This is a genomic window from Bradyrhizobium sp. MOS001 (genome assembly GCF_004634465.1).
Taxonomy (GTDB): Bacteria; Pseudomonadota; Alphaproteobacteria; order Rhizobiales; family Xanthobacteraceae; genus Bradyrhizobium; species Bradyrhizobium barranii.
Genome location: NZ_SPVJ01000006.1, coordinates 1 through 230686, shown reverse-complemented (window position 1 = coordinate 230686; position 230686 = coordinate 1). Strand labels below are relative to the sequence as shown.

Below are 230686 nucleotides of genomic sequence, written 5' to 3'. Positions count from 1 at the left end.
TGGCCTGCGGCCTGCCCCATATCGGCCGCGGCGACCACGAGGAATTCCGCCGCGAGATGACCGCGATCCAGGACAGGGTCGCAGGCCTCCGCCGTTTCGGCGCCGCCTCCCTCGACCTCGCCTTCGTCGCCGCCGGCCGCCTCGACGGCTACTGGGAGCGCAACCTGCAATCCTGGGACATCGCTGCCGGCATGATCATGGTGCGCGAGGCAGGCGGCACGGTGAGCGACATCGCAACGCCGGGTGATGCGCTGGTGACCGGGCATGTCGTGTGCGGCAATGAGTTCGTGCACGGGGAGCTGGTGAAGATTTTGCGGAAGTAGGCTTAGGGCGAACCCTACGCTTCACACTCCGCCGTCATCACCCGCCTTGTGCGCACTTGCGCACTGGAGCGGGTGATCCAGTATTCCAGAGACGTTTGTTGGATACGGAAGGGCCGCGGCGTACTGGATGCCTCGCCTGCGCGGGCATGACAAGCTCGCCTTATGGCTTGACCGGCGCCGGCGGCCCATACGCCTCGCCATCCTTCGCGGCCTTCGGCTCCCGATCCCCCGCCAGCACGCGCTGCACCGAGACGAAGAACACCGGCACCATCAGCAGCGCCAGGATCACCACCGCGATCATGCCGCCCATCACGATGCTGCCGAGCGCTTGCTGGCTGGCGCCGCCGGCGCCGTGCGCAATCGCCATCGGCAGCACGCCGCAGATGAAGGCAAGGCCGGTCATCAGGATCGGGCGGAAGCGCAGGCGACAGGCCTCGATGGTGGCTTCTACTAGCGGCTTGCCTTCCTTGCGCAGGTCCTTGGCGAACTCGATGATCAGGATCGCGTCCTTTGCCGCGAGGCCGATGATGGTGATCAGGCCGACGGTGAAATAGACGTCGTTGGGCAGGCCGCGCAGCATCGCCGCGGCCACCGCGCCGACGATGCCGAGCGGCACCGTGAGCAGCACCGCGAGCGGAATGGTCCAGCTCTCGTAGAGCGCGGCAAGACACAGGAACACCACGAACACCGACAGCGCCAGCAGGAACGGCGCCTGCGAACCCGACAGTTTTTCCTGGAGCGACTGTCCGGTCCATTCATAGCCGAAGCCGCGCGGCAATTTGCCGGCAAGCCGCTCCATCTCGGCGATCGCATCGCCCGAGGTGAAGCCGGGTTTCGCCTCGCCGGAGATGCGCACAGCGGGATAATAATTGAAGCCCGCGATCTGCGTCGGGCCGCGTGCCCATTCGACCGTGGCGAAAGAGGAGAACGGCACGAGCTGGCCACGGCTGTTCTTGACGTTGTAGTTGAGGATGTCCTCGGTCCGCATGCGGTCGCGCGCATCGGCCTGCACCACGACGCGCTGCATGCGGCCGCGGTTCGGGAAGTCGTTGATGTAGTTCGAGCCGAGATTGGTCGAGATCGTGTTGTTGATGTCCTCGAAGGTGACGCCGAAGGCGCCGGCCTTCTCGCGGTCGATCACGAGATTGACCACGCCGGCCTCGGGAAGGCCCTCGATATAGACCTTCTGAAGCACCGGGCTCGCATTGGCCTCCGCGATCAGCTGGTCGGCGGCGCGCATCAATGCCGGATAGCCTTTCTGGCCGCGGTCCTGGAGGCGGAACGAGAAGCCCGAGGAGTTGCCGAGATTGTCGATCGGCGGCGGCTGGAGCGCAGAGATCTTTGCATCGCGGATCGACGCCCCCAGATCGCGGTTGATGTCGTTGACGATCGCGGCGGCGGAGTCCTTCGGCCCGCGCTCCGACCAGTCCTTCAGCGTGATGAAGGCCTGCGCGGTGTTCATGCCCTGGCCGGAGAAGCTGAAGCCGGTGAGGAAGGTGACATCCTTCACACCCGGCCGCTCGGCGAGATATTTCTCGACCTTCTCGATGACGGCCTCGGTGCGGGGATACGACGAGTCCGACGGTGTCTGCACGTCGGTGGTGACGAAGCCCTGGTCATCGATCGGCAGGAAGCCGCCGGGCAGGCTGACGAAGGCCCAGGAGAGACCAACCAGCAGCGCGACATAGACCAGCATCAGGCGGCCGGTCCGCTTCAGCGAGAAGCCGACGGTGCGGGAATAGCCCTCCTTGCCGCCCTCGAGCACGCGGTTGAACCAGCCGAACACGCCCCGCTTCGCATGGCCGTGGCCGGCCGCGACGGGCTTCAGAATCGTCGCGCACAGCGCCGGCGTCAGCGACAGCGCGAGGAAGGCGGAGAAGCCGATCGCGGCGACCATGGTCACCGAGAACTGGCGGTAGATGATGCCGACCGAGCCGGGGAAGAACGCCATCGGCACGAATACCGCCATCAGCACCAGCGTGATGCCGATGATGGCGCCCGAGATCTGCGCCATCGCCTTCCGCGTCGCTTCCTTCGGCGGCAGACCTTCCTCGGACATGATGCGTTCGACGTTCTCGACAACGACGATGGCGTCGTCGACGAGGATGCCGACCGCGAGCACCATGCCGAACATCGAGAGCATGTTGATGGAATAGCCGGCGAGCAGCAGCGTGGTGCAGGCGCCCAAGAGCGCCACGGGCACCACGATGGTCGGGATGATGGTGTAGCGGATGTTCTGCAGGAACAGGAACATCACCACGAACACCAGCACCACGGCTTCGACCAGCGTCGTCAGCACCTTCTTGATCGAGGCCTCGACCACGGGCGTGATGTTGTAGGGGATCTCGTAGGAGATGTTGGCCGGGAAGAAGCGCGACAGCTCCTTCATCTTCTCCTCGACCGCGCTCGCGGTCGCCAGCGCGTTGCCGGTCGGCGACATCAGCACGGAGAGGCCCGCGGTCGGCTTGCCGTTCAGGCGCGTGTTGAATTGGTAGCTGAGGCCGCCGACCTCGATGCGCGCGACGTCGCGCAACCGCACGGTCGAACCGTCGGCATTGGCGCGCAGGATGATGGAACCGAATTCGTCCGGGGACGAGAGCTGGCCCTTGACCAGCACCAGCGAGGAGGTGCGCTGGCTCGAGGTCGACGGCTCGGCGCCGATGCTGCCCGAAGCGACCTGTGCGTTCTGCGCGGCGATCGCCTTGTTGACGTCGTCGGCGGTCAGCCCGTAGCCGACCAGCTTTGCCGGATCGACCCAGACGCGCAAGCTGCGTTCGGTCGAGTAGAGCGTGGCGCGACCGACGCCGGGGATGCGGCGGATCTCACCGAGCACGTTGCGGATCATGAAGTCGCCGAGGCCAACTTCGTCGAGGCTGCCGTCGGTCGAGTTCAGCGTGATGATCTGGAGCACGGCGCTCGAGGCTTCCTCGATCAGGATGCCCTGCTGGATCACCGCGCGCGGCAGCCGCGCTTCGACGCGCTTGATGCGGTTCTGCACCTCGACGGAGGCGGCGCTGGTATCGGTGCCCGGCTGGAAATTGGCGATGATCTCGACCTGGCCGAGCGAGTCGCTGGTCGATTCGAAATTGAGGATGCCGGAGGCGCCGTTGAGCTCCTCCTCGATCAGCCGGGTGACGCTGTTGTAGAGGTTTTCGGGCGAGGCGCCGGGATAGCTGGTCGAGATCGAGATCGAGGGCGGCGCGATGATCGGATATTGCGCGATCGGCAGCAGCGGGACCGCGATCGCGCCGATCAAGCAGATGAACAGCGCGACCACCCAGGCGAAGATCGGCCTGTCGATGAAGAAACTCGCCATGGCGCGTTACCGCGTCAGCTTCTGGGCGTGCCGATTGTCCGCGGTGGCGTCCGCTTCCGACCAGGATTGCGGCTTCACCTTGTCGCCGGCCGCGAACTTCTGGAAGCCTTCGACCACGACCTTGTCGCCGGCCTTCAGGCCCTCGGTCACGAACCAGAGTCCGTCCTGCACCGACCCCGTGCGGACCGGCTGCACGGCGATGTGGTTGTCGTCCTTGACGACGAACACCTCGCTGCCGCCGCCGCCATTGCGCTGGATCGCCTGCTGCGGCACCGCGATCGCGTCGCTGTCGAGTCCCTGGTCGATGCGGACGCGGACATACATGCCCGGCAGCAGCTCGCGCTTGGGATTACGGAATTCGCCGCGCAAGGTCACCTGGCCGGTATGGGCGTCGACCTTGGCGTCCGAGAACAGCAGCTTGCCGTCGAGCGAATAAAGGGTGTTGTCGTCGAGCACGAGGCGCACCTTGGCGGCATCGGCCGCGATGCGCTCGAGGTCGCCGCTCTCGAAGGCGCGGCGGAGCTGGTTGAGCTCGGTCACCGACTGGGTGAAGTCGGCATAGATCGGATCGAGCTGCTGGATGCTGGCGAGGTTGGTCTCGTTCTGCACCGCGAGCGCACCCTCACTGACCAGCGCCGCACCGACGACGCCGTCGATCGGCGCGCGCACGGTGGCATAGTCGAGATTGAGTTTGGCGCGTGCGAGTTCCGCCTTGCGGCCTTCGACCTCGGCATGGGCCTGACGCTCGGCCGCGATCGCCTTCTCGTTCTCGGCTTCCGGGGCGGCGCGATCCTTGGTGAGGGTGGCGATGCGGTGCGCCTGCTGCCTGGCCTGCATCAACCCGGCCTCGGCCTTGGCGACGGCCGCCTCGGTGGCCATCACCTCGACCTCGAACGGACGCGGATCGATGCGATAGAGCGCATCGCCGGCCTTCACCTCGCTGCCCTGGCGGAACAGGCGCTCGACCACGATGCCGGAGATGCGCGGCCGCACGTCGGAGACGCGCGTCGGCGCGATGCGGCCCGGTAGCTCGCGCACCACGGCGCGCGGCTGCGGCTTGACGATGACGATGCTGACGTCAGGGTCGGCGGGCTGGGCAGCGGACACCGCAGAGACGGATTCGTCGCAGCCCGCGAGCAGCGGCGTAAAGGCCGCGAGCATCATTGCAACGCATGCCGATCGCGCGCGAAGTCCTGACATGAAGTTAAACGCCCCGATGTTGTTGAAACTGAAATCACGCTCCGCGCGAGCCCGTTCTGGGCGATTCCATGCGGCTGATGCCGTCAAAATAGAACGTACTTGCTGCGACGCAACGCATTGCGCGGGCGGCTCAATGCCACATGACCTATCATGCTGAGTTCAGGGCGCTTTTCGGGACTCACCGGATTGTGAGTCGAGTTCCATCACCGCGAGCTGCGACAGAAGATCGCAACGAAACGTTACGAACCTGAAAGACGACCGTCTTTCGGCCCGGCATAGCGCCGGTGCAAAGCGCTGGATTCACCACGTGAGGCGGAAGCCGCCGGTGCCCTTGTAGTTGCGGTTGTCCGAGCTGTTGTTGAGGCTCGCATTGTAGGAGACCTCGCCGAAGACGGCGTACCGGCCGTTGGCCCAGCTGTAGGTGCCACCGCCGCCGATGCTGCCCCACAGCAGATCCTGCGCACTGGCAAAACCGATGCCTGCGACATCGACATTGGTGCCGTTGAGGAACTCGTAACGCAGATTGGCAATGCCGTAGACATCGGATCGCACGATGCCCGTGGCATCGTTCCAGGTCCTCTGGTGGTTGAGGGCAAGGCCGGTGCGGCCGAGCAGGCTGTCACCATCGCGCAACGCTACTTGCGCGCCGAACCGATCGGCAAAGCTGTCGAAGGCGACCTTCGAATAGGAGAGCTGCGCCTGCGGCGTCAGTGACCAACCATTGCCTATGCCGATCCGCTTGCCGGTTTCGGCGCTGAAGGCATAGCCGAACCCTTCATTGCCGTGGGTCAGGCTGTCAGCCAGCACGGACGACAGATCGCTGCGGTAGAACATCGACTGCGCCTGACCGTCGACATAGAAGCCGTTGTCGCCATACCAGGTCAGCGTGCTGCCGACGCCCGTCCCTTCAACACGGATACGGCCATTGCCGAAGAACGACGCGACATTGGCGGTCGTCAGGCCATATTGCGCGGTGAGGCCGACGATCAGCCGGCCCCGATCGTTCTCCAGCACAAGGCCATCGAGTCCTGTCTGCACTTTCAAATGGTCGGCCTTGTAGGTCGAGCCGGTGGTGTTGGAGGGCTGCAAGTCGGAATGGCCACCTTCGATGCGGCCCGGGCGCAGACGCAGCCACGGCGGTCGCCGGCGCGGCACCGACGCGCGCCATGGCGTCGCTGCCGCCCCAATAGCGGTTGCCGACGCGCTGCTGCAGCGTCGGCAGATCGTTCATGCCGAGCAGCAGCTGCGCGTAGTTCTCGTACAGCGGAACGCCCGGCTGATAGAGCGGACCGGGAGGTCCCGAGACCGGCGGATTGATCAGGCTCGAGCGCAGATACCAATCGCCGTCGCCGGGAGTGGCGATGCCGTTCTTCTGCAACGTATAGGCATAGGCGCCACCGACCACCGCCTGCTCGCCGTGAAGGACATAGCTGCCCAGAAGCGAAAAACTGCCGTTGGACGCGCCGGCCACGTCGATCACCTTGATGCCTTCGGTGGTCTGCGCGCCGGCGCCGCCGACATTGGTGATGCGCAGCGACGACGAGCCCGACGTGCTGCCCTGCACCCGCAACAGATCAGTCGGCGAGTTGTCGCCGCCGAGCCGGGAGTTGAGCTGCACCGTGCCGCCATTGCCCACGTAATTGCCGGCCACGGTCAGCGTGGTTCCCGGCGCGCCGCCGAGGGTGACCGTGCCGGCATTGCCGAGCGAGGTGAGCGTTTGATTGAAGCCGGCGAGGTCGAGTGTGCCGCCGGCAGCCACGTTGAAGGCCGACGCTGCGCTGAATGTGTTCGCGGCTCCCGCGCGCAACGTACCGCCGGTCACGTTTGTCGCCCCGTTGTAGGTATTGGCGCCGATCAGCGTCTGCGCACCGCCAGTGATCGTCAGGCCGCCCGTGCCACCGATCACGCCGGCGAACGTGTCGTTCGCGTTGGTGATCGTCAGGTTCTTCGCGCCGAGGCTGACGCCGCCGCTGCCGGCGAGGCTCTGAATGCTGGTGCCGCCGGCGGTGATGCCGGAAATATCGAACGTCCCGTTGGCGACGACGCGGCTCGAATTGCTGATGGCGCCCGCACCGGTGAGCGCGAGGATACCGGTCTGGATCACGGTCTGGCCGGCATAAGGGCTGCTGGCGGCAAGGTTCAGGGTGCCGTTGCCGATCTTGGTCAGTCCGCCGGCACCCGTGAAGGCAGCGGTGGCATCGGTGCCGACCGTGAACGCGCCGGTGTCGATCGTCAGCCCGCCCGCGAGGATGTTGAGCTTGGTGCCCGAAAATCCGTTGATGAAGGTCGCGTTGCTGGCAGTCGCCCGCAGGATGCCATTGTCGAAATTGGCCTGGCTCGCGCCGGGGCCGCCCCGCAACGATTGAGTTTGCAGCATGCCGCCGCCACTGATGTTGAGCGTGCCGGAAGAGGAGGCGTTGCCGCCCAGGATCGTGCCGACTCCTGTGGCGACTGCTCCGCCATTTTGAATGTTGAGCGTGCCGACGCCTAGAAAGCCGACATAAAAGGTTCCGGCGGGTACGTTCCATCGCGATCCCGGTCCGGTGACAGTCACGATTCCGGTGCTTCCGGCCGAAATTCCGATCCGCGATGAGCCGGTACTCGTCAGCGTGCTGCCGTTCTGGATCGTCAGATTGCCGGCCGTTGCACCGCTGTTGCCAATGGACATCGTCCCCACCGAAACGCTGAACGGGCCGCCGACGCCGAGGATCGTCTCCCGTTGCGGCGGCGCGCCCAGGATTCCGATGTTGACGGTTTGACCCGGGATGGGAGGGGCCGCGGTCGTCCAGTTGCCGCCGGCCATCCAATCGTTGCTGGTCAAGCCGGTCCAATTGGCCTGGGCCGAGGCTGATCGTGCGAACAGCGCCGACAGCGCCACAACCAACAGGCTCGCCAGCAGCAAGCGAAGCATGCGAGTCCGGGACGTGCCGGGGGAACAATGCCGAGTCCGGTTCGGACTCCTGCGAAGCAGGTCATCTGATTGTCGTCGGATCGTCGCAGCAGCCCCGATGCATTCGCGCATGCGCTATTCCAATTGCGTCCACACCGTTCGAGGATGCGGATTTTCTTGTCGTGTGGTCCACGAAATACAACCACAACGCTAGGCGAGCAGAAACGATCAGACAACAATCGAAACGTGCTGCTCCGAAGATACACACGGCGTGTGCCGTTTGCGCAACGAAAGACGCTTAACAAGTTCTTTCGGGAATGCGCGCCCTAACCCGCCTTCATCCGGTAGTGGCTGACACCCCATTCGCTGCCATCGGCGTAGCCGAACAGCCCTGATGTCGCGAGGAAGAACCAGCGCCAGCGCCGCATCCACAAAGCGGTCTCCTCGCCATGGACGCTGCGCAGGGACGCTTCGATCGTGTCGCGATGCGCATCGAAATTGGCGAGCCAGTCGTTCGCGGTGCGCTGATAGTGTGTACCGCTCCAGCACCATTCCTTCTCGATCCTGAAGACGTCGCCGAATTGCCTGACGAGGTGATGGCTCGGCATCAATCCATCCATGAAGACATGCTGCGCGATCCAGTCCTCACGATTGGCGCGGTCGAACAGATGAGAGCCGGAGCGATGGGTGACGATGTGCATGAAGAAGCGCCCGTCAGGCGCGAGCCAGGACCGCACGCGCGTCATCAGCTTGCGCCAGTTCATCATCTGCTCGAACATCTCGACCGAGACGATGCGGTCGAACTGCCCATCGGGCGCGAACACGTTCATGTCCGCCGCGACCACGCGCAGGTTCAACAGCCCGCGCAGCCGCGCCTGCTCCTCGACATAGGCGCGCTGGGCCTGCGAGTTCGACACCGCCGTCACCTTCGCATGCGGGAACCGCCGCGCCATCCACAGCGACAGGGAGCCCCAGCCGCAGCCGAGCTCGAGGATGGTCTGGCCGTCGGCGAGACCGGCGTGCTCGACGGTCTGGCGCAGCGCCTCCTCCTCCGCCTCCTGCAGGGTGCTCGCATCGGACTTGTAGAAGCAGGACGAGTAATTGCGGTTGGGGCCGAGCACCTCCGCAAAGAACGCCGCGGGCACCTCGTCGTGCCCGGCGTTGACGGCATCCGCGTCCCCGGCGATCGGCCGCAGGATCATCCGCCCGGCGAAGGCGGCATCGTCGGCCGCGCCCAGCGCGGACATGCGCGTCGCCGTGCGCGAGCACAGGCGCTGGATCGCGGCGCGGATCACGACGTCGGGCAGCGGCACGCGTTCGGCAGTCCCGAAGATCGCGGAAACGACGCTCATGCGATCACTCCGTTGATCAGGTCTCGTTGTGGCGGCGGCGGAAGGAACGGGCAGGTTCGGGCGTTGCCACCCGCCCGGCGGGCTCTGAGGTCCAGACAGGATCGACCGCGCCGCAGATGCTGCCGCGCCACCCAGGCGAGCGCCATCCGGACCGCGAGCAAGAGCGCGATGACGGCCACTCCCCAGGATTCGTCACCATGCAAAAATCCGACCTAAGCCTGCGGAATGCCGAAGTTTTGCAAATTGCGCCTCTATCAAAGCGTGGTTTCGGCTTTGGGTTCCGAGAGCTGTCCACGAAATCGGCGCATCCGGCGCTTTTTTTGGGCTGCCGCTGTGCCATAGTGCGCCCGCAAGCAAGTTCCTAACGGATGATACCGGCCATGCCGCCAGGCGCCTCGCCCCGCTCCCCCATCGATATCGAATATACCAAGCTATCCTCACCCAGCGTTTTCCTGGTGCGGATGCTGGTCTTTCTGGTGCTGTGCACCCTGGTCGGCGTGGTGCTCTACAAGCAGATCATCCTGGCCTTCTTCGCCAATCCCGGCCTCAATGCCCTGATCGGCGGCGTGCTGTTCATCGGCATCATCCTGGCCTTCCGGCAGGTGATCCGGCTCTACCCCGAAGTCTCCTGGGTCAACAATTTCCGCATCGCCGATCCCGGCCTGGCGCCGTCCCGGCACCCGAAACTGCTGGCACCGATGGCCATGATCCTCGGCGGCGAGCGCACCGGGCGGATGACGATCACCCAGACCACCATGCGGCACCTGCTCGATTCGATCGCGACCCGCCTCGACGAGGCCCGGGACATCTCCCGCTACATGACCGGCCTGCTGGTCTTCCTCGGCCTGCTCGGCACCTTCTGGGGCCTGATCGAGACGGTCGGCTCGGTCGGCAAGGTGATCGACGGGCTCAAGGTCGGGGGCGATTCCGGCGCCCTGTTCGACACGCTGAAGGAGGGCCTCGCCGCCCCGCTCGGCGGCATGGGCATCTCGTTCTCGAGCTCGCTGTTCGGCCTCGCCGGCTCGCTGATCCTCGGCTTCCTCGATCTGCAATCGAGCCAGGCCCAGAACCGCTTCTACACCGACCTCGAAGACTGGCTCGCCACCACCGTGCGCGAATATGGCCACGGCGAGGTTGCGGTCGCAGCCGCCGGTGGCGGCGGCGGCGTTGCCAGCGGCGAGCTCCAGGCCGCCGTCGAGCGCTTACGCTCCGTGCTCGAGGAAGGCAGCGCCAGCCGCGGCACCACGGCGGCAATGGCGAGCCTTGCCGAAGCCATCCAGGCGCTGGTCTCGCACATGCGGACCGAGCAGCAGATGATCCGCGAATGGGCCGACGGCCAGGGCGAGCAGAACCGCGAGATCCGCCGCCTGCTGGAGCGCATCGCGCGCCAGCCCGAGAAGGGTTGAGGACACGACGAAGGGTTCGTGCCCCGGACGCGATGCAGCACGAAGTGGTGCATCGCCGAGCTGGGGCCCAGAGCCTTCACCGAGACAAATGGGTCCCGGCTCTGCGCAGCAGCGTTGCACGCTGCAGCGCGTCCGGGACACGAGAGAACGGAGACGACAATGGCTCTAGCCCGCGGCCGCCGCAGCGAAGCCGGCTTCAACTACTGGCCCGGATTCGTCGACGCGCTGTCGACGCTGGTGCTGTCGATCGTGTTCCTGCTGTCGGTGTTCCTGGTCGTGCAGTTCTTCCTGTCGCAGGAGGTCACCGGCAAGGACAAGGCGCTGGAGCAGCTCAACGCCAAGATCGCCCAGCTCAACGAGCTCTTGTCGCTGGAGAAGCTCGGCAAGCTCACGCTGGACGACCAGGTCTCGCAATTGAAAGCGGGCCTCGCCTCGGCCGAGACCGAGCGAGATCGCATCAAGGGCCTCTATGACGGCCTCGCCGCTGCCGGCAACGACGCCCAGGGCAAGTCCACCGAGCTCGGCAAGGCGCTGGACTCGGAGAAGTCAGTCTCGGCGCGAGCGCTGGCGCAGATCGAGGTGCTGAACCAGCAGATCAGCGCGCTGCGACGGCAACTGGCCGCGTTGGAGGAGGCGCTCGACGCCAGCGAGAAGCGCGACAAGGAATCGCAGAACCGCATCGCCGATCTCGGGTCTCGCCTGAATGTTGCCTTGGCGCAGCGCGTGCAGGAATTGTCGCGTTATCGCTCGGAGTTCTTCGGCCGCCTGCGCACCATTCTGGGCAATCGCCCTGACATCCGCATCGTCGGCGACCGCTTCGTGTTCCAGTCCGAAGTGTTCTTCGACACCGGCCAGGCGACACTTCTGCCGGAAGGCCGCGCCGAGCTCGACACATTGGCGACCGCGCTGATCGATCTCGACAAGAAGATCCCGAGCGAAATCCCCTGGGTGCTGCGCGTCGACGGCCACACCGACATACGCCCGGTCAGCGGCGCGAATTTCAAGTCCAACTGGGACCTGTCCGCGGCGCGCTCGATCTCGGTGGTGCAATACCTGATCTCGCTCGGCGTGCCCGCCCAGCGCCTCGTCGCCGCCGGCTTCGGCGAATTCCAGCCGCTCGACACCGCCAACACGGAAGAGGCCTTCAAGCGCAACCGCCGCATCGAGCTGAAGCTGACGGAGCGGTAGTGAGCGCCCTCCACCTCCGCCCCTACCGCCCCGAGGACGAAGCCGCCGCGATCGACCTCTGGCATCGCACCTGGCAGCAGGCCTATCCGCAGATCGATTTCGCCGCGCGGCTGGACTGGTGGCGCGAGCGCTGGCGCAAGGATCTGGTGCCGAAAGCCTCGATCGTGGTCGCGGAAGCGGACGGCGTGCTGACCGGCTTCGTCACCATCGACGGCGAAGGCTATCTCGACCAGCTCGTGGTCGATCCCGCGCACTGGGGCTCGGACGCGGCGAGGCTGCTGGTGGATGAGGCCAAGCGCCTGTCACCGTCAGGCGTCACGCTGCTCGTCAACAAGGACAATGCCCGCGCCATCCGCTTCTACGAGCGCAACGGCTTTGCCCATGCCGGCGACGATTTGAACCCGACCTCGGGACGGCCGGTGCTGAAGATGACATGGCGGGCGTGACGAGGTTTGCTGCCGACCCCACCCTCCGCTGGATGCCCCGGCTTGCCGCCTTCGCTGAAGCTTCGGCGTGCCGAGCGCTCGTGTGGGCCTCGGCGTAGCCTTGGCGGAGCCGGGACCGGGGCATCCAGTACGCCGCGACTTCTCCGAATCCCACTACTGTCTGTGGAATACTGGATCACCCGCTTTCGCGGGTGATGACACCGTCAATGAGGCGACAGTCAGGAGCCCCTCACGCGCCCTCGAACTGCAGCCTCGCCAGCCTCGCATAGAGTCCGTTCTTGGCGACGAGCTCGGCATGCGTGCCCTGCTCGACGATCTTGCCCTGGTCCATCACCAGGATGCGGTCGCAGGACAGCACGGTGGCGAGACGATGTGCGATCACCAGCGTGGTGCGGTGACGCATCAGCTCTTCGAGTGCGGTCTGGACCAGCGTCTCGCTTTCGGCATCGAGCGCGGAGGTCGCTTCATCGAGCAGCAAGAGCGGCGCATCGCGCAGGATGGCGCGGGCGATCGCGATGCGCTGGCGCTGGCCGCCGGAGAGCGTGACGCCGCGCTCGCCGAGCGGGGTCTCGAAACCTTCGGGCAGGCGACGGATGAACTCGGCGGCATGCGCGAGCTCGGCGGCACGCTCGACCTCGGCATCGGTCGCATCGGGCCGGCCGAAGCGGATGTTCTCGCGGGCGCTCGCGGCGAACACGTTGGATTCCTGCGGCACCAGTGCGATGCGCAAGCGAAAATCGCGCGGGTCGGCGGATTTGACCGGCACGCCGTCGAGGGAGATCGCGCCGCCCCGCGGGTCGTAGAAGCGCAGCAGAAGATGAAAGATGGTGCTCTTGCCGGCGCCTGAGGGGCCGACGATCGCGACCTTCTCGCCGGGGCGCACGGTGAACGACACGGCATCGAGCACATTGACGTGAGGCCGCGCCGGATAAGCGAAGCTGACCTGGTCGAAGCCGACCTCGCCGCGCGCCGGCACCGGCAACGCGCGCGGGGACGCCGGCGCGGTGATCTCGGGCTGCACATGCAGGATCTCGAACAGGCGCTCGGCGGCGCCGGAGGCGGCCGAGACCTCGCCCCAGACCTCGCTGAGCTGGCCGAGGCCAGCCGCGGCGAAGGCCGCATAGAGCACGAACTGGCCGAGCCGCCCCGGCGAGATCGTACCGATCAGGACGTCATGCGAGCCGATCCAGAGGATCGCGACCACGCTTGCGAACACGATGAAGATGATGATGGCGGTGAGCACGGCGCGGGCCTGCGTGGAGGTGCGCGCGGCTTCATAGGCCTGCTCGACCTCGCCGCCAAAACGCTTCTCGGCTAGCCCTTCGCTGGTATAGGCCTGCACAGTGCGGATGGCGCCGACCAGCTCGCCCGCATAGGCGGAGGCTTCGGCGAGCGTGTCCTGCGCATTGCGCGACAGACGCCGCACCCAGCGCCCGAACGCGACCAGCGGCAGCACGATCAGGGGAATGGCGAGCAGCACGAAGCCGGAGAGGCGCGGGCTGGTGATCACCATCATCGCCGCCGCGCCGAAGAACATCATGAGATTGCGCAGCGCGATCGAGACGGAGGCACCGACCGCGGACTTGATCTGGGTGGTGTCGGCCGTGAGCCGCGACACCAGCTCACCGCTGCGCGCGGAATCGAAGAAGGCCGGCGAGAGCGAGAGCAGATGGGCAAAGACGTCGCGCCGGAGGTCGGCGACGATGCGCTCGCCGATCGTCATCACGAGGTAGTATCGCGAGGCGCTGGCAAGCGCGAGCACGGCGACCACCGCGATCATCACCGAGAAGTAGCTGTTGATCAGCGCGATGCCTTCCGGCGTCAGGCCGAAATCGATCATCCGCCTCACAGCGATGGGCACCAGCAGCGTGGTCAGCGCCGCGACCGTGAGCGCGACGAAGGCGAGCGCCGCGCGGCCGCGATAGCGGGCCACATAGGGCGCGAGTGCCAACAGCGGCCGCAGCTTGGCGCGGCTCTTCGCCGGCGTCTCGATCAACTCGGCTTCGATCGACGGGGCCTCAGGCGCGGCATGCTTGTCGCGGTACTGGTCGTCAAGCCGTTCCACAGCGCTCATGAGATCGGACACCCAAGGAGACAGATTAGCTCCACATAGGCCGCTGCGGGGGGAGTGGCAAATCCGGGATGTCCCTTAGGGGACGGCCCGGTTCTCCTTTGCCCACAATGGCTTGTTTTAAAGGGGCCTGTGGGGTATAGACCCCGCCAAATCCGTCAGATAGCCACTCAAGACAGGCGCCGGGCGCCGAGGAATTGCCATGAAAGCCGAAATTCATCCGAATTATCATACGATTAAGGTCGTGATGACCGACGGAACCGAGTACCTGACCCGCTCCACCTGGGGCAAGGAAGGCGACACGCTGAACCTCGACATCGACCCGAAGTCGCACCCGGCCTGGACCGGCGGCAACGCCCAGCTGATGGATCGCGGCGGCCGCGTCTCACGCTTCCAGAAGAAGTTTTCGGGCTTTCTCAAAAAGGATTGATCCCGCCCGCAAGGCTGGACACGAAAAACGCCCCCGGTCAGACCGGGGGCGTTTTTGTTTGTGGCGAGACCTGTAGGGTGGGCAAAGCGAAGCGTGCCCACCATTCCTTCTACGATCCGGAAAGCAAAGTGGTGGGCACGGCGCTTTGCGCCTTTGCCCACCCTACGAGACCTGTGACTACGGCACCTGGGTGCTTACCGCTCGAACGCGGCCTTCAGCGCGTTGAGCTGCGGCACCAGCGGGTTGCCGATCGCCACGTATTCGACCGGCGGGGTGTGGATGGTGGTGTCGAGGCGGCGCACGCGGGTCTGAAGGCTCATCGAACGATGGATCAGATCCTGGAGCTGCGAGGGCAGCTTCTCGACGGTATCGGACGGGCCGGGATCGGCGGCGCTGAGCTTGACCTTGGTCTTCTCGCGATTGGCCTGGCTCAGCGTCATCTCGCCTTCCTTCACCGCGCGGTGCAGCAGCAGCCACGAGGCCAGCTGCATCAGGCGGGTGGTCAGACGCATGCTCTCGGTCGCATAGGTGAGGCTGACGGCGCGATCGAGCGCCTTGGCCTCGGTGCGGCCGGCGCCATCGAGATAGGCGGCGGTCTCTTCCACCAGGTCCATGCCCTCACGGAACAGGACGCCGAACGCCGCAGAATTGGTGAACCGCTCACTGAGTTGAACGAGAGCACCTTCGGCTTGCAAACGTTCCATGGTTAACGCCCCTTACGCAACTGTCTGACTGTCCGGCTTTGGCGCCGGCTTATGATGAACAAATCATTGCGCGAGCCGGACGCGGAGTCCAGCGACAAGCGCGGATATGGTTTCCGCGCGTCTTTCCTCGGAATTCAACCGGAACGAGACCCAAAAAAGGCAAAAAAAGAGCCGCCGGAGACCGGCGGCTTTGAAAGTTGATAACAGGGAGGCGTCAAACAGAGTGGACAGGAGCCACTCGGTGTCCAAACGAGGACAGCTCCAGTCATAAACCCGAAAGCTTAATTGGAAGTAAACGAGCTAATTTTTTGAGAGTTCGTTAGCCATGTCGGTCACTGGCCGAGGGGGCGGCGGAACAAACTCGGCACTCGTCATTCCGGGGCGCCACGAAGTCGCGAGCTTTGATGCGCAATTGCGCATCTGAGAATCCATAGCCACAGGCGGATGCGGTGGCCCGGCTCAGCCTGCCCGCTTCAACTGCCCGTGATTAGGGATTCCGGGCTCGGCGCTGCACGCCGCCCCCGATTGACGACACGAGATAGTTTTGCGCGAAGCATGGGTCCCGTCTCTGCGGAGCAGCGCTACGCGCTGCACCGCGTCCGGGACACGAGAGGTGAGCGCTGGGCCCTACTTCTTGAAAAAACTATCCGCCGCATTGCGCGAGGCACGCTTCTTGGTGGCGGCTTCCTCGAGCCTTGCGATCTCGGTGTTGAGCAGCGCCACGCGCTCGGTCAGTTCTTCCACTGACAGGAGTGAGAGATCCTGTCCGATTTCATGGCTGACCTTCTTGCGCGGCTTGTCGTCGTCCTCGATGGCCATGTGTCCTCCCGGGCAGTCCTGTCCTGAACGACGCCGATCTGGCGCTTTCCGAGCCGAAATGGTATCGCTTCTGCACAAGGAGAATTTGCAGTGACTTTCGCGAACGCGCAACACCTGACGCGAATGCCCCAGCCCGACCGCAAGGAGGTTGACCGGACGGGATAAGCGCGCGTCCACGCGCGTGAGGCATGAGCCGACCCCAAGCCCTTCCGATCATGCGGGAGGGCTTTTGATTTTTCGTCGGTCGGCATCACCAAACGCGAAAGACCGCAGTCATGACCAAAATTCTCATCACCAGCGCCCTTCCCTACGTGAACGGCGTCAAGCATCTCGGCAATCTCATAGGCTCGCTCCTCCCTGCCGATGTCCATGCCCGCTTCAGGCGGCAGATCGGCGACGACGTGCTCTTCATCTGCGCCACCGACGAGCACGGCACGCCGGCCGAGCTCGGCGCCGTTCGCGCCGGACAGGATGTCCGCACTTTCTGCGACGCGCAGCACGCAATCCAGGCCGACATCTACCGCCGGTTCGGCCTCTCCTTCGACCATTTCGGGCGAACCAGCTCGCCACAGAACAGCGCTCTGACGCAACACTTCTATCGCAGGCTCGACGATGCCGGATTGATCGAGGAACGCAAGTTGCCGCAGGTCTGGTCACCCACGGACGGCCGCTTCCTGCCGGACCGCTACGTGCTCGGCACCTGCCCGCATTGCGGCGACCCGTCCGCGCGCGGTGATCAATGCGACCAGTGTGGCGCGCTGCTCGATCCGCCCGAACTGATCGACCCGCGATCTGCGCTGTCAGGCGACCGGGCGCTGGAGGTCCGCGAAAGCCGCCATCTGTTCCTGCGCCAGTCGCAGCTCGTGTCCGCGTTGAGTGCCTGGATCGACAGCCGCTCAGGCTGGCCCTCCTTCGTGGTATCGACCGCGAAAGGCTGGCTGACAGCCGATCTGCGCGATCGCTGCATCACGCGCGATCTGGCCTGGGGCATCCCGGTTCCGCGACAGGGATTCGCCGACAAGGTCTTCTATGTCTGGTTCGACGCGCCGATCGGTTACATCGCCGCCACCCAGGAATGGGCCGCCGCCGCGCCGGGCCGCGACTGGCGAAAATGGTGGTGGCAGGCCGATGACGTCCGCTACGTCCAGTTCCTCGGCAAGGACAACATCCCATTCCACACCGTGAGCTTCCCGGCGACGCTGATCGGCTCGAACGAGCCCTGGAAGAGCGTGGACGTGATCAAGGGATTCCACTGGCTCAATTACGAGGGCGGCAAGTTCTCGACCAGCCGCAATCGGGGCATCTTTACCGACCAGGCTCTGGAGGAATTGCCCGCCGATCTCTGGCGCTGGTGGCTGATCGCCAACGCGCCCGAAAGCGCCGACACCGATTTCAACGTTGCCAGGTTCGTCGCCGACGTGAACAAGGATCTCGCCGACATCTTCGGCAACCTCGTCAATCGCATTGTCAGCTTCGCCCATCGGGCCTTCGACGGCCGGATTCCGGAAGGCGGCGCTCCTGACGAGGCCGAGCACCTGCTCGCACGGGAACTGGAGCAGCGTATCGCGACGCTGCGACGCCATCACGAGGCGCTCGAGTTTCGTTCCGCGGCCGCCGCAACGCGTGCGATCTGGGATGTGGCGAACGCTTACCTGCAGCATGCCGCGCCGTGGACGGCCATCAAGTCCGATCGGCTTCGCGCGGCGATCGTGACGCGAACAGCCCTCAATCTGGTCCGCACCTGCGCCGTGCTGGCGTGGAGTATCGTACCCAGCCTGTCGGAAACTGTGCTGCACGCCTTCGCTGGCGAAGATGCCGCGCCACGCTGGCCCCGTGGCCCAATCGCGGACCTCCTCGACGGCGGCGCCGGCACAGCGATCGCGCCGATCGGTCCGCTGGTCGAAAAAATCTCTCCCGAGAGAGCAGGCGATCTGGCGGCGCGGTTCGGGCCTTAATGTCGTTTCACTTCGGCGGAAAAAGGCGATATGCCATCCGCCGAATTCATTCATCCAAGGACACATCATGGACAAGCTGCCCGCGCAAATGACCGTGGTCGCCATCTCCAAGCCCGGTGGACCGGAGGTGCTGGTGCCGGAACAACGTGCCGTTCCGCAGCCCGGTCCCGACGAGATCCTGGTCAAGGTGCAGGCCGCGGGCGTCAACCGGCCCGACGTGGCGCAGCGCTCCGGCGCCTATCCGCCGCCGCCCGGCGCCAGCGACCTGCCGGGGCTCGAGATCGCCGGCGAAGTGGTGGCGGTCGGCAGCAACGCCAAACGGCACAAGATCGGCGACAAGGTGATGTCGCTGGTCGCCGGCGGCGGCTATGCGCAGTACTGCATCGCGCAGGACGCCCAGGCGATGAGCGTGCCGCCGGCACTGTCGATCAAGGAAGCCGGCGCGCTGCCGGAAACCCTGATGACGGTCTGGCACAACGTGTTCGAGCGCGGCGGCCTGAAGGCCGGCGAGACGCTGCTGATCCATGGCGGCTCCTCCGGCATCGGCACCATGGCGATCCAGCTTGCGAAAGCCTTCGGCGCGAAAGTGTTCGTCACCGTGGGATCGCAGGACAAGATCGATGCCTGCCTCAAGCTCGGGGCCGACCGCGCCATCAACTACAAGACCGAGGACTTCGTCGCCGTGGTCAAGGAAGAGACCGACAAGGCCGGCGTCAACCTGATCCTCGACATGGTTGCCGGCGAGTATGTCGACCGCAACTATGATGCCGCCGCGGTCGACGGCCGCATCGTGCAGATCGCAACCCTCAACGGGCCCAAGGTCAGCGTCAACATCGCCAAGGTGATGGTGAAGCGCCTGACGCATACCGGCTCGACCCTGCGCCCCCGTAGTAATGCGGACAAGGCGGCCATGGTGGCCGCAATCGAGGCGAAAGTGATGCCGCTGTTGCGCGAAGGCCGCGTCAAGCCGCTGATGGACAGCAGTTTCCCGCTGGAAAAGGCATCCGACGCGCACCGGCGCATGGAGACCTCGGCACATATTGGCAAAATTGTGTTGGAGGTCTAGGCCTCTGGCCCACAGGGTTAGCGGAAACCCTTTGATTTTCCTCGCTTTCGTGGCATCTATCGCGACGCGCCGAACCATCTTGTTCCGTTCGGAAAACGCCTTGCACTGACCATCTGCACTGAAGAGTTTGCGTCGAACGCGGAGAACCGACCTTGCGTCTGATCAGGTGCCTCGCGCCCATAGCGCTGGGCCTCATGATTCTCGTCGCCGCATCCCCGGCGCGCGCGTTGGATGCCGTCAGCGTCCGCGGCGACGCGCCCGCGATCGACCTCACCGGCGTGCTCGAGCATCAGCGCAGTGACGCCGATCGCATCCAGGTCTCCACTGCGCCCGGCACCGACGGCATCGTCCGCCGCATCGAGGTGCGCGCCCGCGAGGGCGGCCAGAACTGGGTGGTGTTCGCGCTCGCCAACAACACCGACGACCAGCTCGACCGCCTGATCGTCGCCCCGCATTACCGCATCGTCTCGTCGGGCCTGCTGTGGCCCGACCTCGGGCTGTCGCGCATCGCGACCATCACGCCCTCGATCGGCGACCGCCCGGAGCGCCAGGAGAGCGCGACGGCCGACGTGTTCCGCATCACGCTCGATCCCGGCGCCGTCGTCACCTTTGTCGCGGAACTGCGCACCGACAAGCTGCCGCAGCTCTATCTGTGGGAGCCCGAGTCCTACAAGGACAAGGTCAACTCCTTCACGCTCTACCAGGGCATCGTGATCGGCATCTCCGGGCTTTTGGCGCTCGTGCTCACCATTCTGTTCGTGGTGAAGGGCAGCATCATGTTCCCGGCCGCCGCGGCGCTGGCCTGGGCGGTGCTGGTCTATATCGGCGTCGATTTCGGCTTCTGGGGCAAGGTGCTCGACATGTCGAACAACGCCGAGCGCATCTGGCGCGCGGCGGGTGAAGCGATATTGGCGGCGACGCTGCTGGTGTTCCTGTTCGCCTATCTCAACCTCAGTCGATGGCACGTGCGCTATTCGCACATTACGGTGCTCTGGCTTGCCTTCCTGGGTTCGCTGGTGGCGCTCGCCTTGTTCGACCCGGCGGTGGCTTCCGGCATCGCCCGCATGTCGCTGGTGCTGATCGCCTTCGCGGGCTTCGCGCTGATCGTCTACCTCTCCACCCACGGCTTCGACCGCGCGGTGCTGCTGATCCCGACCTGGTTCCTGCTGGTGGTCTGGGTGGTCGCGGCCGGCATGACGGTCGCGGGCTCCGTCACCAACGACATCGTCGGCCCTGCCCTGCTCGGCGGCCTCGTGCTGATCGTGATGCTGATCGGCTTTACGGTGATGCAGCACGCCTTTGCCGGCGGCAGCGCCAGCACCGGCGTCGTCTCCGACATCGAGCGGCGGGCGCTGGCACTGGCCGGTTCCGGCGATCTGATCTGGGACTGGGACGTCTCCGCCGACAAGGTGTTCACCAGCCCCGAGACCGAAGCCCTGCTCGGCCTCAAGCGCGGCACGCTGGAAGGCCCGGCGGCGTCGTGGCTCGAGGTGCTGCATCCGCTCGACCAGGACCGGTTCCGCGCCGCGCTCGACAGCGTGCTCGACCAGCGCCGCGGCCGCCTGGTGCAGGACTTCCGGCTGCGCACGCCGGACGGTCATTTCATGTGGTTCGCGCTGAAGGCGCGCCCGGTGGTCGGCTCGGACGGCGAGGTTTCGCGCGTCGTCGGCACGCTGACCGACGTCACCGAGCTGCGCAACGCCGAGGAGCGCCTGCTGCACGATTCCGTGCATGACAACCTCACCGGCCTGCCCAACCGCAAACTGTTCATGGACCGGCTGGGCGCGGTCGCGCATTTCGCCAAGACCATGCCGACGCTGCGTCCGACGCTGATGGTGATCGACCTCGACCGCTTCAAGCAGGTCAACGATTCCGTCGGAATCGCGGTCGGCGACTCGATCCTGCTGACGCTGGCCCGCCGCCTCACCCGCATCCTGAAGCCGCAGGACACGCTGGCGCGGCTTGCCGGCGACCAGTTCGGCCTGATCCTGCTCTCGGAGCAGGACCCTGCCCGCATCACCGCCTTCGCCGAGACCATCCGCAAGACCATCCGCGCCCCGATCGCCTTCAACGACCGCGAGATTTTTCTCACCGCCTCGATCGGGCTCGCGCTCTCAGATCCGCAGACCCAGTTGACGGACGAGATCATCAAGGACGCCGAGCTTGCGATGTATCATTCCAAGCGGATCGGCGGCGACCGCATCGACGTCTACAAGCCGGCGATGCGCGCGCGAAAGACCGACCGCCTGACGCTGGAGAGCGAGCTGCGCCGCGCCATCGAGCGGCAGGAGCTCACGATCCTGTACCAGCCGATCGTACGGCTGGAGGATCGTTCGATCGCCGGCTTCGAGGCGCTGGTGCGCTGGGATCATCCGAAGCTCGGACGCATGGCGCCGTCGGAATTCATCAGCATCGCGGAAGAGACCGGCCTGATCGTCGACCTCGGCATGTTCGTGCTCGACCAGACCGCAAAGCAGCTTTCGGTGTGGCAGCGCGCGATGCGCTCGCGCGAGCCGATCTTCGCCTCCGTCAACGTCTCCTCGCGGCAATTGCTGCGCCACGATCTGATCCACGACATCCGCACCGTGCTGTCGCGCTCCTCTGTGGCGCGCGGCACGCTGAAGCTGGAACTGACGGAATCGCTGGTGATGGAGAACCCGGAGCACGCAGCCCAGATGCTGACGCGGATCCGCGAGCTCGGCACCGGGCTGTCGCTCGACGATTTCGGCACCGGCCATTCCTCGCTGGCCTATCTCCAGCGCTTCCCGTTCGACACCATCAAGATCGACCAGTCCTTCGTTCGCACCACCAACCGCGGCACCCGTCCGGTGATCCTGAAGTCGATCATCGCGCTCGCGCATGACCTCGGCATGGACGTGGTCGCGGAAGGCGCCGAGACAGACTCCGACGCGGTCGAGCTCTACCAGATGGGCTGCGAGTACGCACAGGGCTTCGCCTTCGGCGAGCCGATGGACGCGGACGCGGCGATGCGTCTGCTCACGGAAGTGCGGCTGGAAGCGGCGAGCTAGCGCTTATCTTCTTCCGCTCTCCTCCCGGAAAGGGTCGCTCGCAAAGCGAGCGGGGTGCCGCACCGGCGCGCTTATGCCGGGCTTGATCCAGATCAATAGGCCCTGCTCGACCACCATGAAAGATGGCACGCAGCATTCGATCCAGAACGGCTTCGTCATCGAGGTCACTGGGCTCGCAGCTGTCGTTCTCAGAATGAGCAGACCACGCGTCTTTCTCAGGAGTCACGGATGACTCGGCACCTTTTCTACGCGATGACCCTCATCGGCACCGGAGTGTTCCTCGCCTCATCGGCCGAAGCAGTGACAGCCGCACGATGCGAGGATCGAGGCGCAAATTGCCTCGGCACATGTGCCGACTACACCGGCGGGGCCGGTGACGTTCGAGGGCGCCAGAACACATGCGTGCGCGTCTGCGACCGGCAGACGACCAGATGCCTGATACGAGCCCATGACGAACGCTGGCCCCATAATCGCCAATGAAGGCCGTGGTTCTACACTTGGGCTAACGCCCCCCGTCTCGCGCTTGCGGCGCACTGCGTCCAGCTGACCTACCCTGGCTTGCGTCGTAGCCCCGCGACCAAACAAAACCCCACCACCAGCGAGATCGCGGCAAGACCGCCCCAGACCATTCCCGCCTGTTCGAGATAAACATCCTGCGTTACAGGGTCGTAGCAGCGGCCGAGCTCGTTGAAGCAGTCGCGCCAGCGCCAGTAGCGGGCCTCGAAGGCGAGCGCGAACAGCACGCCTGTTGCAATCAGGGCTGCGCCAAAAATCCCCCTTAGCCAGCGCAGAATCATGCAGCGTCAGCTCACCTGCGCTGCTTCTTCTTGGTGAAGCGCACGCTCTGGCCGTCCGGCATCCGCGTCGCGACGAACCCCGCGGCGAGGCAGGCTTCGCGCTGGGGCATCTGGATGTCGGGGCTGCGGAGGCTGTCCCACCATGAGGCGCGATTCGCCGCCCGCGGCAGGGCCGAGCCGATGATCTCCTCGATCTGCTCGAAACTCAGCACGAATTCCGTTTGCTTCTGCCGCATCAGGTAATCCCGCAGCGCGTCGTAATCGTTCACAATCGTCCTCTCGTCCCAGCTCCGCTGCCCAAAAGCGATGCCCGCGGAAACCAATTCTTAACTCATTGTGGCAGCGCCGTCCCGGCTTAAACACTACGCAAGATTTCGGGCGCATCCACTAGTGTCGGGAGCAATCGATGCAGTCTGGATGGCGCGACGTCACGACCCGCCGGCCGTGGCGGATTTCGGCGAAGCTGCTGATCATATCGTCCGTCGTGACGGTGATCGGCTTTTCCGCCATTTGCGTCAACGTCATGCTGGACATGCGCCGCGGCGAGGAGGCCCTCGCTCGCCAGACGCTGGACAATCTGGCCACCTCCATCGAAGCAGATATCAGCCGCAACATCGAGATCTACGATCTCTCCCTGAAGGCGGTCGCCAGCAACATGCTGCTGCCGGAGATCAACGCGGTCTCGAAGCCGATCCGTCACCTGATCCTGTTCGATCACGCCACCACGGCGCGGCACTTCGGCGCCATCCAGGTGTTCGATGCCGAGGGCAGGCTGACCATCGACGCCTCCACGCTCGATCCCCTGCCGGAGAACCGGAGCGAGGAGGACTACTTCAGGGTTCATCGCGACGATCCCGACGCCGGCCTCTTCATCAGCCGTCCGATGCTTTTCCGCGGCGCCTATTCCATCGTGCTGAGCCGGCGCATCAGCGATACCGACGGCGGCTTCTTGGGGGTCGTCACCGGCTCGATCCGTTTCAGCTATTTCCACGAATTGTTCGAGCGCCTGAACCTCGATCCCGACGATACCATCACCGTGCTGACGCGCGATCGCACCATCATGATGCGGCGGCCGTTCGATCTCGACGTCATCGGCAAGAATCTGGGGACGCGGCAGAGCTGGAAGGCCGACAATCTCAAGGCCGGCGGGTCCTATGCGGGCCAGGGCCCGGTGGACGCGACGCCGCGCCTCTATGTCCGCAGCACCGGCCCGGGTCCGCTGTTCGTGGTGGCAGGCAAGCCGCTCGCCGCCGTGTTCGAGCTCTGGCAGAAGGAAGCCTACCGCATCGGCGCGGTAGTCCTGGCGCTCATCCTGTTCATGCTGGCCTCGACGCTGGTGCTCGCCCGCGAGATCGGCCGGCGTGCCGAAGCCGAGCGCAAGCTCGAGGAGATGGCGACGACGGATGCGCTCACCGGCCTGAAGAACCGCCGCAAGTTCGATCAGGTCATCAACGTCGAATGGCGCCGCGCGATGCGCCAGAAGACGCCGGTCGCGCTGCTGATGATCGATGCCGATCACTTCAAGGCCTACAACGACACGTTCGGCCATCAGGCCGGCGACCAGGTGCTGGTCGGCATCGCCATCTGCATTTCCGATTCGGTGCGGCGGTCCGGCGACTGCGCCGCGCGCTATGGCGGCGAGGAATTCGCGGTGCTGCTGCCGAACACTTCGGCCGCCGAGGCCTTCAATGTCGCCGAGACGATCCGCGGCAAGGTGCAGGGTTGGTCCGACGACCAGGCGATGTCGACGGTCTCCTGCGGGATTGCGGGCCTGGTCCCTACCACCGGCCTGGACTGGCCGGTCCTGGTCGCCGCCGCCGACAAGGCGCTCTATGCGGCGAAAGCCGGTGGCCGCAACCAGTCCGTGATCGCGAGCCTTCCGAAGCTGTCGCTGGTGGCGTGAGCCCTCAGTGTCGTCCCCGCGAACGCGGGGACCCATACCGCGGAATCTATCAATCGTTGCCGGCAGCAGTACCGAACGGCGAATCTTCGCCAAACAACTCCCTGGGGTTATGGGTCCCTGCGTTCGCAGGGACGACACCGAGAGTGTAGCTACTACTCTCCCAGATACTTCTTCATCTCCGCAATCAGCCCATCGCGCAGTTCCGGCCGCTTCAGGCCGTAGGCGATGTTGGCGCGGAGGAAGCCGGGCTTGGAGCCGCAATCATGGCGCTCGCCCTCGAACTCGACGCCGTAGAATTTCTGCGACTTGGCGAGGCCGATCATGGCGTCGGTGAGCTGGATCTCGCCGCCGGCGCCGCGCTCCTGGGTCTCCAGGATCTTGAAGATCTCCGGCTGGAGGATGTAGCGGCCGGTGATGGAGAGGTTGGAGGGCGCGGTGCCCTTGGCCGGCTTCTCGACCATGCCGTCGACCTCGAACATCTTGCCGGTGCGCTTGCCGACGCCGCAGATGCCGTATTGATGGGTAAGATGGTCGGGCACCGCCTCGACCGCGATGACGTTGGATTTTTCGCCGAGCGTTGAAGCCGTCTCGATCATCTGCTTCAGGCAGCCGGTCGTGTTGAGCACGAGCTCATCGGGCAGCACGACCGCGAACGGCTCGTTGCCGACGATGTCGCGCGCGCACCAGACCGCGTGGCCGAGACCGAGCGGCGCCTGCTGGCGGGTGAAGCTGACGGCGCCGGCCTCCGGCTGGTTCTGCGCCAGGATGTCCTGCTCGGCCTTCTTGCCGCGCGCGGCGAGCGTCGCGTCGAGCTCGAACATCTTGTCGAAATGATCTTCGATGACGTTTTTGTTGCGGCCGGTGACGAAGATGAAGTGCTCGATGCCGGCTTCCCTCGCCTCGTCATAGACGTACTGGATCAGCGGCTTGTCGACGATGGTCAGCATTTCCTTCGGCATCGCCTTGGTGGCGGGCAGGACGCGGGTGCCGAGGCCGGCGACGGGGAATACGGCTTTGCGAATTTTCATGGGACAGATCGAATACCTGAGGACGTGAAGGGAGCAATGGTATCTTGCTAGCTTGTTTGCAGCCGCTAACAAAGGCGGATGTGGGGCCTCGCGCTCACAGAGTTGAGAAAAAGGCCGACACCAAAATTTCACCTTTGTTAAGCTATTGGCAACCGGTACCGGGCCTCCTGAAGGCGGATTTTCGGCCGGACAGGTAGGGTATGATGCAATCAGTGGCAGGGCTGGCAAAACGTGCTGGATTTGTGACCGGCGCAATGATGCTTGCGGCCGCTGTGCTGCTGCCTGTCAGCGCGCGCGCCCAGGCGCAGAACGGCTTGTCGAACCTGTTCGGCGGTATTTTCTCCGGCTCGAATCCAGCGCCCTCTCAGCCGGCGCCCGGCCCCGGCGGCGCCTTGCCATGGACCGGCGAGGACGGCGCCTCCGGCCACCCGTTGATGACGGCCGCCGCGATCCGCGAAGCGGCCTCCAACTTCAACAATTGCGTTGCGGGGATGTGGCCCGATGCCGCACGGCGCAACATCACGCAGGAGAATTTCCAGCGCTTCACGGCCGGGCTGTCGCCCGATCTGCGCATCATGGACCTGATGGATTCGCAGCCGGAGTTCACCAAGTCGATCTGGGACTATCTCGACATCCTCGTGAACGACAACCGCCTCGCCAAGGGCCGCGAGGTCCTCGCCAAATACAAGGCGCAGTTCGACGCCACCGAAAAGGCCACCGGCGTCGACCGCTACATCATCGCCTCGATCTGGGGCATCGAGTCCAATTACTCGACGCAGATGGGCGACCGCAGCGTGCTGCAGTCGACCGCGACGCTCGCCTGCATCGGCCGCCGCCAGGCCTATTTCAAGGACGAGTTTCTCTCCGCGCTGGAGATCCTCAACCGCGGCGATCTCAGGCCTGAACAGATGCGCGGCTCCTGGGCCGGCGCCTTCGGCCCGACCCAGTTCATGCCGACCGCGTTCAAGCGCTTTGCCGTGGATGGCGATGGCGACGGACGGCGCGACGTCGTCGACAATCCAACCGATCTGATCGCCTCGACTGCCAACAATCTGAAGAAGGACGGCTGGCAGGCCGGCCAGACCTGGGGCTACGAAGTCGTGGTGCCCCAGGGCTTCAACTACATGCTGGCCGATCGCGCCAAGGCGATGACGATGGCGCAGTGGGAGAAGCTCGGGCTCAAGCGCCCGGCCAACCAGCCCTTCCCGCATCCGGCCGAGAAAGCCTATCTGCTGGCGCCCGCCGGGGCGCAAGGCCCGGGCTTCCTGATGCTGCAGAATTACCGCGTCATCATGAAGTACAACCCGGCCGAGGCTTATGCGTTGGCGATCGGCCATTTCGCCGACCGGCTGCGCGGCGGCCAGCCCTTCGTGCAGCCCTGGCCGCGGCAGGAGCGCGAGCTGTCCCGCACCGAACGGCTGGAACTTCAGCAGCTGCTGGTCCAGCGCGGCTTCTACAAGGGCACCCCGGATGGCCAGTTCGGCGGCCAGACCCGGGAGGCGCTGCGCAATTTCCAGGCCTCGATCGGGGTCCCCGCCGATGGATTCGCCTCCTCGGACGTGCTGGATCGCCTCCGCGGGCGGTAAAACCGGCCCGAAAGTAACCCTGAACAGCGATTTTGCCCAATCGCCTTGACCGGGACGGCTGCTCCCCGGTGTATGACAGAAGAATCCGCAAAGAGAATCTGCCCGTTTGGCGCCTGATTCCGCTATTATATCGAGCCTGTCCCAATCCCCATTGCGCGTGCCTGAGATCGCATGTCGAAGAAGTCCCTGTTCAAGGCGCTGACCGAGACCGGCCCGCTGATCGCGCTGGGGACGGCGCTTGCGATTCTGGTCTCCGTCGCGGGACCCGCCTCGGCGCAGTTCTTCAACTTCCCCGGCTTCGGCGGCCCGCCGCAGCGGCAGGCCGCGCCACCGCGGAACGGCGGAGGCGGCGGCTGGTTCGGCGGCGACTTCTTCGCGCCATTCCAGCAGCCGCAGCAGCAGCAGGCGCCGCGCCAGGATTTTTCGCGCGCGCCGGCACCAGCCAAGCGCGACACCACGCCCGACAAGAACGTGCTGGTGATCGGCGACGCCATGGCCGACTGGCTCGCCTACGGCCTCGAAGACGCCTACACCGAGCAGCCCGACATGGGCGTAATCCGCAAGCACAAGACCACGTCCGGCCTGATCAAGTACCAGCCGAAGGGTGAGCCCGCGGACTGGGCGGCGGCAGCGAAGGGCATCCTCGAGACCGAGAAGCCTGATGTGATCGTCGTCATGCTCGGCCTCAACGACCGCATCTCGATCCGCGAGGCCGCGCCCGACAAGGCCTCGGACAAGGACAAGAAGAACGACAAGGGCGCGCGCGGCAAACCGCCGGCGAAGCCAGGCGATGCCAAGCCCGACACCGCCGCCAAGCCGGACGACAAGCCCGCCGACACCGACCTGCCGCAGGACGATGCCGACAACGCCGACACGCCGGCGGTCGCAGCGCAGGAGAAGACCGCGCGCAACCCGAACGGCCTCTACGAATTCCGCGACGAGCGCTGGGTCGAACTCTACGGCAAGAAGATCGAGGAGCTGGCCAACGTCCTCAAGTCCAAGGGCGTTCCGGTGCTCTGGGTCGGCCTGCCCGCGATCCGCGGCCCCAAGGGCACCGCGGACATGCTGTTCCTGGATTCGCTCTATCGCGAAGGCGCGGCCAAGGCCGGCATCACCTATGTCGATGTCTGGGACGGCTTTGTCGACGAAGCCGGCCGCTTCCTCCAGAAGGGCCCGGACTTCGAGGGCCAGATCCGCCAGCTCCGCAGCTATGACGGCGTCTATTTCACAAAGCCCGGCGCACGCAAGCTCGCCCACTATGTCGAGCGCGAGATCACGCGCCTGCTCGCCGGACGCTCCGGCCCGATTGCGCTGCCGAGCGAGCCTGCGACCCCCGACACCAGCGCCGAGCCCGGCAAGCCTGCGCCGCGGCCGCTGGCGGGACCGATCGTGCCGCTGGTTGCGGCCTCGATCTCGGCCGATCAATTGCTGGGCGGACCGGGTTCGCGTCCCGCCGCCGTCGATGCGCTCGCCGCGAAGACGATGGTGAAGGGTGAGCCGCTGGCCGCGCCCGCCGGCCGTGCCGATGATTATGCCTGGCCGCGCCGCGAAGTCGGCCGCGAGCAGGCCAAGGGCGATACGCCGATGGCTGCTACGACGCCGGATGGTGCTGCTGCTGCTCCCGGTACGCCAAGCGCTGCCGCCGCGATCGCGCCGCCCAGACTCGCGCCGAAGAAGCCGCCGGTGCAGCAGCCGCAGCAGCCGGCCCAGGCAACGCCGGCATTCCGCGATTTCTTCGGCTTCGGCTCTCCGCAGCCACCGCCGCGTCAATTCGCACCGGCGCCGCGTAATCCCAATCCCGCGATCCCGCGCCCGCCTGGTAACGTCGGGCGATCGGCGGAGATGTTCCGGTAGTTTTTCTGAATTGAGATCTCGTGTCCCGGACGCGCTGCAGCGTGTGACGCTGCTGCGCAGAGCCGGGACCCAGCACTGCGACATTCACCAAAGAATGGGCCCCGGCTCAGCAAAGCGGCGTTACCGGACGATGCTACGCATCGCCTAGGCCGCATTGCGTCCGGGGCACGAAAAATTCGGGCGGTGGCTCAGCCGTAATAGCGCCAGCGCGGCGGCGGGCGACGGGCGGGACGCGACATCAGGAGCGCGAGTGCGAAGCCGATACCGCCGGCGATCAGCAGCGCACCGAGCGGATTGTCCTGCACCTTCTTGGCAATCGCCTGCGAACCGTCGCGCAAGGTCTCGGCCGGCTTGTCGTAGGCGTCCTTGGCGTAGCCGGCCGCAGTCTCGCCGGCGTCGCGCACGGCGTCCTTGGCCTGGCCGTAGAGATTCTGCACGGTGCCGGCGGCTTCCCGCGCCTTGCCTGACGCCTGTGTCTGCGCATCGCCAGCGAGATCGCCGACGGCGCCTTCTGCGCGCCCAGCGAATTCCTTGGCCGATCCGACGATCCGATCCTTGTCCATGTTGCTCCTCCTCGGGGGTCAACCCAAGTAACCGATCAGGAGCAGCGCAGTTCCAAGCTTCCGCGAAAGTGTAGGCCGGACTACGCTTCCGCCTGCGCTCTTCGGGCTGCGGCGGACCAATCGCTCCATCCGGGCTACAGGATGAGCCCGCCATCGACGACCAATGTCTGTCCGATGATGTAGGACGACAGCGGCGAGGCCAGGAACAGCGCCGCGCCCGCCATGTCAGCCGGCGTGCCCAATCGCCGCAGCGGAATGCGTGACAGCGCGCCTTCGAGCCGCTTGGGATTGTCGGTGGTCACCTTCGTCATCTTGGTGTCGACGAGGCCGGGCGCGATACCGTTGACGCGGATGCCATCCTCGGCCCAGGCCTCGCCCAGCGTCCGCGTCAGTCCGACTGCGCCGGTCTTCGAGGCGTTGTAGGCGGGATTGCCCATGGTGGAATGATAGGCTGCGGTCGAGGATACCATGATCAGCGCGCCCTTGCTATCGCGCAGCATGGAGTGAAACCGCGTCGCGCAGGCCATCAGGCTCATCAGATTGACCTCGACGACCTTGCGGAAGCCGGCCATCTCGAACTCGCCGCGGCGATAGAGCACCGCGCCCTGCGCGAGCACGAGCACATCGAGACGGTCGAAGGACGGCGTGAACGCTTCCACCGCGCCGGCGTTGCCGACGTCGAGCTGCGCATAGGAAAGACCCGTGAGATCGGAGCCTTCTTGCGCCGAATATTCCGCAGGATGAGCACGCGTGCCGCAGACTGCAACTTGCGCGCCCTTGGCGCGAAAGGCTTGCGCGATGCCGTTGCCGATACCGCTGGAACCTCCGACCACCAGCACCTGCTTGCCTGAGAAATCGAGCTCGTTCGCCATCGCGGCCTCCCCTTTTGTCTTGCTTGTTTGACCTGTCTGCGGATCGATGCCAGCCTTGTCCATCTCATAACAAGAAACAAGAGACGCGAGGAAACGGCATGTCCGAATTCAAGGAGCTCAGCCGGTCAGTGAAGGGCCTGACCGTTCTCGTCACGGGTGCGGCGAGCGGCATGGGGCGCGCCACAGCGCGCGTGTTCGCCGCTGAAGGCGCGAACGTTGCCGTCACCGACTTTGACGAGCAGGGCGCGCTGTCCGTTGCCAAGGAGATTGCCGCGAACGCCGGATCCGCGAAGGCGTGGAAGCTCGATGTCGCCGATGGCGGCGAGATCAAGCGCGTCGTTGGCGATGTCGCGGCGCATTTCGGCGGGCTCGACATCATCGTCAACAATGCCGGCATCTCCGTGCGCGTCGCGATCGACGACGAGGCTTACGAAGACGCCTGGGCCAAGGGCATCGCCGTGATGCTGACGGCGCATCCGCGCATCATCCGCGCCGCGCTGCCGCACCTGCGCAGGTCGAAGAGCCCGCGCATCGTCAACATCGCCTCGACCGAGGCGCTTGGCGCCACCGCATTGCACAGCCCCTATTCGGCGGCGAAGGGCGGCGTGGCGACCCTCACGCGCTCGCTCGCCGTCGAGCTCGGCCGCGAAGGCATCACCGTCAACTGCATCTGCCCGGGCCCGATCCGCACCGCCATCACCGACCGCATCTCCGAAGAGCACAAGACGATCTACGCCAAGCGCCGCACTGCACTCGGCCGTTACGGCGACCCCGAGGAGGTCGCGCATATGACGCTGAGCCTGTGCCTGCCGGCTGCGTCCTTCCTCACCGGCGCGGTGATCCCTGTCGACGGCGGCCTGATGGCGCGCAACGCGTGAGAGCCATGACGCTTAAGAGATATGCGCGCCGAGCGTTGACAACTCCGGTCGCGGGAGTAGCTTTTTCACCGGCAGAGCGGGACCAACCGCTCGCGGTTCGCGGGAGAAACACCATGACGATCGCCATCCGGCAGCTTCAGAAACATTTTGCCGGCGAGGTTTCCGGCCTCGATCTGCGAAAGCCTCTCACCGAGGCCGAGGCGCGCGAGGTCGAGGCTGCCATGGACAAATATGCGGTGCTGGTCTTCCACGACCAGGACATTACCGACGAGCAGCAGATGGCCTTCGCGCTGAATTTCGGCCAGCGCGAGGACGCGCGCGGTGGCACCGTGACCAAGGAAAAGGACTACCGGCTCCAATCGGGCCTCAACGACGTCTCCAATCTCGGCAAGGATGGCAAGCCGCTGGCGAAGGACAGTCGCGCGCATCTGTTCAACCTCGGCAACTGCCTGTGGCATTCCGACAGCTCGTTTCGCCCGATCCCCGCAAAATTCTCGCTGCTGTCGGCGCGGGTGGTGAACCCGAAGGGCGGCAATACCGAGTTCGCCGACATGCGCGCGGCCTATGACGCGCTCGATGACGACACCAAGGCCGAGATCGAGGATCTCGTCTGCGAGCACTCGCTGATGTATTCGCGCGGATCGCTCGGCTTCACCGAGTACACCGACGACGAAAAGCAGATGTTCAAGCCGGTGCTGCAACGCCTGGTGCGCACCCATCCGGTGCATCGCCGCAAGTCGCTGTACCTCTCATCGCATGCCGGCAAGATCGTCAGCATGAGCGTCCCCGAAGGCCGGCTGCTGCTGCGCGATCTGAACGAGCATGCGACGCAAGGCGAGTTCGTCTACGTCCACAAATGGAAGCTGCATGATCTCGTGATGTGGGACAACCGCCAGACCATGCATCGCGTCCGCCGCTATGACCAGTCCCAGCCCCGCGACATGCGCCGCGCGACGGTGGCGGGGACAGAGCCGACGGTACAGCAGCAGGCGGCGGAGTAGGCGGCACACCCCGCTGGACGTGGTCATCGCCCGGCTTGCCGTCTTCGCTGAAGCTTCGCCGGCCGAGCACCCTCGTGGCCCGGTGTAGCCTTGGCGGAGCCGGGACCGGGCGATCCAGTACTCCGAGACGAGTGATGGAATCGATAGGCCGCGGCGTACTGGATGCCCCGGTCAAGCCGGGGCACGACAGCGGAGGGTGGCGCAGGACACCGCAAACCGTCGCAGCAGCTGCTACACAGCTACGCGTGTCCCGCATCGTTCGAGAGCATGCCGGGATCGATGCCGATCTTGCGCAGCGCGCGTCCGTACTTCTCGTCGACATCGTCGCCGAAGATCAAATCCGAATCCGCATCGCAATGCAGCCAGCCGTTGCTCTGGATTTCGGTCTCGAGTTGGCCCGGCGCCCAGCCGGCATAACCAAGCGCGAGGATGGCGTGCTTCGGGCCGGAGCCGTTGGCGATCGCCCGCAGGATGTCGACGGTCGCGGTGAGGCAGACGCCGTCGTCGATCCGGAGCGTCGCGTTCTCGATGTAGAAATCGCTGGAATGCAGCACGAAGCCGCGGCCGGTATCGACCGGCCCGCCACGCAGCACCTTCATGCTTTCGGCGTTCTCCGGCAGTTTGATGTGCTCGCCCTTCTTGATGATGCCGAGCTGCTGCAACAGCTCGGGGAAGTCGATGCTGCCGGCGGGATGATTGACGATGATGCCCATCGCGCCCTCGGCGGAATGCGCACAGAGATAGATCACCGAGCGCTCGAAGCGCTCATCGCCCATCACGGGCATCGCGATCAGGAGCTGGCCGTCGAGATAGCCGGCCGAGCTGGGAAGCGCGGGGGCCGCGCTGCGGGTGCTTTCGCCCGTCCTTTTGCCTGTGGGAGCCATCGGTGAAGCACTCCGGTTTCGATTCCTATCCTGATGTCGGGCCGGGCTGCTGTCAAATCAAGGCTTGCATAGACTTGATTCAGGTGCATCCATCACAAGCAATTCAATGGTTTGCCCAGGGGCGACCCTGTAAAGACGTGCCATGCTGACAAGAGTTCCCCTGCATGCGGCGTTTGGCGTCGCAACAACCCTGCTTGCGTCGTCGATGACGCTTGCAGCCCGCGCCGACGACGCTTCGCCCTGGCAGCGCGACGGCCATTCTGCAGTGCGATTGCTGGCGGGATCGCGCAGCGGCGCCGTCCTGCTCGGCGGTATCGCCTTCCAGCTCCAGCAGGGATGGAAGACCTACTGGCGCATCCCCGGCGATTCCGGCGTTCCGCCGCGGTTCGATTTCTCCAAATCGGACAATGTCGAAGCGGTGACGGTGATGTGGCCGGCGCCGCTGAAATTCGATGACGGCGCGGGCGGGCATTCGATCGGCTATCACGGCCAGATCGTGCTGCCTCTGCGCATCGTGCCCAAGGCGCCCGACAAGCCGGTGACGCTGCGCGCCGAGATCAACTACGCCGTGTGCGAGAAGCTCTGCGTTCCCGTCGAGGCCAATGTCGAGCTCGGCTTCAACAACGTCGCCTCGACCGAGGACGCCAATCTGCGTGCCGCGCTCGACACCGTGCCGAAGCCTGCCACGATCGGTGATCCCAATCCGCTGACCATCCGCGACGTCAAACGTGACGGTCCCAAGAATGTCGTGGTCGACGTGGTCGTGCCTGATAGCCGCGGCGTCAATTTGTTCGTGGAAGGGCCGACGCTCGATTGGGCGTTGCCGATTCCGGCGCCGGTCGAGCGCAGCCCGCCCGGTGTGCAGCGATTTTCCTTCGAGCTCGATGGACTGCCGCCGGGCGCCAAGCCCGACGGAGCGGCGCTGAAGTTCACGCTCGTCGCGCCCGAGAAATCGTACGAGTTCAATACGAATCTGGAGTGAGCCGGAGCTGAGTTGCGCTGCCAGCGCCACATATTCGGCTGTCGTCCCCGGGCGCGCGCAGCGCGAGCCCGGGACCCATAGCCACAGGGAGCGGTTTGGCGAGGACTCGGAGTTACCAGCCAGCGCAACATTTCTCCCTGGGATTATGGGTCCCCGCCCCCCGAGCGCAATTGCGCACTAGGCGGGGACGACGCCGGTGGCTGGAGCGGCAGCATGCCTCACCCAACCCAATCTTAACGAATGGTTGCTAATCCCCAAGGGCTACCGCATCAGGCCTGCCGCAGCATGCGGGACGCCTGATACGGACGCCCTGGGGATCTCGAATTGGCCGTGATGGATGCAGAACCCGCAACGACCGGACCTGCCGGCCTCATCGCGCGGCTGCGCGCGAAGCTGACGGGCGGATCGAACGAAGCGTCGCTGACGCGGCGGTTGGCCGGCACCATCTTCATCATCCGGGTGATCAGCGCGGGCCTCGCCTATTTCTCGCAAGTTCTGCTCGCGCGCTGGATGGGGACGTCCGACTACGGCATCTATGTCTACGTCTGGACCTGGGTGCTGCTGCTCGGCAGCATGATGGACTTCGGCATCTCGGCCTCCGCGCAAAAGATCATTCCCGAGTATCGCACCAGCGGCGAGCATGCGCTGCTGCGCGGCTTTCTCTCCGGCAGCCGCTGGCTGACCTTTGCCGCGTCCACGCTGGTGTCGCTGGGGCTCGCCGGTATCGTCAAGCTGCTCTCCCCCTGGATCGATCCGGCCGAGGTGCTGCCGCTCTATATCGGCTGCATGACGCTGCCCGCCTTCGTCGTCGCCAACACCCAGGACGGCATCGCGCGCTCGCATGACTGGATGCAGCTTGGCCTGATGCCGCAATTCATCATCCGCCAGGCGCTGATCATCGGCATCACGGCCGCTGCCTTCCTGCTCGGCTATCACCTCGGCGCAGTCGCCGCGATGGTCGCGAGCGCCGGCGCGGTGTGGATCGCGATGACCGGGCAGATGGTGGTGCTGAACCGCAAGCTCGCCGATCACATCGAGCCGGGCCCCAAGACCTACGACATCGGTGGCTGGCTCGCCGTCTCGCTGCCGATCCTGCTGGTCGAGAGCTTTTACCTGCTGCTGTCCTATACCGACGTGCTGGTGCTTCAGCAGTTCCGCCCATCGGACGAGGTCGGTGTCTATTTCGCGGTGGTGAAGACGCTCGCCCTGGTCTCGTTCATCCACTACGCGATGTCGGCGACCACAGCGCATCGCTTCGCCGAGTACAACGCGCTCGGCGACAAGGCGCGCCTGTCGGCCTATGTCGCGCATGCCATCAACTGGACGTTCTGGCCGTCGCTGGCAGCGACCATCGTGCTGCTTGCGCTCGGCAAGCCGCTGCTCTGGCTGTTCGGCCCGCAATTCACGGTCGGCTACGACATCATGTTCGTCGCCGCGATCGGCCTCGTGGTGCGCGCCGCGATCGGACCGGTCGAGCGCCTGCTCAACATGCTCGGCCAGCAGAAGATCTGCGCGCTGGCCTACGCGCTGGCCTTCGTGATGAACCTCGTGCTCTGCATCGCGCTGGTGCCGCGCTTCGGTGGCCACGGCGCCGCGGCCGCGACCTCGATCTCGCTGACATTCGAGACGGTGCTGCTGTTCTGGATCGTGCGCCAGCGGCTCGGCCTGCACGTGCTGGCGTTTGGCAAATAGGCGCTGCCACCCGGTTGCCGGCCTGGAGAATGGCTGTTTCGCGCCTTGCGCGGCGGCGACTGAAACCCCCTACCCGCCAGCCGTCCGTAGCAAGATTTTTCTTATTCAATCGAAGCGATTGCGCTTCAGGGAAATTTTATTCTACGTCATATTGCTCAACCGACGAGATAAACCTAAGATTCCCCAGACATGATTGATCCGCTCTATGTCGCCTCCGGATTTGGCGTCGGCCTGCTTGTCGGGATGACCGGCGTGGGTGGCGGCTCGCTGATGACGCCGCTGCTGATCCTGCTGTTCGGCATCCACCCCTCCACCGCCGTCGGCACTGACCTGCTCTATGCCGCCGCCACCAAGACCGGCGGCAGCGTGGTGCATGGCTGGTCGCGGAGCGTGCACTGGCCCGCCGTGCTGCGGCTCGCCTGCGGCAGCATCCCGGCGAGCGCGCTGACGCTGCTCGTGCTGTGGAAGCTCGACCTCAGGAGCGATTCCGAGCGCAGCCTGGTCAATCTGGTGCTGTGCTTTGCACTGCTGCTGACCGCGACCTCGCTGATCTTCCGCAAGGCCCTCATGGAGCGCTATCGGAAGCGCCTCGAGCAGGTCAATGAGCGCACCACCGCGATCGCGACCGTCGTCACCGGCATCGTGCTCGGCGTGCTGGTGTCGATCTCGTCCGTCGGTGCCGGCGCGGTCGGCGTCACCGTGCTGCTGCTGCTCTATCCGCGCCTGCCGATGGCGACCATCGTCGGCTCGGACATCGCGCATGCGGTGCCGCTGACGCTGGTCGCGGGCATCGGACATTGGGCGCTTGGCGACGTCGATTGGGCCCTGATGGGCGTGCTGCTGCTGGGCTCGCTGCCCGGCATCATCGTCGGCAGCCTCAGTGCGACGCGCGTCCCCGAGACGGTGCTGCGCCTGACGCTTGCCTGCGTGCTGTTCGTGGTCGCCGGCAAGATCATGTTCGCGGAGCTGAACCTGTCGTCGGCGATCGTGACGGCGCTGGCCTGGACGCATTGAACGAAGACTAAGCGCAGCTCTCGTAGGGTGGGCAAAGCGAAGTGCGCCCACCGCTTTTCATCAATCGGAGAAGAATGGTGGGCACGGCGCTGACGCGCCTTTGCCCACCCTACGGCATCGCGTGATTACTCCGCCGTCCAGCCGCCGTCGATCGACAGGTTGGTGCCGGTGATCTGCGCGGCATCGTCGCCGCACAGGAACAGCGCGAGGGCTGCGACCTGCTCGGAGGTGACGAACTCCTTGGTCGGCTGCGCGTCGAGCAGCACGTCGTTGATGACCTGCTCGCGCGTGAGGTTGCGCGCCTTCATCGTGTCGGGGATCTGCTTCTCCACCAGCGGCGTCCAGACATAGCCGGGGCTGATGCAGTTGCAGGTGATCTTGTGGGTCGCGACCTCGAGCGCCACGGTCTTGGTCAGTCCGGCGATGCCGTGCTTGGCCGACACATAGGCGGACTTGAAGGGCGAGGCGACCAGCGAGTGCGCCGACGCCGTGTTGATGATACGGCCCCAGCCCTTCTTCTTCATGCCGGGCACCGCCGCGCGGATGGCATGGAAAGCCGAGGACAGGTTGATCGCGATGATCTGGTCCCACTTCTCGACCGGGAATTCCTCGATCGGCGAGACGAACTGGATGCCGGCATTGTTGACGAGGATGTCGACCGAGCCGAACGACTTCTCGCCGAGCGCGATCATCCCGGCGATCTCGGCGGGCTTGGTCATGTCGGCCGGCGAATACACCGCCTTCACGCCGAAGTCGGACTCGATCTTGGCGCGCTCCTTCTCGATATCTTCCGGCGAGCCGAAGCCGTTGATGACGACATTGGCGCCGGCGGCGGCGAAGGCGCGCGCGTAGGCGAGCCCGATGCCGCTGGTCGAACCGGTCACGACGGCGTTCTTGCCTGACAGACTACCCATGTTATTCGCTCCTTTTTGGCGGGGGCGCGGTGACGTCCCCCGTGAGATCGTAGGTCACCATGGTCTCGCCGGACTGCGGCCGCTCGAGCCAGTCCTTATGGCGCATCGACAGATGCACGTCGCGCACCCCGGCTTCCCAATGCTCGACCATGGCGACATGCGAGAAGTCGTAATCCTTCGACGAGGATTCGTAGTTCTTGCTGCGATAGATCAGGTGCACCACGGTGACGGTGCTTTCGCGCGACACCTTCGCGAGGAATTCGACGGAAGGATCATTCTTCAGATAATCGGGCAATTTGGAAATCAGATCGCGCACGGCCCGGCGCGCATTATGGATCTGCTTGTTCTTGTCGGTGTTCATCCGCGTTCGGCTGGAGAAGCGGATGTCCTTCTCGCGCTCGGTCGCCTCGAGCAGCGAATTCGGCAGATCGCCGCGGGCGCTGAACAGATCGACCTGGAAGATCAGCATGTCGCGAGCGACCTCGGCATCGAGTACGTAGTCGAGCGGCGTGTTGGAGGCGATGCCGCCGTCCCAATAATGCTCGCCTTCGATCACGACGGACGGAAAGCCCGGCGGCAGCGCGCCGGAGGCCATGATGTGCTCGGGGCCGATGGTCTTGCCGAGCTTCTTGAACTCGTAATTGTCGAAATATTTGAAGTTGCCCGAGGTGACGCCGACGGCGCCGACCGACAGGCGCGTCTTCAGATCGTTGATGCGGTCAAAATCGACCAGGCGCTCCAGCGTCTTCTTCAGCGGCGCGGTGTCGTAATAACTCTCGGCCTGCTTGCTGCCGGGCGGCCAGAGCGGCGCGGGCGGAATGCGCGGCGTGAAGAAACCGGGCACGCCGAAGGTCGCGATCAATGCGGCACTGGTCGAATTGAACAGCTCGCGGCTGTGATCGCTCTTGCCGATCGGCTTCCACGGCACCGGCGCCGACACCATCTCCCAGAATTCCTTGAGCCGCTTGACGCGGGTCTGTCCCTCGTTGCCGGCGATGATGGCGGCGTTGACCGCGCCGATCGAGATGCCGGCGACCCATTCCGGCTCGAAGTCGAAATGGCACAGCGACTGGTAGGCGCCGGCCTGATAGGAGCCGAGCGCGCCGCCGCCCTGGAGGACCAGGACGCGCTGCGCCTTCGCGGGGACTGTTGCGACTTCCGGGCTATGATCTGTCATCTGGGAACAATAGCAAAAGGCGAGCCACCGTGGCGACAGTCCGCCGCGGCGTCAATGCATCCCGGGATCAAGTCTGGCTTATCGGGGGTCCGTCGAGGCCAGGATCATGGTCCAGAACACCTTGTATTTGGTGCCGGGAGCATAGCCCGCCGCGATGCCCAGTTTTGTGACACCGCTCTTGAGCATGTTGGCGCGGTGCGGAGGCGAGTCGCGCCAGCCGGAAAACGCTTCCGCCAGCGTATGATAGCCGGCCGAGACGTTCTCGACCGCCACCGTCGCCGGATAGCCGCCCGCGCTGAGGCGCTTGGCCAGCGGTGCGCGGACGTCATGGTCCATCTTGTTGGCCGCCGCCATGGCCTGGGACTGGGATTCGGCGAGCCGCATCAGATCGGGGTCGATCACGACGGTGCCGAGGGCGTTGTTCTGGCGGTATTGCGAGATCATGATCGCTGCCGCCTGCGCATCGAGCTTGGTGCCCGGGACCGACATGTCGGCATACATCGACGGCTGCTGGACCGGTGCTTCGTTGCCGGCGCAGCCGGCGAGAAGCAAAGTGATGAGTATTGCGGCCGCAGCGCGCATGTTCAGGGGCCCCCAAATGAGGGGCCGTTGTTGCATACCAACCGTGGCTGAAAGGTGAATATTGAGGAAGATTTGAGCTTTCGGCCGAGGCGCCTGCTAGCCCGCAAATATCCGGTAGCGGCGCGGTTCGAGGCCGATCGTGTCGCCGGCGCGCAGTTCCCTGTCGCGGGGGGCGTCGATCTCGATGGTCTCGCCGCCGGATAGCGCCACCTCGGCCCGCTGCACGGGGCCGAAATTCCGGACGTGCTGCACAGCGCCCTCGAAGGCACCGCTTCCGGGCGGGCCGACCAGCATATCATGTCGCCGCACGAACAGTTTTGACGCGCCAGACACCAAGCCGTCTGCTGCAAGATTGAGTGGGCGGTCGCCGAGCCTGATGACGCCGCCTTCGACCTGGACCGGCAGCTCGATGGATTCGCCGATGAAGCCGTGGACGAAGGCGGTCGCCGGGCTTTCATAGACGTCGTCGGGCGAGCCGATCTGCTCGATCCTACCCTTGTCCATCACCACGACGCGGTTGGCGACTTCGAGCGCCTCCTCCTGGTCGTGGGTGACGAAGATCGAGGTGACGTTGATCTCCTGGTGCAGCGAGCGCAGCCATCGGCGCAGCTCCTTGCGCACCTTAGCATCGAGCGCGCCGAAGGGCTCGTCGAGCAGGAGGATGCGCGGCTCGATCGCGAGCGCGCGGGCGAGTGCGATGCGCTGGCGCTGGCCGCCGGAGAGCTGGCTCGGATAGCGGTCGGCGAGCCAATCGAGCTGCACGAGATCGAGCAGCTCCTTGACGCGCGCACGAATGGTGGACTCATCCTTGCGGCTGGCGCGCGGCTGCACGCGCAGGCCGAAGGCGACGTTCTCGAACACCGTCATGTGGCGGAACAGCGCGTAGTGCTGGAACACGAAGCCGACGTTCCGTTCGCGCGCGCCCCGCGCCAGCGCATCCTCGCCATTGAAGGAAACCTCGCCGGAATCAGGCCAGTCGAGGCCGGCGATGATGCGCAGCAGCGTGGTCTTGCCGGAGCCGGACGGACCGAGCAGCGCCAGCAGCTCGCCATTGTCGACCTTGAGATCGACGCCATCGAGGGCTTTGAAGCTACCGAACTGCTTGACGAGATTCCTGACTTCAATGGTCACTTGCGTCGTGTCCTTCGTCGAGGTGACGTTCCAGAACGGTCTTGGCGATCAGCGTGATCAGGGCCAGCATCGCCAGCAGCGAGGCGATCGCAAACGCAGCGACGAACTGGTACTCGTTGTAGAGAATCTCGACCAGCAGCGGCATGGTGTTGGTCTCGCCGCGGATGTGTCCTGATACCACCGACACGGCGCCGAATTCGCCCATCGCGCGCGCGTTGCAGAGCAGCACGCCGTAGAGCACGCCCCATTTGATGTTGGGCAGGGTGACGCGGAAGAAGGTTTGCAGGCCGGAGGCGCCGAGCGAGATCGCGGCCTCCTCCTCCTGCGTGCCCTGCTCCTGCATCAGGGGGATCAGCGCGCGCGCCACGAACGGGAAGGTCACGAAGGTGGTGGCGAGCGCGATGCCGGGCACCGCGAACAGGATCTGGATATCATGATCCCTAAGCCAGCTGCCGAAATAGCCCTGCGCGCCGAACAGCAGCACGAAGACGAGGCCCGAGATCACCGGGCTCACCGAGAACGGCAGGTCGATCAGCGTGATCAGGAAGGTCTTGCCGCGAAACTCGAACTTGGCGATGGCCCATGCCGCGACGAGGCCGAATACGAGATTGAGGCCGACCGAGATCGCCGCCACGATCAACGTCAGCTTGATCGCAGCCAGCGCTTCAGGCTCGGCAAGCGCAGAGAAATAAGCGAGAACGCCTCTCGAAAAGGCCTGCGCGAACACCAGAACCAGCGGCAGCACGACGAAGACGCTGAGGAAGATCACCGCCAGAGCGATGATGGCGATACGTATTGCGGGTGGCTCGGTGCGGAGGCTGTCGCGTGCCGCAGCGGCGTGCGCACGTGCGCGCGCATCGGTCGAAGGCAGCGAGACGGAATCTGCGATCTGCATCGTCATGATCTGCCCTCAGCGCGCCGGAATCCGGCTCTGCGCCCAGCGCTGGAGCCGGTTGACGGCGAAGATGATGACGAAGGAGACGACGAGCATGACCACGGCGATGGCGGTCGCGTCGGCATAGCGGAATTCGGACAGCCGGATCACGATCAGGAGCGGCGCGATCTCGGAGACATTAGGCAGATTGCCGGCGATGAAGATCACCGAGCCGTATTCGCCGACCGCGCGGGCGAAGGCGAGCGCGAGGCCGGTGAGCAGCGCCGGTCCGAGCGAGGGCAGGATCACGCGGATGATGGTCTGCCAGCGGCTGGCGCCGAGGCTGCCGGCGGCCTCCTCGATCTCGGGGTCGAGGTCCTGGAGCACCGGCTGCACGGTGCGCACCACGAAGGGGATGCCGATGAAGATCATGGCGACGAAGATGCCGATCGGCGTGAATGCCACCTTGATACCGAGCGCGGCGAGCGGCGCACCCAGCCAGCCCGTCTCGGCAAACAGCGCGGTCAGCGCGACGCCGGCGACCGCCGTCGGCAGCGCGAACGGCACGTCGACGATAGCGTCGAACAACCGGCGCCCGGGGAAGCGGTAACGCACCAGCGCCCAGACGATGATGCTGCCCATGACGAGATTGACGCAGGCCGCCGCAAAGGCGAGGCCGAAGGAGACGCGCAAGGCGTTGAGGGTGCGGCGGCTGGACAGGATGTTCCAGAATTGCTCGGGGCTAAGCTCCAGCGATTTCAGGAACAGCCCGGCGAGCGGAATCAGGATGATGATGGAGAGCCAGGAAAGCGTCAGTCCCATCGTGAGACCGAAGCCCGGCAATGTCCGTCGTCGTGCTGCAACTGCGCTCACCAGGCCCCCTGCTACTCCTAAGACGGCGCCCGATCAGTTCTTGTAGATCTGATCAAAGACGCCGCCGTCGGCAAAATGTTCCTTCTGCGCCTTGGTCCAGCCGCCGAAAACGTCGTCGATCGTGAACAGTTCGACCTTGGCGAAGGAGTTTTCGTACTTCTTGGCAATCTCGGCGTCGCGCGGACGGTAGAAATTGCGCGCGGCGATTTCTTGACCTTCCTTGGTATACCAATACTGGAGGTAGGCATCGGCCGCGTTGCGGGTGCCTTTTTTATCGGCAACCTTGTCGACGATCGCGACCGGCGGCTCGGCGAGGATCGATTGCGGCGGCGCCACGATCTCGAACTTCTGCGCACCAAACTCCTTCAGGGCGAGATAGGCCTCGTTCTCCCAGGCCAGCAGCACGTCGCCGACGCCGCGCTCGACGAAGGTCACGGTGGCGCCGCGCGCACCGGTGTCGAGCACCGGCACCTGCTGGTAGAGCTTTCCGATGAAGTCCTTGGCCTTGTCGGCCGAGCCGTATTTCTTTTGGGCAAAGCCCCAGGCGGCGAGATAATTCCAGCGCGCCCCGCCGGAGGTCTTCGGGTTCGGCGTGATCACCGAGACACCGGTCTTGAGCAGATCGTCCCAGTCCTTGATGCCCTTCGGATTGCCCTTGCGCACCAGAAACACGATGGTCGAGGTATAGGGCGATGAATTCTGCGGCAGACGCTTCTGCCAGTCGGTCGCGGTGAGGCCCTTGTTCGCGACGGCGTCGATGTCATAGGCGAGCGCGAGCGTCACCACATCGGCCTGCAATCCGTCGATCACGGCACGCGCCTGCGAGCCGCTGCCGCCATGCGACTGCTTGATCTCGACGCTCTTGCCGGTTTCCTTCTGATAGGCATTCGCGAACGCCTTGTTGAACTCGGCATAGAGCTCACGCGTCGGATCGTACGACACGTTCAAGAGATTGATGTCAGCGGCGAGAGCCGAGCTTACCAACAATCCAGTCAAGAGCAGCCCTGCCGCGAGCGGAACGATACGGCGCATCATGTCCATCTCCATTTACCTCGACGACGTCATCGTCATCGATGGCACGCGGGCATAACTCGGGGCGAAACGCTCTCAAGTCAACGGAACCGGATTTTCTTGTTCGTAGCCGGACAGCTCGACTGTGCTACGAAGTCTTCATCGTGTGGATGCCGCATTCTGTCTTGGCTCGGCCGCGCCAGCGACCGGCGCGTGCATCCTCGCCCTCGGCCGTTCTGCTGGTGCAAGGCATACACCCAACCGACAGGAAACCGGACTCCACCAGCGGATGACGCGGCAATTTGGCGCGGACGAAAATGGCTTCGAGTTCCTCGCGCGAGACATTGGCGAAGGGGTTGAACTTCAACCGCGCGCCATCATCCTCGACCACCGGAATGTCGGTGCGCGCATTGCCCTGAAAGCGCTTGCGGCCATTGAGCCACGCACCGAACGGCTTCAGCGCACGCGCCAGCGGCTCGACCTTGCGGATGCGGCAGCAGGCGTCTGGATCGGAGAACCAGAGGTCGCGGTCGGGATCTTCGCGCGACAGCGTCTCCTCGGCAGGCTTGATCGAGCGGACGTCCTTCAAGCCGAGTTCCGCGATCAGCGTATCGCGATAGGCCAGCGTCTCCTCGAACAGCCAGCCGGTGTCGAGGAAGATCACGGGGATCGCCGGATCGACGTCGGCCATGACCTTCAGCAGCGTCGCCGATTCCGTGCCGAAGGACGACACCAGCGCAAGCTTCTCGCGCCCGACCGCCTTCAACGCCGCGGCGATGACCTCCGCGGGCGAAGCATCGCGCAGCGCACGATCGAGCTCCTCCGCCGAGGGCAGCGCAGACACGGACACTGAAGCGACCTGGGGCGCGATTGCGTTCACGTGCCGACACCTTCGGAGTGACGCAGCTGCATTCGCCTGTGCAGCGCGGTGATGCGGCCGTCGCCGGTCGGCTGATAGAACACCGAATAGCGCTTCGCGGTCTGCATGAAGGCTTCCGCGTCGGCCTGCTTCTTGACCTCGAAGGAATCGAAGCCGGCGCGCAGCATGAACACGAACTGGTCGCGCAGCACCTGGCCGGTGGCACGCAAATCGCCGCGATAATTATAGCGCTCGCGCAGCAGGCGCGCCTGGCTGTAGGCGCGGCCATCGCGGAAGCTCGGGAACACCAATGCGACGACGGCGATCTTGCCGAGATAGGGCACGAGCTCGGCGATATCGCGATTGTTCGGCCAGATCACGCCGACCTTGCCGCCGCGCTTGAGCAGCGCGTCCGCATCGCTGAGGAAGCGCTCGGCCGGCACCAGGATGTCGCCGCCCTCGGGCAGCGGCGTGTCGACGGCAAGCTTGGCGAAGCTGTCGTCGGCGATTTTTCCGCCGTTAACGAGTGGCATAGACGCGCTCCTTGAAGGGTTCGACGCCGAGGCGCTTCACCGTGTCGACGAACAGCTCCTCCGGCCGCTCGCGCAGCGCCAGATAGGCTTCCACGATGTCCTCGACGACGTCAGCGACCTCGTCAAACTTGACGCCGGGGCCGATCAGATTGCCAAGCGCGGCGCTCTCGTCGGCACGGCCGCCGATGGTGATCTGGTAGACCTCCTCGCCGTTCTTCTCGACACCGAGAATGCCGATATGGCCAACATGATGATGGCCGCAGGCATTGATGCAGCCGGAGATGTTGATATGCAGCCGCCCGATCAGATTGGCGAGCTCATGGTTGGCAAAGCGCCGCGTCAGCTCCTGCGCGATCGGGATCGAGCGCGCATTGGCCAACGAGCAATAGTCGAGCCCCGGGCAGGCGATGATGTCGGTGATCAGGTTGACGTTCGGCGTCGCCAGCCCAAGCTTGTCGAGCGCCTTCCACAGCGCCGGCAGGTCGCGCTTGGCAACATGCGGCAGCGCCAAATTCTGCTCATGACCGACGCGGATCTCGCCGAAGGAATATTTGTCGGCGAGATCGGCCAGCGCATCCATCTGCTCGGCGGTGGCATCGCCCGGAGGCGCGCCGATCGGCTTCAGCGAGATCGTGACGATGGAGTAGCCCGGGTTCTTGTGCGCGGCGACCGAGTTCTTGCGCCACGCCTCGAAATCGGGATCGGCCGCGGCCTGGCGCAGCTCGTCCGGCATGTGCGGCAGCTTCTCATAAGCCGGATAGATGAAGCGCGAGCGGATGTCCTCGATCACCTCGTCGTCGATCTGAAGCGAGGAGTTGCGGATATGCTGCCACTCCTCCTCGACCTCGCGGGAGAACTTCTCGATGCCGAGCTCGTGCACCAGGATCTTGATGCGCGCCTTGTAGATATTGTCGCGGCGTCCGTACTGGTTGTAGACGCGCAGGATCGCCTCGATATAGCTCAGGAGATCGCGGCCGTGGACGAAGTGCTTGATGGTCTTGCCGATGAACGGCGTGCGGCCGAGACCGCCGCCGACCAGCACCTCGAAGCCGGTTTCGCCCTTCTCGTTCTTGATCAGCCGCAGGCCGATGTCGTGGACCTTGATCGCAGCGCGGTCGTGATCCGAAGCGGTGATCGCGATCTTGAACTTGCGCGGCAGGAACGAGAATTCCGGATGCAACGTAGTGTGCTGGCGGATCAGCTCCGACCAGATGCGGGGATCCTCGATCTCGCCCGGCGCGACGCCGGCCCACTGATCCGAGGTTACGTTGCGCATGTTGTTGCCGGAGGTCTGCATCGCGTGGATGCCGACGTCGGCAAGATCGGCCAGCGCATCCGGCAGGTCCGAAAGCTTGATCCAGTTGAACTGGATGTTCTGGCGCGTGGTGAAATGGCCGTAGCCGCGGTCATATTTGCGCGCGACATGGGCAAGCTGCCGCAACTGGTTCGACGCCAGCGTTCCGTAGGGAATCGCGACGCGGAACATGTAGGCGTGCAGTTGCAGATAGACGCCGTTCTGCAAGCGCAGCATCTTGAATTCGTCCTCGGTCAACTCGCCCGAGAGACGGCGTTGCACCTGGTCGCGGAATTCCGAGACGCGCTCGTTGACCAGCGTGCGATCGATTTCGTCGTAAGCGTACATGATTAAAGTGCCTTACAGCCCGACCTGCGATTAAACCGGCAAGTCGATGGTCACGCCATCGCGGCGGATCTGCTCGCGCAGATTTCCGGGCACGATCTTGCCGTCCTCGCCGATCTGGACCGGAGCGATATAGGGACCAATCGCGCCGACGTCATCGGCCACGGCCTCGGCGAGCAACGCTTTCGCCTCATCGGAGTTTCGCACGATCGCGGCGTCTGCGAGGTCAGCCGACCAGCCCTTGGCAGCAGTGCGGTAGACCACGACGCCATCCCAGGTACGGTTAGCGGTCACGACGGAGGAATCGCTGATTTTAAGTTTCTTTTGCAAGGGAGAGGTCATTCGGCAGCATCCAGGAGGTCAGAGATGATTTGTTTGGGTGTTTCGCGGCGAAGTGAACCGGTATGCCGGACCACGTCGCCGATGATGAGGATGGCGGGACCGCCATGGGTCCGCCGCACGAGCTCGGGCAGGTCGCGCAGCGTGCCGATCGCGCCTTGTGCGTCCGGCCGCGTGACGCGGGCGAACACGCCGACGGGCGTCTCGGGCGAACGGCCGGCCGCGAACAAGCCTTCGCGGATCGCGGGGGCCGCGGTCATGCCCATGTAGACCACGACGGTCATTTTGGTGTCGGTCAGCGTCGACCAGTCCACGTTCTCGGCATCGCGCGCCTTGTGCGCGGTGAGGAAGGTGATGCGGGTCGCTTCATGACGGTAGGTGAGCGGCACCTCGAAATCGGCGGCGCCGCCGAGCCCGGCAGTGATGCCGGGAATAATCGAATAGGCGATACCAGCGGCGCGCAGCGCTTCGACCTCTTCGCCGCCGCGGCCGAACACGAAGGGGTCGCCGCCCTTCAGCCGCACCACGCGCTGGCCGGATTGCGCGGCCTCGATCATGCGCTTGTTGATGGCGTCCTGGCCGATGCCGGGCTTGCCGACGCGGCGGCCGACCGGAACGCGCGTGGTGTCGCGGCGGATGCGGTCGAGAATTTCAGGGGAGACCAGTTCGTCATGGAAGACGATGTCGGCATCCTGGAGCGCGCGCAGCGCCTTGATGGTGAGAAGGTCGGGATCGCCGGGCCCAGCGCCGACCAGCGCGACGGAGCCTTCCGGCTTGTCGGCACGCGCGAACGCGGACGGATCGGAAATCGCCCTGATCGCGGCGTCGGCCTCGCCCTTGCGGCCCGCGAGCACAGACGCGCCGATCGGACCGTCGATGAAGCGCTCCCAGAAGCGGCGGCGCAGCGGAAACTCGGCGATGCGCTCGTTGATGGATTTGCGGAAGCCGCCGATGAACTCGGCGAGCTCACCGATGCGGGCCGGCAGCAGCGCCTCGATCTTCTCGCGCACGCGCCGCGCCACCACCGGCGAGGTGCCGCCGGTGCCGATCGCGACCACGACATCACCGCGATCGACGATCGCCGGGAAGATGAAGCTGGAATGTTCGAGATCGTCCATGACGTTGACGGGCAGGCCGAGCGCCTTGGCGCGCGCCGACATGGCAACGCCGACATCGCCCGCGCCGGCGCAAACGATGGCAATGACGCCCGAGAGATCGGCGGTGAGCGGATCGCCAGTGGCGATTTCAACCCGCGCAGCGTCTTCGGAACTGAGGCTCAGGTCCTGATTGCCGTCGATCGCATGCACGCGGATGCGCGCACCGGCAGCAGCGAGCACGCGCAGCTTGGCGCGCAAAAGCTCACCCGCGCCGATGAGGACCACCGGACCGGCCTTGAGATCGAGGAACACCGGCAAGAACCGCATGCGATACTCGCTTCCCCCACATCCGGGGTTGACTGGAATTATTTTCTATATATGTGTCGTTTCGAGCGTGCAAAGAGAAAATTTTTTCTTCTCTTCTGCACCGCAACTATAGAAAATTCGCCTCCAAACGCAAAGTGGCAGAGATGCATCTTCTCAGGACCGATTCCGGTGCAGATGGACGGGACTTCCGGGCTCCCGTTTCCGAGCAAATTCCCGTCGGGCTGACCGCCCCCAGCATGGACCATTTGGACCAGCTTGAGGCGCAGAGCATCTACATTTTCCGCGAGGCCTTCGGCCGCCTGAAGAAGATCGCCCTGCTGTGGTCGCTCGGCAAGGACTCCAACGTCATGATCTGGCTGGCGCGCAAGGCGTTCTTCGGCCGGCTGCCGTTCCCGGCCCTCCACGTCGATACCGGCAAGAAGTTTCCGGAGATGTATCGCTTCCGCGATCACTACGGGAAAGAGTGGGAGCTCGACCTGCGCGTCGAACCCTGCCCGCCGATCGATGCCGTCGACCCAACGCTGCCGCCGGCGGCCCGTTCCGCTGCGCGCAAGACCGAAGGTCTGAAGATGGCGCTCGCCAAATTCGGCTTTGACGGCCTGATCGCCGGCATCCGCCGCGACGAAGAGGCGACGCGCGCCAAGGAGCGCGTGTTCTCGCCGCGCGGGCTCGAAGGCAATTGGGACGTGCGCGATCAGCCGCCGGAGTTCTGGGACCATTTCAACGCCTCGCCGCCGCAAGGCGCGCATTTGCGCATCCATCCGATCCTGCATTGGACCGAGGCCGACATCTGGGCCTACACCAAGCGCGAGAACATTCCGATCATCCCGCTGTATCTCGCCAAGGACGGCAAGCGCTATCGCTCGCTGGGCGATCAGGACATCACCAATCCGGTCGCGTCGACCGCGTCGACCATCGACGAGATCCTGGTCGAGCTCGAGCAGACCAAGGTGCCGGAGCGCGCCGGCCGTGCGCTCGACCACGAGACCGAGGACGCCTTCGAGCGTCTGCGCGTCGCCGGCTATCTCTGATTCAAGGACGCAACGCGGCTATGAACATGATCGTCACCCCCGCTTCGCCCGCCACTCCGAACGGCACCACGCGTCCGCAGGTCCGCATCGTCATCGTCGGCCATGTCGATCACGGCAAGTCGACGCTGGTCGGGCGCCTGCTGCACGAGACCGGCAGCCTGCCCGACGGCAAGCTCGAGATGCTGAAAGCCGTCAGCGCGCGGCGCGGCATGCCGTTCGAATGGTCGTTTCTGCTCGACGCGCTCCAGACCGAGCGCGACCAGGGCATCACCATCGACACCACGCAGATCCGCTTCCGCACCAATTCGCGCGACATCGTGCTGATCGACGCGCCGGGCCATGCCGAATTCCTGCGCAACATGATCACCGGCGCCTCGCAGGCTGACGGCGCGGTGCTGATCATCGATGCGCTCGAAGGCGTGCGCGACCAGACCCGGCGGCACGGCTATCTGCTGCACCTGCTTGGCGTGAAGCAGGTCGCGATCGTCGTCAACAAGATGGACCGCGTCGATTTCAGCGCCGAGCGCTTCAAAGAAATCAGCGACGAGATCTCGGCGCATTTGCAGGGCCTCGGCGTGACGCCGACGGCCGTGATCCCGATCTCGGCCCGCGACGGCGACGGCGTCGCGGAGCGCACCGACCGCATCAGCTGGTACAAGGGTCCGACCGTGGTCGAGGCGCTGGACCAGCTCGAGCCGGCGCGTCCGCTGGAAGCCCTCGCCCTGCGCCTGCCGGTGCAGGCGATCTACAAGTTCGACGACCGCCGCATCGTCGCGGGCCGCATCGAATCCGGCAGCCTCATTGCCGGCGACGAGATCGTGATCATGCCGGCCGGCAAGATCGCCAGGATCAAGACGGTCGAAAGCTGGCCGGTAACGCCGGTCGCGGGACGGCAGGGCGCGGGCCGCTCGGTCGGCATCACGCTCGACCGCGAATTGTTCATCGAGCGCGGCGACATCGTCGCGCATGTCGGCTCCGCACCGCGCGAGACCCGCCGTCTGCGCGCGCGCATCTTCTGGCTGCACGACAAGCCGCTCGCCAAGGGCGACCAGCTGCTGGTCCGCTGCGGCCCGAAGGAGAGCCGCGCCACCGTCGTCGCCATCGAGAAGGCGGTCGATCCCGGCGAGCTGTCGAGCGTCGAGAACAAGGCGATCGGCCGCAACCATGTCGGCGAGATCGACATTTCCCTTTCGAGCCCGATTGCCGCCGATCCCTACACCGAGAATCCGCGGACCGGCCGTCTCGTGATCGAGGTTTCGGGGCGCATCGCCGGCGGTGGTCTCGTGCTGTCGGTCGATGCCGGCCAGCGCGCCGTGCCGGTCGACATCGTGCCGGTGGAATCGGCGCTGCGGCCCGACGAACGCTCCGCGCGCTACCGCCACAACGGCGCGGTGGTCTGGCTCACCGGCCTGCCGGCGTCCGGCAAATCGACGTTGGCAAAGGCGCTGGAACGTCGGCTGTTCACCAATGGCGGCTCGCCGATCCTGCTCGACGGCGACACGTTGCGCGCCGGGCTCAACAACGATCTCGGCTTCTCCGCCGCCGACCGCAGCGAGAACATCCGCCGCCTCGCGGAGGTCGCGACCCATCTCGCCCGCAACGGCCACATTGCGATCGTCGCCGCCGTCTCGCCGGCCCGCGAGGACCGCGCGACCGCGCGACGCATCGCCGACACCGCGTTCCGCGAGATCCACGTCGCGACGCCGGCAGAGGTCTGCGAGGATCGCGATCCCAAGGGCCATTACAAGAAGGCCCGCGCCGGCGCGCTGGCGTCGTTCACCGGCATCGGCAACGACTACGAGCGACCCGAGGCTGCCGAGCTCGTGATCGACACGTCGGCCCGCACGGTTGCGGACGCTGCTGACGAGATCGAACGGATGCTGAAGACCACCGGCGTGCTGTTCGACGAGCTCGTGGACCTCGCCGCGAATATTTGAGGCCGTCCTATTTTCCCCGGCTGTCGTCGCCCGGCTTGACCGGGCGACCCAGTATTCCAGAAACAGCGTTGGGTCACGGAGAAGCCGCGGCGTACTGGATTCCCCGCCTTCGCGGGGAATGACAACGGTGCGTCGGGCCGCACACCTCGCCTTGACATTTTGACAACTTTTGGAGGCCTTCTCACGGCCCCGATTTTGAGGCTAATAGGCCCTGAAAGCCGCCCCCTATGGGCGCATTTTGCTGCTGTCGGGTCAAAAGCAGCCAAAAAACAGCCATTTCCAACAAGAAAGCCCATCATGAAACGCGTCGACGCCCACGGATTGAAGATCGCTCCCGTCCTGTTTGACTTCATCGCCAAGGAAGCGGCCCCGAAAACGGCGATCGCGCCGGATGCGTTCTGGGCCGGGGTCGCCGCCATCATCAAGGATCTGGGGCCGAAGAACCGCGCGCTGCTCGCCGTGCGCGACACGCTGCAGGCCAAGATCGACGACTGGCACCGTGCCAACAAGGGCAAGGCGTTCGACCTCGATGCCTATACCGCGTTCCTGAAGGAGATCGGCTATCTCGTCCCCGAGCCGGCGACGCAGAAGGTCGAGACCGCCAATGTGGACGAAGAGATCGGCAAGATCTGCGGCCCGCAGCTCGTCGTGCCCCTCACCAACGCGCGCTATGCGCTGAACGCGGCGAACGCGCGCTGGGGCTCGCTCTATGACGCCTTCTACGGCACCGACGCGATTCCGCACGATCCTTCCGAGAGCGGCAAGGGCTACAACAAGGCGCGCGGCGACAAGGTGATCGCCAAGGCCAAGGCGTTCCTCGATGCCGCCGTGCCGCTGGCGACCGGCAGCCACACCGACGTCACCGCCTACAGCGTCGTCGCGGGCCAGCTCGCGGTGAAGCTGAAGAGCGGCAACGCAACGGCGCTGAAGAACGCCGCGCAATTCGCGGGCTTCCAGGGTGATGCCGCCGCGCCGTCCGCCGTGCTCCTCACCAACAACGGCCTGCACGTCGAGGTCAAGATCGACCGCAGCAGCACGATCGGCAAGGACGACCCGGCCGGCGTCGCCGACATGATCATGGAATCCGCAGTCTCGACCATCCTCGACATGGAGGACTCGGTCGCCGCGGTCGACGCCGAGGACAAGGTGCTGGTCTATCGCAACACGCTCGGCCTGATGAACGGCACGCTCTCGGCCGATTTCGAGAAGGGCGGCAAAACGCTGACCCGTTCGCTCAATGCCGACCGCAGCTACAAGACGCCTGACGGCAAGGGCGAGGTCAAGCTGCACGGCCGCAGCCTGCTGCTGATGCGCAATTGCGGTCACCACATGTTCACCGACGCCGTGCTGGACGAGAAGGGCGAGGAGATTCCGGAAGGCCTGCTCGACGCTGCCGTCTCAGGGCTTCTTGCCATTCACGACATCAAGGGCAACTCCAAGGTCAAGAACAGCCGCACCGGATCTGCCTATATCGTCAAGCCGAAGATGCATGGCCCGGACGAGGTGTCGCTGACCTGCGAGATCTTTGACCGCGTCGAGAAGATGCTCTCGCTGCCCGAGAACACGCTCAAGGTCGGCATCATGGACGAGGAGCGGCGCACCACCGTCAACCTCAAGGCCTGCATCCAGCGCGCCTCCAAGCGCATCATGTTCATCAACACCGGCTTCCTCGACCGCACCGGCGACGAGATCCACACCTCGATGGAAGCGGGCCCGATGATCCGCAAGAACGAGATGAAGGCGCAGGCCTGGATCAAGGCCTATGAGGACTGGAACGTCGACATGGGCCTGATCGACGGCCTGCCCGGCCACGCCCAGATCGGCAAAGGCATGTGGGCCGCGCCCGACAAGATGGCGGACATGCTGCAACAGAAGCTCGCGCATCCGCAGGCCGGCGCCACCACCGCCTGGGTGCCGTCGCCGACCGCTGCGACGCTGCACGCCCTGCACTATCACCAGGTCAACGTCACCGCGCGCCAGCAGGAACTCACCAAAGGCGGTCCGCGCGCGAAGCTGTCCGACATCCTCACCATTCCGGTGTCGAAGTCGAACTGGGCGCCCGACGACGTCAAGCAGGAGATCGACAACAACTGCCAGGGCATTCTCGGTTACGTCGTGCGCTGGATCGACCAGGGCGTCGGCTGCTCCAAGGTGCCTGACATCCACGATGTCGGCCTGATGGAAGACCGCGCCACCTTGCGCATCTCGAGCCAGCATCTCGCCAACTGGCTGCACCAGGGTGTCATCACCGAGGCGCAGGTGATGGAATCGCTCAAGCGCATGGCCGTCGTCGTCGACAAGCAGAACGCGGGCGACGCGATCTACAAGCCGATGGCGCCCGCCTTCGACGGGGTCGCCTTCAAGGCCGCCTGCGACCTCATCTTCAAGGGCCGCACGCAGCCGAACGGCTACACCGAATACATCCTCACCGCGCGCCGCCGCGAGGCCAAGGCTGCGGGCTAAAGCCCGATCATTCAAACACCAAAGCCCCGGCTCGCGCCGGGGCTTTTTTGTTTTCGGGCCGTAGCCCGGATGGAGCGCAGCGCAATCCGGGACCGGCGTTGCTTGGGGCAGGCCCCCGGATTTCGCTGCGCTCCATCCGGGCTACACGCCCCATCCCGCTAAAACACCGTCAGATATTTCAACAGCGACACGACGCCGATGATGATGACGACCACGCGCGCGATCTGCTTGGCGCGACCGTCCATGGGCAGCATGTTGATGAGATAGAGCACGAGAATGACGACGAGAAAGGTGACGAGTACGCCGACCAGCATCGCAAGGACCCCCCTTCAGGCAAATTGTCTGACGGTGTTCTAACGCCCATCTCCCGCGCAGGTTCCATCACCGCAACCCACTGCAACTTCTAGTAAATACGTACTTCTACGATCAGCCGGCCTGCCTAAAACTTTACCCTTTTCGTTTCAGATGCAGAAACCGTTTGGGTGATGCGCCGCAAACGGCATGCGATTGCCGATCTGCCTGCCCCTCCGTTTTGATGTTGCCGGGGCGTCTTGACGAACTTTGCAATGGGAATTTTGGGGGGCTTCGATGCTGAATCGTCTGACCGTGTCCGCGCTGCTGAAGGCGGTGATCGCCATCACGTCGGTCTGTGTGGTGATTGCACTCTCGCTCACCGCCTACGCCTCCTGGGACCGCCTCAAGACCGCCAACCGCATCTCGCAGATCGCCGACGCCTCCGCCGATCTGTTCAAGGCGATGCACAATCTGCGCACCGACCGCTCGACCACGTCCCGGCTGCTGAACGCGACCGAGCCGATGGACTCCGAGATCGAGAGATATCTGCGCGCGCTGCGCGATGCCCAGATGCCGGCGATGGCCCGCGCGCTCGAGCTGCTGCCGAGCATCGACTTCCCGCAATCGGGCGCGCTGGTGCCTGAGCTCGCGCGGCTCTACAAGCTGCTGGGCGAAGAGCAGAAGCAGTTCTGGGAGGATGTTGCCAAACCGAAGGACCAGCGCCGCGCCGGCCTGACCAAGGAATACATGGAGACGACGCAGGGGCTGCTCGACGTGCTCGACAAGCTCTCGGGCGTCCTCGCCGCCACCGTCAACCACCAGGATGCCGTGATCGACCAGCTGCTGTCGATCAAGCAGAGCGCCTGGCTGCTCCGCAACACCGCGGGCGAGGCCTCACTGATCGTCTCGACCGGACTTGCGGCCGGCAAGATCTCGCCGGAGGGCCGCTACAACTATACCCAATTTGTCGGCGGTACGGCCGCGATGTGGAAAGCGCTGGAATTGTCGACCTCGGGCATGCAATTGCCGCCCGCGCTCGCATCCGCCATGACCACGGCCAAGACCGCTTATTTCGAGCCGCAATATCTCACCCTGCGCGACCGTCTCGCGGACACCCTGGTCAAGGGTGAGAAGGCCGAGCTGACGGCCAACCAGTGGAGCCCGCTCACGGTCGGCCGTATGGCCAGTGCGGTCGCGGTGGCCGAAGCCGCGCTCGACGCCGCCCGGAGCTACACGCAGGAGCAGCGCAGTACCGCACAGCGCGCGCTGATCGTGCAGCTTGCACTCCTGGCGCTCGCCATCGGCCTCGCCGTCGGCGCGGTCATGCTGGTCAGCCGCCGCGTCATCCATCCCCTCAACACCATCCGCGACGCCATGCTCAAGGTCGCCGGCGGCGACCTTGCCGTCGACAGCGGCTATCTCGACCGCCAGGACGAGATCGGCGCGCTTGCCGGCGCGCTGGAAACCTTCAAGCAGCAGGCGACCGAGAAGCTCAAGATCGAAGAGCATGAGCGCGAGCGCAATGTCGGCGCGGCCGCGCGCCAGCGCGCCGTCGAGACTTATGTCGGCGAGTTCGAGGGCGCGGTGCGCAAGACGCTCGGCGAACTGAGCGAAGCGTCCGGCGAGATGCGCAAGACCTCGGGCGACCTCTCCGCGGTGTCGCGCCAGACCAACGACCGCGTCCAGGTCGCCGGCAAGGCCTCCAACGACGCCTCCATGAGCGTCGACAGCGTCGCCGCCGCGGCCGAGGAGCTGTCTGCCTCGATCAACGACATCAGCCAGCAGGCGGCGCACGCCGCGGGCATTGCCAGCCGCGCCGTCAACCAGGCCCGCGAGACCGACGGCACGGTGCAAGGGCTGGCGCAGTCCGCAGGACGCATCGGCGAGGTCGTCGGCCTGATCAACACCATCGCGGCGCAGACCAATCTGCTCGCGCTCAACGCCACGATCGAGGCCGCACGTGCGGGCGAAGCCGGGCGCGGTTTCGCGGTCGTCGCCTCCGAGGTGAAATCGCTGGCCAGCCAGACCGCAAAAGCCACCGAGGAAATCTCCGGGCAGATCGCCGACATTCAGAGGGTGGCGAGCGACGCCATCAACGCGATCCAGACCATCGGTGGCATCATCGGCGAAGTGAACGAGGTCGCGACCGCGATTGCCGCCGCCGTGCAGGAGCAGGGCGCGGCGACCCAGGAGATCACGCGCAGCACGCAATTTGCGGCGCAGGGCACCAGGAACGTCTCGGACAACATCACCGGCGTGAAGGCCGACGCGGATGCTGCCGCCGGTGCGGCGGACAACGTCAAGCAGGCCTCGGAAACGCTGGAGACGCAGAGCCGCCAGCTCGGCCAGCAGGTCAGCGACTTCCTGGGGAAGATCCGCGCGGCGTAGGACTTGCGGATTGGATAGAAAGCTGCCGCTACACCTTCAGTGTCGTCCCGGCGAACGCCGGGACCCATAACCACAGGGAGAAGTTGTCGCGCGCGAGCTGCTAACCACGTGCCTTCGTCAAACCGCTTCCTGTGGTTATGGATCCCGGATCTGCGCTCCGCTTGTCCGGGACGACACTGGAGATCGAGGCGCTAGCGCCGCAACCTACTTGAGGCCGCACCGCCCCTACTCCTTCGCGACCACCGGCACCTGGCGGAACCTGGCGCGCACCGAATCCGGCAGCGGCGAAAAATTCATCGCGACGCCGCGGCGGTCGTTGGCGTTGCGGTTGGCGACCACCAGGCCATCGCTGCCCGCGACGATGTCACCCTTGCGCAAGGTCGGATCGTCCTCGACCTTGACCTGGGCAAGTCCGACCGGATCCTTGCCGTTGCACGTGCAGCCCGCGACGATCTCGTTGCGGAAGCGGAACGCGTTGGGCAGGTCGGAATAGGATTTTCCCTTGTCCGTCGTGGCGTCGTCGATGTTGCTGCCATAGACCAGCGAGGTTTCCGACGTCGGGCAGAAGCTCTTGCAGGATTTCGCCTTGCTTTCGGCGTCGTTTCCTTGCGCCGGGAAGTAGCGGCCATCGCAGCTGCGCACGCAATAGGCGATGCCGCCGCCATAAGAGGTCCGCTGGCGCGGCGTGTCGTAGCGCGGCATGTCATCGGTCGGGAACGGCATGCGGATCTCCGGCGCGGAGCGCGCGCGGAAGCCGCCGAACAGCGCCGAGAAGAAGTCTTCCGCATGCGCCGACGGCGTCAACGCGAGGCCGAGCGAGGCGACGGCGAAGCACGCCGCCGCGCCGCCGGCCAGTTTGCCGATCGAACGTCTGTTCATATGACCTCGCCCATCAGTTCACTGCCGACGTCGTGATGTTCAGCGCCTGCCGTCCCGAAGGCAGCGTCGTCACCGGCGGGCGCTTGCGTACCGGGTCGCCGCCCTTGTCGTACCCCTTGGCCATCAGCGGGGCGTTCTTCGGCAGCACCACCACCTTGGCGCCGACATTGACGCGGCTGAACAGGTCCGTGACGTCCTCGTTGGTCATGCGAATGCAACCAGAGGACACGAACTTGCCGATCGTGGTGGGATCGTTGGTGCCGTGGATGCGGTATTCGCTCGAACCGAGATACATCGCGCGTGCGCCGAGCGGATTGCCGGGACCGCCGGCGACGAAGCGCGGTAGATAAGGCTGACGCGCGATCATCTCGGCCGGCGGATGCCAGTCCGGCCACTCGGCCTTGCGACTGACGCTCTGCACGCCGGCCCAGGTGAAACCTTGTCGGCCGACGCCGACGCCGTAACGGATCGCGCGGCCATTGCCGAGCACGTAATAGAGGTAAGTGTTGCCGGTATCGATGACGATGGTCCCGGCCGGCTCGTTCCGGTCGAAGCTGACGATCTGCTTGCGCAGCCGGTCGGGCAGCGCGGCATCCTCGTCGGCGGCCTGCGGCGCCGCGTTGACATAACCCCGCGAATAGCTCGGGTCCTGCGGATATCCCTGCGGCTGCATCGGCGCGTAGCCGAGCGTCTGGGCCTGTGCCGCGAAGGGCACGGTCAGCAATGCTGTCGCGAAGGCAATGGCGGTGGTGGCGCGCAGCGAGAAGCGGCGACGGACTGGAGAGAACCTTGTCATGTGCTGCCCCGTTGGATGTGCATCAGGTGATGCGGCTCCCAACAAACGCAGCTGGACCGACTCAAGTTCCACCGCTCGTTGCGGCAGCGAGGTCACAGTCAAGCGAGCAAAACTTCACGAAACCGCGATGGAACCGGAACGTCCGCCCGGACGTTCTACTGCCAACAATGGGCGCGCGGAGGCTTCCGTGCGGGAGGAGATATTGTGCGCGTCCTTCCCACTGAACGTCTGATTTCCGGCAACAACGAGGGCGACCCGCTTCCCGACAGCCATGTCGAGCTGCCGCCGGTGATCCGCCGCACCGAGTTTGTCGCCTTTACGCTCGCCGGTCTGTTTCTGATTGCCGTGGTCGCGGTGCTCTACGTCGCCAGGGCGTTCTTCCTCCCGGTCGTGATGGCGGTCGTCGCCGGCACCATGTTGTCGCCGGCCGCCAGCTTTCTCGAGCGGCGGCATGTGCCGCGCGCCCTCGGCGCCGTGCTGATCGTGATCGCGGTGACGACGGTGGTCGCCTTCGTCGTCGCGCTGATTGCCGTGCCAGCGATGGAGTGGAGCTCGCGCCTGCCGGAATTGGGCGCGCAGTTGAAGGAGAAGATGCACGTCTTCGACCGGCCGCTGGCGCTGTGGAAGGAGTTGCAGACGATGGTGGGCGGCTCCGAGGGGCTGCCAAGCCTTCCGCTGCCGAAAGCCGAATGGGTGCAACCGACGCTGGAATTCCTGTCGCCGACCTTCGCCGAATTCCTACTGTTCTTCGCCACCCTGATCCTGTTCATCGCGAGCTGGCGCGACCTGCGGCGGGCGCTGATCATGAATTTCGGCGATCGCGATGCGCGGCTGCGCACGCTGCGGATCCTCAACGAGATCGAGGTCCATCTCGGCAACTATCTTTTGACGGTGACACTGATCAACGTCGGCGTGGGCATCGCAACCGGTCTCATCTGCGCCATCACCGGCATGCCCAATCCGGCCGGGCTCGGCGCGCTTGCGGCGGCGCTCAACTTCATCCCGATCATCGGACCGGTCGCGATGTTCGTCATTCTGGTCGTGGTGGGGCTCGTCGCCTTCCCGACCATCGGCGGCGGACTGATGGCGGGGCTCGCCTTCGGCGGCATCACCTTCCTGGAAGGGCACTTCGTCACGCCGACCATCATCGGGCGCAGGCTTTCCCTGAACGCGCTTGCCGTCTTCATCGCGCTGGCCTTCTGGACCTGGCTGTGGGGGCCGATGGGCGCATTCCTGTCGTCGCCGCTCCTGATCGTCGGGCTGATCCTGAAGGAGCATCTGCTGCCGGAGAATTCGCCGCAGCTGCCGCAGGCATGACCGGTTTCCCGAACGGAACTTACCCGGGCACGAAACGTTTTCCGGCTATCTCAGCCGCCAACAGCTTTGGAGCTCCTGATGTCAACCAATGGCGAAACCGGGATGAGAGACTGGACCGACAAAGCCACCAGAGAACGCCTCGAGAAGGATGTAGCAGCCGTGAAAAGCGATATCGCCGCCCTCACCGATCAGATCACCGACGCGCTCAACACCTTTGCCAATTCCACCAGCAAGCAGGCCCGCCGCGGCTATCGCCAGGCCCGCGAGAGCGTGGATTCCGCGGTCGACGACATGTCGGATCGCGGCAGCGCCATGATGGAAGCTGCGCAAGACGCCTACGGCTCGATCGAGGAAACGCTGGAAGATGCCATCACGCAGCGGCCGCTCGCGACCGTCGGACTCGCGCTCGGCATCGGCTTCCTGATCGGCGTCGCCTGGCGCCGGTAGCGTGGGCGCAAAACCTTGACGTTGTTACGGCGGCGCTGTTGCGCCGTCGCTGCCGGCTTGCGGGGATCTGAGGAGCAAGGCCATGTTACAGCGCATCATCGACGGCATCAGCGCATCGACGGGCACGACCGTCCGCCTGACATCGCTCGCCGCGGGCGCGGCACTCGCGCTCTTCATCACCACGGGCTTTCTCTGCGCGGCCGCCTTCATCTCGGTCCTTCAGACCTACGGACCGGTGCAGGCCTGCCTCGCCGGCGCCGGCATCTTCTTCCTGCTGACGCTTGCCGCGGCGGGGAGCTATTGGGGCTACAAGCGGGAGATGCGGAAGCGCGCCCGGATCGCCGCCGAGCGCGCCGCGAAGTCGGCCGCTTCGAGCATGCTCGCCGACCCCATGCTGCTCGCGACGGGCCTCCAGATCGTTCGCGCCATCGGAATCAAGCGGCTGCTGCCGATCCTGGCGATCGGCGGCGTCGCCCTTGGAATCATGGCGAGTCGCGCCGGCGCATCCGACGACGCCTCGGCTGAACCGGCCGAATAGCGGTCGAAGCGCTAAGATAATTTCGTCGTCGGCGGAACGAGCGAGCTTGCGGGAATTCCATCCGGCGATCATGCGCAATTTTGCGCCAGATTGGACAATTCCAGCCCCCCTCACGCAAACGCTACTCGGATAGGCGGGCGGTTGCCGCTAAAAGCAGCGCCCGTGATTCTAAAAGTCATTTTCCGCGATGAAACCGTCCGTCAAGGCGAACCTCGCCGCATTCCATCACGATGCCAGATTGTATTTGACGCTCGGCATTGCCAACTGGTCGGTGTTCGTCGACCACATCCCGAACAACGTCGTTAATCTCCTGACGCTCCGAAATTTCGGCTTCAGCGGCGCCGCTGACCTGTTCGTGTTCGTGGTGGGTTATGGCGTCGCCATCATTCACGGCAGGATGGCGCTGGAGCGCGGTTACGTCGTCGCGGCGACGCGCATCTTCCGCCGCGTCTGGCGGCTCTACGCTGCCTATGTCGTGCTCTTCGTGATCTATATCGACACCATCGCCTATGTCGCCTCGCAATCGATGGCGCCGGAGATCATCCACGAATACAACATCTCGGGCATTCTCGATCATCCGCTGCGCATCCTGGTCCGCGGCCTCGTGCTCCAGGAAGAGCCGCTGAACCTCGACCTCCTGCAACTTATGATCCCGCTGATGGCGTTCTTTCCGTTTGCGCTATGGGGTTTGTTGCGGCGGCCGAACCTGACGCTGGCGGCATCGGTCGCGCTATACGTTGCGGCGCGCTGGTTCGAATGGAATTTCCGGGTCTATCCGGACCAGGACTGGACCTTCAATCCGCTGTGCTGGCAGATGCTGATGGTCCTGGGCGGCTGGTTCGCCGTAACAGGCGCCTCCGGACGCGCGTTGCACGGCATGTCCTGGCTGCGGATCCTCGCGGGTGCCTATCTCATCTTCGCGATGGCCGTCACCTTGATGCGGCATTCGCCCGCGCTGGCCGTCTATTTGCCGGACTTCGTCGTCAACAGCATCGCGCCGACAGACAAGGAAAACCTCGCGCCCTATCGCGTGATCCATTTCCTCGCGCTCGCCTTCCTCGCGACCCATCTCATTCCGGCCGACCACCCCGGCCTGAAGTTGCGGCCGCTTCAGGCGGTGATCACATGCGGCGAGGAATGGCTCGCGGTGTTCTGCGTTGCCGTGTTCCTGTCCTTCGCCGGCCATCTCATCCTGATCACCGGACCGAACCTCGTGGTGATGCAGATCGCGGTAAGCCTCGTTGGCTTCGCGGCGATGACGGCTGTGGCCTATTACATCTCGTGGTCGAGGCGGCAGGACCTTCCGGCCGCCCTGCGGCAGCAGGCCTAGAGCTCCGTTCCGATCCAATCGGAACGGAGCTCTGGATTCCTGTCTTGACGCGTTTTCTTCACGCGGACCGGTATCCACTTCGCTCGAAAACGCTCTAGCCAAATAATCGTGCGATTCTGCTAGGCCGAGACCTGTGGCTGCGCTATGCGGGGAGCCTCTGCGTGAGGGGACCGGGCGTGGCGATGGCAAAGGGCGGGGGTGATGAGGCTGACAGCGCGCCCCGGCGCGGCCGGCCGCGATCGATCGAGACCACCAACGCCATTCTCGAAAGCGCCTATGCGCTGATGGCCGCCACCGGCCTTGCCGCCACCTCCATCGACGCCGTCGCACGCCACTCCAGCGTCTCCAAGATGACGATCTACAAATGGTGGCCGTCGCGGGAAGCGCTGCTGATCGACGCCTTCCTTCATCATGCCGCGCAGATGCTGCCGCTGCCGCCTGCGAGCTCCGGCAGCCCCGCGGCGCGCGCACGCCGCCATGCCGCGGCCTATGCCGAGGCGCTCCAGGGCGAGTTCGGCAAGGTGCAGCTCGCCGTCGTCTCCGAATGCATTTCCAAGACCGGCTCGGCGGAGCTGTTCTATGCCCGCTACCTGCAATTCCGCCGCGACGCACTGGTCGAGATGATCGCCGCGGGCCAGACGGATGGCAGCATCCTGGCGGAGGGAGCGCCCGAGGATCTCTACGACGCCATCTATGGCAGCCTGTTCTACCGCTACGTCTTCGGCATTGCACCGATCACGCCGGCCTACGCGCGCAATCTGGTCGACCTGGTGCTGCGGCCGAAGGGTTAGAGCATGATCCGGAAAAGTGTGAAGCGGTTTTCCGAAAAGATCATGCTCAAAACAACAATCTGAAGCGCGACCTCTATCGCACCGGCCTGACCGGCGCCGAGATCTTGTCCGTGCGGTCGCGCTCGGACATGTCGACCACCGTCTCCATCGGCGCCGTCAATTCATAGACGTAGGAGGCGTCGGTGAAGTAGCGCTTGGCGGTGCCGCCGAGCGCTTCGGGCGCGACACGGTCGAGCAGGATCAGGCCGAAATCGGAATCCGGGCGGCGCGTCGCCTCGCTGGTGTTGAACTCCTCCCAGCGGAAATGGAAGACCTCGTCGGTCCCCTCGCCCGTCACCGTCCAATTCGCGGTGATGTGCGGATGCTTTCCGACCAGCGACAGACCTTCGTCGGAGTGCGAGGCGAGCTCGAAGAACAGGAGCGATAGGCTCTGCGCGGCGCGTGCGCTGACCGCGATGTCGGGGCCGGTGACGGCGATGCGGTCGGCATGCGGGATGGCGCGCGCCTCGAACAGGCCCTTCAGCTTGACGCCCTGCCACTGGCTCTCGCTGAGCAGCGAGACCACGTTGGACATGGCGTGGATGCGGCCGATCAGCAGTTCACGCGCAACGTCGATGTCCGAGCCGTGGCGCAGCGTGCGCGTCACGATCGACTGGATCACCGCCAGGATGTTCTTGACCCGGTGGTTGAGCTCGTCGATGACGGCGGTCAGCCGGCGCTCGAAGCCGATCCGCACCTGGATTTCCCGGCTGAGCCGCAGATTGTTGTAGGCGACATAGCCGAACAGGCCGCACACCATCGCGGTGATGGCAAAACCGATCGCCGCCACGATGATCGCCGTCTGCTCGGCGCGCCGCGCCGAATTGGTCTTGGCGTAGTAGCCGAGATGCCAGTCGCGCCCGCCAAAGCTCACCGTGCGCGTCGCCGACGGCGCCGGCCCGTCCGCGGCCGTCATGCGTGACGAGACCACGCCCTGGTCGTTGGCAACGAGCTCGCCACCTTCCCTGCGCGGATCCTTCAGCGCGACAGAGAACAACGACATGTCGTCATTGGTCAGCATCAGGGAGGCGAGCTCGTAGGAAAATGTGACGAAGCCGGCCGGCTCGGTCGCACCCTCGGGAATGACGGGCGCGGCCACGATGATGCCGATGGGCCCGCCGCCCCGCAGCAACTGAACCGGGTCCGAGGCGACCGACCTCTTCTCGACACGCGCACGCGTCAGCATGGCGCTGCGCACCTGATCCTGCTCGTAGCTGCGGCCGGGCAGCGCCTTGGTCTCGTTGCTGCGCGGCTCGAGGTCCATCAGCACGTCGATCGGCTGGGTGACCTTCGCAAGATCGATCGGCTTGTCGTCATACGAGCGGATCTGCGGATTGGGGAAGCCGGCGCTCGCGATCGCGTCCTCCGCCGGCAGAAGCTCGTTCGGCTTCAGCCGGGCGACCCACCCGGCGACCACGAAATCGGTCTTGAAGGCGTAGATGGCCGAGCGCAGCGGCTCCAGCATGTTCGGCTTGATGACCGACGGCGCACGGAACAAGCCTGAGGCGACACGCGCGAGCAGCTCGCGCTCGGTCAGCCGGTCCTGGACCAGGCTCGCATGGACGTCGATCGCGCGCGCCAGCGCGATCCGGTCCAGTGCCAGCTCCTGGTCGTGGACGCGATAGGCCGCGAGCCCGGAGAGCAGGGCTCCGAGCAGGGCGATGAAACCGATGATAAAACCCAGCCGGACCACTTCGACTACTCAGGCGAAAACAGCAGGTCGGCAATAAACACGGAGCATATCAACGCCGCTCGAACGGCCATGTGCCGAAACAGAGTGGACCCCAGTAACGGAGATAATGAAGGAGGAGGCATCAGTACGCAACTTCGGTCGCCTGAAAAGCTTAATTCGCCCGGCCGATGGTCTGGCCATGAAGGCTTTGCTCCGGGCACCGGAGGTAGTTAATCGCCGTGTCCGAAATTTGTTCCGCGGATGCGGCTTTTGCCCCAGACGTTAACGGCGGAAAACGCCTGCGCCACGTCGTCGCGCCGTCAGCCCGCCCGTTTCAGGCCGCCTTTGGCCTCGATGAAGCCGACGATCTGGTCGAGCCCCTCGCTCTTTTTCAGGTTGGTCATGACGAAGGGGCGCGCGCCGCGCATGCGCCTGGCGTCCGTCTCCATCTTCTCCAGGGAGGCGCCGACATGGGGCGCGAGGTCGATCTTGTTGATGACCAGGAGGTCGGAGCGGGTGATGCCGGGGCCGCCCTTGGACGGGATCTTGTCGCCGGCCGCCACGTCGATGACGTAGATGGTGAGGTCGGCGAGCTCCGGGGAAAAAGTGGCAGCCAGATTGTCGCCGCCGGACTCGATCAGCACGAGGTCGAGCCCGGGGAATTTTGCGCGCATGTCGGCGACCGCGGCCAGGTTCATCGAAGCGTCCTCGCGGATCGCGGTGTGCGGGCAGCCGCCGGTCTCGACGCCGGCGATACGGTCCGGCGTCAGCGAGCCCGAGCGCACGAGGAATTCCGCATCCCATTTGGTGTAGATGTCGTTGGTGATCGCCGCGATGTCATAGCGCTCGCGCATAGTCTTGCAGAGCAGGTCCATCAGCGCGGTCTTGCCCGATCCGACCGGGCCGCCTATTCCGACACGCAAGGGGCCGTGAGATTTCGACATGTCACTCGCTCTCTCTTGATGGATTAAAGGCCGCACCGCTCACGAGCGAAACAGCCGCGTATATTGCGTCTCGTGCCGCAGACTGGCGAGATCGGCGCGGAAGGTCGCGCTGCCGAGGTCGTTCAATGTCGCATTCAACGCACGATTGGCGGTCGCAGCAACGGCGGCTTCCAGCTTCACCAGCACCCGCTGGCTGTCGGTCTGGCCGAGCGGAATGAGGCGGCTCGCCGCCGAAATCCAGTTCGAAACCAGCGCATGCAGGAAGGCATGCAGCGTCGGCGCCAGCGGCACGCCGTGCACCGCGGCGACCACACCGACGGCGACAGGATAGACCAGTGCCGTGCGACATGCCGCAACCATGGCATCCAGCCCGTTGGCGTCCCACGCGGCACGGGAGATGTCGATGAAGGCGCGGCCCTGCGAGGTCGTCTCGAGCTGCCGCTCGCGCGACGGCACGAAGGCGGCGGCGAGCTCCGCGATATCGTTCAAGGTGGTGTCTTCGCCCAACTCAGTGGCGCGATAGGCGTGGACCAGGAACGTCGCATCGCAAAAGCCGGAACCATCGCCCAGCATGGCGTCGAGCCAGTCGGCCAGCGTCGCGGTGTCGGTGATGTCGCCCGCCTCGACCGCCCATTCGATGCCGCTGGAATAGGAGAAGCCGCCGACCGGAAAGGCCGGCGACAGCCACGTCATCAGCCGGTACAGCGCCGCCGCCTCGCGCTCGGCGAGGTCACCGGCACTCACCGGCTCATTTGTGGTCATGAGCATGCTTGTGGCCGTGGTGGTGGTCGGGGTGGTCGCAATGCTCGTCGTGGTGATGGTCGTGGCCGTGGTCATGCGCGGCATGATCGTGGTTATCGTGGCCATGATCGTGGTGGTGATGGCCGTGATCGTGATGCGCATGGTCGTCGTGGCCATGTGCATGGCCGGCATCGGCGTAAGCGCCGCCTTCGGGATCGAACGGCGCCTCGATCTCGATCACGCGCGCACCGAGGCCCTTCACCATGGCCTCGATGACATGGTCGCGGCGGATGCGCAGGCCCTTGGCCATGATCTGCGTCGGCAAATGACGATTGCCGAGATGCCAGCCGACGCGAATGAGGTGGTGCGGATCGCGACCGCGGATCTCCAGCAGCGGCTCGGGCGCCGCGACCACTTCGACCAGCCGGCCGTCCTCCAGCACTAACGCATCACCGCCGCGCAGCGCGACGGCATTCTCCAGGTCGAGCAGGAATTCGAGGCCCCGCGTCCCCGTCATCGCCATGCGGCGGCGGTGCCGGTCGTCGAAATCGAGCACCACCGTATCCGCCGGCGTCTCCGTGAAGCCGTGCTGTCCCTTAACCTGCGTCGCCCGGATCATGCTTTTACCCCGTTACCGTGTCTCGACCTTCTCGGGCGTGATCACTTCAATCTTCGGCGGCGCCGTAAAACACTTCACCGCCACGCGACCGAACGTCTTCATGTGCTCCATGGCGCGATGCGGCACCAGCGCCTCGGCGCTCTCCCACTGCTCGACGAATACCATCTTGGCGGGATCGGTGACGCTCTCGTGCAAATCATAGGCGATATTGCCGGGCTCCTTCCGCGTCTCCTTGATGCAGGCGGTGGCGGCCGCAATGAATTCGGCGCGCGTCTCGGGCTTGATGGTCAAGGTGGCAACGACGTAAATCACGAGAAATCCTCCCGGCTTTTCTTCTAAGGTAAGATACCGGGCGGGACCTTAGACCAGGCGGGGTCGAACGCAAAACCGGAAAAGCCGCCCCCCGGGCCTGCGCCGGGGGCATGCGTCCAGGCGCTATTTCAGTACATGAAATATCGCTGCGCCATCGGCAGCACCTCGGCGGGCGCGCAGGTGAGCAGTTCGCCGTCGGCGCGCACCTCGTAGGTCTCGGGATCGACCTCGATATTGGGCGTGGCGTCGTTGTGGATCATGCTCTTCTTCGAGATTTTTCCGCGGGTGTTCTGCACCGCATAGAGCTTCTTGTCGATGCCGAGCTTTCGCGCGAGGCCGCCGGTGACCGCCGCCTTCGAGGTGAACACCACGGACGACGTGGTGCGCGCCTTGCCGAAGGCACCGAACATCGGCTGATAGTGCACCGGCTGCGGCGTCGGGATCGAGGCGTTGGGATCGCCCATGGGGGCGGCGACGATCGAGCCGCCCTTGATGATGCAGTCCGGCTTGACGCCGAAGAAGGCCGGCGACCACAGCACGAGATCGGCGAGCTTGCCCTTCTCGACCGATCCGATCAGCTTCGACACGCCGTGCGCGATCGCAGGATTGATCGTGTACTTGGCGATGTAGCGCTTGACGCGGAAATTGTCGTTGTCCTTGCCTTTGTCCTGGTCGAGCGACCCGCGCTGCTTCTTCATCTTGTCCGCGGTCTGCCACGTCCGGATGATGACCTCGCCGAGTCGGCCCATGGCCTGCGAGTCCGAGGACATCATCGAGAGCGCGCCGAGATCGTGCAGGATATCCTCGGCTGCGATGGTCTCCTTGCGGATGCGGCTCTCCGCAAACGCGAGGTCTTCCGCGATCGAGGGATCGAGATGGTGGCACACCATCAGCATGTCCAGATGCTCGTCGATGGTGTTGCGGGTGAAGGGCCGCGTCGGGTTGGTCGAGGACGGCAGCACATTCTTCAGCCCCGCGACCTTGATGATGTCTGGGGCGTGACCGCCGCCGGCGCCCTCGGTGTGGAAGGCGTGGATGGTACGGCCCTTGAAGGCCTTGATCGTATCCTCGACGAAGCCGGATTCGTTCAGCGTGTCGGAATGCAGCATGACCTGGACGTCGTAATCGTCGGCCACCGACAGGCAGTTGTCGATCGCAGCCGGCGTGGTGCCCCAGTCCTCGTGCAGCTTCAGCGCGCAGGCGCCGCCCTTGATCATCTCGACCAGGGCGGCAGGCCGCGACGCGTTACCCTTGCCGGAGATGCCGAGATTGACCGGGAAGGCGTCGAACGACTGGATCATCCGCCCCATGTGCCACGGTCCCGGCGTGCAGGTGGTGGCGAACGTGCCGTGCGAGGGACCGGTGCCGCCGCCGAGCATCGAGGTGACGCCAGACATCAGCGCGTGCTCGATCTGCTGCGGACAGATGAAATGGATGTGGCTGTCGAAGCCGCCTGCAGTGAGGATTTTTCCTTCGCCCGCGATCACGTCGGTGCCGGGGCCGACGATGATGGTGACGCCCGGCTGGATGTCGGGATTGCCAGCCTTGCCGATCGCCGAAATCATGCCGTCCTTGATCGCAACGTCGGCCTTCACGATGCCCCAGTGGTCGACGATCAGCGCATTAGTGATGACGGTGTCGGCCGCGCCCTGCTTGTTGGTGACCTGCGACTGCCCCATGCCGTCGCGGATCACCTTGCCGCCGCCGAACTTCACCTCCTCGCCGTAGGTGGTAAAATCCTTCTCGACCTCGATGATGAGATCGGTGTCGGCCAACCGCACCTTGTCGCCGGTGGTCGGGCCGAACATGTCGGCATAGACGGAACGCTTTATTTTGACGGACATCACAAGCCCCGTTTGCGTTTGAATTTTTGGTTGTTCACAGCGAAGCCCTCGCTGCGCTTACGGCATCGTCGAATTTTGCATCGAGCCACGAATTGCCGCCACGGCATCCGGCGACGACTTGCTCAGCCCAGCCCGTGTAGTCGGCGAGATCGTCGCGCTCTTCGGCGGACGGGTCGGAATGAATGCGCGCGCCGATATTGCTGATCTTGTCGGCGATCTTGATCAGCTTGGCGCCGGCCGATTTCTTCGGTGCATCGACGATCTGCCGGCGTCGCCGCTCTGGCTTGGGCAGGCTCATGTCGTCGGTGCATTCAACGACGAGAGAGGCGACGCGATCAGAGAATTTCTGTGCGAGCTCCTCGCGAGTGGTGTCGGTGTCCTCGATCACGTCGTGCAGCCACCCGGCCGCGACCAGCTCGGCATCCGCGCCATCGGTCGCCGTCGCCAGCAGGTTCGCGACCTCCGCGAGATGATTGATGTAAGGCTCGTTCCCCCGCCCCTTGCGCGCCATGCCATTGTGCCGGCGCGCGGCCAGCTCAGCGGCTTCCGAGATAAGGCGGATGGCGGGAAGCATGACTCACAGCTTCCCCATCACGTCGCCACGAAAACCGTAGATCGTCTTCTTCCCCGCCACCGCGACGAGCTGGACGTCGCGGGTCTGGCCGGGTTCGAAGCGGACGGCGGTGCCGGCGGCGATGTCGAGGCGCATGCCGCGGGCTTTCTTGCGATTGAATTTCAGCGCCGGGTTGGTCTCGAAGAAGTGGTAGTGCGAGCCGACCTGGATCGGGCGGTCGCCGGTGTTGGCGACCGTCAGCGTCACGGTCTTGCGGCCGGCATTGAGCTCGATCTCGCCGTCCTGGATGAAGAGTTCGCCGGGGATCATGCTCTCGCTCCTACCTGATCGGCTCGTGCACGGTGACAAGCTTGGTGCCGTCCGGAAAGGTCGCCTCGACCTGGATGTCGTGGATCATTTCGGGAATGCCCGGCATCACCTGGTCGCGGGTGAGGACCTGCGCGCCGGATTGCATCAGCTCGGCGACGGTGCGGCCGTCGCGCGCGCCTTCGAGGATGAAGTCGGAGATGATCGCGATCGCCTCGGGATAGTTGAGCTTGACGCCGCGATCCAGCCGGCGGCGGGCGACGATGGCCGCCATCGAGATCAGGAGCTTGTCCTTTTCGCGGGGAGACAGGTTCATGCAGCATCTCTTCCGTTCAATGCATCAATTCAGCAGCCATCAACTCAGCCACAGCCGCGGCAGCGCCGCGCCGGTCCGCGCCAGCACCGCCATCATGTCGGCGCGCAAGCGCGCGGCATCTTGGGCACAGAACCGCGCCATTGCAAAGCCATTCCAGGCGGAGATTCCGACCTCGCCGGCGAATGACTCCGAGGCCTCGCGGATACGCTCGATCAGCCGCTCGTCGCCGGGAACGATCAGCGCCGTGCCGATCGCGGCACCGCCCTTGGCCACCGCCGATCGCCCAAGTTTTGCACCGATATTGCCGTCGAGCCTGACGGTTTCGGCGAACACCAGCTTGCCCCCACGACGCAGCCGCCAGCGATCAAAGAACTCGCCCTGCTCCATCCGCTCGCCCATGGCGGTGCGGCCGAACACGACGATCTCGCAAAGCAGAAGCGAGGCGGCCTCGTCGAGTTCGATGTCGAAACGACGATGGACCCGGGCGCGATCGAACAGGATCGTCTCCTGGGGCAGCCAGCCGAGATGCGCGCCTGCGGCGACCTTCAAGGCGATATTGAGCTGCGCCGCCGCCCCTGGCGCGCGATAGACCTTCTCGGCCGCAGCGGTGGTCAATGTCAGGCGCGACCCCTGCCCTGCCGCGATCTCGATGTCAAAACTATCTCCGCCGGCAACACCGCCAGCCGTGTTGACGAACACGCCGGAGAGCCCCTCGCCCTCCGGCGAGGGAAAGCGCACGCGCAGGGAGCCGGACTCATGCAAGACGCCACGCCGCGTCACGCCATCGCGCGCATGGACGTCGAAGCGCACCGCGCCGCGGGCGCGGTTCGCCTCGAAAACCGAAGATGTCGTCAAAGCGTCGCTGCGCATCCGTCTCCCCAGCCGGCCGCGGCAGAAATTTTCGGATTACAGCGCCATCTGGCGGCTGATTTCGGCCGGATCGAGATTGGATCGGTCGCAGGAGAACTTCACCGCGCCGCGATCCATCACCGCGAAACTGTCGCCGAGTTCGCAGGCAAAGTCGAGATATTGTTCGACCAGCACGATGGCGATGTTGCCGAGGTTACGCAGGTAGGAGATGGCACGGCCGATGTCCTTGATGATCGACGGCTGGATGCCTTCGGTCGGCTCGTCGAGCAGCAGCAGCTTTGGCCGCATCACCAGCGCACGCCCGATCGCGAGCTGCTGCTGCTGGCCGCCGGAGAGGTCGCCGCCCCGCCGGCCGAGCATGGACTGCAGCACCGGGAACAGCGAGAACACGTCGTCCGGGATGTGCTTGTCCTCGCGCTTGAGCGGGCCGAAGCCGGTCTTGAGATTCTCCTCGACCGTCAACAGCGGAAATATCTCGCGGCCCTGCGGCACGAAGCCGATGCCCTTGCGCGCCCGCTCATAGGGCTTCAGGCCCGTGATGTCGCTGCCGTCGAGCACGATCGCGCCGGAGGAGATCGGATACTGGCCGACCATGGCGCGCAACAGCGAGGTCTTGCCGACGCCGTTGCGCCCGAGCACGCACGTGACCTTGCCGGGCTCTGCGGCGATGGAGACGCCGCGCAGCGCCTGCGCCGCGCCGTAGAACAGGTTGATGTCCTTGACCTCAAGCATCGCTCAGCGCCCCAGATAGACTTCGATGACCCGCTCGTTGGACGAGACCTGGTCGATGGTTCCTTCCGCAAGCACGGTGCCTTCATGCAGGCAGGTGACCTTGACGCCGAGCTCGCGCACGAACGTCATGTCGTGCTCGACGACCATCACGGTGTGGGTCTTGTTGATCTCTTTCAGCAGCTCGGCGGTGAGATGGGTCTCGACGTCGGTCATGCCCGCGACGGGCTCGTCGACGAGCAGCAGCTTCGGATCCTGCGCCAGCAGCATGCCGATCTCGAGCCACTGCTTCTGACCGTGGCTGAGGCTGCCGGCGAGCCGGTTGCGGGCGTCGGTGAGGCGGATCGTCTCCAGCACCTTGTCGATGCGCTCCGATTCCGCCCTGCTGCCGCGCCAGAACAGCGTGCCCTTGACGCTGTGGTCGACATTGAGCGCGAGCAGGAGGTTGTCCTGCACGGTCTGGCTCTCGAACACGGTCGGCTTCTGGAATTTGCGGCCGATGCCGAGCTCGGCGATGCGGGTCTCGTCCAGACGCGTCAAATCGGTGACGCCGTCGAACAGCACCGTGCCCTCGTCGGGCTTGGTCTTGCCGGTGATGATGTCCATCATCGTGGTCTTGCCGGCGCCGTTCGGGCCGATGATGGCGCGCATCTCGCCGGGCGCGAGCGTCAGCGACAGATTGTTGATGGCGTGGAAGCCGTCGAACGAGACGTGCACGCCGTCGAGATAGAGCATCGCGGAGGTCGCGCGGGTATCCATGACGTTCATTGCGCCTACTCCGCCATCTTGGGTTCGGTGACGCCATCTTCGGCCGCGGCGCTCGCGCTGGCTGCGGTGCGTTTTTCTTTTGACGACTCCCACCAGGCATTGAAGGTGCCGACGATGCCCTTCGGCAGCAGCAGCGTCACCAGGATGAACAGCGCGCCCAGCATGAACAGCCAGTAGGGCGCGAGCATGCCCGAGGTGAAGAACGTTTTTGCGTAGTTGACGACGACGGCGCCGAGTGCAGCGCCGATCAGCGTACCGCGGCCGCCGACCGCGACCCAGATCACCGCCTCGATCGAATTGCCGGGTGCAAATTCGCTCGGGTTGATGATGCCGACCTGGGGCACGTAGAGCGCACCGGCAACGCCGGCCATGCAGGCCGACAACGTGAACACGAACAGCTTGTAGGATTCGACGCGGTAACCGAGGAACCGGCTACGCGATTCCGCGTCGCGGATTGCGATCAGAACCTTGCCGAGCTTGGAGGACACGACGGAGCGGCAGATCAGGAAGCTCAGGATCAGCGCCAGGCAGCTCAGCGCAAACAGCGCGGCACGGGTGCCCTCGGCCTGCACGTTGAAGCCGAGGATGTCCTTGAAGTCGGTCAGGCCGTTGTTGCCGCCGAAGCCGAAATCATTGCGGAAGAAGGCGAGCAGCAGTGCATAGGTCATCGCCTGCGTGATGATCGACAGGTACACGCCGGTGACGCGGGAGCGGAAGGCGAGCCAGCCGAAGCAGAAGGCGAGCAGGCCGGGGACGACCAGCACCATCAGCGCCGCGAACCAGAACATGTCGAAGCCGTACCAGTACCAGGGCAGCTTCGAATAGTTCAGGAAGACCATGAAGTCGGGCAGGATCGGGTTGCCGTAGACGCCGCGGGTGCCGATCTGCCGCATCAGGTACATGCCCATCGCGTAGCCGCCGAGCGCGAAGAAGGCGCCGTGGCCGAGCGAGAGGATGCCGCAATAGCCCCAGATCAGGTCAATCGAGAGCGCGAGGATCGCGTAGCAGACATATTTGCCCCAGAGCGCGACCAGATAGGTCGGCACCTGCAGGAACGAGCCCGCGGGCAGCAGCAGGTTGGAGAGCGGGATGAGGATGCCGCAGGCCGCGACGATGGCGAGAAAGATCGTCGCGCCGCGGTCCAGCGACCTGGTCAGCATGTGGGGGGTCATGCTTCCACCGCACGGCCCTTGAGCGCGAACAGGCCGCGCGGCCGCTTTTGAATGAACAGGATGATGAGAACGAGGATCGCGATCTTGCCGAGCACGGCGCCGGCGACCGGCTCCAGGAACTTGTTGGCGATGCCAAGCGTGAAGGCGCCGACCAGCGTGCCCCAGAGATTGCCGACGCCGCCGAACACCACGACCATGAAGCTGTCGATGATGTAGCTCTGGCCGAGATTGGGGCTGACATTGTCGATCTGCGACAGCGCTACGCCCGCGATGCCGGCAATACCGGAGCCGAGACCGAAGGTCAGCGCGTCGACGCGCGAGGTGGCGATGCCCATCGAGGCCGCCATGCGGCGGTTCTGCGTCACCGCGCGCATCTCGAGGCCGAGCGCGGTGTAGCGCAGCATCGCGAGCAGGATCGCGAACACTGCGAGCGTGAAGACGAGGATCCAGAGCCGGTTATAGGTGATGGTGATCTGGCCGAGTTCGAACGCGCCGCTCATCCAGGAGGGATTGCCGACCTCGCGGTTGGTCGGGCCGAACATGGTGCGCACCGCCTGCTGCAGCACCAGCGACAGGCCCCAGGTTGCCAGCAGCGTCTCCAGCGGACGGCCGTAGAGGAAACGGATGATGCTGCGCTCGATCAGCACGCCGATGCCGCCGGCGACGAGGAAGGCGAGCGGCACGGCGATCAAGAGCGAATAATCGAAGAGTGCGGGATAGCGGGTGCGGATCACCTCCTGCACCACGAAGGTGGTGTAGGCGCCGATCATCACCATCTCGCCATGGGCCATGTTGATGACGCCCATCACGCCGAAGGTGATGGCGAGCCCGATCGCGGCGAGCAGCAGCACCGAGCCGAGCGAGAGGCCGTACCAGGCATTCTGCACCGTGGACCAGACCGCGAGCGAGCCCTGGATCGAGCTGATTGCGCTCGCAGCGGCCTTGGTCACCGAGGCCGGCTGATCGCCCATGCCTGTCAGCAGCGCCATCGCCTCCTGGTCGCCGCGCGCCTTGAGGGTCGCGACCGCCTCGAGCTTCTCGACCTCGGTGGCATCGGACTTGAACAGCAGGATCGCGGCGCGGGCATCGCCGAGTGCGGCCTTGACCGATTTGCTGGTTTCCTTGGCGAGCGCGGCATCGACCGGCTCGAGCGCGGTCTCCTCGTGCGACTTGAAGACGGATTGCGCCGCCTGGAGGCGCGTTCCGACATCCGGCGACTGGAGCGTCAGGCTGCCGATCGCAGCGTCGACGCTGCGGCGCAGGCGGTTGTTGAGGCGCACCGCGCTGGCGCTATCGGGAACGCTGGCGACGGGCTCGCCGGTCGCAGCATCGATCGACTTGCCGTCGGCACTGGTGACGTAAACCTTCTTGCTATCAGGGTCGGCCATGAGGCGACCGTCCTGGAGCGCGCTGATGATGGGGAAAGCCAGCTTGTTGCCGCTGCTCGCGACGACGCCTATCGCCTCATCGGTGTCGGAGAAATCGTCATTGGCGAATTTGGCGACCGCATCCTCGAACGGACCGGCAAAGGCCGGCAGTGCGAACGCGATCAGAAACAACGAGAGGACAAAGGTACAGAGACGAGCGGACAAATTGGTTGGCACTTTGAATCACCCCGGCAGAAGTGGGGAGAAGGCGGCGGAATAGCCGCCTCCTCCCGTCGTGCAATGAACCGACAGATCGGGATCAGGAGCCCGAGCCGAGGCACTTGTTGGTCTTGGTGTTGAAGTTGCCGCACTTCTTGCCGACCCAGTCGCCGACTAGGTCCTTGGAGCCATCGAGCTCCTTCGACCAGGCGTCGCCTGCGACAAGACCCGGGGTCTTCCACACCACGTCGAACTGGCCGTTGGCTTTGATTTCGCCAATGAACACCGGCTTGGTGATGTGATGGTTCGGAAGCATCTTGGAGGTGCCGCCGGTCAGGTTCTTGGCTTCGATGCCGGGCAGCGCGTCGATCACCTTGTCCGGATCGGTCGACTTCACCTTCTCGACCGCCTTGACCCACATGTCGAAACCGATGACGTGCGCTTCCATCGGATCGTTGGTCACGCGCTTCGGGTTCTTGGTGTAGGTCTGCCAGGCCTTGATGAACTTCTCGTTCTCGGGCGACTTGATCGACTGGAAGTAGTTCCAGGCGGCAAGATGACCGAGCAGCGGCTTGGTGTCGATGCCGGCGAGCTCTTCCTCACCCACCGAGAACGCGACCACCGGGATGTCCTTGGCCTTGATGCCCTGGTTGCCGAGCTCCTTGTAGAAGGGAACGTTGGCGTCGCCGTTGATGGTCGAAACCACCGCGGTCTTCTTGCCGGCCGAGCCGAACTTCTTGATGTCGGCCACGATCGTCTGCCAGTCGGAGTGACCGAACGGCGTGTAGTTGATCATGATGTCTTCCTGGGCGACACCCTTCGACTTCAGGTAGGCTTCCAGGATCTTGTTGGTGGTGCGCGGATAGACGTAGTCGGTGCCCGCGAGCACCCAGCGCTTCACCTTCTCGTCCTTCATCAGATAGTCGACGGCGGGGATCGCCTGCTGGTTCGGCGCAGCACCCGTGTAGAACACGTTGCGCTCGCTCTCCTCGCCCTCGTACTGCACGGGGTAGAACAGGATGCTGTTCAGCTCCTTGAAGACCGGGAGCACGGACTTGCGCGACACCGAGGTCCAGCAGCCGAACACGACCGCGACCTTGTCCTTGGTGATCAGCTCGCGCGCCTTTTCGGCGAACAGCGGCCAGTTCGAGGCAGGATCGACCACGACGGCTTCGAGCTTCTTGCCGTTGACGCCGCCCTTCTTGTTCTGCTCGTCGATGAGGAAGAGGATGGTGTCCTTCAGCGTGGTTTCGCTGATGGCCATGGTGCCGGAGAGAGAATGAAGGACGCCGACCTTGATGGTGTCGTCCGCGGCCTTTGCGCCGGTCAATGAAGCCAGACCCATCATCAGTCCGGCGGTCGCGGCGAGAACGCCACGGCGGCTAAATGACGCCGCTATATCGTGAGTGGATTTGTTAAGCATGGATGTATCATCTCCCTGACGCAGACGTGAAAAAGACGCTGCGAAACGGCCCCACGGCCGCCTGCGATTAACGGAATCGCAAGAACCATGCCATGGGCTGGGCACATGCCAACCTATTGGTCAGATTATATAATTTCGCTGCAATCCAACTTTCGCCGCAGTCCAATTGCCCAAATCTTAGGCGAGTAAAATGTATGCCAATGCGGCAGACAGGTTATTTTTTAAGCAAAACAGCAACCCTGTCTAAATTTCCGGCATAACTATTTCTGCACTGCAATCGCGGTTTGAGGCCGCGTTGCCTTGAAACCGCCCCCTGAATGTTCCATATGGAGGTTCGAGACCTCTTGCGAATCAAGGGGTCGTAGCGAGCCGCGTGTTCTTAAGCCCTTTCCGGGCCTCTGGCTTGCCCCATCCCATCAAGCCATCCGACACCCCAAACACGCAGGTGTCCATTCGACACCCTTATTGCGCGTGCCCCGCTGATTGCGCTGGGCGCCCGCTTTCGACATGGAAAGAACCCATCTTTTGACTTCCTTTCAGGACTTCGGCCTTGCCGAACCCATCGCGCGTGCTCTCGCCGAAGAGAATTACGTCACCCCCACCCCCATCCAGGCCCAGACGATTCCCACGGCGCTGACCGGCCGCGACGTCGTCGGCATCGCCCAGACCGGCACCGGCAAGACCGCGTCCTTCGCGCTGCCGATCCTGCACCGCCTGCTCGAGAACCGCATCAAGCCGCAGCCGAAGACCTGCCGGGTGCTGGTGCTCTCGCCCACCCGCGAGCTGTCCGGCCAGATCCTCGATAGCTTCAACGCCTACGGCCGCCACATCCGGCTGTCCTCGACACTCGCCATCGGCGGCGTGCCGATGGGCCGCCAGGTTCGCGCGCTGATGCCTGGCCTCGAGGTTTTGGTGGCGACCCCCGGCCGGCTGCTCGACCTCGTGCAGAGCAACGGACTGAAGCTTGGAAGCGTCGAATTCCTCGTGCTCGACGAGGCCGATCGCATGCTCGACATGGGCTTCATCAACGATATCCGCAAAATCGTCGCCAAGCTGCCGATCAGGCGGCAGACGCTGTTCTTCTCGGCCACCATGCCGAAGGACATCGCCGAGCTCGCCGACGCGATGCTGCGGGACCCCGCCCGCGTTGCGGTGACCCCGGTGTCCTCGACCGCCGAGCGGATCAACCAGCGCATCATCCAGGTCGATTTCTCCGCCAAGCCCGCCTTCCTGACCAAGCTCCTGAAGGACGAGCCGGTCAATCGCGCGCTGGTCTTCACCCGCACCAAGCATGGTGCCGACAAGGTCGTGAAGACACTTGAGAAGGCTGGCATCGCCGCCAGCGCCATCCATGGCAACAAGTCACAGAACCATCGCGAGCGGACGCTCGCCCAGTTCCGTTCCGGCGAAATCCGCACCCTGGTCGCCACCGACATCGCGGCCCGCGGTATCGATGTCGACGGCATCAGCCACGTCATCAATTTCGACCTGCCGAACGTGCCGGAGACCTATGTGCACCGCATCGGGCGCACCGCGCGTGCCGGTGCCGAAGGCACCGCGATCTCGCTGGTCGCCGGCGGCGAGGAACTGAGCTATCTCCGCGACATCGAGCGGCTGATCAAGGTAACGCTATCGCGTGAGGATCACCGCACCGATGCCGGGCGCCGCGATGCGGGCCCGCCCCCGCCGCAGCAACGACAGGGCCGGCCGGGCCGCCCGGGCCAGCGCCCGCAAGGCGCAAGGCATGGTGAGGGACGTCACACTGACGGACGACGCAGCGACGAAAGGCATGCCGACGGACGCCACCATAGCGCCGGCAAGCATGGCGACGGAAGGCCCGGCGAAGGTCGGCACGGTGACGGAAGGCATGTTGACGGACGTCCCGGTGGTAGCCAGAAGGTCTCGAAGGGGTCTCGCCGCCAACGGTCCGGTGGTAAGACGCATTCTTCCCCAACCGAGCGCCCGGAACAGCGTTCCGCGCATAGCGCCGGCAAGCCCGATGGGATACAAGGCGTGGCCTTTTTACGCCGCGAGAGTCGGCCGATGGGCCAACCGACCCGCAAACCCTATTCGCACTAGCCGTCCACGACCTGGAGAAATTCATGGCTAAGGAAGAGCTGATCCAGTTCGAAGGACTGGTCACCGAAATCCTCCCCGACGCGCGCTACCGCGTGCAGCTCGACGCCGGGCACGAGATCGTCGCCTACACCGCCGGCAAGATGAAGAAGAACCGCATCAAGACGCTGGCGGGTGACCGCGTGACTGTGGAAATGTCGCCCTACGACCTCGAGAAGGGCCGGCTGATTTTCCGCCACAAGGACGAACGTCCGAGTGGCGTGGGCGGGCCTCCCCGTCCCGGACAGCGCGGTGGCCAGTTCCGCCGCCGTTGATCCGCTTCCAGCACATCGGTCGCGGAACTAAAATTCTGACCTGTATGCTGATCCGCCGTGTCGATCGCGGCGGATCAAAAAATCGTGCACGTCAGGATTGTTTTGGTGCCTTAATTCCAATAAAATCACTCATCGATTTTCGGCCGGACGACATTGGCATCCACCGGTACAGCCGGTTCAGACACGCTGACGACCCTTCCAGAAACTCGATCTAACCCGCCTGCGAAAGTAGGCTTCGACACTGCACATCTGAGAAGGAACTACCCCGTGAGCATGGGAACCGTGAAGTGGTTTAACGCGACCAAGGGCTTTGGCTTCATCCAGCCCGACGATGGCGGCCAGGACGTCTTCGTACACATCAGCGCCGTCGAGCGCGCCGGTCTCGGCACGCTGCGTGAAGGTCAGAAGGTCTCTTACGAGATCGTGGCCGACCGTCGTTCCGGCAAGTCGGCAGCGGACAACCTCCGCGCCGCCGGTTGAGCCCACGGGCCTTTGGCCCGGACGGCTCTAGCGAGCAAGCAACAGGAAAAGGCCGTGCGCAACGCACGGCCTTTTTTCATGTCCGAAAGAGCGGATGGACTCAGCAGGTCGTACCGGCCGCATCCGCGCTGTCGTAGACGCAACTGGACGACGCGTCGGTCTTGCCAGTTCGTCTTGCCAGTTCGTCTTGCGAGTTCGTCCTGCTAGTTCGTTTTGGCGGCCGCGCCAGCATTGCCGCTGGCGTTGTTGCTCAACGAACCGGCCTGGCTCATCGTGTTGTTGAAATAGTTGTCGCTGTCGCCGAGCGTCACGCGGCGCTGGCACAGCGGCATGCAGCTGTAGGATTCGCGCTCGACCCCGCGATAGACGGTGACGAGCCGGTCGCTCGGACCTTCGACCTGGATCTGACGGTCGACCAGGATCTCACCGCCTCGGTCGAGCGCGATGAAATTGGTGGCACCGTAGCCCTTCCCGGTCACGACGATCATGCCGCCGGGCTGGAGCGTGACGTCGGCGATCAGGGGATTGCCGACCACGATGGTCGCCACCTTGCCGGGCAGCCGGACCAGCTTGGCCTGGTCGACATTGACGGCGATGGTGTCGGCGGTCGCCTCGGCAAGGCTGGCGGCCGGCGATGCCAGCACCGCAGCCGCAACCAGAAGACAAACGCGCGCATGACGGCGCAGCAACTCTTTACGCATATTCTTACCCCCGGGACGTCACAAACCGGCAGAAGCGATTCGATACACAGCGGAGCCGGTGCCCGACCCGGCTAACCTGCCCTTAATTCGTGAACGTTCCGCAAACTCGCCGACTATTGTTTGAACGGACTGGCGCTTTGCTGCCTCAGAAGATCCCTTACTGGCGGAACGGATAGGCGAGCTGGCCCCCGATCTCCTTCGGCATGGTCGCTTCGTCCTTGCCGTAGTCCTGCGGCAGTTTCCCCTCCGGCATGCGGAAGGTGCCGAACAGCACGTCCCAGATCGGAAACGTCCCGGCAAAATTGGTGTCACCGCCCTCTTCGAGCGCGGTGTGGTGCCAGCGGTGGAACACCGGCGTCGCCAGCACATATTTGAACGGCCCGAAGGTCCAGTTCAGGTTGGCGTGCACGAAGGCCGAATGGAAGGTGGTGAACGGACCGAGCCAGATCATGACGTTCGGGGAGATGCCGGCCATCAGCAGCACGACGTCGACGCCGATCGTCCCGAGCATGAGATTGACGGGATGAAAGCGGGCCGCGGAAATCCACCCGATCTCCTCCGACGAATGATGGATGGCGTGGTACTTCCAGAATCCGCCGTCGTGGAACAGCCGGTGCAGCCAGTACAACATGAAGTCAGACAGCACCAGGAACAGTATGCCCTGTACCCACAGCGGCAACTGCGCCAGCGGGCCATGGCCGTTGTCGTAGAAGGCGATCAGGTCGTCGGCATCGTGGATGTTGAAGACGGCACCGGCACCGACGATCAATAGTCCGATCCGCATGGTGCGGGCGAACACCGGAACGAAGAACCAGTAGCAGATGTCGGTGAGGATCTCGCGCTTGCGCCACCACGGCGCGCCGGGATTGCAGGCCCAGAAATGCTCGAGCACGGTGAAGACCGCCGCGAGCACGAAGGTGACGGGGACCATCTTCTGGATGGTCTCGCCGAGCATCAAGGCAACTTGCATGGGCAGGCTCGACATCGTCGCCTCTCTTCCAAACTTCTGATCCCGCTTAGGCCTACTCCCCGAAATTTAAGGGAGGGTGAAGTCCACGGCGCGCTTGGGGCGCATTTGGAACAGGAAGAATTTCGATTGCGTCCTTAAGGCCAAATTCACTCTGGGCAAAAGCATCGGGCTGGAAGCGGGTTTGCCCGATCGAATTAACTCTACCGAAAGAGCTCGGATCTCATGTTTATCGCGTCAAGCACAGCGCCGAACGAGGCGATCACACCCCAGACGGAGTTTAGTTCATGAAGAACCTGATTGCGCGTTTCGCGAAGGATGAATCCGGCGCCACCGCCATCGAATACGGCCTGATTGCCGCCGGCATCGCACTGGCCATCATCACCGTCGTCAACAACCTCGGCAGCTCGCTGAACACCAAGTTCGGCTCGATCAGCTCCTCGCTGAAGTAAGCAACCGATCAACGACGGCAAAAGCCCCGGACCTCCGGGGCCTTTGTTTTTCTGAATGCGGCGAGTTCCAGTGGCGTTACGCGAGTACAGAACCGAAGCCGCGGTTGCGGCGAGCGAGGCGGAGGCGGCCGAGACCTCTTCGCCGGCGTACTGGGTTTGCCTTGCGCTGCTGCTCGCGACGGCCGTCCTCGCCGCGCGCATTGCCAGCATCTGGTGAGTGCGTCTCCGGCAGGTCCCTGCTCGCAGCGCCGCTGCCGCCGTTGTCGGTTTGTTTAGCACTGCCGGCTAGCATGCGGCGACACCCCGATCCCGCGATGAACCCAAGCTCAAGACGCCGCCCATGATCCTCGACCTTGCGCGCCTTCTGCTCTTCCCGGCCCTGATGGCCTTCGCCGCCGCGAGCGATCTCTTCACGATGACCATCTCGAACCGCGTGTCGCTGGCGCTGATCGCGGGCTTCTTCGTGCTCGCGTTCGCCGGTGGCATGGCACCTTACGAGATGCTGAGCCATGTCGGCGCCGGCGCACTGCTCCTCGTCGTGGCCTTCGGCTGCTTTGCGATGGGCTGGATGGGCGGCGGCGACGCCAAGGTTGCGGCTTCGGTCGCGCTCTGGTTCGGCTTCGCGCAATTGATGGATTTCCTGCTCTACGCCTCGCTGTTCGGCGGAGCCCTGACGCTGCTCCTGCTCCAGTTCCGGCAATGGCCATTGCCTTACGGGCTGGCGGGCCAGGCCTGGCTGGCACGGCTGCACGACAAGGAGAGCGGCATTCCTTACGGCATCGCGCTCACGCTCGGCGCGCTGATGGTCTATCCGGAGACCGAATGGGTGAAGGCGATCGACCTCGCTCACCTCGCACTGCGCTGAACGCACCGGGTAAGCCGGCGTTAAGCCGATTTAGATACGCCTCATTAACCATGCTTTGACGAATAGCTGGTCAACTGCCGATTACGGCGGCGGCTGCGTCGCTGCGTTTTGTGGAAAGTGAAGCGTATGAATAGGGCACGCATTGTCGTCCTGACGGTCGCCATCTGCGCCGGCGGTGTCGCCGCGTACCTGGCGAGCGGCTCGGACTCTGCGCCGCCACCGGCGGCTCCGGTCGCACAGCTTCCGACCGTCGACGTCCTGGTCGCCAAGAACGACATCGGCCTCGGCCAGACCGTGAAGCCGGAAGACGTGCAATGGCAGACCTGGCCGGCTGCGACCGCCAGCTCCACCTTCATCCGCCGCAACGAGCGCCCCGAGGGCGCAACCCAGGTCATCGGCTCGATCGCCCGCGCGCCCTTCATCCAGGGTGAGCCGATCCGCGACCAGAAGCTGGTCAGGGCCGAGGGCTCCGGCTTCATGGCGGCGATCCTGCCGACCGGCATGCGCGCGATCTCGACCGAGATCTCGCCGGAGACCGGCGCGGGCGGCTTCATCCTGCCCAACGACCGCGTCGACGTGCTTCTGACGCGCCGCCTCAAGAACGCCGACCAGGGCGCCGGCGCCCAGGACATCGTCACGTCCGAGATCATCCTGGCCAACGTCCGCGTGCTGGCCATCGACCAGGCGCCGAAGGAAAAGGACGGCCAGAACGCCGTGGTGGGCAAGACTGTCACGCTCGAGCTCAATCCCGCGCAGACGGCGACGCTCTCCGCGGCCCGGCAGAGCGGCACGCTGTCGCTGGCGCTGCGCAGCATCGCCGACGTCAAGATGAGCGAGATCACGCTCGATGATTCCGCGAAGCGCGATGGCGTTTCGATCATTCGCTACGGCATCCCAAGCGCGACGGCGAAGGCACGATGAGGACTGTCGATATGAAATGCAGGGCAGATTTGGCGACGATGCGAACCTCAATGGTCCGCGCCCTGTCGTTATCGGCCGCCTTCGCGCTGACCCTCAACCCGGTGCTCACCCCGGCGATCGCCGCCGACTACCGCCCCGTGGCGCAGGTCGCGGCCGACGGTCAGATGAACGCACGCTTCCTCTCGCTCGGCGTCGGCAAGTCGATCGTGATCGATCTGCCGCGCGACATCAAGGACGTGCTCGTCGCCGATCCCAAGATCGCCAATGCGGTGGTCCGCTCGTCGCAGCGCGCCTACATCATCGGCGCCTCGGTCGGCCAGACCAACATCGTGTTCTTCGATTCCGCCGGCCAGCAGATCGCGGCCTATGACATCGCGGTCAAGCGCGACCTCAACGGCCTGCGCGCAGCGCTCAAGCAGGTCCTGCCCAATTCCGACATCCAGATCGACGGCCTCGGCGACGGTGTCGTCCTGACCGGCTCGGCGGCGAACCCGCTGGAAGCGCAGCAGGCCAATGATCTCGCCGCGCGCCTCGCCGGCGGTGCCGAAAAGGTGGTGAACTCGATCGTGGTCCGCGGCCGCGACCAGGTCATGCTGAAGGTGACCGTCGCCGAAGTCGCGCGCACCATCATCAAGCAGCTTGGCATCGATCTCACCGCGAACCTGAACTACGGCACCTCAGTGGTGAGCTTCACCAACTCCAACCCCTTCACGGCTCTCGGCAAGAACCTGGTGGACGGCAACGCCCTGACCACGAAGTTCGGCGCGACGCCGTCGGTGCAGGCGACCCTGCGCGCGATGGAGAGCGCCGGCGTCATCCGGACGCTGGCCGAGCCGAACCTGACCGCGATCTCCGGTGAGTCCGCGACCTTCATCGCCGGCGGCGAATTCCCGGTACCAGCGGGCTATGCGTGCGATCCCACCACGCATGTCTGTACCACCCAGATCAGCTTCAAGAAGTTCGGTATCTCGCTCAACTTCACCCCCATCGTGCTGAGCGAGGGCAAGATCAGCCTGCGCGTGATGACCGAGGTCTCGGAACTGTCGAACGAAAATTCGATCACGCTGTCGCAGGCTGTGACCTCGAACTCGGTGAACTCGCTGACGGTGCCCTCGATCAAGACCCGCCGCGCCGAAACCTCGCTCGAAATTCCCTCCGGCGGCGCGATGGCCATGGCCGGCCTGATCCAGCAGCAGACCAAGCAGGCGGTCAGCGGGTTGCCGGGACTGATGCAGCTCCCGATCCTCGGTACGCTGTTCCGCAGCCGTGACTTCGTCAACAACGCGACCGAGCTGGTGGTGATCGTGACACCTTATGTCGTTCGCGCCGCGTCGCCAAAGGACCTGTCGCGGCCGGATGACGGCTTCGCCGCGCCTGCAGACCCGCAGGCCGAGCTGCTCGGCAATATCAACCGCATCTACGGCGTGCCCGGCCGGACCGAACCGGCCAAGAACTACCGCGGCACCTACGGCTTCATTACCGACTGAGGCGGAACGGGGATTTCACGATGATCACAGCACCACCCCAGATTCGCAAACGCGCCATCCGTTTCGGTGGCGCGCTCGTCGGCATGGCGCTCGCCCTCGGCGGCTGCCAGCACAACGAAGCGGTCACGGCCTCCATCCCCGACGATTACAAGCAGCGCCATCCGATCGCGATCGAGGAGCAGAACCGCTCGATCGTTGTCTTCGTCGGCCACGCCCGCGGCGGATTGACCGCCGCCCAGCGCGCCGACGTGATGGGCGTCGCCTCGGCCTGGCTGCACGAAGGCACCGGCGCCATCCGCATCGACGTGCCGTCCGGTACGCCCAACGCGCGTCCGGTCGCGGACACGATGCGCGAGATCCAGGCGATGCTGGCGGGTGCGGGCGTTCCGCCGCGCGGCGTCAACATTCGCCCCTACCAGCCGGAAGACAGGCGCTTCCTGCCGCCGATCCGGCTCACCTATTCCAAGATCGCCGCGGTCGCCGGTCCCTGTGGCCTGTGGCCGGACGACATCGGCCCCTCGATGAAGAACAAGAGCTGGTTCGAGAACAAGGACTATTACAATTACGGCTGCGCCTATCAGCGCAACATGGCGGCGATGATCGACAATCCGTCGGACCTCGAGCAGCCGCGGCCTGAAACGCCGTCCTATACGGCGCGTCGCACCACGGCCTTCGAGAAGTATCGCAAGGGAACGACGACGGCGACCACCTATCCTGAGGCCGAGAAGGCCAAACTCAGCGACACCGGCAAATGATCAGCTACGCTCGCCAGACTCAACAAGAGCAGCCCGAGGCGCCGACGCCGGTCGAGGAGCATATTGCTCCCTCGCCGCGCGTGTCGGTCCAGGCTTTCTGCGAGACCGTCGAGACCGCTGCCGCGGTGCAGTCGGCCGGCGAGGACCGTCGTCTCGGCAAGGCCCATCTGAAGATCCAGATGGGCGGCATGGCGGCGGCGATCGAAGCCTACCGCTCGGCGCCGACGCCGAACGTGATCGTGCTTGAGAGCGACGGCCGCAACGATCTTCTGACCGGCCTCGACCATCTCGCCACGGTCTGCGACGCCGGCACCCGCGTGGTCGTGATCGGCCGCATCAACGACGTCACGCTCTACCGCGAGCTGGTGCGCCGCGGCGTCAGCGACTACGTGCTCGCGCCGGTCGGCGCGATCGACGTCGTGCGCTCGATCTGCAACCTGTTCTCGGCGCCCGAAGCCAAGGCGGTCGGCCGCATCATCGCCGTGGTCGGCGCCAAGGGCGGCGTCGGTGCGTCCACCATCTCCCACAACGTCGCCTGGGCGATCGCGCGCGACCTCGCAATGGACTCGGTCGTCGCCGATCTCGACCTCGCCTTCGGCACCGCCGGGCTCGACTACAACCAGGACCCGCCGCAAGGTATCGCGGATGCTGTGTTCTCGCCGGATCGCGTCGACACCGCCTTCATCGACCGCCTGCTATCGAAATGCACCGACCATCTCAGCCTGCTGGCGGCGCCGGCGACGCTCGACCGGGTCTATGATTTCGGCACCGACGCCTTCGACGCCGTGTTCGACACGCTGCGCTCCACCATGCCCTGCATCGTACTCGACGTTCCGCATCAATGGTCGGGCTGGACCAAGCGCGCCCTGATCGGGGCGGACGACATCCTGATCGTGGCGGCGCCTGATCTCGCCAATTTGCGCAACACCAAGAACCTGTTCGATCTGCTGAAGGCCTCGCGGCCCAACGATCGGCCTCCGCTCTACTGCCTGAACCAGGTCGGCGTCCCGAAACGGCCCGAAATTGCCGCCGCCGAGTTCGCCAAGGCGATCGAGAGCCAGCCGGTCGTCTCGATCCCGTTCGAGCCGCAGATCTTCGGCTCGGCCGCCAATAACGGCCAGATGATCGCGGAGATCTCCGCCAACCACAAGTCGATCGAGATGTTCCTTCAGATCGCCCAGCGCCTGACCGGCCGCAGCGAGACGAAGAAGCAAAAGTCTTCCTTGCTTTCACCGCTGATTGACAAGTTGCGGGGAAAATAAGCCGCCGCATGGAGTTGTTAAGTGTTCGGTAAGCGTAGCGGAACAGACACCGATACTCGGGCTCCCAAGCCCGGCGCCGTGTCGCCAGAGCCTGCCCAGGCTCCGGCGCCTGCGGTGTCGCGCGCGCCGCCCCCGCCGGCCGTCGCCTCGCCGCCGCTTGCCCCCGCACGGCCGGCGCCGGCCATGGAATCCCGCCGCTCGGACAATTACTACGAGGTCAAGGCGACGATCTTCGGTGCGCTGATCGAGGCCATCGACCTCGCCCAGCTCGCCAAGCTCGACTCCGAGTCCGCGCGCGAGGAAATCCGCGACATCGTCAACGAGATCATCGCGATCAAGAATATCGTGATGTCGATCGCCGAGCAGGAAGAGCTGCTCGACGATATCTGCAACGACGTTCTCGGCTACGGCCCGCTGGAGCCTCTGCTGTCGCGCGACGACATCGCCGACATCATGGTCAACGGCGCCGACACCGTCTACATCGAAGTCGCCGGCAAGATCCAGCGCACCGGCATCCGCTTCCGCGACAACCAGCAGCTCCTCAACATCTGCCAGCGCATCGTCAGCCAGGTCGGCCGGCGCGTCGACGAATCCTCGCCGATCTGCGACGCGCGCCTCGCCGACGGCTCCCGCGTCAACGCCATCGTGCCGCCGCTCTCGATCGACGGGCCCACGCTCACCATTCGAAAATTCAGGAAGGACAAGCTGACGCTGGATCAGCTGGTCAGGTTCGGCGCGATCTCGCCGGAGGGCGCGGAAATCCTCCAGATCATCGGCCGCGTCCGCTGCAACGTGCTGATCTCCGGCGGCACCGGCTCCGGCAAGACCACGCTGCTCAACTGCCTGACCAACTACATCGAGCACGACGAGCGCATCATCACCTGCGAAGACGCGGCCGAGCTCCAGCTCCAGCAGCCGCACGTGGTACGACTGGAAACCCGTCCGCCCAACATCGAGGGCGAAGGCCAGGTCACCATGCGCGAATTGGTGCGCAACTGCCTGCGTATGCGCCCCGAACGCATCATCGTCGGCGAAGTCCGCGGACCCGAGGCGTTCGACCTGCTCCAGGCCATGAACACCGGCCATGACGGCTCGATGGGCACGCTCCACGCCAACAATCCGCGCGAAGCACTGTCGCGCTGCGAATCCATGATCACGATGGGCGGCTTCTCACTGCCCTCGCGCACCATCCGCGAGATGATCTGCGCTTCGATCGACGTCATCGTCCAGGCCGCGCGCCTGCGCGACGGCTCGCGCCGCATCACGCACATCACCGAGGTGATGGGCATGGAAGGCGACACCATCATCACCCAGGACATCTTCCTCTACGACATGGTCGGCGAGGACGCCAACGGCAAGATCATCGGCCGGCACCGCTCGACCGGCATCGGCCGCCCGAAATTCTGGGAGCGTGCGCGCTATTACGGCGACGAGAAGCGCCTTGCCGCCGCGCTCGATGCGGCGGAAGTCGCGCCGAAGACATGAGCAGATCGGCGCAGCCATGAACATGCAGGTCCTTGCCCTCGCCTTCCTAGCCACCGCCGCCGTCGGCGGCATCGCCTGGGTGTTCCTTTATCCGCTCCTGTCCGGAGAACGGAAGGCGGAAAACCGCCGTGCCTCGATCGCGCGCGCCGATGCGCCCGCGGCCAAGCAGACCGAAAAGAGCCAGCGGTCGCGCCGCGAGCAGGTCGAGACGTCGCTCAAGGATCTCGAGGCGCGGCGCCAGCAGGAGAAGAGCGTTCCGCTCGGTGTTCGCCTGTCGCAGGCAGGGCTCGACTGGACGCCACAGAAATTCTGGATCGTGTCCGCCGTCGTGGCGGGAGTGCTGTTCGCGGCCGCCATGTTCGTCGGCGGCGGCCTGCTTGGCGCCGCCGGCCTTGCCTTTGCCGGCGGCTTCGGCCTGCCGCGCTGGGCGCTGGGCTTCCTGAAGAAGCGACGCGAAAACAAATTCCTGGCAGCGCTGCCCGATGCGGTCGACGTGATCGTTCGCGGCATCAAGGCGGGCCTGCCGCTGTTCGAGTCGATCAAGGTCGTCGCCGCCGACTCGCCCGAGCCGCTGCGCAGCGAGTTCCTGGCCATCATCGAGACCCAGGCGATCGGCATGCCGCTCGGCGAGGCCTGCTCGCGTCTGTACGAGCGCATGCCGCTGCCGGAAGCCAACTTCTTCGGCATCGTCATCTCGATCCAGCAAAAATCCGGCGGCAACCTCTCCGAAGCGCTCGGCAACCTCTCCAAGGTGCTGCGCGACCGCAAGAAGATGAAGGAAAAGATCCAGGCGATGTCGATGGAGGCCAAGGCCTCGGCCGGCATCATCGGTTCGCTGCCGCCGATCGTGATGTTCCTCGTCTATCTCACGACTCCGCACTACATCTCGCTGCTTTGGACCCATCCGACCGGCCAGCTCATGCTGGTCGGCTGCGTCGTCTGGATGTCGATCGGCATCATGGTGATGAAGAAGATGATCAATTTCGATTTCTGATGGTGCCGTATGGTCGAATTCCTCGTTTCGAAACTGCATGACGTCCGCTTCATGACCATGCTGCTGGCGGCCATCGCCGCCAGCGCCACCGTCTATACGCTGGTGATGCCGCTTTTCGCCGGCGAAGGCCTCGCCAAGCGCATGAAGGCGGTGGCGAGCGAGCGCGAGCGCATCCGCCAGCGCGAGCGCGAGCGCCTCAACAAGAGCGAGAAGGTCTCGCTGCGCCAAACGCCGAAGCAGGTCGTCTCCCGGGTCGTCGAGGACTTCAACCTCACCAAATGGCTCGCGCAGGAAGCCGCGCGCGACAAGCTGATCATGGCGGGCTATCGCGGCCAGGCGCCCTACATCACCTTCCTCTTCGCCCGCATGGTGGCTCCGCTCGTGCTGTTCGTCGGCTCGATCATCTACGTGTTCCTGATCGCGCATATGCAGCAGTCGATGCCGATCAAGATCGGCATCTGCATCGGCGCGGCCTATCTCGGCCTTCAGGCGCCCATGCTGTTCCTCAAGAATGCGATCTCCAAGCGCCAGCTATCGATCAAGCGCGCCTTCCCCGATGCGCTCGACCTGCTCCTGATCTGCATCGAATCCGGCATGTCGGTCGAAATGGCGTTCCGCAAGGTCGCTACCGAAATCGTGGGCCAGTCGATCGCGCTGTCCGAGGAGTTCACCCTGACCACGGCCGAGCTGTCCTATTTGCAGGATCGCAAGGTCGCCTATGAGAACCTGGCGCGGCGCACCGGGCTCGAGGGCGTCAAGTCGGTGTGTCTCGCGCTTCAGCAGGCGGAGCGCTACGGCACCCCGCTCGGGCATTCCTTGCGCGTCATGGCGCAGGAAAACCGCGACATGCGCATGAACGAGGCCGAGAAGAAGGCCGCCGCGCTGCCGCCGAAGTTGACGGTGCCGATGATCCTGTTCTTCCTGCCGGTGCTGTTCGTCGTCATTCTCGGACCGACCGGCATCAAGATCAGCGAGCTGCACTGACGTCGAGACGCGGACCGCGCGCGGTCCGCCGGCAGCTTCAGGATTGCAAGATCAGGTTCTGATCAGTCGGGCTGGCTGAGCGAGGCGACCGGCGTCCGCTTCGGTGCACCGCGCGGAGCGTCGCTGCGGCTCAGCATTTCCTTGAGGTAAGCGACATTGGCCGCGGCTTGGTCCGGCGGCAGGTCGGCCTTCACGATCGTCTCGGCTTCGGCAAAGCGGCCCTGGAGACCGACGACGAGGCCGAGATTCTGCCGCACCCGGGTACTGGCGCGCGGCGAGGCGTAGGCCTGCCGCAACGCCTCTTCGGCCTTCGGCAGGTCCTTCGACAACATGTAGGACAGGCCGAGATTGGAGAGCACGCCGGGATCGCCCGGCGCGATCCTCAGCGCGCTCGCATAATAGGAACGCGCCTCGTCGTGGCGGCCCATCTGATCGAGCGCGGTGCCCTGCACCGAGAGCAGGCGCCAGTCCGGATTGTCGGGCGAGTGCGCCTTCGACAGCACGTCGAAGGCCTGCTGAAAATTGCCGTTGTCGGCGAGCGCGCGGCCATACTGCGCGAGCAGCGCCTTGTTGCCGGGATTGGCGATGGTCGCCTGCTCGAGCACGGCGGCGGCCTGGGCGCGCTGGCCGTTGGCGCGCAAGGCCTGGCCGTAGCCGAGCGCCGCGTCGGCGTCCTTGGGATTGGCACGGTAGCGCTCGCCATAGACGTCGACGGCGCGCGCGGGATCGGCGGGGGCGGCTTCCGTCCGCGGCCCGACAGAGCCTGTGACGTCGGAGAGTTTCGACATGGCCGTGCAGCCGCCGAGGCCCATGGCCACTGCCGCCACCAGCGAAGTGGACGCGAGAAGCCGGGCAAGACTGAACCGTTGACGCATGACGCTTTTGACTCACGAGCCGATTGATCGAGCCGAACGCGCCAGCAATAGACTGTTAACCCTAACGGCGGGTTAACGTCAGCCTGGCTGCCCCTCACGGCGGTGTCTGCGGCGGCGGCTCGCCACCGAGTGCCAGATCGAGACCGAGCACCCTCACCGGCTCGTTCAGGTCGTGCAGCAGCAATTGCAGCCGCCGCCGCGCCTGAGAAACATCGACGCCTGCGCTCGGCATCCCGGGCCATTCGCGCCGGAAGTCGTCGCGGTTGACCAGCCGCTTCGCAAGCAGCTCGTCGAGCTGAACATCGTCAATGCCGAGCACGTCGGCGCAGTGCTCGATCAAGCGGCGCAGCAACAACTTCACCGCGGCCAGCGCCTCGGCGTCATCTCTACGCTCCGATCTCGCGAACTTGCCCCCGATATCGGCCCAGACCCATGAGGTGACGAGATAGGCGTGGAGCGCGCTCGGCCAATCCACCTCGCCGTCGGCATAGAAAGCGCGGCGCATCAGGAGCCGGCGGGCCTGTGCGACAACTTGATCACGCTTCAGCATCGCACATGAGGCGATCTCGATGGCCGACTGGACGGCGGGATCGCGGGAAAAATCCCGTCCTGCCGGCAACCTGATGACGCCGTCCGGCAGGTTCGAGTCGAGCAGCCCGAAGGTGCCGTCGTTGCGCGGCCGCGAATAGCGCGTGATCGCGAACTGGTGCTCCGTGCGGCCGGCCTGGGACGATGCGCCAAAATGAATGATGTTGAAGCCGGCATCGTCACCGGCCTGCCCGGTCGAGGACGGACAGGAGAGCACGTAGATCGTACGCCAGAAGGCTTCACCGCTCGCGCTCCGCGTGGCACGCGGATCCGGGATCGAATAGCGGGTGAGCCCCTCGACATGCCGGTGTCCGTGCAGGACCAGATTGACGTTGAGCGACGTCGCCGCTTCGAGGAAAGTTGCGGGCGCCGCGAGATACATCAGCGGTTCGTCGGGCACGCCGAGAAACCGCTTTCCTTCGCCGGTCGCCTGCGGCAGCGGATGATGATGCAACGCCAGTACGCGCACCAGGTTTTCCGCCGACTCGGCATAGTCGGCGCGTCCCACGGATCCCATGCTGCCCGCGAGCTCGACGCTCAGCCGGGCGGAATCCGCGACAAGCGCGCTGTAGGCGCTCTCGTCGATATTGCCGCTCGCGAGCGTCGAGAGGCTCGCGCGGTTGGAGTCGAGCAGCACCAGATCAAGCCCAGCCTGGCGGTAATAGACGCTCTTCGAGCTCCGCGGCAGATGCAAATAATCATAGACGTCGTGGCGGCCCGCGCGCTGTTTCGGGCGTTTGACGTCGTGATTGCCCGCGACCGCCTGGATGTCGGTGAACAGCCCGGTCTGCCGGAAGGACGCGATGACGGCGAGCGCTTCGTCCAGCGCACGCGGCGTCGGGTCGTCCACGAGATCACCGGTGATCAGCAGAATGCGATCGGGAACGTCCGCGAAGTCCGCCATCGCCTCACGGATTGCGGCACTGAGCGCCTCGGTCGTCGCCAGCAGCCGGCCTGACCCGTCCAGATGCAGGTCGGAAATCTGCGCAATAACGAACGCTCTATCCATTTTGCGCCGCTCATTTGCGAATGCTGCGCCGCCCAAACGATGAGAAGAATGCTTTCGACGAACAGGTTTGGCCGGATATCAAGCCGGCCCGCCGCGTTGCTGCGCAAGATGCCAGCAGAACCGCACGGCACAATCTAAAATATCCGTCAATAATGCCACAACCGCGGCGCTAGTAAAGCCCCGCGGCCGCGCTCTCGTGAACGGCAGTTCTCAGCCTGTGATACGAGATCCGCCCGGCGATTGTTTCGCTCACCCGATCAATATTCGATGGCCAGCCGCTTGCGGATTTCGTCGATGCGCTTGTCGAGCGCATCGAACCGCGCGTGGACGGAGCGGTCGTGGAGATAGAAGACGTAGCCGCCGGCAAGGAATGCGAAGATCCAGTGATGATGCTCGACATAACCAAAAATCGCCTCGACGGCCTGGCCGATGAATGTGACCACGCTCCACACAAATTCCATTGCAGTTTCCTCCCGGCAGGCCTCGTCTTCGGCCGCCGGTCATCTCCTGCACACTTTTCCCAGTCGATCCGGCGGCCGTTGCCGGAACCTAGCATGGGCCCCCTGCGGCGAGTAGCGGGTCGCTGAACGGTGACAGCAAAGCCGATTGCAGCCGCGGCGAAACTCTGCGAAGTCTCGTCCGTTCGCATGACCTGCTTGATCTGACGATCCGGACCCGCCAATGCCTTCTGTCTTCGAGACATCGCCCACCGCCATCCCGATCACCTTTGTCACCAAGTCGAGCTGGGATCAGGTCGCCGAGAAATTGCCGCCGGTGCAACGCCAGTTCGCCACCGCGAGCGCCTTTGCCGCCAAGCCGGGCGGCTATCTCGCGCTGCCCGCGCCGGACGGCGCGATCGCGCAAGTGCTGTTCGGACTCGAGGACGAGGGCGCGAGATCACGCGACCTGTTCCGGCCGGGCGCCCTGCCCGGCCTGCTGCCGCCGGGCATCTATCGCTTTGCCAATGCCCCCCACGATGCGCGGTTGGCGTCGCTCGCCTTTGCACTCGGCAGCTATCGCTTCGCCCGATACCGCAAGGCTGACCGCCCCGCCGTCCGACTGGTACCGCCCGATGGCGTGGACGCGGCCGAGATCAATCGCATGGCGGACGCCGCGATGCTGGCGCGCGACCTCATCAACACGCCGTCCAACGACATGGGCCCGGAAGAGCTCGCTGCGGCCGCGCAAGCGCTCGCCACGGAATTCGGTGCCAGCTTTGCCTGCACCATCGGCGAGGACCTGAAGACGAATTTTCCACTGATCCACGCCGTCGGCATGGCCTCGGACCGCGCGCCGCGGCTGATCGACATCGGCTGGGGCGATCCTGATCATCCCAAGGTGACGCTGGTCGGCAAGGGCGTCTGCTTCGACACCGGCGGGCTCGACCTCAAGCCGTCGAGCGGCATGCTGATCATGAAGAAGGACATGGGCGGCGCCGCCAACGTGCTGGCGCTCGCGCGCATGGTGATGGATGCGAAGCTCAAGGTCCGCCTGCGCGTGCTGATTCCGGCGGTAGAAAATGCCGTCTCCAGCAATGCCTTCCGGCCGCTCGACATCTTCACCTCGCGCAAGGGCATCACGGTCGAGATCGGCAACACCGACGCGGAGGGCCGGCTCGTGCTCGCCGACGCGCTGGCACTGGCCGACGAGGAGAAGCCGGACCTTCTGATCGATCTGGGCACGCTGACCGGCGCGGCGCGCGTCGCGCTGGGGCCGGATTTACCGCCCTTTTACACCAATGATGAGACGCTGGCCGCCGACGTCGCGCGTTGCGCGGCGAAGGAGAACGATCCCTTGTGGCGCATGCCGCTGTGGCCGCCTTACGATGCGTGGCTGGACTCCAAGACCGCCACCATCACCAACGCACCCTCAGGCGGCTTTGCCGGCTCGATCACCTGCGCGCTGTTCCTGCAACGGTTCGTCGAGCAGGCGAAGAGCTGGCTTCATGTCGACATCTACGGCTGGACCCCGTCGGCAAAGCCGGCGCGGCCCGAAGGCGGCGAATGCCAGGCCGCGCGCGCCATCTACACATTGCTGAGCGAGCGCTATGCATGATCCAGGACACGATCCAAGGCTGACACCGGCGCGCGGCGACCTCGCCGCGAAATATCTCGAAGGCAAGGTGGAAGCCGACCGCTTCGTCACGGGCGAGGAATTCGAGGTGTTCGAGGCGATCACACCCGTGCGCGAGCAGCCGTCGTCGAACGCGATGCTGATGACGGAGGCGCTGCGCGGCGAACGCGTCACGGTCTACGATCGCAACGGCGAAGGCTGGGCCTGGGGCCAGCTTGGCGGCGATGGTTATGTCGGCTGGCTGCCTGATGCAGCGCTGATGAAGCCATCGGCCGCCCCGACCCACAAGGTGAGCGCGCTCCGGACATTCGCCTTCCCCGGTCCCTCGATCAAGCTGCCGCCGGCCGGCACGCTCGCGCTGGGCTCGAAGGTTGCGGTGGTGCACGAGGACGGCAGCTTCGCCGTGACGCGCGACGGACAATATCTGCCGAAGGCCCATATCGCCCCGCTCGATCACCGCGAGCCGGACTTCGTCGCGGTCGCCGAACGCTTCGTCGGCACGCCCTATCTCTGGGGCGGCAAGAGCAGCCTCGGCATCGACTGCTCCGGCCTCGTGCAGGTCTCGCTGACAGCAGCAGGCATCGGCTGCCCGCGCGACAGCGACATGCAGCAGGCAGGGCTCGGCCGCGCGCTGGAGACGCATGAGCGGACCAAGCTGCAACGCGGCGATCTCATTTTCTGGAAGGGCCATGTCGCCATCGTCCGCGATGGCGGCACCATGGTTCACGCCAACGCGCATCACATGGCAACCGTGATCGAGGCGACCGAGCCGGCGATCGCGCGGATCAAGGCGGCAGGCAGCGAAATCGTCGCGATCAAGCGGCTGTAGCGCGACTTCGTGGGATGGGTAGAGCGCAGCGAAACCCATCATTCTCACCACGCGCCGTTTCGCTTCGCTCTACCCATCCGACTGAAGACTACGTCGCCACCGCCCCGTTCCCCGCCGTCTCCAGCCGGAACGCCGCCGCGAACAGCGCGCGTGTGTAATCCGTCTTCGGGCTCTTGAACAGTTCGGCGGCCTGTCCCTCCTCGACCACCTTCCCCCCGCGCATCACGATGAGATGGCTGGCGAGCGAGGCGACGACGCGCAGATCGTGCGAGATGAACATGTAGGTGAGATCGCGCCTGCGCTGGAGCTCCCGCAAGAGGTCGACCATCTGCGCTTGAATCAGCATGTCGAGTGCGCTGGTCGGCTCGTCCAGCACCACGAAATCCGGCTCCAGCACCACCGCCCGCGCGATGCTGATGCGCTGGCGCTGGCCGCCGGAGAACTCATGCGGATAGCGATAGCGGGTGTCTGCCTTCAACCCGACGTCCTCGAGCGCCTTGACGACGCGCTCCTCACGCTCCTCGCGCGACAGCTTTGGCTGGTGCACGGTGAGGCCCTCGGCGATGATGTCGGCGACCGACATGCGCGGACTGAGCGAGCCGAACGGATCCTGGAACACGATCTGCATGTCGCGCCGGAACGGTCGCATCTCCTTGAAGCGCAGGCCCTGGATGTCCTTGCCGAGGAACACGATGCGGCCATTGGAGGAGATCAGCCGCATCAGCGCCAGCCCGAGCGTGGTCTTGCCCGAGCCGGACTCGCCGACGACGCCGAGCGTCTCGCCCTTGCGTACGGCAATGCTGACGCCATCGACCGCCTTGATGTGGCCAACCGTCTTGCGCATCAAGCCGCGCTTGATCGGAAACCAGACCTTCAAATCATCGGCGGACATCACCACCGGTGCATTCGGCTGCGGCGGCGCCGGATCGGGCTTCGGCTCCGCCGCGAGCAGGTCGCGCGTATAGGGATGGTTCGGGGTCCTGAAGACCTGCTCGACCGGCCCCTGCTCGACGATCTCACCGCCCTTCATGACACAGACATGGTCGGCGATGCGGCGCACGATGCCGAGATCGTGGGTGATGAAGAGCAGGCTCATGCCGAGCCGGGAGCGGATCTCGGCGAGCAGCGCCAGGATCTGCGCCTGCACGGTGACGTCGAGCGCCGTGGTCGGCTCGTCCGCGATCAGGAGGTCCGGTTCGTTGGCGAGCGCCATCGCGATCATGACGCGCTGACGCTGGCCGCCGGAGAGCTGGTGCGGATAGCTGTTGAGCCGCGTTTCGGGCTCGGGGATGCCGACCTGCGTCAGCAGTTCCAGCGTCCGCTTGCGCGCTTCGGCATTGCTGGTCGGATTGTGGAGCTGGATGATCTCGCCGATCTGCGCCTCGATCGTGTGCAGCGGATTGAGCGAGGTCATCGGCTCCTGGAAGATGATGGAGATATCGCTGCCGCGAATCTCCCGCATCTGCTGCTCGGACTGGTCGATCAGCTCCCGCCCCTTGAAGCGGATGCTGCCCGAGGGATGCGAGGCATTCGGATAGGGCAGAAGCTTCAGGATCGAGAGCGCGCTGACCGACTTGCCGGAGCCGGACTCGCCGACTAGCGCGACGCATTCGCCGCGCTTGATCTGGAACGAGACCTTGTCGACCGCGAGCGTCGTCGCGCCGCCCTGGTGGAAGGCCACCGAGAGGTCGCGGACGGCAAGCAGGGGCTGGTTGATCGCGTCCATCACGCCCTCACTTGAACGTCTTGCGCGGATCGAAGGCGTCGCGCACGGCTTCGCCGATGAAGATCAAGAGCGACAGCATGATCGCGACCGAGAAGAAGCCGGAGAAACCCAGCCAGGGCGCCTGCACGTTGGATTTGCCCTGCGACAGCAGTTCGCCGAGCGACGGCGAGCCGGGCGGCAGCCCGAAGCCGAGGAAATCGAGGGCCGTGAGCGTCATGACCGACGAGGAGACGATGAACGGAAGGAACGTCATCGTCGCGACCATCGCGTTCGGCAGCAAATGCTTGAACATGATCACGGCGTTCGACACGCCCAGCGCGCGCGCGGCCTGGATGTACTCGAAATTGCGCCCGCGCAGGAATTCCGCGCGCACGAGTCCGACCAGCGACACCCAGGAAAACAGGAGCAGGATGCCGAGCAGCACGAAGAAGCCGGGCACGAGCACCGACGAGAGGATCAGCAAGAGGTAGAGCGAAGGGATCGCAGTCCATATCTCGATGAAACGCTGGAACAACAGATCGACCCAGCCGCCGAAATAGCCCTGCACCGCGCCGGCCGCGATGCCGACGACGGAGGAGACAATGGTTAGGCACAGGCCGAACAGCACCGAGATGCGGAAACCGTAGATCAGGCGCGCAACCACGTCGCGGCCCTGATCGTCGGTGCCGAGCCAGTTGTATTCGAGGTCGCGGCAGCTCTTGAGGCCCTTCTTCTCGACGACAGGCTTGCACTGCGCCTCCGTCAGCATCCAGGTCGGCGGCGACGGCGCCGGTGTCGGCAGGTCGAGATTGTGGGTGTCGTAGGAATAGCGGATCAGCGGCCAGACGATGCTGCCGCCCTTGTCCTTGATCAGCTTCTGCAAATAGGGATCGCGGTAGTCGGCCGCCGTCTCGAAGTCGCCACCGAAGGTCGTCTCGGAATAGGTGACGAAGGCCGGCCAGTAGAGATGGCCGTCGTACTTGATCAGGAACGGCCGGTCATTGGCGATCAGCTCGGCAAACAGCGACACCACGAACAGGATCATGAAGATCCAGAACGACCAGTAACCGCGCCGGTTCGCCCTAAAATTCTGCCAGCGCCGCCGGTTGAGCGGCGATGGCACGAACGGCTTGCGCGTGATCGGCACGGCATCGCCGAGCGGCGACTTTGCGGTGGTTTCGATCGGGGTCGGGGCGGCCAGTGTCATCAGACCTCCCGCGCCTCGAAATCGATCCGCGGATCGATCCACATATAGGTGAGGTCAGAGATGAGGTTGATCACGAGGCCGACGAGCGAAAAGATGAAGAGCGTGCCGAACACCACGGGATAGTCGCGGTTGAGAACGCTCTCGAAACTGAGCAGTCCGAGCCCATCCAGTGAGAAGATGGTCTCGATCAGAAGCGAGCCCGAGAAGAAAGCGTGAATGAAGGTGCTGGGAAAGCCCGCGATCACGATGAGCATCGCGTTGCGGAAGACGTGGCCATAGAGCACCCGATTCTCGCTGCAGCCCTTCGCGCGCGCAGTCATCACGTATTGCTTGCGAATCTCATCCAGAAACGAGTTCTTGGTCAGGAACGTCATGGTGGTGAACGCGCCGAGCCCCATGGCGATCAGCGGCAGCGTCAAATGCCAGAAGTAATCGATGATCTTCCAGTACCAGGGAAATTGCGACCAGCCGTCTGACGTCAGTCCGCGCAATGGGAACCAGTTGAAGAACGAGCCTCCGGCGAACAGGATGATCAGGAGGATCGCGAACAGGAAGCCGGGAATCGCGTAGCCGAGCACGAGTACGCTCGACGTCCAGGTGTCGAAGCGCGTTCCGTCCTTGACCGCCTTGCGGATGCCGAGCGGAATCGAGATCAAGTAGGTCAGCAGCGTCAGCCAGATGCCAAGCGAGATCGAGACCGGGAGCTTTTCCTTGATCAGCTGGAGCACGCTGACATCGCGAAAATAGCTGTTGCCGAAATCGAAGCGGGCGAAATTCCACACCATCAGCGCGAAGCGTTCGGGGGCCGGCTTGTCGAAGCCGAATTGCTTCTCCAGCTTCTTGATGAAGTCGGGGTCCAGGCCCTGCGCGCCGCGATATTTCGAATTGATGGCATCGCCACCAGCGCCCAGCTGACCGGGCGCGCGCTGAGCGAAATCACCGCCGCCCGAGATGCGCGAGCTGCCGCCGGTGTCAGCGCCCGAGAGCTGCGCGATGACGCGCTCGACCGGGCCGCCCGGCGCGAACTGCACGACGACGAAGGAGACGAAGAGGATCCCGAGCAGCGTCGGGATCATCAGGAGGATGCGGCGGGCGATATAGGCGCTCATGATTATTTCGCCTGCTCGAGCTTGGCCGCCTTGGCGCGGTCATACCACCACAAGGTCCGCTCACCGACGCCGCTTGCATAGTCGGAGATCGCGTAACGCGGCAGGTTCGCGGGATGGCTGAACTGGTCCCAATAAGCCAGCCGGTGGCTGGTATTGTACCATTGCGGCACCCAGTAGCGGCCGGCGCGGAAGACACGATCGATCGCGCGGCACGCGATCGTCAGCTCATTGCGTGTTTCCGCCGCCATGGCCTTCTCGACCAGCGCGTCGAGCGCAGGACTGCCGGCGCCGGCATAGTTGTAAGACCCCTTGGTCGCCGCAGCTTGCGAGGTGAAGTACGTCCGCAAGCTATCGCCGGGCGTCGCCGACATCGTGAGGCGCTGTATTGCAAAGTCGAAATCGAAGGACTCGAGCCGCGCACGATATTGCACGGCGTCGATGAGACGCAGATTGGCCTCGATACCAAGCACGCCGAGATTCTTGAGGAACGAGGCATGGTGCGGCTGGAACGAGGCCTCGTCTGTCAGGAATTCGACGGCGAAGACTTCGCCATTCGGCAGCAGCCGTTTGCCATCCTTGACCGGAAACTGTGCCTCCTGGAGCAATTGCTGGGCCCTGCGCAAGAGCGCACGATCCTGGCCGGAGCCGTCCGACACCGGCGGCACGAACGGCTCACCGAACACGTCGTCGGGCACCTGGCCGCGGAAGGGCTCGAGCAGCTTCAACTCCTCGGGCGACGGCAGGCCCTCCGCGACGAGGTCCGAATTCTGGAACGGCGAGCGCGTGCGCGCATAGGCGCCGTACATGATGGTCTTGTTGGTCCATTCGAAGTCGAACGCGCAGTTCAGCGCTTCGCGCACCTTCGGGTTCTTAAACTTGTCCCGCCGCGTGTTGATGAACCAGCCCTGGCCGCCCGACGGAGTCTGATCCGGCACCTGCTCGCGCTTGACGCGGCCGTCCCTGATCGCCGGGAAGTCGTAACGCGTGGCCCAGATGCGCGAGGTGAACTCCTCGCGATACAAATAATTCTTGCCGGTAAAGCCTTCAAAGGCGACGTCGCGGTCGCGATAGAATTCGTAGCGGATCACGTCGAAATTGTTGCTGCCGCGGCAGACCGGCAGGTCCGCGCCCCACCAGTCCTTGACACGTTCGAACTCGATGAATCGATTGATCTCGAACTTGCCCACCTTGTAGGGACCGGAGCCCAGCGGCGTCTCGGTCGTGGTTTCTTCGAACGACCGGTTGGCGTAGTAGGCCTTCGAGAAGATCGGCAAACCCGCGACATAGAGCGGCACGTCACGTGCCCGCTTCTCGGCGAAGGTCACGACCACGGTGGCGTCGTCCAGTGCTTCGGCGCCCTTGACGTCGCGCATCTGGATCTGGATCAGCGGATGCCCCTTCTCCTTCAGCACATTGATCGAGAACGCGACGTCATGCGCGGTCAGTTTCGAGCCATCGTGAAACCGTGCCTCGGGCCGCATCGTGAACCGATAGGCGAGCTTGTCAGCCGAGAGCTGCACTGATTTCGCGGCGAAGCCATACATCGCGTCGGGCTCGTCGCCGGCATGCGCCATCAGCGTGACGAAGGTCAGATCCATGCCCTGCGCGCCCTCGCCCTTCAGAATGAAGGCATTGAGCGAATTGAAGGTCTGGAACGACTGGTTGTAGCCTTTCGTTGATGGAATGAGCGAGAACGTGCCGCCCTTCGGCGCATCGAGATTGACATAGTCGAAATGGTGGAAGTCGGCGGAATATTTGAGATCGCCGAACGCCGAGATGCCGTGCGCCTCGATCCCCGCCTCCGATGCGCGTGCGCCGGGCAACATCAGCGCGCCGAGGGACGCACTGAGAGTGCCGCCGACACCCAAGACCAGCACATGGCGGCGTGACATCTGCGTCATGCGGGGGATGTCCTTCACGACTTCTTTGCGATCCGTGCCGCCTTGTCTGCGTCGTACCACCAGATGAACGGGAAGCCGGACTGACCGTATTTGGGCAATTCCGCCGGCCGGCCGAAGCGATCCCAGCGCGCGGTGCGGATCTTCGAATAGGTCCATTGCGGAACGACGTAGTTATTCCACAGCAGCACGCGGTCGAGCGCTTTGGTTGCCGCGACGAGATCGTCGCGGCCCGTGGCGTAGATCAGCCGCTCGATCAGCTTGTCGACCGCCGGATTCTTGATGCCGGCAATATTGCGCGAACCAGCGATGTCGGCCGTCTTGGACGACCAGAACTCGCGCTGCTCGTTGCCCGGCGACTGCGACTCGCCCCATGAGTTGGTGACGACGTCGAAATCCCAGTCCCGCGTCCTGTTCTCGTATTGAGTCGGGTCGACCGTGCGCACGCTGACCGCGATGCCGAGCCGTTCCAGAGACGGCTTGTAGAACAGCGTGACCCGCTCGAAGCTCGGATCCTGGTTCAGCAGCTCCAGGGTGAACTGCGCACCGGTCTTGACGTCGACCAGCTTGCGGTCGCGCACCTCGTAACCGGCCTCCTTGAACAGGCGCAGCGCCTCGCGAAGATTGTCGCGCACGGCTTCCGGACTGCCGCCGACCGGATTGGTGTAGGCCGTCGTGAACACTTCCGGCGGGACCTCGGCGCGGACGGTCTCGAGGATCTCGAGCTCTTTCCCTTGCGGCAACCCGGTCGCCATGAGCTCGTCGATGCCATCGAAATAGCTGCTGACGCGCTTGTATTGACCGTAGAAGATCTGCTTGTTCATCTCCTCGAAGTCGAACGCATAGTTGAGCGCACGACGCACGCGCGGATCTTTGAATTTGGCGCGGCGCAGGTTCGGCACGAAAGCCTGCATCACACCCGAGCTGCGATTGGCGAACTCCTCGAGGATCACCCGCTTTTCGGTCACGGCCGGGAAGTCGTAGGCTGTCGCCCAGTTCTTCGCACTGTTCTCGGTGCGCCAGTCCACCTGATCGGCCTTGAAAGCCTCGATCGCCACGGTGGCATCGCGGAAATACTCGTAGCGCATCTCGTCGAAATTGTTGCGGCCCACATTGGTGGCGAAATCGCGCCCCCAATAATCCTTGACGCGCTCCAGCGCGATCGACCGTCCCGCCACGAATTCCTTGACCATGTAGGGGCCGGAACCGAGCGGTATTTCGAGCGTGGTCGCGGAGACATCGCGCTTGCGGCCCTGCGCGTCGGTCCCCTCCCACCAATGCTTCGGCAAAACCGTGAGCTGCCCGACGATCTGCGGCAGCTCGCGGTTGCCCGGTGCGTCGAACACGAACTTCACCTCGCGCTCACCGACCTTCTCGGCCTTCACCACATGGCTGTAATAGGCCGAGTACATCGGGTGATGCTTCTTGAAGGCATCCAGCGAGAAGATCACGTCGTCCGCAGTGACCGGCTTGCCGTCATGCCATTTGGCCTGCGGCCGCAAACGATAGGTGACGAAGGAAAAGTCGGCCGGGTGGCTGACGGCCTCGGCCAGCGCGCCGTATTCGGTCGAGACTTCGTCGAGCGACGGCGTCGTGAGGGATTCGTAGATGAACGCGACGGCACCGGCGACCTGCCCCTTCACTCCCGCCACTACGATATTGAAATTATCGAAAGTGCCGACGGCGATCTGGCGCGCGACACCGCCTTTGGGCGCTTCCGGATTGACGTAATCGAAGCGCTTGAAGTCGGCGGGATATTTGACCTGTCCGAACAGCGACAGCGCGTGGCGCCAGGGCGCCTCACTGGCGGATTGCGCCGCGGCCGTGCCGATGACGGGAAGGCCCCCTACGGAACCGAGGGCGGGGAGCGCTACGGCAGCAGTGCCGGTGAGCAGGAGATCGCGTCGGGTAATGGCCAAATCAACATTCCTGATCTTGAAGGAGGTTACCCCTTTAAGTGCTCAATATAGGCGAGGTTTCGACGGAATATGTTGCTTTTTCCTCATGTTGGAAGCCCCGGCGGCCTGTCGGATGCGGCCAAACGCCCCGATAAACTCACCGCGAGGCCCGGATAAGCAAACGGCCAGGCTTTTCAGCCTGGCCGCACATTCAAGATTGGCTTTTGACGGCCTTACTTCGACGCCGTCGGGATCGGCTGAGGATGCTCTGACAGCGAATTCAGATAGGCGATGACGTCGGCGCGCTCGGAGTCCTTCGGGATGCCGGCAAAGCCCATCGCGGTGCCCGGGATGAAGCCCTTCGGGTTTGCAATGAACTTGTTGAGGTCGTCGAACGACCAGGTGCCGCCCTTGGCCTTCATGGCGGCCGAGAAGTTGAAGCCGTTGCGGCCCTCGCCCCTGGCTTCGCCGACGACGCCATAGAGGTTCGGACCGACGCGATTCGGGCCGCCCTTCTCGAAGGTGTGGCAGGCGCCGCACTTCTTGGCAGCCGAAGCGCCCTTTTCGACGGAAGCGGTCTGGAGCAGCTTTTCGATCGGCTCGGAGGGCGCAGCAGCGGCGCCACCTTCCTTGCCGTGGCCAGCATCTTCCTTCACGGCGATCTCGAAACCAGGCTTCGCCAGCGGCTTCGGTGTGAACAGCGCCTGGGCGGCAAAGCTCGTCACAAGCAGAATGAGACAGGTGCCAAGCACGGCACCGAGGATCTTGTTCAGTTCGAAAGAGTCCATTTCCGGCCAGGCCCCACACCACAGTAAGGAAATAGCGGCCGAGCGGCCGCCAGGACGAGCCTCGGGAGAATCAAACGTTCCTTGTTGTTTCCCCGAGTTTTGCCATTGAGATATCGGTTTGCCCGGGGTCTGGCAACCCGTATAAGCGACCCGGCTTTCAGCCCGTCCCCACCCCATTTCTCGACGCGGAAAACCTCTCGTTTCCAGGCCCTTGACCCGATGATCGATCCCCGCATCCTGGTGCTGATCCCGGCCCGCATGGCCGCCACCCGCCTGCCCGGCAAGCCGCTCGCAGACATCGCGGGCCTGCCGATGATCGTGCATGTGATGCGGCGGGCAGAGGCCGCCGGCATCGGCCGGGTCGCGGTCGCAACCGATACGGACGAGATCGCCTCCGTGGTCACCGCCCATGGCGGCGAAGCCGTGATGACCCGCCCGGAGCACCCCTCTGGCTCGGACCGCATCCACGAGGCGATGCAGAAGCTCGATCCCTCAGGCAAGGCCGAGATCGTGGTCAATCTCCAGGGCGATTTCCCGACCATCACGATCGACAACATCCGCGAGGTGCTGCCGCCGCTGCAAGATCCGGCCGTGGACATCGCGACGCTGGCCTCGCAGATCCATACCGAGGAGGAGGACCTCGCGCCGAGCGTCGTAAAGGCGATCGGAACCTCGCTGGGCGGGAAACGCATGCGCGCACTTTATTTCACTCGCGCGACCGCGCCGACCGGCGACGGACCGCGCTACCACCATATCGGCCTCTACGCCTATCGCCGCGCCGCGTTGGAGCGCTACGTCTCGCTGCCGCCATCCCCGCTGGAATTGCAGGAGAAGCTCGAGCAGCTCCGGGCGCTGGAAGCCGGGATGCGGATCGACTTCACCATCGTCGACACCGTGCCCCGCGGGGTCGACACGCCGGCGGACCTGGAGACCGCCCGCAGCATCCTTTCCAAATCCTGAGCCGCTGTTACAAGGCCGATCATGAGCAAGCTGAAAATCGCATTCCAGGGCGAGCCTGGGGCCAACTCCCACATCGCCATCGTCGAGGCCTATCCCGACGCCGAGCCGATGCCCTGCGCCACCTTCGAGGACGCGCTGTCGGCGATCTCGTCGGGCGAGGCCGACCTCGGCATGATCCCGATCGAGAATTCGGTCGCAGGCCGCGTCGCCGACATCCATCATCTGCTGCCGGCCTCCGGCCTCTTCATCATCGGCGAATGGTTTCTGCCGGTCCGCCATCAGCTGATGGCGGTGAAGGGGACGAAGCTTGAGGACATCAAGAGCGTCGAGAGCCACGTGCATGCGCTCGGCCAGTGCCGGCGCATCATCCGCAAACTCGGAATCAAGCCGATCGTGCACGCCGACACCGCCGGCAGCGCCCGCGATATCTCCGAGCGCAACGACAAGGCCGTCGCCGCGATCGCCTCGCGGCTTGCGGCAAAGATCTACGGCCTCGACATCCTGGCCGAGGACATCGAGGACGAGGCGCACAACACCACGCGCTTCGTGGTGCTGGCGCGCGAGCCGAAATGGGCGGCGCAGGGCTCGGGGCCGCTGGTCACGACTTTTGTATTTCGCGTGCGCAACTTGCCCGCCGCGCTCTACAAGGCGCTCGGTGGCTTCGCCACCAACGGCGTCAACATGACCAAGCTCGAAAGCTACATGGTCGACGGCAATTTCTTCGCCACGCAGTTTTATGCCGACGTCGACGGCCACCCTGAAGACAAGGGCCTGGCGTTCGCGATCGAGGAGCTGAAATTCTTCTCGCGCGAATTCCGCATCGTCGGCGTGTATCCGGGGCACCCCTTCCGCGCGACGTTCAGCGAAACGCAACAGGATTGATTGAGTGTCCCGGACGCGCGGAGCGCGAGCCGGGACCCTGGGGCCACGATACCCGGAGCGCGATGGGCCCCGGCTCTGCAGCGCACCGCTTCGCGCTGCGCCGCGTCCGGGACACGAGAGCTTTACGCGGCCGCTCTCAGCCCGAACGCCTCCGCCAGCAGCGAATACGACTTCTTCCGTGCGTCGTGGTCGTACACGGCCGTAATCACCATCAACTCGTCCGGTTTGCTCGCATCGATCAACGGCTGCAGCTTCTTCTGCACCGTCGCCGGATTGCCGACGAAGAGGCGTGAACGGTTGCGCGAGATCGAAATGCGCTCGGCGTCCGTATAGGGATAGGCCAGCGCCTCCTCGACACTCGGCAGCGGCAGATATTGCCCGCGGTCGCGGCGCAGGCGGTTGAGATCGAACGAGGTGGCGAGCTTTTCGGCCTCCTCATCCGTGTCGGCCGCGATGACGGCGACCGCGAGGATCGCGCGCGGGCTCGCGCTCCAGGCCGAGGGCTGGAAACGGTTGCGGTAATGCACCATCGCATCGATCGCGTCATGGGATGCGAAATGATGGGCGAAGGCGAAGCCCATGCCGACCTGCGCGGCGAGCTCCGAGGAATAATCGCTGGAGCCGAGCAGCCAGATCGGCGGCAGCTTGGTGTCGTCGGGCATCGCGACCACGTTGTTGTAGGGGTGCCCTGCGGGAAATTCGCGGGTCTCCCACAGAATCAGTTCGTGCAGCCGCTCCAGGAAGTCGTCGCCCTCGCGGCGGTCGAGACGGCTGCGCAGGGCGTAGGCCGTGGCGCCATCGGTACCGGGGGCGCGGCCGAGACCGAGATCGATGCGGCCGGGAAACAGCGCCTCCAGCATCTTGAAGCGCTCGGCCACCACGAGCGGGGCGTGGTTGGGCAGCATCACCCCGCCAGAGCCGACGCGGATGTGCTTCGTCACCGCTGCGATCTGCCCGATCATCACGTCGGGCGCCGGGCTCGCCACCGAGGCGAGGTTGTGATGCTCGGCGAGCCAGTAGCGGACATAGCCAAGCCCATCGACATGGCGCGCCAGATCGATGCTGTTGCGCAGCGCCGCGGCGGGTTTTGTACTTGTGGTGACGACGGAGAGGTCGAGGACTGAGAGCGGGATCATGGCGCGCTAAGGTAGTGAAGGCCGGCGCGGCGGCAATGGGCAGACTGCGCAGGTCTGGCGTGTGCGGGCCGCGAACCCGCACGGCAGCGCCAGTTGAGGCGATGGGACAAGATTTGTCGCGGCAACACCATCTTCACACTGCCCACACCCCATATTTGCTCCTGCCCGTCGCCAAAACTGTTGCAATTTGTTGATTTATATAACATTTTATTACACCTACGCACTTCCCACTCACACCCTCTTCCGTTCAATATTTCCACCGGTACCGGTGAAAGTGGGCCACTTCCCATCCCCGATGGGCTGTCGAGTGCGACCGCTTTGGCTTATCTTGCCCACATCCAATCGAGACCTGACTGCCGGCCGCCAAAAACCGGACGAGCCCTTGGAGTGAGTGGTGCCATGACTGATCTGACGACACCTGCCCGAGCCGAAGGGCAAGACGGGCACCTCCAAAACGGGCACCTCTCCTCGAAGCGGCCTGCAATCTCCTTCGAGTTCTTTCCGCCCAAGACGGAAGAGATGGAGCGCAATCTCTGGGAGACCATCAACCGGCTCGCCCCGCTCGACCCGAAATTCGTCTCCGTGACCTACGGGGCCGGCGGCTCGACCCGCGAGCGCACCCATTCGACCATCACCCGCATCCTCAGGGAAACCGCGCTGCTGCCGGCCGCACATTTGACCTGCGTCGGCGCCTCGCGCGGGGAGATCGACGAGATCGTCGACCGCTATCACGAGGTCGGCGTCCGCCACATCGTCGGCCTGCGCGGCGATCCCGCCGGCGGCATCGGCGCGCCCTATTCCAGCCATCCCGACGGCTACCAGAGTTCCGCCGACCTCGTTGCGGGCATCAAGAAGCGGCACGGCGACATCGAAGTCTCCGTGTCCGCCTATCCCGAGAAGCACCCTGAAGCGCGCGACTTCGACGCCGACATCGACACCCTGAAGGCCAAGGTCGATGCGGGTGCGACGCGCGCGATCACGCAGGTGTTCTTCGATAACGACCTCTACTTCCGCTATCTCGACCGCGTCCGTGCCCGAGGCATCGACATCCCGATCGTGCCCGGCATCATGCCCATGCACAATTTCAAGCAGGCCCGCAATTTCGTCACCCGCGCCGGCACCTCCGTGCCGGATTGGCTGGCGGAGAAATTCGACGGCCTCGACGACGACGCCGAGACCCGCAAGCTGGTGGCCGCGACGGTTGCCGCCGGCCAGGTGCAGAAGCTGGCGAAGCGCGGCGTCGACACCTTTCATTTCTACACCATGAACCGCGCCGATCTCGTGTTCGCGATCAGCCATTTGCTCGGCATCCGCGCCAAGAGCGCGCAGAAGGCGGCTTAAGATAAAATGACCACTCCCGTTTCTCCCAAGCGAACTGCCCTGCTCAATGCCGCGCGCGAGCGCATCCTCGTGCTCGACGGCGCCATGGGCACGATGATCCAGAACCTCCAGTTCGACGAGGCCGCCTTCCGCGGCGAGCGCTTCAAGAATTTTCATCGCGACCTGCGCGGCAACAACGATCTGTTGATCTTGACCCAGCCGCAGGCGATCGAGGACATCCACGCCGCCTATTTGCGTGCCGGCGCCGACATCGTCGCGACCAACACCTTCTCGACGACCTCGATCGCGCAGGCGGATTACGATCTCACCGACATCGTCTACGAGATGGCGCGCGAAGGCGCCCGCCTCGCCGGCAACGCCGCAAGGCGCGTCGAGGCCGAGGACGGCAAGCCCCGCTTCGTTGCGGGTGCCATCGGCCCGACCAACCGCACCGCCTCGATCTCGCCCGACGTTTCCAACCCCGGCTACCGGGCCGTCACGTTCGACGATTTGCGCAAATCCTATGGCGAGCAGATCAACGGCATGCTCGACGGCGGTGTCGATCTGCTGCTGGTCGAGACCATCTTCGACACGCTGAACGCCAAGGCGGCGCTGTATGCGATCGCCGAAATCACCGAAGAGCGCGGCATCGACGTGCCCGTGATGGTGTCGGGCACCATCACCGACAAATCCGGCCGCCTGCTGTCGGGCCAGATGCCGGAGGCATTCTGGAATTCGGTGCGACACGCAAAGCCCGTCACCATCGGCTTCAACTGCGCGCTCGGCGCGGAAGATCTGCGCGCCCACATCGCCGACATCGGCCGCGTCGCCGACACGCTGGTGTGCGCCTATCCGAACGCCGGCCTGCCCAACGAATTCGGCCAGTACGACGAGACCCCGGAGTACATGGCGCGCCTGGTCGGCGAATTCGCGCGCGACGGCCTCATCAACATCGTCGGCGGCTGCTGCGGCACCACGCCGGACCATATCGCGGCGATTGCGGCGGCCGTCGCCCCGCACAAGCCGCGCATCGTGCCGGAAATCGAACCGCGGCTGCGCCTCTCCGGTCTCGAGCCATTCATCCTGACGGACGCCATCCCGTTCGTGAACGTCGGCGAGCGCACCAACGTCACCGGCTCCGCTCGCTTCCGCAAGCTGATCACCGCCGGCGACTACACCGCCGCGCTGCAGGTCGCCCGCGACCAGGTCGAGGACGGCGCGCAGATCATCGACGTCAACATGGACGAAGGGCTTCTGGATTCGGAAGCCGCGATGGTGACCTTCCTCAACCTCGTCGCCGCCGAGCCCGACATCGCCCGGGTCCCCGTGATGGTCGATTCCTCGAAATTCTCGGTGATCGAAGCCGGCCTGAAATGCGTGCAGGGCAAGCCGGTCGTCAACTCGATCTCGATGAAGGAAGGCGAGGAGAAGTTCATTCACGAGGCGAAGATCGCCCGGCGCCACGGCGCAGCCGTGGTGGTGATGGCGTTCGACGAAGTCGGCCAGGCCGATACGTTCGCGCGCAAGACCGAGATCTGCAAGCGCGCCTACGACATCCTGGTGGACCGCGTCGGCTTCCCGCCTGAGGACATCATCTTCGATCCGAACATCTTTGCGATCGCGACCGGCATCGAGGAGCACAACAATTACGGCGTCGACTTCATCGAGGCGACGCGCTGGATCCGCCAGAACCTGCCGCACGCGCATATTTCCGGCGGCGTCTCCAATCTGTCGTTCTCGTTCCGCGGCAACGAGCCGGTGCGCGAGGCGATGCACTCGGTGTTCCTGTATCACGCCATCAAGGCGGGCATGGACATGGGCATCGTCAATGCCGGGCAGATGATCGTGTATGACGACATCGATGCCGAGCTGCGCCAGGTATGCGAGGACGTCATCCTCAATCGCGACCCCGGTGCGTCCGAGCGCCTGCTGGCGCTCGCGGAGAAATTCCGCGGCAACAAGACCCAGACCAAAGAAGCCGACCTCGCCTGGCGCGAATGGCCGGTGGCGAAGCGGCTGTCGCATTCGCTGGTGCATGGGATCACCGAGTTCATCGAAGTGGACACTGAGGAGGCCCGCAAGGCATCCAAGCGTCCGCTCGACGTGATCGAGGGCCCCTTGATGGCCGGCATGAACGTGGTCGGCGACCTCTTCGGCGACGGCAAGATGTTCCTGCCGCAGGTGGTGAAGTCCGCGCGCGTGATGAAGCAGGCGGTGGCGTGGCTGATGCCGTTCATGGAGGAAGAGAAGGCGCGCAACCTCGCCAACGGCATCGGCACCGAAGGCTCCTCGTCCGCCGGCAAGATCGTGCTCGCGACCGTCAAGGGCGACGTCCACGACATCGGCAAGAACATCGTCGGCATCGTGCTCCAGTGCAACAATTTCGAGGTCATCGACCTCGGCGTGATGGTGCCGGCCGCAAAAATCGTCGAGACCGTGAAGGCGGAGAAGGCCGACATCGTCGGGCTATCAGGCCTGATCACGCCCTCACTCGACGAGATGGCGTTCTTCGCCGGCGAATTGCAGCGCGAAGGTTTGAAGCTGCCGCTGCTGATCGGCGGCGCCACCACGAGCCGTGTGCACACGGCCGTCAAGATCGACCCGAGCTATCGCGCCGGTCCCGTCGTGCATGTGAATGACGCCAGCCGCGCCGTCGGCGTTGCCTCCTCGCTGCTCTCGCCGGAGAAGCGCGAGGCTTACGCCGCCGAGGTGCGTGCCGAATACGCAAAAATCTCGGACGCGCATCTGCGCGCGCAGGCGGACAAGAAGCGCCTGAAGCTCGCGGCCGCGCGCGCCAACCGCGTGCCGGTCGACTTTGCCAAGAACAAGCCGGTGAAGCCGACCTTCTTGGGCATCCGCAGCTTTGACGAATACGATCTCGCCGAGCTCGTGCCCTATATCGACTGGACGCCGTTCTTCCAGACCTGGGAGCTTGCCGGCCGCTTCCCCGCCATCCTTGACGATTCCAAGGTCGGCGAAGTCGCACGCTCGCTCTACGACGACGCGCGCAAGATGCTCGATCTGATCGTCAAGGAAAAGTGGTTCAGGGCGCGCGCCACCGTCGGCTTCTGGCCGGCGAATGCGCAAGGCGACGACATCGTGCTCTATGCCGACGAAAGCCGGACCAAGCAGATCGCGACGCTGCACACGCTGCGCCAGCAGCTCGAGAAGCGCGAGGGCCGGTTCAACGCCGCGCTCGCCGACTTCGTCGCGCCCGCCGGCGTCCCCGATTATGTCGGCGGCTTCGTCGTCACAGCCGGCATCGGCGAGGACGTGGTCGCCGACCGCTTCAAGATGGCCAATGACGACTACTCCTCGATCCTGTGCAAGGCGCTGGCCGACCGCCTCGCCGAGGCCTTTGCGGAACGCATGCACGCCCGCGCGCGCCGCGAGTTCTGGGCCTACGCGCCGGACGAAGCACTCTCCTGCGACGATCTGATCCTCGAAAAGTACCAGGGCATCCGTCCAGCGCCGGGCTATCCCGCGCAACCCGATCACACCGAGAAGGCGACGCTGTTCGAGCTGCTCGACGCGGAAGCGACTGCCGGCGTGAAGCTGACCGAGAGCTTTGCGATGTGGCCGGGCTCTTCCGTGTCCGGGCTCTATTTCGCGAACCCCGAGAGCTATTATTTCGGCGTCGGCAAGATCGAGCGTGACCAGGTCGAGGACTATGCCGCACGCAAGGGAATGACGGTGGCGGAAACCGAGCGCTGGCTCGCGCCGGTCTTGAACTACATCCCGTCGCAGCAGACCGACAAGGCCTTCGTGGCAACGCCCGCGAACGATGAGACGTCGAAGGACCTCGCCTCGCATCCGCCCGGCTGCACCTGCGCGGTGCATCTCGTTTGGCAGAAGAAGCGCGCGGGGGCGGGGTAGGCCCGCCTTCGCTTCCCAAGACGAAAAAAGTGAAAAACAACCCCATGCACAGTAGAGGTGGGGTTGAAAGGGTTGAGGAATTTCGGTCTTACCGAAACGACTTGCTCCGTCGGGCAAAACACCGGTAATATTCCATCATCGCCTGCCATGCCGATGGTTGCCACACGTGCGGTCCCCATCCTCCCCTGGAGGGCGAGAATCGGTTCGCATGCAGCGAAGCGGAATGCGGACCGAGGTGGCGTGACGGTCTCTCCGCGTTGAACACTACCCGTGTTGAGAGGTCTCCCCACCCCGCTCGCGCTTCGCGCGAACGACCCTCCCCCTCCAGGGGAGGGTAGAGACCTCGCTCCTTCGGCGGCGCCGGCGGCTGCACGATCTCCCTGGACGGCGCCTGCGCCTCGCAACAACCGGCAGTGCGCGACGCAAAGAGCGGCCTGCTCCTTTCTGACACACCACCAGGACGAGCCGCGGTCCGGAATTCGGCTCACCGGCAATTTCGCGCAGGAACCGGGCGGTGTGAACTCGTTCACTTGTCCGCTCAACCTTGATTCGATACTCTGTCGGTCTACTACCTTCAAACCGATGGTTTGCTTGGGATCGAGCATATGAACCAGTTCATTGCACTGTTCGTCGCCGCGATCGCCCTTGTCGTGCTGCCTACGATTGCCGCGGCTGACTGTCCGAAAGGCTACGTGCCATGCGGCGAACGAAACCAGTTGTGCTGCCCGCGAAAGTAGCAAGTCGCAAATGGCTTTGGCTTGGTAGCCTCGTCTTTGTCGCGATCGGCCTGGTGATGGTTGCAGCCTGGGTCGGGTTCCCGCGAAAGAAACAGACGATCACGGCCATCCTCTCCGAGACCGGATATTTCGAGGTGGTCCCGCCGAGCACGTTCGGCGGTCCCGGCACCATCAACACGATCGAATATCTGAGCAATGGCCGGCTGGAGCTGCATCCGACCTGCGATATCGACCCCGCGCTGCTGGCCGACAAGATCCGGAAATCACCGACCGTGGATCGGGACCTGAAGCAGTCGCTCGAGAAGAATCTCGACGTGTCCGCGCAGGTCAGGGACAAGCTGTCGGCGGTCGCCGGAATGCAGCAGGTTGATTCAATTCACCTCAAGCTCGAGAACGCCAACATTCTCCTGATTTCCGACGAGTCGCTGATATCGACCCGCAATGCATTGCTGAAGGCCGAATGCGAGGACGCGATCGCCCTGAACCTTTCGAGCGGCGGAGTCGTCTGCCAGACGCGGTCCGTACTGGAGGCCGACGTCGTCTACGAGATCAAATATCACAACACGATTTCGATGGAGGAGCGGGCCAAGCTGACATCCGAGATCGCAGCGAAGCTCGAGCTGGACGCCCACCAGGGATCGGACGACAAGGTGTCCGGCTCTCAATTGTTCTTTGGCATAAGACTGTCGCCAAATCCGATCGTCCTGAAGTCCGCGGCGGGTGAGATCAAGCCCTGCAACAGGCGATAGGACGCCGCGCTTTCACCCCTTCGGCGGGGTCAGCGGCTGCACGATCTCCTTGAACGGTGCCAGCGCCTCGCAGCGTTCGGCATGTGCCGACAGCGCCGGATAGCGCGATGGCTCGAACAGAAGCGGATGCGCTTCACGGGTGAAGCGCACGACGCAGGCAACCGCAATGTCGGCGTGGCCGATCCGGCCGGCCAGCCAATACGGCGTCGTCACCCCGGCGCGTTCGGCCTCCAGCACGCCGAGCACGTCGGCGATCTGCGCCTGGCAGCGCTCGACCCACAACGCAAGCTGCTCCTTCCGCAGCACGCGCTCATAGAGCAGGCTCACCGCCTTGTCGCCGAGACCGGTGGCGAGTGCGCCGATGCGCAAATGCTTTCGTCGCTCGGCGCCGCCGCGCGGCAGCATCGCCTTCTCCGGCCCGACGAGCTCATCGAGATAATCGAGAATGATCGTGCTCTCGATCAGCGCCTCGCCGTCGTCGAGCACCAGGGTCGGCACGCGGCGCAGCGGATTATACGGCGCGATCTTGTCGGCGTCGCCGAAGGTGGACCATGGCCGGTGCTCAAAGGCGAGGCCGTAGAGCCGCAGCGCGATCGCGACACGGCGGACGAAGGGAGAATCGTATTGGCCAATCAGGAACATGGTTCTCGCTCACTAGTCAGTGCCGGGGCTCGAAGCCGGCCATTCACCTTCTTCACAAGGCTATTATCGAACGACACAGCCAGCGAGCGGTGCCCAACGGCAACAGCTACACATTTTCGTCTCGGCACCGCCTCAACTCCAGCTTGCCGAACAAATTGTCGCATGGTTCATTCCGCGGACCCAGAGGGAAGCCAAATGAATCGGCGGGCATTGAGAGCGGCAGCGGTCGGCCTGGCTCTTACGGCGATCGTGCCCGACGTCACGTCAGCAGCCGATCTGCCGATGAAGGCGCCGCCCAAACCTGCCGACTTCAATCCGTTCTGGGCCGAGGCCGACTACCTTGCCTGGAGCGTGACGGGCGACAAGCTGCCGGCGCTGGTGACCACGAGCCCGGTCGGCACGCCGCTGGGAGTTGTCGGCGTGCTCGGCCAGCCCACGACGACCGTGCTGTTCGGCAATTCCAGTGTGAACAACGACTGGCGTTCGGGCGGGCGCATCACCGCCGGCTACTGGTTCGATCCGCAGCGCAGCCGCGGCATTGAAGCCTCGTTCTTCGGGCTGGAGAATCTCTCGACCGGATTTGCGACCGACACCAATGCCAATCCGATCCTGGCACGGCCATTCACCAATGCGCTGACGGGATTTCCCGACGCGCTGATCGCGGGATTTCCGGGGCTGGCCACCGGCAGCGCCAGCGCGAGCGAAACCTCGCGCCTGCTCGGCGCCGGCGCGCTCTATCGCTGGGATCTCGGCGCGTGGAGCGGACAGCGCGTCAGCGCGCTGGTTGGCTATCGCTATCTGCGGTCGACCGACACGCTGACGATCTCCAATACCGCGACCATTCTTGCCTTCGGCACCTTCAGCCCCACCGACAATTTCAAGGCGTCGAGCAATTTCCACGGCCTCGATCTCGGCCTTACCGGCGACTGGCGCAATGGCCCGTGGTCGCTGGAGTGGCGCGGCAAGGTGGCGCTCGGCGCCAATCTCAACAGTGCCGACATTTCGGGCTCGACCGCCTCGACCGTGGCCGGCGTCACCACGACGGCCCCCGGCGGCTTCCTCGCGCTGTCGAGCAATATAGGCCATTACGACCAAACCCGCTTCGCCGTGGTGCCGGAGCTGTCGTTGAAGGCGGGATATCAGGTTGCGCCCGGCTGGCGGCTGATCGCCGGCTACGACGTGATGTACTGGACCGGCGTACAGCGCGCCGGCGGGCTGATCGACACCACCGTCAATCCGAACCTCGCGCCACCGCCGGCCGGCGGCGGGCCGAACCGGCCCGCGCCGGTGCTCAACACGACGAACCTGCTTGCGCAGGGGTTCAGCTTTGGCGTGCGGTATAATTATTGAGGGCGCGTAGCCCGGCATTACTCAATGATCGGCACATGCCTCGCCGCCGTCGGCGATGCCGTTCCATCGAGGCGCGGATCATCGGCCACCTCGATCTGGCGACGGAACGCACGAAATCCCGAGCGCTGATAGAACGTAACGGCGGACGGATGATCAAAGGTGCAGGTGTGCACCCAGACGCGGCGTAGCTCGCGCGACCAGGCAGTCTCCAGCGCACGGTTCATCAGGAAGCGAGCGGCGCCCGTCCCGATCAATCCGGCGGTGACGCCGAAATAGACCAGCTCGCACTGACCGGCCTCGCGAAAATCCAGCTCCAGCAGGCCTTCGTCGCGGCCGTCCACGACCAGGGCATAGACCTCGACGCCCGGCGCGTGGACGATCGCGGCAAGCTCCCTGTCATTCAGGCGCGCACGCGAGAACCACAGGCACTCCTCGCCGACACGGCGATGGAGGTCGCGATACCAATGAAGCGCGGGCGCGTCGACCTTGCGCAAGGACCAGCGGCCTGGAGGATCGTCGCGGCGCGCGGGAGGCGCGGTCATCTCCAGATGGGTGACGACCGCGGCGATCTTGCCAGCGGGGATGTCGGAATAGCCGTCGGGGATGATCATGGGGCCTCTCGGAAAGACATGGCGAACAGCTCGCTTGCGGCCCCATCCTTCGAGACGCCCGCCTATGGCGGGCCCTCAGGATGAGGCCGCGTTTCGCGGCGAGATATCAGACCCTCATGGTGAGGAGCCCGCCTAAGCGGGCGTCTCGAACCATGCAGGCCGCGCTCTTCCGCACTCTCCAGCCAACAAGTCGCTCATCGCGGCGTCAAGATGATCGCTTCCGCGGTCGCGGCTTCGACGGCCGGGCGGCTGTAGAGCAGCGGGACATATTGGCCCGTCGCCCAGAGCGGCGCGAGGTCGCGGTAATGGGCGCTGAAGGGATCGCCGGATTGGCCGGGCGTGTTGATGGTGCGGCTCGCATCCCAATTACCGACGTCGAGCACCATGCGGAACGATGCGCCGGCGAACAGCTGGTAATCGGCGCGGCGGTAGGTGGCCGCGCGCGGCACATTGGCGGCGCCGCCATAGGCGAGCGGGCCGACCGAGAGCTGTGCGGCGGTCGCCTTGTCGGCGAGCGGCATCAGCGCATGGTCGAATTTCGCGACATGCAGCCGGCCCCAGCGCCAGGTCGAGGCATCAGCCCCGAGCTTGCCCGTGACGTCGGCCACTGCGGCGCCGAGGCTGTCGCGCAGGATCTGGTCGCGCGCGGCAGCGGGATCGGAGCCGAACGACGCATCGGGAGATTCCAGATAGGCGACCAGCGCCGAAATGCTCGACGCCTCCGGCGCGATCAGATCGGCGGCCTTGGGAGCCGTGGTTTTCAGCAGCACCGGCCCAAGATGATTGGCGATCCAGACCTCGAACACGGCCGCCGCCGCGCTGTCGGCGGCATCGCGCGCGTCCCATGGCTTGAGCAGCTCGAGACCCTTCTTCACATTGGGATCGTCGGAGGTGAGCGGCTGCAACAGCTTGACGAGGCGTCGCCCCAGCATCGCGGTGTCGTCGTTCTGCAAATCCATGGCGTCGGCGAGCGTCACCTTGCTGTTGGCCGCGAGCACCTCGGTGATGCGTTGCCAGCGCGCGCTGTCGGACCATTCGAATCCGACCTTGCGTTCGGCTATCGGGTAATCGGCCGGCAGGTTCATCTGGTTGGCGGTGGCGAGAAAGCCCTGCTTGGGCTGATAGGCTTTCGGCAATTCGTCGAGCGAGAGAAAGCCCTGCCACTCATAGCGGCCGTCGCCGGGCACCGGCATCAGGCCGTCGAAGTTGGCGCGCCGCGGCGTCTTGCCGGCGGCGACCCAGCCGATATTGCCGCGGGTGTCGGCATAGACCTGGTTCTCCGACGGCGCGCCCCAGCGCCGCATGGCGGCGAGGAAGCCGTTCCAGTCCTTCGCGGTCATGTAGTCGGACGAGCCGAAATAGGCTGACGTGCCGGGCTCGAACCAGATCGAGCGCACGGCGAAGGCGCGCTTGTTCGCATCGTCGACGAAGATGACGGGACCGTGCCGGGTGAACTTCAGCTCGAGGTCGCGATCGGCCTCGCCTTTGACCTGCTCGGTCTCGTGGACGACGCGCATGTCTTCCCAGCCATTGCCATAGCGGTACTGGTTGGGGTTTTGCGGATTGAGCTCGTAGACGTAGAGGTCTTCCTGGTCGACGTTGAAGATGGTGAGGCCGAAGGCGATGGTGCCGTTGTGGCCGATCGAGATGCCGGGCAGCGCCGGCTCGCCGGCGCCGATCACCGAGAGGCCGGGCGCATTGAGGCCGACGATGTAGCGCAGCGAGGGCACGCTGTGCTCGCGATGCGGATCGTTGGCGAGGATCGGGCGGCCCGTCGCCGTGCGCGAGGCCGCGATCACCCAATTGTTGGAGCCGATGGTGTCGCGCTGCTGGTCGGCCTCGGTGAGGTATTTGTCGGGATCATGCGCGAGTGCGGCCTGCTTGTCCTTCGGTGCGGCAAAGGCCACCGGGCGCGTCGCGAGATCGTAGGCCGCGAGCACGGCCTTCGGCACGCTGCAGGGGTCGAGACCATCGGGGACTTTCGTGGTCCATGCCGGCTCGAGCTTGACGCGGAAACGATCGGCATCGAGGCCGGCCGCGCAGGCGACCAGCGAGCGTTTGACCTCGGAGGCGACATTGCGCGTCAGGCCGTGGCTGCGGATGCGGACGACGTCGTCCGCCGTCCACGGATCAGGCATCGTGCCGGCGATCCTGAACTCGATCGGCAGCGGACGCTTGCCCGCGCGCACATCGGCGACATAGGCATTGACGCCTGCGACGAACGCGTCCGCATAGGTCTTCGCCTTGGGGCCGTAGGCCACCCACTCTGCATTCATGTCGCCGCGATAGAGGAACAGCCGCAGCGCCTTGTCCTGCTCGGCATAGGCCGAGCCGAAATCCTTTGCGAGCAGGCCGAGCCCGCGCTTGCGCCAGAGATCGATCTGCCAGAGCCGGTCGCGCGCGGCGTTGAAACCCTGCAGGAAGAACAGGTCGTGCTCGTTGCCGGCATAGATGTGCGGGATGCCCCAGACGTCGACCAGGATCTGGGCGGGGGCGTCGAGGCCTGCGACGTCGGTCTTGAGCTGCCGCGCGCTTCCGAGCGGGTTCGCCTTCTCGCGCGCGATGGCTGTCGAGGTCAGCAGCGCGGCGCAGATGGCCGCGCCGCAGAGTTTTTGGATGACCCGGTTGAGATCCGTGTTCATTGTCGTCTCCCGTTGTTGTTATTTTAGCCCGTAGCCCGGATGGAGCGAAGCGTAATCCGGGAATCTTACTCGCGGAGAAAACCCCGGATTGCGCTTCGCTCCATCCGGGCTACGACATCCGCCTATCCCTCTCCTTCGTCGCTCGCGAGCACGCCCTTCACCGCGCGCGCCCAGCCCGCGAGCTTCCGCTCCCGCGTCGCCTGGCTCATGTTCGGCTTGAAGCGATGCTCGAGGCGCCAATTGTCGGCGAACTTCGTCGGCTCGGGATAGACGCCGGCCTGGAGGCCGGCGAGATAGGCCGCGCCCAACGCGGTCGTTTCCTGGATCACGGGGCGATCGACTGGTGCGTCCAAGAGATCGGCGAGGCGCTGCATGGTCCAGTCGGAGGCGGTCATGCCGCCGTCGACGCGCAGCACGACGCTCGCGACTTCCGAGCTCGGCCAGTCCGCGCGCATCGCGGCCCAGAGGTCGAAGGTCTGGTAACACACGCTCTCCAGCGCGGCGTGCGCGAGCTCGGCCGGGCCGGTGTTGCGGGTGAGGCCGAACAGCGCGCCGCGCACGCGCGGATTCCAGTAGGGCGCCCCCATGCCGACGAAGGCCGGGACCAGATAGACGCTCTGCATGGAATCGGACTGATCAGCGAGCGGGCCGGTCTCGGCGGCGTGCTTGATGATGCCGAGGCCGTCGCGCAGCCACTGCACCGCCGAGCCTGCGACGAAGATCGAGCCTTCGAGCGCGTAGGTGCGCTTGCCGTCGAGCTGATAGGCGACGGTTGTGAGCAGCTTGTTCTTGGAGACGACCGGCGTGGTGCCGGTGTTGAGCAGGGCAAAACAGCCGGTGCCGTAGGTCGACTTCATCATGCCCGGGCGGAAGCAGGCTTGGCCGATGGTCGCGGCCTGCTGGTCACCCGCGATGCCTGAGATCGCGATCGCGCCGCCGAACAGGTCCGGCGTGCTCTCGCCGAAGCGGGCGGAGGAATCCTTCACCTCGGGCAGCATCGAGCGCGGCACGCCGATGATCTCCAAGAGCTCGTCGTCCCACTGGCCGGTGTGGATGTTGAACAGCAGCGTGCGCGAGGCGTTGGTGGCGTCGGTGGCGTGCACCTTGCCGCCGGTGAGGCGCCAGAGCAGATAGCAGTCGACGGTGCCGAACATCAGCTCGCCGCGCGCGGCACGCGCCCGTGCGCCGGGGACGTGGTCCAGGATCCAGGCGACCTTGGTGCCAGAGAAATAGGGATCGATGATCAGGCCGGTCTTTTGCGAGATCACGGGCTCGCGGCCTTCTGCTTTCAATTTTGCGCAGATGTCGGCGGTGCGGCGGTCCTGCCAGACGATGGCGCGGTGCACGGCCTGGCCGGTGGCGCGGTCCCACACCACGGTGGTCTCGCGCTGATTGGTGATGCCGATCGCGGCGATGCCCTTGGGCCCGATGCCGGCCTGCTCGATCGCGTCGCGGCAGACCATCACGGTCGAGGTCCAGATGTCCTCCGGCTCGTGCTCGACCCAGCCCGAGGCCGGAAAATGCTGCGGAAACTCCTGCTGCGCGCGGGCGGCAATCGAGATGTCACTGCGAAAAACGATGGCGCGCGACGAGGTGGTGCCCTGGTCGATGGCGAGGACGAAAGACATGGAAGCTACCTTGGCGTTTCCCTGAGAGGGGGTCATTGTGTCGCGCCAAAGGGAGCGGATTAGGGCGGCAAGGTCAAGATTGGATCAACGCGCGCGGCTCCCCTTCCTTCTCCCCTTGCGGGAGAAGGTGGCGCGAAGCGCCGGATGAGGGGTATGCTTTAGCGAATTCAGCGGTAAGAGGGTTGCACATGGAGAGAAACCCCTCACCCGTCTCGCCGCTACGCGGCGAGCCACCCTCTCCCGCAAGGGGAGAGGGGAAGAAGGCTACACCGCCGCCGTCGTCACGCCGCCGTCGATGACGATGGTCTGGCCGGTCATGAAGCTTGAGGCGTCGGAGGCGAGGTAGGCGACGGCGCCGGCGATCTCGTCGGGCTCGCCGATGCGGCGGAGCGGCGTGGTGGCAGTGCGGCGCTTGAGGTTGGCTTCGTCTTCCCACAGCGCGCGGGCGAAATCGGTCTTGACGAGGCCGGGCGCGATGCAGTTGACGCGGACGCCTTTCGGGCCCCATTCGCCGGCGAGCGAGCGGCACAGCGCGAAATCGGCGGCCTTGGAGATGCCGTAGGCGCCGATCACGGTCGAGCCGCGCAGGCCCCCGATCGAGGAGATGATGACGACGGAGCCGTTGCCGCGCTCGGCCATTTGCGGGATCGCCAGCGCGGAGAGCCAGATGTTGCTCTTGACGTTGCTGCCCATGATCTTGTCGAAGGCCTCGTCGGTGATGTCGAGCAGCGGACCGTAATACGGGTTCACGGCGGCGTTGCAGACGAGGATGTCGATCTTGCCGTAGTGCTTGATCGTGCCCGAGATCAGCGCCTCGACCTCGGCCTTGCGCGCGATGTTGCAGGGAATGACGATGGCATCGCCACCGGCCGCGATGATGCCGTCGGCGACTTCCTTGCAGGCGTCCGCTTTCCGTGATGACACCACGACCTTGGCGCCGAGCTTTGCGAGCAGCTCCGCCGAGGAGCGGCCGATGCCGCGGCTGGAGCCGGTGACGATTGCGATGCGACCTTGCCGGTGAGATCGAACGGGGTGTTTTTCATTTTAGTGGCTCCCTCTTCTTTGCATCGTCAAACTCGCCGTCATGGCCGGGCTTGTCCCGGCCATCCACGTTCTTCCCTTGCCGCCAAGACGTGGATGCCCGGGACAAGCCCGGGCATGACGATCTCTGTGCGGCTACCGCCTCGCGATACGGTGACTAGATCAACCCGCTCCCATCCGCGACGCGGCGCTGGTGGTAGTCGGTATCACCAAAGCTGTTCTCGATCATGGTGAGGCGCTTGAAGTAGTGGCCGATCTTCGCCTCCATGGTCATGCCGATGCCGCCGTGGAGCTGGATCGCCTGCTGTCCCACGAACTTCAGCGACTTGCCGATCTGCACCTTGGCGGCGGCGATGGCGTTGGAACGCTCCTTGGCGTCCTCGAAATCCCCGGCCATGGTCGCGAACATCGACATCGATCGCGCCTGCTCGGCGGCGACGAACATGTCGGAGGCGCGGTGCTGCAACGACTGGAACGAGCCGATCGCAACGCCAAACTGCTTGCGCGTCTTGATGTACTCGACCGTGGTCTTGAGCGACTCGTCCATCAGGCCGACGGCCTCGGCGCAGAGCGCGATGCGGGCTTCGTCGACGACGCGCTCGATCAGCGCGAGCGAGTCGTCGGGATTGCCGATCGCGGCGTCCGCGCCCACTTCAACACCGGTGAAGGTGATGTCGGCGGCATGCAGGCCGTCCTGCGTCGGGTACGACTTCTTCGTCACGCCCTTGGCGCCCGCCGGCACCAGGAACACGCCGATGCCGGTCTTGTCGCGGCGGTCGCCCTTGGTGCGGGCGGTGACGATCAGGGTCTCGGCGTTCTCGCCGTTCAGAACGACGAACTTCTCGCCGTCGATCACCCAGCCGTCGCCCTTCTTCTTCGCCGTCGTCGAGACGTCGAAGAGATCGTAGCGCGAGTTCTTCTCGAGCTGGGCGAACGCCAGCGTCTTGCTGCCGTCGATGATCCCGGACACGTGCGCGGCCTTCTGCGCATCGGAGCCGGCGTGGCGCAGGAAGCCACCGCCGATCACGACGGTGGCCAGATAAGGCTCGAGCACCAGCGCCTTGCCGAGCGCTTCCATCACGATCATGGTCTCGACACCGCCGCCGCCGAAGCCGCCATCGGCCTCCGCGAAGGGCAGGCCAAGCAGGCCCTGCTCGGCGAGCTTGCCCCAGACGGCCTGGCTCCAGCCGCCCTTCTCCTTCATGTACTTCTTGCGGCTCTCGAAATCGTAGGAATCGGTCAGCAGGCCGTCGATGCTGTCCTTGAGAAGCCGCTGCTCCTCGTTCAGATCAAAATCCATGTTTCTCTCCAAATCGGCGGGAATTGCCCTGCCGTCGCCTTACCCTCAGACGTCATCCCCGCGAAGGCGGGGATCCAGTAAACGCAGCCGCCTGCCGTACTCGCGACCGCCGCGGCGTACTGGGTCCCCCGCCTTCGCGGGGGACGACACCGTCATTGTTGACTCACAGCCCCAGCACCGCCTTGGCGATGATGTTGCGCTGGATCTCGTTGGAGCCGCCGTAGATCGAGACCTTGCGGTTGTTGAAGTAGCTCGGCGCGATCTGGGCGGTCCACTCCATGGCTTCGTTCGAGCCGTCGTCGCCGTGCACGTCGTAGGGTGCTGCGAACGGACCGATCACTTCCATCAAGAGCTCGGTGGTGGTCTGCTGGATCTCGGAGCCCTTGATCTTCAGCACCGAGGACGCCGGATTGGGCTTGCCCTTGCCGTGCTTGCCCTCGTCGGCGACGACGCGCAGTTGCGTCAGCTCGAGCGCCTTCAGCTCGATCTCGCAGGCCGCCAGCTTCTCGCGGAAGGCGGCGTCCTGGATGATCGGCTTGCCGCCGGATTCGACCTTGGAGGCCAAGTCGCGGATGCGGCGCAGCCGCTCCTTGGACACGCCGACCCGGGCGATGCCGGTACGCTCATTGCCGAGCAGGAATTTGGCGTAATCCCAGCCCTTGTTCTCTTCGCCGATCAGGTTCTCGATGGGCACCTCGACGTCGTCGAAGAACACCTCGTTGACCTCGACGCCGCCGTCGATGGTCTGGATCGGACGCACGGTGACGCCCTTCGACTTCATGCTGAAGACGATGAAGGAGATGCCCATCTGCTTCTTGGCGGAGGGGTCGGTGCGGCAGAGGCAGAATATCATGTCGGCGTGCTGGGCGAGCGTGGTCCAGGTCTTCTGGCCGTTGATGATCCACTTGTCGCCCTTGCGCTCGGCCTTGGTCTTGAGCGAGGCAAGGTCGGAGCCGGAGCCGGGCTCGGAGAAGCCTTGGCACCACCAGTCGTCGACATTGGCGATGCGCGGCAGATACTGCTTCTTCTGCTCTTCGTTGCCGAAGGTGTAGATCACGGGGCCGACCATGCTGACGCCGAAGGCGAGCGGCTGCGGCGCCGGATAGGACTGCAGCTCCTCGTTGAAGATGTAGTGCTGCACGGAGGTCCAGCCGGTGCCACCATACTGCTTCGGCCAGTGGCTGACGCCCCAGCCCTTCTTGTTGAGGATGCGCCACCACGTCACCATCTCGTCCTTCGAGAGGTGGCGGCCCTCGACCAGCTTGCGCCGCGTATCCGGCGGTACGTTGTCGCGGAAGAATGATCGCACTTCCTCGCGAAACGCCTGCTCTTCCCTAGTGAATGCGAGATCCATCGGATCCTCCTGTGACCTTCTTTGTTTCGTCGTCGTCAGGACGACGGTGAAATTACTGCAACACCTCGAACAGCCCGGCCGCGCCCATGCCGCCGCCGACGCACATGGTGACGACCGCATACTTCGCCTTGCGGCGGCGGCCCTCGATCAGGGCGTGACCGGTCAGGCGCGCGCCCGACATGCCGTAGGGATGGCCGACCGAGATCGCGCCGCCGTCGACGTTGATCTTCTCGGGGTCGATGCCGAGCTTGTCGCGGCAATACAGCACCTGCACCGCGAAGGCTTCGTTCAGCTCCCAGAGGCCGATGTCGTCGACGGTGAGGCCGTGGCGCTTGAGCAGGCGCGGCACGGCGAAGACCGGGCCGATGCCCATCTCGTCCGGCTCGCAGCCGGCGGAGACGAAGCCGCGGAAGATGCCGAGCGGCTTGAGGCCGCGCTTTGAGGCTTCCTTGTCGCTCATGATGACGGAGGCGCTGGCGCCGTCGGAGAGCTGGCTGGCATTGCCGGCGGTGATCGAAAAGCCTTCGCCGCGCACCGGCTTGAGGCCGGCAAGGCCTTCAGCCGTGGTCTCGGGGCGCGGGCCTTCGTCCTGCGACAAGGTCACCTCCTTGAACGAGACGGCGCCGGTCGCCTTGTCGGTGACCGCCATCTGCGTCGTGATCGGCGCGAGCTCGTCCTTGAACTTGCCGCCCTGCTGGGCCGCGGCGGTGCGGCGCTGGCTCTCCAGCGAATATTCATCCTGCTTCTCGCGCGAGATGCCGTAGCGCTTGGCGACGACTTCGGCGGTGTCGATCATGGGCATGTAGACCTCGCCCTTGATCTTGAGCAGCGCCGGGTCCTGGGCATGGAAGCCGTTCATCTTGTCGTTCTGCACGAGGCTGATCGACTCGCCGCCACCGCCGACAGCGATCTCGACGCCGTCGAAGATCACCGAGCGCGCGGCGAGCGCGATCGCCTGGAGGCCCGAGGCGCATTGCCGGTCGATGGTGGTGCCGGCGACGGTCACGGGGAGACCTGCGCGGAGCAGCGCCTTGCGCGCGATGTTGCCGCCGGTCGCGCCCTGCTGCAGCGCCGCGCCCATCACGACGTCCTCGACCTCCTTTAGATCGACCTTGGCGCGGGCGACGGCCTCGCCGATGGCGTGGCCGAGCAGCGTTGCGCCCTCGGTGGCGTTGAGCATGCCGCGATAGGCCTTGCCGATCGGGGTGCGGGCGGTGGAAACGATGACGGCGTCGGTCAAGAGCGACCTCCTGATGGGTGTTGGGTGGATTGTGATGGTTTCTGCTGCTGGCGCAATTCGTGGCGCGACAATTTTCCGACCGGCGTGCGCGGCAGATCGTCGACGAACTCGACCGCTGCCGGCAGTTCGTGCTTGCCGACCTTGCCGGCGAGTTGCGCGCGCAGCTCGTCGAGCGAAAACGGCTTGGCGTCCGGCTTGAGCTTGATGAAAGCCTTGGCGGCCTCGCCGCGATACTGGTCGGGAATGCCGAGCACGATCACCTCGTGCACGCCTGGAATGGTGTAGATCGCCTGCTCGATCATCTGCGGATAGACGTTGAAGCCGCCGGAGATGATCATGTCCTTCTTGCGGTCCACCAGGAAGAAGTAGCCGTCGGTGTCGACATAGCCGATGTCGCCGGTGAGGAAGCGGCCGTCTGAAAACGACTCCGCGGACTCCTTCGCCTTGTTCCAGTAGCCCTTGGTGACGTTCGGGCCCTTGATGCGGATCTCGCCGACTTCGCCCGGCGGCAGAACTTTTGTCGGATCATCCAGCGAGACCACGTCCATCTCGATGCCGGGCAGCATCAGGCCGATCGACCCCGGCTTGTCCGGTCCCGTCGGCGGGTGGCCGGTGCCGGGCGAGCAGGTCTCGGTCATGCCCCAGCCGCTGCGCAGCTTCTTGCCGACCTTGCGCTCGAAGAAGTTCGCGATCTCCACCGGCAGCGGCGCGCCGCCGGAGCCGATGACGGCGAGCGAGGAGAAGTCGCGCTTATCGAGATCGGGCAGTGCCGCGATCGCGATCCACATCGTCGGCACGCCCGGGAAGTACGTCGCGCGCTTGATTTCGATGTCGCGCATCACCGCCTCGACATCGAAGCGCTGGTGGAGCGAGATCAGATTGCCACGGCTGAGCGAGGACAGCAGCACGACGGTGAGCGCATAGATGTGGAACAGCGGCAGCACGCAGATCACGCGCTCGACGACGTCGCCGCGCGCCGCACGCGACGGCTTGCCCCAGACATCGTAGATCGACACCGCGGAGGTGAGATTGCCGTGGGTGAGCATCGCGCCCTTGGGCAGGCCGGTGGTGCCGCCGGTATATTGCAGCAGCGCGACGTCGTCGGCCGTTACGGACGGCCACTCAGCCGGCGCGGTCGCGCCCTCGACGAAGCTCTTGAAGGTGACGACGCGGGGATCATCGGGGATCGGCGCCTGCGGCGTGCCGACCTTGCCCCAATCGTCGTCCTCGCAGACGACGAGGCGATCGATCAGGCCCTTCTCCAAGAACTTCAGCGCGGTCGGCAGCAGCGCCGCGAGGTTGGAGGTGACGAGCAGGCGCGAGCCGGAATCCGAGACCTTGTGCGTCAGAGCGATCTCGCCGTCGAGCGGGGAGAGATGCGCGACGCGGGCACCGGCCTTGAGCGCGCCGAAGAAATTGACCGGATGGTCCGGCGTATTGCCGAGGAACAGCGCCACGGAGCTGTTCTTGCCGCAGCCGGCACGCAGGAACGCCGCTGCCGCGCGCTCGGCCATGGCGGCGAGCTCGGTATAGCTGATCGGACGATCGCGGAATTCCAGCGCGGTCCGCGGGCCGAAGTCGGCGGCGGCGTTCGACAAGAGGTCAGGCAGCGAGCCCTGGACGATGGTGTCGTCCCAACGCACGCCCTCGGGATAAAACTGTTCGCCGGGATGGGTCATTATTCTTGATTGGTTGAGCGAGCAACTAACAGAGACCGTCATTCCGGGGCGCGACAAAGTCGCGAGCCCGGAATCCATAACCACCAGCTGGGGTTATGGATTCCGGGCCTGCGCCTTGCGGCGCATCCCGGAATGACGAGGGTTGAGATGAAGCGGCCATCACGCCGCCTTCGACGCCGCGGCCAGCGACGCGAACGTCTTGCCTTCGGCCGCGAGCTTCTTCAGCAAGGGCGCGGGCTCGAGGCTCGGGTCGTTGGTCTCCTTGGCGTAGAAGGAGAGACGATCAGCGATGTGCTTGAGGCCGACGGTGTCGGCCCAGAACATCGGGCCGCCGCGGTAGATCGGCCAACCGTAGCCGTAGAGCCAGACCACGTCGATGTCGGAAGGACGCGCCGCGATGCCCTCTTCGAGGATCTTCGCGCCCTCGTTGATCATCGGGTACATCATACGCTCGAGGATCTCCTCGTCGCTGACGACGCGCTTCTTGCGGCCGAGACGGAGCAGCGTCTCGTCGATCAGCTTTTCGACCTCCGGATCGGGCAGCGCGGAGCGACTTCCTGCTTCATACTTGTAGTAGCCCTTGCCGGTCTTCTGGCCGAAGCGGCCGGCTTCGCAGAGTGCGTCCGCGATCTCCGACTTGATGCCGCGGTCCTTGCGCGAGCGCCAGCCGATGTCGAGGCCGGCGAGGTCGCCCATCGCGAACGGCCCCATCGGCATGCCGAATTTGGTAACCACGGCATCGACCTGCTGCGGCAAGGCACCTTCGAACAGCAGCTTCTCCGATTGCTTGCCACGCTGCGCCAGCATGCGGTTGCCGACGAAGCCGTCGCAGACGCCGACCACGGCCGGCACCTTCGCGATCTTGCGCGCGATGGTCACGGCGGTGACCAGCGCATCCGGCGCGGTCTTGTCGGCGCGCACGATCTCGCACAGCTTCATGACGTTGGCGGGCGAGAAGAAGTGCATGCCGAGAACGTCCTGCGGCCGCTTGGTCGACTTCGCGATCTCGTCGATGTTGAGGTAGGAGGTGTTGGAGGCGAGTACGGCACCGGGCTTGACGTATTGGTCGAGCTTGCCGAACACTTCCTTCTTCACCGCCATGGTCTCGAACACGGCCTCGATCACCAGGTCAGCATCGCCGACGTTCTCGATGCCGACAACGCCGTTGATCAGCGCCATGCGCTTGGCGGGCGCGTCGGCCGGGATGCCGCCGCGCGCGGCGGTCGCTTCCCAGTTCTTCTGCATGATGCCCATGCCGCGCTTGAGCTGCTCCTCGCCGGTCTCGATCAGGGTGACTGGCACGCCGGCATTGGCAAAGGACATCGCGATGCCGCCGCCCATGGTGCCGGCACCGAGGATGGCGACGCGGTTCACGGGCCGCGACTTGGTGCCTTCAGGGACGCCGGCGATCTTGCTGGCCTCGCGCTCGGCGAAGAAGGCATAACGCTGCGCCTTGGACTGGTCGCTGGAGACGAGCTTGAGGAAGCCCTCGCGCTCCTTCTTCAGCCCCTCGTCGAACGGCAGGTCGATGGCGTAGCCGACGGCGTCGGCGGCGGCGAACGGCGCTTCCAGGCCGCGCGACTTCTTGGTCATGGCGGCGACCGCATTGGTGAAGATCGAGCGGTCGGCCTTGGCCGCGGCGAGCTTGGAATCGTCGTCGCGCAGGCGCCGCAGCGGACGCTTCTCGGCGAGCAGCTTGCGCACGAAGGCTTCGCCGCCGGAGGCCGGACCTTCGACGATCTCCTCGATCAGGCCATTCTTGAGCGCTTCGGCAGCACCGATCGGATCACCGCCGACGATCATCTTGACCGCGAGTTCCGGCCCGACCGCGCGCGGCAGACGCTGGGTGCCGCCGGCGCCCGGCAGCAGGCCGAGCTTCACCTCGGGCAGGCCGAGCTTGGCTTCCTTCACGGCCACGCGGAAATGACAGGCCAGCGCGACCTCGAGGCCGCCGCCGAGCGCGGTGCCGTGGATCGCGGCGACGACCGGCTTGGGCGAGTTCTCGATCTCGGCCAGGACGTCGTTGAGGGCGGGCGGCTTCGGCGGCTTGCCGAATTCGGTGATGTCGGCGCCGGCGATAAAGGTGCGGCCGGCGCAGGTCAGGACGATGCCCTTGATCGCGGGATCGGCGATCGCGGCCTTGATGCATTCGAGAATGCCGCCGCGCACTGCGGCACTCAGCGCATTGACCGGAGGACTGTTGACCGTGACGATCCCGACTTCGTCATGACGCTCAAGCTTGACCACTTCGCTCACGGCTTCCCTCCTTGGTGGGGATTTACTTTTGTTCGATTTCGCGGTGCGGAATTTAATTCCGCATCTTGACGGCAGGGTTATTTTGAAGCACGGACGTTGTCAACGACTCCGCGCAAGAAGCAGATCAGGGATGAAGCGTACAGGCAAGAAGACTGCGATCGATCGGAATTTCGTCGTCGCGCTTTCCCGCGGACTAGATGTATTGCGCGCATTCCAACCCAGCGACGGACTTCTCGGCAACCAGGAGATCGCCGCGCGGACGAACCTGCCCAAGCCGACCGTTTCGCGCCTGACCTACACGTTGACGAAGCTCGGTTATCTGACACCGGTTCCCCGTTTCGAGAAGTATCAGCTCGCGCCCGCCGCGATGGCGCTCGGTTATGCGGCGTTATCCAATCTCGGCGTTCGGCATTTGTCCGAGCCATTTCGCGAGGAATTGATGCGCGCGACCGGCGGCGCCGTCGCAATCGGCGGCCGCGACCGTCACAGCATGATCTATTTCGGGCAAAGTCGCGGCAGCGAGACGGTCGGCGTTCAACTTGACGTCGGCTCCCGCGTGCCGATTGCAACCAGCGCGATGGGCCGTGCCTATTTCTGGGCGCTCGACGAAGAAGGTCGCGCCGAGGTGTCCCGCATCCTGCGCGAACATTACGGCAGCCGCTGGCCGAAGATGCGCGACGGACTGGAACGTTCAGGCGAGACCGTTGCGAAATACGGTTTCGCGATGTCCGTCGGCGACTGGCACGACGACATCGGCGCCGCCGGCGTCGCGCTCAAGCTCAACGACGGAACCGGACCTTACGCATTCAATTGCGGCGCGCCCGCATTCCGCTTCACGGAAGAGCGTTTGATCAACGACATTGGACCGCGTCTGCTGGCGATGGTAAGGAACATTGAAGCGGCACTCGGGGGACTGATGCCGCAATCCAAAAAAGAAGTCAGCAAAAAGCTGAAATCAGGAGGAAAAGTTGCGCGTGTGGCCGAGGGGTTCAGATAGCCTTTGTCATCACCGGGAGCGGTTCGCATCGCCCCTTCGCCCACTGACGTATGTGGGCGAGACGAGATGACGCAGGCACAGCTCGCGCGGGGGACATCGCCCCTGCTCGCGGTTCGCGACGTCAGCGTCGTGTTCGGCGGCATCATTGCGCTCAACGGCGTGTCCTTTGACATGCACAAGGGCCAGATCCTCGGATTGATCGGCCCCAACGGCGCCGGCAAGACCACGCTCTTCAACTGCCTCTCGCGGCTCTATCAGCCGTCGTCGGGCGACATCCTGATGGAAGGCGCGAGCATCCTGTCGCGGCCTCCGCACCGGATCGCCGAGATCGGCATCGGCCGCACCTTCCAGAACGTGGCGCTGTTTCCGAACCTCTCGGTGATGGACAACGTCCGCGTCGGCGCCCATTCGAAGACCTCCAGCGACATCATCAGCGACTCGCTTCGGCTCGCCTGGGTCCGGCGCAGCGAGACCGAGGTCAACAAGAAGGTGCAGGAGATCCTCGCCTATCTCAAGCTCGAGGACGTCGCCCACACCATCGTGTCCGGCCTGCCCTTCGGCACGCAGAAACGCGTCGAGCTGGCGCGCGCGCTCGCGGCAGACCCGAAGATCCTGCTGCTCGACGAGCCGGCCGGCGGCCTCAACCACGAGGAAGTCTATCTGCTCGGCGACCTCATCCGCCGCATCCGCGACGACCGCCACATGACCGTGCTGCTGGTCGAGCACCACATGGGCCTCGTGATGTCGATCGCCGACCACGTCGTCGCGCTGAATTTCGGCAAGAAGCTCGCGGAAGGCACGCCGGCCCAGGTGCAGGCGGACCCCGACGTCATCAAGGCCTATCTCGGGAGCAAGGACCAATGACGACGCTGCTCAACGTCAAGGACCTGCGCGCCTATTACGGCCAGGTCCAGGCGCTCCATGGCCTGTCCTTCTCGCTCAACGAGGGATCGTTGACGACGCTGCTCGGCGCCAATGGCGCCGGCAAGACCACCACCCTGCGCGCGATCTGCAACATGGTGCGTTCCACCGGCGCGATCGAGTTCGAAGGCAAGCCGCTCAGCAACCGCTCCACCGAGAGCATCGTGCGGTTCGGCATCGCCCACGTGCCGCAGGGCCGCGGCACCTTCACGACCATGACGGTCGAGGAGAACCTCCAGCTCGGGGCCATCACCCGCAAGGACAGCGCCGGCATCGTTTCCGACATCGAGCGCATGTACGCGCATTTCCCGGTGCTCAAGCAGCGCCACACCCAGCAGGCCGGCACGCTCTCGGGCGGCGAGCAGCAGATGCTCGCGGTCGCCCGTGCGCTGATGCTGCGGCCGCGCCTGATGCTACTCGACGAGCCGTCCTTCGGACTGGCGCCGCTGGTCGTGCGCGACCTGTTCGGCATCCTCGGCAAGATCAATCGCGAGGACAAGGTGTCGATCCTGGTGGTCGAGCAGAACGCCCAGCTCGCGCTCGAGCTCGCCGACCAGGCCTATGTGATCGAGACCGGACGCATCGTGATGTCGGGCAATGCCAAGGACATCGCGAACAACGAAGAAATCCGCAAATCCTATCTGGGTTACTGAGGAGCCGGCACGATGGAGCTGTTCACCAACCAAGTGCTGGCCGGCATCGCCACGGGCGCGATCTACGCCTGCATGGCGCTCGCCGTGGTCATGATCTACCAGGCGATCGACCATCTCAACTTCGCGCAGGGCGAGATGGCGATGTTCTCGACCTTCATCTCCTGGCAGCTGATGCAGTGGGGCGTGCCTTACTGGGCCGCCTTCATCCTCACGCTGGCGCTCTCCTTCGTCGCCGGTATCGCGATCGAGCGCATCCTGTTCAAGCCGCTGGCGAAAGCGCCGGTGCTGACCAACGTCGCCGGCTTCATCGCCCTGTTTGCGATCATCAACTCCTCGGCCGGCCTGATCTGGGACTTCACCATCAAGCAATACCCGACCCCGTTCGGCTCCGCGCCGTTCCTGGGAAGCCAGCTGATCTCGACCCACCAGGCCGGCATGATCGGCGTCACGGTGCTGCTGCTGCTCGGCCTCTACTTCTTCTTCCAGTACACGCGCATCGGCCTGGCCATGCGCGCGGCCGCCTCGGTGCCTGAATCGGCCCGCCTCGTCGGCATCAACACGTCCTGGATGATCGCGCTCGGCTGGGGCATGGCGACCGCGATCGGCGCAATCGCCGGCATGCTGATCGCCCCTGTCGTGTTCCTCGAGCCCAACATGATGGGCGGCGTGCTGATCTACGGCTTTGCCGCCGCGGTGCTCGGCGGTCTCACCAGCCCGTTCGGCGCCGTGGTCGGCGGCTTCCTGGTCGGGATCTTCGAGAACCTCGCCGGCACCTACATCCCCGGCGTCGGCAATGAGCTGAAGCTCCCGATCGCGCTCGCGCTGATCATCTCCGTCCTGGTCGTCAAACCCGCTGGCCTGTTCGGCCGGCACATCGTCAAGCGAGTTTGATCATGAGCGCTGCAGAAGAAGTCGTTGCAGAAGGCCACGAGGCGGTCGAGGCTGTTCCGAAGCGGGCCATGACGCTGGGCACCGGCACCTCGCTGGTGGTGCTCGCGGCACTGCTGATCGCACCCGTTTTCGTCAAGAACTTCATCATCTTCCAGATGACGATGCTCCTGATCTACGGGCTCGCGGTGCTGGCGCTGAACATCCTGACCGGCGGAAGCGGCCAATTCTCGCTCGGCCAGAGCGCGTTCTACGCGGTCGGTGCCTATACGACAGCGGTGCTGATGGAGCACTTCAACGTCAATTACGCGCTGACGCTGCCGATCGCCGGCGTCGTCTGTTTCGGCTTCGGCTTCCTGTTCGGGCAGCCGGCGCTGCGGCTCTCCGGCGTCTACCTCGCGCTTGCGACCTTCGCGCTCGCCACCGCCATGCCGCAGCTCCTCAAGCTGAACTTCCTCGAGCACTGGACCGGCGGCGTGCAGGGCCTCGTCGTCACCAAGCCGGACGCGCCGTTCGGGCTGCCGATGTCGCAGGACATGTGGCTGTATTACTTCACGCTCGTGGTCGTGATTGCGATCTACATCTTCTCGGTGAACCTGCTGCGTTCCCGCTCGGGCCGCGCCTTCATGGCGATCCGCGACAACGAGATCGCGGCCTCCGCGATGGGCGTCGACGTCGCGCTGTACAAGACGCTGGCCTTCGGCGTCTCCGCCGCCATCACCGGCATCGCCGGCTCGCTCGGCGCCATCGCGGTGCAATTCGTCGCGCCCGACAGCTACACCATCACGCTCGCGATCTCGCTGTTCCTCGGCATGGTCGTCGGCGGCGTCGGCTGGCTGCCCGGCTCGATCGTCGGCGCTGCCTTCATCATCTTCGTGCCGAACATCGCGGAGGGCATCTCCAAGGGCCTCTCCGGCGCGGTGTTCGGCGTGCTCCTGTTCCTCGTCATCTACCTCGTGCCGCATGGCGCAAGGCAAGTCGCGATCCTGGGCCAGCAACTCGCCGGTCGGCTCAGGAAGAACTGAAACGTCCATCCAGACTGTTGTTTTAACCAAGGAGACCCAATTGCTTTTCGGAAGAATACTGCGAACCACCGCACTCGTAACGGCGGTCGCGACCCTCACCTCCGGCGCAGCACTTGCCCAGAAGAAATACGACACCGGCGCGTCCGATACCGAGATCAAGATCGGCAACATCATGCCGTACAGCGGTCCGGCGTCGGCCTATGGCATCATCGGCAAGACCGAAGAAGCCTATTTCAAGATGATCAACGACAAAGGCGGCATCAACGGCCGCAAGATCAACTTCGTCACCTATGACGACGCCTATTCGCCGCCGAAGGCCGTCGAGCAGGTCCGCAAGCTGGTCGAGAGCGACGAAGTGCTGGCCGTGTACAATCCGCTCGGCACGCCCTCGAACACGGCGATCCAGAAGTACCTGAACGCCAAGAAGATCCCGCAGCTGTTCGTCGCCACCGGCGCCACCAAGTGGAACGACGCGAAGAACTTCCCCTGGACCATCGGCTGGCAGCCCTCCTACCAGAGCGAAGCGCAGATCTACGCGAAATGGCTGATGAAGGAAAAGCCGAACGCCAAGGTCGCGATCCTCTACCAGAACGACGATTTCGGCAAAGACTACCTCAAGGGCACCAAGGACGGTCTCGGCGCCAAGGGCGCGTCCATGATCATCATGGAAGAGAGCTACGAGATCTCCGAGCCGTCGATCGACGGCCACATCGTCAAGATCAAGGCCGCCAATCCCGACGTGCTGCTGATCTACGCGACGCCGAAGTTCGCGGCCCAGACCATCAAGAAGACCGCCGAGCTCAGCTGGAAGCCGCTCCAGATCCTCACCAACGTGTCGATCTCGGTCGGCAGCGTGATGAAGCCGGCCGGCTTCGAGGCCTCGCAGGACGTGCTGTCGGCGGCCTATGCCAAGGATTCCACCGACCCGCAGTGGAACAACGATCCCGGCATGAAGAAGTGGAACGAGTTCGTCGACAAGTACATGCCCGGCGCCGACAAGACCGACACCGGCATGGTCTACGGCTACGGCGCGGCGTCGACCCTGGTCAAGACGCTGGAGATGTGCGGTGACGACCTCACCCGCGCCAACCTGATGAAGCAGGCCGCTTCCTTGAAGGATTTTGCACCGGACACGCTGCTGCCCGGCGTCAAGATCAACACCAGCGCCACCGACTTCGCCCCGATTTCGCAGCTCCAGATGCAGCGCTTCAAGGGCGAGAAGTGGGAACTGTTCGGCGAGATCATCAGCGGCGACGTCGCCTCCGAGTGACGCTGACGCAATAGTCCAAGTCTGGTCAGTTCAAGTCTAGTCAAATCTGACAAAGCCCCCGCGGGCGACCGCGGGGGCTTTTTGTTGACGTCAGGCGTCAATCTTGTTCAATGCGGCGCCGATCCATTCCGGGTGGAGAAAGATGACTGTCGTTCGATTTCAGGTTGCGGCCGTTTCGGCCGCGCTCGCGTTGTGCACTGCGGTGAGCAGCCCGGCACTGGCGCAAAAGAAATACGACAGCGGCGCTTCCGATACCGAGATCAAGATCGGCAACATCATGCCCTATAGCGGGCCGGCCTCCGCCTATGCCGCGATCGGCAAGGCCGAGGAAGCCTATTTCAACAAGATCAATGCCGAGGGTGGCATCAACGGCCGCAAGATCAAGTTCATCTCCTACGACGACGGCTATTCGCCGCCGAAGACGGTGGAGCAGGCGCGCAGGCTGGTCGAGAGCGACGGCGTGCTGCTGATCTTCGGCTCGCTCGGCACCTCCACCAACGGCGCCATCCGCAAATACATGAACGAGAAGAAGGTGCCGCAGCTGTTCGTGGCGAGCGGCGCCTCCAAGTGGAACGATCCGAAGCAATATCCGTGGACCATGGGCTGGCAGCCGAGCTACGCCAGCGAGGCGCGCATCTACGCCAAATACATCATGAAGGAGAAGCCGGACGCGAAGATCGGCGTGCTCTACCAGAACGACGATTTCGGCAAGGACTATCTGAGAGGGCTGAAGGACGGCTTAGGGGCCAAGGCGTCGATGATCGTGCTCGAAGACGGCTACGACACGTCGGAGCCTGCGATCGACGAGCACGTCGTGAAGCTGAAGGCCTCGGGCGCCGACGTCTTCCTCAGCATCACCACGCCGAAATTCGCCGCGCAGGCGATCAAGAAGGCGGCCGAGATCAACTGGCATCCGGTCCACATCATCTCCAACGTCTCGGCGTCGGTCGGCGGCGTGCTCGAGCCCGCGGGCATGGAGATCTCGCAAGGCATCCTGTCGGCGAGCTACACCAAGGACGGCTCCGACCCGCAATGGAATGCCGATGACGGCATGAAGAAGTTCTATAGCTTCCTCGCGCAGTACGACCCCAAGGCCAACAAGCTCGATGCCGGCGTGGTGTTCGGCTATGCCGCGGCCCAGACCATGGTGAAGGTGCTGCAGATGTGCGGCGACGAGCTCACCCATGAGAACGTCATGAAGCAGGCCGCTTCCTTGAAGGATTTCGAGCCCGACACGCTGCTGCCCGGCATCAAGATCAACACCTCCGCCGATAATTTCGCCCCGATCGAGCAGCTCCAGATGATGCGGTTCAAGGGCAGGAAATGGGAGCTGTTCGGCGACATCATCTCGAGCGAGCTCGGCCACTGAAGCCGCGCAACTCAAAATCGCCTCCGACTGGTTAATCAACTCAAGACAGCGGCGCCGTCTCGCAGTCGCACACGAGCGCGCGCCGGTCCTTGACTACTAAAGGAGCAGCCCCTGCGACACAGCCGCGGGGGCTTTCTGTTGAAGGCTCCCGGTAAATCGTATTGAATTGCCTCCGCGCCGCCAAAAATCATCAAGCCAAGAAAAGGGACGCACACACACCAAGAAAATAGGGAGATAGGAATGCCCGCTGTCACCGGCAAACTTGCGGCTGCGTCACTGGCGCTTGCGCTCATTGCGGCCTCGGCCTCCACTGCATCGGCCCAGAAGAAATACGATACCGGCGCGACCGACACCGAAATCAAGATCGGCAACATCATGCCCTACAGCGGACCGGCCTCCGCCTACGGCATCATCGGGCGGACCGAAGCCGCCTACTTCAAGAAGATCAACGACGAGGGCGGCATCAACGGCCGCAAGATCAATTACATCTCCTATGACGACGCCTACTCGCCGCCGAAGACGGTGGAGCAGGCTCGCAAGCTGGTCGAGAGCGACGAGGTGCTGTTCATCTTCAACTCGCTCGGCACGCCGCCGAACTCTGCGATCCACAAATACATGAACTCGAAGAAGGTGCCGCAGCTGTTCGTCGCGACCGGCGCCACCAAGTGGAACGATCCGCAGAACTTCCCCTGGACGATGGGCTGGCAGCCCAATTACCAGAGCGAGACGCAGATCTATGCGAAGTGGCTGCTGAAGAACAAGCCGGACGCCAAGATCGCCGTGCTGTTCCAGAACGACGATTACGGCAAGGACTATCTCAAGGGCCTGAAGGATGGCCTCGGCTCGAAAGCCGCCTCGATGATCATCATCGAAGAGAGCTACGAGACCTCCGAGCCGACCATCGACAACCACATCGTCAAGCTGAAGTCGACCGGCGCCGACGTCTTCATGAACATCACGACGCCGAAATTCGCCGCGCAAGCGATCAAGAAGAATTCCGAGATCGGCTGGAAGCCGCTGCACTTCCTCAACAACGTCTCGGCCTCCGTCGGCAGCGTGATGAAGCCGGCCGGCTTCGAGAACGGCCAGGACATCATCTCGGCCGACTATCTCAAGGACGTGTCGGATCCCGCGTGGAACAACGATCCCGGCATGAAGGAGTTTCTGGCGTTCATGACCAAATACTTCCCCGAGGGCGACAAGCTCGATAAGGGCACGATCGTCGGCTATGCCGTGGCGCAGACACTGGTCCAGGTCTTGAAGCAGTGCGGTGACAATCTCACGCGCGAGAACATCATGAAGCAGGCGGCGAACCTGAAGGACTTCCGCACCGAGGCGCTGCTGCCGGGCGTGAAGGTCAACACCTCGCCGACCGATTTCGCGCCGATCAGCCAGCTTCAACTCGAGAAGTTCAAGGGCGAGAAGTGGGAGCTGTTCGGAGACGTGATCAGCGCCGACGTCGGCGGCTAACCCCAAACGACAGAGAGCCCCCTGCGCGGCCATCGCAGGGGGCTTTTGCTTGCGCGCGGATTATGATCACGCGATTGCACAATCGAATGATGGTAAAGCCCGCTTACGCTTTGGCGCCTGATGCGGTAGGCAGGGAGCCGGCGATTTTGTCGCCATCATTTCAGTTCGCTGAAGGCCTTCGCCATGACCGACCGACGTCCCCTGCTCCGCGCGCTCTACGACGCCGCCGTTGCCGCCGCCCATCCCAGCACGATTCTGGCGCCGCATCTGCGGCCCGCGCCGAAAGGGCGTGTGATCTGCCTCGCCGCCGGCAAGGGCGCGGGTGCGATGGCCGCGGCAGCCGAGCGGCATTATCTCGACACGCTCAAGCTCGCGCCGGAGCGCCTCGTCGGCATCGCCACCACGCGCCATGGCTACGGCGTGCCGACCCGCCGCATCCGCGTGGTCGAGGCCGGCCATCCCGTTCCCGATGAAGCCGGCCTGAAGGGCGCCGCCGATACGCTCGCGCTCGCGAGCGAGGCCGGGCCCGACGATCTGCTGCTGGTGCTGCTCACCGGCGGCGGCTCGGCGAACTGGATCGCGCCGGTGGACGGCATCAGCTTCGCGCAGAAGCAGGCGGTCAACAAGGCGCTGCTCCGCTCGGGCGCGCCGATCGGCGAGATGAACACGGTCCGGAAACATTTGTCGCGGATCAAGGGCGGCCGGCTGGCGCGCGCCGGCAAGAATGCCGCCGAGATCGTGACGCTCGCGATTTCCGACGTGCCGCACGACGATCCGTCCGCCATTGCCTCCGGCCCCACCGTGCCCGATCCGACCACGCTGGCGGATGCGCGCGCGATCGTCGCGAAGTACAAGCTCGTCATCGACGACGCCGTCCGCCGCGCGCTCGACGATCCCGCCAACGAAAGCGCTAAGCCTGACGATACCGCCTTTGCCCGCGCGCATTTCGAGCTGATCGCGCGGCCCAAGCAATCGCTCGACGCCGCGGTGAAGCTCGCCAAGGAAGCTGGCTACGAGACCATCGATCTCGGCGCCGATCTCGAAGGCGAGGCGCGCGAGGTCGCAGCCGATCACGCCAGGCTCGCGCTTCAGGCGCGCGCGCAAGGCAAGCGCCTCGCGATCCTCTCCGGCGGCGAACTCACCGTTACCGTGCGCGGCAATGGGCGCGGCGGCCCCAACCAGGAATACGCGCTGGCGCTCACCGGCCTGTTGAAGGACACGCCTGATGTTTCCGCTCTCGCCGGCGACACCGACGGCGCCGATGGCGGCGCCGGCCATCCCACCGATCCCGCGGGCGCGCTGATTGATGCTGCGACGTTCGCCAAGATGAAGGCGCTGGCGCTTCAGCCGCAGGCGTACCTGGACAACAACGACGCGACGACGTTCTTCGAGGCAACCGGCGATTTGCTGATGCCGGGACCGACACTGACGAACGTGAACGATATCAGGGTGATCTTGGTGGATTGAGGCGCCTGCCCAGGTCTCACTGTCATTCCCCGCGACCCGGCTACGCCAAGGCTTCGCCGGGGTTGAGGTCCAGGGGCGCCGAAGCTTTAGCGTAGGCGGCAGGCGGGGAATCCAGTACGCCGCGGCCTATCGGTTCGATCACAAACGTCTCGGAGTACTGGATCGCCCGGTCAAGCCGGGCGATGACAGCCGGGCCTCAAAACTCGTTCGCGATCTTCGAGAGCATCCCGATCAGGGCTTCGCGGTTGGCCTGCCCGAGCAGCTCGTTCAGCCGGGACTCGTGCTTGGTGGCGACGAGCTTTTTCGCCCGGGTCAGCACGGCCTTGCCCTTGTCGGTCAGCACCAGGATGTGCGAGCGGCGGTCGTTGGTGGAGCGGATCCGCGCGCAGAGGTCGCGGCTCTCCAGATTGTCGAGCATCGCCACGAAGTTCGGGCGCAGGATGCCCAGCGTCGAGGCGATCTCGGTCTGGTTACGGCCCGGATTCTTCTCGACCAGCAGCAGCACGGAGAACTGCGCGGGCGTGAGCTGGAGCGAGGCCATGCAGCGCAAAAAGTTCTCGAACACCTTGAGCTGCGCCCGCTTCAGCACGTAGCCGAGCTGTTCGGAGAGCTCGCCAAGCTGGAGGGCTTCAGGCTGGGCCTCGGCCGCGTCCTTGCGGCCCTTGGCCGCGTCGCCGGGCTTTTCAGAAGACTTTTCAGCGGTTTTGGAAACGGTCATCGCCTCGTGCTCGTGATCCCGCTAAATTCGGGGCGGGTCGTCCGCCCCACCCTTGAAGTTATATTTGATAATTGTTATGGACCATATCAAATATCGTCAGCGTTTCAATGGCTGTGAGCGGACCGTCCACCGCAATTGCGGAGCCCGGTCCCGATCTTTGAGGGGGAGCGTCCGGTCTTGAATACCACCATCATGCTGTTCCTGGTACAGGACGGCATCACCAATGGCGCGATCTATGCGCTGCTCGGCCTGGCGCTGGTGCTGGTGTTCGCCGTCACGCGCGTCATCCTCATTCCCCAGGGCGAATTCGTCACCTACGGCGCGCTGACCTATGCCTCGCTGGCCGCGGGCCAGATGCCGGGCACGGCAAAGCTCGCGCTGGCGCTGGGCATCGGCGCCTTCGTGTTCGACCTGTTCGTGGCGCGCAAGGCGCTGCACGGCCGCCTGATCGTGCGCAGCCTCGTCACCAACGTCGTGCTGCCGGCCATCGTGCTGGCGCTGACCATCTACTTCGCCGCCCAGAAGCCGCCGGTGGCGGTCTGCATCGCGCTGTCGCTGGTGATCGTGGCGATGATCGGCCTCTACCTCTACCGCATCGCGTTCCAGCCGCTGGCGCACACCTCCGTGCTGGTGCTGCTGATCGCATCGGTGGGCGTCCACCTGGCGCTGCAGGGCCTCGGCCTGCTGTTCTTCGGCGCCGAAGGCCAGCGCGGACCTGCCGTGCTATCAGGCTCCTTCACCGCCGGTGCACTGCGCTTCACCGGCCAGAGCATCACCGTCTACGGCATCACCATCGCCTTCATCGTCGGGCTCTGGCTGTTTTTCGGGCTGACGCTCTACGGCAAGGCGCTGCGCGCGACCGCCGTGAACCGGCTCGGCGCCCGCCTTGCCGGCATCCGCACCACGCTGTCCGGCCAGATCGCCTTCCTGCTGGCGTCCGTCATCGGCGCGCTGTCGGGCATCATGATCGTGCCGATCACGACGCTCTATTACGACTCCGGGTTCCTGATCGGCCTGAAGGGCTTCGTTGCCGCGATCATCGGCGGCCTCGTCAGCTATCCGCTCACCGCCGTCGCGGCGCTGGTCGTCGGCATCGTCGAGGCGTTCTCGTCCTTCTACGCCTCCAACTACAAGGAAGTGATCGTCTTCATGCTGCTGATCCCCGTGCTGCTGCTGCGCTCGCTCGCCGCGCCCGCGGTCGAGGAAGAGAAGGACTGACGCGCATGCAGAGCCGGCTTCCCATCCTCGTCTTCGCGCTTCTCATGGCGGCGATCCCGCATCTCCCGGGCATGCCGCCGTTCTGGATCGTGCTGCTCGACAATATCGGCCTTGCCGCCCTCGTCGCGATGGGCCTCGTGCTGCTCACCGGCGTCGGCGGCCTGACCTCGTTTGGCCAGGCGGCTTTCGTCGGCTTCGGCGCCTACACCACCGCGGTGCTGTCGACGGCCTATGGCCTGTCGCCGTGGCTGACCTTGCCGCTGTCGCTGCTGGTCAGCGGATCGTTGGCGGTGCTGCTCGGGCTGGTGACCGTCCGTCTCTCCGGGCACTATCTGCCCCTCGGCACGCTCGCCTGGGGGCTGGGCCTGTTCTATCTCTTCAGCAAGCTGGAATTCTTGGGAAGAAACGACGGCATCTCGGCGATCCCGCCCCTGTCGATCGGCTCGTTCAAGATGCTCTCGCCCGGCTCGATCTATTACGCGATCTGGGTTGCCGTGATCCTCTCGGCCCTGCTCACGATGAACCTGCTGGATTCCCGCACCGGCCGCGCCATCCGCGCGCTGCGGCGCGGACACGTCGCGGCCGAAGCGTTCGGCGTGCACACGCCGCGCGCAAAGCTGCTGGTGTTCATCCATGCCGCGGTGCTCGCCGGCCTCTCCGGCTGGCTCTACGCGCATCTCCAGCGCGCGGTGAACCCGACGCCGTTCGGCGCACAGGCCGGTATCGAATATCTCTTCATCGCGGTGGTCGGCGGCGCCGGCTATGTCTGGGGCGGCGTGCTGGGCGCGGCCATCGTCGTGGTCCTGAAGGAGGTGCTGCAAAGCTATTTGCCGCTGATCCTGCCCGGCTCCGGACAGGTCGAGACCATCGTGTTCGGCATCATGCTGGTGGCGCTGCTCCAGCTTGCGCCCGGCGGCGTCTGGCCCTGGCTGATGTCGTTCCTGCCCGAGCGAACCCGCGGCAAGAAGCCGGACACCTCGCTGAAACTGGAGCAGCGCACCCGCGCGGCCGGCCAGTCCGGGGTCCTGCTCCAGGTCGAGAAGGCGCGAAAGCAGTTCGGTGGCGTGATCGCGGTCAACAACGTCTCCTTCGACGTGCAGGCCCGCGAGATCGTCGCGTTGATCGGACCGAACGGCGCCGGCAAGAGCACGACATTCAACCTGATCACCGGCGTTCTGTCGGCAACATCGGGCTCGATCTCGGTGCTCGGCAAGAAGGTCGACAGGGCGCCTCCGCAGGAGATCGTCAAGCTCGGCATCTCCCGCACCTTCCAGCATGTGAAGCTCGTCCCTGACATGACCGTGCTGGAGAATGTCGCGATCGGCGCGCATCTGCGCGGCCATTCGGGACCGATCTCCTCGATGCTGCGGCTCGACCGCGCCGATGAAGCGAGGCTGCTCGCGGAGGCCGCCCGCCAGATCGAGCGCGTGGGCCTCGCCGAGCAGATGCATCAGCTCGCAGGCTCGCTCTCGCTCGGCCAGCAGCGCATCGTCGAGATCGCGCGTGCGCTGTGCGTCGATCCGATGCTGCTGCTGCTCGACGAGCCGGCCGCCGGCCTGCGCCACATGGAGAAGCAGCGCCTTGCCGCGCTGCTGCGCGAATTGCGCGACGGCGGCATGAGCGTGCTTCTTGTCGAGCACGACATGGGCTTCGTGATGAACCTCGCCGACCGCATCGTGGTGCTCGATTTCGGCACCAAGATCGCGGAAGGCACGCCCGCCACGATCAAGACCAATCCCGAAGTGATCAAGGCCTATCTCGGAGTGGCGGCATGAGCGCGCTGTTGTCCGTCGCCGACGCACATGTCGCCTATGGCAAGGTCGAGGCCGTGCGTTCGGTCTCGCTCGAGGTCGGCGCCAACCAGATCGTCACCATCGTCGGGGCCAATGGCGCCGGCAAGACCACGCTGCTCTCCGCCATCATGGGCATTCTGCCGCTGAAAGGCCGCGTCGCCTTCGCAGGGCAGGATCTGTCACGGCTCGACATCGAGGACCGCGTCGCGATGGGGCTCGGCCTCGTCCCCGAGCACCGCGAATTGTTCGTGACCATGAATGTCGAGGACAATCTCGAGCTCGGGGCCTTCCGCATCGAGCGCAGCAAGGCGAAAACCTCGATGGAGCGCGTCTACACGCTGTTTCCGCGGCTGAAGGAGCGGCGCAAGCAGCTCGCGGGCACCCTCTCCGGCGGCGAGCAGCAGATGCTCGCGATGGGCCGCGCACTGATGGGCGAGCCGAAGCTCTTGATGCTGGACGAGCCGAGCCTCGGCCTCGCCCCGATCATCGTCGCCGACATCTTCCGCATCGTCACTGAGCTGCGCGCCAGCGGCGTCTCCGTGCTTCTGGTCGAGCAGAACGCACAAGCCGCGCTGAAGATCGCGGACCAGGCCTATGTGATGGAGCTCGGCGAGTTTGTGCTCAGCGGCAAGGCGAGCGATGTCGCGGCGAACGAGCGCGTCGCGGCCAGCTATCTCGGCTTCCAGCACGAAGGCGCGAGTGTGATCTGATTTCTTGGCTAGGTCCGCTTCCCTTCGCGGCCTTCGGCCGCCGTTCTTAAGAACGCCGATGCTTCGCATCGGCGGCTATCGCGCCTGATGAGGGGCTCTCTCCGCCAATTGCGACGTGGGACCATCGCAGGCGGAGAGAAACCCCTCACCCGTCTCGTCGCTACGCGACGAGCCACCCTCTCCCGCAAGGGGAGAGGGTACACCGTGCGAGCCGGACTAGCTTTCGCTTGAAGGCAGACTCGCTTTTCCCTTCAACGCCGCGACCTCCGCTTCCAGCTCCGCGATCCTCGCATCCCTCGCCGCCAGCGCTGCCGCGACATCCGGCGCATCGAACTTCTGCGGAATGTGCTGCGGGCAGTTGGTGTCCCACGCTGCGATCTTGAACAGGATCACCTGCTCCGGGCGCGCGCGGTAGCCCTTGGGCATCAGCGACGTCGTCAGCGCCTCGTCGTCCTCGACGACGCGCGCCTCGCCCCAGATCTTGACGCGGCGGCGATGGGCGTAGTCCATCACGAAGATATAGGCCTTGGGATTCTCGGACAGGTTTCCCTGCGTGATGTATTGCCGGTTGCCGGCGTAGTCCGTGAAAGCCAGCGTCTGCTTGTCCAGCACCTTCAGAAACCCCTTCGGGCCGCCGCGGTGCTGGATGTAGGGCTGGCCATCGGCCGAGGCGGTGGCGAAATAGAAGCTGCTGGCGTCAGCCAGGAACGCCGCGAGGTTCTCATCGACCTCGGTGCGCCATCCGCGCTGCTCGGCATGAGCATAGCCTTCGCGTGATCCCTTTCGGGTCTGGATCGATTTCACCGCCGGCGTGAACGCGACGTCGCTGGCGTAGGTGTGAGTTGCCGTCATCGGAACATCTCCTGAAATCCCGGCGCATCCCTGCGTCTTTCGCTGTCTAAGATGGACCTTCCGGCGGGCAAAACAATCTGGCCACTTGACACTTAATCATTGCGATATATGCAATAATACCATGGACCGCCTCGAAGCCATGCACGTCTTCGTCACCGTCGCCGATCTGCGCGGCTTTGCGCCGGCGGCGCGCAAGCTGCAGCTGTCGCCGTCGGCCGTGACGCGGCTGATCGCGGCGCTGGAGGAGCATCTCGGCGCGCGGCTGCTGCAGCGCACCACCCGGCAGGTGAGATTGACCGATGTCGGCACGCGCTATCTGGAGCGCGCGCGGCGCATCCTCGCCGATGTCGAGGAGGCCGACGGCTCCGCGCGCGAGGAGCGCAACCGGCCGAGCGGCCGTCTGGTGGTGTCGGCGCCCCTCGGCTTCGGGCGGCTGCATGTCTCGCCGGTCATGACCGATTATCTCAAGCGCTATCCGGAGGTCACGGCCGAGCTCAGGCTCTCGGACAACCTCGTCAATCTCGTCGAGGACGCAGTCGATGCCGCGGTGCGGATCGGCCATCTCGCCGATTCTTCGCTGGTCGCACGCCAGGTCGGCGAGATGCGGCGGATCACGGTGGCGACGCCGGGCTACCTGAAGCGCCACGGCGAGCCGAAGACGCCCCAGGAATTGCTCGCGCACCAGACCATCGCGTTCGGCCCCTACGCCAATTGGCACTTCGTGCAGGACGGCCGCGATATCGAGTGGACGCCGACGCCACGTTTTACCAGCAACAGCGCCGACGCCGCCCTGCAATATGCAGAAGCCGGCGGGGGCATCACGCGGGTGCTGGCCTATCAGGCCGCGGAGGGGTTGAAGCGCGGGCGGCTAAAAATCGTGCTGGCGAAATACGAGCAGCCGGCGCTGCCGATCCACATCGTCTATCCGACCTCGCGTTTGCTGTCGGCCAAGGTGCGGGCGTTCGTCGATCTCGTGGTGGAGACGGCGGAGTGGCGGTTTGGGTGATGGTCTCGTGTCCCGGACGCGCTGCAACGCGTAGCGTTGCTGCGCAGAGCCGGGCCCCAGAAGGCCAGAGCAAGGGCCGCGGATGGATGGGCCCCGGCTCTGCGGAGCGGCACTTCGCGCCGCACCGCGTCCGGGGCACGAGGGCCTTACCCCTTCTTCGGAACCACCCGAAATGTCCCGCTGGCGCGCGCGATCACGGTGTCGTCCGCCTTCACCAGACATTGCGCGAAACAGATCGTCTTGCCGGTCCGGATCACGTCGCTCTCGATCGCGAGCCACTGACCGATCTCGGCGGAGCCGACGAAATCGACCGTGAGCGAGATCGTGACGAACGAGATGGTCCAGTTCGTCATCTGCGCGCAGCTATAGCCCATGGCGTTGTCCGCGAGTGCGGCGATGAGGCCGCCATGGATCAGGCCGCGGCCGTTGGTGTGCGGCCTGGCGAGACGCAGGCCGATGATCACGGCCTTGTCGGTTTTCTTCGCGTAGAGCGGCTCCCACGGCTCGGTGAGCGGACTCTTGCGGGAAAGCGGCTCGAAGCCGTCGGGGATGTCGGTGTCGGTCATAGCGTGTCTCGCGTTGCTGGCTGGCGCCATTGAACGCGATGGACGTGACGGACGCATCACCTACAAAGTTTTAAACGGAATTTGCGCGGGTGTTTGAAATGGGCACTCCCGTCATTGCGAGGAGCGAAGCGACGAAGCAATCCAGACTTTCTCCGCGGAAACAGTCTGGATTGCTTCGCTTCGCTCGCAATGACGATGTGGAGAAAACACGCGATGCCGTAGGGTGGGCAAAGGCGCATCGCGCCGTGCCCACCATCTCATAGCAAACGCAAAAGCTGGTGGGCACGCTGCGTTTTGCCCACCCTACGGCACCCTCCTAAAACGGCAGCCCCACATAGTTCTCCGACAGCGACGTCACCGCGGCCTGCGACTGCGTGACGTAGTCGAGCTCGGCGAGCTGGATGCGCCCGCCGATGGTGCCGGTGTCGGGGAATTTGTGCAGCATCGAGGTCATCCACCAGGAGAAGCGCACCGCTTTCCAGACCCGCGCCAGCGCCGTGGCGGAATAGGCGTCGATGCCGGCGTTGGATTTCTCGTCGTAGAATTCGCGCAGTGCGTTCGACAGATAATGCGCATCGCTGGCAGCTAAGTTCAGCCCCTTCGCACCGGTCGGCGGCACGATGTGGGCGGCGTCGCCGCACAGGAACATCTTGCCGAACCGCATCGGCTCGGCGACGAAGCTGCGCAGCGGCGCAATGCTCTTCTCGATCGAGGGGCCCGTGACCAGACTGTCGGCCGCCTCCTGGTCGAGCCGGCGCTTCAATTCGTCCCAGAAGCGGTCGTCCGGCCATTGGTCGACATGGTCGTCGAGCGCGCACTGCACGTAGTAGCGGCTGCGCTTGGTCGAGCGCATGGTGCAGAGCGCAAAGCCGCGGGCGTGGTTGGAATAGATCAGCTCGTGGCTGACAGGGGGCGTCTCCGAGAGGATGCCGAGCCAGCCGAACGGATAGATCCGCTCGAACTCCTCAATCGCCGTGGCCGGGACGCTGGCGCGGCTGACGCCGTGAAAGCCATCGCAGCCGGCGATGAAGTCGCAATCGATCGTGTGGGTGACCCCGTCCTTGACATAGGTGACGCGCGGCCGACTGCCGTCGAAATCATGCGGCTGCACGTCCTTGGCCTCGTAGACCGAGGTGAGACCCGCGGCCTTGCGCGCATTCATCAGGTCGAGCGTGACCTCGGTCTGGCCATAGATCATGACCGTCTTGCCGGTCGCGGCCTTCATGTCGATGCGGTGACGGCGGCCGGAAAAGGCGAGCTCGATGCCTTCATGCACCAGGCCTTCGGCATGCGCCCGCGCGCTGGCGCCGATCTGGTCGAGCAGCGCGACGGTTCCCTCCTCGAGGAGGCCGGCACGGATGCGGCCCAGCACGTAGTCCGGGCTCTGCCGCTCCAGAATCACATTGTCGATGCCGTATTGGTGCAGCAGTTGCCCAAGCAACAATCCGGCCGGCCCGGCCCCGATGATTGCGACTTTTGTCCGCAATACTTGCTCCTCCCGATCCTGTAGGTTTTCGCCGCGGCTCGCTTGTCGCGTCGGTCCGCGCAAGATAATTATATCATATAATCGTTGGGCAAAAGGGGAGTGCGCCCGAGCAGCGACAAATCCATGCAACATGGCTGACGTAGATGACGCGGCGGCACGCCGCGCCAGTTCCGGCTTGAACGCGCCGGCAAATTAGATAACATGTTAATTAATGAGACCGGGCCATCGAAGCCCGCCGTCGAAACAGGGAGAGACGACCGATGAGGAAAGCCTGTCTGGCGTTGCTGCTGGCAGCAAGCGTGAGCCCCGCGTTCGCGCAGGACAAGACCTTCGACCTGAAGGTTTCGCACTGGGTGCCGGCCTCGCATCCGCTGCAGAAGTCCCTGGAAGACTGGGTGGCCGCGGTGAATAAGGATTCCGGCGGCACCATCACGGGCAAGGTGTTTCCCGCCCAGCAACTCGGCAAGGCATTCGACCATTACGACATGGCGCGCGACGGCATCGCCGACGTCACCTACGTCAATCCCGGCTATCAGCCCGGCCGCTTCCCGATCGTCGGCGCCGGCGAATTGCCGTTCCTGATCTCGGACGCCAAGGGCGGCTCGATGGGCCTGGATGCCTGGTATCGCAAATATGCCGAGAAGGAGATGAAGGACGTCAAATACTGCCTCGCCTTCGTCCACTCGCCTTCGTCGTTCCATTCCAAGACGAAGAAGATCGTGATGCCGGAGGACGTGAAGGGCCTGAAGATCCGTCCCGCGCACGCCACCATGGCGAATTTCGTCACCTCACTCGGCGGCACCAATGTGCAGTCCTCCGCACCTGAGGTCCGCGACATCATCGAGCGCGGCGTTGCCGACGGCGTCACCTTCCCCTGGGGCTCGCTGGTGCTGTTCGGCATCGACAAGGTGACCAAGTACGACATGGAGGCGCCGCTCTACACCACGACCTTCGTGTTCGTGATCAACAAGGACAAGTACAACGCGATGTCCGACAAGCAGAAGGCCGCGGTCGACAAGAACTGCTCGACCGAGATGGCCGGCGTGGTCGGCGAGCACTGGGGCAAGTTCGAGGACGCCGGCGTCGACAAGGTGAAGGCGGAAGCCGGCCACGAGGTCTACAAGCTGACGCCGGAACAGACCGCCGCCTGGAAGAAGGCCGCCGATCCCTTGGTCAAGACCTGGGGAGAAGGCGCCAAGAAGGCCGGCGCCGATCCCGACGCGGCGCTTAGCGAGCTCAAGGCGTCGCTGAAGAAGTACAACGCGCTGGCGGAGTGACGCCAAGCTGCGGCCGCGGCCGGCTCTCTTCTTCCCCCCTCCCCGTTCTTACGGGGACAGGGTTGGGGTGAGGGGCTGCTTCCGCAGAGACGGTGACAGCTCGATTCGCGGAGAGTCCCCCTCACCCGAATTCGAGCGACGCTCGAATTCGACCTCTCCCCGCAAGCGGGGCGAGGTGAAGTGCGCGGCGAGACCGAGATCAAACAATGACAGCACACGACGTGACACCTCCCATGAAGCGCTCCTGGATGGACCGCATCATCGACACGATCGAATGGATCGCGGCCGGCTTCGTCGGCATCGTCGCGCTCGACATCTTCCTGTCGGTGCTGCTGCGCAACACACTGAATTACTCGATCCCCGATTCGTTCGATATCGGCCGCATGCTGCTCGGCATTCTCATCTTCTGGGGCATCGCGGCGACGTCCTATCGCGGCACCCACATCACGGTCGACCTTGTCTGGGGCAATGTTGGGCCGCGCTATCAGCGCTGGATCGACGTGTTCGCAACGCTGGTGCTGCTGTTCGTCGTCACCGTGCAGACCTGGACGCTGTTCGACAAGGTGCGCGGCACCTACAACGACAATGTCCAGACCTTCGACATGCACATGCCGACCTGGCCGTTCTTCGCGGTCGCGTGGATCGGTGATGCCGCGGCCGTGCTGCTGATCGCGATCCGCACCTACCGCCTGATCTTCCATCCCGAAGACATGCACGATCCCAAATTGAAGGCGACGGAGTAATCATGAGCACCGATGCCGTCGCCTTAATCGGCTTCGTTTCCCTGTTCGTCCTGATGCTGCTGCGCGTGCCCGTCGGCATGGCCATGGGCCTCGTCGGCGTGACCGGCTTCGCCTATCTCGTCAACGGCACTGCGGCGCTGAAACTGGTCGGCCAGACCTCGATGCGTACGGTCACCGACTACACGTTCGGCGTCATCCCGATGTTCCTGCTGATGGGCTCCTTCGTCAGCAATTCCGGCATGAGCCGCGAGCTGTTCCGCGCCGCCAACGGTTTCGTCGGGCATCTGCGCGGCGGGCTCGGCATCGCCACCGTCGGCGCCTGCGGCGGCTTTGCCGCGATCTGCGGCTCCTCCGTCGCGACCGCCGCGACCTTCTCCGCGGTCGCCTATCCCGAGATGCGCCGCTTCGGCTATCCGCAATCGTTCGCCACCGGCGTGATCGCCGCCGGCGGCACGCTGGGCGCGATGCTGCCGCCGTCCACCGTGCTCGCGGTCTACGGCATCATCACCGAGCAGGACATCGGAAAGCTCTTCATCGCCGGCATCATTCCGGGCCTCCTGGCGATGACCATGTACATGATCACGATCTTCCTGATCGGTCATTTCCGCCCGGACTTCCTGCCCAAGGGCAAGGTGCTGCCGTGGCGCGAGCGCTTTGCGGGCCTGAAGGACATCTGGGCGCCGGTCTTGCTGTTCGTGTTCGTGATCGGCGGCCTCTACGGCCTGCCGTTCCTGCCGCGCTTCACGCCGACCGAAGCCGGCGGCGTCGGCGCCGCGGGCGCCTTCATCATCGGCGTGGTCACGGGGCGGCTCGACCGCGAGAAGATCCTGGCCTCGCTGCTGCAGGCGACGCGCACCGCGGCCGCCGTGTTCACCGTGCTGATCGGCGCGTTGATCTTCGGCTATTTCCTCACGGTGACGCAGACGCCGCAGAAGGTCACCGAATTCCTCACCGGTCTCGGTCTCGGCCCCTACGGCGTGCTGGCGCTGATCATGGTGATGTATCTCGTGCTCGGCTGCCTGATGGACGCCATGGCGATGATCATCCTCACCGTGCCGATCATCTTTCCCGTCATCACGCATCTCGGATTTGATCCGATCTGGTTCGGCGTCATCATCGTGATGACCGTCGAGCTCGGCCTGATCCATCCGCCGGTCGGGATGAACGTCTTTGTCATCAAGAGCGTGGTGAAGGACGTTTCCTTCTCCACGATCTTCAAGGGCGTGATCCCGTTCGTGGCGACGGATCTGGTGCGGCTGGTGATTTTGATCGCGTTCCCGCTGCTCGCGACCTGGCTGCCGACACGGATGATGGCGCACTGACGAGGTGAAGCGATGACCACACCGGCGCTCGAGACCAAATACGTCTTCACCGTCACCGCTGAGATCGGCGACGTCGTCACGGCCGGCGAGACCGGCATTGGGGTCCGCCGCATCATTCCGATTATCGGCGGCGAGGTGACCGGCACGATCACCGGCAAGGTGCTGCCGTTCGGCGCCGACTTCCAGACCATCCGCCCCAACGAGCTGATCGATCTCGAAGCGAAATACGCCTTCGAGACCGATGACGGCGCTATCGTCTATGTCGAGAACAAGGGCATGCGCTTCGGCCCGGTCGAGCTGCTGCAAAAGCTCAAGCGCGGCGAGCCGGTCGATCCGAAGCTGATCTATTTCCGCACAGTCCCGAAGTTCGAGACGGGGCACGAAAAATATCGCTGGCTGATGGAGCACGTTTTTGTCGGCTCAGCCGCACGCCATGCCGATCGCGTGGTGATCGACGTGCATCAGGTGCTGTGAGAAAGCTGCCACCTCGTCATTGCAAGCGCAGCGAAGCAATCCAGCATCTTTCCGCGGAGAGACTCTGGATTGCTTCGCTGCGCTCGCAATGACGGAGGATGTGGCAACAGCAGCGTATCACGAGGCCGTAGAGACCCCTGACCGCCGGATGAGACCCAGGCAATTCAATCCCCGCCAGGGGTGATATCCTCCCGCCCTCCTTGACTCCCCCAGAATTCGTTATACAACATAACTATTCTGACAAGGACGCAAATGACACAGGGAAACGCCGAGACCGCTGACGCGGGCGCCTCCGGGCTTTTGAGGATCGAGCGGGCGGACCGGGTTCTGACCGTGGGCCTGAACCGGCCGGCCAAGCGCAATGCGCTCAATGACGGCATTATCCTCGAAATCGGCGAGTGCTTTGCCTCCCTGCCCGAGGATATCGGCGCGGTCGTCATCCACGGCATCGGCGATCATTTCTCCTCCGGTCTCGACCTCTCCGAGCTTCAGGACCACGACGCGACCGGCGGCCTCCTGCATTCCCAGATGTGGCACCGGGTGTTCGACCGCATCCAGTACAGCCGCGTGCCTGTGATCGCTGCGCTGCGGGGCGCGGTGATCGGCGGCGGGCTGGAGCTTGCCTGCGCCGCCCATATCCGCGTCGCCGAGCCCTCGACCTATTTCGCCCTGCCGGAAGGGCAGCGCGGCATCTTCGTCGGCGGCGGCGGCTCGGTGCGGCTGCCGCGGCTGATCGGCGTTGCCAGGATGATGGACATGATGCTGACCGGCCGCGTCTATAGCGCGACCGAAGGCGCCTCCTACGGCTTTACACAATATGTGACGGAGGCCGGCAACGGGCTCGGCAAGGCGCTGGAGCTTGCGACCAAGGTCGCCTCCAACGCGCCGCTGACGAACTTCGCCGTGCTCCAGGCGCTGCCGATGATCGCGGAGGCCAATCCGCAGGCCGGCCTGCTGATGGAATCGCTGATGGCAACGGTTGCGCAGAGCGACAAAGAGGCAAAACGCAGGATTCGCGAATTCCTCGAACACAAGACCGCAAAGGTGAAGCCGAAGTCATGAGCGGGCAGCCGTCCTCTTCCAGCATGGAGCGCGGCGCGAGCACCTCCCCGCTGCGGCCCATTTCGTTCGGCGATCCCGTCGTCAACATCGAGCGGCGCGACGACGGCACGATTTATCTGCGGCCCAAACAGCCGCTCGGCGACTATCCGGTCCGCCTCACCGACCGCCTGCATCATTGGGCGACGACGACGCCGGACCGCGTCTTCATGGCCGAGCGCGAAGGCGGCCGCGGTTGGCGCAAGATCACTTACGCCGAGCTGCTCGCCGCCAGCCGGCACATTGCCTCCGGCTTGATTGCGCGCGGCCTGTCGGCGGAGCGGCCAGTCGTCATCCTCTCAGGCAATTCGATCGACCACGCGCTGCTGGCGTTCGGCGCGTTCTATGCCGGCATTCCGTTCTGCCCGGTTTCGCCGGCCTATTCGCTGGTGTCGAAGGATTACGGCAAGCTCTCTTACCTGATGAAGCTGCTGACGCCCGGCCTCGTCTTCGCCGAGGACGCCAGCAAGTTCGCGGATGCGCTCGCCGCCAATGTCACGCTCGGCACCGAGATCGCCGCGTCCTGGGGCAGCGTGCCGGGCCGCGACGTCACCCTGCTCGCCGACCTCATGGCGACGCCGCTCCACGGCGATCTCGACGCGATACACGACAAAATCGGCCCCGACACGATCGCAAAGTTCTTGCTGACCTCGGGCTCGACCGGCAATCCCAAGGCCGTCATCAACACCCAGCGCATGATCTGCGCCAACCAGGTGATGCTGCGCGAGACGCTCGCCTTCCTCAAGGACGAGCCGCCCGTCATCATCGACTGGCTGCCCTGGAATCATACGTTTGGCGGCAACCACAATATCGGGCTGACGCTCTACAATGGCGGCTCGATGTATCTCGACGCCGGCAAGCCGGTGCCGGGCGGCATCGAGGAGACCGTGCGCAATCTCCAGGAGATTTCACCGACGGTCTATTTCAACGTTCCCAAGGGCTATGAATCGCTGCTGCCGTATTTGCGCGACGACCAGGGCCTGCGCGCAAAGTTCTTCGACCGGCTGCACGCGATGTTCTTCTCGGGCGCCGCGCTGTCGCCGTTCGTCTGGAACAGCCTCGACGAGCTCGCGGTGAAGGAGAAGGGCTACCGCGTGCCGATGCTGACCGGCCTTGGCGCCACCGAGACCGCGCCGTTCTTCATGTCGGTCAATCCGCGCACCAGCCGTTCCGGCCATGTCGGGTTGCCCGTGTCGGGCAATGACGCCAAGCTGGTGCCGAACAACGGCAAGATGGAAGTGCGTGCCAAGGGGCCGAACGTGATGCCCGGCTATTGGCGCCAACCCGACATCACCGCGAAATCCTTCGACGAGGAAGGATTCTACAAGATGGGCGACGCGCTCAAGCCCGTCGATCCCGATGATCTCAACGCCGGCTTCGATTTCGACGGCCGCGTCAGCGAAGACTTCAAGCTCGGCAGCGGAACCTGGGTCAGTGTCGGCCCGCTGCGTGCGCGCTTCGTCGCCGCCTGCGCGCCGCTGGTGCGCGACGTCGTCATCGCCGGCATCAACCGCGACGAAATCTCCGCGCTGGTGCTGCTCGATCTCGACGGTTGCCGGCTGATCAACCCGACGCTGCCGGCCGACGATCTCACCGTCACCGCCCGCGACCGGCTGGTGCGCGAGGCCTTCCGCGAGCGCCTGACGGGCTTTCTGTCTTCGGCCACCGGTTCCTCGACGCGGATCACGCGCGCGATCCTGCTGGATACGCCGCTTTCGATCGACAAGGGTGAAGTCACCGACAAGGGCTCGATCAACCAGCGCGCGGTGCTGGAACATCGCGACGCGCTGATCGAGGAGCTCTACGCTGCCAATCCATCGGACCGTGTGATATCGGTCGGCTAAGAAACCATCGCCAAAGGAGAACGCCATGTTGTTGAAGGATCAGGCAGTCATCGTTACCGGCGGTGCATCGGGACTGGGCGCGGCGACCGCGCGAAAGCTGGCGGCGCAGGGCGCCAAGGTCGCGGTGTTCGACCTCAATGCCAAGCTTGCGGAGACCGTCGCCGCCGAGCTCAAGGGCGTGGCCGTGACCTGCGACGTCTCCGATGCCGCCTCGGCTGAGGCTGCGATCACGCAGGCGACCAAGGCGCATGGACCCGCGCGCGTGCTGGTGAACTGCGCCGGCATCGGCGTCGCCAAGCGCGTGGTCGGCCGCGACGGGCCGATGGCGCTCGCCGATTTCGACAAGGTGATCAAGGTCAACCTCATCGGCACCTTCAACATGCTGCGCCTCGCCGCGACCGAGATGTCCAAGCTCGAGCCGCAGGCGACCGGCGAGCGCGGCGTCATCATCAATACGGCGTCCGTTGCCGCCTATGACGGCCAGATCGGCCAGTCGGCCTATTCCGCCTCCAAGGGCGGCATCGTCGGCATGACGCTGCCGATCGCACGCGAGCTCGCGCAGTTCGGCGTCCGCGTGCTGACGATCGCGCCCGGCCTGTTCCTGACGCCGCTGCTCGCCAACCTGCCGCAGGAAGCCCAGGACTCGCTCGCCGCCGCGATCCCGTTCCCGCGCCGGCTCGGCCACGCCGACGAGTTCGCCGCGCTCGCGCTGCACATGGTCGAGAATTCGTACCTGAACGGCGAAGTGGTGCGCCTCGACGGCTCGCTGCGCATGGCGCCGAAGTAAGGCGCAACGAAAGCAGGGCCATCGCATGTTCGTGAACCGGCGCGACGTCCAGATCCAGTGGGGCGACTGCGACCCCGCCAACATCGTCTATTACCCGCGCTATTTCGCGATGTTCGACGATTCGACGTCGACCCTGTTCGAGGTCGCCGGATTCTCAAAGCAGGATTTGGTCCGCAAATACGGCCTGGTGGGCATCCCCATGGTCGACACGCGGTCCAAGTTCTACATCCCCTCGACCTATGGCGACTGGATTACCATCGAGACGAAGATCGAGAGCATCAAGCGCTCGAGCTTCGAGGTGAAGCACAACGTCTACAAGGGCGAGGCGCTGGCGATTGAGGGTTTTGAGACCCGCGTCCTGGTCCGCCGCGATCCCGTTAACCCCGACAAGCTGAAATCGGCACCGTTTCCGGCCGAAATGGTAGCCAAATTCACGGGGAGCTAGGTCTGGAGCTAAATCGCCGCATCACCAAAAGAGGGGGCTGAATTACCCCCCGATTTCTGCTTTCAAAGAAACACGTCAAGGGAGGAATAGATGAAACGCTTTTACCTGACCGCCGCCATCGCCGCGGCGACGCTTGCCCTGCCGGCTCTGCCTGCGCTGGCCCAGACTAGCGAAATCACCATCGGCATCACCACCACCACGACCGGTCCGGGCGCAGCTCTCGGCATTCCCGAGCGCAACGCGCTGGAATTCGTGCCGAAGGAGATCGGCGGCGTGCCGCTGAAGGTGATCGTGCTCGACGACGGCGGCGATCCCACCACGGCGACCACCAACGCCCGCCGCTTCGTGACCGAATCCAAGGCCGACATCATCATGGGCTCGGCGCTGACGCCGCCGACCATCGCGGTCTCCAACGTCGCCAACGAGGCCGGCATTCCGCATTTCGGCCTGGCGCCGTTCCCGATCACGCCTGAGCGCATGAAGTGGTCGGTGGCGATGCCGCAGCCGATCCCGATCGTGGGCAAGGTGCTGTACGACCACATGAAGTCGAAGGGCGTGAAGACCGTCGGCTATATCGGCTATTCCGACTCCTATGGCGACCTCTGGTTCAACGACCTGAAGGCCCAGGCCGTGCCGATGGGCATCAGCATCGCCGATGAGGAGCGCTTCGCCCGCCCTGATACGTCGGTGACCGGACAGGTGCTGAAGCTCGTCGCCGCCAACCCCGACGCGATCCTAGTCGGCGCTTCCGGGACTGCGGCCGCGCTGCCGCAGACTGAGCTGCGCGAGCGCGGCTATCAGGGCCTGATCTACCAGACCCATGGCGCCGCCAGCATGGACTTCATCCGCATCGCCGGCAAAGCGGCGGAAGGCGTGCTGATGGCCTCCGGTCCCGTCATGGACCCCGAGGACCAGCCCGACGAGGCCGCCACCAAGAAGCCGGGCCTCGCGCTCAACACCGCCTATGAGGCCAAGTACGGCCCGAACAGCCGCAGCCAGTTCGCCGGTCATTCCTACGATGCGTTCGAGATCCTCAAGCGCATCATTCCGACGGCGCTGAAGACGGCCAAGCCGGGTACGCCGGAATTCCGCGAAGCGATCCGCCAGGCGCTGCTGTCGGAGAAGGAGCTGGCAGCGAGCCAGGGCGTCTACAACTTCACCGAAAAGGACCGCTACGGCCTCGACGAGCGCTCGCGCATCCTGCTCACGGTGAAGAACGGCAAGTACACGCTCGTGAGATAAGGCGCGACGAAAGTTTCGAGACAACGAGAGCCGGCCTGATGGGCCGGCTCTTTTGTTTTGGGTTTGAGATTAGCGAGCGCGAAGTCGAATCGAGTCGGCCTACAGCAGCGCTCTCTCCGTTCCCTCCCCCCTTGCGGGGGAGGGGCAGGGAGAGGGGAGCCGCACGGGGATTCTTTCCGTCGCGCCCCCGCCCTCGATGCAAGAACAACAACCGGCACCTTGTCCTGGGCTACCCCTCTCCCTAGCCCTCCCCCGCAAGGGGGGAGGGAACGCACCTCCGTCGGGGCGCTAGTCGGGTCTCATCCCATCAAGCCTCAGGCCGCCTGCCGCAGCGGGGTCCAGGCGAACTCCGGATAATAATCGTCCATCATGCGGTCGACATAGGCGGTGAGGTTCGCAAATCCCTCGGCGCGCTGACGCAGGCCGGATTCGAAGAAGGGCGTCAGGATTCCGGCGAGCGCGCCGAAGGCGGTGGCATCGACGCCGCAGGGCTTGTTGCCCATCAGGTAGGCCTTGTCGCCGAGCTGGACCGAGAGCGCGAACAACGAACGTACCGCGAGATCGACATCGTCATCGGGCGCGTGGCGGCCGAGGCCGGAGAGCAGATAGTTCTCGGCGACACGAAATTGCGCATCCTCGCGCAACTTTTCGCGATTGTGCTCCGGCGCGCCGTCGAAGAAATGCGAGGGCCCCTTGGCGAAGTTGACCGGATCGACCCAGCGCGCCCCGACCAGCGCCCAGTAGACGTGATGCTCGATCATGCGCTCGAACGCCCAGGCCTGCGCGCGCTCGGAGAGCGACAGCCCCGCGTCGAAATCGAAGCCATAGCGGCGCTCGATATGGGCGCGAATGAAGGTGGAATCGGCCACCGCCTCGCCGCCGTCGTCGATGAACGGCAGCTGCCCCTTGGGCGAGGCCGGCGGCATCGCCCGCTCCTTCCGGTAGGGCAGTCCCGCCATCTTGAGCTGCACCTCGGTCTTGGTGACGAAGGGGCTGATTTCCGGCAGGCCGAAGCCGGCGCCAAAGCCATAAAGCGTGATCATGCGAACTCTCTCCTGGACCTGCGAAATTTGGGCTTGCGAAATTTGGACTTGCGAAACTTTGAGGGAACCTAGTGACCGGCTGCTGCCACCATGGTGGCAGCAGCCGTGATATCTTCTGCGAAACGGGCCCCCCGCCAGGCGCGGGCCATGACATGGCGGGCCAGCGCGTCCGCAGCCTGGGTCAGCAAGCGTGCCATCACGCTTGCGAGAGCAAATCGGAGGTCGACGGCCATGAGATCGAGCGAAACGAGACGGCTGAGCCCCCAGGCGGACCAGACCTGTGCCCGCAACATCGGAATCGCCGGGCCGAAATGGGTTGGAATGATCATGGACAAATCCTCTTCAGTCGATGTGTTGTCCCGGTATAGACACCCCCTGCTGCCAACATCCTGTCAGCAGCAGCGCGCCATTTTCTGATCCGTCACCCGATAAGAGAATTGCCATGAGACGCGCCGACCGGCTGTTTCAGATCATCCAGGTGCTGAGGCGCACGCGTAAGCCGCTGACCGCGGACGCGATCGCGGCCGAGCTCGAGACCTCGAAGCGCACCATCTATCGCGACATCGCAACCTTGATCGGCCAGCGCGTGCCGATCCGCGGCGAAGCCGGCATGGGCTATATCCTCGAGAAGGGTTTTGACCTTCCGCCCTTGATGCTGACACCCGACGAGATCGAGGCGGCGGTGCTGGGCGCGCAATGGGTCGCGGGCCATGCCGATTCCGCGCTGGCACGCGCGGCCGAAGATTTGATGGCCAAGATCGCCGACACCGTGCCTGAGCGCTTGCGTCCCTTCGTGCTGGAGCCGGCAAGCCGCGCGCGGCCGAGCTGGAACAGGGAGCCGGACCGCCTCGACATGGCGCGCACGCGCACCCAGATCCACGAAGGCAAGAAGATCATGCTGCGCTATCGCGACGAGCAGGGCCGCCCCAGCGAGCGCATGATCTGGCCGATCTCGGTCGGCTATCTCGAAGCCGTGCGCCTGCTTGCGGCCTGGTGCGAGCTGCGCGGCGACTTCCGCAGCTTCCGCACCGATCGCGTCGTGGATGCGAACTATCTCGACGATAAATATCCGGAGCGGCGCGACGTGCTGCGCGCAAGATGGCGGCAGAGCCTGGTCTGGGGCCCGCCAAAGGACACGTGAGCGCGATGGAAGAGACCTCCCCCGTCGACCTGTCGAGCTGGTGCCAGAGCTGCGGCGCCTGCTGTGGCTATTCGGAGAACTGGCCGCGCTTCTCGATCGAGAGCGACGAGGAGCTTGCCGCAATTCCCGAAACGCTCGTCAACGCGCGCCAATCCGGCATGCGCTGCGAGGGCGATCGCTGTTCGGCGTTGCGGGGGGAGATCGGAAAGCAGACGGCCTGCGGCATTTACGAGGTGCGGCCGGAGGTGTGCCGCACCTGCATGCCGGGAGACGCCGAATGCGCGATGGCACGGCGGAAATTCGGACTGCCGGCAATCGAGGTCGCTTAGGCTGGAACGGCTGCAGCTGGAACGGCTTCGCTGACCTCGTCGTCGAACCCGTCCTCAAGCGGTGCAAGCACCGAGAGCGGCTTGGTCGACAGCGTGATCGGCTTGCGGCCCCCCGACAGCGACGGCGACGATTTGACCGTGCTTTCGCGCGACAGCGCGTAGAGCGTCGAGCCGACGCGGCCGCCGTTGTCGATCAGGTCACGCTCGTTGCAGCTGGCTGCGATCGCGACCGCCAGCGAGTGCAGATGGCTGCGGCGATAGCAGAACAGCGCCAGCCTGGCGCGCGCGTCAGGGGAAACACTCTCAACCAGCCTCGGCAGGCCACTCTCGCTGGCGCGATACATCTCACCAAGGAGCTCGTCGCGGACCGGGCAGAAATCGCTTTCATATGCGTCGCGGCTTGAAAACATTGCGGTTCTCCTCGTTGCCGAAGATGCAGCGCAATTCTCTAATGAAAGGTTAACCACGCCGCCCGGTAGTCACCCGGGGTCCTTGCGCCCTGGTCGCGAATCGGAGGCGCCCGAATGGGGGTCGGGCCACCACATCTGAGCCGATAAGTCGGGACGCCAATGCCTCCACGGCGTCATGGCCGGGCATAGCCGTCCGAAGGACGGCGTCGCTTCCGCTCGCCTTTGTCCTGGCCATCCACGGCTGGCCACGCGGCACGAAGAACGTGGATGCCCGGCCTTCGCCGCGCCGAAGCGGCTTCGGCCGCGCAGGCGGGACAAGCCCGGGCATGACGACCTCTTGTGAGTGCCGATCGACGACTATCCGCAGGCCCGCCGGCCTCAGTTCGCCGCCATGAAGATGGAAAGGCCGAAGCCGGTCAAATGATGCAGGGCCTGGTCGACGCCGATCAGGGTCCAGAACCAGGGATGCGCCAGGTCGACACCGAAATTGGCGGAGACGAACCCCTTGGCGCGGTCGATGGTGATGTGGATCGCGAAGTCGATGAACGCGACGAACCAGAATCGCGGCGCCACCAACAGGATCAGCGGCAGCGCAACCGCGAGGTGAATCAGGCAATGCACCAGAAGCGGCAAAGCCCAGCCGTGCTTCTGGTCCTTGCCGTGCGCCATCCAGGCGGTCTGGAGCACGAAATCGGCGATGATGTGCTTGAAGGTGAGCAGCAACATCCAGCCAATGAGCGCTTCGACCGGAACCGCCGATGACATGGGTGGAAACGACAAGCTGACGCCCTCATTGACGTGACAAGAAAGATCGGAGCGTTAGCGCAACTTCTTTTTGGACCGGTCAAATCGCCGGGACGTGTGATTTATGACATCTCCCGCGACGGAATGCAGCCGGGGGGAACTGGAAAATCGCCAACTGTGGCTAACTGGTGATAGGATGACCAATCGCCGCGGCCAGATCGAGTAAGGTTACCTCCGGCTCGAATTTTGCATTCCGGTACCGGCGCGCTATCATTGTCGGCAGAGAATATCGTTCTTTTTTCAAACGTTTAGGAATTGCAGGGCGCCCGCCGCGATCGCATCCGCGAGCCGCCCGCCACTCAGGAATAAGGCCGGAGTGCTGACATGAGTACTGAAGGCCCGACCTCGCCACCGACCGAACCGCCGCCGCGGCGCCCCAAGGTGATCAAGACCAATCAGCAGCAAGTCCTCCTCTACGTCGTGCTGACCCTGCTGCTGTCGCTCGCCACCGTCTGGGGCGGCCGCGCCATGCTGCACAATTCGGAGACGCTGACCTTTGCCGTCGGCACCCCCAACAGCGACGAGGCGCTGTTCGCCGCCAAGCTCGCCACGCTGCTGAAGAACAACGCCTCGCGCTTCCGGATCAAGATCGTCAACAACGCAGACAATGCCAAGGCGCTCGCACAGTTCGACCGCAAGCAGGCCGACCTCGCCGTCCTTCGCACCGACGCCAAGGTGCCGCTGCGGGCGCGCACGCTCGCGATCCTCGAGCACGATCTGGTGCTCCTGCTCGGTCCCGGCAACAAGAAGATCAAGTCGCTCGCCGAGTTGAAGAAGAAGAAAGTTGCGGTCCTCGCCGAGAACGAATCCTCGCTCGCCTTCGTCCGCAGCATCCTCGACATCCCCGATGGTCCGGATGCTGCCAGGATCCAGATGGCGCCGCAGGGTGCAACGCTCGACAAGCTGTTTGCGCCGGCGAGCGGCTTTGGCGCGGTGATCGCCATCGTCCATGCCTCCAGGGCGGTGCGGGACAAGGCCTATGAGCAGGTCGCCAAGCGCGGCGGCTTCACGCTGAACGCGATCGACGAGGCCAAGGCGCTGGCGCGCAAGATTCCCGGCATTTCCAGCGAAACGCTGACTGCGGGCACGCTGTCCGCATCGCCGGAAATCCCCGACGACGACCTCGACACGATCGGGCTCGAATGGCTGCTGGTCGCGCAATCCAGGATGTCGGCGAGCACGGCGGGCGAGCTCGCGCGCGTCGTCTATGAGAACAAGTCCGCGCTCGGGCTCGACAACGGCTTCGCCAGCCGAATCGAGCCGGCCTCCGTCGAGAAGGATGCCTACGTGATGGCGCATCAGGGGGCGGCCGACTACATCAACGACGACACCAAGTCGTTCATGGATAAGTACAGCGACCTGATGTATCTGGGCGCCGCCGCGCTCAGCGTGATCGGCTCGATCTTCGCCGCGATCTACGCCAAGATCACCCGGATCGCGCCGGAGAAGGCTGGCGAGCTTTCCACCGCCGTCCTCGACATCGGCGAACGCATCGAGCACGCCCATTCGCTGGACCAGCTCGAATGTCTCCAGGACGAGCTGGAGGGCATTCTGCGCGGCGCGGTCATAGGTCTCAGGGACGGCACGATCAGTACCGACGGGCTCGACACCTTCAAGCTCGGCTACGAGTTCGTCCGCGACGAGATCGGCATGCGCCGCGACTATCTCAAACGCCACTGCGGCGAGGCCGACAAGGTCGCCCAGGATACGGCCCCTCCCCAGCAGGACGAGAGCAAGATCGTCGTGGTGAAGACAGCTCAGAGTGCCTGACCTATCGATTTGACGGCTTTCGCAGCGGCGTCTTGCCGGCATTTCCCGCGAATCCCCGGGCAGAATCCGGGAACCGTCCCCCGTCCGCAACCGTTTGCTCGCGGATACAACCGGAGCACGCGCCATGCGTACACTCCTCGTCATCATCCTTCTGGGCATGCTGGTGGCGGCTGGATATTTCGCCTATTCCGCCATGGCGATCGAGGGCGAGCCGATCCCGACGGAAGGCTATGTGGCGTTGGCGCTGGGAGCGGGTTTCGCCATCGTCGTCGGCATCGGCCTGATGATGCTGCTTTTTTTTAGCAGCCGCCGTGGCTACGACGAGCCGCCGCATTTCAGGTAGCGCCCCCTGATCCACCACGGCACCGGGCTCACCGCACACCTGCGGGCAGTCCCCTGCCCGTCGTTGACGGCTCCTGCCCGGGCGGGCACTTTGGCGGTGGCGTCCCAGCCGGGACCGCAAGAGACACGACCGAGCCCGCCTTCCCGCATGTCCAAGCCGCTGATCCCCGCACTGGCCCAGTTCGTGGCCGCCACGGCCGGCCGCAACATGACCAAGGCGGCCTATGTGGCGGTCGGCCTCGGCGTGCTCAGCATGGTGCTGCTGACGGTCAACCCGGCCTACGAGACGGTGCACCGCTGGGTCGACGCCCTGCTATGGGCCTGCCTCGTCTATTTCGTGTTCGAATGGGTGGTCCGGCTGCGCCACATGGCACAAACGGGGCGCCTGTCGCTCTACATGACCTCCTCGGCCGGAGTGGTCGATGCTCTGGGCGCGCTGGCCGTGCCGGTCGCGCTCCTGATCGGCATCGAGCCGAAGACGGCGTGGCTGCTCAGCGTGCTCTGGGTATTGAAGGTGGTGCCGGGCATTCCGGGCCTGCGGCAGCTGCGCCGGGTGCTGGTGCTGGAATCGGGGCCGCTGGTCAGCGTGCTCGTGATCTTCCTGATGGTGGTGTTCCTCGCTTCCGTCGCCGAATATTTCCTGGAGCGGGACGTGCAGCCGCAGACTTTCGGCAGCGTCCCCGCCGCGCTGTGGTGGGCTGTCGTCACGCTGACGACGACGGGCTATGGCGACGTCGTGCCGGTGACGCCGCTCGGGCGCATCGTGGCGGCGATGGTGATGATCTCCGGCCTCGGCGTGTTCGGACTGTGGACCGGTATCCTGGCGACCGGCTTTGCCGCCGAGACCCGCCGCGACAACTTCCTCAAGACCTGGGAATCCGTCAGCAAGGTGCCGTTCTTCGCAGCGCTCGGCCCTGCCGCCATCGCCGACGTCACCCACATGCTGCGCACCATGGAGCTGCCGGCGCGCACCATGATCATCCGCAAGGGCACGCAGGGCGACTGCATGTATTTCATCGCCGCCGGCGAGGTCGAGGTCGACCTGCCCGGCAAGAAGGTCCAGCTCGGCGAGGGCGCGTTCTTCGGCGAGATGGCGCTGCTCGGCAACAACAAGCGCGGCGCCAATGTCTCGACCACGAAGGTGTCGCGGCTGCTGGTGCTCGACCTCGTCGATTTCCGCGTGCTGATGGCGCGGCATCCCGATCTCGCCGAGACCATCGATGCGGAAGCCAAGCGCCGCACACTCGAAAACAAATAAATGGAGACAAGAATGTCGGACACAGCCGACGCAGCCTCAGGCCCCGTGCTCGAACGCAACGGCGCACGCGCCACCATCCGCCTCAACCGGCCCAAACATCTCAACCGGCTCCAGGCCGAGGATCTCGGCGAGCTGGTCAGGCTTTTCGACCGGATCGAGGCCGATCCTGATATCCGCGTGCTGGTGCTGACCGGCACGGGGCGGGCCTTCTCGGCGGGCTATGACCTCAACTCGGTTGCCGAGCGCGCGGTCAGCGCCAACGAGCAGCAGAGCGCGGGCTCGGCGTTCGAGGTCGTCGTCAACCGGCTGGAGGATCTCGGCGTGCCGACGATCTGCCGGCTCAATGGCGGCGTCTATGGCGGCTCGACCGACCTCGCGCTCGCCTGCGATTTCCGCATCGGCGTTGACACCGCCGAGATGTTCATGCCGGCGGCACGGCTCGGGCTGCATTACTACAGAAACGGCATCAAGCGTTACGTGACGCGGCTCGGCGTCGACAATGCGAAAAAGCTGTTCCTCACCGCGCAGAAGATCAGCGCGCCGGAGATGCTGCGGATCGGCTATCTCACCGCCATGGTGCCGGTGGAATTCCTGGACGAGGAGGTCGACAAGCTCGCCACGGTTCTCGCCGGCAACGCGCCGCAGGCAATGGCCGGCATGAAGCGCGCCATCAACGAATTCGCCCGCGGCGAATTGGACGAAGCGGCCGCCGATCAGCGCCACCGCGACAGCATGCGCGGCGACGAGATCAAGGAGGGTATCAAGGCGTTCGCGGAAAAACGGCCGCCAAAATTCTGATCACGCCCGCTGCGACCGCATCGCGCGCACCTGCGTGAGCTTGGGATCGCGGACGAGCGCCTGGTAGCGCTTGCTGTCGACGGCGTAAATCGCGATCCGGCCCTCATTGTCGGCATGAACGCCCCAGCCGAAGCGCTTGCCCAGGCTCGACGCCCTCATGCACGCCTGCCCCCGGGAGAAGAACGCTTCACGGGCCGCATGCCTCTCCGTCTTCGGAGCCTTCGCATCGAGCTCGCGTCCCGGCGCAGACGTCGCGAAGATCACGTCGTCGGACGTGTGCTTGTAGGGCGCCTTGGCGATCATCTCGTATTGCAGGCATGCCACCGTCGGCTTTCCCGCGCGCAGCGACGGCTCCTCGCCAGTATGCGCGGGACAGTCTTCAGCGACCCGGATGAAGGTGTTGAAGCAGTTGGTCGTGTGGATCGACTTTGTCATCTGCAACCCTGGATCATTCAACCACCAGCAGCCGCGGCGTGCTGCGCCGCCATCTCATCGTCGGCGGCATTGATCCGCTGGAACGCAGGCCGCGAGGTCATGCGTTCGGCATAGCGAACGAATACATCTTTTTTCGGCACGATGCCAAACATCATGGTCCAGCTGAACGCGACGCCCCACAACACATCCGCCGCCGTCATGCGCTCGCCGAGCAGATACGGCCCCTTTGACAATTGCGCCTCGATCGCGCCCAGCATGGTGTCGTAATCGGCATAGGGTGACTGCATGATCGGTGCCGGCTCGCGCTGCATGAACTTGTCGATCAGGGCCGGCTCGAACGATGCGCCGTAATAGGCGATCCAGCGCAGGTAGGGACCGCGCAGCGGATCGTTCAGCGCGGGCGTCAGCCCCGCCTGCGGAAACAGATCGGCGAGATAGATGGTGATCGCGACCTGCTCGGTCACCAGCGCCTCGCCGTGGCGGACCGCCGGCACCTTGCCGAGCGGATTGAGGGCGAGATAGGCGGGCTTGCGCTGCTCGCCGGCCTTCATGTTGAGGACGTGGAGATCGTAGGGCGCGCCCAGCTCCTCCAGCAGCACCCGCGTGCCGGTGGCGCGGCTTTGCGGCGAATAATACAGGGTGATGCGGTTCTGATCGGTCATAACAGGGCTCCATCTGGCCGGCTGGCGATGGCGCTTGTAGCGGACCATACCTGACATCCTGTGTCAGGTATGGTTTAAGGGATCATGCGCGCGAGCAGAATGCTGTCGATCCTCACCACCCTGCAGGCCAGGGGGCAGGTCACTGCGCCCGAGCTTGCGGAAGCCTGCGAGGTCTCGGTGCGCACGATCTATCGCGACATCGACGCGCTCGCGGCGTCCGGCGTCCCCGTTTACGCCGACCGCGGCGCGGAGGGCGGCTATCGCCTGCTCGACGGTTATCGCGTGCGTTTGAACGGCCTGTCGCAGAACGAGGCGGAGGCCCTGTTCCTTGCGGGACTGCCGGGACCGGCCGCGGCGCTCGGGCTGGACGCAGCGATGATCGCCGCGCAGAACAAGCTGATGGCGGCCTTGCCTGCCAATCTTCGCGAAGACGCCGGGCGGATGCAGGAGCGTTTTCACCTGGACGCACCCGGCTGGTTCGGTGAGACGGAAGAACCCAAACATCTGCGCACCATTGCCGGCGCGGCTCTGCGCGGGACGTTGATCAAGATCCGCTACCAGAGCTGGCGCGCGGAGAAGCAGCGCCGCGTTGCACCGCTCGGGCTCGTGCTGAAGGGCGGCAGCTGGTATCTCGCCGGTCACGTCGACGGCAGCACGCGCACCTATCGCATCGCGCGCGTGCTGGACTGTACCGCGCTCGACGATCGCTTCGATCGTCCCGCCGCGTTCGATCTCGCCGGCTATTGGCAGGCCGCGACGCTTCGCCTCGAAGCCGAGATGCATCCCAATGTCGCGATCGTGCGGCTGTCGCCGTTCGGCGTCAAACTGCTCGACGCGCTGAGCCAGCCTTACGTCAAGGCGCGCACCCAGCTTGAAGAGAGCGCGGATGCGGACGGCTGGCGCATCGCGCGCGTTCCGACCGGCAAGACGTCATGGCACGCGGCATCCGAATTGTTGCGGCTGGGGTCCGAAGCCGAAGTGCTGGAGCCCGCCGATCTCCGCGAGAAGATGGCGGAGATGACGCAGGCGATGGCTGCGCGCTATCGCGCAGCGGCGCGAAAAGCCTGACAGCGGCGCATTTCACCGAAGCTCACGAAACATTCCTGAAACACGATTCCTGCCTCGCGCCCTGAACGCGTTCGCGTCTCAGCCCGACGGAGAAGCAGGGACACAACAACGGCCTTAGCGCCACACTGGAGAATGAAAATGTTTCGTAAGCTTGCTCTTGGTCTGATCGCTGCTGGTTCGCTCGGTGCTGCCGCTCTCGCGCCCACCGCGGCTTCGGCCCACGGCTTCCATCATCACTGGGGTCCCGGCTGGGGCTTTGGCGGCGTCTACGTCAACACCGGCGTCAGCAATTGCTACCAGGAGCGCGTCGTCAGGACCCGCCATGGCCTGCGCGTCCGCGTCGTGAATGTCTGCGCCTACGGGATCTACTGATATCTGATGCCCTCGACAAAGCTCCGGTCGCACTGCGGCCGGAGTTTTGCATTGGGTTAACCAATCTGCCGATGCCGGCGAAACCAGGCCCAGGTCTCCCGCGTCGTCCTGATATAGCCGCGGCCGCGATGAACGATCTCGTCGTCGACGATCTCGTTCAGCTTCGGCAGCGCGTGAAACGGGATCGAGGGATAGGCGTGGTGCTCGACGTGGTAGGGCATATTCCACGCGAACCATTTGACGATCGCGCCGGTATAGGTGGTGCGGGTGTTCTGGAAGGCGCTGCGGGTGCGGTCGCAGCCGGTGTGCTCGGCATAGAGATAGGGCCGCAGGAAGAACTGCCCGATCATCAGCGGGACGATCCAGACCCAGAGCAGCAACGCTGAGGAAAACCACAGCGAGAGTGCGAGCAGAAGCGCATAGAGCCCAGCATAGGCGCGCGCCTCGCGCACGATGACGGCGCGCTTGTTTTCGGGAATCCAGGGCACGGTGACCTTGCCCGTGACGGCGTGGCCGAGCATCAACCGGAGGCGGCCGGCGACCTGAAGCAGGCCGCTATAGGCGAGCGCGAGCTGCGTGTCGGATTTCGGCTTCACGCCGACGATCAGCTCCGGGTCCTTGTCCGGATCCTGAGTGTAGCGGTGATGGTCCCAGTGAAACAGGCAGTAATATTCGTAAGGTTGTCCGATGATGAGGGCCGAGGGATAGCCGACCGCAAGGTTGAGGCCACGGCTCCTGAACGCGGTCTTGTGCGCGGTCTCGTGCAGCGCCATGAACAGGAAGGCGACGAAATAGCCCTGCACCGCCATCAGCGGGAGCGCCCACAACACGCCCCAGGCTGAAGAGACCTTCCAGACCAGCGTGCCGACCAGCACGACCAGGCCGTAATGGCTGAGACTTTTCGCGGCCCCCCTGAGATTGGAGCGCACCGACAATTCGCGCAGCATGGCCGGGCTCAGCGGCTTCAGACGATGGCCGGGCTCTGAAACGGTCGCGTCAGTCATCATCGAAGGCTCGCCCTACTTGCTGAGAAGCTCTGCGACCTCGGCCTTGAGGAAGGCCTGATCGCGCGGATTGTTGACGGGGTTGCCGGCGCGATGGCCGTGCAGCGACGGGATCGGATGCAGCACCGCCGATTTTGCGTTGACCAGCCTGCCGAGTTCGTCCTCATTGTCGCGGACGTCGAAATAGCGGTCGGTCGCACCCGGCATCAGCAGCATATGCGCCTTGATCGCGGCCAGCGCCCGATCGAGGTCGCCATCGAATGAAGCGCAACGACTGATGTCACCGCGCTGCCAGATCCCGGCCTGCGCGAGGAGATCGTTGGCATCACGCCGGGCAAAGGTCGCGTCCCAGTTCCGAACCAGATAGTCCTCGAGCGAGGTGAAGCCCGCCTCGCGCCAGAGCTCGTCACGATAGAAGCCGTGCGACATCGCCCACCCGGCATAGACGCGTCCCATGGCGCGATAGCCGGCAACGGGCTTCTCGACGAAGCGGCCGTCGCGGAAGGCGGGATCACCGGTCAGCGCAGCCTTCACGCTTTCGAGGAAGACGTAATTATATGGCGCGCAGCGCGCACTGCCGCAGACCACCGCGGCCCGCGCCACCATGTCAGGATGCAGCGCCGCCCAATGATAGGTCTGCATGCCGCCCATCGACCAGCCATAGACCAGCGCGAGTTTTGTGATGCTGAAACGCTCGGTCAGCAGCCGGTGCTGGATCGCGATGGCGTCGTGATAGGTGATTTGGGGGAATGGCGCCTCGCCGGAATTCGACGGCGAGGACGACAGGCCGTTGCCGAACAGGTTCGGGATGATGATGAAGTAGCGCGTAGGGTCGAGCACGCCATCGGGCCCGATCAGCCATTCCGTGTCGTAGTGTTGGGCGCTGAACGAGGTCGGGTAGAGGATGACGTTGTCCCTGGCGGGGTTGAGGGTGCCGTAGGTCTTGTAGGCGAGCTTCATCGCGGGGAAGACGGCGCCGGACTGAAGCGTGACGTCGCCGGCCTCAAATATCTCGTAGTCGCGCTGCCCGGTCATGCGTCCAACTCCCGCTCACGCGGCCGCAGCATGCGCCCGCCGAGACAACGATGCATTGTTCGTGCCGGACCGGCAAACGCATCATTGCGTCGCGCTTAATATCTGTACTTATAGTACAGTTATTAGATCGGAACAAGGGGGTTTGGTCGTCACGCGTCAGGCGATGGCCGCGATGTATCGCTGCACGGACGCCGCGAATGCGGCCTTGGCGCCGGAGGCGATGTTGCGGCCCCACCAGGCGCCGTAGATGCGGTCAAAGGCGAGCGGCTCCACAGCGGCCGCGATCCGCCGCACCGCGGCGGCGTTGAGCGGCATGTAGTTCGGATAGGAGTACATGAAGCTGACGAAGCGCCGGTCCATCGTCACCTGCGCGATATCGCCGGTGAGCAGCGCGCCCTTGCCCTCCGCACCGCGCACATGGTGCAGCATGGTGGCGCCCGCGAAATGACCGCCGGTGCGCAGCAGCAGCACATCGTCGGAGATGCGCTGCTGATCGCCGGTCCAGTGCACGATGGCGGGATGCGGCCGCATCACCCACTGGCGGTCATCAGCATGCAGATAGACCGGCACGCCGCCGAACGCCTCGCTCCAGTCGGCAAACGCGCCGTAGAAGTGTGGATGCGAGATCGCGATCGCCTTCAGCCCGCCGAGCGAGCGCACATGCGCGATGGCTTCCGGCGTCGCCAGCGGGACGCAGTCCCACATCAGACAGCCGTCGCCGAGCGGCACCAACAGCGCGCGCTGGCCGATGGCGAAGCTCGGCTCGGACCCGATGCCGTTGAGGCCGAGATCATCCCGCCAGGCAAGGCGGTGCCGTTCCGCCAACGCTTCGCGTGTGAGGAAGGTTTGGCCCTTCCAGTTCACGAACTGCCGCTCGTCCTCGCAGATCGGACAGGATGCGGGCGGTTTTTCGCTTTCAGGAAATTGGGCGCCGCAGGTTTCGCAGGTCCAGAGGGGCATGGCCGTGATCCAGAAGAAGAAGAAGGGGACACCCACGAGATGACGCCGTGGCCCTCCCATCGCAAGTGCGGAGGAACCAACCCGCTAGCACATGTTACTTTCCGGTCCGCCCCGGCGCCAGTTGGCCGGTCATGTCAGCCCGTCTTGTCAGCCCTGCGTGTGCAAGACCGTCTCCGCCGGCAGTCGCTCAACGTCTCGATGGCATCGCGCTCCGCTCCCCGCCTCTGTCGGGCTATCTCGGCTACAAGTTCGGCTATGTCGCCGTGTTCGTGCTGGCGGCCGCGTTCGGCGTCATCGCAATCGCCTGCGTGCTGATGATCCCCGCAAAGGCGATCGACGATCGCGCCTCGCGCGGCTGCAACGAGGATGACCCCGACAGCGCGCCGGATGCGTTCACCATGCTGCTCAAGCACCGGACGCTGCTCGTGCTGGCGCTCGCGCTCGCGCTTTTTCATCTCGGCAACGCCGGGCTGCGGCACCAGGTCGCGGTCACAGCGCGTCGTTGCGAGTGGCTTATCACGCAATCCGGCGCTTTTGCGGTTGCGGAGCACCGGCCTGACGATACAACCTGCCGTAAATCGCCAACTAACCTGCCCTTCCCGATCGATGATCCAGCCTCAACTCTCATTCGATGGCGACCCGAATGGCCAGGCCTATGAAAGATGGCGCGAGCAGTTTTGCCGCCAGGTCGCCGACGTCGATTTCGTTCCGATCGGGGAAGGACGTGTTCACCGGACCATTTCGCCGGCCATCCTTCCGCGCCTCCGACTCTCGGCCTCGTTCGGCACGCCGATGTCCTTCGTATCGCTGGGGACGAACGACGAATTGGTGATCACGATGTCGCCGAATTCGGCGCTGAGCGGGGTCATGGGACGACGTCCGCTGGAGGTCGCCGCCGGCGACGTCACGATCGGCAACCCCTCGATCAAGGGCGCCCATATCACCCAGACGACGCACGGCAACTTCCAGACCGCGCTGCTGCCGCGCAAGGCGCTGCTGCGCGCGTGCCCGAATGCCGAGGACCTGATCGCGCAGTCGATCCCCGGCGCCAATCCGATCACGTCGATGTTCCTGCGATATTATGACCTCGCGCACACTTATGCCGACAAGCTCGCGCCCGCGGAGCTCGATGCGGTCTCGCAGCATTTGTTCGACCTCTCCGTGCTGATGATCGGAGCGCGTGGCGATGTCGCCGAGCAAGCTCGCATGCGCGGCCTTGCGGCGGCGCGTCTCGAAACCCTCAAATCCGACATCCTGGCCCAGCTCGACAACCCCGCGCTGTCGCTCACCGTCCTTTCAGCCGCGCACCGGATCAGCCCGCGCACGATTCAGTTGATGTTCGAGCAGGCCGGCATCACCTCGCGCGCAAGATCATCGAGATCGCGCACCTCGCCGGCTTTCACGACGTTTCCTACTTCCACCGCGCATTCCGCCGCCGCTTCGGACGGACGCCCGACGACGTCAGGAAGCTTTCTGGCGAGATGGGCTAAGGAAACTCAACCACGATCTTGCCGAAGTGACCGCCCTGCTGCATCAGCCGCAACGCGTCCGGCACGGCATCGAAGCCGAACGCACGGTCGATGACTGGCTTCATGCCGTTACGGCCTATCGCGGCCGTCATCCCCTCGAACATCCGACGGCTGCCGACTGACAGGCCGATGACGTGCAGGTTCTTGGAGAACAGGCTCGGTATCGCGATCTGCTGCGAGAAGCCGGTGAGCACGCCGATCACCAGAATGTTGCCACCGACCCTGATAGCCTCGAGCGACTGCGCAAAGGTATCCTTGCCGCCGACCTCGACGACGTGGTCGACGCCGCCGCCGGTCCAGTCGGCCGCCGCCTTGCCCCATTCCGGCACCGAACGATAGTTGATGGTGTGGTCGGCGCCGAGCGTTTTGGCACGTTCGAGCTTCTCGTCGCTCGACGACGTCACGATCACGCTCGCGCCGGCGAGCTTTGCGAATTGCAACGCGAAGATCGAGACACCGCCGGTGCCCTGCACCAGCACAGTGTCACCGGGTTTCACCCTGGCCTCCTCGAACAGCGCGCGCCACGCCGTGAGCCCGGCGCAGGGCAGCGTCGCCGCTTCCAGGAATGAAAGGTGCGATGGAATGCGGCTGACGCCCTCGGCATCGAGCAGCATCACCTCCTGCAACACGCCCGGCCGCGTACCGCCGAGCGCATAGCGGCGGCTTGTCGCCGACACCTTTCCGTCGATCCAGGACTGGAAGAACATCGGACAGACGCGATCGCCAACCGCGACGCGGGCAACGCCGTCGCCGACCGCGATGACTTCGCCGGCACCATCCGAGAACGGGATCAGCGGCAATCGTGAGACGCCGCCCTTGCCCTGCACCGTGAGCAGATCACGATAGTTGAGCGATGCCGCCTTCATCCGCACCGCGACCTGGCCCGGACCAGGCGCGGGCTCGGGCAGATCGGCCAGCTCCATCCCCTCGATCGACCAGTCGCGCGCGACCTGCCAGACCTTCATGGCGACCGCTCCATGCTTACGTCCCAAAATTCTTCTGGATCGCCTTGTCGAGCGTCTCGCCGCCGACGAAGCGCTGGCGCAGCTCGCGCTTGAGCAGCTTGCCGCTCGGGTTCTTCGGCAGGCTGTCGACGAAGATGACGCGCTTGGGCACCTTGAAATGCGCCATCTGGCCGGCGCAGTGCTTGATGACCGCGTCCTCATCCAGCGTCTCGCCGGTCTTGACCACGACGATCGCGGTGACCGCCTCGATCCAGCGCGGATCGGGCAGCCCGACCACGGCAACCTCGGAGACCGCAGGGATGCGGTAGACCATCTCCTCGACCTCGCGGCTGGCGACATTCTCGCCGCCGGTCTTGATCATGTCCTTGACGCGGTCGACCACCGTGATGTGGCCCTCGGCATCGACGGTGGCGAGATCGCCGGAGTGAAACCAGCCGCCGGAGAACGCCGCCGCGGTCTTCACGGGGTCATTGTAATAGCCGGAGAGCAGATGCGGCGAGCGATGCACGATCTCCCCGACCTCGCCGACTTTCACGTCTTCCATCGCCGTGTTGACCACGCGCGTCTCGACATTGAGCACGGGCTTGCCGGCCGAGCCGGCCTTGCGCAGCTGGTCCTCGGGCCGCAGTACGGTCGCGAGTGGCGCGATCTCGGTCTGGCCGTAGAAATTCCAGAATTTGACATTGGGCAGGCGGCGCTGCAGCTCGAGCAGCACCTCCACGGGCATGATCGAGGCGCCGTAATAGCCCTTCTGAAGCGTCGACAGATCGGTCTTGTCGAAATTCGGCGAGCGCAGCATCGCGATCCAGATCGTCGGCGGCGCGAAGAAGGACGTGATCTTGTGCGCCTGGATCAGCGCCAGGATACTGTCGGCGGTCGGCTTGCCCGTGATCACGCCGGAGGCGCCGAGATAGATCTGCGGCCCCAGGAAGACGTCGAGCTGGGCGCAATGATAGAGCGGCAGCGCGTGCAGGAACTTGTCGTCCGCGCTCATGCCGCCGTCGATGATGCAGCTCACGTACTGCCACATCACGGCTTCATGGGTCAGCATCGCGCCCTTGGGCAGCGATTCGGTGCCGCTGGTGTAGACGATCTGGGCGAGATCGCGGCTGTCGACCGAGGCCTCCAGGAACGACCCGTCGGGGCTGAGGAGATCGTCGAAAGTGGTGAGACCCGCGGGCGCCGTGGCCGGATCCTCGCCCGGCAGCCAGATCATCTTTTCGACCGCGCAATCCCTGGCGCTTGCGGCCTTTGCCGGCTCGACGAAATCGGGACCGGTCGCAAGCAGCTTCGCGCCGGAGCTTTTCAGGATGAAATTGATCTCATCCGGGTTGAGCATGAAATTGATCGGCACCAGCACCGCACCGATCCGCGCCAGCGCGAAGCGCAACGCCGCAAACGCATGCGAATTGCGCGAGAGCACGGCAACGCGATCGCCCTTGCTGACGCCGAGCCCGAGCAGACCGCGGCCGAGCCGGTTGCAGATCGCGTCCATCTCGGCGAACGTCCAGTTCACATCGCCGCAGCTCACTGCGAGCTTGTTCGGCTCGCGCCCCGCCGAGCGGCGCAAGAGGTCGCCGATGGAATGCTCGCGCGCTTTCGAGATGGTGGCCGCGATGTCGCCGGTCATGTGCTCCTCCGTGTGATGTCTTTGTTTGTTGGATTTCTTGACTGAAATCTTGCGTCTTCATCAGGCGCCTATCTGCGCCGGGCCGCCTGGGCGTGCTCCATGTACATGTGCTCGACCGACCGATCGAGCGAGGCGATTTTCTCGAAACCGCGCCGCCAGTCCTGCAAGTGCCGGCGCGTCCAGAGCACGCCCGCCTCGCGGTCGCGGCGGCGGATCGCCTCGATCAGATGGCGGTGCGCGGCGACGAGGCGTGGGCCGCCTTCGGCAACGCCGGTCACGATCATCTCGGTGGTCGGATAGAACAGCTGCGCCGCCGGCTCGCGTGCGAGCTGGAGCACGCGGTTCTGCGAGGCCTTGGCGACCAGCACGTGGAATTCGGCATCGCATTCGGCGAGCGTGGCGGGATCGCCGACCACGGCCTCGCTGCGCACGAGATTGTTGGTGAGCTCGGCGAGGTTCTCTTCGGTCGCGCGCTCCACCGCGCCTTCGATGCTCGCCACCTCCAGCGTCATCGAGGCCTCGTAGAGCTCGCGGAACGTCACCTCGTGCAGCACCAGTGCGCGGCTCAGGCGGCTTGCGAGCTTGGTGTAGCGCGGCAGGCAGGCGTGCAGACGGCGCGAGGAATCGCGGCTGATCAAGCCGCCCTCCTCCAGCACACGGATGCCTTCGCGAATGGTCGAGCGGTTGACGCCGAACTGGCGCACCAGATCATGCTCGGTGCCGATGGGATCGCCGGGCTTGATACGCCCATTGACGATCTCGCGCTCGATGGCGTCGGCGACTTTCTGATAGGCCGGCGCGACATCGATCGGACGGAAGAGCGGCGAAATCGGCACGATAGCCCCCAATGGCGATTGTCCGACAAATTATAGGATCGCCCCGAAGACGCGTCAAACTGCCGTCATTCATGCCGCAGATGCAGCAAATTGACTCCTGGGGAACCTCCCTCTAACTTTGTCGGACAAAGGGACAGAATAGTCCCGTACAAGAGGAAACGTATCCATGAGACCTATCGCAGCACTCGTGTCTGCGGCCGGCTTGCTGTCGGCTGCCCTGATCGTCCCCGCCTCCGCCCAGCAGACCCCGCTCAAGATCGGCGTGCTCTCCGACTTCTCCTCGGTCTATTCCGACATCGGCGGCCAGGGGAATGTCGAAGCCACCAAGATGGCGATCGAGGATTTTGGCGGGCAGATGTTCGGCAAGCCGATCGAGATGGTCGCAGCCGACGTGCTCAACAAGCCCGACGTCGCCTCTACCATCGCCCGCAAATGGTGGGAGACCGAGGGCGTCGACATGATCATCGACCTGCCGACCTCGGCCACCGCGCTCGCGGTGATGGAGCTGTCCAAGCAGTACGAGAAGGTGATGATCGTGACCGATGCGGCAAGCTCCGACATCACCGGAAAATCCTGCTCGCCCTACACCGCGCACTGGACCTACGACACCTATTCCAACGCCCACACCGTCGGCAGCGCCATCGTCAAGAACGGCGGCGACAGCTGGTTCTTCCTCACCGCGGACTACGTGTTCGGTCATTCGATCGAGCGCGACACCGGCGACGTGGTAAAGGCAGCCGGCGGCAAGGTGCTCGGCAGCGTCAAGCATCCACTCAACACGGCCGATTTCTCGTCATTCCTGCTTCAGGCCCAGGCCTCCAAGGCCAAGATCATCGGGCTCGCCAATGGCGGCGGCGACACCATCAACGCGATCAAGCAGGCCGGCGAGTTCGGCATCGTCGCCGGCGGCCAGAACCTGGCTGCGATCGTGATGTTCATCTCCGACGTGCACAGCCTGGGACTCAAGCTCGCGCAGGGCCTGATCATCACCGAGGCCTACTACTGGGACCTCAATGACAAGACCCGCGCCTTCGGCAAGCGTTTCCAGGAGCGCATCAAGCGCATGCCGACGATGAACCAGGCCGCGACCTACAGCGCTACGCTGCACTACCTCAAGGCCGTGCAGGCCGCCGGCACCAAGGACACCAAGACCGTGATGGCCAAGATGCGCGAGTTGCCGGTGAAGGATGCCTTCACCGACAACGGCATCCTGCGCGAGGACGGCCGCATGGTGCACAGCATGTTCCTGTTCCAGGTGAAGAAGCCCGAGGAATCCAAGGGCCCGTGGGACTATTACAAGCTGCTCGCGGAAGTGCCCGCCGATCAGGCCTTCCGTCCGCTGAAGGACGGCGGCTGCCCGCTGGTGAAGTAACGCTGACGATGACGGACCTGCATCGCCGCGCGCGGTGCAGGTTCTCTAGCGCCGTCGCAGGTCAGACGGGCTGTGGCCGAACTTCCTGCGGAACACCGTGCTGAAATAGGACGAACTGCTGAAGCCCAGCTGATAGGCGACCTCGGTGATCGACAGCGACCGCAGTTCCGGCCGCGTCAGCACGTCGTAGCAGCGCTGCAGCCGGCGATCCAGAATCCATTCGGACACCGAGACATCGGTCAGCCGAAAGAGATAATGCAGATGCCTGAGCGAGACGCCATTGCTCTTCGCAATCTTCTCCAGCGACAGATCCGCATCGGTGAGGTGCGCCTCGATCCAGGCCTTGACCGAGCGCAGGCGGGCCTGCGCAGCGCTCGCATCCTCGGAGAATTCGTCCCGCTCGCCCATGTCGAGCGCGAGCGCCAGCACGTCCATCAGCTCACCGCCCAATCGCGTTCTCGCGGTCTCGTCGAGCGGCGCGCCCTCCGCGGCGAGCGTCGCACAGAACTCGGCGGCAATCCGGCCAAGGCCGCGGCTCGTGGCCATCGTAGTGACGACCGGCAGCCGCCCCTCGCTGAAGCGCGCCGAGAATTCCGCGCGCGGAATCTCGAGATAGAGCGATCGCACCTTGCCGACGCATTCGAGATCATAGGCCTCGGACGCCGAGAAGATCGCGCTCACGCCGGGATTCGACAGCAGGGTCTGGCCGGCCTGGAGCACGTTGACCCGGCCCTGCTGGACGAATTCGACGTAGTAGCAATCCTTGTCGAGCTTCGCGATATGCCGTTCGCGACGCGAGATGCGCTGCTCCGACAGCAGGACGTCGGTCATCGTCACGGCGCCGAACCGCGCCTCGCGGATGAAGCCGTGATAGTCGGACCGCTCCTCCGCGTTCACGTCGACATGGACGTAGACGTCGCAGATCGCGCCTTGCCACGCGGCGTAGCGTTTGGACGGCTCCAGATCGTCTGTCGAAAACACCAGGTTCATCGTCCGCCCATCCGTTGCGCCGCCATGATGAACGTCGTTTGTGCATCGCACAAGCTGGCCACGCGTCGAGATTCTAGAGGGCCGCCGCCTACACGCAAGACCGTTTGCGCGGAGAAGCAAAAGCTTTGCGCTCCGGAGCAAGCCGCGCTCCGGCATGTGGCCTATGAAGAACAAAAAGCAGTCCACAAAATAGGCGGGAAACGTTCGCTTGCGTCAGGTCCAGTCAACTGCTGCACAGCTTGCCGTGCCGCCCGAATGGCGATGCCCGTGAGCAGCGCCTTGTCATCGCAAATCACAACGCGGTTCACGCAGCCGGTCAAAACCATCGCCGATATCGAGGCGTTGGAGCAGCGGCCTTACGATTCGCTGGTCCCTTCCCGCAATCTGCTCGATCTCTTCGAAGCCACGGCGCACCTGCATCCCGATCGGCCCGCACTAACGGTGCTGACCAAAGGCTCGCGCGAGCCGGGCGACGCGACGCTGACGCACCGGCAATTGCTTGCGGAGATCATCCGCGCGGCCAATCTGTTCCGGTCGCACGGGATCGGCGAGAGCGGCGGGACCGCCGCGTTCCTCTGTCCAATCCTGCCGCCGCTGTTCCCCGCATTGCTCGGCGCCCAGGTCGCGGGCGTCGCCAGCTCGATCAACTATCTCCTGAACGAAGACGCAATCGCCGACCTGCTCGAGGCGCAGAACGCGACTGTGCTGGTGATCCCGGCCGAAGCGGCCGATCCCGCGATCTGGGCCAAGGCGGCCAATGTCGCGAAACGCGTCCCGTCGCTGAAGACCATTTTTGTGATGGGCGCGAACGGTCCGCTGCCTGGAGGATTTCTAAACTTCAATGAGACGGCCGCGAGCGCGCGCGGCACACTGGACTTCGCACCTTCGACCGATCGCAATGCGATCTGCGCCCTCTTCCACACCGGCGGGACCACCGGACGACCTAAGTTGGTTCGGCTGACACATGGCAACCAGATCCATGCGGCCTGGAGCTTTGCGCAGGTCCACGGACTGGATGAGCTGGATGCCGCCGTGAACGGTTTTCCGCTGTTTCACGTCGGCGGCACCATGACGCTCGGCCTGTCGATTCTCGCTGCCGGCGGTCATGTGATCATCCCCTCACCGTACAGCCTCAGAAGCCCCGACGCGATCCGCGACTATTGGCACACCGTGGAGCGGTTTCGCGCGACCATCGTGAGCGGAGTGCCGACTTCGATTGCCGCTCTTGCCGAGGTGCCGATCGGGTCCTCCGATGTCAGCACCGTTCGCATGGCGCTCACCGGCGGGGCCGTGGCTCCCAAGGCGGTCAGCGACAGGTTTCAGGCGCGGACCGGGATTACCTTGTTCGAGACCTACGGGATGACAGAAACCGCGGCCGCGATCGCTTTCAATCCCGGCCGTGGCACTCCCGTGCAAGGCAGCGTCGGCTTCAGGGCGCCGTTCGCAAAGACCAAAATCGTCGCTCTGGCTGATGCCGATTTGCGAGAGGAGTGCCCGCCGCTCTCCAGTGGCCTCGTCCTCGTCAGCGGACCGCAAGTGTTTCCCGGATACGTCGATTCCCAGCACAATAAGGGCGTGCTCACCGACGACCACTGGATCGTCACCGGCGACGTGGGCTATCTCACCCCGGATCAACGCCTCGTGCTGACGGGGCGCGAGAAGGACCTCATTGTACGAAGCGGTCACAACATCGACCCTGCCGCAATCGAGGACGTCGCGAACGCCTTCCCCGGTGTCCAGATGAGCTCGGCCGTCGGCATGCCCGACGCCTACGCGGGAGAGGTTCCAGTTCTCTTCGTGGTGCCCTCCCCCGGACAGACAATCGATCTGGCGCAATTGCGCGAGCATCTCGAACACAACGTCAATGAGCCGCCTGCGAGGCCAAAGCGCGTCGTCCTGCTCGAAGCTCTTCCGGTTACCGCCGTCGGGAAGATCTTCAAGCCCACGCTTCGCGATCTCGCCGTCCGGGAAAAGGTCAGGACCGAGATCGATCGCATCTTCGGCCCCGACACCGCGGCAGATATCCTCGTCGAGAAAGACGAGAAGCTCAATACAGTCGTCAGCATCTCGGTCCATTCCGGTGATCTGGATCGAACAAAGATGCTCGTCGAATGCCTTGCAACGCTTCCACAAACCTATCGCATCGAGAACCGATCGTCCTGACGGTCGCGCAACAGCCGGGTCGAAGAAAGGCAAGACGGGGATGAAGCGCTTTCGTTTCAATCAGCAAGAGATCGTCTTCGCAGTCTTTGCGCTGCTGTTCCTTGTGTTTTCGATCTTCCTGCGCGGCTTTCTGACGCCGGACAACATGCTGACGCTGCTCCAGAACGTGGCAGTGCTCGGCATCCTCGGCCTTGCCATGGCGATCGTCGTGATCGGACGCGGCATCGACATTTCGCTGATCGCAGCCCTTGCGGTGCCGCCGGGACTGGTGCTCCAGATGGTGCAGAACGGTCATTCGCTACCGGCCTCGCTGCTGACCGCCGTCCTGCTCACGATTGCCTTTGGCCTCGTCAACGGCTGGCTGATCGCCTATGCCGAAGTCCCTTCGCTGTTTGCGACGCTGGCGTCAGGCCTGTTGCTGGCCGGGCTCGGGCAGACCGCACTGTTCCAGCTCGACGTCGTGCAATGGAGCCCGGGCATGGACGGCTTCGAGCGGCTCGGACAGGGCACCATTCTCGGCATTCCGACGTCGATCTGGATGTTCGCAATCGCCTGCGTCGTGGTCGCGTTCCTGCTGCGCCAGACGCGCTGGGGCGCCTATATCTATGCGATCGGCGACAACCCCTACGCCGCGCGTGTCACCGGCATTCCCTCTCGCCCGATCATCGTCCTGCAATATGTGATCACCGCCCTGATCGGCTGCTTTGCCGGCCTCGTGATGGCGGCATCCGTCAACTCGATGCCGACCCGCATCTTCAACTCGACGCTTATCTATGACGTCATCCTGGTCGTCGTACTTGGCGGCATCGGGCTGTCAGGCGGCCGTGGCGGCGTGCTCAACGTCGTCATCGGCACGCTCGTTATCGGAACGATGCTCAACGGCATGACCATCATGGACATCTCCTACGCCGGGCAGAATCTCATCAAGGGCGTGGTGCTGCTGCTCGCCGTCATCACGGATTCCTTCCTGAATCCGCGCAACGAGGAAACGGCACAACAGGGCGACATCTAAGCGATCCAACAATAACGACGACCACAACCAAGGAGGAAGCAATGAAGCATTTCGGCAGCCCGACAAAGACAATCGTTGCCGCACTGGGTCTTGCGGCGATGACCGCCCCGGCCCTGGCCCAGCAGGGCCTCGACGAGCCATTCCAGAAGCCGTTCAAGGAGGCACTGGCCGGCAAGACCGTGGCCTATGTGCCGGTCGCCATGAATTTCGACCTCACCGAGGGCTGGTATGCCGGACTAAAGAAGGAGCTCGAGCCGTTCGGCGTCAAGTTCGTGATCCGCGACGCCAACTGGAACACCAATGCCGGCGCGCAGGCCGTCACCTCGCTGATCTCGGAGAAGCCGGCGGTGATGGTGGTTCATAATCCGGACGTGCAGACCTACGCCAAGCTGCTGCAGCGCGCCGAGAACGAAGGCATCTACGTCATCCAGATCAACATGGGCTCTGCCTATCGCAGCTCGGCCTTCGTCGGCGCCAATTGGGTCGAGATCGGCGAACGCCAAACCGAAGGCGTGGTCAAGGCCTGCGAGGGCAAGTCCAACAAGATCGCGATCATCCAGGGTGCGCTGTCGGCCGCCGCGAGCGCCTATACGCTGAAGGGCGTCGAGAACGTTCTGGCCAAGCACCCTGAAATCAAGGTGGTCTCCAGCCAGGCCGCCGATTGGGACGCCGCCAAGGCCAAGGCGATCACGCAGACGGTGCTGAAGCAAAATCCCGATCTCTGCGGCATCGTCGGCTTCTGGGATGGCATGGACATCGGCACCGCGGCGGCGGTCAAGGAAGCCGGCCTCACCGGCAAGGTGTTTGTCGCGACCTCAGGCGGCGGCGAGCGCAAGGGCGCCTGTGAACTGGTGAAGTCGGGCGCGTTCGATCTCAACATGAGCTACGACGTGCCGACCCAGGCCGCGCAGATGGCCGGCACCATCAAATGGCTGCTGTCGTCGGGCGTCAAGCCCGGCTCGGTCAAGGGCTCGGAATACACCACGCTCATTCCGATCACCAAGGAGAACGCCGACAGCCAGATGGCCTGCTGGAATCTCAGCGACCTCAAGAAATAATTGTCGCGACGCAAGACCCTGGCGTCCCGGACGATCTCACGTCCGGGACGCGGTCTCGAAACTTGCAAGGTCCCGGAATTCCGATGCGCGACACTCTGACAAGCCTGCGTTACCGCTACTGGCCCGATCATCTCCTCGGTGAAATCCTGTCCAAGCGATGGACCGAGACAGCTATCCCGGTCATCCTCCTCCTGATCGTCGGCCTCGCGCTCAGCCGGTCCATCGACAATTTCCTGTCGCCAGCGAGCCTCGCCGACACCGCGCGCCAGGCTGGAGAGATCGGCTTCATCGCGCTCGGGCTGGCGCTGGTCGTCATCGTCGGCGGCATCGACCTCTCCGTCGGTTCGATCTTCGCACTGACCGATTTCTGTGCCCTCTATCTGCTCGACGTGCTGGGCTGGCCGGTCCCGGCGGTGGTGGCGGCCACCCTGCTTTGCGGTGCGCTGCTCGGCGCCGTCAACGGCATCCTGATCGGATATCTGCGACTGCGGGCCTTCATCACCACGCTGATCACCCTGATCATCTACCGCTCGGCCTACGATCTCCTGATCCAGCGTTACTCCAACGCGATCGCGTCGGCCTTCCCCGACATCCCGTCCTGGGATTTCATCGGCAGCGGCAGCGTCTTCGGCATTCCGACCGTGGCGCTCGTCTATATCGTCATCGCCATCTTCGGTCATATCTTCATGACCCGGCTGCGCCCGGGCTGGCACATCACCGCGATCGGCGGCTCGCGTCGCTCGGCGTACAATTCCGGCATCCCCGTCCGCCGCACCATCGCGCTCTGCTACGTCGCAAGCGGCGTGCTGACCAGCATCGGTGCGCTGTTCTTCGCGTCCCGGCTCGGCACCGTCGGTGGCGACATCGGCGTCGGCCTGGAGGTGATCGTGCTGACCGCGACGGTGCTGGGCGGCATCACGCTCGGCGGCGGCAAGGGCTCGGTCGCCAAATCGGCAGTCGGGGTGCTGATCGTGCTCCTGATCACCAATGGCCTGACGACCATGAATGCACGTGGCGGCGTCAACCGGATGGCGCTTGCCGGCATCCTGCTCGTTGCTGCCATGGTCGACATCCGCTGGCAGAAGAACCGGACGCGCATCATCAGCAAGGTCTACGTGGCCCCCACCTATCACGCGCTGCCGCCACCGCCGCCGACCGAGATCGGGCAAGGCGGCCCGTTCGAGCAGAACGACAAGCTGCGCAACGTCGAGTCGATCGGCCTCGGCCGCATCGAGGCGCCGGAGGACGTCATCCTCGACCGCCACGACAATCTCTATGCGGGTTCGCGCCACGGCGACATCATGCGCTTCCTCGCGCCCGACTATCAGAAGATGGAGGTGTTCGCCCATATCGGCGGTCAACCACTCGGCATGGCCTTCGACCGCGAGGACAATCTCTACGTCTGCATCGGCGGCATGGGGCTCTACCGGATCAAGCCTGACGGCACGGTTGAAAAGGCGACCGACGAGACCAATCGCAGCATGCGCTCGGTCAACGACGACAGCCGCCTGCGGCTCGCCGACGATCTCGACATCACCGACGACGGCCTGATCTTCTTCTCCGAGGCAACCGTGCGTTACGAGATGGACGAATGGCCGATCGACGGCCTCGAGGCGCGCGGCAATGGCCGCATCATCTCCTACGACACCAAGACCGGCGTGACGCGCACCGAACTGCGCGGCCTCAAATTCCCCAACGGCATCTGCGTCGCCAGCGACGGCCAGTCGATTCTGTTCGCCGAAACCTTCGGCTGCTCGATCAAGCGCTATTGGTTCGCAGGGTCAAAGAAGGGCAAGGTCGAGGTCGTCATGGACAATCTGCCGGGCTACCCCGATAACATCAACCTCGCCTCCGACGGCAATTACTGGCTGGCACTGGTCGGCATGCGCAGCCCCTCGCTCGACCTCGCCTGGAAGATGCCCGGCTTCCGTCGCCGCATGGGCAAGCGCGTTCCGGTCGATGAGTGGCTATTCCCCAACATCAACACCGGCTGCGTGGTCAAGTTCAACGAGCAGGGCAAGATCGTCGAATCGTTCTGGGACCTGCGCGGCGAAAACCATCCGATGATCACCTCGATGCGCGAGCATCGCGGCTATCTCTATCTCGGCGGCATCCTCAACAACCGGATCGGCCGCTACAAGCTCGACAACGCCGATCCGAACTTCGTCCAGTATGACAAGCGATGGGGGAAGCTGTCGTGATCGCGGCCGTCAGGGAGTTCGCCAACCGCTTTCTCGGGCGCGGCGACGCCACCATCACCGTGCCGTCCTTCGACGGCGCATTGAAGCCCAACCAGAAGCTGGAATCCGCCGAAACCTTGCTGACATGCGAGGCGCCGGAGGATCTCGCCACCGATGGCCGCAACCTCTTCATCGCGGACGGCCAGCGGCTGCTGTCTCTGAATGACGGCACGGCATCGGAAGTCCGCAGCTTCGAGCGGCCAATCTCGGCACTGTGTGCCCTCCCCGGCGGCGGTCTTGCGGTTGCGCTCGGGGGACGCGAGGTGCGGCTCTACGCAAGCCCCTCGGCCGAGCAGCCAAGCGTGACGTTTGCGGATGGCGCGTTCAACGCCGTCAACGCGCTCGCGTTAGCGGACGACGGCACGCTGATCGCGACGGACGGCTCGGCGACATGCGGCGTCGACGACTGGGCGCGCGACCTGATGGAACTCAACCGGACCGGCCGCGTGTTCAGGCTCGATCCCGCCAGCAAGACCGTGACACCGCTGGCTCAGGGGCTCGGCCATGCCTTCGGCGCCTGCGCGCATGGCAATGGCGTGCTGGTCAGCGAGAGCTGGCGCCACCGGCTCGTCCTTGTTGCGCCGGGCGCACCGCCGCGGACCGTGCTCGCTCACCTTTCCGTCTACCCCTCGCGGCTGTCGAAGGCCGCGGGCGGCGGCTACTGGCTCACCGCCTTCACCGCGCGCACGCAGCTGATCGAGTTCGTGCTGCGCGAGCCGGCCTACCGGCGCCGCATGATGGCGGAGATCGATCCAGCATATTGGGTTGCCCCACGCCTGCGCTCGGGCTTCTCGTTCAAGGAGCCGATGCAGGGTGCACACATCAAGACCATGGGCGTGATCAAGCCGTGGGCGCCGCCGCGCTCCTATGGCCTCGTCATCCGACTCGATGCAGATGGCCAGCCGCTCTATTCGCTGCACAGCCGGGTCGACGGCGCCAATCACGGTATCGTTGCGGCGATCGAGATGGGCGGCGATCTCGTCCTGATCGCCAAGGGACCGGGCCGCGTGCTGCGACTGCCGCTGTCCGGTCTTGCCGAGGAGTTCCGCTCATGAGCGACATCGCACTCTCGCTGCGCAAGGCCACAAAACTTTACGCCGGCGTGCCCGCCATCGACGGGGTCGACTTCGACCTCCGCCGCGGCGAGATCCACGCGCTGGTCGGCGAGAACGGCGCCGGCAAATCGACACTGACCAAGGTGATGGCCGGCGTGGTGACACTGACGTCAGGGACCATGACGATCGACGGCGCCGACGTCGCACCACGGACACCGCTGGAGGCGCGCAATCTCGGCATCGCCATGGTGTTCCAGGAAAACAGCCTGGTCCCGACCATGACGGTGGCGCAGAATCTGTTTCTCGGGCAGGAGAAGTTCTATAACCGCCTGCGCGGCATCTACATCGCTGCGCAACAGTTCCTGCAATCACTCAATTTCGACGTCACGCCGACCGCCACCGTCGGCGGCCTCGGCGCCGCCAAGAAGCAGATGGTGGAGATCGCGCGCGCGGTTTTGCACCGCGCCAAGGTCATCATCTTCGACGAGCCGACGGCGTCGCTGACGCCGGAAGAGAAGAAATACTTCTTTGACCTCGTCCGCGATCTCAAGAAGCGCGGCGTCTCGATCGTCTTCATCTCGCACGCCCTGGAAGAAGCTTTGCTGCTCGCCGACCGCATCACGGTCCTGCGCGACGGCAAGCACGTCGTCACCGACGATGCCACCAACTTCGACCGCGCGGCGATCGTGCAGGCCATGGTCGGGCGCGACCTCTCCAACACGCTCTACGGTGCGCGAAAGAGCAGCGTGCGGCCGGCCGGCGCGCGCGTGCTGACGGTGCAGAACCTGAAGATGGCGCCGATGGTGAAGAATAATTCCCTGTCGGTATTCGCGGGCCAGATCACCGGCGTGTTCGGCCTCGTCGGGGCCGGCCGCACCGAAACGTTCAAGATCGTCTCCGGCGTGCTGAAGCGCGACTTCTTCCATGGCGGCGAGATCCTGCTGCACGACAAGCCGGTGCGCTACCGGGTGCCGGCGCCGGCGGTGCAGGCCGGCATCGCCTATGTGACTGAAGACCGCAAGGTCGAAGGTTTCTTCGAGACGTCCTCGATCGCACGCAACATCTATCTCGGCCTTCTGTCGAAATTTCCCAAGGGCCGCATGATGCTGTCGCGGCGAGAGAACGAGGCGATCGGCAGGACCTGGATCGAACGGCTCAAGGTTCGCGCGATCGGCAACGACGGCAAGGTGGTCGAGCTTTCCGGCGGCAATCAGCAGAAGGTCGTGATCGCCAAATCGCTGGTTCAGGAGCCCGACCTGATCATCTTCGACGAACCCACGCGCGGCGTCGACGTCGGCGCCATCGTCGAGATCCACGAGTTGATCAACCAGCTCGCCGACGAGGGCAAGGCGGTCGTGGTCATCTCATCCTACCTGCCCGAGATCATGGCGCTCTCCGACCGCATCCTGGTCTCGCGCCAAGGCAAGGTCGTGGAGGAATTCTCCGCACTGGAGGCGACAGAGGAGAGGATCATGTACGCCGCGATCCACTGAGCATGACGGTCTACGGCTTGTGCGCTTTCTGGCGCAGCGCCTCGATGAGGCGCAGCTTTAGTTCATCTGCGGCCTTCTGGCTGACGTCCTGGCCGATCTGCGCGCTCGCCTGCGCCAGCGCATCGGACTTTTCCATAAACTTCCGGCCAGCAGGCTGGGCATAGAACGCCTCGATCTGGCGCAGCTCGTCGACGGTGAAGTTTTGGGCATAGAGCGCGGCGATCTGGTCGATCATCGAGGCAAAGAACGGCGCGTAGATGTCGGAGCCCGGCGCCGTCATTGCGTCATAGTCGCGCTCGATCTCAGGCCGGTCCTGCGCGACCACGGGTCTCAGCTTGAGCAGGAGCTGCGGGAGCGCCGCGCGATACTGATCAGCGATCTTCAGCGTGGCGACGAGTTTTCGCGCAGCATCCATCGCCTCGGGCGACGGCGCTTGCGCCGACGCGTTGCAGACGAGGAGCAGGAGGGCGCCGGCAATCGTCAACAAAAATCTCGACATGCATCTCTCCCGAAAAATCGTCCCGGCGACGCGATGTGCTCTCAGCGGCGAGCCGGAGCCGCGCCGATGATCGTTACCGGCGCGCCTTCGGCGGCGGCCTCCCGCTCGTCGTCGACATCCGTCACCTTGACGAAGAGGCTGGGCACCCGCTCGGCGCGGTCGAGCAGCCACGCCGCCCCGAACATGATGACGAAGCCGGCGAACGAGACGGCGAGTTGCTCCCAGACGCCCCTGGTGAATTGCATCAGGATCCAATGCGCCGAGAACGACAGGAACACGCTGAGGCAAAAGATCGGCAGCGAATGCTGGCCGCAGAGGATGACCGGGTGCAGCCATTTCAAATGCAACGCCTTCCAGTGGCGCGGGATAAAATAGATCACCCAGACCGCCAGCGCCAGAAAGTGTGTGAAGCGCAGCATGTCGAGGTCGGTCTTGTCGATCGGGTAGATCGCCTTGATCATCCATTTCGGGATCAGCGCCTCGAGCGCAGGGATGTGCCAGGTCATCACGATCAGGAACGCGAAGGCGAGCCAGGCCGCCGCCAGTCCCATCACCGCCTTCGACCACACCCATGTTGCGATCTTGTCGATCTGGCCGACGCCACACCAGGCCGCGAACACGAACATCAGCTGCCAGCAGAACGGGTTGAAGTACCAGGTCGTGCCCGGCGGATAGGAGGCGATGTTCCAGTCGAACCGGCGCGCCAACACATACAACACCACGGAGGCAGCCAGCGTCAGGTTCGGCCGGCGCACCAGGCCCCACACGATGAAGGGCGCGGCGAGCACCAGCGTGATGTAGAGCGGCAGCACGTCGAGATTGACCGGCTTGTAGCGCAGCGAAAGCGCCTGACCTATCAGGATGTCCGGATGGTCGAGAAAATTGTGAACGTTGAACTCGTCCGCATACATCGGGTTGTCGAACCTCCTGACCGTGCGCGCGATCTGCGCCGTGAACAGCAGGAACAGCATGATGTGGGCAACGTACATCTCGCCCGCGCGCCGCCACAGCCGCTTCAGCGCGGCGAGAAACCAGCCACCGGCGACGATCGGCCCGTAGATCCAGCCGACCAGATAGCCGGAGATGAAGACGAAGAACTCGGCGGCGTCGCTGAAGCCGTAGTTGCGCAAGGTCAGCCAGGCCACGACGTCGTGCGGGATGTGATCGAGGAAGATCATCCACAACCCGATGCCGCGGAAGAGATCGAGCCGCAAATCGCGCTCGACCGGCGCCAACAAAGCTGACTGGTCCCGTGTGCTCATGGCCCCGCCTCGTCCGGTGGGCGTCGCGCCGTCGCGGCGCCGAAGAAGATGCTAAAAAATGTAAATCAAAAGTCACCTGGCCCTGCGGCTAGTGCCGACGGTAGCCGACCTTGGCGTCCGTGCAAGGGGCTTCGTCATCGGGGCGCACAGACCGCGTCCGGCAAGTCATGAGACCTTGAACGGCGCCGGCTGGAGGTGGTGGTCCTCCCTGTAAAATGTCGAAAACAACCCCATGCACAGTAGAGACGGTCTCTTAAGTCCTTGCTTTGCCTGCGAAACTCAAACGGCCCGTCGGGCAAAAAATCAGCCCGGCGGTACGATCGCACGCCAGGGAGGGAGCAGGGTCAGGTCAGCTCGCCGCCCCGGGCAAGCATCTCGGTCAGCATCGCCTCGGCCTTGTGCTGGAGCGGCAGCGCGCCGCTCTCGGAGGCGATCGCGATGGCCGCGCGCAAGGCGACGATGATCGCGGCCTTGTTCGCCGCATCCGTCGGCGGCGTCACCACGGCCTCGCCGAACAGCGCCTCGGCCTCGAGGCCGGAAAACCCCTGCTGGCGGGCGGTGTTGCGCGCCTCGCGCAGCATGTTCTGCGCGGCCTGGACGTCGCCGAGGCGGAAGGTTGCGAGCGCAAGGTAGATCGAGCTGCGCAGCACCGCCGAGGTATAGCCGACCGCCTTCGCCTCCTCGCGCGCCTCGGCCAGCATGCCGCGCGCCCGGTCGAACAGCCCCTGCTCCAGATAGGCGATGCCGAGATGACAGGCGAGCACCGGCACGAACAGCCGGATGCCGTGCTTCTGCGCCAGCACAAAACCGTCTTCGAGAATGGCAGCGGCCGCGGCCGGCTCATTGCGGCCGAGCATCAGCCAGCCGCCGCTATAGGCGGCGGCGACGCGGTCGTAGGGGCGGCCCGTCTCCTCCGCGATCGCAGCGGCTTGTTGCTGGAGCTGGCCAGCGGTGTCGAGCTCACCCATGACGGTGTGCGTGAAGCTCTTCATCATGCAGCAGAGGAGGAGCGTGTATTTTGGGGGAGTTCCGAAGGGCGCGCTTGCGTCCGGCCCCATGAGATTAGCGCCGCCTTGCGCCAACATCTGCTCCGCTTCGCGATATCGACCGGCGAGAAAATAGGCCTGTCCCAGATTGTATTGTGCAAGGTTGCGCCAACCCGGGTTGCCTGACTTCTCGGCGAGGCCAACGACCTCCTGGCCGAGCGCAACCGCTTCAGTTGGCGTTCCGTAGAAATTCTGTCCACCCGCCATGACGGTCATGGCGGCGACCTTTCTTCCGATGTCGTCAATTCCACTAGCCCGGCGTTCGGCCTCTTTTCCGAGATCGATCCACTCGGCAACCTGACCGGACCAGATGAATGCCATTCGCGCCTCCATCCGGAGGTCAATTGCATCTGCCTCCCGCGAGAGAGTCATCGGCATCTTGTCGAGCGAACTCATCGCGATCCCGAAATAGTCGACCGCATCGGCATACGCCGAGCGCACAAGACATTTCTGCGCGGCACCTCTCCCGTACCCGAACGCTTTCAGCCAATCCTTCGCGCGCATTGCGTGGTAGCAAAGCGTGTCAGGACCGTCGCTCCATGTCTCGTCGCTTTCGAAGGCCGCAAGTATTCGCCCATGTATATTTTCGCGCACCTTTTCGACCATCGACTCGTAGGTCACTTGGCGGACCATCTCGTGCTGGAACTCGATCGAGTCCTCAAGTTCACTATCGATCCTGACGAGGATCTCGGCTCGGTCGAGCGCTCCGAGGCAATCCTGGAGGATGTCTTCGGGCAGCGCGGCGACGTTCCGCAGCATCATCACGCTTGAGCGCGGCCCCAGCGCCGCCGCTATTTGGAGAACCGAGCGCTCCTGCCTTGAGACACGATCGAGCCGCGCCGCAATCACCCCCTGAATGCTGGTAGGGATGCCGAGCTCGTCAATAGGTCGAACGAGCGCAAGGTCACCCCACTGACCGCGAAGCGTGCCACTATCTTTCAGTCCACGGCAGACTTCCTCGAGAAATAGAGGAACGTTGGCAGTATGAGAGATGATCCGGTTCTTCAAATCGGTGTTCATCGCCGACGGTCCGAGCATATCGGCCAACATGGCCAATCCCGAATCGTCATCCAGAGGGCGCATTGCAATCACTTCCGCATGGCAGCGTGCGATCCACTCGGGCATGCCGTTCGGCCTGCTCGTGAGAAAAACTATCAGGTTGGGACTCTGTAACGACGCAATTGCAGCAACAACCGCATCGCTGGCTCGGTCGATCCAGTGCAGGTCCTCGATGAGAAGAACCGTACGCTGTTGAAAGGCCAGGCTTTGCACGATGGCGCAACTTGCATCGGAAATGGCACGCGCGCGCGCGTAAGGCTCCAGTTCACTCCAGCGATGATCCGCGACCGGAATATCCAATATGGAATCGATCGCGAGCTGATGGATTGCCGGCAACTCCTTTCGGATGTCGACCAGACTATCCGAATCTCTGGCGGCAAGTTCGATGATCGAAAGTATGGTGCGCTTGAGCGCGCTGAACGGCACGCCCTGAAGGTTCGGACTACACTCGGCGTCAATCAGCCGCCAGCCATCGGACTTGAGCTCCTGGGCGAACTCATGCGCGAGCCGCGATTTTCCGATGCCTGCATCGCCGATCAGCAGGACCGTCTGCCGGCTTGCACTGGACCTCTCCGCGGCACGTGCCAAAAGGGCCCGCTCAGTCGTGCGATCGACAAACCGCGAAACGCTCCGCGCTCGTCGCACCCGCCAGCTTGAAAGGTCGCTCGCTCCGACGACACGGTAGACCGGCAGCGGCTCGTTGAAACCGCGCAGCACCTTGCGACCCAAGGCTTCGAATCGGACATGTCCATCCGCGAGTTTCTGGCAGGCCTCCGACACGTAGATCCGATTGGCCTCGGCCGCGGCCTCCAGCCTCGCGGCAAGATGCTGAGCGGCTCCTCCGATCTCGTAGACCTTGGAAAACTCGCTGGCGACCATATAGGCGACGACGTGCCCCGAATGGAGGCCGACCCGAACCTGAAGTCCGGGATCGCCAAGGCTGCCGACCCGCCGGACAAGCTCGATGGCCGCATGGCAGGCCAGCGGAGCATGGTTGTCGTCGGCGATCGGGGCACCAAAGACAGCGGCCAAGCCGTCCCCCAACTCCTTGCTGACGATGCCGCCAAACTGGCGTACCGCGCCCCTCATGGCCGCCAGCGCTGGCTCCAGGCGTGAGACGGCCTCCTCCGGCTCCAATTCGGCAACAAGCCCTGTGGAGTCGATGACGTCGGCTCGGAGAATTGTCACAAACCGCCGCTCGCTGTCGGGATCAGCACGCCGACGTACCGCCGCCCCACACTTGGAGCACCAGCTATCGTCCGAATCAATCGCCGACTGGCACGCGAAGCAATGCATTCCTGCGCCTTCAAGGATCGCGGCGTCGCTGTCGTCCAGCGCCCGCGAGCAACTCGTGGTAAGAATACCTATCAAGAACCGCTTAGCAATCGGACTTGCCCATCGCCGTTAGCGGAGCACGGTGCGGTTGGCGATCTGGACGAAACACAGTCCTGAGTGGTAGCCTATGCAAATCCCAGCAAAGATGGGGCATATATTCGGCGAAGCCGGGTTGGCAAAACTAACCGGCGTCGCGGAGCTGTATGTATTTTCACAAAGCCAAGGACATATTGAGGGAAAAGACGATGGGGTCGAGAACTTACACCGGGGCTTCATTCAAAGATTTGATGAACGACAATTATTTCCCTCTGGAAAATATGCAGAGGAGCGTGGACATCCTCAAGGCGTCGCCGGACATCCACGTGCCGACCCTGGAGTACGGCCAGTACCATCTGATCCTGACGCCGGCGGACAAATGGCCGGACGGGAGCGCGGCGTACTGGCACAAGGAGAAGGGACGGGCTCGCGTCGACCTCACCACGCAGTTGAATACGGTCCCGCTGTCCAAGGACGAGCCCGGCGTGATCCCGCTGACGCGATGCGCGCTGCTCGATGCCTGCGTGCGGAAGTGCTTCAATTCCGAGCCGCCGATCCCGATGAAGACCAATATCATCACCCACGCGGCGAGCGATGCCTATGCCGACCGGCACGAGATCCGGCTGGAGTGGGAGTACGACAACGGTGAGGACCAGGCGCCGACGCTGCTCCACCTGACGATGGTCTGTCCGTACCGCCCCTGATTCCGAGCGGGAGCGGCAGCGCGGAGGCTTCCGCACCAATCGAAGATGGTCCGTCGTCGCCACAGCATGCGTTGCACGACGGACCAATCATGCCCCGCCCTCTCCGCTCGAAGGCCGCGTTGCACTGTCTCGCGGCCGCGCCCTGTCATGGACCTGTCGCACGAAAATGATCCGCTTCCGCCGTGCGCGTGCGAGTCGCCTGCTTGAAGCAGTCGCCGCGTTCGTTTGACAGGAGCGGCCGATGCCCGTTGGACTGCTGGAGGTCGTAGGCACCATCGATGTCGGCCAGTTCTGGCCGGAGGGCCGGTCGGACGCCGACACGACCAAGGTCGTGGTGAATGTCGCCCCTGACGCGATCCGCTTCCGCAAGAACGACCAGGTGCCGTTCCAGCCGACCCACGTCTTCGAGGGCGCCAAGGTCAAGGGCCGGACCGCGACGGCGCCGATCAAGAACGGCAAGCTCACCATTCGCCTTCAGGGCATCGACGCGCCGGAGCTGCATTATCAGCCCTCGCCGCTCTCGGCCGCCGAGAAGAAGGGCCTGAGCGACGCCAAGCGGCAGGCCTATCACGAGGTCACACACCCCTACCGGCAGTTTCTTGGCGCGACGACGAGCAAGGCGCTGCATGACTTCCTCAGCAGCGCCGGCGGGCCGACGCTCGCCTGCCGCGCGTTCACCCATGTCGATGCGCCGAACGAGGTGTTCGACACCTATGGCCGGCTGGTCGGCGACATCGAGGTGACGGTCGCCGGCAAGAAAATCGACATCAACCACTGGCTGGTCGAGCAGGGCTTTGCCTATCCGACCTTCTATTCTTCGATGAACGACGACGAGATCAAGGCCTTCCTCGCGCTTGCGAAGCCCGCACGCGCGCAGAAGCTGCCGGTCTGGAAGCATCTCGCCAAGACGATTCCCGCCTTCGACTTCGACCTGCGCGAACCCAGGAAGAACGAGACCGACGTGCTCGCGACCGACAAGGGCCCGGTGATCCTGCCAAAGCTCTATCGCCGCTACACCAACTGGTCGGCGCGCAAGAAGGCGAAGGTGACGAGCCAGACCTTCCAGAAATTCTTGGGCGAAGGTTCCGGCGGCAAGCCCGACACCTGCTACGAGATCGACGACTTCCTGACCAACGGTGTGCACTCGGCCACGCCGCGCAATTTCGCCGACTTCGTCGAGGGCGGCAAGACGATCAAGTTTCAGCCGGAGGGGCTGGTGTTCGGCGAAGCGCCGTCGAGCCTCGTGGGGGCGGACGGCAAGCCGATCACGACGTTCTGAGGACGCGCGCGGCCGACCGGGATTGACGGCGTTTTGTCGCAGATTGTTGCCGGCCGTGAGCTCGCACGTTCATGCGCCGCTATTCTCCTGTCGTTGCAGGCATTTCCGGCGGCCGAGCCTGGCCGATCAAAGACCGCTCGCGCTAACGGTTAGAATTCGCTACTACACAACCATAGATTTTTCGTCTATTTTCCTGGCCGCGGCGATTGCAGGGCGTCCTCGGTCGAAGTCCGAGTGACCCAAGATGCCGGCTCTCAAGGCGAGCTGGTGGATGAGAGGAAGATCAATCCGGCGGAGCCGCCTGCCCGTTCTCTCGGCCGGCCGGCGCCGCAGTCAAGCGACAAGGAGAACGGCATGCTGGTTCGACAGAACGTGTGGGAGCTTGGCGGCGACTGGGCGGATCCGATTCTCTGGTACGCGCGCGCGGTTGGCGCATTGAGGCCGAAGCCGCTCAACGATCGAACCAGCTGGCGCTTCTGGGCCGGCATGCACGGCTATCATCAGGGCCTGTGGGAGTTCTACGGCTACAAGGCGCCTGCCGAGCAAGTTCCTGCCCAGGCCGACTTCGACGAGTTCTGGCAGCAATGTCAGCACGGCAGCTGGTATTTTCTGCCGTGGCACCGCGGCTATCTGATCGGATTTGAGAAGCTCATTCGTTCGACCGTCGTGACGCTCGGCGGGCCGCCTGACTGGACCTTGCCCTACTGGAACTACTTCAAACCCGGTCAGGATGGCTTGCCGCCGGCATTCGGCAGCCCGGACTGGCCGGACGGCACAGGCAACAATCCCCTCTTCATTGAACAGCGGTGGGGACCCGGCGATCCCTCGCAGCCCGGCAAGGTCTTCGTCCCGCTCGACGCCGTGAACCTGGACGCGATGGACGTTCACGAGTTCACCGGTGTGGCAAGTGGTGGCGACCGCGGCTTCGGTGGCATCGACACCGGCTTCGAGCACGGCGGCACCAAGCATGGCGACATCGAAAGTCAACCGCACGACCAGGTTCACGGCCTTGTCGGCGGCGAGAAGATGTTCCCGGAGGCGAGCACGAGGCCATTGCCGGGACTGATGTCGTCACCGGTGACGGCCGGCCTGGATCCCATCTTCTGGCTGCACCACGCGAATATCGATCGGCTGTGGCAAAGCTGGAGGCAGAGCGATTCCCAAAACACGGATCCGGAAGAAGCCAGCTGGAAGAAGGGACCTGCCAGCCTCGGCCAGCACAAATTTGTCGTTCCTCTCCCCGACGGCTCGCAGTGGGAGTACACGCCGGAACAGATGTCGGACTTTGCCGGGGTGGGCTATACTTACAGCGATTTCTCGCCGGCAGGCGCGCCATTGGCGGCCGTCGCCGGCAGGACAGCGACATCACCCGGAGCGGTCGCGATGGCGAGATCGACTGGAGCAGCAGTTGAGGTGCTTGGCGCCAATGCCCAAGCGCTTCCCGTCGCTGGGAAAGGCGCCGAGACCTCCGTCCAGCTTGATGCGCGTACGCATACGAAAGTTGCCGCCAGGCTGGCTGCCGGCCCTGCGCCCGGGGCACGCGCTGAGCAGGTCTTCCTCAATCTGGAGAATGTGCGCGGATATTCCGACGCCACCGTGCTGCAGGTGTATCTGCAGTTTGCGGGGAAGGACGGCGCGCCGTCCTTCGAGCGGCAGGTCGGGAGCATCGGGCTCTTCGGCATCACCAAGGCGACGGAGGGCGATACCGGGCACGCGGGAGACGGCTTGTCGTACGCGCTGAACATTACCAAGCCCTATTCGGAGTTCGCCGGTTCGGGCAATACCGATCTCGCAAAGGTCGGCGTTCGTCTCCAGGCCGTCGCGCCGGTGCAGCAGTCGGCCGACGTGAGTGTCGGCCGCATCAGCATCGTCCGACAGGGCGATTGACGGCCGCTCATGACGCCCGCGGCCTACGAGCGTCTGCAAATCCGTATTCCGCTCACCGTCGCGGCAGCCGCCGCGTGGGCGGCCGTCGTGGCGTTGTCGGACCAGCGCAGGCTCGTCGCCTTCTGCAACAGCGATGTCTGGCCGGCACTGTCGCTCGATCAGCTCGCCCTTGCCATGACGTTCTATTCGCCGGCAAGACTCGCCGGCGAATGGATGCTGATGGTCGCGGCGATGATGATGCCGATGCTCGCGGGCGCTCTTGGGCACGTGCGTGCGCGAAGCCTGCCGCGCCGACGCATGCGGTCGATGGCGCTCTTCATGATCGGATATTGCGCCATCTGGGTTGCCTGTGGCGTTCCCATCGTGCTGGCCGTCCTGGCGCTGCAACTGGTGCAATCATCATCGATCGTCACGATCGCATTGGCGGGATCGCTCGTCCTGGTCTGGCAATTCTCCCCCGGGAAACAGATTTGCCTGAACCACTGCCACGACCAGCCGCCGCTAGCGGCGTATGGGATCAGGGCCGATCTGGCTGCTCTCGGATATGGCGTCACCCAGGGGATCTGGTGTTGCGGAGCCTGCTGGGCGCTGATGCTCGTTCCGTTGGCGACGCAAGGCGGGCATTTGCCGGCGATGGCCGCGACCAGTGCATTCCTGATTGCCGAGCGCCTGGACAAACCGCGGCGCCCGGCGTGGGAGGTGCGATGGCCATCGACCGCTGCCAGGCTGCTATGGTTCAGGCTCGGCCTTTGGCGACGCTCGGAGAGCGCCGGAGTGAAGGCAACCTGATCGGTGCCGACGGCACGCGCGACGACGCGATTCCCGCAGGCGACCGGGCAAACTTTGCCGGCGACACCGCCGCACCGGCAATTTTTTCAAGCTGCCGATGAGCGCGAGCCCGGAAACATCGGGAAATCCAACGAATTGATTTGGCACGCACGTTGCTTGCCCTTCGCGATCGTCTCGAGGGGCCTAACATGCAAGTCACGCCAGGAGCATCAATCTTCGGCTACCAGCCTGCAAAAGCCGGCTCAGCGACCGGTGCATCGAAGCCGTCGGTGACCGACAATGGCGGGCCCTCGCAAGCAAGCGAAGATGGCGCATCGGGCGACAGCAGCGTCGTGCAGGAATTCCTGAAATACGCGAAGATGAATCCCTTCGACCGTATGCGGGCTGCCATTCTGAAGAGCATGAATCTCAGCGAGGCCGACCTCGCCAACATGACCCCGGACCAGAAAGCGGCGGTGGAGCAGAAGATCCGGGACGCCATCGAAAAGGAGCTGGAGAAGAAGGGCCAGCAGCCCGGCAGCCTGGTCGACCAGTCCGCGTAACGACCGCGCATCACCAGTGGAATGTCGCGCCTTTTCCAATCTCGCAATCGAATGCCGTATCCTTGAGAACGGCGTCATTGACGGCGTCCAGGATCATCGTGCGCGCTTCGATCCTGCCGTTTGGGTGCACCCTGAACGACAGGAATTCCCTGACCGCCTTGTCCGGTCTCACCGTGAAATGGGTCGTCGCGAAAGCGATCGTCCCGTCAGGCTGGATCATGTATCCGTCAAACCGCATGCTCGCCTTGACCGGAGGTCCCGCCGCGCCCGTGCCGCGAACTTGACAGGCTGAAAGGTCCACGAGCATGCGAAATTCCTTGCCATCGACGATCGCCTTGTTCAGCGCCGCATAGTCGGCGTTTCCGGGTTCGTCCGCGATCGCGGGGCGCGTCCAGAAGCTTGCTACGATCGCCAGAGCGGCAGCGCAGTTGCGCAGATCATTCGACAAATGTGGCTCCCAGGGATGGCGGCTCTCGGCTGGACCTCGTTTCGCCGGAGCAGGCTTGCGATGATATTCGTCGCTCTAGCCGGCTCCCGACTCGAACTTCACCGCCTCATGATTGGTGATGACCTCTCGAACGACCAGGGCATGCAGCTTCCGGGTAAAGTCCGGATCGAGCCCGCTCTGTGCGGCGAGCATGCGAAGCCGCTTCAATTGCGCCGCTTCACGTCTGGGATCCCGGGATTCCAGTCCATGCCTGGCCTTGAGCTCTCCGATCGCATCCGTGCAGCGAAAGCGTTCTGCGAGCAGGTGCACCATCGCCGCATCCAGATTGTCGATGCTGCGGCGCAGCCTGGCGAGATCGCCGGCAAACTCCTGGTCATCATCCGTCATCGATCGGCACCTCCAGGCAGCGCCGCGGCGGACAACCCGCCCTTCTGCAGAATGAAGCCCGCGATCTCATCGACACCCTGGCCACTCTTCAGATTGGAGAAGATGAACGGTCGCGCGCCTCGCATCCGCCGTGCGTCCGCTTCCATGATCTCCAGATTCGCGCCCACCATGGGAGCCAGATCGATCTTGTTGATCACCAGCAGATCGGATCGCATGATCCCCGGCCCACCCTTGCGCGGGATCTTCTCTCCTGCGGCGACGTCGATGACGTAGACGGTCAGGTCCGCAAGCTCCGGGCTGAAGGTGGCGGCGAGATTGTCGCCGCCCGATTCGACGAAGCAAAGCTCCGCGTCCGGAAACTTCAGGTTCATGTCGTGGATCGCCGCCAGGTTCATCGAGGCGTCCTCCCGTATGGCCGTATGCGGACAGCCACCCGTTTCCACCCCCATGATGCGCTCTGCCGCCAAGGCCTGCGCGCGGGTCAGGATGAGCTGATCCTCCTTGGTGTAGATGTCGTTGGTGATGACGTAGATCTCGTAGAAATCGCGCAGGTGCTTGCACAGCGCCTCGACCAGCGCCGTCTTTCCGGAACCGACAGGGCCGCCGATGCCGACGCGCAGCGGCCCGTTGGTTGCCGCAATGCCGGACGTGCGGAGAGACCTGCTCTCGCGTTCAATCGTCTTCATGAGCGAAACAACCTCGTATATTGGAGCTCGTGTGCGATGGACGCGAGTTCAACCATCAGGCCCGCCGAACCGAGATCGTCGACCGTCTCACGGCTTGCGATTTCACTGCGCGACAGGATCGGCAGCTCGAGCGCCGCGATGGCAAGCTGACCATCGGTCTGGCCGAGAGGCACCAATCGCACGCCCGCGCTCACCAGATTGGCGACGTAGCTGTGCAGGAATGCCGGCAGCGCGATTTCGACGGCAATCCGCTCGCGCGCCGCCCGCGCTCCGAGCAGGACAGCCAGCACGGGCGGGCATTTCGGGTCGGAGAACATGTCCAGAATTCGATCCGGCCAGACGCTGCGAAGGGTCGTAAGGCACGCGGACGATTGCTGGGCGGATTCGAGCACGAATTCGGATGTGCCGCGGGAAGCGGCTGCGAGCTCGGCCAGATCCGGAAGCTGGTCCTCGACGCCCTCGGCCACGCATCGGTAGGCTTCGCTGAAGAAGATGGCTTCGTTTCGGCCGGAGCCATAGCAAAGGTCGGCCTCGAGCCAATCGATCAGGCTGCGCCGATCGGAGACATAGCCGGCCTCCACGGCCCACTCCAGTCCGTGCGAGTAGCTGTAGGCCCCGTTCGGAAACGACGGCGAGAGCCAGCTCTGCAGCCTCAGGAACGCCAGCGCCTGCTGTCCATAACTCTGGTCTGTCATCGCACCACCATGCCGGCAACGCGTCAGTACATGAAATAGCGCTGCGCCATCGGGACCACATTCACCGGCGGACACGTGAGCAGCCGTCCGTCGGCCCGCACCTCGTAGGTTTCGGGATCGACCTCCATGAGGGGCAGCGCGTCGTTGAGGATCATGGAATGCTTGCCGATCGATCGCGTGTTCGAGACCGGCAGGAGTTGCTTGGCCAGGCCCAATTGTCTCGTCGTTTCGAGCGAGGCCTGACTGACGAAGGTCACGGAATTTCTGCCGGGAGAACGGCCAAAGGCGCCGAACATCGGCCGGTAATATTCCGGCTGAGGCGTCGGGATCGACGCATTGGGGTCGCCCATGATCGCGGCGACGATCATGCCGGATTTCAGGACCATGTCGGGCTTGATCCCGAAGAACGCCGGATCCCAGACGACGATGTCCGCGAGCTTTCCGACCTCGACCGAACCGACATGGCGTGACATTCCCTGCACGATGGCCGGATTGATCGTGTATTTCGCGACGTAGCGCCGCGCCCTGAAATTGTCGTTCTGCCCGGTCTCCTCCGGCAACCGCCCGAACTGCTTCTTCATCTTGTCGGCGGTCTGCCATGTCCGGGTGATCACCTCGCCGACGCGCCCCATCGCCTGGCTATCCGACGACACGATCGAGAACGCGCCGAGGTCGTGCAGGATGTCCTCGGCGGCGATCGTCTCCTTTCGGATGCGGCTCTCCGCGAAGGCGACATCCTCCGGAATGCGGCGGTCCAGATGGTGGGTCACCATCAGCATGTCGAGTGCTTCGTCGAGCGTGTTCGCGGTGTAGGGACGCGTCGGATTTGTCGAGGCCGGAATGACGTTGCTCTCGCCGCAGACCTTGATGATGTCAGGCGCATGCCCGCCGCCGGCCCCTTCCGTATGGGCCGCATGGATCGTCCTGCCCTTGAACGCGGCGATCGTGCGCTCGACGAACCCGCCTTCGTTCAGGGAATCGGTGTGGATCATGACCTGCACGTCCATGTCGTCCGCGACAGAGAGGCAGCAGTCGATCGATGCGGGCGTTGCGCCCCAGTCTTCGTGCAGCTTCAGGCCGCACGCGCCGGCTTCGATCTGCTCGACCAGGCCCGCGGGTAGGCTCGCATTGCCCTTGCCGAAAATGCCGAAGTTCATCGGGAACCCATCCAGCGCCTCGAGCATCCGATGGATGTGCCATGGCCCCGGCGTACAGGTCGTCGCCGTCGTCCCTGCGGCAGGTCCGGTGCCGCCACCCATCATGGTCGTGACGCCCGAGAAGAGCGCCTCGTCGATCTGCTGCGGGCAGATGAAATGAATGTGCGTATCCATTCCGCCGGCGGTGATGATCTTGCCCTCGCCCGCGATGATTTCCGTCCCCGGCCCAATGATGATGGAGACACCCGGCTGAATGTCGGGGTTGCCCGCCTTGCCGATGGCCGCAATGAGCCCGTCCCTGATCGCGATGTCGGCCTTGACGATTCCCCAGTGATCGAGGATCAGCGCGTTGGTAATGACCGTATCGACCGCCCCCTGCGCGCGCGTGAGCTGCGATTGTCCCATGCCGTCGCGAATGACCTTGCCGCCGCCGAACTTGACCTCCTCGCCATAGATCGTGAGGTCCCTCTCGGGCTCGATGAACAGGTCGGTATCCGCCAGGCGCACCTTGTCGCCGACCGTAGGGCCGAACATCTGCGCATAGGCCGCGCGGCTCATCGTGTGGGGCATGTCTTCCTCACCTTATTCGTTGGCGCCGGACGCACCGGTCGCCGATTCCAGAGGTCCCATCACGCCGCCGCTGAAGCCGTAGATGCGCCGCGCTCCGGCAAACGGGATCAATGAGACCTCGCGCGACTGGCCCGGCTCGAACCGCACGGCCGTCCCGGCCGGGATATCGAGGCGACACCCACGGGCAGCGGATCGATCGAACGCGAGTGCGGCGTTCACTTCGGCGAAATGATAATGGCTGCCCACCTGGACCGGCCGATCGCCGGTGTTGGCTACGGCAATCGATGGTCCGGTCCGGTCCCCGTTCAGGACGATGTCGCCGTCAGCCGGAATGACCTCCCCGGGAATCATGCCACGCCTCCAAGCAGCAGCAGCCCGACAAGCCCGGCGCATACGCCCGCCGCGCGAAGCAAACTTCTTCTGGCCGCGTTTCCTCCTGAGAACCCGATGACCATGCCGGTCAGGAGAAGAGCGGCGGTCGCCGTCGTGAAGCCGATCACGTAGGGAACAAGCATCGCAGCGGCGTCAGTTCCGTGGGCGTGACCATGGAAGAACGCAAACAGGCCGACGGCCGCCGCGCCGAGCATGACGGGTATCCTGAATTCGAACGCAACGAACGCTCCCAGCGCCACCACCGAGAGGCTGATCGCCGCCTCCACAAAGTCCATCTGAAGTCCCGCGCTTGCGGCGGCGAAGCCGCCCAGCATCGCGATCAGAAAGGTCAGCGGCCACACGGCTCTCGCGGATCCGCCCACAAGCGCGCTCCACGTTCCCACCAAGGTGATCGCAATCAGATGATCCGCGCCGCTGAACGGATGGACGAGACCGGCGTCGAACGAACTGCCCGCGCCCGGAATGGGATGAGCGAAGGCCGGCGCCGCAAGCAGGCTCAACGCGGCGACGCAAATCGGGATGATACGCATCATCAGCTCCTATCGGATCGGGTTGTGCACCGGGACAAGCTTGGTCCCGTCCGGAAACGTCGCCTCCACCTGGATCTCGCGGATCATTTCCGGGATGCCCTCCATGACCTGGTCGCGGCGCAGCAGCCGGCCGCCTTCGGACATGAGATCCGCGACCGATCGTCCGTCGCGGGCGCCTTCCATGATGGCATCCGAAATCAATGCGATGCTTTCGGGATAATTCAGCTTGACGCCGCGCGCGAGCCGGCCGCGCGCAACGATCGCGGCGAGGGCTATCATCAGCTTGTCTCGTTCCCGTGGCGTCAGATTCAAGATGCTCCTCCCACTTGGCCGCGCTGCTAACAGGACCACATCTTCGGCACTCCGAAGGGACCGGATCCGAGCTCATGGTCGAGTTGATCGAGGAAGCGGCGCAGACCTCGCCTGAGATCCACGCTTGCAATCGCGGCGACCCGGACGACGATGATCGCGCCCACGATCGTGACGCCGCACGCGCATTCCAGCGAAGCACCGATCTCGCGCAATCTCTCGAGCCGGGCCTCAAGGCCCGGACCGAAATAGATCATCGTCGCAATAGCCTTCCAGTTCGAGAGCAGCGCCGTCTTCCGAAGCTGCAGGAGCGCCTGGTCGGAGGCGAGGAAGCCATCTGCCCACACCAGACGGCCGTCGACCCTGACGCGCCAACTGTCCAGGATATGTCCGGCAAGAACCTCCTCGCCGCTCTCGATGCGGCCAAGAACCAGCCATTCGAGGGCAATCAATTCGGTGCCCGAGCACACATCGATCTCGGTGTGCCGCGCGATGCGCGCCTGGTTGAAGACGATGGTCTCTTGCGGAAGCCACGCAAGCCGGGCATTTCCCTCAGCCCTTAACCGCGTCCGGATTCGGGCGGGCCGATCCAGCGCGCGATAGACCTTCTCCGCGGCCTGCGTGGTCACCGCGACCGACGCGTTGCCTTGAGCGACCACCTCGATCCTGATCTCGTCGCCACCCGCGACACCGCCCGAGGTATTAATGAGGACCGCCTCCTTGCGCCGGCGATCGTCGACATTCGGGAAGGCAACGGCCATCGGAAACTTCTGATAGACGTCGATGATCTCCGTGCCGTTTGCGGCGCCGGAGAACACCACGCGAGCTTCCCCGACAGCGCGCTGCAGATCGAATTTTTCCGTGGCGCCCTGCCCTTCTCCCGGATGGCCGGGATGAGCCGCGGATGTCCCGCGAGAGCGCTCATGAATTGCTTCAAACATCCGTCTCGGGGCTCATGATTGACCGTGTGTGTCTCGCATATCGGCGAGGGAGAGGCCGGGCGTGGAACGGCAATGCCGACCACGCCCGGACCTCATGTCGCGAAACCGGGATCAGAAACCCGCAAGACCCTGGGAGCCATTGTACGGGATCTTGACGCTGCCGATCTCCTTCAGCGAACCGTCCGGCTGGGTGCTGTAGCTGACCAGCTTCGAGGCGTTGCCGTAGATCTGATAGAGATAGGCGCCGTCCGGCGAGATCCAGCTATCGCTGGGACCGCTCGTCACGGTTCCGTTCAATCCCCTCGCGGTGCCGTCGCCGGGCACCTTCGGACACGCCGGATCGCACGCAATCTCCAGGCCGCTACCGTTGATGCGGTAGCTACTGATGTTGCTGTAGCCGAAGTTCGTTGCGTAAATCGTGCGATCATCGGGCGCGATGGCCAGCCAGCACAGCTCGGACGGCAGGCCCGCGCTGGTGTCGATCTTGACGAGCTGGCCGATCTTGATCGAGCCGTCCTTCTCGATGGTGCAAATGGAGCATCCGTCGCCGACGGCATAGCCGATCACGAACGTATTCGGACGCTGATTCAGGAACGCGATGTAGAACGGAGAACCGCCCTTCGCATCGTAGAACCTGGCCGTGCCGAGCGAGCCGTCCTTTTGCAGGGCGAACACGGCAAGGCCGTCCGGATCCGGTGCATTCGACGCAATCGAGTGCAACGCACCGCCGGCGCGCTGGACCCAGAGAATCGGCGAGCCGTCGGGATACAAGCCGGTGAGCGCGATCGGCTCATCGAAAGTGGTGCCGACAAGCACAAGCTCCTCGTTGGGCGAGACCACGACCATGGTGGAGACACGATTCCGCTTGCTGTACGTGTTCACCGTGTATCGCTCGGGCCGCGTCTTGAGCATGCCTTCGGCATCGACCGACATCAGCCGAAGGTGATCCGGTCCGAACGCGTGCAGCACGAAGAGGGTGCGCGTCGACGGAGCGAAAGCCAGCGATTTGGCCGTGCCGCTCCTGCCCTCGACCGGGTTGCCGGTCGACTTCACGTCGAGCAGCGTGAGACGACCGTCGCTCTCCAGGCGGAAGCTCGAAACGGAATTGTCTCCGCCATTGGTCGCAAACAAAAAGCGCCGATCGGATGTAATGATGACGCTTCCTGCACCCTCGTAAGAGTTGGGCGCGCTGTCCTGGCCGCTGATCGGCTTGAATTCACCGGAGCCGGCGCCGCCCGTCTTGATACGCGCGACCTCGGCCAGCTTGCCGTCCGCCTGCCGCGTGTAGTGGATAATGGCGTTGTCGATCTCATTGGTCTGGATATAGAGATGGCCAGTCTGCCCCTTCGACATTCCCATCTCGCTCGCCGTCGCTTCTTTAGCCATCTCTCGCTCCTTTGATGATTGGCTTTGGTAAATCGAATGACTTTCGGTGACCTGCACCATCGCTATGGCTTCAACGGAGGGTATCCATCGATGTAAACCCAGTCGGACGTCCGCACGGGCACATGGCACGCCTGGCATTGCGCCTTGTAATTCGTCGTCGTCGTTTTTGAACGATCGCCCGCGTCGAACCACGACCATCCCCAGCCGTCGCCCCACAGCGCGCTCTCCGGGTGACGGTTCGACGTGTCCTTCACCATGACGAACCATCCCTTCAAAGCATCGGCGCGGCTGACGGTGCCGGTCGTCATTTCCGAGGTTGCCGCCTTGAACACCTCCTTGACCAGCACCGCACCGTCCGGGAAGCGCCTGTCCTTCCGATAGGCGTCGATCACTCCCGGCGAGGCGTACACGACGTGAAGCTCCTTCGAGCCGTGAGTGTCGTCTGCCGCGATCGCCCAGCTTCCGAGGATCTGATAGGTCGTACGATAGTCATCGGGCACGTGCAGATGCCTGTCGCGGTCGGCGACACTCGCACCGGCCGAAACGCCATCCGCCGCATTCGCCGGCAGCTGTGATTGCCTGACCACGGCCGCGACCCCAAGGATCACGACGACGGCGACACAGGCGGCTTTGAGGATTTTCATGCCGATCTTCCGCCGATCACGCGGTCACCGCGCGTCCTTGTCGTCCAGCAGCGGATAGAACTGGGTCCAGACCTCATCCTTCTTGGCGTTGGCGATATGGCAGTAGGCGCACTCGTCCTTCGACTTCACCTTGGCCGTCGGCGCCTTCGGTTCGTGGTGATTGAAGTTGAAATAGCCCCACCCGTTGGTGTCGGCGAAGCGCTTCGAGTCCTTGACGGTCACGTCGGCGCCGTTCCACTTGCCCGGGAAGTAGCCACGTCCCGACGCTTCCGTTCGCGAGCCGTCGGCATTCTCCTGCGGCAACGTCAGCTGCAGCTCCTTGAACAGGATCGTCCCCTCGGGGAATTCGCCGGTCTTCTTGTAGATCGCGTACGAGCCCGGCTCGATATAGACGTTGTGGAATTCCGGGAAGTTCGCCTGTCCGCCGTTGAGGGCATTTGGCGTCAGCGGCGAGCCGACATAGACCCACTCGTGGAAATTCTTCGGCAGGAGCAACTGCCCGTCCGCGGTGTATTCCGGCAGATAGCGCGTATTGCTCTGGGCATTGCTATCCCTAAGCGATCCGAAGAACAGAATCGTTGCGACCGCACTGCCTACGATGACCGCCGCTGCTGCCTGGACTCTCACGCGCATTGTCTTCTCCCGCGACTGCGGCCGAACGCGCGAGGCGCCGGCACGATTGACCTGTCGAGAGATGACTTAGCCAGTCGCGGAAGATCCTGCGCGCTGGGGATTGCTTCCGCTTTGGCCATCTTGATGCATTCCGTGCCGAACCTGCGATCGGTGAAGAGGTTGACGCTGCGGAAGCAGGACGCGCGACCCCAATCGGCGCCGCGATCGCGGCGCGGACGGCCATGGAAGCGACCGAGAGGGTGCAAGGTCAGCGGGTGAGGTCTGAAAGCGGGGCTGTTCTCAGGGGGCGCTCGCGGCAGATCCGGTAGTTGTCCTGCCAGGGACGAAGCCGCTCGAAAGCCGCGCTCGCCGCCAGCACGTCGAAGTCGGCGTTTCGCCGACCTATGATCTGCATCCCGACCGGAAGCCCGTCGGACAGACCCGCCGGAATCGAGGCTGCCGGATGGCCCGTAAAGTTGACGAAGTAGGTCAGGGCCCATCCGATCAGAGGATCTATCTCGACACCATTGATCGACTTCGGCCCAGCCGTGTTGCCGTCGCTGGCGTTGTCGACCGGCGGGCACGCGACGGTCGGCGTGACCAACAGATCGAATCTTTCAAGGACGTTCTGGAAGGCATCGTAGACCTCCGACCGGACGGCCTGGTCGCGGAAGAAATCGAGCCCCGACATGCGATTGGTCTTCTCGACCCAATCCATGTATTCAGGCGGAAAGTCGTCGCGATGCTTGCCGAACAGATCGATTCCGTCGCGCTTCATGTTCTCGATCGCCTGCAGGTTCAGAAGCATGTAGAGACGCGACCAGACGTCGCTCAGCTCCCGTTGCGAGCGAACGATGCCGAGCTTCACCTCCTCGACGTGAGCACCGGCTTCCTCGAACGCCTGTACCGCGCGGCGGACCGTCGCCGCGACTTTTCCGTCGACCGGAAAGACGTCCAGATCCGGACTATAGGCAATCTTGAGGCCACGGATCGAACGACGGGTCGCCGCGGTGAAGTCGACGGGCGGCTCGATCAGGCTGAAGGGATCTCGCGGATCAGGGCCGGCAAGTACGTTCAACGCGATTGCGGCATCTTCGACCGTCCGCGTGATGGGCCCTTCGAACAGGAACGGAGAGTCGGCCACGCCGAACGCGTTGGGACGCACGAGGAACGGCACGCGTCCGAACGACGCCTTGTAGCCATAGACTCCACACCAGGCGGAGGGGATCCGTATCGAGCCGCCGGCGTCCGTACCTTCTGCAATAGGTAGCAGTCCATCGGCGACCGCCGCGGCGCTTCCTCCGGATGAGCCACCCGTGTTCTTGGCAAGATTGAACGGGTTGCGCGTGGGACCAAAGAGGTAGTTGTCGCAGGTGCCTCGGAATCCCATGAGGGGGCTGTTGGTCTTGCCGAGGAACACGGCGCCGCCACGCTTCTCCATGCGCTCGCAGAACACGCAGTAACCGTTCACGACGTGATGCTTGAGCGCGCGGATGCCGCCCAGGCTTGCAGGCCAGCCCGGCTTGAAGTCGAACAGATCCTTGAGCGCCGACGGGATGCCGTGCAGCGGTCCCCACGACTCGCCGGCAACCAATGCGCGCTCGGCCTCTTTTGCCCTCGCGCGGGCGCCGTCGAAATCGAGATAGACTAGCGCATTCAGGCTCGGGTTGCGCGCTTCGATGCGCCGGATGAACGCATCGACCACGTCAACCGGCGACAGATCACGTCGCCGGATGCGAGCTGCCAGTTCGTGCGCGGTGAGGTAAGCGAGTTCGTCGGAATGCAAGGGCTGGCTCACGCTCGACATCGTCTCCTCCTTCTGAACCACTTCAGGACGAAGCCGCATTTGACATTGAAACAGTTCTTGCCTGCGCAGCCGTGATTGCTTCGTCTTTCGCAATCTTGATGCATTCGCCGCGACGGCCATCGACAAGGCATCGCTCAGGGTTCATGTGCGCTGACGTGGGCTGCAGGTTACGCCGACGCGCGTTGGCACATCCTGCGCGTCACCGCACAAGGGCACGCTTCCATGGACCGACCTCCCGTTTCTCGCGGCTTCAAATCCAGGCGACAGACACCCGAAGCCGCCCGGCTGCCACCGGGTCAGTATCTGACGACCGACTTCCCGGTGCTGTCCGCCGGACCCACGCCGGATATCCGTGTCGCTGACTGGAAGATTTCGCTTCAACTCGGCGGATCGTTGCTGGGGAAATGGACCTGGGACGAATTCGAGGCACTGCCCCAGACCACGATCACGGTCGACATTCACTGCGTCACCAAATGGACGAAGCTCGGCACGGTCTGGCAGGGCGTCAGCTTCGACGATCTTCTGAAGGTGGTCGGGGTGAGCGAGCCGCCGAACGCCTATGTCATGGCGCATTGCGACGGCGGATACACGACGAACCTTCCGGTGACCGACCTGGTCGCGGGAAAGGCGATGATCGCGACCCGCTATGAGGGCCTGCCGCTCGCCCCGGCGCACGGCGGCCCCGCGCGACTCCTGGTGCCGCATCTCTACTTCTGGAAGAGCGCAAAGTGGCTGCGAAGGCTCCGCTTCATGCCCAAGGACGAGCCCGGGTTCTGGGAATCGCGTGGTTATCACAATTATGGCGATCCCTGGCGGGAGCAACGTTATGACGGCGATTGATGCGCCTCTGCAGCAGCCCAGGATCGCGTGGCAGACCGGTCGCGTGCAGGCCATCGTGGCTGAAACAAGCCGGGTGAAGAGCATCATCCTGCAGCCGGCCAACTGGTCCGGGCACTGGCCCGGCCAGCACGTCGACATCCGTCTCACCGCCGATGACGGCTATCAGGCCGAACGAAGCTACTCGATCGCATCGCCCCCGGAAGAAAAGCGGCTCACTCTCACCGTCGAACGGGTCGAGGACGGTGAGGTGTCGTCCTATCTCCTCGACGAATTGCAGGTTGGCGACGCTCTCGAATTTCGGGGACCCATTGGGCGGCATTTCATCTGGAGCCAAACGCGCGGTGGACCGATTTGCCTGGTCGCGGGCGGTACCGGGATTACGCCTTTGATGGCCATGTTGCGCCACCGCAGGAGGTCGCTCGCACGCATACCGGCATCATTGATCTATTCGGCACGCAGCCTTGCCGACGTCGTGTATCGGGATGAACTCGATACGATGGCTCGCGGCGATCGCGACCTCCGCCTGGTCTATGCGCTCACCCGCGAGCATCCGAGCGACTGGAACGGACATCGGGGACGGGTCAACGAGGCGCTGCTCGCAGAGAACAGCTTTACGCGCGAGCAGAATCCCACGTTCTTCATTTGCGGTCCCACCGGGTTTGTCGAGGGCATCTCGAGCATGCTCGTGAAGCTCGGCTTCGACCCTCTCGCCATAAGAACCGAGCGTTTCGGGCCAACAGGAGCATGATCGCCATGGCAGACAACATCGCCGACCTCATTCTTGGCGGTGACCCCGGCACACACTTGCTTCAAGAAGCCTTTGCCTTTGACATCACCCTGACGAAGATCCGGTGCGCGGCATGCAACACCGTGTCCTGCCTTGGCTCTCTCGCCGTCGACGGCGGGCCGCTGGAGGCGCTCGTCAAATGCGCCGATTGCGGAAGCGATCTGATGAAGGCGACGCGCACTCAGAGGGGATGTGTCCTTGAAATGCACGGTGCCCGGCACCTGTACTTCTGAATGCCGCGCCCGATCGCGCGCCAAGCCCCGAAATCAAAGACCCGCCATGCACGGTGAAGACATCCACCTCGCTGAAATCGAGCGCCAGATTGCCGCCACGGCGGCGAAGCTTCGCGAGCTGATTGAACAGTCCGCCTCACATCTCGCCGCGATGAGCGAAGAGCTTGTCGGCCAGCGAATTGACGATCAGGCCGCACGGCTCGAGATTCTGATCAGGCGCCGCGACGAGCTCCTCAGAGCCAGATCCGGCGAAGACTGAAAAGGACGGCCGGGGCAGATCGGGAAGCGTCAGCCGTGAAATTTCAACCCGTCGACGATCTTGTCGATCACCTTGCGCTCGGCGCGCATGGAAATCCCAACCAGATTCAGGTCTGTGCGGGAAACGGCCTTCACGACTTCGCGGTTGGCGGCATCGTGAGTGGTCGTGAACATGTCCTCGGTATAGAGCCCCGGCGTCACCCCGCGAGACAGTGCGCGATCGAGCGCGCGTGACAGCGCCGCGCGGTCGGCGCCATAGATCAGGATGGGCTGGCCGATCAGCGGCAGATATTTCGTCCCGGAGCCGTCTTCGTAGGGGTCGCCGATGCAGGCCGGAAAAGCCGCCGCGATCCCGCCGGCGAGGAAAGAGGCCACGTTCAGCTTCTGCCACGGCTCAAGGTCGGTGCGGACCACGACCGCGATCTTGGTGTCAAATTGCATGACGGATTTATCGCTATTCCTCAGCGCTCGCGAAGAGCGAAAGAGCCCTTACTCCATGCTTGCGCGCATCGAACGCTTTTGCAAGTGGGCCACTTCCGCGGACGCCCTTCGGGTGCAAACCGATTATATCGATTTCACCTCGCCGCCGTCCATCCGCAATGCCGAGCCGGTCATCCAGCGCGCGCCGGGCGATACGAGGAACGCCATCAACTCGGCGATCTCTTCCGGCTCGCCGTAACGCGCGATCCCGGCGTCCTTGGGAAACTTCGCCGTGGCTTCCTCGACGGTCATGTTGTGCAGGGGCGCCCAGTGCTCGAGGTAGGAGCGGCGGCGGCCCGTCATCACCGGCCCCGGCAGGACGCTGTTGACCTGGACGCCATCACTGATTCCCTTGTCGGAGAACGCCTTTGCCAAGGCGACGATTGCAGCGTTGATGGTGCCGACCGCGGCATAGGGCGCCTTGGGGAAAGAGGCCGAGTTTCCCGACATCAAGACCACCGCCCCCTTTGCGGCCATGAGCGACGGCCAGGCGGCGATCGTGAGCCGCCGGGCGCCATGCAGCTTCAACGCCAGTCCGGCGTCCCACTGTGCCTCCGTCGTCTCGAACAGATCGACCTGAGGTACCGCGCCTGCGATATTGAGCAGGGCATCGATCCGGCCGAACGCCGCCAAGGTCTGGTCGACGACAGATTGAGCGGCACGAGGTTCGGCCAGATCGGCGTCGATCACCAGCACCCCGGCGCCGGCGGCCCTGACCGCCTTTGCGGTGTCCTCGAGATTGGCGCGGTTTCGTGCGACCAGGGCAAGCGCCGGGAAATCGCGCGCCAGGCGCACCGCGGTCGCCCGGCCGATTCCCTGGCTCGCCCCCGTCACGATCGCGACTGATTTCGACATATCAACCCTCCCCAATACCAAGCTTGTAAATATCAGTCGCGAACGACGACCATCTTTCCGACCGCCTCGTTCGCCTCCATGACGCGATGCGCCTCGCGAATCTCGTCGAAGCGAAAGACCCGCGCCGGCTTGACGTCCAGCCGGCCGGCTGCGGCGTCGGCGGCGATTTCCCTCAGCGGCACGTCGGAGAGCGGGAACCCGGGCGTGCCGAACACGAAGCTACCGAAGAAGGTCAGGTAGACGCCGCTCGGCATCTGCAGCAGCGGGTTGAAATCCGGAATCGGATCAAGCCCGCCGAGCCAGCCGGCGAGACAGGAGCGGCCGCCGCGGCGAAGCATGGCGAGGGAGTCGAGCACGACGCTGTTGCCGACGAGGTCCAGGACTGCGTCGACCTGCTTCGCCTCGGGCAGATGCTTTGAGAGATCGCGCCGTTCAATTTCGCACCGCGCGGCTCCGAGCTTCTCCAGCATCGCAAAGCGCTCCCGGCTGCGCGTCGTCGCGATGACCCGCGCGCCGGCATTGACCGCGAGCTTGAGTGCCGCCTGACCGAACGAGGACGTCGCTCCGCGGATGACGAGAAGCTGACCTTTCGCGAGATCGAGATTTCGAAAGAGACAGGTCCATGCCGTCGCGAAGGTTTCGGGGATCGCTGCGAGCTCGGCCCATGGCAAATCCGCATCGATCGATGCGACATTCGAGACCGGCGCACGCGTGTATTCGGCGTAGCTGCCGTTGATGGTCCGGCCGAGACCGCCCATCAATGCGGCCACCTTTGCGCCCACCGGAAATTCGCCGCCCGGGCACGACTTCACGAGACCGACGCATTCGATACCGCTGATCGGCGCCGCTTCGGCCCATTCACCCCGGCGCATGTGCATTTCCGCATGATTGATGCCGAATCCCTTGACTTCGATGACGGCATGACCGGGCTGCGGCTCCGGCTCCGGAACGTCCCGATAGACGAGGCTGTCCAGGCCGCCGAATTTTTCAAGGACGATAGCGCGCATGATGGCTCTCCTGACGTTTCTCGCGGCGAGGGAAGCGACCGTTACCTATTCGAATTCAGCTGGCCAAGAAACTCACCGATCGCCGCTGCGATCTCCCGCGCGTGAGTCTCGAGCGCAAAGTGCCCTGTGTCGAAGAAGCGCACTTCGGCGCCCGGCATGTCGCGCTGAAACGCCGTCGCGCCCGCCGGCAGGAAAAAGGGATCGTTCTTGCCCCAGACCGCCAGGAAGGGCGGCTTGTGCTTGCGGAAGTAGGCCTGGAATTCCGAATACATGGCGACGTTGGTCCTGTAGTCGCCGAAGAGATCGAGCTGGACCTCGTCCGCGCCTGGGCGCTCGAGATAATGGTTGTCCAGCGTGTATCCGTCAGGGGAGACCAGGGAGACGTCAGGCACCCCGTGGGTGTATTGCCAGACCGTCGTCTCCGGCGAAAGGAATGATCGCAGCGCCGCCCGATTCACTTGCGATGCATCTTGCCAGTAAGCCCGGATCGGGCTCCAGCCTTCGCTCAATCCCTCCTCATAGGCATTGCCATTCTGCGAGATGATGGAAACGATGCGTTCGGGATGTCGAAGGGCCATCCGAAAGCCCGTCGGCGCGCCATAGTCGAAGACGTAGAGCGAGAAACGGGCGAGTCCGATGACTTCCGTAAATCGTTCGATCACCTGCGCCAACGCGGCGAACGTATAGGCAAAGCTCTCGGGGGCCGGCATGTCGGACTGGCCGAACCCGGGCAAATCCGGCGCCACCAGTCGGAAGCGATCCGAGAGCGCCGGGATCAAATCGCGGAACATGTGGCCAGCGGTCGGAAATCCGTGCAGCAGCAGCAAGGCGGGCGCGTCAGCCCGACCAGCCTCCCGGTAAAATACGTTCAGTCCGTCCACGTCCGCCTTGCGGTATCGAATGCTCGTCATTTGTGGTCCCTCCCTCGACACCTGTTGCGCCCGGTGAAATCGATGATCCGATGGCGGCCGATCCGAGGCGGTCTCACCTGGACATTCGTGACTCGGGACGATCCGGTTACAGACTCCCCGGGGATTTCTGCCCGTACGAGACGGCCTGTCGCCTCCTCTGCCCGATCTATCGCCCCTCGGATCTATTCATTCGAACTCCCTGCGATAGTCCGTAGGAGTCCAACCCGTCGCTTTGCGAAAGGCGGAGCTGAAGGAGCTCGTTTGCGCATAGCCCAGGCTGAGTGCGATGTCCGTAATCGATACCGCGCGATCCGCCAGCCGCAGCTTGGCGAACTCCATGCGTCGCTGCACCTGATACTGGTAGGCCGGGATTCCGAACGACTTCTTGAAAGCGCGGCAGAAGTGGTGAACGCTGAGCCTGACGAGCTCGGCGAGCGTGAGGAGGCAGACCTGTTCTCCCAGATGCCCCTCGACGTACTCGACCACGACACGCTTCTGCCAACCCGCGAGACCTCCACGACTGACCGCTGCCGGTTCGCGAACAACATCGTGATCAGACCTGGAAAGCTCGTGGGCGAGCACGCCGCAGAGCGCCTCGAGGTAAGGCGCGCAATTCGTCTCTGCGCTCTCGATCGCCTTCTTCAATTTGGAGGCGGTCTCCCAGACCAGCGGATCCTCGAAGTATATTCTTGGCGCGAGCCCGGCCGCGCCGTCGTCGGACTTGTGAAACGCGGCGGGATCGAAGTAGAGGAAGGTCACCTGCGCCGACGAGGCAGTCTCATGCCATTCCCGATAAGCGCGTCCCGCCGGGACAAAGGTCAGCCTGTGCTCGGAGCCTCGCAGCTTCGACGAGCAGAGGCCATCGATTGAGGTCTCACCGCTTTTCCGCGCTCCCTCGTTGTACAACGCCAGGAGATGTCTCGATCCCTGAAAGCGAAATTCAATCCTGTTTCCGACCGGGAGGTGAACGCTCTCCGAAAACCACCAGCGCCAGCCGATCCCAAGGCGCTTCACCGGCTCGGAAGGCGTTATGCTGACCGTCGGATGAAGCGCCGCGTCGGACGGCCTGGAAGACAGTGTCTCGTCCACCGGCCGGATTGGCGAAGCGGAGACCGCCATCCGTGGCGTGGTCTCACTCGAATTTGATACGTACATCCCCATCGTCGTCGCCCTGTTCTGTGCTCCGGATGGCCGCGTCCAATCGTCAACGAATTTCTGCACGGAGGAGATGCCCTGATCGCCTGGATATGGGCGTTGAAGCCGCAAGCTGCACGTGGCGTTACCTCTCCGGTCAAGGCGCGCTGCCAACGCCGGCTGGCAGCACCGCACAGGGGCAACATGCTTTTCATCGCGCTGGCGGACAATCTCACGCTTGTGCTGTTCCGGCCCATACTTAGGTATGGGTCGCGTGCAGGGACGGCGCCGAGATGATTCAGCACGAGATGCCAGTCCCGGAGGCGAAGCTTCAGCCCTGGAGTTGGAGCGCTTCGGCCATTCGCACGAGCATTGCCGCGGTTCTTGCCCCGAGCTTCCGCATCACGCTGCCACGATGCATCTTGACTGTCGCTTCGCTGATCGAGAGCTCGCTGGCGACCTGCTTGTTCATCAGACCGGATGCCACCAGCGTCATCACTTGCCGCTCGCGCGTGGTCAGCAGTGCAAACTTCTCCTGCAACTGCGCCAGGTGCGCGCTGTCGTCGCGCCGATCGATGTCCTTTCGGATCGCGGCCGTGATCGCATCGAGAAGATCCTGATCCCGTATCGGCTTGGTGAGAAAATCGACCGCCCCCAGCTTCATGCCTCTTACCGACATGGGAATGTCGCCAAAGGCGGTCATCAGGATCACCGGGATTCCGACATTGATTTTCGTCAGGTACTCCTGCAGCTCCAAGCCACTCGTGCCGGGCAATCTGACATCGAGCACCAGACACGCAGGGGCGTCAGACAGTTCAACCTTCAGGAAGTCCGAAGCAGATCCGTACAGGGCGACCTTGTAGTGCAGGGACTCGAGCAGGTCGCCAAGGGACTCGCGAACCGCGCGGTCATCGTCGACGATATGAACAACGCCGGAGGGAGGCATGTCTACCGGCTTTCCGACGTCTGAACCGCCTGGCGAAGCGGGAGAGCGAAGGTGAACTTCGCTCCGCACCTCCCGTTTTCTTCCACCCATAGCTGTCCTCCGTGGAGTTTCACTATCTTGCGGCAGATCGACAGTCCCAGACCGAGTCCCGCTCCCTTCGTCGTATAGAGCGTCTCGAAGACCCGCTCTCTATCAGCCGGGCTGATGCCGCCCCCCGTATCCGCGATTGCCACGGAAATCATACCATCGGCGACCCCCGAAGAGAGGGCCAAAATGCGGTTCCCGTCCTCGACCCCGGCCATGGCCTCGATCGCATTGCGCACGAGATTGAGCGCGACCTGCTGGACCTGAACACGGTCTGCTTCGACACGCGGCGATGATCGATCGAAGTCGGTACGGACGATGACCCCGGCCCGCTCGATTTCCCTGTTCGACAGAAGCAGAACCTCCGCAACCGCATCGTTGATATCGAACTCGGCAAAATGGACCTGCGTGCCCCGCACCAGAGAGCGGACCCCGGTCACAACCTCCGCAGCTCGACGCGCCTGCCTGATGATGCGCGCGACCGATTTCCGGGCCTCCCCGGCTTGAACGGGATCCCGGGCGAGCCATCGGAGGCAAGCTTCCGCGCTCATGATCATGCCCGTCAGCGGCTGATCGATCTCGTGAATGATCGAGCCGGCGAGCTCGCCAAGGGACGTCAGACCCGTCGCCCGCGCAAGCTCGTTTCGCGCGTCGGCGAGAGCCTGCTCCGCCGCCTTCCGTTGCGACACATCCGTGATGATGCCTTCCAGCTCGAGGTCTCCCGTGGGCCCCTCATCGAATTGCCCGACGGCCACGACATGCAACGTCTTGCCGTCCCGGTGAACCACCCGGTACTCGTGGGTGAATGGCGACTTTGTGCTGATCGCCTCGGTGAGGTCCTGCTCCAGCGCGGGATAATCCTCGGGGTGGACCCGGCTCCTGAACACCTCGAAGGGCACGGGGTTTACGTCCAGGTCGATATCCAGGATGCGGTAACATTCGCGCGATCCGCGGGAGAGCAGGGTCCGCGTGTTCCAGCGATAGCTGCCCATCCCGCCGATCTGCTGACCTCTGACCATCCACATATTGGTCTCGCGCAGCGCCTCGAACAGGCGGACGGATTCGAATGAGACGGCGGCCTGATTGGCCAGCATGGATGTCACCCAGACGCATCGCGGCGTGAAGATCTCCGCATCTCCATCCGCTTCGAGATAGAGAACGCCGATCGCCCAGTGCTGGTGAATCAACGGCAGGCACAGCTGCGCTATCTTTCCAGACGGCGGGTTTGCGGGATCGATCAGTGCCGAGCTCTCCGCGCCGGCTTGCCTCACGACCGTTTGCTTTCGATCGAGCACCTGTTCGGCAAGGTCGCTCGGCAGGCGGAATTCGGCGTGCGGCGGGAAGGAGGCAAGGAAGTTCGCCCTCTCGCGCGGGAAGCTCGCATCGGCCTTGGCAAGCAGCTCTCGTTGCCCGCTGAGCAGGATCGCCCCCCGACTGGCCCCGGAGTAGCTCAGCGCCTCCATGAGGAGAGCCTTGGCCAATCCCTGATAGCTGATTTCTCTCGAGATAATCTGAAACGCCTTTGCGACCAGATCGAGTTCGTGCGTCTCGTTATCAAGCCTCATACCGAGATGTCTCGTCGTGAAAATCATTTCCAGACGTCTCGACGCATCACCCCGCCGCTTGCGTATCGAGGGGTGGGACGAGAGCGCGTCAGTACGCCGCAACATGTAACGGGACTTGCGAACGTTGCCAAGTTTGGTCGCGAGAGCCGCGGTTCACGAGCCCGCGCCATGCACGTCGTTGCGCATTCGCCCGATTTTTTCGAAGCAGGTGTAACCGATGCGACGTTTGCTCCGAATGTCTACGAAAGTGCGGAGCAGCGGCATTGCGCCCCGCTGGCCGTCGGCATGACTCGCTTGCCGCTCAGCCTTAATCGGGGCGCCGAGACACTGCCGCGCAGGCCTGCATCGGCAAGGAAACAGGAATGATGACCGCGGACTCTCCGAAGACAGAACGCCTGAATGCCCTCTCGGACGCGGTTTTTGCAGTCGTTATTACAATTCTCGCCCTGGACCTGCGCCCGCCGCACGCTCCGAGCCTCGATGCTCTGTTCGAACTCTGGCCGACCGTCATCGGCTACGCAGTCAGCTATCTCTTCATCGCCATCGTCTGGGTGAACCATCACCATCTTCTGCACTATGCCAGCGCGGCGACGCCCCGATTGATCTGGGGAAACTTCGCTCATCTGTTTTCAGTATCGCTTCTGCCGTTCTCGACAGCCTGGATCGCGAGCTCAAAGCTGGCGCCCCTGCCCGTCACCGTCTATGCCGGCGTATTCGCCCTGGTGAACGCGACCTATCTGCTGCTGTGCTGGGAAGCCGTCGACCGGCCGGCGATCGAGGCGATCCCGGACAAGGCGTGCATGATGATGCGGATGCGATCCTTGACCACCCTGTTCGGCTTCCTCGCCGCGGCGGCCGTCTCGTTGCACTATCCCATTCTCGCGCTGGCCATGATCTGCATCTGCCTTGCCGTGTATCTCAAGCCTCAGGTCGCAGGACACGGGCCGCATCCTGCTTCAGCAGATACAACGATACCGCAAGCAGCACGACATCCTTCATCAGGAACGGAACGTTGCCCGTCATCGCCGGAAAGCCGCCTGCAGCAGCATCCCAACCGTCCGGCATAAACGGAATGATCGTGACTGTTGCGATGAAGGTGCCGGTCGATCCAAGGGCGCCCAGAATGCCGAGGCGCTTGCTCCAGAAGCCCGCGAATATCAAAGCACCAACGGTCCATTCGGCGACGCCGAGGAACCAACTGGCACCTTGATGGCCGAAAGCGGGATAGAGCCACCAGATCAGCGGACCGTTGCTGATGAAGGGGTCCAGGCGGTCCGCCTCGTACGCCCACCATTTCTGGTAGCCGAAGAAGAAGAACAGGATCACCATCGACGCCCGGACGATGTGGTAATCTAGGTCACCCGCAAGCAGCCCCGATATCGGCAGCCTGCTTGCGAATGATTTGCGCGGGGCACTCGCCAATGTACTCATGGTGTCGATCCTCCTGATCCTAACTGACAGGCCCTTGCGTGGTCAGCGTCTGACCGAGATCGATCAGAAGCCGGCAGACAAGACCGCCGGGCGCGAAGTCGAGATCGACCTGCGCGCCCGGCAGGGCCCTTGCGATCAATTGCGTGCCAAAGCCTCTGCGTTCGGGCTTGGTCACAATCGGTCCGCCGCGCTCGCGCCACTGGATCGCAAGACCTTGTCCGCCGAGATAGGGCGGGCTTTCCCAGATCACTTCGACGGCTCCTGCCGTCGATGTCAGCGCGCCGTACTTGCTCGCGTTGGTAGCCAGCTCGTGAATGATGACGTGCAGCGCCAAGGCGATGTGCGGCTCCAGCGTGAGGTCCGGCCCCGCGAGCAGAATGCGGCCTCTGTGAAACATCGCGTGCGGCTTGAGCGTTCGCTCCAGCATCGCCGCGAGGGACACGCGCTGATCTCCCGCGGATTCAATCATCCTGTAGGCGTCGGACAGGGTCGCGATCCGTGCCGAGAGCGCCTCGCGAAAATCGGCGGTCGTATTCGCATCGGTGTTGTTCACGAAGCACAGAACGATGCTCAGGATATTGCGCATGCGATGCTGCAGTTCCCTGACGACAAGCTCAAGCCCGTCATCCCGGATCGGGGCGATCCGCTCATAGTGCGCGCACCCGCTTCCGCCGTCGTGGAACGAACCGGTGACAGTGTGCCTCATGTGCGGACCTATCGCTGTTTGCTGAACCGGATTTCGATCAACACCCGCGGCAGATTTTCAGCTTCTTGTCGAGATCTGCGTCCAGACCTTCCAGTTTCCGGTTGAAGTCGGTAATGCGCTTCTGCAACGCATCCTCGGCGACTGAATTCGGCATGAATTCATTGCCGCGCGGCTGCACCTGGACGGTCTCGGCCGGGCTCGGCGCTTTCGGCGACGGCGCCGGGAGCGGATCTGCCAGGGCGGTTAGAGGAATGGCGGCGAAGCTCAGGATGAGGGATGAACGGAGTTGCATGGTCGCGCCTCAACGCAGTTGATTGCCATGATGACGCGCACATTATGCAGCATGTGTACGAGCCTCGCTGTTCGTGGATTGCGCCGATTGAGGCGATATTGTTGGAAATGATTCCGTTTGCGCCCCCGATTCATCCTAGGGTGCCGCCGGCGCGGGCCTTTGCTCCGCGAGAATGACCGAGAAGAGCCCGCTGTCGTCACTCCAATCGGCGACGGGATGCCATCCGCCGGCCTGCAGCAGGACGAAGGCATCCCTCCGCCCGTATTTGAGGCTGTTCTCCGTGTGGATGGTCTCGCCCTTCGACAACGAGAAGACGCGACCGTCGACCTCGAAGCGGACGTCGCGCGTGGCTTCCAGATGCATCTCGATACGCGCCTCCGCATCATTCCAGCGCGCCAAGTGGCGAAACGCGCCCAGGGGAATCGAGCCGCCCAGCTCGCGGTTGATCCGGTGCAAGAGGTTGAGATTGAATGCGGCCGTCAGCCCTTGCGCGTCGTCATATGCTGGCAGGAGAACATCCTGATCCTTGATACGGTCGATGCCGATCAGCAGCATCGATCCGGCCCCCAGGGTCACCGCCATCGCCCGCAACAGGTCGACCGCCGCAGGCACAGTGAGGTTTCCGATCGTCGACCCCGGAAAGAAGCCAAGGCGCGCAGTCGAGGCAATCTCGTCCGGCAGCGCAAAGGGATAGGTGAAATCGGCCTCGGTTGGATAGATCGGCAGTCCCGGGAATGCATGCGACAAGCCTACCGCAACCTCCCGGAGGAATTCGCCCGAGATGTCGATCGGCACATAGGCGGAAGGCTCCGTCTCTGCCAGCAACAGTCGCGTCTTTGCCGACGAGCCTGAGCCGAATTCTATGACTGCGCGGCCCGGCCCCGCGAGCGCGGCGATTTCCGATGCTGCGGACGCAAGGATCGATCGCTCGGTTCGTGTCGGGTAGTATTCGGGCAGCAGCGTGATGGCTTCAAACAGAGCCGATCCGCGGCGGTCATAAAGCCATCTCGCCGGAATTGCCTTTGGCGCGAGGCTCAGCCCTTCCATGATGTCATAGCGGAACGCCGCCGTCAGGTCGGCCACCGTAGATCGCATTTCGTTCTGGAGTTGAAGCAATTTCGGCTTTCCTTCGCACGACGTCTCGGTCGGCCCGGCCCGCGGCCGCAATGACGTCAGGAGACCAATGTGGACAATTTCTTCAGGCCGCGATGGATATTGATCTTAACCAGGGCCGCCGACTGTCCGGTCGCACCGGCCGCTCGCGCGATGCTCAGACCATTGAGCTTCACGAGGCGGATCACGCTCTCTTGCGCAGGCTTCAACCGCCCAAGCAGCTGGTCCAGCGCGGCAGCGCTGATCGCGGCACCTTCGTGATCCTCGATTGCGATGTCTTCGTCGAGCGCGAGCGCGCTGTAGCGAGACGCATCGCGCACACGATCGACCCATTTATAGCGGGCAATCGCCGTGACCCAGGCGCCGAAGGGCTTCGAGGCCGCAAACGTGTGGCGTTTCGCGTGAATGGCCAGGAGCACCTCCTGCCTCGCATCGTCGGCGGCGGGATAGGGAAGCCGGCGCGCGTAGTAGGCCCGAAGCCACAGATCCAGCTCCCGCAGCAATCGCTCATATGCGTCTCCATCCCCTGCTCGCGCCGCAAGCAAGAGCCGGCCCCATCGCTCCGAACAATCGTTCCATCTCTCCCAACGGGCCGCCTTTCGGCGATCATGTCGCGGCGAATCCGTCTCCCCCCGGGGTCGTGCACGCCCGGGCTCGTCGCCGCCGGACGATTGCGTCGCCATAGAGGACGAGATGTCGTCATCCGAGAGCGCTTTCATCTTCGAAGGCTCCTGTCGAGACACTCAAGCAGCGCGCTCGTTTCGAACGGCTTTCTGAGAAGGCAGAATGCGCCGATCGAGGCCGCTTCGGCGTCCAGCTGCTTGTGAGGAAGCGCGGTAATGAGAATCACCGGCGCTCCGACCTTCTGCTGCTGGAGCTCGCGAACGAGGTTGAGCCCACCCATTCCAGGCATGTGAACGTCGGCAATGATGCAGTCGAAGCTGAACCGGCCGGCGTAGCTCAGCAGCGCTTCGGCCCTGTCAAACGGCTCGGAGCGGTAGCCGATCGATCGCATCAGATCCACCAAAGACAGGCACAGGGCCTCGTCGTCATCGACGACACCTACGTAAGGGACCTTCACCTGACTTACCCTCGCAAGACGCGATCATCATCGAAACGCGATCGCAACACGGGCGATTGAAGCGCAAGCCGCTCTCCAGTTGACCAGGCGGCTGCTGTCGTGACGTTCGATGCTTGTTCGCGAGAGGCACATGTTCGGTCTCCCCAACTGAGGAAAATCCAGTAGCTGCGCCAGGATCGGTTGCGCATGTCGGCCTCGAGCATGCGTTCGGTGGGCGCCTCCGGCAATCTCGCGATTGTGATGCACAGACCCATACTTTGGTATGGGTTTGCGGCGCCAAGAGCGAGCCACCGAGGGCGACGCGATGTCAGGCCACGCCGATCCCGACCGCCTGCGGCCGAACAGCGCAAGTTTGAAAAAAGCACGATAATCCGCGCACAGCGCGTTCTTCGAAGCTTGGCTACCGTTCAGATCACGACAGACGTCGACGCCGCCCTTGGCGCCAATCCGCGACCTCGAGGATGAGACGACATCCGATGGACCATCTCATAAAGAAACTGTCCGAGCTCGATCTGGTCAGAGGCGATTTTGACTACCATGCCACGCGTGTGGCGATGATCATCGTGTTCTTCGTCTTCAGCTGCCAGAAATGGTTCGACTACGAAGCGCACGCGTTGATTCCGTTCATCAGCAATGGTCCGCTGATCTTCTGGCTGTATCCGGTGTTTGGCGTGCGCGGCGCGGCCTACTTCCTGGGTTCAGCGGAATTGCTGTTTGGATTGCTTCTTCTGCTCGGCTTCTGGAGCAGAAGACTGGCGATCCTGGGATCGCTGGGTTCATGCGCGACCTATGTCGCCACCGTGACGATCATTCCGTTCTTTCCCGACGCCTGGGCCGCGCCGGCTGGCGGATTTCCTGCGGCCACGTTGCCGTTCCTCTTCCTCATGAAGGATGTGGTACTGCTTGCGGCTTCCATCTATCTGCTCAAGCGTGACCTCCTCCGGGCAGCAGCCGACGTGTCGCCGGCTCAGAACGGGATTGTTCGACAGGAAGCGATGCAATAGCGCCGGTTGGCAGGCGATCATGCAGAGCTGCGAGGGACGGACGCCAAGTTTATTCTCCACGTGAACGTAGGTTTGGGGCGACGGCTCATAGACCTTGACGCTGTCCACGCTGAACGGCCTTTCGAAGAATCCCGCAGTTTCCCCGCGCTCAAGCTGGATGCATCATCCGCGGTTGAGCGGAATTGCCGATCAGAGCGCATCGGAACAACTCTTGTCGGTGACGCTGGATCCGAACGGAATGTGGCCCATACCACGACTCCGATCCCGGCTATTGTTGGGGATTGGCGTTGGGAGTACGTTCCCGGACGGGACAGGTGAACACCTTTCCCTCCTTTTCAATCGACTGGCCGGCTAGTTCCGGAGTCCGGCAGATGCACGTATCCTCGCGGGTATCCACGAATGGCAATGCCGGTCTCAAAGCGTCATGGGACGACGGCGAGCGCGTCTTTTGTCGCGAATGGCGCCGGGGCGCCGATGGCGATGTCAACAGTGTCCTGACCGTTAGGGCGGCTGCGGAACATCCGCCGGCCGCGGTCCTCGACCGGCTCGCCCATGAATACGCCTTGCGCGACGAGCTCGATGGGACCTGGGCCGTACGGCCGCTGGAGCTGATCCGCGACGGTGGTCGAACCTTGCTGATATTGGAAGATCCCGGCAGCGAGCCGCTCGAGCAGTTGCTCGGCGCGCCGATGAAGCTGGACCATTTCTTGCGATTGGCTCTCGGCATCACCACCGCCGTCGACCAGCTGCATCGGCAGGGCCTGGTCCACAAGGATTTGAAGCCGGCCAATCTTCTGGTGAGCGGAGCAGACGAGGTCAGGATCACCGGATTTGGCCTTGCATCTCGCCTGCCGCGCGAGCGACAGCAGCTCGAACCACCGGAGACCATGGCGGGCACGCTGGCCTACATGGCGCCCGAGCAGACCGGCCGCATGAATCGGTCCGTGGATTCCCGCAGCGATCTGTACGCAATCGGCGTGACGTTCTACCGGATGCTGACGGGCGTACTGCCGTTTACCGCGGCCAATCCGATGGAATGGGTGCACAGCCACATCGCGAGACGTGCCGTTCCGCCCGCCGAACGAGTCAATGGTGTGCCTTACGCCGTGTCGGCGATCATCATGAAGCTCCTCGCCAAGACGGCCGAGGACCGCTACCAGACCGCCGCCGGTCTCAAGAGCGACCTCGAACGGTCGCTCGCCGAGTGGGAAGCGCAGGGACGGATCGATGATTTCGTCCTCGCACAAACCGATATACCGGACCGCCTGCTGATTCCCGAACGGCTCTACGGCAGGGAGCACGAGATCGAGGCGTTGCTCACCTCGTTCGATCGCGTCACCCGGAGCGGCACGCCCGAGTTGATCCTGGTGTCCGGCCCCTCCGGTATCGGCAAGTCCGCTTTCGTCGACGAAATGCAGAAGGCCTTGGTCCCGTTGGGAGGCTTCTTCGCCTCCGGCAAGTTCGATCAGCACAAGCGCGATATGCCTTACGCGACGCTCGCGCATGCGCTTCAAGGCCTTATCCGAGGCCTCCTCGCCAAGAGCGATGCCGATCTGGCACCCTGGCGTAACGCACTGCACGACGCGCTGGGCCAGCTCGGTCAGCTGATGTTGGATCTCGTACCGGAGCTGCGGCTGGTGATCGGGGATCAACCACCTGTCCCGGAGGCCCCCCCGCAAGACGCACAGCGACGCTTCCAACTCGTCGTTCGACGCTTCATTGGCATCTTCGCCAAGCCTCACCATCCGCTCGTGCTTTTCTTCGACGACCTGCAGTGGCTCGACGTGGCCACACTGGATCTGATCGCGTTTCTTCTGAACAGATCCGACCTGCAAAATCTGCTTCTCATCGCCGCCTATCGACGCAAGGATGTCGACGTCAAACATCCGCTGGCACAACGGCTCGTCGAAATTCGCGCCTCCCGTAAACGGGTGCGGGAAATCGACCTGGCACCCCTCACCCGCGCTGCCGTCGAGGAATTCACCGCGGATGCACTTCACTGCGAGCCGGCATACGCCATGCCCCTGGCGCAGCTGATATACGAGAAGACTAACGGGAATCCGTTCTTTCTCACGCAGTTTTTGCGGGCACTGGCCGAAGAAGAACTACTGGCCTTCGATCATGACAAGCGACAGTGGCACTGGGATCTCGAACGCATCAAGGAAAAAAGCTACGCCGAAAACGTCGCGCGTCTCATGGTCGGCAAGCTGAGCGGTTTGCGCGACGAGACACGTCAGGCCCTGCTGGAGCTGGCCTGCCTGGGCAACAGCGCCGAGATCGCAATGCTCTGCCTCGTGCACGGAGCATCGGAGCAGACGCTGCACGCGGATTTGAAAGACGCGACGCGTCTCGAACTGGTCCGACGCCTCAAGAGCTCTTACGCGTTCGTCCACGATCGCGTGCAAGAGGCCGCTTATGCGCTTCAACCGGACCAGGACAGGCGAACGGCCCTGCACCTTCGGATGGGTCTGGTCCTGGCAGCGCAGCTGACGCCCGACGAAACCAACGAGCGCGTCTATATCGTTGCCAACCAGCTGAACCGCGGCATCGCCGCTTTGACGAACGGCGCGGAACGCGAACAGGTCATTGCCGTCAATCTCGCCGCGGGCCGGCGCGCGCGAAATGCAACGGCTTACCATGCGGCGGCAACCTACCTTGAAATCGCCCGCGAACTGCTCGGAGAGGAAGGGCGTCCGCGGTACAGCCGGGACGCCTTCGCGATCGGCCTGCTCCACGCCGAATGCAAATTCCTGCTCGGCGAGCTGAACACGGCGGAAGCGGAATTGACGGTCCTGTCGCAGAGCTGTTCGGACATTCAGGCGAGCGCCGAGGTCGCCAGACTCCAGGCGCAGCTATACACCACCGCGGGACAGCTCGAGCGCGCGGTTGACGTTTGCCTCGCATTTTTGCGCAGAACCGGGATTGACTGGTCTCCTCATCCCAGCCGCAGCGAGGTGGACGAGGATCGGCGACGCCTGCGGAGCTTGACCGAAAAGCTGTCCGACGAGCAGCTTCATGCGCTACCGCCGATGACCGATCCGGATCATCGTGCGACCATGGGCGTCCTGGCCGATCTCCTCACGCCTGCGTTTCTCACCGATCGCAACCTCTCCGACACCATGCTCTTGGAGGCCACTCGACTGACGCTCCAGCACGGGACCAGCCCTGAAGCGTGCTACCCGCTGACCGCCATATTCGGCGTGCTCGCGAGCAATTCAACCGATGCCGAACTTGGATTCCGGCTATCGCAATTTGGCGCAGCCCTTGCCGACAGGCAGCCGCAGACAGGGCTGAGCGGCCGGGCGCTTTTGGTATTCGGCCTTCACGTGACCCCATGGATTCTCCCGATCCGATCGGGACGGCCGTTCATTCGGCGCGCACTCGCAATCTGCTTGACGACCGGAGATCTGGCATTCGCGGCGTATTCGCATCGCGGACTGATATCGGTGGATCTCTTCTGCGGCGATCCGCTCATGGACGTCTGCTCGCGCGCCGAGCGGTCTCTGGCATTCGCCGAGGGTCTGGGCGTCCGATTGGCTGCGGAGGGCCTCATCAGGCAACGAGATCTGGCGCAGAGCCTTATGGGGCGCAATGGCCGGAATGACTTCGAGAGCCCCGCGGCGCTTCAGCCCTCGGATGCGAGCGAACCGATAAGCGCCTTCTTCTACTACGCGACGCAAATTCAGATCGAAGTCATTGCCGGACGTGACGATGTCGCGATTGCCCTCGCCGCACGCGCAGAAGCGCTCTCATGGTGCGCCCGCTCTTATTCGGATTTCACCGAATACCGGTTCTACACGGCGCTCGCTCATGCCGGGGCTTATCACGCATCACGCCCCGAGGATCGCGAGCGGCGCCTCGGCGACCTCCGGGAACACCACCGCAAGCTGACGGTCTGGTCCAACCGCTGCCCCGCAAACTTCGCCGCCCGGCAGAAGCTCGTCACGGCGGAGCTTGCGCGCATCGAAGGTCGCGAACTCGAGGCGGAACAGCTGTACGAGGAATCGATCCGATTGGCGCAAGAATCCGGCTTCGCGCAGATCGAGGCGATCGCTGCGGAACGCGCGGCAGGGTTCTACGAGGCGCGCGGCATTCGAACGGTCGTTCTTTCCTACCTGACAAAAGCGCGCGATTGCTACGCGCGCTGGGGCGCCGAGGCGAAGGTGAGCCAGCTCGAGAAACTTCATCCCAACCTGCGGGAGCGAGGATCCGCGCTCAGCACCGCAGGCACGATCGGTGCACCTGTCGAACAGCTGGACCTTGCGACGGTTCTCAAGGTGTCGGAGGCTGTTTCAGGCGAGATCGTGCTGGAGAAGCTCACGGAGACCCTGCTTCGTTCGGCCATCGAGCACGCGGGTGCGGAACGCGGCGTGCTGATTTTGCCGAGGGGTTCCGAGCTGAGAATTCGGGCGGACGCCGTGACTGGCGGCGGTTCGGTCGCTCTCGATCTCGCCGATTCACCGATCTCCGCCGCTGAAGTGCCGATGTCGATCGTACTTTACACGGCTCGCACCCAGGAAAGCGTCGTGCTCGACGATGCCTCGACGAGCAGCGCGTTCGGCGGCGACGAGTACATCCAGAAGAAGCACGTCCGGTCAGCCTTGTGCGTGCCGCTCGTCAAGCAAGGCAGGGCGGTGGCATTTCTGTATCTGGAGAACAATCTCGCCTCGCGCGTCTTCACACCCGCCCGGATCGCGATCCTCAAGTTTCTCGCATCCGAGGCCGCGACCTCGCTCGACAATGCCCGTCTGTACCGGGAGCTTCAGGAGCGGGAGTCGAGGATCCGCCGGCTGGTCGAGGCCAACATCATCGGGATATTCATCTTCGATCACACCCCCGACATTCTCGATGCCAACGACGCGTTCCTGAAGACCATGGGATATGATCGCGAGGATCTTGCCGCAGGCCGGTTGCGCTGGGCAGATCTGACGCCGCCCGAATGGCAGGAGCGCACCGACCGCGCCCGGGCCGAATTGAAGGCGACGCGGGTCGTCCACCCGTTCGAGAAGGCGTTCTTCCGCAAGGACGGCAGCCGGGTGCCGGTGCTGACCGGCGGAGCCCTGTTCGACGACGAACAGGAGCAAGGCGTTGCCTTCGTGCTGGATCTCAGCGAGCGCAAGCGCGCCGAAACCGAGGCACGCGAGAACGAGCAGCGTTACCGCGTGGCTCAGATGGAGCTGGCCCACGCCAACCGCGTGGCGGTGATGGGACAGCTGACGGCGTCGATCGCCCACGAGGTCAATCAGCCGAACACCGCCGTCATCGCCAGCGCGCAAGCGGCCTTGAGCTGGCTCGATCACCAACCGCCGGCGCTGGAGCAGACGCGCAGGGCGCTGACACGCGCCATCGAGAACGGCATCCGCTCCAGCGAGGTCATCGAGCGAATCCGGGATCTCGTCAAGAAATCACCGCCCAAACGGGATTCCCTGGCGATCAACAACGTCATCGGCCAAGTCATCGAACTCACGCAGGCCGAAGCGGCGCGGCACGATGTGTCGATCCAGACGATATTCGCCGATCGTCTGCCCAAGGTCATCGGGGATCGCGTCGAGCTGCAGCAGGTCACGCTCAACCTGATCCTGAACGCCATCGAGGCAATGAGCGAGACAACGGGGGGCAAGCGCGAGCTGTTGATCCAGACCGCGAGAGCGGATGCCGAGAGCATACGCGTATCGATCACGGATTCGGGACCAGGCTTGTCGGCGGAGGGCCTCGCGCGGCTGTTCGAACCCTTCTACACGACCAAGTCGGGCGGCCTCGGTGTCGGACTGTCGATATGCCGCTCGATCATCATTGCGCATGGCGGCAGGCTCTGGGCGACTGCAAACGAACCGCGCGGAGCCGTCTTCCAGTTCACTGTTCCGATCGATGACGGCTTTACGGTTGGTTGAATCATCTCGGCTGGCGTCATCACACCGCAAAATTGGTGCGATGACCTGTAACCAAGGCCGGGCCGCGAACGAAATATAGCCGTCGGATCGCGCCGGCGAAGCCAAGCACGGGTCGGAACAGGTCCGCCACCGACCGACGGTGCGCTGCAGGGAGAGATCAGTTGGGACTGTCCTGGCAACAAGGCCCGTTTTCAACGGGAGCAATCGGCCGCTTTCTCGTCCCCGAGCAGCTGCCCAAGCGACTCCTGTACGTCGAACCGTTACGCCGCCGCCTCCGCGTGCGCTTTGGGGGAAGCTGGGTCGCCGATAGCGAGCGGGTGCTCCTCCTTTTCGAACCGGGCCATTATCCCGTGGCCTATTTCCCGGAGGCCGATGTTTCCCCACATGTGCTGGAACGCACCGAGCACATCACTCAACACGCCGATCTTGGGCCGACGTCCTGGTACAGCGTTCGGGTCGACGAGCAACACATCGCGGCGCGAGGAGCATGGCGGCACACCAACCTGCCCGCCCATGCAGGCGATTTGCAGGGTCTGATCGCTTTTGCCTGGCGGGCCATGGATGCCTTCTACGAGGAAGACGAACGCATCGTGGGCCATGCCGCCGATCCCTATCACCGCATCGACATCCGCCAGACCGCTCGTAACCTCGTGGTCAACCACCAGGGCCGGGTCATCGCCGATACAAAGCAGCCGCTGGTCCTTTACGAGTCCGGCTTTGCACCCCGTTGGTATGTTCCACGTGCCGACATCGATGAGGCTGCCCTCACTCCGGTAAAGCTCCAGACCTTCTGCCCGTACAAGGGCCTCTGCAGCTATTACTCCATCGGAGACGCGCGCCAGGCGGCATGGTCGTATCCCGACGCCTATCCCGAAGTCCGCCGCATCTCCAATTTTGTATCGTTCGAGCCGGACATCGTGACGGTCCATCTCGATGGCACGCAGCTGCGTCTCGAACCCGGTCAATTGGTGGTTCCACACGGCCCCGATCGCAATCTTGACATCGCCGAGGTGGTCGCCGAGCCAGCGCCTGGTGGCCGGCCCGCTGAAGCGGCAACCAGTCCCCTCCATCGACGCGCGTGAGACGAACGAGCATATCTTCGAGATCGCGCGGCATTCAGCCTTTCGCGTCCACGACTATTGTGGCCCTCAACGGAGCCGCTCATCCCGAGCCTCCACTACGGGAGCGCCACAATGTCCCATCGTTCGAACCAGACACGCTCGATCCGCTCCGCTTTTGCGGGCCTTCTCCTGATCGGCTTGCTGTCGCCCGCACATGCCTCCGACCGGAACAGCTCTCTCGACGCCCTCCCCGATCTGCCGTCGCGGGCCGCCGCGCGTTTCGCCTCGGCCGAGCCGACGTCGCGCCTGCCCTGGCTCGCTCCGGTCGGCCACCGTCAGCCGAGCCGGGCCGATGCGCCTCAATCAGATGCTCTGTCGGCCTGGGAGCGTGAGCAGCAGCAGCGCGATCAGATGCTGGATCGCAAGCTCATCATCTGCCGCGGATGCTGAGCTAGCCCGGCCACCTCACGCTCGCCTGCCTAAAGCGTGATGGCATTAAGTTCGATAGCCTGAATTTTTCAGGTAATTGGCGCATTCCTCGGGGGTGAAGGCATCGAGTGCGTGGCCGATTGCGGCGCAGACCGCGTCGACGGTTCGCGCGGCAGCTTTGCGGAGCAGATGCTTGAGCTTGGCAAAGACCTGCTCGATCGGGTTCAGGTCGGGCGAGTATTTGGGCAGGAAGAAGAGTTTGGCGCCGACCGAACGGATGAGTTGGCGAACTGCTTTGCTCCTG

General features: G+C 64.3%; 212 protein-coding genes and 3 pseudogenes (1 of these 215 cut by a window edge). 101 read left to right on the top strand and 114 right to left on the bottom strand.

Translation table 11 applies throughout. The features are described from left to right. Positions 1-323, top strand: the end of a protein-coding gene (locus CT676_RS12075) for an inositol monophosphatase family protein (protein ID WP_028150910.1). Its footprint begins 463 nt before the window's first position; the window shows 323 of its 786 coding nt (coding positions 464-786); its start codon lies beyond the left edge, outside the window; it ends in the stop codon at positions 321-323. Between the two features lie 160 nt (positions 324-483). Here the strand turns inward: CT676_RS12075 and CT676_RS12070 are convergent, their stop codons facing one another. From CT676_RS12070 to CT676_RS12050, 5 genes and pseudogenes are all read right to left on the bottom strand, one after another. Next, a complete protein-coding gene (locus CT676_RS12070; protein ID WP_135214704.1) occupies positions 484-3639 on the bottom strand; it encodes a multidrug efflux RND transporter permease subunit in 3156 nt (1051 codons plus the stop codon). Between the two features lie 6 nt (positions 3640-3645). Next, entirely contained in the window at positions 3646-4839 is a 1194-nt protein-coding gene (locus CT676_RS12065) for an efflux RND transporter periplasmic adaptor subunit (RefSeq protein WP_135214703.1), read from the bottom strand. A gap of 300 nt (positions 4840-5139) precedes the next feature. Continuing rightward, the gene (locus CT676_RS46065) at positions 5140-5994 is read right to left on the bottom strand and encodes an autotransporter outer membrane beta-barrel domain-containing protein (protein ID WP_275552109.1); all 855 of its coding nucleotides are present in this window, start codon (positions 5992-5994) and stop codon (positions 5140-5142) included. Between the two features lie 22 nt (positions 5995-6016). After that, positions 6017-7507 (bottom strand): annotated as a pseudogene (locus CT676_RS46060) (autotransporter outer membrane beta-barrel domain-containing protein); the annotation flags it as partial. Positions 7508-8055: 548 nt separating this feature from the next. Then, a complete protein-coding gene (locus CT676_RS12050) occupies positions 8056-9081 on the bottom strand; it encodes a cyclopropane-fatty-acyl-phospholipid synthase family protein (protein ID WP_135214700.1) in 1026 nt (341 codons plus the stop codon). 380 nt (positions 9082-9461) lie between these two features. Between CT676_RS12050 and CT676_RS12045 the strand changes: the two genes are divergently transcribed. The 3 genes from CT676_RS12045 (at position 9462) to CT676_RS12035 (ending at position 12121) form a co-directional block, all read left to right on the top strand. Beyond that, positions 9462-10487 (top strand): flagellar motor protein MotA, encoded by a 1026-nt coding sequence (locus CT676_RS12045; protein ID WP_028150916.1) that lies wholly within the window; start codon positions 9462-9464, stop codon positions 10485-10487. 159 nt (positions 10488-10646) lie between these two features. After that, positions 10647-11675 (top strand): peptidoglycan -binding protein, encoded by a 1029-nt coding sequence (locus tag CT676_RS12040; protein ID WP_135214699.1) that lies wholly within the window; start codon positions 10647-10649, stop codon positions 11673-11675. Continuing rightward, the gene (locus CT676_RS12035; RefSeq protein WP_135214698.1) at positions 11675-12121 is read left to right on the top strand and encodes a GNAT family N-acetyltransferase; all 447 of its coding nucleotides are present in this window, start codon (positions 11675-11677) and stop codon (positions 12119-12121) included. The genes CT676_RS12040 and CT676_RS12035 overlap by 1 nt, the downstream gene beginning before the upstream one ends. 229 nt (positions 12122-12350) lie before the next feature. Here the strand turns inward: CT676_RS12035 and CT676_RS12030 are convergent, their stop codons facing one another. Continuing rightward, entirely contained in the window at positions 12351-14195 is a 1845-nt protein-coding gene (locus CT676_RS12030; RefSeq protein ID WP_135214697.1) for an ABC transporter ATP-binding protein/permease, read from the bottom strand. A 199-nt stretch (positions 14196-14394) separates the two neighbouring features. Here CT676_RS12030 and rpmE point away from each other — a divergent pair, with 199 nt between their 5' ends. Continuing rightward, the gene (gene rpmE, locus CT676_RS12025; RefSeq protein ID WP_007599895.1) at positions 14395-14622 is read left to right on the top strand and encodes a 50S ribosomal protein L31; all 228 of its coding nucleotides are present in this window, start codon (positions 14395-14397) and stop codon (positions 14620-14622) included. A 194-nt stretch (positions 14623-14816) separates the two neighbouring features. Here rpmE and CT676_RS12020 read toward each other — a convergent pair whose 3' ends face one another. Beyond that, entirely contained in the window at positions 14817-15326 is a 510-nt protein-coding gene (locus CT676_RS12020) for a DUF1465 family protein (RefSeq protein ID WP_028148425.1), read from the bottom strand. Positions 15327-15377: 51 nt separating this feature from the next. Between CT676_RS12020 and CT676_RS43965 the strand changes: the two genes are divergently transcribed. Next, entirely contained in the window at positions 15378-15527 is a 150-nt protein-coding gene (locus CT676_RS43965) for a hypothetical protein (RefSeq protein WP_167768031.1), read from the top strand. Positions 15528-15953: 426 nt separating this feature from the next. Here the strand turns inward: CT676_RS43965 and CT676_RS12010 are convergent, their stop codons facing one another. Then, positions 15954-16145: a DUF1192 domain-containing protein gene (locus tag CT676_RS12010; protein WP_085401848.1), complete on the bottom strand. Its 192-nt coding sequence runs from the start codon at positions 16143-16145 to the stop codon at positions 15954-15956. Between the two features lie 275 nt (positions 16146-16420). Here CT676_RS12010 and metG point away from each other — a divergent pair, with 275 nt between their 5' ends. The 3 genes from metG (at position 16421) to CT676_RS11995 (ending at position 22195) form a co-directional block, all read left to right on the top strand. Then, a complete protein-coding gene (metG, locus tag CT676_RS12005; protein ID WP_135214696.1) occupies positions 16421-18100 on the top strand; it encodes a methionine--tRNA ligase in 1680 nt (559 codons plus the stop codon). A gap of 67 nt (positions 18101-18167) precedes the next feature. Continuing rightward, entirely contained in the window at positions 18168-19166 is a 999-nt protein-coding gene (locus tag CT676_RS12000; RefSeq protein ID WP_135214695.1) for an NAD(P)H-quinone oxidoreductase, read from the top strand. A gap of 152 nt (positions 19167-19318) precedes the next feature. After that, positions 19319-22195, top strand: a complete 2877-nt coding sequence (locus CT676_RS11995) for an EAL domain-containing protein (RefSeq protein WP_166079403.1) — start codon at positions 19319-19321, stop codon at positions 22193-22195. A gap of 548 nt (positions 22196-22743) precedes the next feature. Here the strand turns inward: CT676_RS11995 and CT676_RS11990 are convergent. Both CT676_RS11990 and CT676_RS11985 read right to left on the bottom strand, forming a co-directional pair. After that, positions 22744-22992 carry a hypothetical protein gene (locus tag CT676_RS11990; protein ID WP_063981010.1) on the bottom strand — a complete coding sequence of 83 codons (249 nt, stop codon included), beginning with the start codon at positions 22990-22992 and terminating at the stop codon, positions 22744-22746. An 11-nt stretch (positions 22993-23003) separates the two neighbouring features. After that, positions 23004-23261, bottom strand: coding sequence for a hypothetical protein (locus CT676_RS11985; protein ID WP_028148420.1), 258 nt, complete (start codon positions 23259-23261; stop codon positions 23004-23006). 137 nt (positions 23262-23398) lie between these two features. On the opposite strand from CT676_RS11985, the gene CT676_RS11980 reads away from it, so the two are divergent. After that, a complete protein-coding gene (locus tag CT676_RS11980) occupies positions 23399-24895 on the top strand; it encodes a diguanylate cyclase (RefSeq protein ID WP_135214694.1) in 1497 nt (498 codons plus the stop codon). A 152-nt stretch (positions 24896-25047) separates the two neighbouring features. Here the strand turns inward: CT676_RS11980 and galU are convergent, their stop codons facing one another. Continuing rightward, complete coding sequence (gene galU / locus CT676_RS11970) at positions 25048-25923, bottom strand: UTP--glucose-1-phosphate uridylyltransferase GalU (protein ID WP_135214693.1); 876 nt, start codon at positions 25921-25923, stop codon at positions 25048-25050. Positions 25924-26177: 254 nt separating this feature from the next. Between galU and CT676_RS11965 the strand changes: the two genes are divergently transcribed. Next, complete coding sequence (locus CT676_RS11965) at positions 26178-27509, top strand: lytic murein transglycosylase (protein WP_244623157.1); 1332 nt, start codon at positions 26178-26180, stop codon at positions 27507-27509. 171 nt (positions 27510-27680) lie between these two features. Beyond that, the gene (locus CT676_RS11960; RefSeq protein WP_135214692.1) at positions 27681-29363 is read left to right on the top strand and encodes an SGNH family hydrolase; all 1683 of its coding nucleotides are present in this window, start codon (positions 27681-27683) and stop codon (positions 29361-29363) included. Positions 29364-29551: 188 nt separating this feature from the next. Here the strand turns inward: CT676_RS11960 and CT676_RS11955 are convergent, their stop codons facing one another. Next, on the bottom strand, positions 29552-29926 hold the full coding sequence (locus CT676_RS11955; protein WP_063981006.1) for a CsbD family protein: 375 nt from the start codon (positions 29924-29926) through the stop codon (positions 29552-29554). 134 nt (positions 29927-30060) lie between these two features. Continuing rightward, positions 30061-30798, bottom strand: a complete 738-nt coding sequence (locus CT676_RS11950; RefSeq protein WP_135214691.1) for an SDR family oxidoreductase — start codon at positions 30796-30798, stop codon at positions 30061-30063. Positions 30799-30896: 98 nt separating this feature from the next. Between CT676_RS11950 and CT676_RS11945 the strand changes: the two genes are divergently transcribed. Together CT676_RS11945 and CT676_RS11940 are read left to right on the top strand one after the other, a co-directional pair. Beyond that, positions 30897-31676: an SDR family NAD(P)-dependent oxidoreductase gene (locus CT676_RS11945; RefSeq protein WP_167768030.1), complete on the top strand. Its 780-nt coding sequence runs from the start codon at positions 30897-30899 to the stop codon at positions 31674-31676. Positions 31677-31789: 113 nt separating this feature from the next. Continuing rightward, positions 31790-32677, top strand: a complete 888-nt coding sequence (locus CT676_RS11940; RefSeq protein ID WP_063981004.1) for a TauD/TfdA family dioxygenase — start codon at positions 31790-31792, stop codon at positions 32675-32677. Between the two features lie 239 nt (positions 32678-32916). On the opposite strand, the gene CT676_RS11935 is transcribed toward CT676_RS11940, so the two are convergent. Beyond that, positions 32917-33561, bottom strand: coding sequence for a YqgE/AlgH family protein (locus tag CT676_RS11935; RefSeq protein ID WP_063981003.1), 645 nt, complete (start codon positions 33559-33561; stop codon positions 32917-32919). Between the two features lie 142 nt (positions 33562-33703). Here CT676_RS11935 and CT676_RS11930 point away from each other — a divergent pair, with 142 nt between their 5' ends. The 3 genes from CT676_RS11930 (at position 33704) to CT676_RS11920 (ending at position 37249) form a co-directional block, all read left to right on the top strand. Next, on the top strand, positions 33704-34543 hold the full coding sequence (locus CT676_RS11930; RefSeq protein WP_085401857.1) for a protein-disulfide reductase DsbD domain-containing protein: 840 nt from the start codon (positions 33704-33706) through the stop codon (positions 34541-34543). A gap of 333 nt (positions 34544-34876) precedes the next feature. Beyond that, positions 34877-36235, top strand: a complete 1359-nt coding sequence (locus CT676_RS11925; RefSeq protein WP_094184124.1) for a flippase — start codon at positions 34877-34879, stop codon at positions 36233-36235. 189 nt (positions 36236-36424) lie between these two features. Next, positions 36425-37249, top strand: coding sequence for a sulfite exporter TauE/SafE family protein (locus CT676_RS11920; protein WP_071916674.1), 825 nt, complete (start codon positions 36425-36427; stop codon positions 37247-37249). Positions 37250-37374: 125 nt separating this feature from the next. On the opposite strand, the gene CT676_RS11915 is transcribed toward CT676_RS11920, so the two are convergent. The 12 genes from CT676_RS11915 to cysG form a co-directional block, all read right to left on the bottom strand. Beyond that, positions 37375-38163, bottom strand: a complete 789-nt coding sequence (locus tag CT676_RS11915; protein WP_028157423.1) for a 3-hydroxybutyrate dehydrogenase — start codon at positions 38161-38163, stop codon at positions 37375-37377. A 1-nt stretch (position 38164) separates the two neighbouring features. Then, a complete protein-coding gene (locus CT676_RS11910) occupies positions 38165-39340 on the bottom strand; it encodes a patatin-like phospholipase family protein (RefSeq protein WP_085401859.1) in 1176 nt (391 codons plus the stop codon). Between the two features lie 78 nt (positions 39341-39418). Beyond that, positions 39419-39922, bottom strand: coding sequence for a CAP domain-containing protein (locus tag CT676_RS11905; RefSeq protein ID WP_063980998.1), 504 nt, complete (start codon positions 39920-39922; stop codon positions 39419-39421). A 96-nt stretch (positions 39923-40018) separates the two neighbouring features. After that, entirely contained in the window at positions 40019-41053 is a 1035-nt protein-coding gene (locus tag CT676_RS11900) for a sulfate ABC transporter ATP-binding protein (protein WP_063980997.1), read from the bottom strand. After that, complete coding sequence (cysW, locus tag CT676_RS11895; RefSeq protein ID WP_085401860.1) at positions 41043-41954, bottom strand: sulfate ABC transporter permease subunit CysW; 912 nt, start codon at positions 41952-41954, stop codon at positions 41043-41045. Before cysW ends, CT676_RS11900 begins: the two co-directional genes overlap by 11 nt. A gap of 9 nt (positions 41955-41963) precedes the next feature. Then, positions 41964-42800 (bottom strand): sulfate ABC transporter permease subunit CysT, encoded by an 837-nt coding sequence (gene cysT / locus CT676_RS11890; RefSeq protein WP_071916676.1) that lies wholly within the window; start codon positions 42798-42800, stop codon positions 41964-41966. A gap of 33 nt (positions 42801-42833) precedes the next feature. Further along, complete coding sequence (locus CT676_RS11885; protein WP_085401899.1) at positions 42834-43835, bottom strand: sulfate ABC transporter substrate-binding protein; 1002 nt, start codon at positions 43833-43835, stop codon at positions 42834-42836. Positions 43836-43959: 124 nt separating this feature from the next. Then, complete coding sequence (locus CT676_RS11880) at positions 43960-44691, bottom strand: phosphoadenylyl-sulfate reductase (RefSeq protein WP_135214690.1); 732 nt, start codon at positions 44689-44691, stop codon at positions 43960-43962. Beyond that, positions 44688-45203: a DUF934 domain-containing protein gene (locus CT676_RS11875; RefSeq protein WP_085401862.1), complete on the bottom strand. Its 516-nt coding sequence runs from the start codon at positions 45201-45203 to the stop codon at positions 44688-44690. The genes CT676_RS11880 and CT676_RS11875 overlap by 4 nt, the downstream gene beginning before the upstream one ends. Next, positions 45190-46845 (bottom strand): nitrite/sulfite reductase, encoded by a 1656-nt coding sequence (locus CT676_RS11870; protein ID WP_085401863.1) that lies wholly within the window; start codon positions 46843-46845, stop codon positions 45190-45192. The genes CT676_RS11875 and CT676_RS11870 overlap by 14 nt, the downstream gene beginning before the upstream one ends. A gap of 30 nt (positions 46846-46875) precedes the next feature. Further along, on the bottom strand, positions 46876-47184 hold the full coding sequence (locus tag CT676_RS11865) for a DUF2849 domain-containing protein (protein ID WP_071916679.1): 309 nt from the start codon (positions 47182-47184) through the stop codon (positions 46876-46878). Then, positions 47181-48605: a siroheme synthase CysG gene (cysG, locus tag CT676_RS11860; protein ID WP_135214689.1), complete on the bottom strand. Its 1425-nt coding sequence runs from the start codon at positions 48603-48605 to the stop codon at positions 47181-47183. Before cysG ends, CT676_RS11865 begins: the two co-directional genes overlap by 4 nt. A 236-nt stretch (positions 48606-48841) precedes the next feature. Between cysG and cysD the strand changes: the two genes are divergently transcribed. From cysD to CT676_RS11845, 3 genes are all read left to right on the top strand, one after another. Continuing rightward, on the top strand, positions 48842-49636 hold the full coding sequence (cysD, locus tag CT676_RS11855; RefSeq protein WP_063980990.1) for a sulfate adenylyltransferase subunit CysD: 795 nt from the start codon (positions 48842-48844) through the stop codon (positions 49634-49636). A gap of 20 nt (positions 49637-49656) precedes the next feature. After that, the gene (cysC, locus tag CT676_RS11850) at positions 49657-51573 is read left to right on the top strand and encodes an adenylyl-sulfate kinase (RefSeq protein ID WP_085401865.1); all 1917 of its coding nucleotides are present in this window, start codon (positions 49657-49659) and stop codon (positions 51571-51573) included. A gap of 297 nt (positions 51574-51870) precedes the next feature. Continuing rightward, entirely contained in the window at positions 51871-54036 is a 2166-nt protein-coding gene (locus CT676_RS11845) for a malate synthase G (protein ID WP_085401866.1), read from the top strand. A gap of 158 nt (positions 54037-54194) precedes the next feature. Here the strand turns inward: CT676_RS11845 and CT676_RS11840 are convergent, their stop codons facing one another. Then, on the bottom strand, positions 54195-54350 hold the full coding sequence (locus CT676_RS11840) for a Thivi_2564 family membrane protein (protein ID WP_011084288.1): 156 nt from the start codon (positions 54348-54350) through the stop codon (positions 54195-54197). A 274-nt stretch (positions 54351-54624) separates the two neighbouring features. Between CT676_RS11840 and CT676_RS11835 the strand changes: the two genes are divergently transcribed. Next, positions 54625-56718: a HAMP domain-containing methyl-accepting chemotaxis protein gene (locus CT676_RS11835; RefSeq protein ID WP_085401867.1), complete on the top strand. Its 2094-nt coding sequence runs from the start codon at positions 54625-54627 to the stop codon at positions 56716-56718. Between the two features lie 225 nt (positions 56719-56943). Here the strand turns inward: CT676_RS11835 and CT676_RS11830 are convergent, their stop codons facing one another. Beyond that, positions 56944-57597: a DUF2865 domain-containing protein gene (locus CT676_RS11830; RefSeq protein WP_085401868.1), complete on the bottom strand. Its 654-nt coding sequence runs from the start codon at positions 57595-57597 to the stop codon at positions 56944-56946. A 13-nt stretch (positions 57598-57610) separates the two neighbouring features. Further along, entirely contained in the window at positions 57611-58393 is a 783-nt protein-coding gene (locus CT676_RS11825; RefSeq protein WP_063986079.1) for a L,D-transpeptidase, read from the bottom strand. 204 nt (positions 58394-58597) lie between these two features. Between CT676_RS11825 and CT676_RS11820 the strand changes: the two genes are divergently transcribed. The 5 genes from CT676_RS11820 (at position 58598) to CT676_RS11800 (ending at position 62816) form a co-directional block, all read left to right on the top strand. Then, the gene (locus CT676_RS11820; protein WP_085401869.1) at positions 58598-59710 is read left to right on the top strand and encodes an AI-2E family transporter; all 1113 of its coding nucleotides are present in this window, start codon (positions 58598-58600) and stop codon (positions 59708-59710) included. Positions 59711-59785: 75 nt separating this feature from the next. Beyond that, on the top strand, positions 59786-60157 hold the full coding sequence (locus CT676_RS11815) for a DUF883 family protein (protein WP_028148389.1): 372 nt from the start codon (positions 59786-59788) through the stop codon (positions 60155-60157). Positions 60158-60239: 82 nt separating this feature from the next. Beyond that, entirely contained in the window at positions 60240-60695 is a 456-nt protein-coding gene (locus CT676_RS11810) for a hypothetical protein (protein WP_085401870.1), read from the top strand. Positions 60696-60882: 187 nt separating this feature from the next. Further along, positions 60883-62025, top strand: a complete 1143-nt coding sequence (locus CT676_RS11805; protein WP_085401871.1) for an OpgC domain-containing protein — start codon at positions 60883-60885, stop codon at positions 62023-62025. 182 nt (positions 62026-62207) lie between these two features. Further along, positions 62208-62816 (top strand): TetR/AcrR family transcriptional regulator, encoded by a 609-nt coding sequence (locus CT676_RS11800; RefSeq protein WP_038959396.1) that lies wholly within the window; start codon positions 62208-62210, stop codon positions 62814-62816. Positions 62817-62889: 73 nt separating this feature from the next. Here CT676_RS11800 and CT676_RS11795 read toward each other — a convergent pair whose 3' ends face one another. The 15 genes from CT676_RS11795 to urtA form a co-directional block, all read right to left on the bottom strand. Then, a complete protein-coding gene (locus tag CT676_RS11795; RefSeq protein ID WP_014498206.1) occupies positions 62890-64548 on the bottom strand; it encodes an HWE histidine kinase domain-containing protein in 1659 nt (552 codons plus the stop codon). 299 nt (positions 64549-64847) lie between these two features. Further along, positions 64848-65471, bottom strand: a complete 624-nt coding sequence (gene ureG, locus CT676_RS11790; RefSeq protein ID WP_063980981.1) for an urease accessory protein UreG — start codon at positions 65469-65471, stop codon at positions 64848-64850. A gap of 39 nt (positions 65472-65510) precedes the next feature. Beyond that, a complete protein-coding gene (locus CT676_RS11785; RefSeq protein WP_085401872.1) occupies positions 65511-66239 on the bottom strand; it encodes an urease accessory UreF family protein in 729 nt (242 codons plus the stop codon). Beyond that, on the bottom strand, positions 66220-66831 hold the full coding sequence (locus tag CT676_RS11780) for an urease accessory protein UreE (protein ID WP_085401873.1): 612 nt from the start codon (positions 66829-66831) through the stop codon (positions 66220-66222). Before CT676_RS11780 ends, CT676_RS11785 begins: the two co-directional genes overlap by 20 nt. A gap of 12 nt (positions 66832-66843) precedes the next feature. Further along, positions 66844-67143 (bottom strand): putative quinol monooxygenase, encoded by a 300-nt coding sequence (locus CT676_RS11775; RefSeq protein ID WP_014498210.1) that lies wholly within the window; start codon positions 67141-67143, stop codon positions 66844-66846. A 128-nt stretch (positions 67144-67271) separates the two neighbouring features. Continuing rightward, the gene (gene ureC, locus CT676_RS11770) at positions 67272-68987 is read right to left on the bottom strand and encodes an urease subunit alpha (protein WP_085401874.1); all 1716 of its coding nucleotides are present in this window, start codon (positions 68985-68987) and stop codon (positions 67272-67274) included. 34 nt (positions 68988-69021) lie between these two features. Beyond that, positions 69022-69561, bottom strand: a complete 540-nt coding sequence (locus tag CT676_RS11765; RefSeq protein WP_085401875.1) for an HD domain-containing protein — start codon at positions 69559-69561, stop codon at positions 69022-69024. A 3-nt stretch (positions 69562-69564) separates the two neighbouring features. Next, positions 69565-69870: an urease subunit beta gene (locus CT676_RS11760; protein WP_085401876.1), complete on the bottom strand. Its 306-nt coding sequence runs from the start codon at positions 69868-69870 to the stop codon at positions 69565-69567. A gap of 10 nt (positions 69871-69880) precedes the next feature. Then, positions 69881-70183, bottom strand: a complete 303-nt coding sequence (locus tag CT676_RS11755) for an urease subunit gamma (RefSeq protein ID WP_085401877.1) — start codon at positions 70181-70183, stop codon at positions 69881-69883. Positions 70184-70222: 39 nt separating this feature from the next. Next, on the bottom strand, positions 70223-71053 hold the full coding sequence (locus CT676_RS11750; protein ID WP_085401878.1) for an urease accessory protein UreD: 831 nt from the start codon (positions 71051-71053) through the stop codon (positions 70223-70225). Positions 71054-71089: 36 nt separating this feature from the next. Beyond that, positions 71090-71785, bottom strand: coding sequence for an urea ABC transporter ATP-binding subunit UrtE (urtE, locus tag CT676_RS11745; RefSeq protein WP_008131878.1), 696 nt, complete (start codon positions 71783-71785; stop codon positions 71090-71092). A 3-nt stretch (positions 71786-71788) separates the two neighbouring features. Continuing rightward, the gene (urtD, locus tag CT676_RS11740) at positions 71789-72550 is read right to left on the bottom strand and encodes an urea ABC transporter ATP-binding protein UrtD (RefSeq protein WP_014498216.1); all 762 of its coding nucleotides are present in this window, start codon (positions 72548-72550) and stop codon (positions 71789-71791) included. Positions 72551-72555: 5 nt separating this feature from the next. Then, positions 72556-73722: an urea ABC transporter permease subunit UrtC gene (urtC, locus tag CT676_RS11735; RefSeq protein WP_085401879.1), complete on the bottom strand. Its 1167-nt coding sequence runs from the start codon at positions 73720-73722 to the stop codon at positions 72556-72558. Beyond that, positions 73719-75326, bottom strand: a complete 1608-nt coding sequence (gene urtB, locus CT676_RS11730) for an urea ABC transporter permease subunit UrtB (protein ID WP_085401880.1) — start codon at positions 75324-75326, stop codon at positions 73719-73721. The genes urtC and urtB overlap by 4 nt, the downstream gene beginning before the upstream one ends. Before the next feature lie 82 nt (positions 75327-75408). Next, positions 75409-76731 carry an urea ABC transporter substrate-binding protein gene (urtA, locus tag CT676_RS11725; protein WP_063980975.1) on the bottom strand — a complete coding sequence of 441 codons (1323 nt, stop codon included), beginning with the start codon at positions 76729-76731 and terminating at the stop codon, positions 75409-75411. Positions 76732-77238: 507 nt separating this feature from the next. Here urtA and CT676_RS11720 point away from each other — a divergent pair. From CT676_RS11720 to CT676_RS11710, 3 genes are all read left to right on the top strand, one after another. Next, entirely contained in the window at positions 77239-78810 is a 1572-nt protein-coding gene (locus CT676_RS11720; protein WP_085401881.1) for a DEAD/DEAH box helicase, read from the top strand. 23 nt (positions 78811-78833) lie between these two features. Then, on the top strand, positions 78834-79121 hold the full coding sequence (infA, locus tag CT676_RS11715) for a translation initiation factor IF-1 (RefSeq protein WP_008131890.1): 288 nt from the start codon (positions 78834-78836) through the stop codon (positions 79119-79121). A gap of 267 nt (positions 79122-79388) precedes the next feature. Then, positions 79389-79601 (top strand): cold-shock protein, encoded by a 213-nt coding sequence (locus tag CT676_RS11710; RefSeq protein ID WP_028148374.1) that lies wholly within the window; start codon positions 79389-79391, stop codon positions 79599-79601. A 203-nt stretch (positions 79602-79804) separates the two neighbouring features. Here the strand turns inward: CT676_RS11710 and CT676_RS11705 are convergent, their stop codons facing one another. Together CT676_RS11705 and CT676_RS11700 are read right to left on the bottom strand one after the other, a co-directional pair. Continuing rightward, entirely contained in the window at positions 79805-80302 is a 498-nt protein-coding gene (locus tag CT676_RS11705) for a pilus assembly protein N-terminal domain-containing protein (protein WP_063980973.1), read from the bottom strand. 157 nt (positions 80303-80459) lie between these two features. Then, complete coding sequence (locus CT676_RS11700; protein ID WP_085401882.1) at positions 80460-81287, bottom strand: sterol desaturase family protein; 828 nt, start codon at positions 81285-81287, stop codon at positions 80460-80462. Positions 81288-81556: 269 nt separating this feature from the next. Between CT676_RS11700 and CT676_RS11695 the strand changes: the two genes are divergently transcribed. The 10 genes from CT676_RS11695 to CT676_RS11655 all read left to right on the top strand — a co-directional run bounded on the left by CT676_RS11695 (position 81557) and on the right by CT676_RS11655 (position 90474). After that, positions 81557-81721 (top strand): Flp family type IVb pilin, encoded by a 165-nt coding sequence (locus CT676_RS11695; protein ID WP_014498224.1) that lies wholly within the window; start codon positions 81557-81559, stop codon positions 81719-81721. Positions 81722-81791: 70 nt separating this feature from the next. Continuing rightward, positions 81792-81938 carry a hypothetical protein gene (locus CT676_RS43960; RefSeq protein WP_167768029.1) on the top strand — a complete coding sequence of 49 codons (147 nt, stop codon included), beginning with the start codon at positions 81792-81794 and terminating at the stop codon, positions 81936-81938. Positions 81939-82061: 123 nt separating this feature from the next. Continuing rightward, entirely contained in the window at positions 82062-82586 is a 525-nt protein-coding gene (locus CT676_RS11690) for a prepilin peptidase (protein WP_014498226.1), read from the top strand. 126 nt (positions 82587-82712) lie between these two features. After that, the gene (gene cpaB, locus CT676_RS11685; RefSeq protein ID WP_063980971.1) at positions 82713-83507 is read left to right on the top strand and encodes a Flp pilus assembly protein CpaB; all 795 of its coding nucleotides are present in this window, start codon (positions 82713-82715) and stop codon (positions 83505-83507) included. 11 nt (positions 83508-83518) lie between these two features. Continuing rightward, positions 83519-84994, top strand: a complete 1476-nt coding sequence (locus CT676_RS11680; RefSeq protein ID WP_085401900.1) for a type II and III secretion system protein family protein — start codon at positions 83519-83521, stop codon at positions 84992-84994. Between the two features lie 20 nt (positions 84995-85014). Next, positions 85015-85749: a CpaD family pilus assembly protein gene (locus CT676_RS11675; RefSeq protein ID WP_085401884.1), complete on the top strand. Its 735-nt coding sequence runs from the start codon at positions 85015-85017 to the stop codon at positions 85747-85749. Then, positions 85746-87011, top strand: a complete 1266-nt coding sequence (locus CT676_RS11670) for an AAA family ATPase (RefSeq protein ID WP_085401885.1) — start codon at positions 85746-85748, stop codon at positions 87009-87011. The genes CT676_RS11675 and CT676_RS11670 overlap by 4 nt, the downstream gene beginning before the upstream one ends. Before the next feature lie 21 nt (positions 87012-87032). Beyond that, positions 87033-88496, top strand: coding sequence for a CpaF family protein (locus tag CT676_RS11665; RefSeq protein ID WP_071916702.1), 1464 nt, complete (start codon positions 87033-87035; stop codon positions 88494-88496). Between the two features lie 16 nt (positions 88497-88512). Next, positions 88513-89490 (top strand): type II secretion system F family protein, encoded by a 978-nt coding sequence (locus tag CT676_RS11660; RefSeq protein WP_063980967.1) that lies wholly within the window; start codon positions 88513-88515, stop codon positions 89488-89490. A gap of 9 nt (positions 89491-89499) precedes the next feature. Then, positions 89500-90474, top strand: a complete 975-nt coding sequence (locus CT676_RS11655) for a type II secretion system F family protein (RefSeq protein WP_063980966.1) — start codon at positions 89500-89502, stop codon at positions 90472-90474. Positions 90475-90536: 62 nt separating this feature from the next. On the opposite strand, the gene CT676_RS11650 is transcribed toward CT676_RS11655, so the two are convergent. From CT676_RS11650 to CT676_RS11640, 3 genes are all read right to left on the bottom strand, one after another. After that, entirely contained in the window at positions 90537-91349 is an 813-nt protein-coding gene (locus tag CT676_RS11650; RefSeq protein WP_085401886.1) for a tetratricopeptide repeat protein, read from the bottom strand. A 94-nt stretch (positions 91350-91443) separates the two neighbouring features. Next, positions 91444-92946 carry a metallophosphoesterase gene (locus CT676_RS11645; RefSeq protein ID WP_085401887.1) on the bottom strand — a complete coding sequence of 501 codons (1503 nt, stop codon included), beginning with the start codon at positions 92944-92946 and terminating at the stop codon, positions 91444-91446. A 257-nt stretch (positions 92947-93203) separates the two neighbouring features. After that, positions 93204-93407 (bottom strand): hypothetical protein, encoded by a 204-nt coding sequence (locus CT676_RS11640; RefSeq protein ID WP_018454690.1) that lies wholly within the window; start codon positions 93405-93407, stop codon positions 93204-93206. A 220-nt stretch (positions 93408-93627) separates the two neighbouring features. On the opposite strand from CT676_RS11640, the gene CT676_RS11635 reads away from it, so the two are divergent. Both CT676_RS11635 and CT676_RS11630 read left to right on the top strand, forming a co-directional pair. After that, a complete protein-coding gene (locus CT676_RS11635; protein WP_085401888.1) occupies positions 93628-95001 on the top strand; it encodes a leucyl aminopeptidase family protein in 1374 nt (457 codons plus the stop codon). Further along, the gene (locus tag CT676_RS11630; RefSeq protein ID WP_085401889.1) at positions 94994-95848 is read left to right on the top strand and encodes a C40 family peptidase; all 855 of its coding nucleotides are present in this window, start codon (positions 94994-94996) and stop codon (positions 95846-95848) included. The genes CT676_RS11635 and CT676_RS11630 overlap by 8 nt, the downstream gene beginning before the upstream one ends. Positions 95849-95936: 88 nt before the next feature. Here CT676_RS11630 and CT676_RS11625 read toward each other — a convergent pair whose 3' ends face one another. From CT676_RS11625 to CT676_RS11600, 6 genes are all read right to left on the bottom strand, one after another. Next, on the bottom strand, positions 95937-97574 hold the full coding sequence (locus CT676_RS11625; protein WP_085401890.1) for an ABC transporter ATP-binding protein: 1638 nt from the start codon (positions 97572-97574) through the stop codon (positions 95937-95939). A gap of 7 nt (positions 97575-97581) precedes the next feature. Next, a complete protein-coding gene (locus CT676_RS11620; protein ID WP_085401891.1) occupies positions 97582-98760 on the bottom strand; it encodes an ABC transporter permease in 1179 nt (392 codons plus the stop codon). Continuing rightward, on the bottom strand, positions 98760-99869 hold the full coding sequence (locus tag CT676_RS11615) for a microcin C ABC transporter permease YejB (protein ID WP_028148358.1): 1110 nt from the start codon (positions 99867-99869) through the stop codon (positions 98760-98762). Before CT676_RS11615 ends, CT676_RS11620 begins: the two co-directional genes overlap by 1 nt. 2 nt (positions 99870-99871) lie before the next feature. Continuing rightward, positions 99872-101770 carry an extracellular solute-binding protein gene (locus CT676_RS11610; RefSeq protein ID WP_135214688.1) on the bottom strand — a complete coding sequence of 633 codons (1899 nt, stop codon included), beginning with the start codon at positions 101768-101770 and terminating at the stop codon, positions 99872-99874. A 14-nt stretch (positions 101771-101784) separates the two neighbouring features. Next, positions 101785-103686 (bottom strand): extracellular solute-binding protein, encoded by a 1902-nt coding sequence (locus CT676_RS11605; RefSeq protein WP_085401893.1) that lies wholly within the window; start codon positions 103684-103686, stop codon positions 101785-101787. Positions 103687-103898: 212 nt separating this feature from the next. Next, on the bottom strand, positions 103899-104453 hold the full coding sequence (locus tag CT676_RS11600) for a cytochrome c family protein (protein WP_071916710.1): 555 nt from the start codon (positions 104451-104453) through the stop codon (positions 103899-103901). Between the two features lie 219 nt (positions 104454-104672). Between CT676_RS11600 and CT676_RS11595 the strand changes: the two genes are divergently transcribed. Beyond that, positions 104673-105413: a 3-deoxy-manno-octulosonate cytidylyltransferase gene (locus CT676_RS11595; RefSeq protein WP_014498245.1), complete on the top strand. Its 741-nt coding sequence runs from the start codon at positions 104673-104675 to the stop codon at positions 105411-105413. A 21-nt stretch (positions 105414-105434) separates the two neighbouring features. Then, a complete protein-coding gene (locus CT676_RS11590; protein WP_014498246.1) occupies positions 105435-106295 on the top strand; it encodes a prephenate dehydratase in 861 nt (286 codons plus the stop codon). A 122-nt stretch (positions 106296-106417) separates the two neighbouring features. On the opposite strand, the gene CT676_RS11585 is transcribed toward CT676_RS11590, so the two are convergent. Then, positions 106418-107431, bottom strand: coding sequence for an LLM class flavin-dependent oxidoreductase (locus CT676_RS11585; RefSeq protein ID WP_085401894.1), 1014 nt, complete (start codon positions 107429-107431; stop codon positions 106418-106420). Between the two features lie 399 nt (positions 107432-107830). Between CT676_RS11585 and metF the strand changes: the two genes are divergently transcribed. The 3 genes from metF (at position 107831) to CT676_RS11565 (ending at position 114113) form a co-directional block, all read left to right on the top strand. Continuing rightward, positions 107831-108772 carry a methylenetetrahydrofolate reductase [NAD(P)H] gene (gene metF / locus CT676_RS11580; RefSeq protein ID WP_085401895.1) on the top strand — a complete coding sequence of 314 codons (942 nt, stop codon included), beginning with the start codon at positions 107831-107833 and terminating at the stop codon, positions 108770-108772. A gap of 6 nt (positions 108773-108778) precedes the next feature. After that, entirely contained in the window at positions 108779-112627 is a 3849-nt protein-coding gene (gene metH, locus CT676_RS11575; RefSeq protein ID WP_135214687.1) for a methionine synthase, read from the top strand. 697 nt (positions 112628-113324) lie between these two features. Next, complete coding sequence (locus tag CT676_RS11565; protein ID WP_071916715.1) at positions 113325-114113, top strand: hypothetical protein; 789 nt, start codon at positions 113325-113327, stop codon at positions 114111-114113. Positions 114114-114125: 12 nt separating this feature from the next. Here CT676_RS11565 and CT676_RS11560 read toward each other — a convergent pair whose 3' ends face one another. Further along, positions 114126-114755 (bottom strand): glutathione S-transferase family protein, encoded by a 630-nt coding sequence (locus tag CT676_RS11560; protein ID WP_135214685.1) that lies wholly within the window; start codon positions 114753-114755, stop codon positions 114126-114128. A gap of 195 nt (positions 114756-114950) precedes the next feature. Between CT676_RS11560 and CT676_RS11555 the strand changes: the two genes are divergently transcribed. Beyond that, positions 114951-116105: a BBP7 family outer membrane beta-barrel protein gene (locus tag CT676_RS11555; RefSeq protein WP_161495885.1), complete on the top strand. Its 1155-nt coding sequence runs from the start codon at positions 114951-114953 to the stop codon at positions 116103-116105. Between the two features lie 17 nt (positions 116106-116122). Here the strand turns inward: CT676_RS11555 and CT676_RS11550 are convergent, their stop codons facing one another. The 9 genes and pseudogenes from CT676_RS11550 to CT676_RS11510 form a co-directional block, all read right to left on the bottom strand. Further along, positions 116123-116716 carry a GNAT family N-acetyltransferase gene (locus CT676_RS11550; protein WP_135214684.1) on the bottom strand — a complete coding sequence of 198 codons (594 nt, stop codon included), beginning with the start codon at positions 116714-116716 and terminating at the stop codon, positions 116123-116125. 194 nt (positions 116717-116910) lie between these two features. Next, positions 116911-119358 carry a penicillin acylase family protein gene (locus CT676_RS11545; protein WP_135214683.1) on the bottom strand — a complete coding sequence of 816 codons (2448 nt, stop codon included), beginning with the start codon at positions 119356-119358 and terminating at the stop codon, positions 116911-116913. A gap of 122 nt (positions 119359-119480) precedes the next feature. Continuing rightward, a complete protein-coding gene (gene glpK, locus CT676_RS11540; RefSeq protein ID WP_085403566.1) occupies positions 119481-120986 on the bottom strand; it encodes a glycerol kinase GlpK in 1506 nt (501 codons plus the stop codon). Positions 120987-121250: 264 nt separating this feature from the next. Beyond that, a pseudogene (locus CT676_RS11535) lies at positions 121251-122029 on the bottom strand (SDR family oxidoreductase). A 155-nt stretch (positions 122030-122184) separates the two neighbouring features. Further along, the gene (gene pimD, locus CT676_RS11530; RefSeq protein ID WP_085403565.1) at positions 122185-123327 is read right to left on the bottom strand and encodes a pimeloyl-CoA dehydrogenase small subunit; all 1143 of its coding nucleotides are present in this window, start codon (positions 123325-123327) and stop codon (positions 122185-122187) included. 163 nt (positions 123328-123490) lie between these two features. Beyond that, positions 123491-124681: a pimeloyl-CoA dehydrogenase large subunit gene (gene pimC, locus CT676_RS11525; RefSeq protein WP_085403564.1), complete on the bottom strand. Its 1191-nt coding sequence runs from the start codon at positions 124679-124681 to the stop codon at positions 123491-123493. Positions 124682-124733: 52 nt separating this feature from the next. Further along, a complete protein-coding gene (locus CT676_RS11520) occupies positions 124734-125921 on the bottom strand; it encodes an acetyl-CoA C-acyltransferase (protein ID WP_085403563.1) in 1188 nt (395 codons plus the stop codon). Next, a complete protein-coding gene (gene pimA, locus CT676_RS11515; protein WP_085403562.1) occupies positions 125918-127600 on the bottom strand; it encodes a dicarboxylate--CoA ligase PimA in 1683 nt (560 codons plus the stop codon). The genes CT676_RS11520 and pimA overlap by 4 nt, the downstream gene beginning before the upstream one ends. Positions 127601-127759: 159 nt before the next feature. Then, the gene (locus CT676_RS11510; RefSeq protein WP_063980943.1) at positions 127760-129856 is read right to left on the bottom strand and encodes a 3-hydroxyacyl-CoA dehydrogenase NAD-binding domain-containing protein; all 2097 of its coding nucleotides are present in this window, start codon (positions 129854-129856) and stop codon (positions 127760-127762) included. Positions 129857-129986: 130 nt separating this feature from the next. On the opposite strand from CT676_RS11510, the gene CT676_RS11505 reads away from it, so the two are divergent. The 9 genes from CT676_RS11505 to CT676_RS11465 all read left to right on the top strand — a co-directional run bounded on the left by CT676_RS11505 (position 129987) and on the right by CT676_RS11465 (position 139916). Beyond that, the gene (locus CT676_RS11505; protein WP_085403561.1) at positions 129987-130853 is read left to right on the top strand and encodes an IclR family transcriptional regulator; all 867 of its coding nucleotides are present in this window, start codon (positions 129987-129989) and stop codon (positions 130851-130853) included. Positions 130854-130919: 66 nt separating this feature from the next. Continuing rightward, positions 130920-131717: an ABC transporter ATP-binding protein gene (locus CT676_RS11500; protein WP_085403560.1), complete on the top strand. Its 798-nt coding sequence runs from the start codon at positions 130920-130922 to the stop codon at positions 131715-131717. Beyond that, complete coding sequence (locus CT676_RS11495) at positions 131714-132427, top strand: ABC transporter ATP-binding protein (protein WP_014498266.1); 714 nt, start codon at positions 131714-131716, stop codon at positions 132425-132427. Before CT676_RS11500 ends, CT676_RS11495 begins: the two co-directional genes overlap by 4 nt. A gap of 12 nt (positions 132428-132439) precedes the next feature. Next, positions 132440-133318: a branched-chain amino acid ABC transporter permease gene (locus tag CT676_RS11490; RefSeq protein WP_063980940.1), complete on the top strand. Its 879-nt coding sequence runs from the start codon at positions 132440-132442 to the stop codon at positions 133316-133318. 2 nt (positions 133319-133320) lie between these two features. Continuing rightward, the gene (locus CT676_RS11485; RefSeq protein WP_028151939.1) at positions 133321-134340 is read left to right on the top strand and encodes a branched-chain amino acid ABC transporter permease; all 1020 of its coding nucleotides are present in this window, start codon (positions 133321-133323) and stop codon (positions 134338-134340) included. 40 nt (positions 134341-134380) lie between these two features. Then, on the top strand, positions 134381-135610 hold the full coding sequence (locus CT676_RS11480; RefSeq protein WP_071916729.1) for an ABC transporter substrate-binding protein: 1230 nt from the start codon (positions 134381-134383) through the stop codon (positions 135608-135610). Positions 135611-135752: 142 nt separating this feature from the next. After that, complete coding sequence (locus CT676_RS11475) at positions 135753-136979, top strand: ABC transporter substrate-binding protein (protein WP_085403582.1); 1227 nt, start codon at positions 135753-135755, stop codon at positions 136977-136979. Between the two features lie 240 nt (positions 136980-137219). Then, positions 137220-138449 carry an ABC transporter substrate-binding protein gene (locus CT676_RS11470; RefSeq protein ID WP_085403559.1) on the top strand — a complete coding sequence of 410 codons (1230 nt, stop codon included), beginning with the start codon at positions 137220-137222 and terminating at the stop codon, positions 138447-138449. Between the two features lie 183 nt (positions 138450-138632). Continuing rightward, complete coding sequence (locus CT676_RS11465) at positions 138633-139916, top strand: glycerate kinase (protein WP_135214681.1); 1284 nt, start codon at positions 138633-138635, stop codon at positions 139914-139916. Positions 139917-140112: 196 nt separating this feature from the next. On the opposite strand, the gene CT676_RS11460 is transcribed toward CT676_RS11465, so the two are convergent. After that, a complete protein-coding gene (locus tag CT676_RS11460; RefSeq protein WP_071916733.1) occupies positions 140113-140634 on the bottom strand; it encodes a MarR family transcriptional regulator in 522 nt (173 codons plus the stop codon). A 177-nt stretch (positions 140635-140811) separates the two neighbouring features. Between CT676_RS11460 and CT676_RS11455 the strand changes: the two genes are divergently transcribed. The 3 genes from CT676_RS11455 to CT676_RS11445 are packed head-to-tail and all read left to right on the top strand — an operon-like array spanning position 140812 to position 144355. Continuing rightward, positions 140812-141852 carry a branched-chain amino acid ABC transporter permease gene (locus CT676_RS11455; protein ID WP_085403557.1) on the top strand — a complete coding sequence of 347 codons (1041 nt, stop codon included), beginning with the start codon at positions 140812-140814 and terminating at the stop codon, positions 141850-141852. A 5-nt stretch (positions 141853-141857) separates the two neighbouring features. After that, positions 141858-143627: a branched-chain amino acid ABC transporter ATP-binding protein/permease gene (locus CT676_RS11450; protein ID WP_085403556.1), complete on the top strand. Its 1770-nt coding sequence runs from the start codon at positions 141858-141860 to the stop codon at positions 143625-143627. Further along, the gene (locus CT676_RS11445; RefSeq protein ID WP_063980934.1) at positions 143624-144355 is read left to right on the top strand and encodes an ABC transporter ATP-binding protein; all 732 of its coding nucleotides are present in this window, start codon (positions 143624-143626) and stop codon (positions 144353-144355) included. Before CT676_RS11450 ends, CT676_RS11445 begins: the two co-directional genes overlap by 4 nt. A gap of 216 nt (positions 144356-144571) precedes the next feature. Here CT676_RS11445 and CT676_RS11440 read toward each other — a convergent pair whose 3' ends face one another. Beyond that, complete coding sequence (locus CT676_RS11440) at positions 144572-145207, bottom strand: pyridoxamine 5'-phosphate oxidase family protein (protein WP_085403555.1); 636 nt, start codon at positions 145205-145207, stop codon at positions 144572-144574. A gap of 121 nt (positions 145208-145328) precedes the next feature. Here CT676_RS11440 and CT676_RS11435 point away from each other — a divergent pair, with 121 nt between their 5' ends. Then, positions 145329-146213, top strand: a complete 885-nt coding sequence (locus tag CT676_RS11435; protein ID WP_085403554.1) for a LysR family transcriptional regulator — start codon at positions 145329-145331, stop codon at positions 146211-146213. A gap of 146 nt (positions 146214-146359) precedes the next feature. Here the strand turns inward: CT676_RS11435 and CT676_RS11430 are convergent, their stop codons facing one another. Together CT676_RS11430 and pobA are read right to left on the bottom strand one after the other, a co-directional pair. Beyond that, positions 146360-146779, bottom strand: a complete 420-nt coding sequence (locus CT676_RS11430) for a PaaI family thioesterase (protein WP_085403553.1) — start codon at positions 146777-146779, stop codon at positions 146360-146362. A gap of 316 nt (positions 146780-147095) precedes the next feature. Beyond that, positions 147096-148265, bottom strand: coding sequence for a 4-hydroxybenzoate 3-monooxygenase (gene pobA / locus CT676_RS11425; protein WP_085403552.1), 1170 nt, complete (start codon positions 148263-148265; stop codon positions 147096-147098). Between the two features lie 260 nt (positions 148266-148525). Between pobA and CT676_RS11420 the strand changes: the two genes are divergently transcribed. The 9 genes from CT676_RS11420 to CT676_RS11380 all read left to right on the top strand — a co-directional run bounded on the left by CT676_RS11420 (position 148526) and on the right by CT676_RS11380 (position 157497). Then, positions 148526-149542, top strand: a complete 1017-nt coding sequence (locus CT676_RS11420; protein WP_135214680.1) for a TRAP transporter substrate-binding protein — start codon at positions 148526-148528, stop codon at positions 149540-149542. Between the two features lie 233 nt (positions 149543-149775). After that, complete coding sequence (locus tag CT676_RS11415; protein ID WP_014498282.1) at positions 149776-150285, top strand: TRAP transporter small permease; 510 nt, start codon at positions 149776-149778, stop codon at positions 150283-150285. Between the two features lie 2 nt (positions 150286-150287). After that, positions 150288-151607 carry a TRAP transporter permease gene (locus CT676_RS11410; protein WP_071916741.1) on the top strand — a complete coding sequence of 440 codons (1320 nt, stop codon included), beginning with the start codon at positions 150288-150290 and terminating at the stop codon, positions 151605-151607. 12 nt (positions 151608-151619) lie between these two features. After that, positions 151620-152081, top strand: a complete 462-nt coding sequence (locus CT676_RS11405) for a DUF3237 domain-containing protein (RefSeq protein ID WP_085403550.1) — start codon at positions 151620-151622, stop codon at positions 152079-152081. 252 nt (positions 152082-152333) lie between these two features. Then, positions 152334-153143: a crotonase/enoyl-CoA hydratase family protein gene (locus CT676_RS11400; protein WP_063980927.1), complete on the top strand. Its 810-nt coding sequence runs from the start codon at positions 152334-152336 to the stop codon at positions 153141-153143. Beyond that, a complete protein-coding gene (locus CT676_RS11395; RefSeq protein WP_085403549.1) occupies positions 153140-155023 on the top strand; it encodes a feruloyl-CoA synthase in 1884 nt (627 codons plus the stop codon). The genes CT676_RS11400 and CT676_RS11395 overlap by 4 nt, the downstream gene beginning before the upstream one ends. A gap of 25 nt (positions 155024-155048) precedes the next feature. After that, entirely contained in the window at positions 155049-155810 is a 762-nt protein-coding gene (locus CT676_RS11390; protein WP_038933541.1) for a 3-hydroxyacyl-CoA dehydrogenase, read from the top strand. Positions 155811-155835: 25 nt separating this feature from the next. After that, positions 155836-156255, top strand: coding sequence for a thioesterase family protein (locus CT676_RS11385; protein ID WP_085403547.1), 420 nt, complete (start codon positions 155836-155838; stop codon positions 156253-156255). Positions 156256-156345: 90 nt separating this feature from the next. Next, the gene (locus CT676_RS11380; RefSeq protein ID WP_135214679.1) at positions 156346-157497 is read left to right on the top strand and encodes an ABC transporter substrate-binding protein; all 1152 of its coding nucleotides are present in this window, start codon (positions 156346-156348) and stop codon (positions 157495-157497) included. Positions 157498-157811: 314 nt separating this feature from the next. Here CT676_RS11380 and CT676_RS11375 read toward each other — a convergent pair whose 3' ends face one another. Both CT676_RS11375 and CT676_RS11370 read right to left on the bottom strand, forming a co-directional pair. After that, complete coding sequence (locus CT676_RS11375; RefSeq protein WP_135214678.1) at positions 157812-158540, bottom strand: glutathione S-transferase family protein; 729 nt, start codon at positions 158538-158540, stop codon at positions 157812-157814. Positions 158541-158608: 68 nt separating this feature from the next. Beyond that, a complete protein-coding gene (locus tag CT676_RS11370) occupies positions 158609-158869 on the bottom strand; it encodes a hypothetical protein (protein WP_135214677.1) in 261 nt (86 codons plus the stop codon). A 113-nt stretch (positions 158870-158982) separates the two neighbouring features. On the opposite strand from CT676_RS11370, the gene CT676_RS11365 reads away from it, so the two are divergent. Then, the gene (locus tag CT676_RS11365; RefSeq protein ID WP_135214676.1) at positions 158983-159681 is read left to right on the top strand and encodes a YafY family protein; all 699 of its coding nucleotides are present in this window, start codon (positions 158983-158985) and stop codon (positions 159679-159681) included. Between the two features lie 5 nt (positions 159682-159686). Continuing rightward, positions 159687-160010: a YkgJ family cysteine cluster protein gene (locus tag CT676_RS11360; RefSeq protein WP_167768028.1), complete on the top strand. Its 324-nt coding sequence runs from the start codon at positions 159687-159689 to the stop codon at positions 160008-160010. Here CT676_RS11360 and CT676_RS43955 read toward each other — a convergent pair. Continuing rightward, on the bottom strand, positions 160007-160420 hold the full coding sequence (locus CT676_RS43955; RefSeq protein WP_085403542.1) for a hypothetical protein: 414 nt from the start codon (positions 160418-160420) through the stop codon (positions 160007-160009). The genes CT676_RS11360 and CT676_RS43955 overlap by 4 nt on opposite strands. A gap of 378 nt (positions 160421-160798) precedes the next feature. After that, positions 160799-161146: a DUF3307 domain-containing protein gene (locus tag CT676_RS11350; RefSeq protein WP_038933545.1), complete on the bottom strand. Its 348-nt coding sequence runs from the start codon at positions 161144-161146 to the stop codon at positions 160799-160801. A 402-nt stretch (positions 161147-161548) separates the two neighbouring features. On the opposite strand from CT676_RS11350, the gene CT676_RS11345 reads away from it, so the two are divergent. The 4 genes from CT676_RS11345 to CT676_RS11330 all read left to right on the top strand — a co-directional run bounded on the left by CT676_RS11345 (position 161549) and on the right by CT676_RS11330 (position 165392). Further along, positions 161549-162994 carry a TAXI family TRAP transporter solute-binding subunit gene (locus tag CT676_RS11345; RefSeq protein WP_085403541.1) on the top strand — a complete coding sequence of 482 codons (1446 nt, stop codon included), beginning with the start codon at positions 161549-161551 and terminating at the stop codon, positions 162992-162994. Positions 162995-163118: 124 nt separating this feature from the next. Next, positions 163119-163337: a hypothetical protein gene (locus tag CT676_RS11340; RefSeq protein WP_135214674.1), complete on the top strand. Its 219-nt coding sequence runs from the start codon at positions 163119-163121 to the stop codon at positions 163335-163337. 147 nt (positions 163338-163484) lie between these two features. Then, positions 163485-164594 (top strand): cyclic nucleotide-gated ion channel, encoded by a 1110-nt coding sequence (locus CT676_RS11335; protein WP_085403539.1) that lies wholly within the window; start codon positions 163485-163487, stop codon positions 164592-164594. A 12-nt stretch (positions 164595-164606) separates the two neighbouring features. Further along, positions 164607-165392, top strand: a complete 786-nt coding sequence (locus CT676_RS11330; protein WP_085403538.1) for an enoyl-CoA hydratase/isomerase family protein — start codon at positions 164607-164609, stop codon at positions 165390-165392. Here the strand turns inward: CT676_RS11330 and CT676_RS11325 are convergent, their stop codons facing one another. Then, the gene (locus tag CT676_RS11325) at positions 165393-165827 is read right to left on the bottom strand and encodes a DUF6157 family protein (protein WP_085403537.1); all 435 of its coding nucleotides are present in this window, start codon (positions 165825-165827) and stop codon (positions 165393-165395) included. 17 nt (positions 165828-165844) lie between these two features. Then, the gene (locus CT676_RS11320) at positions 165845-166489 is read right to left on the bottom strand and encodes a glutathione S-transferase family protein (protein ID WP_085403536.1); all 645 of its coding nucleotides are present in this window, start codon (positions 166487-166489) and stop codon (positions 165845-165847) included. A gap of 84 nt (positions 166490-166573) precedes the next feature. Between CT676_RS11320 and CT676_RS11315 the strand changes: the two genes are divergently transcribed. Then, on the top strand, positions 166574-167557 hold the full coding sequence (locus tag CT676_RS11315; RefSeq protein ID WP_085403535.1) for a YafY family protein: 984 nt from the start codon (positions 166574-166576) through the stop codon (positions 167555-167557). Positions 167558-167695: 138 nt separating this feature from the next. After that, positions 167696-167929 carry a hypothetical protein gene (locus CT676_RS11310; protein WP_014498305.1) on the top strand — a complete coding sequence of 78 codons (234 nt, stop codon included), beginning with the start codon at positions 167696-167698 and terminating at the stop codon, positions 167927-167929. A 56-nt stretch (positions 167930-167985) separates the two neighbouring features. Here CT676_RS11310 and CT676_RS11305 read toward each other — a convergent pair whose 3' ends face one another. The 3 genes from CT676_RS11305 to CT676_RS11295 all read right to left on the bottom strand — a co-directional run bounded on the left by CT676_RS11305 (position 167986) and on the right by CT676_RS11295 (position 170928). Further along, a complete protein-coding gene (locus tag CT676_RS11305; RefSeq protein WP_085403581.1) occupies positions 167986-168933 on the bottom strand; it encodes a fatty acid desaturase in 948 nt (315 codons plus the stop codon). A 15-nt stretch (positions 168934-168948) separates the two neighbouring features. After that, on the bottom strand, positions 168949-169968 hold the full coding sequence (locus tag CT676_RS11300; protein WP_085403534.1) for an alpha/beta fold hydrolase: 1020 nt from the start codon (positions 169966-169968) through the stop codon (positions 168949-168951). A gap of 156 nt (positions 169969-170124) precedes the next feature. After that, complete coding sequence (locus CT676_RS11295; RefSeq protein ID WP_085403580.1) at positions 170125-170928, bottom strand: MBL fold metallo-hydrolase; 804 nt, start codon at positions 170926-170928, stop codon at positions 170125-170127. A 263-nt stretch (positions 170929-171191) separates the two neighbouring features. Here CT676_RS11295 and CT676_RS45210 point away from each other — a divergent pair, with 263 nt between their 5' ends. Further along, positions 171192-171587 (top strand): hypothetical protein, encoded by a 396-nt coding sequence (locus CT676_RS45210; protein ID WP_244623155.1) that lies wholly within the window; start codon positions 171192-171194, stop codon positions 171585-171587. Between the two features lie 69 nt (positions 171588-171656). Here the strand turns inward: CT676_RS45210 and CT676_RS45205 are convergent, their stop codons facing one another. Beyond that, positions 171657-171797: a hypothetical protein gene (locus CT676_RS45205; RefSeq protein WP_244623153.1), complete on the bottom strand. Its 141-nt coding sequence runs from the start codon at positions 171795-171797 to the stop codon at positions 171657-171659. Positions 171798-172172: 375 nt separating this feature from the next. On the opposite strand from CT676_RS45205, the gene CT676_RS46260 reads away from it, so the two are divergent. Further along, positions 172173-172418 (top strand): helix-turn-helix domain-containing protein, encoded by a 246-nt coding sequence (locus tag CT676_RS46260; RefSeq protein ID WP_343287546.1) that lies wholly within the window; start codon positions 172173-172175, stop codon positions 172416-172418. Here the strand turns inward: CT676_RS46260 and CT676_RS11280 are convergent. From CT676_RS11280 to CT676_RS11270, 3 genes are all read right to left on the bottom strand, one after another. Then, complete coding sequence (locus tag CT676_RS11280; protein ID WP_085403532.1) at positions 172415-173422, bottom strand: NAD(P)-dependent alcohol dehydrogenase; 1008 nt, start codon at positions 173420-173422, stop codon at positions 172415-172417. The two genes, CT676_RS46260 and CT676_RS11280, sit on opposite strands and share 4 nt — an antisense overlap. Positions 173423-173438: 16 nt before the next feature. Beyond that, a complete protein-coding gene (locus CT676_RS11275) occupies positions 173439-175052 on the bottom strand; it encodes an acyl-CoA synthetase (protein ID WP_085403531.1) in 1614 nt (537 codons plus the stop codon). A 68-nt stretch (positions 175053-175120) separates the two neighbouring features. Beyond that, positions 175121-175888 (bottom strand): FCD domain-containing protein, encoded by a 768-nt coding sequence (locus CT676_RS11270; protein WP_085403530.1) that lies wholly within the window; start codon positions 175886-175888, stop codon positions 175121-175123. A 166-nt stretch (positions 175889-176054) separates the two neighbouring features. Here CT676_RS11270 and CT676_RS11265 point away from each other — a divergent pair, with 166 nt between their 5' ends. After that, positions 176055-177260, top strand: coding sequence for an ABC transporter substrate-binding protein (locus CT676_RS11265; RefSeq protein WP_085403529.1), 1206 nt, complete (start codon positions 176055-176057; stop codon positions 177258-177260). 45 nt (positions 177261-177305) lie between these two features. On the opposite strand, the gene CT676_RS11260 is transcribed toward CT676_RS11265, so the two are convergent. After that, on the bottom strand, positions 177306-178250 hold the full coding sequence (locus CT676_RS11260; protein WP_028148873.1) for a helix-turn-helix domain-containing protein: 945 nt from the start codon (positions 178248-178250) through the stop codon (positions 177306-177308). On the opposite strand from CT676_RS11260, the gene CT676_RS11255 reads away from it, so the two are divergent. The 6 genes from CT676_RS11255 to CT676_RS11230 all read left to right on the top strand — a co-directional run bounded on the left by CT676_RS11255 (position 178164) and on the right by CT676_RS11230 (position 187271). Further along, entirely contained in the window at positions 178164-180413 is a 2250-nt protein-coding gene (locus CT676_RS11255) for an AMP-binding protein (protein ID WP_244623159.1), read from the top strand. The genes CT676_RS11260 and CT676_RS11255 overlap by 87 nt on opposite strands. Before the next feature lie 40 nt (positions 180414-180453). Then, positions 180454-181425: an ABC transporter permease gene (locus CT676_RS11250; RefSeq protein ID WP_085403528.1), complete on the top strand. Its 972-nt coding sequence runs from the start codon at positions 180454-180456 to the stop codon at positions 181423-181425. A gap of 41 nt (positions 181426-181466) precedes the next feature. Continuing rightward, positions 181467-182483 carry a sugar ABC transporter substrate-binding protein gene (locus CT676_RS11245; protein WP_135214673.1) on the top strand — a complete coding sequence of 339 codons (1017 nt, stop codon included), beginning with the start codon at positions 181467-181469 and terminating at the stop codon, positions 182481-182483. A gap of 83 nt (positions 182484-182566) precedes the next feature. After that, on the top strand, positions 182567-184684 hold the full coding sequence (locus tag CT676_RS11240) for an SMP-30/gluconolactonase/LRE family protein (RefSeq protein WP_167768027.1): 2118 nt from the start codon (positions 182567-182569) through the stop codon (positions 184682-184684). Beyond that, on the top strand, positions 184681-185778 hold the full coding sequence (locus tag CT676_RS11235) for a hypothetical protein (RefSeq protein WP_167768041.1): 1098 nt from the start codon (positions 184681-184683) through the stop codon (positions 185776-185778). The genes CT676_RS11240 and CT676_RS11235 overlap by 4 nt, the downstream gene beginning before the upstream one ends. Continuing rightward, complete coding sequence (locus CT676_RS11230; protein ID WP_085403526.1) at positions 185775-187271, top strand: sugar ABC transporter ATP-binding protein; 1497 nt, start codon at positions 185775-185777, stop codon at positions 187269-187271. Before CT676_RS11235 ends, CT676_RS11230 begins: the two co-directional genes overlap by 4 nt. Before the next feature lie 10 nt (positions 187272-187281). Here CT676_RS11230 and CT676_RS11225 read toward each other — a convergent pair whose 3' ends face one another. From CT676_RS11225 to CT676_RS11215, 3 genes are all read right to left on the bottom strand, one after another. Beyond that, entirely contained in the window at positions 187282-187770 is a 489-nt protein-coding gene (locus CT676_RS11225; RefSeq protein WP_085403525.1) for a DUF2059 domain-containing protein, read from the bottom strand. Between the two features lie 41 nt (positions 187771-187811). Next, positions 187812-189032 (bottom strand): OpgC domain-containing protein, encoded by a 1221-nt coding sequence (locus tag CT676_RS11220; protein WP_085403524.1) that lies wholly within the window; start codon positions 189030-189032, stop codon positions 187812-187814. A gap of 344 nt (positions 189033-189376) precedes the next feature. Then, entirely contained in the window at positions 189377-192433 is a 3057-nt protein-coding gene (locus tag CT676_RS11215; protein ID WP_085403523.1) for an AAA family ATPase, read from the bottom strand. A gap of 242 nt (positions 192434-192675) precedes the next feature. Here CT676_RS11215 and CT676_RS11210 point away from each other — a divergent pair, with 242 nt between their 5' ends. The 5 genes from CT676_RS11210 (at position 192676) to CT676_RS11190 (ending at position 197709) form a co-directional block, all read left to right on the top strand. After that, positions 192676-193212, top strand: coding sequence for a hypothetical protein (locus CT676_RS11210; RefSeq protein ID WP_085965173.1), 537 nt, complete (start codon positions 192676-192678; stop codon positions 193210-193212). A 241-nt stretch (positions 193213-193453) separates the two neighbouring features. Then, positions 193454-194491 (top strand): thermonuclease family protein, encoded by a 1038-nt coding sequence (locus tag CT676_RS11205; RefSeq protein ID WP_135214671.1) that lies wholly within the window; start codon positions 193454-193456, stop codon positions 194489-194491. 234 nt (positions 194492-194725) lie between these two features. After that, positions 194726-196378: a tyrosinase family protein gene (locus CT676_RS11200; RefSeq protein ID WP_205124597.1), complete on the top strand. Its 1653-nt coding sequence runs from the start codon at positions 194726-194728 to the stop codon at positions 196376-196378. 9 nt (positions 196379-196387) lie between these two features. Then, entirely contained in the window at positions 196388-197167 is a 780-nt protein-coding gene (locus CT676_RS11195) for a DUF2182 domain-containing protein (RefSeq protein WP_085403521.1), read from the top strand. Positions 197168-197355: 188 nt separating this feature from the next. Beyond that, positions 197356-197709 (top strand): hypothetical protein, encoded by a 354-nt coding sequence (locus CT676_RS11190; protein WP_085403520.1) that lies wholly within the window; start codon positions 197356-197358, stop codon positions 197707-197709. Positions 197710-197719: 10 nt separating this feature from the next. On the opposite strand, the gene CT676_RS11185 is transcribed toward CT676_RS11190, so the two are convergent. The 13 genes from CT676_RS11185 to CT676_RS11125 all read right to left on the bottom strand — a co-directional run bounded on the left by CT676_RS11185 (position 197720) and on the right by CT676_RS11125 (position 208274). After that, on the bottom strand, positions 197720-198157 hold the full coding sequence (locus CT676_RS11185) for a VirK family protein (protein ID WP_085403519.1): 438 nt from the start codon (positions 198155-198157) through the stop codon (positions 197720-197722). Positions 198158-198232: 75 nt separating this feature from the next. Then, on the bottom strand, positions 198233-198544 hold the full coding sequence (locus CT676_RS11180; RefSeq protein WP_085403518.1) for a chorismate mutase: 312 nt from the start codon (positions 198542-198544) through the stop codon (positions 198233-198235). Beyond that, positions 198541-199230: an urease accessory protein UreG gene (gene ureG / locus CT676_RS11175; protein WP_085403517.1), complete on the bottom strand. Its 690-nt coding sequence runs from the start codon at positions 199228-199230 to the stop codon at positions 198541-198543. Before ureG (CT676_RS11175) ends, CT676_RS11180 begins: the two co-directional genes overlap by 4 nt. Further along, complete coding sequence (locus CT676_RS11170; RefSeq protein WP_244623152.1) at positions 199227-199811, bottom strand: urease accessory UreF family protein; 585 nt, start codon at positions 199809-199811, stop codon at positions 199227-199229. Before CT676_RS11170 ends, ureG (CT676_RS11175) begins: the two co-directional genes overlap by 4 nt. A 137-nt stretch (positions 199812-199948) precedes the next feature. Further along, positions 199949-201652 carry an urease subunit alpha gene (ureC, locus tag CT676_RS11165; protein ID WP_085403515.1) on the bottom strand — a complete coding sequence of 568 codons (1704 nt, stop codon included), beginning with the start codon at positions 201650-201652 and terminating at the stop codon, positions 199949-199951. 12 nt (positions 201653-201664) lie between these two features. Beyond that, on the bottom strand, positions 201665-202003 hold the full coding sequence (locus CT676_RS11160; protein WP_085403514.1) for an urease subunit beta: 339 nt from the start codon (positions 202001-202003) through the stop codon (positions 201665-201667). Then, positions 202000-202578, bottom strand: coding sequence for a HupE/UreJ family protein (locus CT676_RS11155; protein ID WP_135214670.1), 579 nt, complete (start codon positions 202576-202578; stop codon positions 202000-202002). The genes CT676_RS11160 and CT676_RS11155 overlap by 4 nt, the downstream gene beginning before the upstream one ends. Positions 202579-202584: 6 nt before the next feature. After that, on the bottom strand, positions 202585-202887 hold the full coding sequence (locus CT676_RS11150) for an urease subunit gamma (RefSeq protein ID WP_028148889.1): 303 nt from the start codon (positions 202885-202887) through the stop codon (positions 202585-202587). Positions 202888-202913: 26 nt separating this feature from the next. Beyond that, positions 202914-203705, bottom strand: coding sequence for an urease accessory protein UreD (locus CT676_RS11145; protein ID WP_085403512.1), 792 nt, complete (start codon positions 203703-203705; stop codon positions 202914-202916). A gap of 231 nt (positions 203706-203936) precedes the next feature. Further along, positions 203937-205211 carry a beta-propeller fold lactonase family protein gene (locus CT676_RS11140; protein WP_085403511.1) on the bottom strand — a complete coding sequence of 425 codons (1275 nt, stop codon included), beginning with the start codon at positions 205209-205211 and terminating at the stop codon, positions 203937-203939. A gap of 62 nt (positions 205212-205273) precedes the next feature. Further along, complete coding sequence (locus CT676_RS11135) at positions 205274-205855, bottom strand: cytochrome P460 family protein (protein WP_085403510.1); 582 nt, start codon at positions 205853-205855, stop codon at positions 205274-205276. A 24-nt stretch (positions 205856-205879) separates the two neighbouring features. Next, on the bottom strand, positions 205880-206488 hold the full coding sequence (locus CT676_RS11130; RefSeq protein ID WP_085403509.1) for a cytochrome P460 family protein: 609 nt from the start codon (positions 206486-206488) through the stop codon (positions 205880-205882). A 247-nt stretch (positions 206489-206735) separates the two neighbouring features. Then, the gene (locus CT676_RS11125) at positions 206736-208274 is read right to left on the bottom strand and encodes an amidase (protein ID WP_085403575.1); all 1539 of its coding nucleotides are present in this window, start codon (positions 208272-208274) and stop codon (positions 206736-206738) included. 222 nt (positions 208275-208496) lie between these two features. Here CT676_RS11125 and CT676_RS11120 point away from each other — a divergent pair, with 222 nt between their 5' ends. Genes CT676_RS11120 through CT676_RS11105 form a run of 4 tightly spaced genes read left to right on the top strand, consistent with a single transcriptional unit; the run spans position 208497 to position 210393 of the window. Continuing rightward, on the top strand, positions 208497-209114 hold the full coding sequence (locus tag CT676_RS11120; RefSeq protein ID WP_085403508.1) for a sulfite oxidase-like oxidoreductase: 618 nt from the start codon (positions 208497-208499) through the stop codon (positions 209112-209114). Then, positions 209101-209862 carry a ferredoxin reductase gene (locus tag CT676_RS11115; protein WP_085403507.1) on the top strand — a complete coding sequence of 254 codons (762 nt, stop codon included), beginning with the start codon at positions 209101-209103 and terminating at the stop codon, positions 209860-209862. The genes CT676_RS11120 and CT676_RS11115 overlap by 14 nt, the downstream gene beginning before the upstream one ends. 5 nt (positions 209863-209867) lie before the next feature. Beyond that, on the top strand, positions 209868-210134 hold the full coding sequence (locus CT676_RS11110; RefSeq protein WP_224517587.1) for a DUF6510 family protein: 267 nt from the start codon (positions 209868-209870) through the stop codon (positions 210132-210134). Between the two features lie 46 nt (positions 210135-210180). Further along, positions 210181-210393, top strand: coding sequence for a hypothetical protein (locus CT676_RS11105; protein ID WP_085403506.1), 213 nt, complete (start codon positions 210181-210183; stop codon positions 210391-210393). Positions 210394-210422: 29 nt separating this feature from the next. Here CT676_RS11105 and CT676_RS11100 read toward each other — a convergent pair whose 3' ends face one another. The 7 genes from CT676_RS11100 to CT676_RS11070 all read right to left on the bottom strand — a co-directional run bounded on the left by CT676_RS11100 (position 210423) and on the right by CT676_RS11070 (position 217374). Further along, positions 210423-210833 (bottom strand): DUF2000 family protein, encoded by a 411-nt coding sequence (locus CT676_RS11100; RefSeq protein ID WP_085403505.1) that lies wholly within the window; start codon positions 210831-210833, stop codon positions 210423-210425. A 123-nt stretch (positions 210834-210956) separates the two neighbouring features. Next, the gene (locus CT676_RS11095; protein WP_085403504.1) at positions 210957-211727 is read right to left on the bottom strand and encodes an SDR family oxidoreductase; all 771 of its coding nucleotides are present in this window, start codon (positions 211725-211727) and stop codon (positions 210957-210959) included. Positions 211728-211759: 32 nt separating this feature from the next. Then, on the bottom strand, positions 211760-212734 hold the full coding sequence (locus CT676_RS11090; RefSeq protein ID WP_085403503.1) for a zinc-binding alcohol dehydrogenase family protein: 975 nt from the start codon (positions 212732-212734) through the stop codon (positions 211760-211762). Between the two features lie 41 nt (positions 212735-212775). Further along, positions 212776-213645: an alpha/beta hydrolase gene (locus tag CT676_RS11085; protein WP_135214669.1), complete on the bottom strand. Its 870-nt coding sequence runs from the start codon at positions 213643-213645 to the stop codon at positions 212776-212778. A gap of 186 nt (positions 213646-213831) precedes the next feature. Further along, positions 213832-214764, bottom strand: a complete 933-nt coding sequence (locus CT676_RS11080) for an AraC family transcriptional regulator (protein ID WP_085403501.1) — start codon at positions 214762-214764, stop codon at positions 213832-213834. A 346-nt stretch (positions 214765-215110) separates the two neighbouring features. Continuing rightward, positions 215111-215725: a response regulator gene (locus CT676_RS11075; RefSeq protein WP_085403500.1), complete on the bottom strand. Its 615-nt coding sequence runs from the start codon at positions 215723-215725 to the stop codon at positions 215111-215113. 2 nt (positions 215726-215727) lie between these two features. Then, complete coding sequence (locus tag CT676_RS11070; RefSeq protein ID WP_161495883.1) at positions 215728-217374, bottom strand: ATP-binding protein; 1647 nt, start codon at positions 217372-217374, stop codon at positions 215728-215730. Positions 217375-217542: 168 nt separating this feature from the next. Between CT676_RS11070 and CT676_RS11065 the strand changes: the two genes are divergently transcribed. After that, positions 217543-217740, top strand: a complete 198-nt coding sequence (locus CT676_RS11065) for a hypothetical protein (protein ID WP_135214668.1) — start codon at positions 217543-217545, stop codon at positions 217738-217740. Beyond that, a pseudogene (locus CT676_RS45195) lies at positions 217737-218009 on the top strand (TMEM175 family protein); the annotation flags it as partial. The gene CT676_RS11065 and the pseudogene CT676_RS45195, both read left to right, overlap by 4 nt. Positions 218010-218292: 283 nt before the next feature. Here CT676_RS45195 and CT676_RS11055 read toward each other — a convergent pair. The 6 genes from CT676_RS11055 to CT676_RS11030 all read right to left on the bottom strand — a co-directional run bounded on the left by CT676_RS11055 (position 218293) and on the right by CT676_RS11030 (position 221997). Then, positions 218293-218805: a DUF417 family protein gene (locus CT676_RS11055; RefSeq protein ID WP_085403497.1), complete on the bottom strand. Its 513-nt coding sequence runs from the start codon at positions 218803-218805 to the stop codon at positions 218293-218295. Positions 218806-218824: 19 nt separating this feature from the next. After that, the gene (locus CT676_RS11050) at positions 218825-219511 is read right to left on the bottom strand and encodes a sensor histidine kinase (protein ID WP_085403496.1); all 687 of its coding nucleotides are present in this window, start codon (positions 219509-219511) and stop codon (positions 218825-218827) included. 37 nt (positions 219512-219548) lie between these two features. Then, entirely contained in the window at positions 219549-219803 is a 255-nt protein-coding gene (locus CT676_RS11045; RefSeq protein WP_063980878.1) for a hypothetical protein, read from the bottom strand. Between the two features lie 135 nt (positions 219804-219938). Beyond that, positions 219939-220919: an L-histidine N(alpha)-methyltransferase gene (egtD, locus tag CT676_RS11040; RefSeq protein ID WP_244623151.1), complete on the bottom strand. Its 981-nt coding sequence runs from the start codon at positions 220917-220919 to the stop codon at positions 219939-219941. Between the two features lie 56 nt (positions 220920-220975). Further along, positions 220976-221419, bottom strand: a complete 444-nt coding sequence (locus tag CT676_RS11035) for a sigma-70 family RNA polymerase sigma factor (protein ID WP_223153778.1) — start codon at positions 221417-221419, stop codon at positions 220976-220978. Positions 221420-221631: 212 nt separating this feature from the next. Beyond that, positions 221632-221997, bottom strand: coding sequence for a response regulator (locus tag CT676_RS11030; protein ID WP_063980875.1), 366 nt, complete (start codon positions 221995-221997; stop codon positions 221632-221634). Between the two features lie 476 nt (positions 221998-222473). Between CT676_RS11030 and CT676_RS11025 the strand changes: the two genes are divergently transcribed. From CT676_RS11025 to CT676_RS11005, 4 genes are all read left to right on the top strand, one after another. Next, complete coding sequence (locus CT676_RS11025) at positions 222474-223001, top strand: DUF417 family protein (RefSeq protein WP_085403493.1); 528 nt, start codon at positions 222474-222476, stop codon at positions 222999-223001. Between the two features lie 371 nt (positions 223002-223372). Further along, positions 223373-228892: a trifunctional serine/threonine-protein kinase/ATP-binding protein/sensor histidine kinase gene (locus CT676_RS11015; RefSeq protein WP_135214667.1), complete on the top strand. Its 5520-nt coding sequence runs from the start codon at positions 223373-223375 to the stop codon at positions 228890-228892. 161 nt (positions 228893-229053) lie between these two features. Further along, entirely contained in the window at positions 229054-229974 is a 921-nt protein-coding gene (locus CT676_RS11010; protein ID WP_135214666.1) for a DUF427 domain-containing protein, read from the top strand. A gap of 111 nt (positions 229975-230085) precedes the next feature. Then, positions 230086-230403 (top strand): hypothetical protein, encoded by a 318-nt coding sequence (locus CT676_RS11005; RefSeq protein ID WP_071916798.1) that lies wholly within the window; start codon positions 230086-230088, stop codon positions 230401-230403. A gap of 45 nt (positions 230404-230448) precedes the next feature. Here the strand turns inward: CT676_RS11005 and CT676_RS11000 are convergent. Then, positions 230449-230686 (bottom strand): transposase (locus CT676_RS11000; RefSeq protein WP_193560879.1); only part of this gene is annotated, 238 nt, incomplete at its 5' end.

Bases quoted from the DNA above. Each gene is read 5' to 3' on its own strand.
- CT676_RS12070 (WP_135214704.1), bottom strand. From the start codon at position 3,639: ATGGCGAGTTTCTTCATCGACAGGCCGATCTTCGCCTGGGTGGTCGCG.
- CT676_RS12065 (WP_135214703.1), bottom strand. From the start codon at position 4,839: ATGTCAGGACTTCGCGCGCGATCGGCATGCGTTGCAATGATGCTCGCG.
- CT676_RS12050 (WP_135214700.1), bottom strand. From the start codon at position 9,081: ATGAGCGTCGTTTCCGCGATCTTCGGGACTGCCGAACGCGTGCCGCTG.
- CT676_RS12045 (WP_028150916.1), top strand. From the start codon at position 9,462: ATGCCGCCAGGCGCCTCGCCCCGCTCCCCCATCGATATCGAATATACC.
- CT676_RS12040 (WP_135214699.1), top strand. From the start codon at position 10,647: ATGGCTCTAGCCCGCGGCCGCCGCAGCGAAGCCGGCTTCAACTACTGG.
- CT676_RS12030 (WP_135214697.1), bottom strand. From the start codon at position 14,195: ATGAGCGCTGTGGAACGGCTTGACGACCAGTACCGCGACAAGCATGCC.
- rpmE (WP_007599895.1), top strand. From the start codon at position 14,395: ATGAAAGCCGAAATTCATCCGAATTATCATACGATTAAGGTCGTGATG.
- CT676_RS12020 (WP_028148425.1), bottom strand. From the start codon at position 15,326: ATGGAACGTTTGCAAGCCGAAGGTGCTCTCGTTCAACTCAGTGAGCGG.
- CT676_RS43965 (WP_167768031.1), top strand. From the start codon at position 15,378: ATGATGAACAAATCATTGCGCGAGCCGGACGCGGAGTCCAGCGACAAG.
- CT676_RS12010 (WP_085401848.1), bottom strand. From the start codon at position 16,145: ATGGCCATCGAGGACGACGACAAGCCGCGCAAGAAGGTCAGCCATGAA.
- metG (WP_135214696.1), top strand. From the start codon at position 16,421: ATGACCAAAATTCTCATCACCAGCGCCCTTCCCTACGTGAACGGCGTC.
- CT676_RS12000 (WP_135214695.1), top strand. From the start codon at position 18,168: ATGGACAAGCTGCCCGCGCAAATGACCGTGGTCGCCATCTCCAAGCCC.
- CT676_RS11990 (WP_063981010.1), bottom strand. From the start codon at position 22,992: ATGATTCTGCGCTGGCTAAGGGGGATTTTTGGCGCAGCCCTGATTGCA.
- CT676_RS11980 (WP_135214694.1), top strand. From the start codon at position 23,399: ATGCAGTCTGGATGGCGCGACGTCACGACCCGCCGGCCGTGGCGGATT.
- galU (WP_135214693.1), bottom strand. From the start codon at position 25,923: ATGAAAATTCGCAAAGCCGTATTCCCCGTCGCCGGCCTCGGCACCCGC.
- CT676_RS11965 (WP_244623157.1), top strand. From the start codon at position 26,178: ATGATGCTTGCGGCCGCTGTGCTGCTGCCTGTCAGCGCGCGCGCCCAG.
- CT676_RS11960 (WP_135214692.1), top strand. From the start codon at position 27,681: ATGTCGAAGAAGTCCCTGTTCAAGGCGCTGACCGAGACCGGCCCGCTG.
- CT676_RS11955 (WP_063981006.1), bottom strand. From the start codon at position 29,926: ATGGACAAGGATCGGATCGTCGGATCGGCCAAGGAATTCGCTGGGCGC.
- CT676_RS11950 (WP_135214691.1), bottom strand. From the start codon at position 30,798: ATGGCGAACGAGCTCGATTTCTCAGGCAAGCAGGTGCTGGTGGTCGGA.
- CT676_RS11945 (WP_167768030.1), top strand. From the start codon at position 30,897: ATGTCCGAATTCAAGGAGCTCAGCCGGTCAGTGAAGGGCCTGACCGTT.
- CT676_RS11940 (WP_063981004.1), top strand. From the start codon at position 31,790: ATGACGATCGCCATCCGGCAGCTTCAGAAACATTTTGCCGGCGAGGTT.
- CT676_RS11935 (WP_063981003.1), bottom strand. From the start codon at position 33,561: ATGGCTCCCACAGGCAAAAGGACGGGCGAAAGCACCCGCAGCGCGGCC.
- CT676_RS11930 (WP_085401857.1), top strand. From the start codon at position 33,704: ATGCTGACAAGAGTTCCCCTGCATGCGGCGTTTGGCGTCGCAACAACC.
- CT676_RS11925 (WP_094184124.1), top strand. From the start codon at position 34,877: ATGGATGCAGAACCCGCAACGACCGGACCTGCCGGCCTCATCGCGCGG.
- CT676_RS11920 (WP_071916674.1), top strand. From the start codon at position 36,425: ATGATTGATCCGCTCTATGTCGCCTCCGGATTTGGCGTCGGCCTGCTT.
- CT676_RS11915 (WP_028157423.1), bottom strand. From the start codon at position 38,163: ATGGGTAGTCTGTCAGGCAAGAACGCCGTCGTGACCGGTTCGACCAGC.
- CT676_RS11910 (WP_085401859.1), bottom strand. From the start codon at position 39,340: ATGACAGATCATAGCCCGGAAGTCGCAACAGTCCCCGCGAAGGCGCAG.
- CT676_RS11905 (WP_063980998.1), bottom strand. From the start codon at position 39,922: ATGCGCGCTGCGGCCGCAATACTCATCACTTTGCTTCTCGCCGGCTGC.
- cysW (WP_085401860.1), bottom strand. From the start codon at position 41,954: ATGACGATGCAGATCGCAGATTCCGTCTCGCTGCCTTCGACCGATGCG.
- CT676_RS11885 (WP_085401899.1), bottom strand. From the start codon at position 43,835: ATGATGCGCCGTATCGTTCCGCTCGCGGCAGGGCTGCTCTTGACTGGA.
- CT676_RS11875 (WP_085401862.1), bottom strand. From the start codon at position 45,203: ATGCCACTCGTTAACGGCGGAAAAATCGCCGACGACAGCTTCGCCAAG.
- CT676_RS11870 (WP_085401863.1), bottom strand. From the start codon at position 46,845: ATGTACGCTTACGACGAAATCGATCGCACGCTGGTCAACGAGCGCGTC.
- CT676_RS11865 (WP_071916679.1), bottom strand. From the start codon at position 47,184: ATGACCTCTCCCTTGCAAAAGAAACTTAAAATCAGCGATTCCTCCGTC.
- cysG (WP_135214689.1), bottom strand. From the start codon at position 48,605: ATGCGGTTCTTGCCGGTGTTCCTCGATCTCAAGGCCGGTCCGGTGGTC.
- cysD (WP_063980990.1), top strand. From the start codon at position 48,842: ATGGACCATTTGGACCAGCTTGAGGCGCAGAGCATCTACATTTTCCGC.
- cysC (WP_085401865.1), top strand. From the start codon at position 49,657: ATGAACATGATCGTCACCCCCGCTTCGCCCGCCACTCCGAACGGCACC.
- CT676_RS11845 (WP_085401866.1), top strand. From the start codon at position 51,871: ATGAAACGCGTCGACGCCCACGGATTGAAGATCGCTCCCGTCCTGTTT.
- CT676_RS11840 (WP_011084288.1), bottom strand. From the start codon at position 54,350: ATGCTGGTCGGCGTACTCGTCACCTTTCTCGTCGTCATTCTCGTGCTC.
- CT676_RS11835 (WP_085401867.1), top strand. From the start codon at position 54,625: ATGCTGAATCGTCTGACCGTGTCCGCGCTGCTGAAGGCGGTGATCGCC.
- CT676_RS11830 (WP_085401868.1), bottom strand. From the start codon at position 57,597: ATGAACAGACGTTCGATCGGCAAACTGGCCGGCGGCGCGGCGGCGTGC.
- CT676_RS11825 (WP_063986079.1), bottom strand. From the start codon at position 58,393: ATGACAAGGTTCTCTCCAGTCCGTCGCCGCTTCTCGCTGCGCGCCACC.
- CT676_RS11810 (WP_085401870.1), top strand. From the start codon at position 60,240: ATGTTACAGCGCATCATCGACGGCATCAGCGCATCGACGGGCACGACC.
- CT676_RS11805 (WP_085401871.1), top strand. From the start codon at position 60,883: ATGAAACCGTCCGTCAAGGCGAACCTCGCCGCATTCCATCACGATGCC.
- CT676_RS11800 (WP_038959396.1), top strand. From the start codon at position 62,208: ATGGCAAAGGGCGGGGGTGATGAGGCTGACAGCGCGCCCCGGCGCGGC.
- ureG (WP_063980981.1), bottom strand. From the start codon at position 65,471: ATGTCGAAATCTCACGGCCCCTTGCGTGTCGGAATAGGCGGCCCGGTC.
- CT676_RS11785 (WP_085401872.1), bottom strand. From the start codon at position 66,239: ATGCTCATGACCACAAATGAGCCGGTGAGTGCCGGTGACCTCGCCGAG.
- CT676_RS11780 (WP_085401873.1), bottom strand. From the start codon at position 66,831: ATGATCCGGGCGACGCAGGTTAAGGGACAGCACGGCTTCACGGAGACG.
- ureC (WP_085401874.1), bottom strand. From the start codon at position 68,987: ATGTCCGTCAAAATAAAGCGTTCCGTCTATGCCGACATGTTCGGCCCG.
- CT676_RS11765 (WP_085401875.1), bottom strand. From the start codon at position 69,561: ATGCTTCCCGCCATCCGCCTTATCTCGGAAGCCGCTGAGCTGGCCGCG.
- CT676_RS11760 (WP_085401876.1), bottom strand. From the start codon at position 69,870: ATGATCCCCGGCGAACTCTTCATCCAGGACGGCGAGATCGAGCTCAAT.
- CT676_RS11755 (WP_085401877.1), bottom strand. From the start codon at position 70,183: ATGAACCTGTCTCCCCGCGAAAAGGACAAGCTCCTGATCTCGATGGCG.
- CT676_RS11750 (WP_085401878.1), bottom strand. From the start codon at position 71,053: ATGCGCAGCGACGCTTTGACGACATCTTCGGTTTTCGAGGCGAACCGC.
- urtE (WP_008131878.1), bottom strand. From the start codon at position 71,785: ATGCTTGAGGTCAAGGACATCAACCTGTTCTACGGCGCGGCGCAGGCG.
- urtD (WP_014498216.1), bottom strand. From the start codon at position 72,550: ATGAACGTCATGGATACCCGCGCGACCTCCGCGATGCTCTATCTCGAC.
- urtC (WP_085401879.1), bottom strand. From the start codon at position 73,722: ATGACCCCCCACATGCTGACCAGGTCGCTGGACCGCGGCGCGACGATC.
- urtA (WP_063980975.1), bottom strand. From the start codon at position 76,731: ATGCTTAACAAATCCACTCACGATATAGCGGCGTCATTTAGCCGCCGT.
- CT676_RS11720 (WP_085401881.1), top strand. From the start codon at position 77,239: ATGGAAAGAACCCATCTTTTGACTTCCTTTCAGGACTTCGGCCTTGCC.
- infA (WP_008131890.1), top strand. From the start codon at position 78,834: ATGGCTAAGGAAGAGCTGATCCAGTTCGAAGGACTGGTCACCGAAATC.
- CT676_RS11705 (WP_063980973.1), bottom strand. From the start codon at position 80,302: ATGCGTAAAGAGTTGCTGCGCCGTCATGCGCGCGTTTGTCTTCTGGTT.
- CT676_RS11700 (WP_085401882.1), bottom strand. From the start codon at position 81,287: ATGTCGAGCCTGCCCATGCAAGTTGCCTTGATGCTCGGCGAGACCATC.
- CT676_RS11695 (WP_014498224.1), top strand. From the start codon at position 81,557: ATGAAGAACCTGATTGCGCGTTTCGCGAAGGATGAATCCGGCGCCACC.
- CT676_RS11690 (WP_014498226.1), top strand. From the start codon at position 82,062: ATGATCCTCGACCTTGCGCGCCTTCTGCTCTTCCCGGCCCTGATGGCC.
- cpaB (WP_063980971.1), top strand. From the start codon at position 82,713: ATGAATAGGGCACGCATTGTCGTCCTGACGGTCGCCATCTGCGCCGGC.
- CT676_RS11680 (WP_085401900.1), top strand. From the start codon at position 83,519: ATGAAATGCAGGGCAGATTTGGCGACGATGCGAACCTCAATGGTCCGC.
- CT676_RS11675 (WP_085401884.1), top strand. From the start codon at position 85,015: ATGATCACAGCACCACCCCAGATTCGCAAACGCGCCATCCGTTTCGGT.
- CT676_RS11670 (WP_085401885.1), top strand. From the start codon at position 85,746: ATGATCAGCTACGCTCGCCAGACTCAACAAGAGCAGCCCGAGGCGCCG.
- CT676_RS11660 (WP_063980967.1), top strand. From the start codon at position 88,513: ATGAACATGCAGGTCCTTGCCCTCGCCTTCCTAGCCACCGCCGCCGTC.
- CT676_RS11655 (WP_063980966.1), top strand. From the start codon at position 89,500: ATGGTCGAATTCCTCGTTTCGAAACTGCATGACGTCCGCTTCATGACC.
- CT676_RS11650 (WP_085401886.1), bottom strand. From the start codon at position 91,349: ATGCGTCAACGGTTCAGTCTTGCCCGGCTTCTCGCGTCCACTTCGCTG.
- CT676_RS11645 (WP_085401887.1), bottom strand. From the start codon at position 92,946: ATGGATAGAGCGTTCGTTATTGCGCAGATTTCCGACCTGCATCTGGAC.
- CT676_RS11640 (WP_018454690.1), bottom strand. From the start codon at position 93,407: ATGGAATTTGTGTGGAGCGTGGTCACATTCATCGGCCAGGCCGTCGAG.
- CT676_RS11635 (WP_085401888.1), top strand. From the start codon at position 93,628: ATGCCTTCTGTCTTCGAGACATCGCCCACCGCCATCCCGATCACCTTT.
- CT676_RS11630 (WP_085401889.1), top strand. From the start codon at position 94,994: ATGCATGATCCAGGACACGATCCAAGGCTGACACCGGCGCGCGGCGAC.
- CT676_RS11625 (WP_085401890.1), bottom strand. From the start codon at position 97,574: ATGGACGCGATCAACCAGCCCCTGCTTGCCGTCCGCGACCTCTCGGTG.
- CT676_RS11620 (WP_085401891.1), bottom strand. From the start codon at position 98,760: ATGACACTGGCCGCCCCGACCCCGATCGAAACCACCGCAAAGTCGCCG.
- CT676_RS11615 (WP_028148358.1), bottom strand. From the start codon at position 99,869: ATGAGCGCCTATATCGCCCGCCGCATCCTCCTGATGATCCCGACGCTG.
- CT676_RS11610 (WP_135214688.1), bottom strand. From the start codon at position 101,770: ATGACGCAGATGTCACGCCGCCATGTGCTGGTCTTGGGTGTCGGCGGC.
- CT676_RS11600 (WP_071916710.1), bottom strand. From the start codon at position 104,453: ATGGACTCTTTCGAACTGAACAAGATCCTCGGTGCCGTGCTTGGCACC.
- CT676_RS11595 (WP_014498245.1), top strand. From the start codon at position 104,673: ATGATCGATCCCCGCATCCTGGTGCTGATCCCGGCCCGCATGGCCGCC.
- CT676_RS11590 (WP_014498246.1), top strand. From the start codon at position 105,435: ATGAGCAAGCTGAAAATCGCATTCCAGGGCGAGCCTGGGGCCAACTCC.
- CT676_RS11585 (WP_085401894.1), bottom strand. From the start codon at position 107,431: ATGATCCCGCTCTCAGTCCTCGACCTCTCCGTCGTCACCACAAGTACA.
- metF (WP_085401895.1), top strand. From the start codon at position 107,831: ATGACTGATCTGACGACACCTGCCCGAGCCGAAGGGCAAGACGGGCAC.
- metH (WP_135214687.1), top strand. From the start codon at position 108,779: ATGACCACTCCCGTTTCTCCCAAGCGAACTGCCCTGCTCAATGCCGCG.
- CT676_RS11565 (WP_071916715.1), top strand. From the start codon at position 113,325: ATGCGGCGAACGAAACCAGTTGTGCTGCCCGCGAAAGTAGCAAGTCGC.
- CT676_RS11560 (WP_135214685.1), bottom strand. From the start codon at position 114,755: ATGTTCCTGATTGGCCAATACGATTCTCCCTTCGTCCGCCGTGTCGCG.
- CT676_RS11555 (WP_161495885.1), top strand. From the start codon at position 114,951: ATGAATCGGCGGGCATTGAGAGCGGCAGCGGTCGGCCTGGCTCTTACG.
- CT676_RS11550 (WP_135214684.1), bottom strand. From the start codon at position 116,716: ATGATCATCCCCGACGGCTATTCCGACATCCCCGCTGGCAAGATCGCC.
- CT676_RS11545 (WP_135214683.1), bottom strand. From the start codon at position 119,358: ATGAACACGGATCTCAACCGGGTCATCCAAAAACTCTGCGGCGCGGCC.
- glpK (WP_085403566.1), bottom strand. From the start codon at position 120,986: ATGTCTTTCGTCCTCGCCATCGACCAGGGCACCACCTCGTCGCGCGCC.
- pimD (WP_085403565.1), bottom strand. From the start codon at position 123,327: ATGGATTTTGATCTGAACGAGGAGCAGCGGCTTCTCAAGGACAGCATC.
- pimC (WP_085403564.1), bottom strand. From the start codon at position 124,681: ATGGATCTCGCATTCACTAGGGAAGAGCAGGCGTTTCGCGAGGAAGTG.
- pimA (WP_085403562.1), bottom strand. From the start codon at position 127,600: ATGACCCATCCCGGCGAACAGTTTTATCCCGAGGGCGTGCGTTGGGAC.
- CT676_RS11505 (WP_085403561.1), top strand. From the start codon at position 129,987: ATGAAGCGTACAGGCAAGAAGACTGCGATCGATCGGAATTTCGTCGTC.
- CT676_RS11500 (WP_085403560.1), top strand. From the start codon at position 130,920: ATGACGCAGGCACAGCTCGCGCGGGGGACATCGCCCCTGCTCGCGGTT.
- CT676_RS11495 (WP_014498266.1), top strand. From the start codon at position 131,714: ATGACGACGCTGCTCAACGTCAAGGACCTGCGCGCCTATTACGGCCAG.
- CT676_RS11490 (WP_063980940.1), top strand. From the start codon at position 132,440: ATGGAGCTGTTCACCAACCAAGTGCTGGCCGGCATCGCCACGGGCGCG.
- CT676_RS11485 (WP_028151939.1), top strand. From the start codon at position 133,321: ATGAGCGCTGCAGAAGAAGTCGTTGCAGAAGGCCACGAGGCGGTCGAG.
- CT676_RS11475 (WP_085403582.1), top strand. From the start codon at position 135,753: ATGACTGTCGTTCGATTTCAGGTTGCGGCCGTTTCGGCCGCGCTCGCG.
- CT676_RS11470 (WP_085403559.1), top strand. From the start codon at position 137,220: ATGCCCGCTGTCACCGGCAAACTTGCGGCTGCGTCACTGGCGCTTGCG.
- CT676_RS11465 (WP_135214681.1), top strand. From the start codon at position 138,633: ATGACCGACCGACGTCCCCTGCTCCGCGCGCTCTACGACGCCGCCGTT.
- CT676_RS11460 (WP_071916733.1), bottom strand. From the start codon at position 140,634: ATGACCGTTTCCAAAACCGCTGAAAAGTCTTCTGAAAAGCCCGGCGAC.
- CT676_RS11450 (WP_085403556.1), top strand. From the start codon at position 141,858: ATGCAGAGCCGGCTTCCCATCCTCGTCTTCGCGCTTCTCATGGCGGCG.
- CT676_RS11445 (WP_063980934.1), top strand. From the start codon at position 143,624: ATGAGCGCGCTGTTGTCCGTCGCCGACGCACATGTCGCCTATGGCAAG.
- CT676_RS11440 (WP_085403555.1), bottom strand. From the start codon at position 145,207: ATGACGGCAACTCACACCTACGCCAGCGACGTCGCGTTCACGCCGGCG.
- CT676_RS11435 (WP_085403554.1), top strand. From the start codon at position 145,329: ATGGACCGCCTCGAAGCCATGCACGTCTTCGTCACCGTCGCCGATCTG.
- CT676_RS11430 (WP_085403553.1), bottom strand. From the start codon at position 146,779: ATGACCGACACCGACATCCCCGACGGCTTCGAGCCGCTTTCCCGCAAG.
- CT676_RS11420 (WP_135214680.1), top strand. From the start codon at position 148,526: ATGAGGAAAGCCTGTCTGGCGTTGCTGCTGGCAGCAAGCGTGAGCCCC.
- CT676_RS11415 (WP_014498282.1), top strand. From the start codon at position 149,776: ATGAAGCGCTCCTGGATGGACCGCATCATCGACACGATCGAATGGATC.
- CT676_RS11410 (WP_071916741.1), top strand. From the start codon at position 150,288: ATGAGCACCGATGCCGTCGCCTTAATCGGCTTCGTTTCCCTGTTCGTC.
- CT676_RS11405 (WP_085403550.1), top strand. From the start codon at position 151,620: ATGACCACACCGGCGCTCGAGACCAAATACGTCTTCACCGTCACCGCT.
- CT676_RS11400 (WP_063980927.1), top strand. From the start codon at position 152,334: ATGACACAGGGAAACGCCGAGACCGCTGACGCGGGCGCCTCCGGGCTT.
- CT676_RS11395 (WP_085403549.1), top strand. From the start codon at position 153,140: ATGAGCGGGCAGCCGTCCTCTTCCAGCATGGAGCGCGGCGCGAGCACC.
- CT676_RS11390 (WP_038933541.1), top strand. From the start codon at position 155,049: ATGTTGTTGAAGGATCAGGCAGTCATCGTTACCGGCGGTGCATCGGGA.
- CT676_RS11385 (WP_085403547.1), top strand. From the start codon at position 155,836: ATGTTCGTGAACCGGCGCGACGTCCAGATCCAGTGGGGCGACTGCGAC.
- CT676_RS11380 (WP_135214679.1), top strand. From the start codon at position 156,346: ATGAAACGCTTTTACCTGACCGCCGCCATCGCCGCGGCGACGCTTGCC.
- CT676_RS11375 (WP_135214678.1), bottom strand. From the start codon at position 158,540: ATGATCACGCTTTATGGCTTTGGCGCCGGCTTCGGCCTGCCGGAAATC.
- CT676_RS11370 (WP_135214677.1), bottom strand. From the start codon at position 158,869: ATGATCATTCCAACCCATTTCGGCCCGGCGATTCCGATGTTGCGGGCA.
- CT676_RS11365 (WP_135214676.1), top strand. From the start codon at position 158,983: ATGAGACGCGCCGACCGGCTGTTTCAGATCATCCAGGTGCTGAGGCGC.
- CT676_RS11360 (WP_167768028.1), top strand. From the start codon at position 159,687: ATGGAAGAGACCTCCCCCGTCGACCTGTCGAGCTGGTGCCAGAGCTGC.
- CT676_RS43955 (WP_085403542.1), bottom strand. From the start codon at position 160,420: ATGTTTTCAAGCCGCGACGCATATGAAAGCGATTTCTGCCCGGTCCGC.
- CT676_RS11350 (WP_038933545.1), bottom strand. From the start codon at position 161,146: ATGTTGCTGCTCACCTTCAAGCACATCATCGCCGATTTCGTGCTCCAG.
- CT676_RS11345 (WP_085403541.1), top strand. From the start codon at position 161,549: ATGAGTACTGAAGGCCCGACCTCGCCACCGACCGAACCGCCGCCGCGG.
- CT676_RS11340 (WP_135214674.1), top strand. From the start codon at position 163,119: ATGCGTACACTCCTCGTCATCATCCTTCTGGGCATGCTGGTGGCGGCT.
- CT676_RS11335 (WP_085403539.1), top strand. From the start codon at position 163,485: ATGTCCAAGCCGCTGATCCCCGCACTGGCCCAGTTCGTGGCCGCCACG.
- CT676_RS11330 (WP_085403538.1), top strand. From the start codon at position 164,607: ATGTCGGACACAGCCGACGCAGCCTCAGGCCCCGTGCTCGAACGCAAC.
- CT676_RS11325 (WP_085403537.1), bottom strand. From the start codon at position 165,827: ATGACAAAGTCGATCCACACGACCAACTGCTTCAACACCTTCATCCGG.
- CT676_RS11320 (WP_085403536.1), bottom strand. From the start codon at position 166,489: ATGACCGATCAGAACCGCATCACCCTGTATTATTCGCCGCAAAGCCGC.
- CT676_RS11315 (WP_085403535.1), top strand. From the start codon at position 166,574: ATGCGCGCGAGCAGAATGCTGTCGATCCTCACCACCCTGCAGGCCAGG.
- CT676_RS11310 (WP_014498305.1), top strand. From the start codon at position 167,696: ATGTTTCGTAAGCTTGCTCTTGGTCTGATCGCTGCTGGTTCGCTCGGT.
- CT676_RS11305 (WP_085403581.1), bottom strand. From the start codon at position 168,933: ATGACTGACGCGACCGTTTCAGAGCCCGGCCATCGTCTGAAGCCGCTG.
- CT676_RS11300 (WP_085403534.1), bottom strand. From the start codon at position 169,968: ATGACCGGGCAGCGCGACTACGAGATATTTGAGGCCGGCGACGTCACG.
- CT676_RS11295 (WP_085403580.1), bottom strand. From the start codon at position 170,928: ATGCCCCTCTGGACCTGCGAAACCTGCGGCGCCCAATTTCCTGAAAGC.
- CT676_RS45205 (WP_244623153.1), bottom strand. From the start codon at position 171,797: ATGACCCCGCTCAGCGCCGAATTCGGCGACATCGTGATCACCAATTCG.
- CT676_RS11280 (WP_085403532.1), bottom strand. From the start codon at position 173,422: ATGAAGGTCTGGCAGGTCGCGCGCGACTGGTCGATCGAGGGGATGGAG.
- CT676_RS11275 (WP_085403531.1), bottom strand. From the start codon at position 175,052: ATGACCGGCGACATCGCGGCCACCATCTCGAAAGCGCGCGAGCATTCC.
- CT676_RS11265 (WP_085403529.1), top strand. From the start codon at position 176,055: ATGAGACCTATCGCAGCACTCGTGTCTGCGGCCGGCTTGCTGTCGGCT.
- CT676_RS11255 (WP_244623159.1), top strand. From the start codon at position 178,164: ATGGACGTAGACGTCGCAGATCGCGCCTTGCCACGCGGCGTAGCGTTT.
- CT676_RS11260 (WP_028148873.1), bottom strand. From the start codon at position 178,250: ATGAACCTGGTGTTTTCGACAGACGATCTGGAGCCGTCCAAACGCTAC.
- CT676_RS11250 (WP_085403528.1), top strand. From the start codon at position 180,454: ATGAAGCGCTTTCGTTTCAATCAGCAAGAGATCGTCTTCGCAGTCTTT.
- CT676_RS11245 (WP_135214673.1), top strand. From the start codon at position 181,467: ATGAAGCATTTCGGCAGCCCGACAAAGACAATCGTTGCCGCACTGGGT.
- CT676_RS11240 (WP_167768027.1), top strand. From the start codon at position 182,567: ATGCGCGACACTCTGACAAGCCTGCGTTACCGCTACTGGCCCGATCAT.
- CT676_RS11230 (WP_085403526.1), top strand. From the start codon at position 185,775: ATGAGCGACATCGCACTCTCGCTGCGCAAGGCCACAAAACTTTACGCC.
- CT676_RS11225 (WP_085403525.1), bottom strand. From the start codon at position 187,770: ATGTCGAGATTTTTGTTGACGATTGCCGGCGCCCTCCTGCTCCTCGTC.
- CT676_RS11220 (WP_085403524.1), bottom strand. From the start codon at position 189,032: ATGAGCACACGGGACCAGTCAGCTTTGTTGGCGCCGGTCGAGCGCGAT.
- CT676_RS11215 (WP_085403523.1), bottom strand. From the start codon at position 192,433: ATGCATTGCTTCGCGTGCCAGTCGGCGATTGATTCGGACGATAGCTGG.
- CT676_RS11210 (WP_085965173.1), top strand. From the start codon at position 192,676: ATGTATTTTCACAAAGCCAAGGACATATTGAGGGAAAAGACGATGGGG.
- CT676_RS11205 (WP_135214671.1), top strand. From the start codon at position 193,454: ATGCCCGTTGGACTGCTGGAGGTCGTAGGCACCATCGATGTCGGCCAG.
- CT676_RS11195 (WP_085403521.1), top strand. From the start codon at position 196,388: ATGACGCCCGCGGCCTACGAGCGTCTGCAAATCCGTATTCCGCTCACC.
- CT676_RS11190 (WP_085403520.1), top strand. From the start codon at position 197,356: ATGCAAGTCACGCCAGGAGCATCAATCTTCGGCTACCAGCCTGCAAAA.
- CT676_RS11180 (WP_085403518.1), bottom strand. From the start codon at position 198,544: ATGACGGATGATGACCAGGAGTTTGCCGGCGATCTCGCCAGGCTGCGC.
- ureG (WP_085403517.1), bottom strand. From the start codon at position 199,230: ATGAAGACGATTGAACGCGAGAGCAGGTCTCTCCGCACGTCCGGCATT.
- ureC (WP_085403515.1), bottom strand. From the start codon at position 201,652: ATGCCCCACACGATGAGCCGCGCGGCCTATGCGCAGATGTTCGGCCCT.
- CT676_RS11160 (WP_085403514.1), bottom strand. From the start codon at position 202,003: ATGATTCCCGGGGAGGTCATTCCGGCTGACGGCGACATCGTCCTGAAC.
- CT676_RS11155 (WP_135214670.1), bottom strand. From the start codon at position 202,578: ATGATGCGTATCATCCCGATTTGCGTCGCCGCGTTGAGCCTGCTTGCG.
- CT676_RS11140 (WP_085403511.1), bottom strand. From the start codon at position 205,211: ATGGCTAAAGAAGCGACGGCGAGCGAGATGGGAATGTCGAAGGGGCAG.
- CT676_RS11135 (WP_085403510.1), bottom strand. From the start codon at position 205,855: ATGAAAATCCTCAAAGCCGCCTGTGTCGCCGTCGTCGTGATCCTTGGG.
- CT676_RS11130 (WP_085403509.1), bottom strand. From the start codon at position 206,488: ATGCGCGTGAGAGTCCAGGCAGCAGCGGCGGTCATCGTAGGCAGTGCG.
- CT676_RS11125 (WP_085403575.1), bottom strand. From the start codon at position 208,274: ATGTCGAGCGTGAGCCAGCCCTTGCATTCCGACGAACTCGCTTACCTC.
- CT676_RS11120 (WP_085403508.1), top strand. From the start codon at position 208,497: ATGGACCGACCTCCCGTTTCTCGCGGCTTCAAATCCAGGCGACAGACA.
- CT676_RS11115 (WP_085403507.1), top strand. From the start codon at position 209,101: ATGACGGCGATTGATGCGCCTCTGCAGCAGCCCAGGATCGCGTGGCAG.
- CT676_RS11110 (WP_224517587.1), top strand. From the start codon at position 209,868: ATGGCAGACAACATCGCCGACCTCATTCTTGGCGGTGACCCCGGCACA.
- CT676_RS11105 (WP_085403506.1), top strand. From the start codon at position 210,181: ATGCACGGTGAAGACATCCACCTCGCTGAAATCGAGCGCCAGATTGCC.
- CT676_RS11100 (WP_085403505.1), bottom strand. From the start codon at position 210,833: ATGCAATTTGACACCAAGATCGCGGTCGTGGTCCGCACCGACCTTGAG.
- CT676_RS11095 (WP_085403504.1), bottom strand. From the start codon at position 211,727: ATGTCGAAATCAGTCGCGATCGTGACGGGGGCGAGCCAGGGAATCGGC.
- CT676_RS11090 (WP_085403503.1), bottom strand. From the start codon at position 212,734: ATGCGCGCTATCGTCCTTGAAAAATTCGGCGGCCTGGACAGCCTCGTC.
- CT676_RS11085 (WP_135214669.1), bottom strand. From the start codon at position 213,645: ATGACGAGCATTCGATACCGCAAGGCGGACGTGGACGGACTGAACGTA.
- CT676_RS11080 (WP_085403501.1), bottom strand. From the start codon at position 214,764: ATGGCGGTCTCCGCTTCGCCAATCCGGCCGGTGGACGAGACACTGTCT.
- CT676_RS11075 (WP_085403500.1), bottom strand. From the start codon at position 215,725: ATGCCTCCCTCCGGCGTTGTTCATATCGTCGACGATGACCGCGCGGTT.
- CT676_RS11070 (WP_161495883.1), bottom strand. From the start codon at position 217,374: ATGAGGCTTGATAACGAGACGCACGAACTCGATCTGGTCGCAAAGGCG.
- CT676_RS11065 (WP_135214668.1), top strand. From the start codon at position 217,543: ATGCACGTCGTTGCGCATTCGCCCGATTTTTTCGAAGCAGGTGTAACC.
- CT676_RS11055 (WP_085403497.1), bottom strand. From the start codon at position 218,805: ATGAGTACATTGGCGAGTGCCCCGCGCAAATCATTCGCAAGCAGGCTG.
- CT676_RS11050 (WP_085403496.1), bottom strand. From the start codon at position 219,511: ATGAGGCACACTGTCACCGGTTCGTTCCACGACGGCGGAAGCGGGTGC.
- CT676_RS11045 (WP_063980878.1), bottom strand. From the start codon at position 219,803: ATGCAACTCCGTTCATCCCTCATCCTGAGCTTCGCCGCCATTCCTCTA.
- CT676_RS11025 (WP_085403493.1), top strand. From the start codon at position 222,474: ATGGACCATCTCATAAAGAAACTGTCCGAGCTCGATCTGGTCAGAGGC.
- CT676_RS11015 (WP_135214667.1), top strand. From the start codon at position 223,373: ATGCACGTATCCTCGCGGGTATCCACGAATGGCAATGCCGGTCTCAAA.
- CT676_RS11005 (WP_071916798.1), top strand. From the start codon at position 230,086: ATGTCCCATCGTTCGAACCAGACACGCTCGATCCGCTCCGCTTTTGCG.